We start from the raw sequence: 229740 nt of genomic DNA on the forward strand, positions 1-229740 counted from the left end.
CGACTGGGTCGGCCGCGATGTGCCGTTCTGGGTGTTCCTGTCGCAGAGCGCGTGAGGTCGCTGCCCTGGTGGATGCCGACCCAGGTCGGCATGCGCTGGTGCCTTGGTAGATGCCGACCTTGGTCGGCGCTTTTGTGCCAACCAAGGTTGGCACCTACCCAAGCGCGAGCCGGCCAGCGTGGGGCGCGCGCCTTGCCTAGCGGCTGCCGTTATCTTCCTGCAGCTCTTTCTTGAACGGAATGTCCGGCGGCGGCCGTGCCACGGCCGGCTGGTCCTGCATGTTCGGATTGGTGAGGCCACAGCCACCACCGGCCTGCAGGATCGAGATCACACAGGAGATCTTCGTACCGGTGCCCGGCAACGGAATCTCCATCGACTTGATGCCCTTGCGCACCCATTCGGCCAGCAGTGATTCCTGCGGCACCCAGTACTTGTCGAACGAGGTCGGCGTGTAGTCGTACGGCGGCCGCTTCAACCAGGTGCCGGACTGCGCGATGCGCTCCTTGCTCCAGCCATCGTTGGCGCCGCCGGGGGCACCACGCTCGGCGTGCCCGTCACCCTCCTGCCCCGGCACGCGCACACTGCCATCGGCATTGAACAGGCCATTGCCCTTGCCGGCGGCACTGGCCTGGCTTGCGCCCTTGCTGACGCCGTCGTGGTTGCGGCTCGACGCGCCCCAGTCGTCGCCCTTGGCGGGCGTAGCCCAGTTGCCCGGGTTGGGAGCCGGACGCGCGCCGGCCTGGGCCGGTGTCGTGCTGGAGGCGGACGGCCGTGGCGTGCTGCTGTTGGCCTGGCTCGCACTGCTGCTGGCCGCAGGCGTCGCCGTCGCCTCTGGCGCGCTGCCGCTGGACGTTGAAGAAGCCGCCGCAGGTGCCAACGCGACTTCGCGCTCCCGCACCTGCAGGTCACGGCCCGCCGGCGCACGCACGGTCGGCTCACGCCCGGCCACGGCAGCCATCCGTACCTGCGGATCGACCACGGCCTGCACTTCGCGCTCGCGCACCTGCACGTCGCGCTGCGGCACACGGACCTGTACATCGGCCGTGCGCAGCGGCTGCGACACCGTCGGTGCATCAACCGTACTGACTTCGCGCTCCTGCACCGGGATGTCACGCAACTGCGGCGTCCGCACCGCGATCTCCGGCGCACGCAGTGCGGTTCGGGTTGGCGGCGCCTGCACCGGCTGCACGCTGCGCTCGCGCACCGCGGGTGTGGTGTCACGCGGCACGATGCTGACCTCGGTGCGCGGCACGCTGACCGGCGGCACCACGAAATCCGTACTGGCCTCAGCTACTTCGGTGGCCTGCACCGGTGACGGTGGCGGTGCAGCGACCGGCGCCGGCTCGGATTCGGCGGGCGGCAGTGGCACGCTGGCCGTTGCAGCCGGAGCGGGAGCGGGAGCGGATGCAGCTGCCGACGCGGACGCCGGACGCGGCTCAGGCGCCGTTGCGGTCCCTGCGTTCTGGCCAGCTGCAACCTGGCCCGGCGGTGCAGCCGCCGCGTCGGCACCTGGCTGATCGCCGCCGCCCTCCTGGGTGGCGCGACCGACGAACTCCACCTGCACGCGCTCGCCCTCGGCACCTTCTTCTTCCGGTGCCGTGGTGCGGATCACTGCCACCCATAGCAGCAGCATGAAGAACAGCAGATGCAGCAGCGCACTGGCCAATGCCGAGATCCAGCGCATCCAGCGCTGGTCGCGCGGCGCAGCATCCCAGTCCTGCCAGAACAGACGGCGCAGCGCTTGCCAGGGCGACAACGGGGGCAACTGCCCGGGCGGACCTGGCAGCGGACGCGGCAGCAGCACCGCGATCAACTCGCTGGCGTGCAGCGGCCGCGGCAACGGACCGAGCGAGCGCAGCCACAACGCCCAGCCATACGGCAGGCGCGTGGTTTTCTCGAGGACGGCCCTGGGCTGCTGGCGGGCCAGCAGCAGGTCGATGAATTGCTCGGCCCGGGTCAGAGGCACGCGTCAGCGGTCAGGCGGCGTTGCTGCGAGGGATGTACGGCGCGTGGCCACTGTCGTGGTCGGTTGCGTCGCGCACGGCGGTCACGCCCGGCACGCGGCCCATCAGGGTCTTTTCAATGCCCTGCTTGAGGGTCACGTCGGCCATGCCGCAGCCCTGGCAGCCACCACCGAAGCGCAGCAGCACCACGCCTTCGGCCGAGACTTCCTGCACGGCCACCTTGCCGCCATGCGAGGCCAGCTGCGGATTGATTTCGTTCTCCACCACCCAGTGCACGCGCTCGACCAGCGAGGCGGCATCGCCGGGTGCTTCGCCCTTGATGCGCGGCGCCTTGATGGTCAGCTGCTGGGTACCGGCACTGCCGGCGACGATGTCGATCTCGGCGCCATCGAGCCAGCCGACGCTGCTGGCGTCGACATACAGGGTGAAGCCATCGCAGTCCACCGCCCACTCGTCACCGAGCAGGTCGGCCGGCTCGGCGAACTCCAGCCGGGCGTCGGCGCGCGGAGTGCCAGGATCGACCGCACTGAGGCGCACGCCCATGCCGGGCACGCCCTCGCGTTCGATCAGCTTGCGGAAATGGGTCTGGGCAGTGTCGGAGATCTGGATCATCAGGCTATTCTAGCCAAGTAAGCGTCAGCCGCTCATTCGGTTTATACACCGTCCGGCGCATTGTTCAGTCAACACGAGGTGGAGATTCCCATGGCCGACCCGATTCCACTGGCCCAGGCCCGTTGCGTGCCGCGCAAAGGCAGCGACCACAAGCTCGGCGAGGCCCGCCTGGCCGAACTGTTGCCGCAGATTCCCGGCTGGGAGCTGAGCGAGGGCGGACAGGCCCTGACGCGCACCTTCCGCTTCAAGGATTACTACGCCACCATGGCCTTCGTGAACGCGCTGGCCTGGGTTGCCCACCACGAGGACCACCATCCGGACCTGGGCGTGCACTACGACCGCGCGGTCGTGCGCTTTTCCACCCACGACGTGGGCGGCCTGAGCGAGAACGACTTCATCTGCGCTGCAAAGACTTCGGCCCTGACGGAGCAACTGCCATGAACGTACGTTTGCTGAGCCTGTCCCTGATCGCTGCGACCGGCCTGGCCGGCTGCGGCACGTCGGAACCGCCGGCACCACCGCCGCCGCCGCCGACCGAAGTGGCCGCGGTGAAGACGCCGCCGCCGCAGTACCCGCTCGAACTGGCCTGCATGGGTGTAGGCGGCACCAGCACCTTCAAGGTGACCATCGGCACCGACGGCAAGCCGAGCGAGGTTGCGCTGCTCACCGGCGCCGGCAACCCGCAGCTGGACGAACTGGCCAAGACCGCCGTGCAGGGCTGGCAGTTCAATGCCGCCACCCGCAACGGCCAGCCGGTGCCGGCCACCATCCAGGTGCCGGTCAGCTTCAACCCGCCGCAGCCGAAGCCGGACCAGTGCTTCGCCATCGAAGAACGCCTGCGTCGCGGCGGCTGATCGCCCGCGCCCCGACGAGGCCAGCCGACGCCCGCCTCGCCCCCGCCGCCCCGGGCTCATCCGGGGCGGCTGTCTGTTGACCAGGACCGCGTCGGTACATGCTGCAGATTCCCCCCGAAAACATCTGGATCGCGCTGGCGGTCACCCTTGCGGCCGGCCTCGCCACCGCCATCGGCAGCCTGCTGGTGCTGTTCTCGCGCCGCCCCAATCCGCGCCTGCTGGCGTTCGGCCTGGCCTTCGCTGGGGGCGCGATGGTCTACGTGTCGCTGTCGGAAATCCTCAACAAGTCCATCGCATCGTTCGCCCTGGCCTATGGCGAGCGCACAGGCTTCACCTACGGCACCCTGGCGTTCCTGCTGGGCGTGATCGTGATCGTGCTGATCGATCACTTCATTCCCAACCCGCATGACAGCCTGGACAAGCAGGACCCTGCGTTTCGCGAGAACAGCCGCGAGTACCTGAAACGGGTCGCGCTGCTGACCTCGGTCGCGATCACCGCGCACAACTTCCCGGAAGGGCTGGCGACCTTCTTCGCTACGCTGGAAAGCCCGTCGGTGGGCATGCCGCTGGCCTTCGCCATCGCCATCCACAACATTCCCGAGGGCATCGCGATCGCGGTGCCGGTGTACTTCGCCACCCAGAACAAGTTCTATGCGTTCAGTGCCAGCCTGCTGTCCGGCCTGGCCGAGCCGGTGGGCGCCGCGCTGGGCTACTGGCTGCTGTCAGGATCGCTGTCGCACTCCACGTTCGGCTGGGTGTTCGGACTGATCGCCGGCGTGATGGTGTTCCTGGCGCTGGACGAGCTGCTGCCTGCGGCCAAGCGTTATGCCAAGGGCCACGAGACGGTTTACGGACTGGTGGCCGGCATGGGCACGCTGGCGATCAGCCTGGTGCTGTTCAAGTGGTGAAGGGGTTGCGGCCAACGGGCTGAGCCCCCTCGCGGCTGGCGGAGCGACATTCCGGGTTGGGCCGGGCGAGGTGGGTTTGCGGGGGACGCCGTAAACCCATCCTTGGGGGCTTGGGCGCGCCATCCATGGCGCTTACACCCCCGCAAACCCACCTCGCCCGGCCTCTGACAGGCTATAGGCGTGCCAGCCGCGCGATGAAAGAATGAAAAAGCGAAGCCCGCGCTGCGCGCGTGAGTCGAGCGTGGCTCGACTCTACAAGGGCTGCGTGCGGGTATGGGTCTACGCTGCGGCTGTCAGGTCCGCCTTGTAGCGAGCCGAGCACCGCAGGTCCGGCGAGGGCGAAGAGGCGCGGGTGTCTGAGCGCAGCGAGTTCCGCGCCGCCCCTCGGCGGACCGAGGAGCGCAGGGTACCGGCGCGCAGCGCCGGCTCGCGGATGGCGGCGTGTTTCTTTGGTTACTTTCTTTGCACGAGCAAAGAAAGTGACAAGGCCACTCATCGCAGGGAAGCGACGGCGCCGACCAAGCGCCCGGCGCCGCCGAACTGCCGTCAGCGCAGGCGGTCCAACGCTTCCACCAGCTCATCGGCCAGCGGCGCGTTCAGCACATATGGACTTTTGCCGTCGTCCAGTGCGAACTCCAGCGAGGCCGCGTGCAGGAACAGGCGTTTCAGCCCGATCTGCTCACGAAGCCGCTTGTTGACCGCTGGATCGCCGTATTTGTCGTCACCGGCCACCGGATGACCCAGGTGCTGGGCATGCACGCGGATCTGGTGGGTGCGGCCGGTCTCGATGCGCACCTCGCAGTAGGAATGGCCGCCGCGGCGTTCCAGTACCCGGAAGTGGCTGATCGATTCCTTGCCGATCGCGTTGACCTGCACATGGCGCTCGCCGCCCTGGCGCAGGCCGACATGCAGCGGCGCATCGACCGTCATCACGCCGTCAGGCATGCGCCCGGCCAGCAAGGTCAGGTAGCGCTTGCGGATGCCGGCACCGTGGTCTTCACGCAGCAGGGCCTGCAGCTCGCTCAGCGCCGAGCGCTTCTTGGCCACGATCAGCAGGCCCGAGGTGTCACGATCCAGCCGGTGGACCAGCTCCAGCGTCTGCCCCGGGCGCAGCGCGCGCAAGGTCTCGATGGCACCGAAGCTGATGCCACTGCCGCCGTGGCTGGCCACGCCGGTGGGCTTGTTCAGGGCCAGCAGGCGGGCGTCCTCGAAGACGATGGCCTGCTCCAGACGGCGCATGAACGCTTCCGGAGGACCGGCCTTGTCTCCCTCTTCACTGAGACGGACCGGCGGCACACGCACCTCATCACCCGCCTCCAGCTTGCGTTCGGCCTTGGCACGGCCACCATTCACCCGTACCTGGCCGCTGCGCACCAGCTTGTAGACCAGGCTGCGCGGGGCCCCCTTCAGCTGGCCGAGCAGGAAGTTGTCCAGGCGCTGGCCGGCGCGGTCGGCGGGAACGGTGATCATGCGCACGGAAGGCTTGTCGCCAGCGGGTTTGGTCGGGTCTTGGGCGGTCATCAGGCTGTTTATTCTGTTACACTCGGGGGGCGAGATAAGGGATTGATTTCGTTGGAAGTTACTCAGGGCCAGAAGCCCAGCTTCCGACGAATCCGGCACAGTGCGCGACCACCGCCCGCGGGGCGGCCATGTTAGCGGCTCACCGGCCTTCCCGGCCATCGCCGGATGCCTGACACGCAACCGTGCTGAACATGTCCCGCGTGGCGCTCCAGCCTGGCTGACAGCTGCCTGCGGCCTGTAACACCCCAAAACCCATAAGAGTGAAGCGCTCCCGCGGCCTGCCGTGGTGTCGTAGCGCTGGAAACCCAAGCCGCCCTCCCCGCGCTTGCGCGAATGGGCGGCGAACCGTGTCCAGAGGCGAAACCCCATGGCGTTCCGCGCGGTAGCCGCTTGCGAGGAACGCAACAATGAAGCGAATGCTGATCAACGCCACGCAGGCTGAAGAGCTGCGTGTTGCCATCGTGGATGGCCAGTCGTTGTATGACATCGACATCGAACAGCCGTCGAAGGAACAGAAGAAGTCCAACATCTACAAGGGCCGGATCTTCCGCATCGAGCCCTCGCTGGAAGCGGCCTTCGTCGAATACGGTGGTGGCCGCCATGGCTTCCTGCCGCTGAAGGAAATCTCCCGCGACTACTTCCAGGCCGGTGTCGACCACAACAAGGCCGGCATCCGCGAGCTGCTGAAGGAAGGCCAGGAGATCGTCGTCCAGGTCGACAAGGAAGAGCGTGGCAACAAGGGCGCCGCCCTGACCACGTTCATCTCGCTGGCCGGCCGCTACATGGTGCTGATGCCGAACTCGCCCAGCGCCGGCGGCGTCTCCCGTCGCATCGAGGGCGAAGACCGTGCCGCCCTGAAGGACGCCCTGGACAAGCTGAACATCCCTGATGACATGGGCGTGATCATCCGTACCGCCGGCGTCGGCCGCGATGCGGAAGAGCTGCAGTGGGACCTGGACTACCTGCTCAATGTCTGGCGCGCCATCGCCGAGGCCGCGCTGAGCAAGCCGGCCCCGTTCCTGATCTACCAGGAATCGCGCCTGATCGTGCGCGCCCTGCGTGACTACCTGCGCGCCGACATCGGCGAGATCCTGGTGGACACCGAGGAGATGTACGAGCACGCCCGCGAATTCATGCAGCAGGTGATGCCGCAGACCCTGCGCAAGCTCAAGCATTACAAGGACGACATCCCGCTGTTCAACCGCTTCCAGATCGAATCGCAGATCGAAGGTGCCTACGAGCGCAACGTGCGCCTGCCGTCGGGCGGCTCGATCGTGGTCGACCAGACCGAAGCGCTGACCGCGGTCGACGTGAACTCCTCGCGCGCCACCAAGGGCAGCGACATCGAGGACACCGCGTTCCAGACCAACCTGGAAGCGGCCGAGGAAGTGGCCCGCCAGCTGCGCCTGCGTGACCTGGGCGGCCTGGTGGTGATCGACTTCATCGACATGGCCTCCAACAAGCACCAGCGCGAAGTCGAGAACCGCCTCGCCAACGCGCTGAAGTACGACCGCGCGCGCGTGCAGGTCGGCCGCATCTCGCGCTTCGGCCTGCTGGAAATGAGCCGCCAGCGCCTGCGCCCGAGCCTGGGCGAGTCCAGCCAGATCGTCTGCCCGCGTTGCGACGGCCACGGCCGCATGCGCAGCGTCGAGTCGCTGTCGCTGTCGATCATCCGCGTGGCTGAAGAGCATGCGATGAAGGAGAACACCGGGCAGGTGCTGGTGCAGGCCCCGGTGGAGATCGCCAATTACCTGCTGAACGAGAAGCGCAGCGCCCTGCGCGAGATCGAACAGCGCCACGAGGCGCCGATCGTGATCGTCGCCGACGAGCAGCTGCACACCCCGCACTACACGGTCACCCGCCTGCGCGAGAACGAGCTGGGTGAAGAGAGCAACAAGCCCAGCTACCAGCGCGGCACCCCGCGCAAGTTGCCGGTGCACGCGCTGACCAAGGGCCAGTTGAACATCCCGCCGCCGGCGGTGACCCAGGTCAAGCACACCTCCCCCGCCCCGGTGCGCGAGGAAGTGGAGCCGGCCGCAGCGGCCCCGGCTCCGGTCGCTGCAACGCCTGTTGCGCCGGCCCCGGCGGGCGGCGTGATCGGTTGGCTCAAGCGCGTGTTCGGTGGCGAACCGGCGCCCGCGCCGGCGCCGGCAGCCCCGGCTGCACGCCAGCAGCAGGACGGCGGCCGCAAGGACCGCAACAAGGATCGCAACAAGGACCGCAAGGACCGTCGCGACGACAATCGCGGCAACGGCGGCAACGGCAACGCGCAGCAGCAGAAGGACGGCGGCAACCGCAAGGAGCGCGGTGAGCAGCGCAAGGACGGCCGCAACGGCAACAACGGCAATGCCCAGCAGCAGCCGCAGCAGGGCAAGCAGAAGGAGCCGCAGCAGAAGGATGGCCAGCAGCAGCCGCAGCAGAACAAGCCGCGCAACGAGCAGCAGGGTCAGAACCAGAACCAGAACCAGCAGCAGCCGAAGCTGAAGCAGCCCAAGCAGCCGCGTCCGCAGCAGCAGGACGGTGACAAGCCGGCCGAGAAGCCGCAGCGCAACGCCGCCGAGGCCACTGCTGAAGCCATGACCGCAGCGGCAGCCGTGGCCGCTACGACCGTCGCCGCCAATGGCGTGACCGCGCAGGAAGCGACCGCACCGGTGGCTCCGGTGGCCACCGCTCCGGCGGAAGCGGCCGCACCGGTCGACGCAGCTGCCAATACTGCCAGCGCGACCGAGGTGGTTGCGGTTGATGGTGAAGAGGCTGCAACCGACGCCAATGGCGAGCAGGCCGGCGAAGGCGCGACCCGCCGTCGTCGTGGCCGTCGTGGTGGCCGTCGTCGTCGTCGTGGTGGCGCCGAGAACGCCGCTGGCAGCGACGCTCTGGGTGATGACCAGGACGAGGGTGATGACGGAGATGACGCCGACGGCGCCGAGCCGAACATCGACAGCGCTGCCGGCACTGCGCCGGTCGCTGCTGCGCAGCCGGCCCGTTCGCAGCCGGAGTTCGACTTCGATGACGAAGTCGAACCCGCCGCCGTCGACGCCGAGAAGCCGGCCCGTGCTGCCGCCGCCGTTGTCGCCGCGCCGGTCGCGGTGGTGAGCAGCGCCGTGGTCGAAGCCGCCGCCCCGGTCGTGGCTGAAGTGCAGGCCCCGGTCGCAGCTGCGGCGAAGACCGAAGCCGCGTCCTCGCCGGTGCAGACCAGCATGCTCGATGCCATCGACGCAGCTACCCCGGCACAGCCGGTGGCCGTTGCCGCACCGGTCGCCGACGTCGCTCCGGCGCTGGACGCTGCTGCGCCGGTCATCGAAGCAAAGCCGGTCGTGGTTGAAGCAACCCCGGTGGTTGACGCCGCTCCTGTGATCGAAGCCAAGCCGGTGGCGGTCGAGGCCGCGCCGGTCGTGGAATCGAAGCCGGAGATCGTTGAAGCCGCTCCGGTAGTCGAAGCCCAGCCGCCGGTGGCCGTTGAGGTTGCTCCGGTGGTTGAAGCGAAGCCGGTCGTGGAGCCCGTCGTGGTCGCCGAACAGCCGGTCGCTCCGGTCGCGGTGGAAGCCGCGCCGACCGAGGCCGCCGCCCCGGTCACCGAAGCGGTGCTGACGCCGTCGATCGACCCGGTGGCCGATGGCCATGCCGACGCGGCGGCCCAGGCTGCGGAAGCCAAGGCCGACGAAGAAGACGAAGAGGCCGCCAAGCGCACGCCGCCGGCGAACTGATCGCTCTTTGATCGCGTGAAAACGAAACGGCGGGGATCAATGATCCCCGCCGTTTCTGTTTGTGCGTTTGGCGCTGGCTTCGCTTTGGTAGAAGCCAACCTTGGTTGGCGCCGTTGATTGAGTGCACGCGGACTCGTCCGTGCCAACCAGGGTTGGCGCCTACCGAAGCGCGCTCCGTCAGGGTTTCGGCGCGAACTGCAGGCGGGTCCACACGCCGTAATGGTCCGAGGCCCAGCGACCGCTGTCGTCGGGCTGGTCGAACAGGAGCTTCGCCTCGCGCGCAACCAACTCGTCCTGCTGGAAGAAGATGTGGTCGATCCGGGAGGGCGCTTGGTAATAGTGGCGGTTGAGCGTACTGACCCCGGCAAGGTCGGTGTTCACGTGCACGCTGCCGTAGCTGTCGCCGTAGTGGCTGCGCAGCTCGCTCAGGTCGCCTGCATCCACCAGTGCATTGAAGTCGCCAGCGATCACCACCGGTGCGCCCGCCGACGTCGCGCTGATGAAGCGCAGCAGGTCCTCGACCTGGCTGCGACGGATGCGCTGCCCACTCTCGTCACTGCGCTCGTTCAGATGCGTGGCGTAGACGTTCACCGGCGCGCCGTCGACGTCGATGCGCAGGTGAGCGACAGTGCGGTAGTCGTCCAACGGCTGCAGCAGATGATCCCCCTGGGCGAGGATCGGCCGCCGGGTCAGCAGCGCATTGCCGTAGCGCTTCGGTGCACCCACCGGATCGGTGGACACGAACACATACCTGTAGCCGAGTTGGCTGGCCAGCCATTGCGCCTGGTTGCGCACGTTGCGGCGCTGGATCACCTCCTGCAGGGCAACCGCATCCGGCTGCAGGCGCTTGAGCTCGGCCAGGATGGTGCGGCGCCGGCTCGGCCAGTCTTCGCGGTCATGATGCAGGTTGAAGGTGACCATGCTCATGCCCGGCGCGGTGGCGACGTCAGCCGCTGCCGCGGCGACCGGCTCGGCCGCCATCACCACGCCCGGCAATGCCAATGCAATTGCCAGCCCCAGGGCACGCACCATCGTGCGCACCCTTGCCGCCTGCTGCTTCATCGTTACTGCCCCTTGCGCTCGGCGCGGCGCACCGCGCTCGGTACATCGATCTCGACCCGCGCCGGCAGCTGGTGCACGTGCAGTTCCTTGTTGACCCATTCCGCCGCTTCGCCGTTGATGGTGGCCTCGCCCGGATCACCGGCGTACGGCCACGGCAACACCACGCCACCAACCGGTGGCAGCAGGCCCGGCTGCACTTCCAGCACCAGCTGCTTGTCGCTGCGCTGCAGGCGGTAGTTCAGCTGGCCCTGCGGCGTGCGCAGGCCCTGAACAGCGATGCCCTCACCCTGCAGCCACGCGGTCGGCACGCCAGCGGCCAGCACCAGCGCATCGTCCATATCGCGGTTGTAAGCGAACATGTCCAGCGCCGAACGCACGAAATCCGAGGCCACCCACGCGTGCGGCAGGTCACCGACGAAGAACGGCTTGCGTGGCGTGTGCGAGACCACTTCGGCCCACTGGTTCCAGGCCTGCGGCGCACGGTCCTTGAAGAAGAATTCGGTGGCCTGCCAGGCGCGCTCGCGCCAGCCCAGGCGCACGAACGCCGCCACGTTGCGCCACTCGTACGGGGTGTAGTCCTTCCACTCCCGCTTGCCATCGCGGCGGGCCACGAACTCCTTCCAGTAGCGTTCGAAGGTCGCCTCCAGCGCCTGCTGCGGCAGTCGGCCCTGTTCGCCACCCGGCGCCAGCGCGATGGTGGTCGAGGTCGCGTCGAAATCGCCCAGCTCGGCCGAGCCTGGCAGGTAGTCGATGTTGTGCTGCTGCATCGCCGACAGCAGCGAGGCCTGCAGGTCATTACGGAACTGGTCACGCGATTCGGCGATCTGCATCGCCTCGACCTTGCCCAGCTGGGTCGCCAGCAGCGCCGCGTCCTTGTAGCCGCGCAACGCCCAGAAGTTGTCCCAGTACGAATGCATCGGCTTGGCCGAATAGCCTTCGTGGCTGATCGAGGCCGGCATCATCCCGTAGAAGGCCGGGTTGCGCGCGCGGTTCTCCTCGGTGCGCTCGCTGGCGCGCAGCTGCTCCATGTAGCTGTAAGCGCCCTGCACGTGCGGCCACATCAGCTCGGTGAAGGTACTGTCGCCGGTATAGCGCCCGTATTCGGCGATGCTGTAGATCAGCTCACCGTGGCTGTCGTTCTCCGGCACCGGGTCGCTGCCGCGCGCGTCGACGCAGCACGGCACCTTGCCGTTCTCGAACTGGTACGGCGCATACCAGTTGATGTAGTCACGCACCGCATCGCTGCGCCCCATGCGCAGCAGGCCCTCGGAAATCATCGCGCCATCGCGGATCCAGCTGCGCGCATACGACCGCGTGCCCGGCTGCAGGCGCGGCCCGACACGCGAGATCAGCATGTGCGCGACTGCCGTGCGCAGGGTGTCGACCAGCGGCTGGCCCGCAGCGGGCACCTGCAGCGAGACCACGCCCAGCTTCTGCCGCCACTGCTCGGCCACCTGCGCCTGCGCCTTGGCCACGTCCAGCGCCTTCGGCGCCCAGCCACCGGTCTGCGGCAGCACCACCGCCACCTCGCGGCTCTGGCCGGGCTCGAGCTTGATCGTGTAGATCAACGCGCCCGACGCCATGCCGGTGCTGTCCTTCACCGCGGTGGCCGCCGGGTACTTGCCGTCCGCCAGATGCATCGCATCGAGCTTGCCATCGAACGTGCTGGCAAAGCGCGCATCCGGCACCTGCAGCGGGTAGATGCGCGGCTCTCCGTTGACCCGCACCAGCTGCTCGCCCACATCCAGTGCATCGATGCGGCTGAAGCCACCGACGGTATTGAGGAACTGGGTGGGCGGATTGACCTGCCACGGCCGGATCGCCAGTGCCAGGGTGTATTCGTGAGCGACCTTGTCCGGATTGCTCAGCCGGTAGCGGCCGATCAGCTGCGCACGCTCAGGCGTGCCCTGCACGAAGCTGGTCACCGCCAGGCCGACCTTCTCATGCACCCAGTCGACATTGGCGATCGGCAGGTAGTGATCCTGCAGCGACTGGGTGATGGCCACCTTGGACCAGTCCAGCAACTTGCCATCCAGGCGGATGAATGGCTCGATGCTGAAGCTGCCCTTGGCCGGCTCCAGTGCACCGTCCTCACTGATCAGTGCCTGTTCCTGGCCGCCATCAAGGCCCAGCAGCGTCCAGTAGGGCTGCTCGCCCACATAGGCACGTGGCAGCGAGCCGCGCGGAAGGTCGGCGGCCACCGAGGACAGGAACGCGTTCGGCGTGGCCGCGAACGCCAGCGGCTTGAGCGCGATGTCACGGATGCCGTAGCGCCAGTTCGGGCCATCCTGCAGATCGAAGCGCACGTAGCGCGCATCGGTGTCCGGCAGGGCAAGCCAGTCGCGGCCACCCGCACCGCTGGTGACTTCGCGCACGCTACGCCAGTCACGGCCATCCTCGGAGGTGCGCACGGTGTAGCGGCGCGCCTCCAGGTTCGGCAGCCAGTCGATCACCACACCGCCGATTTCACGGCTCTTGTGCAGGTCCAGGCTGATGGTCTGCTGCTTGACGCCACCGCTGATCCAGAACGTATCGCTCTTGCCGTCGATCATGCGATCCTGCAGCGCGGTGGCGGTATCGGCGATCACCGACGGCACCAGCGCCGAATCATCCTGCGGCGGCAGGCCCTGCAGGGTCAGCCTGTCGAAGCACACCGTGCCACGGCCGCCGACCTTGCTGTAGATGGTGAACTCGACGGCGGCGCTGCGTGCCATCTCCTTCTCGGGCGATGGCCCCCATGCCTTGTCGATCTGCCGGCGCCGGTACTCGACCGGCGTCCATGCCTTGGGGAAGCTGTAGCCGGGCCGGTTGACCCACCAGACATTGTCGCCGCTGGCATCGATCAGCTTGAACTGCAGGTCGTTGCCCGGCGAATCACCGCGCAGCTGGAAGCCGAAGCGGTAATTGACCGGGTACTCGATGTTCAGCGCGCGACGAATGCCGACGTAGCCGGAGACATCGTGGAAATCGTAGTCCAGGCACAGCGCGCGGCCACCGCCGGCTCCACTGACCGGGCGCAGCGAACCGCTGACCTGGTCGGACAGCACCAGCTTCCAGGCCGCGATGTCGTCGAAGTCGTCCAGCACCTTCGGTGCCGGCAGCGCCGGAGGTGCGGCGATCGCCAGGGAGGTCCACAACAGGCCCAGTCCAACGGCGATCGCTCGCTTCATCCCTTGACGCTCCCCAGCAACAGACCTTGGATGTAGTACCGCTGCAGCACCAGGAACAGCGCCAGCACCGGAACCACGGTGACCACCGCGCCAGCCATCATCATTTCCACGTCCATGATGTGCTCGCGCGAGAGGGTGGCCAGTGCCACCGGCAAAGTGTAGTGCTCCTGGTCGGTCAACACGATCAACGGCCACATGAAATCGTTCCATGCGCCCATGAACGTGAAGATCGCCAGGGTCACCAGCACCGGCTTGAGCATCGGCAGCACGATCTGGAAGAAGATGCGCAGCTCCCCTGCCCCGTCGATGCGCGCCGCTTCGAGCAGTTCGTCCGGAATCGAACGCGCGTACTGGCGTACCAGGAAGATACCGAACACGCTGGCCAGCGCCGGCACGATCGCGCCGCCGAAGCTGTTGACCAGTCCCAGCTGCTTCATCAGCAGGAACAGCGGCAGCATCGCCACCTGCGCCGGAATCACCAGCGCCGCCATCAGCACCTGGAACAGGCGCTCGCGGCCAACGAAGTTCAGCTTGGCGAAGGCGTAGCCGGCCATGGTGTTGAGCAGCAGCGAACCCAGCGTGATGCCCAGCGACACCAGCAGGCTGTTGGCGAAGTTGCCGCCCATGCCGGTGCGCGCGAACAGTTCATGGTAGTTGTGCGTGGTGATGCTCGACGGCAGCAGTGGCGGCGGGAAATGACTGGCCTGGCCCTGCGGCATGAACGAGACCGAGAGCATCCACAGCAGCGGTGCCAGGCTGACCAGGGCCAGCACCAGCAACGCACCATTGATCAACCACGGGTACCAGCGCGACTGGCCGATTTCACGACTCATACCAACTGCCTCTTGCGGCCGAAACGCAGCATCACGGTGGTCACCGCCAGGATGATCAGGAACAGCAGGAACGCCACCGCGGAGGCGCGCCCCAGGTTCCACCACTTGAAGCCTTCCTCGAACATGAAATACAGCACGCTGACGGTGCTCTGCAGCGGATCGCCGCGGGTCATCACGTACGGTTCGGCGAACAGCTGGAAGTACCCGGACACGGTGATCACCCCCACCACCAGCAGCACCGGGCCGAGCATCGGCAGGGTGATGTGCAGGAACTGCTTCCAGCGCGAGGCGCCGTCGATGCGCGCGGCCTCGTACAGGTCATGCGGGATCGCCTGCAGGCCGGCCAGGAAGATCACCATGTTGTAACCGAAGTTCTTCCATACCGCGAACAGCATGATGGTCGGCATCGCCCAGTTGGGATCACCCAGCCAGTCGATCGGACTGATACCCAGATGGCCCAGGCCATAGTTCACCAGGCCGTAGCTGGTATGGAACAGGTAGCGCCAGATCACCGCCACCGCTACCAGGGTGGTCACCACCGGCGCGAACAGCGCGGTGCGGAACAGCGCCTTGAAGCGTGCGGCCGGCGCATTGAGCAGCATCGCCGCGCCCAGCGACACGCCGATCGACAACGGCACGCCGATCAGCACGAAGTAGGTGGTATTCCACAGCGACTTCCAGAACATCGGCGTCTGCAGCAGGTCGATGTAGTTGCCCAGCCCGACAAAGCGCAGGTTGCTGCTGTCGGCCAGCGCATACAGGTCGAAGTCGGTCACGCTCAGCGCCAGCGCCGAGGCCACCGGCAGGCCGAAGAACACGCCCAGCACGATCAGCGAGGGGCCGGCGAAGATCCAGCCGGCAAGCGAAGTACGTTTCATTGCGCGCTCCCGGCGGCGACGGCGCTGCTTGATCGCGGCGACGACACGCGCTGCTGCAGGCGTTGTTGTTCATGCATCCAGCGGCGCTTGGCCAGCACCTTGTCCACGCGCTGGTCCAGCTCTTCCACGGCCTTGTCCTGCGCCAGGCCACCGCGCACCACCTTCTCGGTGACGATGCGCATTTCCTGCACGATGCGCTCCCATTCGAGCACCTTCGGCGTCGGCTTGACCCGCTCCAGCTGGTCACGGAACGCGGCGGCCAGCGGATCGTTGGCCAGCGACGGCGCGTTCCAGGTACTGCGGCGCGGCGGCAGGTCGCCGATGATCGAATGGAAGCGCGCCTGGATTTCCGGTCGCGACAGGAATTCGATCAGCTTCCACGACGCTTCCTTCTGCTGCGACTTGCGGAAGATCACCAGGCTGGTGCCTCCGGCAATGCCGGCACCCGGGCCGTCCGGACCCGGCAGCGCGGCCGTGCCCCACTGCCCTTCCAGTTCCTTGGGCTGCAGCTTCTTGAACTCGCGGATGTTCCAGGGGCCGGAGATGTAGAACACATTGAAGCCACGGAAGAATTCGTCCCAGACGTTGGAGATCTGCGTCTCGGACATCTTCGGCGCCCAGCCCTGCTCGAACATGTTGGCGTAGAAGGCGAGCGTGCGGCGGAAGCCCGGGCTGGCGAAGTTGCCGCGGGTGTCGTCGTCACGCAGCAGCGGGTCGGGCTGCTGCAGCGCCAGCGACAGCTGCTGCTCGAACTCGTTGATCGGCATCAGCACCGCATAGCGGTTCGGGCCCTGCATGCGCTTGATCGCCGCCATCTGCTCGTCCCACTCCTGCCACGTGCGCGGCGGGTGGTCGTAGCCGGCCTTGGCCAGCAGGTCCTTGCGGTAGTAGATCAGGCGCGTATCGACGTACCACGGCACGCCGACCAGCTCGCCGTGGATCACGTTGGTATCCCAGATGCCCTGGAAATAATCCTTCTCATCGACCACGGCCGAATGATCAACGAACGGCTGCAACGGCGTCAGCGCATCGAGCTCGGCAAACTCCGGCACCCAGGTGTTGCCCAGCTGGCAGACATCCGGCAGGCCATCGGCGGCGAACGCGGTCAACAGCTTCTCGTGCGCGGCGGTCCACGGAATGTTCTGCACATCCACCTTGATGCCGGGGTTTTCGGCTTCGAACTCATGGATCAGTTCGCTGACCACCTCGGCTTCGCGGCCCATCGCCCAGAAGCGCACGGTGGTGGTGCCCGGTTCGGTACGGGCGCAGCCGGCCACGGCCAGTGCGGCCAGGGCAGGCAGCGCCCAGCGGCGCAGGCGGTCGGTCCAGTTCGGCATCGGGTTACTTGCCCTGGCCTGTGGTGCGGTTGGCATTGTTCTTCTGTTCCTGCGCGGCAGCCGCGCGTGATTCGGCGATACCCACCGCGCGTGCCGCCGCGGCCTTTTCGTCTTTCTGCAGTTCCAGTGGCTGGAACGAACCTTCCGGTGCCAGCCAGCCACCACTGAACCCGGCCCGTTCCAGGCCCTTGCGGATGTACGGGTTCTTCTTCATCACTTCCCATACGAAGTCATCGCGGTAGTTGGCGATCATGGTCAGGATCGGCCCCTGGTCGATGGCGATGTAATCGCTGGCGACCCAGCCGCGATCCGGCACCAGGCGGCCGGTCTTGATCGGGATGTCGTAGTTGAAGCTGGGATTGAACGAATCAAGGAAGCCGTAGCTGGAATAGATGTAGTCGCCGTAGCGCTTGTGCATTTCCAGCGTGGCCGGGATCACCTGCTCGGGCGCGAACACCACCGAAGCAATCGCGGCGGTCGGTGCGATGGTGCCGTCATCGAAGTTCTCGCGCAGGCCGGCACCGCGCGAAGAGTAGTGGCGGAACTGGCGCTGCTCGCCTCGGTATTCCTGCGTGGTGTTCTGCGGGCCGTCGCTGGCGGTCAGGCCCCATACGTTCTCGCCGTAGTCCTTCCACTGCATCGGGTTGGCGATGGCGTACTCGCGCTGGGCCAGGGCAGCCGAGCGGCTGTTGAGGAAGTAGGTGCTGCCGCGCTCGCGCATGTACGCGTCCTGGATGTCGCGGAAGTCGATCCAGACGTGGCTGTACTGGTGGCCGAACAGCGGGCCGAAGGACAGGTATTCCTGGCCCTGGTAGACACCCCAGTCGTTGTCGTAGGTACGCGTCCACACGGTCCACGCATCCGGGCTGACCGGGTGCGTCGGCGAACCCAGGGCGAGGATGTAGACCATCATCACCTCGTTGTAGCCCATCCAGTCATGGTCGATGAAGCCGCTCTCCGGGAACCAGCCCATCGAGATCAGCGGCGCACGCTGCTGCAGCCACGGCCAGTCGACCTTCTTGTACAACGTGTCGGCGATCTGGCGGATTTCCTTCTCGCGCGGATCGTCGCCGTCGTAGTACGACTGCGCGAACAGCACGCCCATCATCAGCAGCGCGGTATCCACCGAGGACAGTTCGACCCAGCTGTCGTAGCGACGGCCTTCCTGCATGTCCAGGAAGTGGTAGTAGAAGCCCTTGTAGCCGGCCTTGCCGGTACGCTGCGGGCCCATCGGCACGTCGCGGAAGAATTTCAGGGTGGTCAGGGTGCGGTCGATCGCCTGGTTGCGGCTGACCCAGCCGTTCTCGATACCGATCGGATACGCGGTCAGCGCGAAGCCGACCGAGGCGATGCTGGCGAACGGCCGCGACGGATAGCGGTCCGGGGTCAGGCCATTGATCTCGTTGGTGGTATCCCAGAAGAACTGGAAGGTACGACGCTCGATGTCATCGAACAGCGGCGGCAGCACCGGCTTCATCGGCCGCGGCGGTGCGTCGGCCTCGATCAGGATCACCGGCGGCCGCGGCTTGGCAGGTTCCTGCTGGGCCGGCTGGCAGGCGGCCACGGCCAGGCTCAACGCTGCGGCGGACAACAGATGGCGTGCCTGCATGGCGCGATTTCTCCGGTGGTCTGATCGATGGGAAAGCATAACGTCCAATGATCTGAAATCGTTTACAAGGTGCGTTCTTAAAAAACCACGAAAATCGTGGCCTGACACCGCGATCATTGCCCACGCCGCTGCCCCCTGGCCGGCAGCGGCGTGGGCAATGGACCGGCACGAAGCCGGCCATTGCCATGTATCCATTCAGCCGATGCCGCCGGCGGACCGGCGGCATCGGGTCGTGCATCTACACCCAGACTTAGAAGCGGAAGCCCACTTCGGCCTTGATCTGACGCGGCGTACCGATGATTTCGCCGGTCTCGTTGTAGCTGGCCTGCAGCTTGCCGTTGGTCTTGACGTAGTTGTAGGTGGAGAAGTTGTCGAAGTTGAACACGTTGATGATGTCGATACGTGCGTACAGCTCGGTATCGCCCGGCATCTTGAACGTCTTCGTCGCCTGCAGGTCGACCGAACGGTAGCCGAAGATCTTGCCACCCACCAGGAACTTGCCGGTGGCGTTGGGCACGGCCGCCTGCGGCGTCGGCAGGGTGTAGCCGCTGGCCTGCATCACCGGGTACCAGTCGTTGACGGCAGTCGGGGTTGCCAGGGTGATCTTGCCGCCGAAGGTGATGCCCCAGAAGCCCGCATACGAACCGGTCACCACCAGGCGGTGGCGCGGCGCGCCGTTGGAGCGGATGGTCGGATAGTCGCCGATCAGGCCGCGGTCAAACGCGTACTTCTCGTTGATGTCGCGGTTGTGGCGGGCGGTGGTCCAGGTGTAGGCGATGGAGGTACCCCAGCCGCTTTCCTTGGTGAAGGGCTTCTGCGCCGACAGCAGCACCTGGGTGGCACGGGTCTTGATGCCCTGCTGGCCGATGATCAGGCTGCCGAAGCCCGGCACGTTGCAGCTCCACGCCTGGCTCAGGCCCGGGTCGGTGCCACCGCACAGGCGCGGGTCATCGAAGAACTGGCCGGTCGGGTAACGGTTGCCCAGGGTGAAGGCGAAGCCGTCGTAGCTCAGGGTGCGAGCGATGGTGGCATCGGTCAGCCACTCGCCGATCCGGTTGCTCATGCCCAGGCTGAACTGGTCCGAGTACGGCGCCTTCAGCTTGTTGTTCAGCAGGTCCACTTCCAGACCGGCATTGCTGGTCGCGCCAACCAGCGACTGCAGGTTGCCGATACCGTTGAGCAGGTTCGGGTTCCAGTCATAGCAGGCGGCCTGGCCGTTGATGCAGGTGCCGGTGGCCGGGTTGCGGAAGTAGATGGTCGGCTGCGGCAGGGCCAGCTTGGTGGTTTCCAGCTGCAGGTTGTCGAACAGGTCACGGTCGTAGGAACGGCCGGCACCACCGTGGATCACGTGCTGCTCGTCGGCGTTGATGTCATACGAGAAGCCCAGGCGCGGCTGCCAGGCATCCTTGAACGCCTTGCGGTTGTGACCGTTGCTGATGTAGTCGCTGATGTCCAGGCCACCCAGTGCCAGCGAATCGGCGTAGGTCTGGCCGGCAGGCGCACGCGGATCCTGCGAATAGATGGCGTCGACCACCTGCTGCGGGGTTACGAAGTTCAGGTAGGTCGGGGTCTTTTCGTAGTCCCAGCGCAGGCCGATGTTCAGCTGCAGGTGGTCGTTGACCTGCCAGTCGTCCTGGATGAACACGCCGTACTGCTTGGACTTCGAACGCACTTCGCCGGACACGCCCGACACGCCGGTCACCGGCTTGACGAATTGCGCCTTGTACGGAATCGAATCCGGGAAGTCCGGATCGCCCAGGGAATAGGTGAAGGTCGGGTTGATCTGCGCCGCATCGGAAGCGTACAGGTCGATCTGCTTGTACTTCACGCCCATCTTGATGGTGTGGTCACCGGCCCACTGGATGCCATCCAGGGTCAGGTTGTCTTCGATCGACCAGCCCTTCTGGCCCTTCACCTGCGAATCCAGTGCCGATGCACCGCCGATCTTCACCACGGTGCGGTCTTCGGGACCGTCCGGTGCGGTGTAGGTGATGCCGTTGGCCAGGGTCAGCGGGGTCGGGTTGTTGAACGAATCCTCGTGGGTAACCATCAATTCGTTGTAGTACCGCTCACCGCTGTGGTTCCAGCGCAGGGCGTAGCGGCGGTCGGTATTGACCACTTCGCGCCCGGCCTGCGGCGAGGTCTGGCCACTGAACTGCGACTGGGTTTCGTCGCGGTCCTGGAAGGTCAGCTCGATGCGATCATTATCGGTCGGCTCGAAGTCGATCTTGGCGAAGATCAGATCCTGCTGGAACGGCTGGCTGGCCGGGCCAAGGCCGGCGGCGCCGGCGGCCGGCAGCAGACCGGCAGCAGCGGTGACCGCGCCATCCGGCGCGATGGTCACCGGCAGGTCGAAGCGCTTGGCTTCGTAGGTCACGAAGAAGTGGGCCTTGTCCTGGATGATCGGGCCACCCAGGGCGAAGCCGTATTCCTTCTCGGCCGAATCCTCCTTGCCCTTGTTCGGCTGGCGTTCGGCCGGGGTCATCGCGCGCATGCTGTCGTTGGTGTAACGGTAGAAGGCTTCACCCTTGAACTCGTTGGTACCCGACTTGGTCGCAGCGGTGACGGCAGCACTGGATACCTGGCCGTACTCGGCCTTGTAGTTGCCGCTGATGACCTTGTACTCGCCAATGGCCAGCTGCGGGAATGGATTGCCGGCACTGCCGGACTGGCCGGCCACGCCGCCACCCTTCACGTAGCTCTTCTGGCCCACGCCGTCGATGTACACATTGGTGCCATCGGCATTGGTGGCACCGCCGCGCAGCGAGGTGTTGCCCTTGGCATCACGGGTGAAGATCAGGCCCGGCACCGCGTCGGCGAACTCCAGGAAGTTGCGCGAGACCTGCGGGGTGGTCTGGATCTGCTGCAGGCTGACGGTCTTGCCGACTTCGGACGTGCGCACTTCCTGCAGCAGGGTCGGCGCGACGACGTTGACGGTGTCCAGGTTGGTGGCCGCGGTCGAACCCGGGGTGCTGCTGGCAGCGCCGGCAAAGTTCAGCGTAGCGGTCGAGGCCACGGTGACGGTGACCTTCTGCGACTGGCCGTTGGCGACCACGTCATAGGTGCCCGGATCCAGGCCCATCAGCGAGTAGCTGCCGTCGGCGCGGACGGTGCCGCGACGGACGGTGCCGGTGGCGACGTTGGTGGCGGTCACTTCGGCGCCGGCCTGGGCGCCGGATACCTGGCCGCGCAGGCTGGCATTGGCCGACTGCGCCATGACGTTCGGAGCGGCGGCCAGCATCAGGCAGCTGACCAGTGCGGTGCTCAGCAGCCGGCGCGCCGGCGTGCGGAAGGTGGTGTGCATCATCAACTCAATCTCCGGGTGGCGGTAACCGCTCGCGCGGTACCTGCGATCAATCAAAAAAGAAGGAACGCCTCTGGCTTCAATGGCCCGATGGCGGAGTGGTGGAATCGCGAACTATCAAGCGGGGAACCAGGGTCTGCTTGTCCCCTGTCCCGTCCGTGGAGGTGCCGTCCATCAACTGCAGCAGGCGCGTCATGGCCCGGTCGCCGAGCTCGGCGATGCTGACCTGCATGGTGGTCAGCGACGGGTGGACGAAACGCGCCAGTGGAATGTCATCGAAACCCGCCAAGGCGACATCGGTCGGAACACGGACACCGGCCTGCGTGAATGCATACAGGCATCCCAGGGCCATCATGTCGTTGGCGGCGAACACGGCATCAGGCAGCGCTCCGGCTGCCAGCAACTCCTGACCGGCGCGATGGCCGGAAGCTTCGTCGAAATCACCGGGCAGCTCGATGCCCTCGGCGCCACCGCCAAAAGCCGCCAGCGCGTCACGGAAGCCGCGCAGGCGCTCGCGCGCGTCGAAGTTGAGATCCGGGCCAGAAATGAAAGCGATGCGACGGTGGCCGGCATCGAGCAGATGGCGGGTCATCGCCATCGCACCGGCATGGTCGTCGATGCTCAGCACCGGGTGGTCCTGCCCGGGCAGATAGGTGTTGATCAACACCGTTGGCAACGACTGCGGCAGGTTGTCGGTCAGGAAACCGGGGCTCTCGGCATAGGGTGAGAGCACCAGCAGGCCATCGACGCGGCCGCGCATGGCGCGCAGGGCCGCGCCCTGCTGCTCCTGGTCACCGTGGTAGCTGGACACCAGCAGGTGCTGGCGGCGGCTACGGGCGACGTTGTCGATGCCACGCATCAGCTCGGAGAAGAACTCGCCGTACAGGTCCGGCAGCACCACGCCCACCGTATTGGTGCGGCGGCTGCTCAGGCTGCGGGCGGCGGCGTGCGGGGTGTAACGCAGCCGTGCGGCCACCTCCAGCACAAGCTGGCGGACCGGTTCGGCGACATTTTCATGCCCGTTGAGCGCGCGGGAAACCGTGGCCACGGAGACCCGGGCTTCGCGAGCGACGTCTTTGATTGTGATAGCTGCCTTGTTCACGAAGCCGCCCTCCACGGCTTGGACCTACCAGCATTGGCGCGGAATGTAAGCGTTTCCATCTGGGCTTGTAAACAGTCCGTTAGGCGAATGTCCCGAAATGGACATGGAAATCTGTCTGCAGCGAGCCCCCGCAGGGACCCGCCAGGACAGCGTGGGACAAGGGCTCAGCCCTGTTCTGACGGGGTCTGCGCGCGGATGGACAACGCGTGGATGTCGGTCTCCATCATCGCCCCCAGTGCGGCGTACACCGCGCGATGCCGGGCCAGCGGGCCCAGTCCGGCGAAGCGTTCACTGACGATATGCAGGTTGAAGTGACCGCGGCCATCGCGCGCACCGGCGTGGCCGGCATGCCGATGGCTGTCGTCTTCGATATCCAGCACGCTGGGGGCCAGCGCCTGCTGCAGTGCATCACGCATCCGCTCGATGCGCTCCGCGTTCACGGCAGGACCTTGCGGAACGGACGCACCTGTACATGGGTGTAGACACCCGCGGCTACGTAAGGGTCGGCATCGGCCCAGGCCTGGGCCTGCACGAGCGACTCGAACTGCGCGATCACCACCGAACCACTGAAACCGGCCGGGCCCGGGTCTTCGCTGTCTACTGCCGGGCACGGCCCGGCCAGCAGCAGGCGGCCTTCGTCGCGCAACGCGTGCAGGCGCGCCAGGTGTTCCGGCCGCGCCTGCAGCCGCTGCGCCAGCACATCCTGGCCGTCATAGCCTTCAATCACATACCACACGGCATTTCCTCGCTTGCGTTGTCGGGTGCGCAGATTCTAGCCAATGCGGCCCCCGCCCCGGCCCGGCTGGACACTGGCGCGACAAAGGCTTACCCTAGACTCCATTGCACGTGGCTGGATGCAGCAGCCCGTCGGTTTTTGCGGCCAACGCAGCCCCCGACGACCGTTCCGCTGCTTCAAACCGGGCCATCCGGCCGGGCCACGTAGACGACCTCCCCGTAGTTCCGTCGCTGCCGTTTCCTGCGGCGCGTCCTGCTGTTTTACCTGTGTGGAATCGCGCCGATCCCGGCGTGTCTGGTGCCCTGGGGCTCCGTGGCGTTGGCCCGGCGACCCCGGTGCCGCGACTGGTCCGTTGCAATCCTGATGTCCATTAGATGACTTCCGAACTCGCGCTCGACGCGAACCCGCCAACCCGGCCGCCCGCCCCCCAGCAGCAGGAAATGCCGCTGGCCGTGGTGCATGGGCAACCGGTCCTGCAGATTCCGCAGGACCTGTACATCCCGCCGGACGCGCTGGAAGTCATCCTGGATGCCTTCGAAGGCCCGCTGGACCTGCTGCTGTACCTGATCCGCCGCCAGAACCTGGATGTCCTGGACATTCCCGTGGCCGAGATCACCCGGCAGTACGTGGAATACATCACCGTGATGCGCGAGCTGCGCTTCGAGCTGGCCGCCGAGTACCTGGTGATGGCGGCGATCCTGGCCGAGGTGAAGTCACGCATGCTGCTGCCGCGCCCGGTCAGCGAGGAAGGCGATGAGGCCGACCCGCGCGCCGAGCTGGTGCGCCGGCTGCAGGAGTACGAACGTTTCAAGCAGGCCGCCGAGGACATCGATGCCCTGCCCCGCCAGGACCGCGACACCAGCCTGGCCCACGCCTTCATGCCCGAACGCGCTGCGGTGAAGCTGCCGCCGCCGGTGGACCTGAAGGAGATGCTGCTGGCCCTGCACGACGTGCTCAAGCGCGCCGAGCTGTTCAGCGGCCACGCCATCAAGCGTGAGGCACTGAGCGTGCGGCAACGCATGGGCGAAGTGCTGGGACGCCTGGAAGATGGCAAGTTCTATCGTTTTGAAGGCTTGTTCACGGCCGAAGAAGGCAAGCTGGGCGTGCTGGTCACGTTCCTGGCGGTGCTGGAACTGGCCAAGGAACAGCTGCTGGACATCGTGCAGGAAGAACCGCTGGCGCCGATCTACGTGAAGTCGCTGGCCGCCGGCAACACCAATGCCCCGCTGCAGTTCAGCAGCGAGTTCGACGACAACGACGCCGCCAACGAGAACGAGTGAGCGCTGACTGCCGATGGACCAAACGCTGATCAACCGCATTGTCGAGGGTGCCCTGCTGGCCTCCAGCCAGCCGCTCACCCTGGCCCAGCTGAAAGACCTGTTCCCGGAAGAGGAGCCGGCACCGCCGGGCAGCATCGAACGTGCGCTTGAGCGCCTGCGCGAAGCCTGCGGAGGCCGTGGCGTGGAACTGGTCGAGGTCGCCTCCGGCTTCCGCTACCAGGTGACCGGCGAAGTGCATGGCTGGATCAGCCGGCTGTGGACCGAACGCAAGACCCGCTATACCCGTGCCACCCTGGAAACCCTGGCGCTGATCGCCTACCGGCAGCCGATCACCCGCGGCGAGATCGAGCAGGTGCGCGGCGTGGCGGTCAGCAGCAACATCATCCAGGCACTGGAAGAACGCGAGTGGATCCGCGTGGTCGGCCACCGCGACGTGCCCGGCAAGCCTGCCCTGTTCGGCACCACCAAGGGCTTCCTGGACTACTTCGGCCTGAAGCGATTGGATGAGCTGCCGCCGCTGTCGGAACTGAAGGACCTGGGCGAGCTGGAACCGCAGCTGGCCCTGGACCGTGACGCCCCTGCCGCCGCCAGTGCCGACGGTCCGGACATTTCGGCTGGCGCCGATGGCGCTGCCGCGAACGATGACGCCGGCCTGGCCGGCAGCAATACCCCCGATTCCGCCGATGCAGCGTCTGCGCCGGCTTCCGATGAGCAAGCACCTTCGCCCCTCGATGATGGGCACCCCGATTCCGCGCCGGGCGAGCGCGCGGTGACCCTGAACGAACGCGAAGACAACGCCGTCGCGATGACGACCGTGGCTGTTGACCAAGCCGATTCCGAACCAGAGGCCGACCTCGAAACCGTCGGCCGGAGCAAAACTGATGAGTGACACCCCCCGTAACAAGCTCTCGCTCAAGCGCGAAGCCACCTCCGAACAGTTCAAGCTGGAAGAGCGCCTGCACAAGGTGCTGGCCCAGGCCGGTCTGGGTTCGCGCCGCGCGCTGGAACAGCGCATCGCCGAAGGCCTGGTCAAGGTCAACGGTGAAGTCGCGCAGACCGGCATGTCGGTCAAGAGCGGCGACAAGATCGAGCTGGATGGCCGCGGCTTCGTCGCCACCGCACTGGCCGAACCGTCGCGCGTGCTGGTCTACAACAAGCCGGAAGGCGAAGTGACCACCCGCGAAGACCCCGAAGGCCGCCCGACCGTGTTCGAATCGCTGCCGCCGCTGAAGGGCGCGCGCTGGATCGCGATCGGCCGCCTGGACATCAACACCACCGGCCTGCTGCTGGCCACCACCGACGGTGAACTGGCCAACGCCATGATGCACCCGTCGTTCGAGGTCGAGCGCGAGTACGTGGTGCGCGTGCGCGCCCCGGAAGGCGAGGAGAAGGTCTCCGACGCCATCGTCGACCGCCTCGCCCGCGGCGTGGCACTGGAAGACGGCCCGGCCAAGTTCGACGAGATCGAACGCATCGGCGGCACCGATTCGCACGACTGGTTCCGCGTCGTGGTGAAGGAAGGCCGCAACCGCGAAGTGCGCCGCCTGTGGGAATCGCAGGGCTGCCAGGTCAGCCGCCTGAAGCGCACCCGCTATGGCAAGGTGAGCCTGCCGCGCGAACTGGCCCGCGGCCATTCGGTGGAACTGGGCACCGCCCAGGTGGAAGCCCTGCGTGCGCAGCTGAAGCTGGAAGAAGGCGCGCCGTCGGCACTGACCCTGCAGCCGGTGATCGGCCAGCGCCGCGCCGCCAAGACCACCGTGCGCGTGCGCGAAGGTGGCCGTGGCAATGCCTACGTCAACGGCCACAACACTGCCGACGAAGGCCGCGAGCTGCGTCGTTTCGACAACGTCCGCGAAGACCGCGGCCGTGGCCGCGGTGGCAAGGGCGGCGGTTTCAAGGGTGGCCTGACGGTCAGTGGTGAAGCCGCGGCCAAGCAGTCGCAGAAGCCGTTCAAGCAGCGCCCCCAGAAGAACGACCGTTCGCTGCCGGAAGGCAACCCGGCCGCATTCCGTACCTGGTACGTGCCGGACGGTGTCAGCACCGGCCCGAGCGGCCATCGCAATGCCGGTCCGGGCGCACGCGGCCCGGGTGCCCGTGGTCCGGGCGCGGGCGGCCAGGGCCGTCCGTACGGCAAGCCGAAGGGCCCGGGCGCTGGCGCCGGTGGCGGCCAGGGCTGTGGCGGCTTCGGCGGTGAAGGCCGCGGCGGCGCAGGCGGCCAGGGTCGTCCGGCCGGTGCGGGCAACCGCTCGCAGGGCCAGGGCAACAAGCACCCGTATGGCCATCCGGGCAATGCCCCGAGCTTCCCGTCCGACCACGCCACCCCGGGCTTCAACCCGTATGGCAGCCCGAAGCCGGCGCAGGGCGCCCGTCCGGGCGGTCGCGGTCCGGGCGGCGGCAACCGTGGCCCGGGCGGCAATCGCGGCCCCGGCGGTCCGGGTGGCAACCGTGGCCCGGGTGGCCCCGGCGGCAACCGCGGTCCGGGCGGCCCGCGCCGCAGCGGCCCGCGCGGCGGCTGATCGCTGCCCTCGCTGAAATAAAGAACCCCGGCTCCGGCCGGGGTTTTTCTTTGTCTGGTGCAACGATCCGCGGGTAGATCCACGCCACGCGTGGATGAAAAGCGTGCATTAGGAATTCTTTGAAAACCTGAAATCAGTGCCACGGGTCGACGCGGGCAACGCGATGAACGCCTATCGTGACCCCTCATCCCCGTACAAGGAAACGACGATGGCATGGCATACCAGCGGCTCTGTGCTGACAGCGGTAAACCCCACCAATACCTGGTGGAACACAGTCTACGGCCCGGGCAACATTGTTCCCGTTTCAGGCATCTACGTCTGCCTCGGCTGCAGACGCGAGATCACGAGCAATCAGAACGACCCCTTCCCGCCCCAGTCGCATCATCAGCACTCCACCCAGCAGGGCAGCATCCGCTGGAAACTCAATGTACGCACGAACACCGACGGCGCCTGATGTAAAACAGGGGACGGAGGGGATTAAGTCGTTTTTGCCACACTGCGAATTGGCAAGGCAAAAACGACTTAATCCCCTCCGTCCCCTTTTGCATGACGCTGGAAAGCGGCAGGCGTGGTGCCCACCATGCTGCGGAAGAACGCAATGAATGGGCTTTCCGCGGAGAAGCCGATGTCCTGCGCAACATGTGCGACGCGATGACCCAGCAGCAGGAGCTCCATGGCCCGCATCAGCCGCCATTGCTGGCGCCAGGCCTGGTAGCCCATGCCGGTATCGCGTTGCATCAGCCGGCCGACGGTACGCACGCTCAGGCCCGCACGCGCGGCCAACTCGTCCAGTTCGGGCGGCAGCTGTCCGGCCAGCGGCAGGCAACGTGCAATCCGCGGATCGCGCGGTAAAGGCAGATCCATCGGCGCCACCGGTGCAGCGGCGATTTCCAGCACGCACAACGCCAGTTGATGGTGCGCGCGCGGCGACTGCCAGTCATGGTCGAACGGTGCCTGCGCGATCGGCTCCAGCAGAGCCTGCAGCAGGGGACCGACGCCGATGATCACAGGCTGCTGCGGAAGCTGTGCCGACAATGCGGCATCGAAATACAAGGAACGGTAGTCCACGGTCTGGCGCATCTGTGCCCGATGACGCAGCCCGCCGGGAATCCACGCCGCGCGCGAGGGCGGCAGCAGGCTGATGCGGTCACCGAAGGTCAGACGCGTGCAGCCCCGCCGCGTGTACAGCAACTGCGCCCGCGCGTGCTGGTGCCAACCCGAATCATGATCGGCCAGCGACGACGCGATGCCCAGCACCGGTGCGCTCCAGGCGTCGGCATCGAAGTGCGCATCCGGCTGCAGCCAGGCCATGTCCGATTTCATCCACTTCCTGACCGGATAGACAGAGTACGCCAGTACGCCAGCCACCACAATGCGCGGCCCTGTTTGCGGAGCGCCCGCATGTCGCGTCGCCTGTTGTTGCTCACCATCGCGCTGCTGATGTTCCCCCAGCTCGCGCAGACCCTGTATAGCCCTGCCCTGGCTGATCTCGCCGGGCGCTTCGCACTGCCACCCGGCGCCGCCAGCCAGGCCATGAGCCTGTACCTGTTCGGTTTTGCCATTGGTGTCCTGCTATGGGGGCGGCTGGCCGACCATATCGGCCGTCGCCCTGCCCTGCTCTGCGGTCTGGCCGTGTTCGCACTGGCGGCCTGCAGCGGCCTGCTGGCCAGCACATTCGGCCAGGTCCTGCTGGCACAGGCACTGGCCGCACTGGGTGCGGCAGCGGCCTCGGTGGTAACCCAGACCGTACTGCGCGACCACCTGGAGGGACCGGCGTTGGCGCAGGCGTTCTCGTGGATCGGCATGGCGTTGGCCTTGAGCCCGGCGATCGGGCTGGCACTGGGTGTGCTGCTGGTGGACAGCCATGGCTATGCCGGCGTGCAGGCCGGCCTGCTGCTGATTGTCATCCTGCTGATGCTCGGATGCGCATCCGGCCTGCAGGAGAGCCGCCCTGCCGAAGTCGTGCACACGCCACTGCTGCCACTGCTGCGGCAACTGCTGCGTGATCGCTGGATCTGGTCACAGGCACTGCTGGTGATGGCGTTCAACGTAGCCATGTACAGCTGGTACGCGCTGGGCCCGTTCGTGTTCGAACGCCTGCACTGGCCGCTCGCCTGGTTCGGCGCCAGCGGCGCGGTGCTTGCACTGGGTTCGGCGCTGGGTGCCTGGGGCAATGGTCGCCTGCTGCGCGCGGGCGTTGCTTCCGTCACGCGTATCCGGCTCGCCGCAGGGCTGGTCCTGGCCGGTGGCCTGTTGGCTGGATTGCTGCGCAATCAACCGGCACTGGTCGCGGCGATGGTGCCGGTGGTGGCCGGTTTCGGCCTGGCCATCCCCAATGTGCTGGGCCAGGCCCTGCGCGGATACCCGCACTGCCTGGGCAGTGCGGGCGCCTTGTTCGGACTGCTCTACTACCTGTTGATCGGCGTAGCGATGGCCGTGGTCGGTGCACTTCAACTGCTGGCACCGACACTCATCGTGTGCGGCCTGCTTGCACTGTGGCTGCAGCGGCCGGCCCTGCTCAACGCCGGCTCAGGGTGAACGCCGTGCCGTCCACACCCAGATCCCAGCCCTTGCCGGTGCCGGACAGGGCCAGTGAGATATCGCCCTTGGTCATCACCTGCGCATTGCTGGACTTCACCGCGCCCGCATGCGCGCCAACCGATGCATAAGTGCCCAGCAGCTCGTTGACGCTCGCGGCGCCGGTGAAGCTGCCACGCCCGTTGGTGATCTTCGACTTGCCCACAGTCAGGCCACCGCCCTTCATCTGGATGCGCACCGGCATGCTGGCGCCATTGCTGCAGGAGACCGTGCCATTGCCGGATGCGGTCTTGTAGATCAGCGACCAACCGGACAGGTTGTAGCGCAGCTCGCAATCGAGATTGCCGGCAGCGTGCGCGGCCGGGGCCAACGATGCGGCGGACAGGGCCAGCAGCAGGGCGAAGGACGTGTTCATGGCAGGACTTCCAGTTCGGTCGGACTGGCCGCGAATCTAGCAGCGCGCGCGTGCAGGTTGGATGCAGGCGCGCGCCCTGGTGCGGCAACGTTCAGGCCGTCGTTCAGGCCTGTTCGTCCAGGTGGAAGGCATCGGCATCAAGCATGGCCGGGAAGCGCGCGCGGTGCGCGGCCAAGGCTTCGGCCGAGATGGTGGTGGTGACCACCTGTTCGCGTTCGCGGATCTCCACCTGCGGCTGGCCAAGGAAATCGATCACCGCGCTGTCGCCGGCGTAGTGCAGCTGGTTGCCGTCCACGCCGATGCGGTTGACCGCCGCCACGAAGCACAGGTTCTCGATCGCCCGTGCGCGCAACAGGGTCTTCCACGCGTAGGCACGTGCCGACGGCCAATTGGCGACGAAGACCTGCAGGTCGAAATCCATCTGCCCTGCCCGCTCCACGTTGTAGCGGTTGCGGCAGAACACCGGGAAACGCAGGTCGTAGCAGACCTGCGGATTGATCCGCCAGCCTTTCCATTCCACGCTCAGGCGCTCACGGCCGGCGGCATAGCGTTCGTGTTCACCGCCGTAGCGGAACAGGTGGCGCTTGTCGTAGTACTGCAGGTTGCCATCGGGCGTGGCGAACAGCAGGCGGTTGTAGACGCCTTCGCCATCACGCAACTGCACGCTGCCGATCACTGCCGCGTTCAAGGCCTTGGCCTGTTCGCGCACCCAGGTCACGGTCGGCCCATCCATGCCTTCGGCCTGGGCGATGGCTTCGTTGGAGAAGCCACTGGTGAAGGTCTCCGGCAGGATCACCAGGTCGGTGGTGCCGGCCAGCGGTGCCAGCAGCGCGCCGTAGTAGGTGCGGTTGCCGGCCGGGTCGTGCCAACGGGTGTCGCCCTGGACGAGGGAAATGCGCAGGTCCTGCATGTCCACGCCTCCGCTCACAGCAGGCGCAGGCGTTCGATCGCCGCGTCCATGGTCGCTTCATTCTTGGCAAAGCACAGGCGCACCAGGCGCTGGCCGGCCGGCGGATTCTCGTAGAACGGCGACAGCGGGATGGCAGTGACGCCCTTCTCGATGGTCAGCCACTTCACGAATTCGTGGTCGGGCAGATCGCTGATGGCCGAGTAGTCGACCAGCTGGAAATAGCCGCCCGGCACCGGCAGCGCCTTCAGGCGGGTACTGGCCAGCTGCTCGCGGAAACGGTCGCGCTTGGCCTGGTAGAACGCGCCCAGCTCCAGATGGTGTTCCGGCTCGTCGCGGATCATCGCGGCGAAACCGTACTGCGCCGGGCCGAAGCTGGTGAAGGTGTTGTACTGGTGCACCTTGCGGAACTCGGCGGTCAGCGCCGGCGGGGCGATCGCATAACCGATCTTCCAGCCGGTGCAGTGGTAGGTCTTGCCGAAGCTGGAGATGACGAACGCGCGCTCGCGCAGTTCCGGGTAGCGCAGCGCCGATTCATGGCGGCGGCCGTCGTAGATGATGTGTTCGTACACCTCATCGGAGATCAGGTAGATCTGCGTGCCACGCAGCAGCTCGGCCAGCGCCTGCATGTCGGCCTCGTCCAGCATCGCGCCGGACGGGTTGTGCGGGGTGTTGACGATCAGCATGCGGGTACGCGGGGTGATCGCCGCACGCACGCGGTCCCAATCGACCGCGAACGTCTGCGGGTCCAGCGAAACGTGCACGGCCCTGGCACCGGCCAGGTCGATCGCCGGCTCGTAGCAGTCGTAGGCCGGGTCGAGCACGATCACTTCCTCGCCCGCACGCACCACGGCGTGGATGGCATTGAAGATGGCCTCGGTGCCGCCGCTGGTGACGGTGATCTCGCTGTCCGCATCGACCTGCGCGCCGTAGCAGTCCAGCGCCTTCTGCGCGATGGCCTGGCGCAGCGGCGCCACGCCGGTCATCGGCGGGTACTGGTTCAACCCGGCGGCCATCGCCCTGGCGGTCTCGTTGATCAGGCGCTGCGGCGCGGAAAAGTCCGGGAAACCCTGGCCCAGGTTGACCGCGCCGTGTTCGGCGGCGAGCTGGGACATCACGGTGAAGATCGTGGTACCGACCTTGGGCAGCTTGGTGTTGGGTTGCATCGGCCTGGGATATGGGGAGACAGGCCACTGAGTTTACGCAATCCCTGCTTCGGTAGTGCCGGCCGCTGGCCGGCAACCCGGGACTATCTGCGACGCTTGGTCGCGCCTGCCGGCCAGCGGCCGGCACTACCCGGTGAATTCACCGCTACAATTGCCGCCGCACTCCGGCATGAAGACCCCTGGCCCTTGAACACCCCTGCATTGCTGGCCGCCAGCGGCCTGAGCTTCTCCCGCAATGACGAGCCGGTGTTCGGCCCGCTGGATTTCCATGTGGACGCCGGCGAAGCCCTGCTGGTGCAGGGCGGCAACGGCGCCGGCAAGACCACCCTGCTGCGCGTGCTGGCCGGCCTGGCCCGGCCCGGCGCCGGCCAGGTGCGGATCGACGGCAAGCCGGCCAGCAATGCCGAGCGTGCACGCTATGTGGCCTACCTCAGCCACCTGCCGGCCCTGAAGCCGGACCTGGATACGCTGGAGAACCTGCACTTCCTGTGTGGCCTGCACGGTCGCCGTGCGCGGCAGATGCCGGGTAACGCGCTGGCCATCGTCGGCCTGGCCGGCTTCGAGGACACCCTGGTACGCCACCTGTCGGCCGGGCAGAAGCGCCGGCTGGCACTGGCGCGCATCTGGCTGTCGCCGGCGCCGCTGTGGCTGCTCGACGAACCCTACGCCAACCTCGACCTGGAGGGCATCACCCTGGTCAACCGGATGATTTCCGCGCACCTGCGCGCTGGTGGCGCGGCACTGGTCACCACCCACGGCGCCTATGCCGCACCGCCGGTGCGTACCCGCCAGCTCGACCTCGGCGGTGCCGCATGATCGCGCCGGGCACCGAACCGGGCCTGTGGCAGACCGCGGGCGCGCTGCTCAAGCGCGACGTGCGCCTGCTCTGGCGCCGTCGCGGCGATGCGCTGCAGCCGCTGCTGTTCGCGGTGCTGGTGGTGGTGCTGTTCGCGCTGGCCCAAGGCCGCGAGCCGCAACTTCTCGCCGCCACCGCAGGCGCGGTGCTGTGGCTTGCGGTGCTGCTGGCCGGCCAGCTGTCGCTGGATTCGCTGTTCCGCTCCGATGCCGAAGACGGCTCGCTGGAACAATGGCTGCTGGCGCCGGTGCCGCTGGCCTGGCTGGTGCTGGTGCGCGTGCTGCTGCACTGGGCCACCACTGCCCTGCCGCTGATCATCGTCAGCCCGTTGCTGGCCGAAATGCTGCATCTGCCGCATGACCAGCTGCCGATGTTGCTGGCATCGTTGCTGCTGGGAACGCCGTTGCTGAGCCTGATCGGTGGCGTGGTCGCCGCGCTGACCGTAGGCATCCGACGCTCTGGTATTCTCGTGGCGTTGCTGTCGCTGCCGCTGTACGTGCCGGTGCTGGTGTTCGGCGCGGGCAGCCTGGCGGCAGCCGGACGCGGACAGGATCCGGTCGGTGCGCTGCTGATGCTGGGCGCCGGCCTGCTGGTCGCGCTGGTGCTGGCGCCGTTGGCCACCGCCGCTGCAATACGCATTTCTCTGAGTTGACCGAGCTGAGAGCCAATCCACCCCTGCTGGATAGCCGCCACGCATGAATCCGATTGTCCGCTGGTTCCACCAACTCGGTTCGCCCCCCACGTTCGACCGTTTCGCTGCCCGCTGGTCGCGGGTCTTCTACCTCGCGGCGGTGCCGGTGCTGCTGGTCGGCATGTGGCAGGCGCTGCTGGTGGTGCCACCGGAAGCCAAGCAGCTGGACAGCTTCCGCATCCTCTACATCCACGTGCCCAGTGCCTGGATGAGCCTGTTCGTATTCGCGCTGATGGCGCTGTATGCGGCCATTGCGCTGATCTGGCGGATCAAGGTCTGCGAGATCCTGGCCATGGCCTGCGCGCCGATGGGTGCCGGCTTCACCCTGATCACCCTGCTGACCGGCAGCATCTGGGGCAAGGGCACGTGGGGCACCTGGTGGGACTGGGACCCGCGCATGACCAGTGAACTGGTGCTGCTGTTCCTGTACCTGGGCGTGATCGGCCTGTACCACGCCATCGAGGACCGCCGCAGCGCCGCGCGCGCGGCCGGCCTGCTGGCCATCGTCGGCGTCAGCCTGCTGCCGGTGATCCGCTATTCGGTGGACTGGTGGGGCGGCCTGCATCAGCGCCAGTCGATCAACGTATTCGGTGAATCGGCGATCAGCAGCGCGATGATCGCGCCGCTGTGGTGGATGGTGATCGGCACCAAGTTCTGGTTCGCCGGTTCGGTGCTGGCCAAGGCCCGCGCCGACAATCTCGACCGCGAGGCCGGCAAGGCCTGGGTCGGTGGCCGGGTCGATGCCGCACGCGCGGCCGGGGAGGCCCGATCATGACCCACCTGCCCTATGTGATCGGCGCCTACGCCGTGTTCGTGCTGGTGCTCGGCGCCGATGCCATCGGTTCGTGGCTGCGCCTGCGCGTGGCGCGCCGGTTGGCACTGGCCCGCCAGCAACGGCAGCAGACCCGCGCCGGCAGGCAGGACGCAGCGGCATCGCTGCCGACGGAGCTGGAACGATGACGCCCGTACAACGCCGCCGCCTGGTGTGGGTGCTGCTGGCCCTGCTCGCCTCCGGCCTGGCCACCGCGCTGGTGGCGATGGCGCTGGAGCGCAACATCGCCTACCTGTACACGCCTGCCGAAGTACTGCGCGGCGATGTCGATGCACAATCGCGCTTCCGCCTCGGCGGCATGGTGGTGAAAGGCTCCTTCAACCGACCGGTAGGCTCGCTGGAGGCACGCTTTGAAGTGACCGACGGCGACGCGCAACTGGCAGTGACCACGTCGCGGATCCTGCCGGACATGTTCGCCGAAGGTACCGCGGTGGTCGCCAGTGGCCGCCTGCAGGACGGTGTCTTCGTCGCCGACGAAGTGCTTGCCAAGCACGATGAAAAATACGTGCCGAAGGAAGTGGCCGACAAGATGGGCGATGCCCATCGCAAGCACGACGTGCCGGTGACGGCACCCGAGGTGCGCTGAGTGCTGCCCGAACTGGGTCAGATCCTGCTGTTGTGTGCGTTGCTGGCCTCGCTGCTGCAGGCCGGCCTGCCGCTGGTCGGCGCGCAGCGCAACAACACGGCGTGGATGGCGGTGGCACGGCCGGCGGCCTTCGCGCAGCTGCTGCTGCTCGCAGGTGCGTTCGCGGCGCTCACCGCCGCGTTCGTGCAGCAGGACTTCTCGGTGCGCTACGTGGCCGAGAACTCCAATTCGCTGCTGCCGATGGTCTACCGCTATTCGGCGGTATGGGGTGCGCATGAAGGCTCGCTGCTGATGTGGGCGCTGGTGCTGGCGCTGTGGACCGGCGCGGTGGCGCTGTTCTCACGGCACCTTCCAGCGCAGGTGCAGGCGCGCGTGCTGGCGGTGATGGGCATCGTCAGCGTCGGCTTCCTCGCCTTCCTGATCTTCACTTCCAACCCGTTCCTGCGCCTGAACCCGGCGCCGCTGGAAGGGCGCGATCTCAACCCACTGCTGCAGGATCCGGGGCTGATCATCCATCCGCCGATGCTCTACATCGGTTACGTGGGCTTTGCGGTGCCGTTCGCGTTCGCGGTGGCCGCGCTGCTGGAAGGTCGCGTGGATGCGCGCTGGCTGCGCTGGACGCGGCCCTGGACCAACGTCGCCTGGGGCTTCCTGACCCTGGGCATCGCCCTGGGCAGCTGGTGGGCCTACTACGAGCTGGGCTGGGGTGGCTGGTGGTTCTGGGACCCGGTGGAGAACGCCAGCTTCATGCCATGGCTGGTCGGTGCGGCACTGATCCATTCGCAGGCCGTCACTGAAAAACGCGGCACCTTCGGCAGCTGGACCCTGCTGCTGGCGATCGCGGCCTTCGCGCTGTCGCTGCTGGGCACCTTCCTGGTGCGCTCCGGTGTGCTGACCAGCGTGCATTCATTCGCTGCAGATCCGTCGCGCGGCCTGTTCATCCTGGTGTTCCTGTCGGTGCTGGTCGGCGGCAGCCTGCTGCTGTACGCGCTGCGCGCCAGCCAGCTGAGCGTGGACGCCGACGATCCGCGCCGCGGCTTCACCGCCACCTCGCGCGAGACCCTGCTGCTGGCCAACAACCTGCTGCTGGCCACCGCCTGCGCGATGGTGCTGCTCGGCACGCTGTATCCGTTGCTGGCCGATGCGCTGTCGCTGGGCAAGATCTCGGTCGGCCCGCCCTACTTCGGCAGCCTGTTCCTGCTGCTGATGGCCCCGATGGTGCTGCTGTTGCCGTTCGGCCCGCTGGTGAAGTGGCAGCGCGACCAACCTTCACGTGCATTCGCGCTGCTGGCGCCATGGCTGGGGCTTGCAGTGCTGCTGGGCGCGCTGGCCTGGTGGAAGGCGCCGCAGAACGGCTGGAAGGCAGGCCTTGGCGTCGCCGCGGCGGCCTGGGTTGGAATCGGCACTGCGCGCTTCGTCTGGCAGCGCCTGCGCGGCAACGGCCGCTTCACCGCCGAAATGCTCGGCATGATCGTCGCCCACACCGGCATCGCCGTGTTCCTGGCTGGCGCGCTGCTGGTGGAAGCCTTGAACGTGCAGCGCGAAGTGGCGCTGGCGCCGGGCCAGCAGCTGGTGGTCGGTCGCTACGAAGTACGCTTCGAAGGCGTGGACCATCGCGAAGGGCCGAATTTCATCGCCGACCGGGGCCATCTGCGGGTGTTCCGCGACGGCCGCGAGCAGGCCCTGCTGCACCCGGAGAAGCGCCAGTACGCCAGCGGCGGCCAGGTGATGACCGAGGCCGGCATCGATGCACGCTTCGACGGTGATGTCTACGTGGCATTGGGCGAGCCGCTGGGCAACAATGCGTGGGCGGTACGGGTGCACATCAAGCCGTTCGTGCGCTGGATCTGGCTGGGCGCGCTGCTGATGGCCCTGGGCGGATTCATCACCGCCGCCGACCGCCGTTTCCGTCGTCCGTAGGAGTTCCCATGTCCGAGTCCCCCGCCCCGCGCCCTTCCCGCCCGCTGCCGCCGGTAGCCATCGTGATCGGCGTGCTGTTCTTCTTCGGCCTGCTTGGGCTGATGATCTACGGGGTGATGAAATCGGGTGATCCGCAGCGCGACGTGCTGCCCTCGGCGCTGATCGACAAGCCGGCGCCAGCGTTCGCGCTGCCGGTGCTTCACGACCCGGAAATGATCGTGCACAGCGACGAACTGCGCGGCGCGCCCTACCTGTTGAACGTGTGGGGCAGCTGGTGCGCCGCCTGCCGCGAGGAACACCCGGTGCTGACCCGTTTCGCCGAGAGCAAGCGCGTGCGCGTGATCGGCTACAACTGGAAGGACGAACCGACCGATGCCCTGCATTGGCTGGAACAGCTGGGCAATCCGTTCATGGTGGTGCTCAGCGATGTCGAAGGCCGCACGGCGATCGACTGGGGCGTGACCGCTGCACCGGAAACCTTCCTGGTAGACGGCAGTGGCATCGTGCGCTGGAAATACAGCGGCGCGATGACCCAGCGCGTGGTCGACGAGAAGCTGATCCCGGCGCTGGAAAAGATCGAAAAGGCCCAGGGCAATGCCGGCAACACCCTGCACACGGCGCCCTGAGCCCATGCGCTGGCTGCTGGTGCTGCTGTTCCTGATGCTGCCGCTGGCCGTGGTGGCACAGCAGCCGCTGCATGATCCGCAGCCGCTGCAGTTCCGCGATGGCGCCGAAGAACGCCGCTTCCACGACCTGGCCGCGCAGCTGCGCTGCGTGCAGTGCCAGAACCAGTCGCTGGCCGATTCCAACGCACAGATCGCCCAGGACCTGCGCCGCGAGGTGCTGCAGCTGATGCAGCAGGGCCACGACGACGCGCAGATCAAGCAGTTCCTGGTCGCGCGCTACGGTGAGTTCGTGCTCTATCAGCCACCGTTGCAGCCGGGCACCTGGCTGCTGTGGGGCGGTCCCCTGCTGATGCTCGGCGCCGGCGCACTGGTGGTACTGGGCATTGTCCGCCGCCGTGGCCGTACCGTTGGCGCAGCACCGGCCGGCAAGGCCGAAGAAGGAGACGGATGGTGAGCCATTGGCTGCCGCTGCTGGCCGGGCTGGTTGCTGCGCTGATGGCAGCGCTGGTGCTGTGGCCGTTGCGCCACCACGGTCGTCGTGGTTTCGCGGTGGGCGTGATTGCGCTCGGCGTGGCCGGCGCCTGCCTTTACCTTCTGGTCGGTGATCCACGTGCTGCGCAGGTGCAGCCGCCGCCGTCGGTGGCCACCCTGCGCGATGGCGTGCAGGCCCTGCAGGATGCGTTGAAGCGTGACCCACAGCGGGCCGATGGCTGGACCCTGCTGGGTCGTTCGCAGGCCGAACTGGGCAATACCTCAGCTGCGGCGGACGCGTTCGCGCGTGCCGCAGCATTGGCACCGGATGATCCGGGCGTACTGGTGGAAGCCGCACAGGCACGTGCGCAGGCCGATGCCGGCAAGCAGTTCGATGACACCGCAATGGCATGGCTGCAGCAGGCGCGCACGCTGGCACCCGATGCCGAGCGCACCAGCTGGCTGCTGGGCATCGCCCTGCGCCAGCGGGGCCGGAATGCCGAAGCCGCCGACGTCTGGAGCAGCCTGCTGCCGCGACTGGAGCCGGGTGCCGCGCAGGCACTGCAGGCGCAGATCGCCATCGCCCGCGAAGCCGCAGGCCAGACGCCAGGTACTGCCCCTGCGGCGGCGGCACTGCTGCAGGTACGCGTGCAGCTGCCTGCAATGAAGGCGAACGAGTGGCCAGCCAGCACCCAGGTGTTCGTGCTGGCCCGCGCCGTGGGTGGACCGCCGATGCCGGTGGCCGCTCGCAAGCTGCCGCTGGCCGGCTTCCCGGCCACGGTCGGGCTGGGCGACGGTGACAGTCCGATGCCAACCGCACCGCTGTCGGCACATCGCGAGGTGGAAGTGCTGGCACGCATCTCGCGTACCGGTAGCGCCAACCGCAGCGAGGGCGACCTGCAGAGCGTGCCGGTGAAGGTGAGCCTGCCGCATGACGGCCTGGTGGAGCTGCGGTTCCCGTAAATCCCGTGCCGCTGCGCTCGCCGGGCATGGCCCGGCGGATGCATGCGTACCCACCACCGGTAGAATGCCCGCATGACTGAATTCATCCCGCCCGGCAGCCGCTTCCACGCCCTGCCCTCGCCCTTCCCGTTCAAGCGCGGCGGCGCCCTGCACGGCGCGCGCGTGGCCTATGAAACCTGGGGAACACTGGCGGCCGACGCAGGCAACGCGATCCTGATCGTGACCGGCCTTTCGCCGGATGCGCACGCAGCGGCCAACGACGCCGATCCGGCGCCGGGCTGGTGGGAAGGCATGGTTGGTCCCGGTAAGCCGATCGATACCGACCGCTGGTTCGTGGTCTGCGTGAACTCGCTGGGCAGCTGCAAAGGCTCCACCGGCCCCGCTTCGCTCAATCCGACCACAGGCGAACCGTATCGCCTCGACTTCCCCGAGCTGTCGATCGAAGACGGCGCGCGCGCCGCGATCGAAGTCGTGCGTGCCCTGGGCATCGAACAGCTGGCCTGCGTGGTCGGCAATTCGATGGGCGGCATGACCGCACTGGCCGTGCTGATGCTGCACCCGGGCATCGCGCGCAGCCACGTCAACATTTCCGGCAGTGCGCAGGCGCTTCCCTTCTCGATCGCGATCCGTTCGCTGCAGCGCGAGGCGATCCGTCTTGATCCGCGCTGGAACGGTGGCCACTACGACGATGCCGAATACCCCGAGTCCGGCATGCGCATGGCGCGCAAGTTGGGCGTGATCACCTACCGCTCCGCCCTGGAATGGGATGGCCGCTTCGGCCGTGTGCGGCTGGATTCGGACCAGACCGATGACGATCCGTTCGGCCTGGAATTCCAGGTGGAAAGCTATCTGGAAGGCCACGCACGGCGCTTCGTGCGTTTCTTCGATCCCAACTGCTATCTGTACCTCAGCCGCTCGATGGACTGGTTCGACCTGGCTGAGTATGCCGACGGCGACGTGCTGGCCGGGCTGGCGAAGATCCGGGTGGAGAAGGCGCTGGCGATCGGCGCCAACACCGACATCCTGTTCCCGGTGCAGCAGCAGCAACAGGTCGCCGACGGCCTCCGTGCCGGCGGCGCCGATGCGCGCTTCATCGGCCTGGAGTCGCCGCAGGGCCACGATGCCTTCCTCGTCGATTTCGAGCGTTTCGGCCCGGCCGTGCGCGGCTTCCTCGACGCGCTGTAAGTGGCATGGCGGCGTAATCTCGCGCTGGCCGCGTTCGGCGCGTTGGTCGCGCTGATGATCAGCGGCGTGCTGCCACTGTGGCTGGGTGGTTGGTGCCTGCTGGCCAGCGCGGTGTCGTTCGGCCTGTACGGCCACGACAAGCGTGCGGCGCAGCGAAAGCAGTCGCGCATTCCCGAGCGCACATTGCAGTTGCTGGCCTTTGCCGGCGGTTGGCCTGGCGCGCTGCTGGGCCAGGCGATGTTCCGCCACAAGCACCGCAAAGCCGCGTTCCAGTGGGTGTTCTGGCTGTGCGTGCTGGCCAACGTGGCCTCGATCGCGGTGATGCTGCGCGAGTTCTCGCGGTAACCGTTCGAACCGGTAGTGCCGGCCGCTGGCCGGCAATCACGTATCGGTGTGAAGCCCATGAGGTTGCCGGCCAGCGGCCGGCACTACCATTCACGTTTCCCGCGCCAGGACGCCGTCACGCAGGCGGTACTGCGCATCGACCACGCCTTCGGGCAGGTCGTCGTGGGTGATCATCAACAGGCTGCGCCCGTCCAGCAACCCGGAAAGGTCCTGCAGCAACGCACGTGCGGTATCCACATCCAGGCCTTCGGTCGGTTCGTCCAGCAGCAGGATCGGCGCATTGCGCAGCAGCGCACGCGCCAGCGCCAGACGTCGTGCCTGGCCGGCCGACATCGTCGCGCCGTTCTCGCCCACCCAGGTCTGCAGGCCGCCGTTGCGCTCGGCCCATTCGCCCAGGCGCACGCGACGCAGCACCGCCCACAACGCTGCGTCGCTGGCATCGGGATCACCCAATCGCAGGTTCTCGGCCACACTGCCGGCAAACACCGGCGCGTTCTGCGGCAGCCACGCCAGTTGCCGGTGCCAGTCGGCCTGGGCGAAATCACGCAGATCGCGGCCACCGTAGGTCAGCCGTCCCTGCTGCGGATCCCATAGCCGCAACAGCAGGCTCGACAGCGTGGTCTTGCCGCTGCCGCTGTCGCCGCGAATCGCGATGCGCTCGCCCGGCGCCAGGGTCAGCTGCAGGCCGGACAACACCGGCCGCGCTGCACCCGGCCACTGGAAATGCACGTCATCCCAATGCACGCGCGCGGCCTGCGGCACCGCCTGCGGCGCCTGCGGATCCTCCACCGTCGGCGGTTGCTCGACGATGGCCTGCAGGCGATCGGCGGCGATGCGCCCGGACTGCAGCGACTGCCAGGCCAGGCCCATGCCCGCCCACAGTTCGATCAGTGCCACGGTAAGGAACACCAGGCCCGCCGCCATTTCCGGCGGAATGCGCTGCTGTTCGGCCGCATGCAGGGCCAGTGCCAGCATCGCCACCAGCCCCAGCCCGGCGACCAGGCCATGCAGGGTCGAGGCCGCGATCAGGCGCCAGCGCCGACGGCGATCCCGAGAAGCCAGCTGCTTGGCAGCCACGCGCACCTTCAACTGCCACGCTGCATCGGCGTGCAACGCGGCCAGGTCACCCGCGCCTTCCAGTCCTTCGAAGGCCGCGGTACGCAGGGCAGCGCGATGCGCGGCACGGTCCGCCTCTTCATCGTCGTGGCCACGCACGCCCAGCCACGGCACGCCGAAGGCGATCAGCAAGGCGAGCACCGCCAGCAGCACCGCGGCCGCCGGCAGGATCAGCGCCGCCGATACAACCGCCACCAGCGTCAGCGCACCCAATGCCACCAGCGGCCCGATCGCACGCACCAGCAGGCCATCCACCTCATTGATGTCACCCAGCAGGCGTGCCAGCAGTTCGCCGGTACGCGTGGCACCCAACCGCGCCGGTGCGAGTGGCAGCGCGCGGCGGAAGAACCACACGCGCAGATCGCGGGCGATGCGCAGCGTGGCATCGTGACCGACCAGCTTTTCGAAGTAGCGCGACACGATGCGCGCCATGGTCAAGCCGCGGATACCCGCCGATGGCGAGAAGAAATTGAATCCCTGCCCCAGGCCCGCCGCACCGGCCAGCGCGGCTGCAGTGAGGAAACCACCGGACAGGCCCAGCAGTGCGGTGCCTGCCAGCATCGTGGTCCACAGCAGCAGCACGGTCAGCAACAGGCGCGGACGATGGCGGAGGAACACGGCGCGCAGCGAATCGGGCGAACGGCTCATGCGCGCACCGCCTGTGACGGTTCCACCAGGCGGCCTTCCGGCAACAGCAGGCAGCGGTCGGCCCAGGCGATCACCGCCGGGCTGTGGGTGGCGACCACCACGCTGCGCCCGCGGGCATAGGCGGCCAGGCTGCGCAGCAGCGCGGCTTCGGTATCGGCATCGAGGAACGCAGTGGGTTCGTCCAGCAGCAGCACCTGCGGGTCGCGCAGCAGCAGGCGGGCCAGGCCGATGCGGCGTGCTTCACCACCGGACAGACCGAAGCCGCGCTCACCGATCACAGTATCCAGTCCCTGCGGCAGGCGCTGCGCGAACTGCAGCACCTGCGAGGCCTCGGCCACTGCGCGCAACCGCGCATCGCTGGCACCGGGATCGGCCAGGCGCAGGTTGTCGGCAATGCTGCCGTGGAACAGGTACGGGCGCTGGCTTGCATAGGCCACCTGCACACCAGGACGCAGCTGCAGTTTGCCGGCACGCGGCGGCAGCCAGCCGGCCAGCGCTTCCAGCAGCGTGCTTTTGCCGGACCCGCTGGGGCCGACCAGGGCCAGCCGTTGGCCCGGTTCCAGCAGCACATCCAGATCCTGCAGCACATCGTGCGGCGCACCCAGCGGGCGCAGCACCAGCCCCTGCGCCTGCAGCGGCGGCAGGGCAGCCTCGGCCGGTTCCACCGCCAGCGGTGCAACCTCGCTTTCGATCAAGCCCTGCTCCTCGGGCAGCGACTGCAGCAGGCGCTCTACTTCGGCGGCAGCGGCCAGTGCATTGGCACGGTCGTGGTAATGCGCGGCCAACCGCCGCAGCGGCGCGTAGAACTCCGGTGCCAGCAGCAGGCAGAACAGGCCCGCGCCCAACGTCGGCACCATCGAATGCAGCGACATCATGCCCAGGTAGCTCAGGCCCAGGTACAACGCGACCATTGCCACGCTCACCGAGGCGAAGAATTCCAGTACCGTGGACGACAGGAAGGCGATGCGCAGCACCTTCAGGGTGCGCACGCGCACCCCTTCGGCGGCGGCCTCGATACCTTCCAGCTCGGCCTCGCCACGGCCATACAGGCGCAGCAGGCCCAGGCCCTTGATGCGATCAGCGAAGTGGCCGCTCATCCGCGCCAGTTCGCCCAGCTGCGCGCGCCCGGCGGCTTCGGCGCCCCAGCCCACCAGCATCATGAAGAACGGCACCAGTGGCGCGGTGAACAGCAGGATCAGCGCCACCACCCAGTCCACCCAGGCCACCGCGGCCAGGATCAGCAGTGGCACCACCACCACTTCGGTGCGCACCGGCAGGAAGCCACTGTAATAGCTCTCGATCGCATCGCCGTGATGCAGCATCAGTTCGCCCAGCTCACCGGTGCGGCGTTGCCGCAGCCACAGCGGGCCATGCCCGAGCAGTCGCGCGAACACGCGCTCGCGCAGGGCCAGCCGCGCGGCATCGGCCACATCACCGGCAGCCGCCTGGGTGGCACTGCCCAGCAACGTGCGCACGACCAGGATCGCCGCCAGCCCACCCAGCACCGGCAGGCCCGATGCCAACGGCGCGCGCTCTACCAGCACCTGCTGCACCAGCCAGGCAATGGCGGCAGCCTGGCCGATCAGCAGCGCTCCGGACAGGCTGATGCACAGCGCCGCCAGGCGCTGGCGGCCTCGAGCGGCGCGCGCCAGATCAGCCAGCCAGGCCGCGCGTACGCGCCGCTGGCGGGCGGTTTCAGCTTCCGGGGAAAGGCCGTCAGGGGTCGTTTCGGCAGCGCTCAAGGGGTCTTCACGGGCATCGGGGGAGACACGGCATTGTAGGCGCAGGCAACAGCCCGCCCCTGCGGCCGGCGGTCGCAGTCTTCATCAGGTTGGCATACGATCAACCGGGGCACCTGTTCATACATTGATCTGGATCAAGGCTGTTTGAAGTAGTCGGTCACATCATTCACGTCGTAGACCACCCTTCCCGCCACCTGCAACGGCACTATCCAACGAGGTAGCCAGGCCATGATTGATCAGACAGTCGTAGAACTGTCGCGGCTGCAATTCGCGCTGACCGCGATGTACCACTTCCTATTCGTACCGCTCACCCTCGGCCTGTCCTTCATGGTGGCCATCATGGAGAGCGTGTACGTGATGACCGGCAAGGAGATCTGGCGCAGGATGACCCTGTTCTGGGGCGTCCTGTTCGGCATCAACTTCGCCATGGGTGTTGCCACCGGCATCGTCATGGAATTCCAGTTCGGCATGAACTGGTCCTACTACAGCCACTACGTGGGTGACATCTTCGGTGCGCCGCTGGCGATCGAAGGCCTGATGGCATTCTTCCTGGAAGCCACCTTCGTCGGCCTGTTCTTCTTCGGCTGGAACCGCCTGAGCAAGGTCAAGCACCTCATGGTGACCTGGCTGATGGCGCTGGGTACCAACCTGTCGGCGATCTGGATCCTGATCGCCAACGGCTGGATGCAGAACCCGACCGGTGCGGTGTTCAACCCGGAAACCATGCGCATGGAAGTCGTCGACTTCATGGCCGTGGTGTTCAATCCGGTGGCACAGGCCAAGTTCGTGCATACCGTCAGTGCCGGCTACGTGACCGGTGCGGTGTTCGTGATGGCGATCAGTGCCCTGTTCCTGCTGCGCAACAAGCACAAGGACCTGGCCCGTCGTTCGTTCGCGGTGGCGGCTGCGTTCGGCCTGCTGTCCTCGCTGTCGGTGGTGGTGCTGGGTGACGAGAGCGGTTACGCCGCCAGCGAACACCAGAAGATGAAGCTGGCCGCGATCGAAGCGATGTGGGAAACCGAGCGTGCACCGGCCGACTTCACCGCCTTCGGCATCCCGAACCAGGAAACCCACCAGAACGACTACGCGGTGAAGATCCCGTACCTGATGGGCCTGATCGCCACCCGTTCGTTGAACCAGCCGATTCCGGGCATCCTGGAACTGGTCGAGCGCGCCGAACACCGCGTGCGCGGCGGCCAGCTGGCCTACGGTGCATTGGAACGCCTGCGCGCCAACAAGAACGACGTTGAAGCACGCGAGATGTTCGACCGCCACTGGCAGGACCTGGGCCACGGCCTGCTGCTCAAGCGCTACCGCGACGACATCCTCAACGCCACCCCGCAGGAAATCTCGCAGGCGGCGATGGACACCGTGCCGCGCGTGATGCCGCTGTTCTGGACCTTCCGCGTGATGGCCGGTCTCGGCTTCTACTTGATCGCGTTCTTCGCGCTGGCCTTCTACTACTCCTGCCGCAACAACTTCCAGGACAAGCGCTGGTTCCTGCGCCTGGCCCTGTGGACGCTGCCGGCGCCGTGGATCGCGATCGAGTGCGGCTGGTTCGTGGCCGAGTACGGTCGCCAGCCGTGGGCGGTGGATGGCGTGCTGCCGACCTTCTATGCGGCATCGGGCCTGGCCCTGCACGAAATCGTGCTGACCCTGGCCGGCTTCACCGCGATCTACACCGCGCTGATCGTGGTCGAGATCAAGCTGATGCTCAAGGCGATCCGCAAGGGTCCGGACGAGGTGCTGCCGTCGCTGCAGTCCCCCCAGCCGCATGCTTCCCACAATGCCTCGGCGCCGGCCGCCGGCCAGGCCTGAGGCAGGAGAACCAAGATGGATTTCATTCTTCTGGACTACACCACGCTGCGCGTGATCTGGTGGCTGCTGCTCGGCATCCTGCTGATCGGTTTCGCCGTGATGGACGGTTTCGACCTGGGCGTGGGCACCCTGCTGCCCTTCGTTGCCCGCAATGACGCCGAGCGCCGGCTGGTGATCAACACCATCGGCCCGGTCTGGGAAGGCAACCAGGTGTGGCTGGTGCTCGGTGGCGGTGCGATCTTCGCCGCCTGGCCGCCGCTGTATGCGGTCAGCTTCTCCGGCTTCTACCTGGCGATGTTCGTGATCCTGTTCGCCCTGATCCTGCGTCCGGTCGGCTTCAAGTTCCGCAGCAAGATGCCGAGCGAGCGCTGGCGCAACACCTGGGACTGGGCGCTGTTCATCGGCGGCTTCATCCCGGCGCTGATCATGGGCGTGGCGGTGGGCAACGTACTGCTGGGCGTGCCGTTCCACTTCGATGACAGCATGCGCATCTTCTACACCGGCTCGTTCTTCGGCCTGCTGATGCCCTTCGCACTGTTGGCCGGCCTGCTCAGCGTGTCCATGCTGGTCGCCCACGGTGCCGCCATGCTGGTACTGAAGACCGACGGCCCGGTGGCCGAACGTGCAGCCCGCTTTGGCAGCATCGCTGCGATCATCGCCTTCGTGCTGTTCGCCGTGGGCGGCGCATGGGTGGCCTTCGGCCTGCCGGGGTACCAGATCACCTCGCAGGTGGTCACAGATGGCGCCACCAATCCGCTGCTGAAGACCGCCGAACTCGGCGCCGCCGGTGGCTGGATGCGCAACTACAGCACGATACCGGCCACGATCCTGGCCCCACTGCTCGGCCTGGCGGGCCTGCTGGCCAGCGCGGTGCTGCTGCGTGCCCGTCGTGGTGGCCTGGCCTTCATCGCCTCCGGTGCGGCCATCGCCGGCATCATCCTGACCGTCGGCTTCGCCATCTTCCCGTTCCTGCTGCCGTCCTCCAGCCAGCCCACCTCCAGCCTGACCGTGTGGGACGCCTCGTCCAGCCACCTGACCCTGTGGATCATGCTGCTGGCCACGGCGGTGTTCCTGCCGATCATCATCGGTTACACCACTTGGGTGTACCGCGTGCTGAAGGGCAAGACCACCACCGAAGAGATGGGCAACAACCCCAACGCGTATTGATTGCTTGCACGTGTGCCGGCCAACGGCCGGCACCTACCCGGAATGAAGGAGACTGATCATGTGGTATTTCGCCTGGATTCTCGGTGCCGGCCTCGCCTCGACGGTGGCCATCCTCAACGGCATGTGGTTCGAAGCCCGCGAGCAGAACCGCATCGAGAAGGAAAATCGTCGCTGAGCTGTAAAAAAGCCTTGCCGCCTTGGCCTTCACACGGTATCTTAGGCGGCTCCTTCGGGGTGTAGCTCAGTCTGGTAGAGCGCTACGTTCGGGACGTAGAGGTCGCAGGTTCGAATCCTGTCTCCCCGACCACTCACGTGGTCGCATTGAAGCCTGGTGAAGTCGTCCAGGCTTTTTTGTTCCCTGAAGTGGCACTGCTTCGGCAGTGTGAAGAAAACAGCATTCACCCCTTGCCGCCATCGGGGTGAATCGCTAGAATAGGCGGCTCCCTTCGGGGTGTAGCTCAGTCTGGTAGAGCGCTACGTTCGGGACGTAGAGGTCGCAGGTTCGAATCCTGTCTCCCCGACCACCTCGGTGGTCACCAAGAAGCCTGGAAGACATCACTGTCCTCCGGGTTTTTTTGTATCAAGCGCCAGCCCACCCGCATGACGGGACCTTGCCAGGCAGCGCACGTACAATGGCCGCGCTGCCGGCCCGCCTGCAGCCCCCACCCCCACCAGCCGCTTCGGCGTAGACCGATGCCGGCGCTGCATGCCGTTGCTGCGGCGTGCGACACCTGCAAGGACCACCGATGAGTTCCTCCACTTCCGATTCGCCGTCGCTGCTGCACGGTCGTGTCCTCGCGTTTGCCGCGATCCTGCTGGCAGCGGTCAACCTGCGCACTGCGGTCACCTCGATCACCCCGCTGCTGGACGTGCTCGGCCAGCAGTTCGGCTTCGGTACCACCATGACCGGCGTGCTGGGCATGCTGCCGACCGCCTCGTTCGCGCTGTTCGGCGTGGCCACGCCGGCACTGGCGCGGCGCCTGGGCCTGGAACGCACCACCCTGCTGGCGATGGTGATGGCGATGGCCGGCCTGCTTCTGCGCTCCAGCGCCGGCAACGTCGGCACGCTGCTGCTCGGTTCGGTGCTGGCACTGGCTGGCATGGGCATCGGCAACGTGGTGGTGCCGCCGCTGGTGAAGCGCTATTTCGCCAACAAGGTCGGCACCATGAGCACGCTGTACATCAGCGTGCTGCAGCTGGGCACGATGCTGCCGGCACTGCTGGCGGTACCGGTGGCCAATGCTGCGGGCTGGCGCGTATCGCTGGGCATGTGGGCGCTGCTGGCGCTCGCCGCCGCACTGCCGTGGCTGCTGCTGGCCAGTCGCGCGCCGAAGCCGCTGGCCGACGCCACCGACCCCACCGCACAACCGCACGGCAAGGTCTGGCGCACGTCGCTGGGCTGGAGCATGACGCTGATGTTCGGCATGACCTCGCTGATGACCTATTCGATGTTCACCTGGCTGCCGCGCATCGTGGTCGAGGCCGGGGGCACGCCCGCGTTCGGCGGCGTGATGGTGGCCGTGTTCTCGGCACTGGGCCTGCTGCCGTCGCTGGTCATCCCATCGATGGCGGTGCGCTTGCAGAACCCGTTCCCGCTGGTGCTGATCGGTTTCTTCTCGTTCGTGATCGCCTTCACCGGCCTGCTGCTGGCACCGATGAAGGCCCCGCTGCTGTGGGCCTGCCTGCTCGGCGTCGGTCCGTCCACCTTCCCGCTGGCGCTGACCCTGATCAACCTGCGCACGCGCACCCCCACCGGCTCGGCGGCGCTGTCCGGCTTCATGCAGGGCGTGGGCTACAGCTTCAGCTGCCTGGGGCCGTTCCTGGTCGGCTGGCTGCACACGGTCAGCGACGGCTGGACACTCCCGTTCAGCTTCCTGTTCGGCTGCGCCACCCTGATGCTGTGCGCCTCCTGGGTGGCCTGCAAGCCACGCAAGCTGGAAGACCTCTGGTAAGCCGTTGAGGGGCCGCGCGCCGGCCCCGCCTGCCGCTGGTCAGCCATTCCAGGAAAATTGACGCCGGACTGACAATTCCGGGCGGATAGTGCCCACGAATGCCCATCCTTGCCGCGTGCCGGCATTGGGCATGGGGGCGGCCTGGCCGCCCAGGCCACCACTCGGTGTGCGGGGGATTCTCGCTTCAGACAAGACATTGCAGGTCGCTGTCCGGGTTGTACCCGTCCTTGCTGGACGGGAGTGCACGAAGGGAGTGACGCAGGGCACGGCCATCCCCAAAACTGGCATGTGATGTGCGTCACATTTTTCACAGTTGTCTGGTCAGGAAGCCAAGGGGGTCCCCAATGGTTGTCCACCGCCGGCTGGCGCTTTGCGTCGGCCTCGCCTGCACTGCCCTGGCCTGGGCCAGCGGCGCTGCCCCGCCCGATCGCGAGGCGGCCCTGGCCGAGATCGGCCGCTACCGCGACCAGGCCCGATGGCTGGATGCGCTGGGCGCCATCGAGCGTGCCAGCCAGCAACAGCCCAACGACGATCTACTGTTCAAGCTGCGCGTGCTGACCCTGGGCGACATCGGCAATGCCTGGCGCGCATGGGAGCTGTACCAGCAGCGCCCGCAGCTGTTCGATGCGGCCCAGAAGCAACGCCTGGAAGGCGACTACCTGGCCAAGCTGGTGGTGTGGAGCCTGGCCTACAGCAGCAGCGAGGACAGCCGCCTGGAAGAGGCTGAATCGACCCTGGCGCGCATGCAGCGTTACCTCGGCAGCGAAGGCACACCGCCCGCCCAGCCCCCCCTGCGGATCCGCATCGACCGGCTGATCCTGCTCAACCGGCTGGGCCGCCATGCGCAGGTCCGCGAGGAAGCACGGGCACTGCAGGCCGAAGGCCACACTCTGCCCGACTACGTGCTGCCCGCAGTAGGCGATTCGTTGATGGGCACCCTGCACCCGGAGGAAGCCATTCCGGTGCTGCAGGCAGCCGTCGCCGGCGATCCCACGCGCGATGCCTCGCACTCGGAACTGGCGTACGCCTATCTGGAAAGCGAACAGCAGGAAAAGGCCATCGACCTGCTGCAGGCATGGCGCGACAAGGAACCCGCGTGGCGCTGGAGCAACGGCAAGTCGCCGTATGCGAACTGGTCGCGCTACGAGGCCGACCTGAACCTGGCAATGGTGCGCGCCTACAGCGGCGACCTGCGCACCGCACAGCACGACCTGGAATCGATGGTCGACATCGCACCGGGCAACGGCGGCCTGCAGAGCGCACTGGGCAGCGTGTACATGATGCGCGGATGGCCACGCATGGCCCTGCAGCGCCAGCAGATGGCACATGCGCTGGACCCACGCGACATCGAGCCGCGGCTCGGCATGGAAGAGGCATACGTTGCCCTGCAACGCGATGATCTGGCGCGGCCGCTGCACGACGATCTGGTAGCACGCTACCCGACCCAGCCCGCCGTCGAGCGCATGGACCAGGCCTGGCGCGTACATCGCGGTTGGCAGCTGAAGGCATGGACCGACATTGGCCGCAGCTCCGGCGGCGGCGGCACATCGCCGCTGGGCAACAACGACCGTCACTACGGCATGGAAGTGCAGACGCCGGTGCTCGACGACCGCTGGCGGCTGTTCGCCTTCGCCGACAGGCGCTCGGTCGACTTCCAGGATCAGCGCATCGACCCGCTGTGGCTGGGTGCGGGCGTGCGCTACCGCTTCGGCCGACTGGATGCCGAAGCCGCCGCGCTGCGTGCCAACGACCACGTCGGCGATACCGGTCTGCGTCTCGGTGTCGGCTGGCAGTTCAACGATTACTGGCATGCCGGGCTGGTGGCCGTGCGCAACGATCCGGAAGCCTCGATGCAGGCGCGCGTAGCCGGCATCACCGCTGACAGCGTGAGCGCGCAGGTGGACTACCGGCGCAGCGAGCTGACCCACTGGACGTTCGGTGCCAGCCGCTTCCGCTACGACGACGGCAACCACCGCGAACTGTTCAGCACCAGCATTGAACAGCGCCTGCTGACCCGCCCACGCTGGTTGATCGATGGCCTCGCCAGTGCCTACACCAGCCGGGGCAGCCGCGACGACGCGCCCTACTTCAACCCGAAGCGCGACCGCATGGTCGAGATCGGAATGCGCATCGACCAGCAGTTGTGGCGGCACTACGAGCGCCACTTCCGGCACCGGCTGACGGTCTCGCTGGGTGACTACTGGCAGGATGGCTTCGGCAGCGCGCTGGTCCCTTCGGTGTCCTACATGCACGAATGGCAGCTGGGCCAGGGCCGCGTGTTCGAGTACGGCGTGCGCTGGTCGCGGCCGGTCTACGACGGCCACCGCGAGCGTCATATCGGCTTCGAAGCCGCACTGCGCTGGGGAGAGTGACATGGCCCGCATCCTGCGACTGATCGTGCTCCTGCTGCTGGCTGCCGCACCGCCGGCGTTCGCGCAGCAGGCCCTGCATCTCGATGCCATTGACAACGGCCTGCTGATCCTCAGCTACCACGACATCCGCGACCAGGTCGCGGCCAAGGGTGATGCCGATACCTACGCGGTGAGCACGCAGAACTTCGCCGCGCACCTGGATTGGCTGGGTGCGCACGGCTATCACCCGGTGTCGTTGTCGCAGGTGATCGACGCCTCACAGGGCCGCGCCACGCTGCCGCCAAAGCCCGTGCTGCTGACCTTCGATGACGGCCTGCGCAGCGTCTACGACAAAGCGTTCCCGCTGCTGCAGGCCTACCGCTACCCGGCGCTGGTGGCAGTGATCACCGATTACGTGGACATGGCGCCCGGGCGCACCATCGACTATGGCTACCGCCCGTTCGGCCACGATGACTTCGTTACCTGGGCGCAGCTGAAGCAGATGCACGGCAGCGGCCTGATCGAAGTGGCCAGCCATACCGACGACCTGCATCACGGTGTGCTTGCCAATCCACAGGGCAACTCCACGCCGGCCGTGGTGACCCGCGTCTACAGCCCGGCCACCCACAGCTACGAAAGCGAAGCCCAGTACGAACAACGCCTGCGCGCCGACCTCTCGCGCAGCGTGCAGCGCATCCAGCAGCACCTGGGCATCCGCCCGCGCGCCATCGTCTGGCCCTATGCCGCCTACAACCAGCTGAGCAACGACATCGCCGAGCAGCTGGGCATGCCGGTATCCTTCGATCTGGAAGGCCGCAGCACACCGGTGGCCAGCGACCTGCATGGGCTGGCGCGCTTCCTGGTCAGCGACAACCCGACCGTGGAGGGCCTGGCCTACGAGCTGCGCCGCGACGTTGCGCTCGATGGCATCCGCGCGTTGCAGGTCGACCTGGATGATGTATACGACCCGGACCCGGCACAGCAGGCGCGCAACCTCGATGCGCTGATCGAGCGGGTCAAGCGCATCTCGCCCACCCACGTCTACCTGCAGGCCTTCGCCGACCCCGACGGCAACAACACCGCCGACGCACTGTACTTCCCCAACCGGCACATGCCGATGCGCGCGGACCTGTTCAGCCGGGTCGCCTGGCAGCTGAAGTCGCGCGCGGGGGTGAAGGTGTACGCCTGGCTGCCGGTGCTCGGGTTCGAGCTGCCCGATCCGGTGCAGCGGAAGACGTTGGCGATCCAAAACGGTGATGCCGACGGCATGTACCGGCTGGACTTCACCAACCCGAAGGCACGCCAGATCATGCTCGACATCTACGAGGATCTGGCCGTCAACTCGTACTTCGAAGGCCTGCTCTTCCATGATGATGGTTACCTGCGCGACACAGAACTGCCGGCGCTGGCAGCAGGCGACGATGGCAGCGCACGCACCCGGGCGCTGATCGACTTCACCCTGGCCCTGCGTGACAGTGCGCAGCGTTGGCGACCGAAGCTGGCGACAGTGCGCAACCTGTATGCCGAGCCGGTGTTGCGCCCGCAGAGTGAGGCCTGGTTTGCACAGCGCCTGGACCTGTTCAACAAGGCTTACGACCAGACCGCGCTGATGGCGATGCCATGGATGGAAGGCAGCAGGCACCCGGAACGTTGGCTTGACCAGCTGCTGGCCGCGGTGCGCGCGCACGATCCCCAGCTGCAGCACACCCTGTTCGAACTGCAGACCGTGGATTGGCGCAGCGGCCAGCCGATTCCCGCCGAACGTCTGCGCGCGCAGATCCGCCAGCTGCAGGCGCAGGGCGTCCACCATTTCGCCTGGTACCCGGATGACTTCATCGCCGGCCAGCCTTCCACCCATGATGCCCGCGCGGCGATGTCCGCCGGCAACTTCCCGTACCCGGAGAAGTGACATGGACATGCATCCGCTGCTGCAGGTCCTGTTCCAGTTCGCCTTCTACTACCCGATGGTGATGGCGTTCTTCTGGATGTCGGGCGGTCTGTATTACTACTTCCGGCGCGAACGCCATTCGCGGCCGCGCAATGATCCTCCGTTGATGGTCGATCCACCGTTCGCTAGCCTGCTGATTCCCTGCCACAACGAATCGGAGAACCTGGACGACACCCTGGGGGCCGCGCTGGCGCAGCGCTATCCGGCCGACTACGAGGTAATCGCCATCGACGATGGCAGCAGTGACGACACCGGCGCCCGGCTCGATGTGCTGGCGGCGAAGCATCCCCGGCTGCGCGTGCTGCACCTGGACCGCAACCTCGGCAAGGCCAATGCGCTGCGAATGGGGGCGCTGGCGGCACGCTCGGAGTACCTGGTGTGCATCGATGGCGATGCCATGCTGGAGGAACACGCCCTGCACTGGATGGTCTGGCACCTGGTCAGTGGCAGCCGGGTCGGCGCGGTCACCGGCAACCCACGCATCCGCAACCGTTCCACCCTGCTCGGGCGCCTGCAGGTGGCCGAGTTCTCTTCGATCATCGGCATGATCAAGCGCGCGCAACGTGTCTACGGGCGCATCTTCACGATCTCCGGGGTCATCGCCGGCTTCCGTCGTACCGCACTGCACCAGGTCGGCTGGTGGTCGGACGACATGGTGACCGAGGACATCGACATCAGCTGGCGCCTGCAGCGTGCGCACTGGGACATCCGCTACGAGCCCAACGCGCTGTGCTTCATCCTGATGCCGGAAACGCTGAAAGGCCTGTGGCGGCAACGGCTGCGCTGGGCGCAGGGCGGCGTGGAAGTGATGCTGCGGCATGCGCGTTCACTGCTGCACTGGAAGGAGCGGCGCATGTGGGGCGTGCTGCTGGAGTATGTGCTGAGCGTGATCTGGGCCTACACCATGCTGTTCATCGTGGTGTTGTGGGTGCTGGGCAAGCTCATCGACATGCCGCCGCAGCTGTACATCGCCAGCCTGCTGCCGCAATGGCATGGCGTGATTCTGGCCCTGGTCTGCCTGCTGCAGTTCGCCAGCAGCCTGATCATCGACCGTCGTTACGAAACACAGATTGGACGCAACTACTTCTGGGTCATCTGGTACCCGATGGCGTACTGGCTGATCAGCCTTTCCACCACCCTGGTGGCGCTTCCCAAGACCCTGCTGCGCCGTCGCAGCAAGCGCGCTACCTGGACCAGCCCTGACCGGGGGATCCGATGAACGCACAACACCCGTCCAACCGCTTCGACTCGCGGATGATCCGCAAGCCACATCATCAACCGCGCTTCCAGCGCACCGCCTGGGGCTTTGTCACCCTCGCGTTCTGGGGGTTCTACTTCTACCTGTGGGCGCCACTGGTGACCTTGGTGTCGTGGCTGATCGGCGGACAGATGGCCTGGCAGCAGCTGTATGAACGCAAGAACCAGTTCGACCCCTACGTGCTGGTCGCGCTGCCGCTGATGCTGCTGTGTGCAAGCGTGCTGCTGATCGGTTGGGCCGAGTACAACCGTGCGCGTTTCCGTGGCCACGAACGGCGCCTGCCACGGCCATTGGCCAGCCTCAATGAAGTAGCCGCCGATCTCGGCGCCAGCACCGGCCTGGCCGAGCGGCTGCTGGGCTGCAAGTCCGCTACGCTGCACATGGATGAGCATGCGCGGCCGGTGGGCATCCGCCGCGAGGTGGTGTAGCCCAACAACCCGGTGGGTGCCGGCCGTGGTCGGCACTTGCTTTGGTAGATGCCGACCTTGGTCGGCACCGGGGTCTACCGCGAAGAGCATCCACGCATGGGGTGGATCTACTTGCGCGTCTGCCCTTCGCCACGCACCACGAAGCGCTCGACGGTGAGCGCTTCCAGTCCCATCGGGCCGTAGGCATGCAGCCGTGTGGTGGAAATGCCGATCTCGCTGCCCAGGCCGAGCTGGCCGCCATCGGAAAAGCGCGATGAGGCATTCACCATCACCACCGCCGAGCGCAGCGCGTTGACGAAGCGTTCGGCTTGACCGGCATCTTCAGTGGCGATCACTTCGGTATGGTCGGAGGTGTAGGCACGGATGTGCGCGATGGCCGCATCGAGATCGTCCACCACGCGCACCGCCAGTACCAGGTCGAGAAACTCGGCGGCGTAGTCGTCTTCGGTGGCCAGCGTGCTGCCCGGCAGCAGGGACTGCGCACCCGCATCGGCACGCAGCTGCACGCCGCGCTCGCCCAACGCCTTCGCCACGCGCGGCAGGAACGACCCGGCGACGTCACGGTGCACCAGCAACGTCTCCAGCGAATTGCAGGCTGCAGGACGACTGCACTTGCCATCCACCAGCAGATCGAGAGCCTTGCCAAGGTCGGCACTGGCATCCACGAACAGGTGGCAGACGCCCTTGTAGTGCTTGATCACCGGCACCCGTGCGTGTTCGGCGACGAAACGGATCAGGCCTTCGCCACCACGCGGAATCGCAAGGTCGATCAGCTCGTGCAGCTGCAGCAGTTCCAGCATCGCCTCGCGGCGCAGGTCGGTCAGCACCGTCACTGCGGCCGGTGCCACGCCGTTGGCCTTGAGTGCTCCCGCCAGCGCCTGCGCGATGGCGGTGTTGGAATGGATCGCTTCGGAGCCGCCACGCAGGATCACGCCATTGCCAGCCTTCAGGCACAGCGCAGCGGCTTCGGCGGTCACGTTCGGGCGCGCCTCGTAGATCATCGCGATCACGCCCAGCGGCACGCGCACCTTCTGCACTCGGATCCCGTTCGGGCGCACGTCATCGCGGGTCACCTGGCCGACCGGATCTGGCAATCCGGCCACTTCGCGCACGGCCTCGGCCATCGCGAACAGGCGCGGCGGATCCAGTGCCAGCCGATCAAGCATGGCGCTGCCCACGCCTTTCCCGCGTGCAGCGGCAAGGTCGCGCGCGTTGCCGGCCAGGATCAGCCCGGCGTTCACCTCCAGTGCCTGTGCCATCGCCAGCAGCAGCGCGCGCCGGGCGTCACTGTCGAGACCGGCGACCACCTGGGCCGCGTCACGGCAGGCCCGCGCCTGCGCTTCGATGTCGCTCATCGGAATGTCCTTCAATGCGGTCATGGCAGCACCAGGTCGTCACGATGGACGACGCTGCCGCCGTAGTTGTAGCCGAGCACGGCCTGGATGTCGCGCGAATGGCGGCCAGCAATGCGGCGCACGTCGTCGGCCGCGTACTGGCTGACACCGCGGGCGATGCACACGCGCCCCTGCGATGCGTCCCAGCACACCTGCACCATGTCGCCACGGCGGAACGTCCCTTCCGCACCAGTGATGCCGCCAGGCAACAGCGAAGCGCCCTTCTCGCGCATCGCCTGTGCAGCACCGGCATCGACCAGGATCGCGCCTTCGGCCAGCGGTGCGTGCCGCAGCCAGTGTTTGCGCGCGGCCTCGCGGCTGCGCGCGGCGTGGATGCGGGTGCCGAACAGGCGATCCTGTGCCAGCGCGCGCACCACCTCCCCACTGCGTCCATTGAACAGGTAGGTCTCGATGCCGAGGCGGCCCGCCTTGGCCGCCGCTTCCAGCTTGGTGCGCATGCCACCGGTACCGGCACGTGATCCCGCCCCCCCCGCCATCGCCAGCACTTCATCATTCAATTCCGCAACATCGTGCAGCGGCCTTGCATCGGCCACGGTGCGCGGGTCGGCGCTGTACAGGCCATCGATGTCGGTGGCGATGAACAGCGCATCGGCATCGACCAGCGCCGCCACCGTCGCCGCCAGATTATCGTTGTCACCGAGCTTGAGCTCGTCCACCGACACGGTGTCGTTCTCGTTGACTACCGGCAACGCGCCCAGCCGCAGCAGTTCGTTGAGGGTGGCGCGGGCGTTGAGGTAACGGCGACGGTTGCGCAGGTCGTCATGGGTCAGCAGAACCTGCGCCACCGGGCGCTCGAAGAAGCGCTGCCAGAGGCCGATCAGCTGGGCCTGGCCAAGGGCCGCCAAGGCCTGCCGCGCCGCCATCGCTGCGCCCGGCTCATCGGCGCGCGGCAGGATCGCGCGCCCGGCCGCCACTGCGCCGGATGACACGATCACCACTTCGCGCCCGGCCAGTACGTTGGCCGAGACGAACTGCGCCAGGCCCAGCGCATGACGTGGCGACAGTCCGCCACCATCGGCCGCCAGCAGGCTGCTGCCGACCTTCAGCACCGCACGCCGCCACGGTGGCAGCGCCTGTTGCGGGAACGGCGAAGCGGCGTTGGCAGCGTGCAGGGTCATCGGTCAGGGTCTCAGCGGGTGTTCCATTCGTGCACGGTCAGGTCAGAGGCCTGCATCGTCACCAGCGGATCGGTGGCAACGATGGCCTGTGCCTGCGCCAGGCTGTCCACGTTGCACAGGACGTAGGCGCCACCGCTGCCATCGGCGAAGCCGCCGGTCAGCTGCAGCTTGCCCTGCGCCTGCAACGCATCGAGGAAGTCACGGTGCGGCTGCACGGCGGCGGCATTGAAATCGGGCCGGCGCATGGCCAGCACCAGATAGACGGTGGTCGCCATCAGGCCAGCGCCTGCCAGCGCGCGCGCAGTTCATCCAGGCGCAGGTCGGCGGCCGAACCCGGCGACACACGGGCGGCCAGGCTGCCTTCCGGCGTGCGCCCCTGCCCTGCACTGTCCGCACCGGCCGCAGCGGCCTTGTAGGCCTCGCGGAACGGCACGCCGGCCACGGCCGCTTCCACGGCAACGTCGGTGGCATACATGCCTGAATCAATCGCCGCGCGGAGCTTGTCGTCACGCCATTCCAGGTTGGCCAGCAACGCCGGCAGCAGTTCCAGCGCAGCCAGACCGCGGCCGAAGCCGTGGAAGATGGCGCCCTTGGACGACTGCAGGTCGCGATGGTAGCCCGACGGCAGCGACAGCAGCTGCTCGATCTCGGTACGTGCAGCGGCCACGCTGGCGTGGGTCGCGCGCATCAGCTCGATCACGTCCGGGTTGCGCTTGTTGGGCATGATCGAGCTGCCGGTGGTGTACTGCGCCGGCAGCGCGACGAAACCGAACTCGGCACTGGTGAACAGCGACAGGTCCCAGGCGATGCGGCGCAGGTCCAGCGTGGCGCCACCGAGCGCTTCCAGCGCGGCCAGTTCGAACTTGCCACGCGACAGCTGCGCGTAGATCGGCGAGATCTGCATGCGCGCGAAGCCGAGTGCAGCCGTGGTGTGTTCGCGGTCCAGCGGCAGGTTCACGCCGTAGCCGGCAGCCGTGCCGAGCGGATTTGCGTCGACCAGCGCATGGGTGTCGCGGGCACGGACGGCGTTGTCGATGAAGCCCTCGGCCCAGCCCGCCCACCACATGCCGGCCGAGGACACCACGGCGCGCTGGATGTGGGTGTAGCCGGGAATCGGCAGGTCCTTCTCGGCCTGCGCACGGTCCAGCGCGACCTTGGCCACTTCGGCACTGAGCTGGGCCACGCGCTGCAGCTTCTCTTTCAGCCACAGACGGGTGGCCACCAGGATCTGGTCGTTGCGGCTGCGGCCGGTGTGGATCTTGCGACCGGCATCGCCGAGCCGTTCGGTCAGGCGCGCTTCGATCGCCGAGTGACCATCCTCGTACTGGGCATCGAGCACGAAGCGGCCTTCGCGGAAGTCCTGCGCCAGCACCTCCAGCTCGCGCAGCAGGCCGGCCAGCTCATCGGCGCCGAGGATGCCGATGTGCTGCAGGCCCTGCGCATGCGCTGCGCTGGCGGCGATGTCATGCAGGAAGAACTCGCGATCGAGGATCACGTCGTCGCCGGCGAGGAAGGTCTGGATCTGGGCGTCGACAGCGACGCCGGGCTTCTGCCAAAGAAGGTCTGCCATGGGGGCTCCGGAAGGCGGGATCAGTGCGGGATCGACGTCAGTTCGTCGATGCCCAGCGCGAGGTTGAGGTTCTGCATGGCCTGGGTGGCCGCGCCCTTCAGCAGGTTGTCCAGGGTCGCCACCACCACCACCCGCTTGCCGCCCGGGGCCAGGGTGAAGCCACCGACCTGGGCACCGTGGCGGCCGGCGATGCGGCTGACCCACGGCGCTTCATCCATCACTTCGATCAGGGGTTCGCCGGCATAGGCCTGCTGGAAGCGCTCGATGATCTGCTCGCGGGTCTGCACGCGGTTCAGCCACAGGTTGGCGGTGAGCGTGATGCCACGGAAATGCGGCGCGACGTGGGGCATGAACTCAACCGCCACGCCCAACTGCACCGACACCTCGCGCTCATGCACGTGGTTGGTCAGCGCATACGGCATCAGGTTGTCGGCCAGCAGTTCGACGTTGTTCTTGTCCGACGGCGTGGTACCGGCGCCGGAGTAGCCGGAGACACCGAAGCACTGCGGCGGACCGGCCAGCAGGTCCAGCAGCGGCTGCACCGCCAGCTGCATCGCCGTGGCATAGCAGCCCGGGTTGCTGATGTGCTTCTGACCGTTGTAGCGGCCGCGGGTCAGCTCCGGCAGGCCGTAGTACCAGCTGCTGTCGAAGCGGTAGTCGGCCGAGAGGTCGACGATGACGGTGTCCGGTTTCGCGGTTTCAAGCGCGGCCACGAACGGTGCGGCCAGGCCATTGGGGAGGGCGAGGATCACCGCATCCACGCCCTTGGCGGCCACCGCGTCGGCGTCCAGGTTCTCGTACTGCAGGTCACCCTGGAATTCCGGATGGTGATCGGACAGGCGCTGCCCGGCGCGCTCGCGCGAGGACACGAAGGCCAGTTTCAGGCGTGGATGGGCTGCCACCAGCTTGATCAGCTCGGCGCCGGTATGGCCGCGGGCACCGACGATGCCCAGGGTGAAAGTCGAATCGTTCATGCGTGACTGTCCAGGCGGTACTGCAGGTGGCGCTTCACGCCCTGCCATTCCGCATCGATGATGGAAAAGATGACGGTGTCGCGCGGCGTGCCATCGGCATGCCGCTTGTGGTTGCGCAGCACGCCATCCTGCTTGGCGCCGAGGCGGGCAATGGCGGTACGCGAAGTGGCGTTGAACCAGCTGGTTTCCAGCACCACGCTGATGCAGCCCATCGTTTCGAAGGCGTGCTGCAGCAACAACAGCTTGGCTTCGGTATTGGCACCGGTGCGATGCACGCGCGGCGTGTACCAGGTGTAGCCGAGGCTGAGTTTCGGCACGCCGGCATCCATATCGTAGAAGCGCGTGCTGCCGATGATCTCACCGGCAGCATCGCGGATCACGAATGGAAGCACCTTGCCTTCGGCCTGCGCCTGCAGCGCGGCCTGCACATAGGCCTCGGCCCGCTCCGGCGACGGCACCTGCGTGTACCAGAGCTGGTCCAGCCCGCTGCCGTCCAGCGCAGCGCGCAGGCCCGGCACATGTTCCATCTGCAGCGGCTGCAGCATCACGTGCTGGCCGCGCAGGGTGGGTACCGAACTCCAGGCGTCGGGGTTGCTCATCGCTCAGCCCTGCAGGCTTGGTGTGCGCTTGGCGCAGTGGTCGACATAGGTGCGGATGCGATCGATGCCATCGGCACCGAACCAGAACACCTTCCACTGATCCTGCTTGTAGCAGCCATCGGACTCGGCGTAGTAGAAGTGATTGATCGGGTTGCCATGGCGCGAGCGCCAGAACAGCTGCGGGGTTTCCTCCAGCATCACGTTCCAGACCGCACGACCGAGGCCTTCGCCCTGTGCGTCGTCGAGCACGGCGAACTTGTCCAAGTACACGCCTTCGGCTTCGTCAGTGAGTATCACCGCGGTGCGGTAGTTCTCGCTGACATAGGCACGCAGCAGCTTCGTCTTTTCGAAGTACTCCGGTACCAGGGTGCGGCCGAAGCTGGATTCGATCAGGCCCTTCAGGCGCGGCAGGTCCAGTTCGTTCCAGGCAGTGGCGCGCAGCACCTTTTCGCCCTTGCGCACCAGCGTGCCCGAGCCCTTGTGGGTGAACAGTTCCTTGGCCAGGTCGGCCGGGCGGGTGATCGACACCGACGATTCCAGCGGCAGGCGGTCGAGCAGATCCTTGATCTGTTCGATCTTCACCTTCATGCCGCCGTGGATCCACGGCTGCGCGATCAGGTGGTCATACTCGGTGGACAGGTTGATCGAATCGATCACGTTGCCCTGCTCATCCAGCAGGCCACCGGTGCCGGTCAGGAAGATGATCTTGTACGGCTGCAGTTCCTGCACCAGCTCGTTGGCGGCGAAGTCGGCGTTGACGTTGAGGATCTGGCCACCGGCGGTCTCGCCCAGGCTGGTGATGACCGGAATCGAGCCGGCACGCAGGCTGGCCTCGATCGGTGCCAGGTTGACCTTCTTCACTTCGCCGACCAGGCCGTAGGTGTCCACGTCCAGGTACTCGGCCTCGAACACGCCGCCGGTGATCGAGGTGGCACGCGCGCCGTTCTGCTGCAGGGCTTCGACCAGCCGCAGGTTGGACTGCTGGAACACCCGGCGCACGATCGCCAGCGCTTCCGGCGAGGTCACGCGCAGGCCGTTCACGGTCTGCTTGTCGATGCCGGCCGCCGACAGCTCGGCATCCAGCTGCGGGCCGGCGCCGTGCAGCACGATCGGGGTCAGGCCGACTTCCTGCAGGAACGACAGCGAGGAGGTCAGCGCGTCGAGGTCATCGCGCAGCACCGCGCCGCCGACCTTGACCACGGCGAAGCGCTTGGCATCCAGCTGCGAAAAGCGCTTGAGGTACTGGCTGATCTCCTTCGCGCTGGCCATGCTGGAAAGCAGGCGCACGATGGTCTGGCGGGTCTGGCGGTGGGGCTGGAGGGCAGGAGACATTTCGGTTTCGTCGGAAAGGGAAGAATCAGGCGCCGGCGGCGATGATGCGCTGCACGGCGTCGGTGTAGCGCTGCAGCTGGTCCAGCGTCACGAACTCATCGGCGGTGTGGGCCTGGGCGATGTCACCCGGGCCGAACACCAGGGTGGTGTAACCGGCGGCGGAGAACAGCGAGGCTTCGGTCCAGAAATCCACCGCGTTGCCGATCGGCAGGTCCAGCGCATCGGCCACGTCGCGCGCCAGCAGGCGGCGGTTTTCGGCTTCGGCAATGTCGCCGGCCGGCAGGCTGGGACCACGGAACGTTTCAGTGAACACGGCAGCTTCCGGTTCGGCGAAACCGGCGAAGGTCGCCAGCAGGCCATCAATGTCCATCGACGGCAGCGGGCGGAACCCGAACCGTACTTCGGCAGCCGGTGCGATCATGTTGGCCTTGATCCCGCCTTCGACGCGGCCGATGTTGAAGCGCAGGCCGGTCAACCCACCGAAACGTGCCGAGGCCAGCGATTCCACATGGTCCAGCGCGCGGCTACCCCAGCGCATGGCCTGGTGCAGCGCGCTGGCGGCCGCATCCTGCTTGCCCGAGGCGTGCCCGGCGCGGCCGGCGAACTGCATCAGCACCGAACTGATGCCACGATGCGCGAGCACCGCTTCGCTCATGGTCGGTTCGGCCACCAGTACCGCTTCATACGGCAGGCCACGGGCCAGGAACGCAGCGATGCAGCGCGGGTCGTTGGCTTCTTCATCGCTGGAGAACAGGAACGCGGCATCGCCATCGCTGGCATTGGCCGCAGCCAGCAGTGCAGCGGCCGCGCCCTTGATGTCACACACGCCCAGGCCGACCACGCGGTCGTCCAGGCGGCGCATCACGTGCGGGTCGGCACTCCAGTGCGGCGAGTCCGGCACGGTATCCAGATGCACGTTGAACAGGTACTTCGGCGTCCCGCGCACGGCGTACAGGCTGACTGCACCTGCACCGTGGTCGATCACCTCGACGTTGAACCCGGGCAGGTTCGCGCGCAGGTAATCGAAGATGCCACCGGTGGTGATCGCACGCGGCGGGTTGCGGGTGTCGAAGGACACCAGCGCCTGCAGGTGATCGAGCGTCTGTTCAAGCATGAAACAAAGATCCTGTGGAATTCCGCCGGGCATGGCCCGGCGCTACCGTGATGCGTCTGGTGGAGAGCCCCCTTCTTGTTGAAGGGGGCGCGCCAACGGCGCAGGGTTAAGGCGGAATGCGCGGGAGACGCGCGCGCAATTCAATCGCTCAGCGATTGACTTGCGCGTAAAGCGTCGAGCTCATGCCGAACAGCTTGATGAAGCCCTCCGCCTCCTCCACGCCCCAGTCGGCCGACTGCGCGTAGGTGGCGCCCTTGGTGTTGAGCAGGTGCGGCGACTTCACCGCCACTGCATCAACACGGCCACCACGTGTTTCCAGCACCACTTCGCCGTTCACCTTGGCCTGCGAGGACTTCAGGAAGGCTTCGATGTCGGTCTTCAGCGGGTCGTGGTAGAAGCCTTCGTACACCAGCTCCACCCACTTGCGCGCCACGTCCGGCTTGAAGCGGTTCTGCTGCTTGGTCAGCACCGCATCTTCCAGCGCGCGGTGTGCGGCCAGCAGCGAAACCAGGCCCGGGGCCTCGAACACGATGCGGCCCTTCAGGCCGATCACGGTGTCGCCAGTGTACACGCCGCGGCCAACGCCGTACGGGGCGAACAGCTTGTTGAGCTGGGCCAGGATCTGGTCACCCGGCAGCGCCTTGCCGTTCAGTTCGACGGCTTCGCCTTCGACAAACTTCAGGGTGACGGTCAGGGCCTGTTCCGGCCACTCGCTGCGCGGCGCGCACCAGCCACGGGCGCCTTCGCCCGGGGCTTCCCAACGGTCGATCTCGCCGCCGGACATGGTCAGGCCCAGCAGGTTCTCGTTGATGGTGTAGGCCTGCTGCTTGGCGCGCACGCCGAAGCCGCGCTCTTCCAGGTACTTCTGCTCGTAGGCGCGGGTCTGGGTGTGCTCCTTCTGGATTTCGCGGATCGGCGCGATGATCTGGTAGTCACCCAGCGCCTTCACGGCCAGGTCGAAGCGGACCTGGTCGTTGCCCATGCCGGTGCAGCCGTGGGCGATGATGTTGGTGCCCAGTTCGGCGGCACGCTTCAGCGCGGCATCAACGATCAGGTAACGGTCGGACACCAGCAGCGGGTACTGGCCCTGGTAGCCCTCGCCAGCCCACACGAACGGCTTGACGAAGCCTTCCCAGATGGCCGGGCCACCGTTGACGGTGACATGGCTGGCCACGCCCAGTTCGGCGGCGCGCTTCTCGATGAAATCGCGCTCTTCATCATCCACGCCGCCGGTGTCGGCGAACACGGTGTGCACGTTGTAGCCACGCTCCTGCAGGTACGGCACGCAGAAGCTGGTATCCAGGCCGCCGGAGAAGGCGAGAACGACGTCTTTGTTGCTCATGGGGGTAATGTCCAATCAGGTGGGGTAGCGCCAGGCCATGCCCGGCGGATTGTTTCAATGCTTGGGAATCAGCGCCCGGCAACCGCGGCCATGATCGCCTTCTGCACGTGCAGGCGGTTCTCGGCTTCGTTGATGGCGATGCACTGCGGCGAATCCATCACCGCGTCGGTCGCCTTCACGTTGCGGCGCAGCGGCAGGCAGTGGCTGAACACACCGTTGTTGGTCAGCGCCATCTTCCGCTCGTCCACGATGAAGTGCTTGAACTGGTCGCGGATCGGCTTTTCCGGCTCCCAGTTGCCGAAGAACGGCAGCGCGCCCCAGCTCTTGGCGTAGACCACGTCGGCGCCGGCGTAGGCGCTGTCGATGTCATGGCTGATCTTCAGCGAACCGCCGCTCTCGGCCACGTTCTGCTCGGCCCAGCCCATGTAGCGGTCATCGAGGATGTAGTCGGCGGTCGGGCACAGCAGGGTCACGTCCATGCCCATGCGGGTGGCGATGGTCAGCGCCGAGTTGGCCACCGCAGTGTTCAACGGCTTGGGGTGGTAGGTCCAGGTCAGCACGTACTTCTTGCCGCGCAGGTCCTGGGTGCCGAAGTGCTCCTGCAGGGCCATGACGTGGGCCAGCTCCTGGCACGGATGGGTGATGGTCTCCATGTTGATGACCGGCACCGGCGAATACCTGGCGAAGCTGTTGAGGACGATGTCCTGGCGGTCGTAGGCCCAGTCGATGAACTTGGGGAACGCACGCACGGCGATGATGTCGCAGTAACGGCCCAGCACCTTGGCCACTTCAGCGATGTGCTCTTCGGTGTCGCCGTCCATCACCGTACCGAGGTTGAACTCGATCGGCCACGCATCCTTGCCCGGCTGCAGCACCACCGCGTGGGCACCGAGCTGGAACGCGCCCAGTTCGAAGCTGGTGCGGGTGCGCATGGACGGGTTGAAGAACACCAGCGCGATCGACTTGCCCTTGAGCTGGTCGCCGAGCTTGTTGCGCTTGAACAGCGCGGCCTGGGTCAGCAGCGCGTCAAGTTCGCTGCGGCTCCAGTCCTGGGTGTTCAGGAAGTGCTTGGGGGACATCATCTTTCCTTGCGTGGCGGCGCCGGGTTCGACGCAGTGGAAGGGAAAAGCAGGAACCAAAGGTGGATCGAAAAGGTTGCAGTTGCAGCTTTCAGAACGCGGAAACGAAAAAACCCAGCCGGCGGGCTGGGTTTTTTTCGGACGAACAGCAAAAAGCTCCGGTTACCCAGCGAGGATGTGGGGTTCCGGTCGACGCGCACGCGAGGTCATGCCCGACGCCTGTCGGGCTGCGCTGCTGTCGTGCTGGAAGTCGGTGAGCTTCATGGCCGACAATCTTTGCATGCGGCCGGAGCCGGCGCAAGGGGCCGGGGTCGCAGAATCAGGGATTGCCGGCTGCGCCCTGCTCGGGGCCGACCCAGGGGGTGATCGAGACCCGGATCTTGAGCCGGTTGCCGGGGTCTTCCGGCAGCCGCGAGCGGTACTTGGTGCCCTTGTAGACGTAGTCCACGTCGTAGGCGATGGGGCGGCGGAATTCACGCCCGACCGGCACGATGCGGCAGTCACGGGTCAGCATCGGGCCATTGTTGGCCGGCGCCGGGGTCGGCGTCTCGGTCGCGGCCTCCTCAGGGATCTCCTCGTCACTGCGCTTGAACATCGAGCGCACCGAATCCCAGAAGCGGCCGATCCGGCCCTTGTCCTCGACAGGCTCTTCGCCGGTCACGTTGACAGGGGCCAGGGTACGGGTCGAGATCGGCTCGCAGTGCTCCTCGGTGCGGGTCGCGCGCAGGGTCTGGAACACCGGCTCGACGTTCAGCACCTGCGCATAGTCGAACTTCACGTTCTCGACGATCACCACACGGTTGCGCGGCTCGGCGTCCTGCGCCTGGGCCACGGCAGCCGTCGCCGACAGGCAGGCCAGGGTCAGCAACACGGTGGATTTCAGTGGCGACGGGAGCAAGGACACGGCAATAGTGTAGGCAGTGACGAGCGCAAGGGGCTGAACATTACCCGTCCACGCCGCTCCTGCCCACCCCACCTTGGGTGAAGCCGGCGTCCACCGGTGGCAACCGGTGCACCCAAAGGGGGCCGACACGTTCTAAAATCACAGGCTTGTCCCCCAGCCACACCCCCATGACCCTGCGCCTGCACAACAACCTGACTCGCCAGCTCGAACCGTTCACCCCGCTCGATCCGGCCTGTCCGACCCTGTATGTGTGCGGCCCCACGGTCTACAACTACGTGCACATCGGCAACGCCCGTGGCCCGGTGGTGTTCGGGGTGCTGGCCGACCTGCTGCGGCGGCGTTTCGGCGCACTGCGCTACGCCCGCAACATCACCGACGTGGACGACAAGATCAACACCGCCGCGCGCGAGCAGGGGGTGCCGATCAGCACCATCACCGACAAGTTCGCCGCCGCCTACCGTGAAGACATGGCCGCGCTGGGCGTGGTGCCGCCGGACATCGAGCCGGAGGTGACCGCGCACATGCCGCAGATCATCACCATGATCGAGCAGCTGATCGCCAACTGCCATGCCTATGCCGCCGAGGGCCACGTGCTGTTCGCGGTGGCCAGCTTCGACGGCTACGGCAAGCTCTCGCGCCGTGACCCGGAAGAGATGCTGGCCGGCGCCCGCGTCGATGTCGCCCCCTACAAGCGCGATCCGGGCGATTTCGTGCTGTGGAAGCCGTCCACCGACGACCTGCCCGGCTGGGAATCGCCCTGGGGCCGTGGCCGCCCGGGCTGGCACATCGAATGCTCGGCGATGGCCGCCGCCCATCTGGGCGAGACCATCGACATCCATGCCGGCGGCGTCGACCTGCAGTTCCCGCACCACGAGAACGAGATCGCGCAGAGCGAATGCGCGCACGGCGGCAGGATCTTCGCCCGCTACTGGCTGCACAACGGCATGCTCAACTTCGGCGGCGCCAAGATGAGCAAGTCGCTGGGCAACATCGAGCGCGTGCATGACCTGGTGCGCCAGCATCCGCCGGAGGCACTGCGCCTGGCCCTGCTGTCGGCCCATTACCGGCAGCCGCTGGACTGGTCCGATGGCCTGATCGAGCAGTCGGTGCGCACCCTGGACCGCCTGTACGGCACCCTGCGGGAACTGGCGTCGATCGAAGCCAGCGCGGTGATCCCGGCCACCGTCGAGGCGACCCTGGATGACGACCTGAACACCCCGCAGGCGCTGGCCGAAGTGGCCCGCATTGCCGCCGACGCGCGTCGTGCCACCGATCCGGCCGAACAGGCGCGCCTGAAGGGCGAGCTGCTCGGTGCGGGCCTGGCACTGGGCCTGCTGCAGGCCGATCCGGCGCAGTGGTTCGGTACCGCCGCCGGCGATGATGGTGACGATTCGCGCATCCAGGGCCTGATCGACGAGCGCGCTGCGGCCAAGAAGGCGCGTGACTTTGCCCGTGCCGACGCCATCCGCGACCAGCTGGCCGCCGAAGGCATCGTGCTGGACGACACTCCGCAGGGCGTTCGCTGGTCGCGCAAGCGCGGCTGACCCGCCCTGCCCCGTGGCCGGCCTGCCGGCCACGCCCCCACTGTAGAGACTGTTGTGACCGACTCCCCGTTCCCGCTTGAACCCACCGCCGCCGAGGCCCAGACCGCCATCGCCGAGGAATTCGGCTTCTTCGGCGACTGGTCCGAGCGCTACCAGTACCTGATCGACCTCGGCCGCAAGCTGCCCGCCTTCCCGGACGAATGGAAGACCGAAGAGCACCGTCTGCTGGGCTGCCAGTCGATGGTCTGGATCGTGCCGGAAGGCAACGCGCAGTCACTGCGCTTCCACGCCATCAGTGATTCGGCCATCGTTTCCGGCCTGATCTTCCTGGCCCTGCGCGTGTACTCCGGGCGCTCGGCGCAGGAGATCCTGGATACCGAGCCCAGCTACATCCAGGACATCGGCCTGGCCCGTCACCTCTCACCCACCCGCAGCAACGGCGTGGCGGCGATGCTGGCGTTCATCCGCGAGACCGCGCAGGCCCAGCTGCAGCGCGACCCGTCGTGAGCGAGCCTGCCACAGCCGAAGACACCGCGCTGGGCCTGCTGTCCCGGCCCGGTTTCGCCAAGCTGCTGGCCTACCGCATCTTCGCGATGCTGTCCTACCAGGTGGTTGCGGTCACCGTCGGCTGGCACATCTACGAAGTCACCCGCAATCCGTTCTCGCTGGGCCTGGTGGGCCTGGCCGAGGTGCTGCCGTTCTTCTGCGTGGCCCCGTTCGCTGGCTATCTGGTCGATCACCTGCCACGGCGCCGGCTGGGCATGGTGGCCTGTTCCGGGCTGATCGCCACGGCGCTGGTGCTGACCGGCGTTGCCACGGGTTGGCTGCCGTTTGAAGGGGTATGGCCGATCTATGCGGCCATCGCCCTGACCGGCATGGTCCGTGCGTTCCTGTCGCCGATCTACAACGCACTGTTCGCCCGCGTGCTGGCGCGCGATCAGTTCGCGCGCGGTGCCGGGCTCGGCGCAGTGGTGTTCCAGGCCGGCATGGTCGCCGGCCCAGCGCTGGGCGGCGTGCTGGTCGGCTTCGGCGGCAAGGGCCTGTCCTATGCCGTGGCTACCGGCTTCGCACTGGTGGCGATGGCCTGCCTGGCCACGCTGAAAGTGGAAGAGCCTGTGCACACCGGTCCAGCTGCACCGATCTTCAAGAGCATCGCCGAGGGTGCGCGCTTCGTGGTCGGCAACCGGATCATGGTCGGTGCCATGGCGCTGGACATGTTCTCGGTGCTGCTGGGCGGCGTGGTGGCGATGCTGCCTGCGTTCCTGCACGAAATCCTGCACCACGGCCCGGAAGGCCTGGGCATCCTGCGCGCGATGCCGGCGCTGGGTTCGGTGTGCGTAGGCCTGTGGCTGGCCCGCCACCCACTGCACCGCAATGCCGGCCGCGTACTGCTGTTCGCGGTGGCCGGGTTCGGCCTGTGCGTGATCAGCTTCGGCCTGTCGCAGCACTTCTGGCTGTCGGCGCTGATCCTGCTGTTCTACGGGGCCTTCGACGGCGTCTCGGTGGTGATCCGCTCGACCATCCTGCAGCTGGCCACGCCGGAAGAGATGCGCGGTCGCGTGTCGTCGATCAACGGCATCTTCATCAGTTCGTCCAACGAGCTGGGCGCGTTCTATGCCGGCACGATGGCCAAGCTGCTCGGTCTGGTACCGGCAGTGGTGCTGGGTGGGTTCGCGGTGCTGAGCGTGGCCGGGATCACGGCGTGGAAGAACCCGACGCTGCGGAAACTGAATTTGCGTGATCTGCAATGACCCCGCGGAGAGCGCGTTCGGCGGCGCCAGGCGTTTGACTGGCCTCGTCACTTTCCCTAGATGAATGGGTTTGTCACTTTCTTTGCGCGCGCAAAGAAAGTAACCAAAGAAACGCGCCGCCATCTACGAGCCGGTGCTGCGCACCGGTGCCCTGTGCTCCTCGGTGAATCAGGGGACGGCGCCGAACTCGCTGCGCTCAAACAGCGGCACCTCTTCGCCCCTGATTCCCCTGCGGTGCTCGGCTCGCTACAAGGCGGTCCCAACAGCCGCGAGCACACGCACGACCGTTCCTGATAGAGCCAAGCCATGCTTGGCTGCTTTTGCTTTTGCTTTTGCTTTTGCTCTTCCTTGCCCTCCGGCTTCGGCCTGAGCCGAGCGTGGGCCCGGCTTTACAGCAACCGCGCGAGCAGGAAACCGTCGAGAGCCTGCGGGTGGGTCCGGGCAGGACCGTCCGCGGCATGGATGCCGCGGCCGAGCTTGCAGGGATGTACTTGCAGCGTGTCCTGCCCGGACCCACCCGCAGGCTCCACCCGATACCCCGAAGGCGCTGCTCTACACAGCCAACTCGAACCCAACAAAAAACCCGGCCGAGGCCGGGTTTTTCGCATGACCAGATAACAACCGGGAATCAGTCGCCCTGCTGCTTCTGCAGATGCTCCCAACGCTCCTGGGCGTCGATGGTGCGCTCGGCGGTCAGGCGCGCTTCCAGGCGCTCCAGGCCGATTTCTTCGCCGGTGTCGACGCAGTAGCCGTAGTCACCTGCTTCCAGGCGCTTGAGGGTGCTGTCGATCTTGCCGATCAGCTTGCGGTAGCGGTCGCGGGTACGCAGTTCCAGCGAGTTCTCGGTCTCGCGGGTCGCACGCTCGGCTTCGTCGCCGATGTCACGCACTTCCTCGCGCAGGTTCTCGATGGTCTGCTTGGACTCTTCCACCAGGTCCGCACGCCAGTTCTGCAGGCGCTGGCGGAAGTACTCCTGCTGCAGCGAGCTCATGTATTCCTCTTCCGAGGACGGCTTGTAGCCAGCCGGCAGGATCGGGCGGCCGGTGGCCTCGTCGGTCTTGTACTCGACCACCTTGTACTTGCTGCGCGGGGCCGGTGCCGCCGAGCGGGCGGCGACGGCCACGGCAACCTTGCCGACAGGGCGCGACACGGTCTTCGGGGCGGAATCGGATTTCACGGCGGTTTTGGCAGGCGATTTCGAAACGGGCACGGGATTCTTGGATTGCGGGGCCTTCGAAGCGGCAGGAGCGGCGGCCGGGGCCGGCTTGGAGGCCGGCTGGGCTGCTGCCACTGCCACGGTCTTGGCCGGGACAGGCTTGGCCGGAGCCGGCTTGGCAGCTGGCTTCGGTGCGGACTTCACTACTGGGACCGGGGTCGGCTTGACGGCCGGCGCGGCAACATTCTTGGCAACCTTCTTTACAGCGGCAGGCGTGGCAACCGGTTTAGCTGCAGCGACCTTCTTTGCCGCGGGCTTGGCGACCGGCTTGGCTGCAGCCTTCTTCACCACCGCCTTCGGCGCCGGCTTGGCTGCTGCCTTCTTCGCCACCGGCTTGGCGGCGGCCTTCTTCACCGGCGCGGCCTTGCTGGCGGTTTTCTTCACCACCGGCGCCTTCTTGCTGGCAGCGGCAGGCTTGGCCTTGGCGGGCGCAGCGGCCTTCTTCGCCACCGGCTTGGTTGCCTTGACCGGCGTTTTCTTTGCGGTGGCCTTCCTGGCCGCCGGTTGCGAGGACGCTGCCTTGGTCGCCGGCTTGCTGGCCGGTTTCCTGGCAACGGGCTTTGCCGCCAACTTCTTCACAACAGGCTTGGCGGTTTTCTTGGCGGCCGTTGCGGCCTTCTTTGCAGTTTTTTTAGCAGCCACGAAACGCTCTTCCTTGGATTCCCCGGGGCCCGGGAAAGCGGGCCTTTATAGCCTACCCGACCCGCAGCAGCAACCTCAGCGACCCTGCTCCATTCAGTCCTGGAGCCAAGCCAGCCAAGGGGCGGTCCGACGAACACGGACCGCCTTGCGCGGTACGGAACCTGGCCAGCACCCGAGAGTGCTGGTACCGGTCGCAGGCCATCGGCGACATGCGACCAACGGCCCATCCTGCACAAATGCGGCCTTCATGCCAACTGGCATAAGATGACTGGGTGATCTCGCGCCTGCTCATCGCCCTGCTGCGCTTCTACAAGCGCTTCATCAGCCCCTTGCTGGGGCCACGCTGCCGTTTCGTGCCGAGCTGTTCTGAATACGCGATGGAAGCCATCTCGCGGCACGGACCGCTGCGCGGCAGCTGGCTGGCTGCGCGCCGGCTCGGTCGCTGCCACCCGTTCCATCCCGGCGGCTTCGACCCCGTGCCCGAGTCTCCCAACGCCCCCTCTTGCCGTTGCACAGGAAAACACTGACATGTCCTCCACCCTCATCACCAACGCCCGCATGGTCAACGAAGGCCGCACCTTCGACGGCGACCTACGCATCGAGAACGGCCGCATCGCGCAGATCGGCAGTGGGCTGGCGCCGCGCGACGGCGAGCAGGTGGTGGACGCGGCCGGACGCTGGCTGCTGCCCGGCATGATCGATGACCAGGTGCACTTCCGCGAACCGGGCCTGACCCACAAGGGCGACATCGCCAGCGAGTCGGCGGCGGCCGTGGCCGGTGGCCTGACCAGCTTCATGGACATGCCCAACACCAACCCGCCGACGCTGGATTCGACCATCCTGGAGGCCAAGTACGAGCTCGCGCGCGGCCGCGCCTGGGCCAACTACGGCTTCTACCACGGTGCCAGCAATGACAACCTGGACGCGATCCGCGCCCTGGACCCGAAGAAGGCCCCGGGCGTGAAGGTGTTCATGGGTGCCTCCACCGGCAACATGCTGGTCGACAACCCGGAAACGCTGGATGCGATCTTCCGCGAATGCCCGACCCCGATCATCACGCACTGCGAAGACACGCCGATGATCGATGCCAACCTGAAGGCCTTCCAGGAAAAGTACGGCGACGCGCTGACCCCGGACATGCACCCGGACATCCGCTCGCGCGAGGCCTGCATCAAGTCCACCCGCCTGGCGATGTCGCTGGCGCGCAAGCACGGCACCCGCCTGCACGTGCTGCACATCTCCACCGCCGATGAGCTGGCGCTGTTCGAGAAGGGCCCGCTGATCCGTGCCGACGGCAGCCGCAAGCAGATCACCGCCGAGACCTGCGTGCACTTCCTGCACTTCGCGCGCCCGGATTACGCGACCAAGGGCAACCTGATCAAATGCAACCCGGCGATCAAGGAAGTGTCCGACCGCGAAGCGATCACCGCCGCGCTGGCCGACGACGTGCTGGACGTGCTGGCCACCGACCACGCGCCGCACACCTGGGAAGAGAAGCAGAAGCCCTACGCGCAGGCGCCGTCGGGTCTGCCGCTGGTGCAGTACGCACTGGTGGCCGCGTTGGAGCGCGTGCACGAAGGCAAGCTGACCCGCGAACAGGTGGTGCAGAAATTCGCACACGCGCCGGCACAGCTGTTCGACGTGGAAGAGCGCGGCTTCCTGCGCGAAGGCTACTTCGCCGACCTGGTGCTGGTGGAAGACGTGCCGTTCACCGTCAAGCGCGAGGACGTACTTTCCAAGTGTGGTTGGTCGCCGTTTGAAGGCACCACCTTCCGTTCGCGCGTGGCCTCGACCTGGGTCAACGGCCAGCTGGTGTGGGACGGCAGCACGCTGGTGGGCCAGCCCGCTGGCCAGCGCATGACCTACGACCGCTGATGCGTCCGGCTCTGATGATCGGGGCGCTGCTGTTGGCCGCGCCCCTGCTCAGCGTACCGGCGGCGCAGGCCCAGGATGGCATCGGCAGCCTGATCGACAGCCGCGTGGTATTCCCGGCCAGCGCGTCGCAGGGCGCGCTGGTGATCGGCAAGGTGCCCGCCGGCAGCCGCGTGCAGTACGCCGGCCGCCAGCTGCGGGTGAGCAGCTACGGCAGCGTGGTGTTCGGCATCGGCCGCGACGAAAAGGGTCCGCTGCGCGTACAGGTGCAACGCCCCGACGGTGGCAGCGAGACCGCCACCATCACCGTGACCCCGCGCGACTGGCCCACCGAGCGCGTCAACGGCGTGCCCCCGAAGACGGTCAATCCGCCGCCGGCCATTGCCGAACGGATCAAGCGCGAACAGGCGCAGGTGACCGCCGCGCGTGCCCGCGATGATGACCGCACCGACTTCACCCAGACCTTCATCTGGCCGGTGCAGGGCCGCATCAGCGGCCGCTTCGGCAATGCGCGCGTGTACAACGGCCAGCCCGGTGCCGGCCATTCCGGCATGGATATCGCGGTGCCGACCGGCACTCCGGTGAAGGCACCGGCCGCCGGCATCGTCACCTTCGCCGGCCCGGACCTGTACCTGACCGGCGGCACGCTGCTGCTCGACCACGGGTTCGGGGTCAGTTCCAACTTCCTGCACCTGTCGCGCATCGACGTGAAGGTGGGTGACCGTGTCGAGCAGGGCCAGGTGATTGCGGCGGTCGGCGCCACCGGCCGCGCCACCGGCCCGCACCTGCACTGGGGCATGAACTGGTTCGACACCCGCATCGACCCGCTGCTGGTACTGGAGCGGAAGTAACGCGCGTGTGGTTTCGCCGGGCATGGCCCGGCGCTCGCCGGTCAACGCGCTCGGTAGCGCCGGGCCATTCCCGGCGGACAAGGAAACAAGGAACGTTGCATGCCCGCCCCGGGTGATATCTACACTGTCCACAACGCACGCCTGCAGGCGTTCGTCGCCTACCAGCTGACCCATCAGGACGATCGCGAAGGCGGCTTCGCCATCCTGACCCTGGACTGGACCGGCACCACCCTGCCCGACCCGGCCGCCGTGGCGGCGATGCAGCCCGCGCGCTTCGACTACCTGCACCAGGACAACGCCCTGGACCATCTGTGGGTGGGCAGGCGCGTGCCGCGCGATTTCCAGCATATGGGCTGGCGCGCGCCGCTGGTCGGCAGCGCACCCGACAGCTACGGCACCTGGCCGGACGGCTCGGAAGTGGAACGGCAACGCCATTGGAATGCGCAGGACGCGGCGGCCGTGCAGGCCTTCAAGACCGCCGCGCGCGCGCCCGAAAACCACACGGTGCTGCCGGAACGCGGCCAGTACCCGGTACGCCGCAGTGCCACGCGGCTGGATGGCCAGGCCATGAACCTGGCGCCTTCGCTGGCCCTGTTTGATGCCCTGCCCCTGCTCACCCGGCTGGATATCGCCGAACCGGTGCCCGACCTGCTGCCGTGGCTGCGCACGCGGCCGCTGATCCATTCCCTGGAGATCAGCGGCCAGTACGCACCCGCGCTGGACCTGCGCGGTACCGGGCTGCTGCAACTGGTCATTGATGTCACCGGCCTGCGCAGCCTGCACCTCAATGCCAGTCTGTCCCGGCTCACCCTGCAGGGTTCGATCAGCCCCGACCTGGTCATCCACGGCGAGGACGACGGACGCTGGCTGACCGTGATCAGCAGCGACGCCGGCCTGCCGTGGTCCGGTCTGCCGCAGCTGGGCGAACTACAGTTGCGCGAGGTGCGCGAGGTGGATGCCAGCCGCATCGCCGCGCGTTTCCCGCAGCTGCGGGCGCTGCGAATCGCCGGCGCCCCCCTGCGTGCTGCAGGGCCTGCAGCACCTGGGCGATCTACGGCAGCTGCATACGCTCAGCGCCAGCGATGTATTTCCAGCGGAGGACGCCGTGTTTCCCGCACCGGAGTGCTGGCCCAGCCTCTGCCGGCTGTGGCTGCACAGCCTGCCGGCCGCGCTCGGCACTGCCATCCGCAAGGCGTACAAGGGCGAGGTGGCGAAAGGCCTGGATCTGGACGTAGGACAACTGCGCAAGCCCGAATGGCTGGCCGCCAACCTCGACAATCCCTTCCGCGACTGGGAGGGCGGCACGCATATCAGTACTGCGCAGGCGAAAAAGGCAGCCGCGCTGTATCGCAACGCCTGCACCGATGCCCTGAAGCTGGACACCGGCGGCGGCGATGCCGCGGAACTGACCGCAGCCCTGGCGCAGATCGGCCGCGCCTACACCGAGGGCTTCAACGCACTGGACCGCCGCAGCGGCTTCATCGAAACCGAGGAACGCGAGCAGATCTACACGGCGTGGATGGGCATCGTCGATGCAGTGGATGCGCGAAGTGAAATCGCGTTGGACCGCGAGGTACTGCGCGCTGCAATGAATGAGGCCAGGACGTTCTGAGACGCCAGAGGGCGGTAGTGCCGGCCGCTGGCCGGCAACCGCATGAATTCTGCAGTGCCCGAGCTGCCGGCCAGCGGCCGGCACTACCAGGCAGTTGAATCAACCGCGGGCGGCCCACCACACGCGCAGCAAGGTGCGCACCGGTGTCGCTTCAATCGGCTTGCCTGCAGCCTGCGCGGCCACGCGGGCGCGGGCCAGGCTGGACCAGATACGGCGCGGGCGCGGACCGGATACGCGGCTGCCCCACCCCTTCAACAGGTACTGCGCCCAGCGCTGCGCGGCCGTGCTGGAATCCTCATCCAACAGGCTGCGCGGCACACCGGCCACGCCGGCATCCTGCAGGCGCTGGGCCAGGGTCTGCAGCTGCACCGCGCGACCGGCGCCGGTGCGCGGCCTGTCGTTGAACAGCGCCGCTTCCACCGTGGCAACCGCGTCGGCGTAGTTGGCCAACGCGCGCTCGGCGCTGGCCGCATCCAGTGCGACGGTGCGCGCTTCAACCAGATCCGGCAGCGCCTCGGCCAGCTGCGCCCACGGCGCACGCACTGGCTCCAGCAGGCGGCCCAACGGGTGACGCGACCGGTGCGCAGCCCAGCTGCGCAGCTCCTCGCCCCACCAGGCCAGCTTGGCATCGGCTGGCATCGGGTCGCCACTGGTGTTGAGCATGTCGTCGAATTCCTGCAGCAGCGCGAACCACGCCACTGCAAGCTCGCGTTGCGATTCGGCCACGAACGGGGCGGCCACCGACCATTCCGGCCAGCGGCTGCGCCACTTGTCGAGGAAACTGTCCAGCGCGGTACTGCTCACTACGTCATTCCTTACGGCTGGGCCGGGGTTGCCGGCCGGGTCGGCCAGAGGCTGGCCAGTTGCAGAAGTTCGGCGTTCTCGACCAGCACGTCGGCCTGCCACGCCAGCGGGTCGTCACTGTGCAGGCGGTAACCCCACAGCGCCGCGACCGACGGCATGGCCGCAGCCCGCGCAGCAATGATGTCGCGCTCGTCGTCGCCCACGTACACGCAGTCTTCGGCGGCAACGGCAATCGCCTGCGCGGCGTGCAGCAGGGGCAGCGGATGCGGCTTGCGCTCGGCAAGGCTGTCACCGCCCACCAGTACCGCACAGCGCTGCTGCCAGCCATGCTGCGGCAGGATCAGGCGCGCCAGGTACTCGGGCTTGTTGGTGACGATGCCCCACACGGTACCGGCGTCATCCAGTGCAGCAAGCATGTCTGCAACGCCATCGAACAGTACCGCGTGCTGGCCGATCAACGCCTCGTAGCGCTGCAGGAACTCCGGAATCAGCGCATCACGCGCCGCCGTGTCCAGTTCGGGGAAGGCTGCCGAGACCATCGCACGCGAGCCCTTCGACACCACCGGGCGCAACAACGCCGGATCGATCGGTGCACGACCACGCTCGGCCAGCATCGCATCGCAGGTGGCGACGAAGTCCGGCGCACTGTCCAGCAGCGTGCCGTCCAGGTCGAACAGCACCGCACGCGGGAAACCGGTGGAGGTCATGCCGGCTTGACCGCGTAGGCGAGGTAGTTGATGTCGGTGCGGCTGCTCAGGCGGGCGTGGTTGCGCCACGGCTCGTAGGCCATGCCGCTGACATCCACCAGCTGCATGTCGGCCTCGCGCAGCCAGCGCGCCAGCTCGGCCGGCTTGATGAATTCCTGGTAGTGATGGGTGCCCTTGGGCAGCAGCCGCGCCACGTACTCGGCGCCGACAATCGCCACCGCGAAGGCGGCAGCGGTGCGGTTGATGGTCGACAGGAACAGGTGACCGCCCGGCTTCAGCAGGCGCTTGCAGGCCTCGATGATCGCGCCCGGATCCGGCACGTGCTCGAGCATTTCCATGCAGGTGACCACATCGAAACTGCCCGGCTGCTCGGCAGCCAGGTCCTCTGCAGCCTGGACGCGATATTCGACCTTGGCACCGCTTTCCAGCGCGTGCAGGCGTGCGACCTTGACCAGTTCCGGGGCCAGGTCGATGGCGGTGACGTCGGCACCGGACTGCGCCAGCGCCTCGCTCAGCAGGCCGCCACCGCAGCCGATATCCAGCACGCGCGCACCGCGCAGCGGCACGCGGTCAGCCACGTACTTCAGCCGCACCGGGTTCAGCGCATGCAGCGGCTTCTGTGGGCCGTCAGCGTCCCACCAGCGGTTGGCCAACGCGGCGAACTTGTCCAGCTCGGCCTGATCGAAATTGGAGGATGCGTGGGGGGCAGTCATGGGGAAGTCCTTGCAGCGCCGGGGTTCAGGCGCGGATATGACGGATACGCTCGCGCCACTGGCGCGCGTTGGCGATGATGCCCGGCAGGTCCATGCCGACCAGCTCGCGCTGCACCAGCTTCGGCTTGCCGGCGATCCAGACGTCGCTGACCTGCTGGCGGCCGGTGGCGTACACCAGCTGTGACAGCACGTTGTGCAGCGGCTGGGTTTCCAGCGCCGACAGGTCAACGCAGACCAGGTCGGCCTGCTTGCCGACTTCGATCGAACCGATGCGCTCGCCGAAGCCCAGTGCGCGGGCGCCGCCCAGGGTGGAGGCGCGCAGCGTGGTGGCCGCGTCCAGCGCGGTGGCATCGTCGGCCACGGCCTTGGCCAGGATCGCCGCGGTGCGGTTCTCGCTGAACATGTCCAGGTCGTTGTTGCTGGCGCAGCCATCGGTGCCGATCGCCAGGTTCACGCCGGCACGCTGCAGGGCGCAGGCCGGGCAGAAACCGGAGGCCAGCTTCAGGTTCGATTCCGGGCAATGCACCACGCTGACGCCGCGTTCGGCGCACAGGTGGATTTCCGCGTCGGTCAGCTGGGTCATGTGCACCGCGATCAGGCGGTCGTTGACCAGGCCGAGCCGATCCAGCCGCGCCAGTGGGCGCTGGCCGTGCAGCTTGATCGAATCGGTGATTTCCTGCGCGGTCTCGTGGGTGTGCAGGTGGACCTGCATGTCGAGCTGGTCGGACAACATCCGCACCCGCTCGAAGTTGGCATCGTTGACCGTATATGGCGCGTGCGGCGCGAACGCAGTACCGATCAGCGGGTCGGTTCGCCACTGGTCATGCAGTTCACCGGCCTTGGCGAAGTACTCGTCGTCGGTCTTGGCCCAGGCGGTGGGGAAATCGATGATGACCGCGCCGACCAGCGCGCGGAAACCGTGCTTTTTGTAGACCGCAGCCTGCACGTCGCCGAAGAAGTAGTTCTCGTTGGCGCAGGTGGTGCCGCCGCGCAGCATCTCGGCGATGGCCAGGGTGGTGCCGTCGGCGACGAATTCGGGGCCGATCACCGCCGCTTCCACCGGCCAGATGTGCTGCTGCAGCCAGGTCATCAGCGGCAGGTCGTCGGCGACGCCGCGCAGCAGGGTCATCGGATTGTGCGTGTGCGCGTTGACCAGGCCCGGCATCAGCGCCGCCTCGGGCCGGCTGACCACCTGCGCGGCGCGGAAGCGCGCACGCGCCTCGGCACGCGGCAGGATGGCAACGATCTCGCTGCCACGCACGGCAACGGCATGGTCTTCCAGCACCACCGCATGCGGCTCGATCGGAACGACATAACCGGCTTCGATGAGCAGGTCGCAGGCTTCGGGGAGGTGCGGGCTATCGCTCATGCTGGCTCACTGGCTGGGGGGCGGCGAGATACTTCTGGGGGACACGCCCCTGAGTCAGGGGCTGCCGCGAAGCGGCGGGGTCTGGAGACTCGTGAAGCGGGACCCATGATCTGCCGAAGCAGATCATGGGAGCGCCAGCGCGAATGCGATGGCGCGTATCCGAGCATGGCTCGGCTCTACAGTAAGGTTGGCCTATGGCCGGAACCTTACTTGACGCGTGCGGAGTACTCGCCCGAACGGGTATCAACCTTGATGATTTCATCCTGGTTGACGAACAGCGGCACGCGGACCACGGCGCCGGTTTCCAGGGTGGCCGGCTTGCCGCCACCACCCGAGGTGTCGCCACGGACGCCCGGATCGGTTTCGGTGATCTTCAGCTCGACGAAGTTCGGCGGCTGCACGAAGATCGGCTCACCGTTCCACAGGGTGACCACGCAGGACTCTTCGCCCTTCAGCCACTTCTCGGCGCCGCCCATGCCGGCCTTGGTGGCCTGGACCTGCTCGAAGGATTCCGGGTCCATGAAGTGCCAGTACTCGCCATCGCTGTACATGAAGTTCATGTCGGTATCGACGACGTCGGCTGCATCCAGCGAGTCGGTCGACTTCATGGTCACTTCCTGGGTGCGGCCGTCCTTGATCAGGCGGTACTTCACGCGGGTGAAGGCCTGGCCCTTGCCCGGCTTGACGTATTCGGTGTCGATGATGACGGCCGGTTGGTTGTTGACCAGGATCTTCATCCCGTTCTTGACGTCGTTCATGCCGTAGCTGGCCATGCGTAAACTCCTGAGTGGCAAAAACGCCGCGGGTGCGGCGAGCCGTTAGAATGGAAAGCCCACCGGATGCCGGTGGGCGACTGTTTTTCTGCCCCCATGATAACCGCAGGCCCCCTCTCCATGCAGCTTTCCGCCTTCCCCCGGCCCCAGTCGCCAGGCGCGCCCGCGCGCTGGCAGCAGCTCTGGCGCCAGGCACTGCGCGACCCGCAGGCCCTGCTGGCCCGGCTGCAGCTGGACCCGGCTGCGCTGGGCGTCTCGGACGCGGCCATGGCCCAGTTCGCGCTGCGCGTGCCGGAGGGGTTCGTGGCCCGCATGCGCAAGGGCGATCCGGCCGATCCGCTGCTGCGGCAGGTGCTGCCGATCGACGAGGAAATGCGTCCCGCGCCCGGGTTCAGCTTCGATGCGGTGGGCGATGGCGCGGCCAAGAAGGCCACCGGCGTCATCCAGAAGTACCGAGGCCGCGCCCTGCTGGTCGCCACCGGCAGCTGCGCGATCAACTGCCGCTACTGCTTCCGCCGCCACTTCGACTATGGCGCGGAAAACGCCGCCAAGGGCGGCTGGCAAGAGGCCGTAGCCGCCATCGCGGCCGATCCGGACATCGACGAGGTGATCCTGTCCGGCGGCGACCCGCTGTCGCTGGCCACGCACAAGCTGGTCGAGCTGACCGACGCCCTGCGCGCGATCCCGCATATCCGCCGCCTGCGCATCCATACCCGGCTGCCGATCGTGCTGCCAGAGCGCGTGGACGATGAACTGGTCTCCTGGCTGGGCAGCCTGCCGTGGCCGCTGGCGATCGTGGTCCACGCCAACCATGCCAATGAATTCGACGCCAGCGTGGACGCGGCGATGGCCCGCCTGCGCGGCATCGGCGCCCAGCTGCTGAACCAGGCGGTGCTGCTGCGCGGGGTCAACGACAGCGTGCAGGCCCTGCAGAACCTGAGCGAGCGCAGTTTCGCCGCCGGCGTGCTGCCCTACTACCTGCACCAGCTGGACCGGGTCGAAGGCGTGGCCCACTTCGAGGTGGACGACACCCGGGCCAAGGCACTGATTGCAGGCCTGACCGCGCAGCTGTCCGGCTATCTGATCCCGAAGCTGGTGCGCGAACTGCCCGGCGACCCGAGCAAGCGCCCGCTGTAACAAGAAAGGGGACGGAGGGAATTAAGTCGCTTATGCATTTGCGACTTAATTCCCTCCGTCCCCTTTTTTTGGGGTCAGAGGCCCGATTCGATCATCCGCACCACTTCGGTGGCGGTGACCGGGTGACTCAGCCAGTAGCCCTGCCCCAGATCGCAGCCGCGCTGCGCCAGCAGTTCAAACTGCGCCTGCTGCTCGATGCCCTCGGCCACCACCGTGATGCCCAGCGCGTGGGCCATGGCGATGATCGCCGTGGTCAGCGCGAGGTCATCGGGATCACGCTGCATGTCGGCCACGAAACTCTTGTCGATCTTCACGCCGTCCACCGGCACCTGGCGCAGGTGGCTCAGGCCGGAGAAGCCGGTGCCGAAATCGTCCAGCCAGACCTTCACGCCGGTGCGATGCAGCTTGTCCAGCAGCTGCGCGGCGACCATCTCGTCACCGATCACCGCGGTCTCGGTCAGCTCCAGGTGCAGGCGCGACGCTGGCAGCCCGGATTCATGCAGGCATTGCGCGACCAGCGCCGGCAGTTCACCGCCGCGCAGCTGCCGCGGTGACACATTGACCGATACGAACAGGTCGTCGCCTGCCACGCCACGCGGCCATTGCGAGGCCTCCATGCAGGCCGCACGCAGCACCTTCGGGCCGATGATCTCGATCAACCCGCTCTGCTCGGCCACTTCGATGAACACCGACGGCGGAATCGTGCCCAGGGTCGGATGCTGCCAGCGCAGCAGCACTTCGACGCCGACCATGCGACGGTCGCGCATGCGGAAGATCGGCTGGTAGGCCAGGCGCAGTTCCCCGCGCTCCCAGGCCCCGCGCAGCTCCTGCTCCATGTGCACACGACGCTCGACCGCATGGTCCATCGCCCGGCTGTAGTAGCGGTAGCAGTTCTTGCCCGCCATCTTCGCCTGGTACATGGCGATGTCGCCGTTCTTCAGCAGCGTCGTCGCGTCGGCCGCATCATCGGGGAACAAGGTCACGCCGATCGAGGTACCGAGGAACAGCTCCCGGCCCTGCACCACCAGCGGCCTGCCCAGCTCACGCACCAGCACCTCGGCCAGCAGCCGCGCGTTGGCGGCCACGTCACCGTCGCCGACCAGAATCACGAATTCATCGCCACCGAAGCGGGCCAGCAGGGCCTCGTCACCGCCCGCTTCCGCGACCGCGCGACCGATGCGCTGTGCGAACTGCAGCAACGCCTCGTCACCGGCCTCATGGCCAAGCGTGTCGTTGACCCGCTTGAAATCGTCGATGTCGGCGAACAGCAGTCCCAACCGATGATTGGCGGCACGCGCCGCCATCAGCCGATGGTCCAGCGCTTCGCGGAACGCCAGCCGGTTGGTCAGCCCGGTCAATGCATCGGTGTAGGCCATGTGCCGCACTTCGCGGTCATGGCGGGCGATCGCATCGCGCATGCGGGCGAAGCCGCGCACCAGCTCACCCACTTCATCGTCACGGGTGTTCTCGGCCAGCGGTGTCTGATAGTCCCCCGCCTCGATGCGACGCGCGGCCGCGGCCAGGTCGCGGATCGGCGCGACCAGCGTGCGCTGCACGTACAGGATCACCACCACGCCAATCACCACCAGCAACCCCAGCATCAGCAGCAACCATCCCAGGTGGCGGCTGCCGACCAGCTGCAGGCGCTCGCCAAGGGTGGCATTGGCCGCCTGTTCGCGTTGCTGCACCTCGTCCAGCGCCATCCCGACGCGGACGCCGCCGATGCGCTGGTTGCCGACCATGATCGGCATCGTGTTGTCCAGCACCTTCGGCGATTCCTGCACCAGCAATGCCTGCGCCGCCGCAGCCTTGGGCGCCAGGGGATCGGCCATCGGCTGGCCGAATCCCGGGACCTCGACCGAGCCGTCGTGCACCAGCCGGCCACGCTCGTCGAACACCAGTACATAACGCACCACTGGCTGCCGCGCCGTGCTGCGCACCAGTACGCCGACCTGGTCCAGGTCGCGGTAATACAGCGGGTTGGCCAGCGCATCGGACAACTCGCGCGCCATCGCCTCGCCGCGGCTGCGCACGCTGCGGTCGAACAATTCATGGATGACGCCACCGCTGAGGGTGCGCACCTCGCTCTGCATCGCCGTCTGGCGCCCCAGCAGCACCGCCAGGATCGCGACCACCACGACCATCGCTCCGCCCATCGCCAGCAGGAACCGGGCCTGCATCCCCGAGCCGAGCCACTTCATTCCACTTCCATCCGCACGCGCGTCAATCCTTGTTTCAATTCATCCAACCGCTGCTGCGCATGCGCATCGACACGGTGGAAACCGGAAGTGCCAAAAAACCGATGCAACGCGCCCTGCGCCTGCGGGTCGCTGGCTGCCTGCAGCAGGACTTCCTGCAGGCGATCACGCACCCGGGCATCGAGGTCGGCGCGGACCATCTCCACCGCACGCGGGTACGGTTCGGTACGCAGCAGTTCGCGGAAATCGCGCCGGAATGCGGCCGGCACCCGCCGCTCGTCATTCCAGTCCACGCTGCTCACCGCCCCCACATCCGCCATCCCCTTGTGCACGTACGTCGCGATGTTCAACTCGCTGCGCGCGAACACATACCCCACGCTGTCACGCCCTGGCACGTCCCAGACCCCGGCCAGGATCTGTGGCGACAGGCCATGGTTCAGCAGGGTCATCACCGGCACCAGGTAGGCGCTGGTGGAAGCCGTGTTCTGCAGGGCCAGGCGATGGCCGCGCAGATCCTGCACCCGCTGGATGGGACTGTCGCTGCGCACGAAGAACACCGTCTGGTACTCGCGCACCCCGTTGCGTTCGGTCAGCAGCAAGGGGCGAGCGCCGCTGCGCTGGCCCAACGCCACTGCCGTACCGGAGGTTTCCGTGACCCAGTCGACCCGTCCCCGCCGCAGATAGCTCGCCATCTGCTGCGGGTCGCGGGCCATCAGTATCCGCCCCTCCTGGATGCCGACGTCATGCATGCGAGCCACAACGTAGTCCAGCAGGGGTTGCAGCTGCTCGTAGTGGGCCTTGGGGTCATCGCTGATCCGGCCCAGCACCAGCACCGGATCCGGTGCTGCATGCACGGCTCCGGCCAGCAGGACCATGGCCAGGCTCAGCAGTCCCCCCTGCATTGCCTTTCGCAGACCCGACACAGACGTCATCCCCCCTGGGTATCCAGACAGACTACCCGAAAAAATGAGAACGCCGTCAGCTGTCCTTGCTACCGGCCTGTGCCAGACGCGCCATGCGCTGGGTGTCGGCGAGGATGCCGCGCAGCAGGCGCACTTCCTGCTCGCTCGGTTCGCTGCGCAGGAACAGGCGGCGCAGCTTGCGCATCGCCGATTCCGGGGCACGCCCCTTGTGGAAATCGATCTCGTCCAGGGTGTCGGAAAGCTGGGCGAAGAAGCTCTCCATCTGCTCATGGCTGGCCGCCTGCTCGCGGAAGCTGGGTTCGGTTTCTGCAACCGGCTGCGCCCCAAGCAGTTGCATGCGCGTTTCGTACGCCAGCACCTGCACCGCGGCGGCCAGGTTGAGCGAGCTGAACTCCGGGTCGGACGGAATATGCACCGCTGCATGGCAGAGCTGCAGTTCCTCGTTGGTCAGGCCGGTGCGCTCGCGGCCGAATACCAGTGCCACCTCGGCACCTTCGCCCGCCTTGGCCACCGCACGGGCGGCAGCATCGGCCGGCAGGTATTCCTCCAGCTGGACGCGGCGGGCACGGGCCGTGCAGCCCAGTACCAGGCGACAGTCAGCCACAGCCTCGGCCAGGGTAGCCACCACCGGGGCGTCCCCCAACACGTCTTCGGCACCGGCCGAACGGCGGAAGGCCTCTTCGTCGAGCGGTTTTTCGGGGGCGACCAGCACCAGGCGGGCCAGGCCCATGGTCTTCAGGGCGCGGGCGGTAGCCCCCATGTTGCCGGGGTGCTGGGTACCGACCAGGACGAATCGGAGGCGGGTGGCGGCAGGAAACTGGGACATGAACAGGGAAAAGGTCGAGCTGGACGATGACCAATGGTAAACTGTGCGGCCGGCCACTGCGCCGGACCCGCTCTTTTCCCCCGCCAGTCCATCTCTTCTGCCTTTCCGGGAGCCCACGCCATGCAGAAACCCGCCGTCACCGTCATGGTCAAGGCCGCCCGCCTCGCCGGCAACGTCCTGTTGCGCAACATCAACAAGCTCGAGGCACTGAACGTGGTGCAGAAGGGCCGGATGGACTACGCCAGCGAAGTGGATGCGGACGCGGAAAAGGTCATCGTCAAGGAACTCAAGCGCGCCTACCCGGACTACGGCATCTTCGGTGAAGAAGGTGGCGTGCAGGGCGAGCGCCGCCAGATGTGGGTCATCGACCCGCTGGATGGCACCAGCAACTACCTGCGCGGCGTGCCGCACTACTGCGTGTCGATCGCCCTGGTCGAGAACGGCGAGCCGACCGATGCGGTCATCTTCGACCCGCTGCGCAATGAACTGTTCACCGCCAGCCGGGGCGCTGGTGCCGTGCTGAACGACCGCCGCATCCGCGTGGCCGACCGCAAGGACCTGGAAGGCACCATGATCCACACCGGCTTCGCCCCGCGCGAGCGCAGCCGCGCCAGCGCCCAGCTGAAGGCGGTCGACGCCCTGCTGGTGCACGGCGAGGACATCCGCCGCACCGGTTCGGCCGCGCTGGACCTGGCCTACGTGGCCTGCGGCCGTGCCGACGCCTACTTCGAGGCCGGTGTGAAGGCGTGGGACATCGCCGCCGGCCTGCTGCTGGTCCGCGAAGCGGGCGGCAAGGTCTGCGACTTCAAGGGCGCCACCCTGGGCCGCATGGACAACCGCGGCCCGGAGACCCACCAGATCGTGGCCGGCAACCTGAAGGTGGCCGAGTCGCTGCAGAAGGTGCTGGTGAACACTGGCTACGCGGCGGAGTTCGACGCGAAGTTCTGAGGTTCCGTGTAAAGCGGTTCATGGAGACGGCACCTGCGAAGGTGCCGTTTTCGTTTGCGCGCCGGCGAGAGTCACTTCCACGACCGCGGAGGGGTGTCACTTTCTTTGCGCGCAAAGAAAGTAACCAAAGAAACGCTCCGCCGGGGCGCGAGCCGACGTGCTGCGCACGCCGGTACCCTGCGCTCCTCGGCCCGTCGAGGGACGGTGGGGGAACTCGCTGCGCTCAGACACCCGCACCTCTTCGCCCTCGCCGGACCTGCGGTGCTCGGCTCGCTCAAGGCGGACCCAAGGTCAAATGCCACAGCTGCACCCAGTAGGTCCACGCCACGCGTGGATGCTGTTGCCAGCCATTTTCATCACGAAGGCTCAGCGTTTAAGGCGTTGCTCGATGAACGACCTGATGTCGGACCCTTCTTTGCTTACTCGAAGACAAGCCAGCGCAGCAAATGGATTGAACGGCACCTTCGATTCCATCTCATGACCAACCAACATGGGCTCGGGCACGCCATTCTCGTTCAGTTCGACACACGACCATTCGCCACCGAAGCGGTGCCTGACAACCTCACCTAGATATCGAGCGCTCGAGTACTGCATCAGCTCTTCTTCCTCGCCAGCTTCTTCCAGAAGTGCGATGAGCCTGTAGAGCGTGAGATCGAGCCCCTCCCAGCCATGCTCGGGATCAGGAAGTGCGGCATGCCCCCGTCTTTCGAGCGCATCGCTGAACATCTCCAGCTCGGTCACCGTATGCTCATTGAATTCCTCAAGGAACTCAGCCTTGAGGTCATCGAACGTCTCATTGTCTCCTTGATTCACGTCGGGCATTCCCATTCGCTCTGCGAAGCAACTCCCGACTAAGCCAGATCCTCGTTTGCGGTTCAATACACACGGACAGGCACCTCACCCGATCCCTTGCAGTGCAAGGGGACAATGGATCCAAGTACGACATTCCAGCCGGGCAAGAAGTGCCAATTGCGACAAAAACCAAGAGCACATCTACACGGCGACGGATTCAAAAAAAAACGCCCGGCGCGGGGCCGGGCGTTCCTGCACTACCGTGGAAGCGGAGGCTTACGCCACCGTCGACGCCCGCAGCGCGGCGATGCGCTCTTCCAGCGGCGGGTGGCTCATGAACAGCTTCTTCGCGGTCGAACCAGCAATACCGAAGGCGGCAATCTGGGTCGGCAGCGTGCTCTGGCCGTGGTTGAGCTGCAGGCGCTCCAGCGCGGCGATCATCTTCTGGCGACCGGCCAGCGAGGCACCGCCAGCGTCGGCGCGGAACTCGCGGTGGCGCGAGAACCACATCGAGATCATGGTGGCGAACAGACCGAACACCATCTCCAGCACGAACACGATGATGTAGTAGGCAAAGCCGCGGCCGCCGCCTTCGCGGTTGCCCGACAGCGCGCTGTCGATGATGCCGCCGACCACGCGGGCCAGCACGATCACGAAGGTGTTCAGCACGCCCTGCAACAGCGCCATGGTGATCATGTCACCGTTGGCGACGTGGGCGATCTCGTGGCCCAGCACCGCTTCGGCCTCATCCTCGCTCATGTTGTGCAGCAGGCCGGTGGACACCGCCACGAGCGCATTGTTGCGGTTGGCGCCGGTGGCGAAGGCATTGATCTCCGGACCTTCGTACACGGCCGCTTCGGGCATGCCGATGCCGGCCGCCTTGGCCTGGCGCTCGACGGTGGCCAGCAGCCAGCGTTCGGTCTGGTTGCGCGGCTCGGTGATCACCACCGCGCCGGTGGAACGCTTGGCCATCCACTTGGACAGCAGCAGCGAGATGAGGGAGCCACCAAAACCAAAGATCGCGGCCATGACCAGCAGGCCGCTCATCTGGTTCGAATTGACCCTCAGCAACGACATCACGATGCTGGCGAGGATCAGGACCGCGAAATTGGTCGCCAGGAACAGGGCAATGCGGGTAAACATGGGAAAATCCGGCTCGGAAGGGGTCGATACCGGTCAATTTGCGGTGTGGTCAGCTTGAATTCAAGCGCCAACCTGACCGACGATTCAGCCAGCATGACCTCCCCCATTCCCTGCGGCCGCTTCGCGCCCTCGCCGACCGGCCTGCTCCACCCCGGATCCCTGCTCGCCGCCTTCGGCAGCTGGCTGCTCGCGCGCCATCACGGCGGCCTGTGGCGGCTGCGCATCGAAGACGTCGACCCACCGCGCACCGTTCCCGGCGCCGCCGAGTCACAACTACAGGCGCTGGCAGCGTTCGGGCTGGCCCACGATGGTGCGATCCTCTGGCAGAGCGCGCGCGGCGAGGCCTACCAGGCCGCCCTGGACGTGCTGCTGGCCAGCGACCAGGCCTTTGTCTGCCATTGCAGCCGCAGCGACCTGGCTGCCAGCAGTGGCATCCACCATCGTTGCGTCGCCCGTCAACCCCGGCCGGACCCCGCCGTCCGCTTCCGTGTTCCACCCGGCAGCATCGTGCGCTTCACCGATGGCCTGCGTGGACCGCAGCAGCAGGACGTGCATGCCGAGGTCGGCGACTTCGTGCTGCGCCGTGCGGATGGCTGCTGGGCCTACCAGCTGGCTGTCGTGGTCGATGACGCCGCACAGGGCGTGACCGAGGTGGTACGTGGTGCCGACCTGCTCGACTCTACAGCGCGGCAGATCCTGCTGCAGCAGGCATTGGGGCTGGCGGTGCCGCACTACTGGCACCTGCCGCTGCTGTTGGATGCGCCGGGCCACAAACTATCCAAGTCGCTGGCGGCACTGGCGGTGGACAGTTCGCGCCCACTGCCGGTGCTGCGCCAGCTCTGGCAGCTGCTCGGCCAGGCACCCGGGGCACTGGAACCTGCGCACGATCTGGACACGCTGTTGGCGGCCGCCCGGCAGGCCTTCGACCCAGCACTACTGCCACGTACCGACATCCTGCTGCCACCCGGCGCACTTTCTGCGCCGATGTTGCAGAATCACCCCTCCCCCACCTGATTTCCGGACAGCATTCCATGACATCTCGCGTCGCACTGGTCACCGGCGGAACCGGCGGCATCGGCACCGCCATCTGCCAGCGCCTGGCCGACCAGGGCCACCGGGTCGCCACCAATTACCGCGACGAGGCCAAGGCCCGCGCCTGGCAGCAGGCGATGGCCGAACGCGGTTACAGCGTGTCGATCTTCCCGGGTGATGTCTCTGATCCGGACAGTGCCGAAGCACTGGTGCGTGCAGTCGAGGCCGAACTGGGCCCGGTCGAGATCCTGGTCAACAACGCCGGCATCACCCGCGACACCACCTTCCATCGCATGCGCGCGGACCAGTGGCACGATGTGATCAACACCAACCTCAACTCGGTGTTCAACGTCACCCGCCCGGTCATCGAGGGCATGCGCCGGCGGGGCTGGGGCCGGGTCATCCAGATCAGCTCGATCAACGGCCTGAAGGGCCAGTACGGCCAGGCCAACTACGCGGCCGCGAAGGCCGGCATGCATGGCTTCACCATCTCGCTGGCCCGCGAGAACGCCGGCTTCGGCATTACCGTCAACACCATTTCGCCCGGCTACGTGGCCACCGACATGGTGATGGCGGTGCCGGAAGAAGTGCGCGCCAAGATCGTCGCCGACATTCCCACCGGGCGCCTCGGCAAGCCGGAGGAAATCGCTTACGGGGTGTCCTTCCTGGTGGCGGAGGAAGCCTCGTGGATCACCGGCAGCAACCTGGACATCAATGGCGGCCACCATATGGGTTGGTAAGCCGCGCCAGCGGCCACAGCGGCGCACACCCGCCGCCCCTGCCGATGGTCATGCTGCGCAGCACGCAAACCCTTGTTGCGCAACATGATCCCCCGTGAAAGCCAAGCCTGGCGGGGGCTGAGGCGGTTGCAACGGCTGCTGCACTGCGCCATGCTGCGCATCTACTGTGACGAGTGACCGCTTCAATGGCTGCGACCCGCATCATCAAGAAGTATCCGAACCGCCGCCTCTACGACACCGAGATCTCCAGCTACATCACCATCGAGGACGTGCGCCAACTGATCCTGGACGGTGAAGACTTCGAAGTCCGTGACGCCAAGAGCGGCGACGACCTCACCCGTTCGGTCCTGCTGCAGATCATCGCCGACCAGGAACAGGACGGCGAACCGATGCTGTCCACCCAGCTGCTGAGCCAGCTGATCCGCTTCTACGGCGACTCCCTTCAGGGCTTCATGGGCAACTACCTGGAGCGCAGCATGCAGGTCTTCCTCGACCAGCAGCAGCAGTTCCGCCAGCAGATGGGCAACCTGCTGGGCCAGACCCCGTGGGCGATGATGAACCAGTTGACCGAGCGCAACCTGGAGCTGTGGCAGGAATTCCAGCGCAGCATGGGCACCGGTTTCGGTGGTCCGCGACCGGGTGGCACCGGAACGGGAACCGGCGCAGGTACCGGCAACAAGCCGAACGAGCCGGGCACCGGCACCGGCGGCAAGACCCGCCGCTGAGCTGCGGCATCGGCTGATACGAAAACGGCGCGCCCCTGGCGCGCCGTTTTGTTTGGCATCGTGCCAACGATACGTCAGCGTTTCGCCTTGCACCCCGTGCATACGCGCTCGACCTTGTAGCCCTTCGCCTTCAGCTTCTCGACCACGCCGTCGTTGCCCAGCAGGTGCAGGGTACCGACCACCACCAGCGTGCCGCCCTGCCCGGCCTGCAGGTACGGCAGCAGCTTCGGCACCCAGGCATCGTTGCGCCCGGTGTTGATGCGCTGGTAAAGCTGCGGGTACTGCTGGCGCATTTCCGCGGCCATCTTCGTCCACAACACGCGCTCATCGCCGCGCCGCCATGCGTCGTGCAGCTGACGTGCCTGCTCATCGCCCTTGCCCGCCTGGTCCAGCGCCTCGGACAGCATCTGTCGCTGCTCCTGCACGGTCATGCCGTCGAGCATGCCGATCTGGGTATCGATGTCTTCCAACCCGGCAGTCTTGCGGCCGGTCTTCTGCGCACGCTCCATGAAATGACGGTCCAGGCCCAGCGCCGGGTCCAGGCCCATCTTCTGCATCTGCCCAACCGAAATGCTCAGGCCGACGAACCAGGGCTTCATGCCCTGCATCTGTGCCAGCGGAAGCTTGTTCTCGGATGCAAACGCCTGCAGCTTCTGCCAGGTGGCCGCGTCAAGATCGCGCTTGAGCTCGCTGCCATCGGTGCGCACCGCGGCCTGCACCATGCGGCTGGCCAGCTGCGGCGACTGCATGTCCTCCGGCGACAGTTCGAACACGACCCGCTGCGAAGCCTCGAAGGCCTGCTCGACATCGGGCGACAGCGGGTAGTCCTGCGGCTTCAACAGATGGAATGATCCAAGCAGGTACACGCGTGAATCCCCCGGGCCGGTCACCTTCCACAGCAGCGGCACCGGCGGCTTGGCCGCCGCCGTGGCGTCGGTGGCCGGTGCATTGCGCGCCGGTGCCAGCGGCGCGATTGCAAACGCTGCCATCAGCAGCGTTGCACGGAACAGTCGCTTCAACGGCATCTCAGCCTTCTCCTTCAGACAGGTGGTAGGCCTTCTCGCCCGCTTCCATGCGCAGGTCCAGCCGGTTTTCCGGCGGCGCCAGCGGGCACGTGGCATAGGCGGTGAATGCACACGGCGGGTTGTAGGCATGGTTGAAATCAATGCGTACCGTGCCGTCGGCAGCGGGCGCGTCGGTATCCAGGTAGCGACCGGCCGGATAACTGCCGCGGCCACTGGTGCGGTCGGCAAAGATCAGGAACAACGGCTGCCCGGCGGCTCCGATCGCCTCCAGCCGCCATGTGCGGCCGTCACGTTCGAATTCGACCGCACCGGCATTGGGCATTTCGGTGGTCAGACCGGTGATGTCGACAATGGGCAGGGTCTTGCCCGCCGGATGCGGGATGAAACGTGCCTGCACCTGCCAGTCCGGGCCACCCGGCCAGTACTCCAGGCCGGCGAAATCACGGCGCGCCGGCGCATCGGCGTGCTTGACCCGCAGTGCATCGCGCGGCCCGCGCCGGATGATGCTGAGCTGCCCCTTGCCGCCGTCGAAGGCCAACAGGGTCGGCTGCGGATCCTTGTCGGTGTCGATGCGGATACGGCCGCGTACCGGCTGGCCGTCATGGCTGACGTCCACACCGGCTTCGGGCGTGAACCACCACTGGCTGCCCTCGCGACGCAGCAGGCCCAGCTTGTCCGGGCCGACCGTCAGGCGGATGCCATTGGTGGGGCCGCTACCGACGAAATGTGATTTGTTCTGCAGCCAATGCAGGCCCACCAGGGCCGTCCAGCCATCGGGCCGGGTCAGGTCCTCGTAGCGGGCCACCCGCCATTGCTGCTGCGCGGCCGCATAGGCCGGATCTTCAGTGACCTTCGGCGCCGGCGGTGTCGCCGGGCTGCACGCGGCCAACAGCAAGGCGGCCAGCAGGCCGCCCATTCCCCGATAACGCATCGATGCTCCCCTCAACGTCCGCGCAGGAACCAGCGGTCGATTTCCGCCAGCGAAAAACGGGCCCAGGTCGGCCGGCCGTGGTTGCACTGGCCAGACCGCTCGGTGATTTCCATGTCGCGCAGCAGCGCGTTCATTTCCGGCACGGTCAGGCGCCGGTTGGCACGCACCGCACCGTGGCAGGCCATGGTCGACAGCAGTTCGTCACGTGCGCTGGCCACGCGGCGGCTCTGGCCATGCTCGCGCAGGTCGGTCAGCACATCGCGCAGCAGCCCCTCCGGTTCGGCATGCGCCAACAGCGCTGGAATACTGCGCACGTGCAGCGATCCGGGACCGGCACGGGTCACCTCGAAGCCGAGCGCCGCCAACGTTCCGGCTTCACTTTCGGCAGTGTCGGCCTCGCGCTCGCCCACTGCCAGCGTGATCGGCACCAGCAGCGGCTGCGACTGCAGGCCGATACCATCGTGCGCGTTCTTCAGGCGCTCGTAGCCGATGCGCTCGTGTGCGGCATGCATGTCGACCACGATCAGGCCTTCTGCGTTCTCGGCCAGGATGTAGATGCCGTGCAGCTGCGCGATCGCATAGCCCAGCGGCGGCACACCGGCATCGGCACTGGTGACCGGCAGGCCATTCTCGGTGGGCATCGGCGGCAGCGCCGCCCCGCGTTCGGCACCGGACGGCGTGGCATACAGTGCGGCGTAGGCCGCCGGCGCGTCAGCCACCTGCAGCCCAAGGGGCTGCTGCGGGCGCCAGCCGGAAAAACCACCACCACCGCCGCCTGGGCCGGCACCGGGCGCAGGCCCACGCACCAGCCCGAAACCCGACGCGCCCGCGCTCGATGCCATTGGTGCAGCGGCGGCGTCCACCGGATGCAACGGACCCGCACCGATCTCCTGCACCGACGTGCCGGCGCGGGTATCAGCCAGCGCGTCCTTCAGTGTGCGGTAGACGAAGTCATGCACCAGCCGCGAATCACGGAAGCGCACTTCATGCTTGGCCGGATGCACGTTGACATCGACGCGGGTCGGATCCAGCTCCAGAAACAGCACATAGGCCGGCTGCCGGCCGTGGTACAGCACATCGCCATAAGCCATCTTCACTGCGTGGGCGACACTGCGATCCCGCACCGAACGGCCGTTGACGTACAGGTACTGTTGATCAGCGCTGGCCCGCGAATAATGCGGCTGCGCGATCCATCCATGCAGGCGCAGGCCGGCACCGCTGTGGTCAACGCGCACGGCCTGGTTGGCAAAGTCCTCGCCCAGCGTTTCGGCCAGCCGCGCATCGGAGTACAGATCGCCTGGCTTGTAGCGGCGCGAGGCCTTGCCGTTGTGCGACACGCGCAGCTCGACATCCGGTCGCGCCAGCGCCAGCGAACGCAGCCATTCTTCGATATGGCCCAGTTCGGTACGCTCGGCGCGCAGGAACTTGCGTCGCGCCGGTACGTTGTAGAACAACTCGCGCACTTCCACCGTGGTGCCCGGTGCATGCGCGCGCGGGGTCACCTCGCCGATCTTGCCGCCTTCAATCTGCAGTGCCGAACCGTGCTCGTCGTGCGCGCGGCGCGAGGACAGGGTGAAGCGGCTGACCGAGGCGATCGAGGGCAGTGCTTCGCCACGGAAACCGAGCGTGGCCACCGATTCGAGGTCGTCGAGGTCGGCGATCTTGCTGGTGGCATGGCGCGATACCGCCAGTGGCAGCTGTTCCGGTGCGATGCCACTGCCGTTGTCGCGGATGCGGATCAGGCGGCCCCCCCCCCCCTCCTCGAGGTCGATATCGACACGGCTGGCACCGGCATCGATCGCGTTCTCGACCAGCTCCTTGACCACCGATGCAGGACGTTCGACCACTTCGCCGGCGGCGATCTGGTTGATCAGGATTTCCGGCAACGGCCGGATCGGACGCGGGCCGGGCGCGCTCATGGGAGAGGATGGGCAGCAGACTTCATGGGTCGATGATAGCGGAGGCGCCGCATGTAGAGTCGACTGTCAGTCGACTGCTCTTCGCCGGGCACCGGAAACCCCGCGCTACGCGCGTAGTCGACCGACAGTCGATTCTACTTGCTGCCGCCGGCCATGGTCCCGGCAGCGTCGATCTCGGCCTGGGCGCGGGCCGCGTACAGCGTGCCCGGCGGTGGCTGGCGGCTGAAGAAGGTATGCACGCCATCGAGCACGGCACCGGCGATCTTGCGCTGGTAGGCCGGGTCGATCAGGCGGCGCTCTTCGTCCGGATTGGAGATGAACGCGGTTTCCACCAGCATCGCCGGCATGTCCGAGGTGCGCAGCACGGCGAAGTTGGCGCGTTCGATGTTCGGCTTGTGATTGTTGCCGATCCGCTTCAGGCCGCCCAGCACGTGGCCGGCGGCATCTTCAGACGCCTTCATGTAACCGCTCTGGGCCAGGTCCAGCAGCACGTTGGCGAGCGTGCCCTCGGTCTGCTGCAGGCGTACGCCACCCACCAGATCGGCCGCGTTCTCCTTGTCCGCCAGCCAACGGGCGCGCTGCGAAGAAGCACCCTTGGTCGACAGGACATAGACCGACGAGCCGGTGGCCGAACGGTTTTCAGCCGCATCGGCGTGGATCGAAATGAAGATGTCGGCCTTGTTCGCACGCGCCTTCTGCGCGCGCATCGGCAGCGGGATGAACACGTCGCTGTCGCGGGTCAGGTACGCCTTCAGGCCCGGCGTGGCGTTGACCTGGCGGGCAAGCTCACGGGCCACCGCCAGGGTGACATCCTTTTCGCGCTTGCCGGTCGGGCCGATCGCGCCCGGATCCTGGCCACCGTGGCCGGGATCGATGGCGACCACCAGATGACGCATGCCGGCCTGCATGCGGATGCGCGAGGCATCACTGGGCATGGCCGGACGCGGCGGTTCCACCGGCGTCGGTGCCGGTGCCGGCACGGTCGCCGGCGGCGTGGTCACCACGGCGGCGGTGCGTTGGCCGGCGAGGATCGCGGCCGGCGAGGAGGAAGGCGAGCTGCTGGCCACGGTTCCGGCAGCCGCAACCTGGGCCGGCGCGGTGGACGGCGCCGGGGTGGGCGTGGCCGGCGCGGCGGCAGTGGCACTGGCCTGCTGGCGAACCTGGGCAGTCAGCAGCGCGGTCGCACGCGCGGCATCGGAACGCGACTGCGCGCTCTCCGCCGGCGTCGGCGCGGGCGTGTTGACTGGTGCCTGCGGCTGCACCGCCGGCGTCGCTGCCGGACGGCTGGCGGCCACGGCAGGGCCATCGCCGGGCCATTCGATCACCAGCTTGGATTCATTGCCCTCGCGCTGCATCTGCGGGCGGAACGGCGCCACCGATTCAGCGAGGTCGAAAACGACACGGAAGGTTCCCGGCACCGGCTGTCCGGTACGCACCGCCGTCACCACGCCCTGCGCGGCCGGCATCTTCAGGTTGCGTATGGCGCTGGAGTCCGGGAAATCGACCACCAGGCGGTTCGGTCCGGCCAGCGACAGGGTCTTGTAACCGCCACTGCCGACCAGCGAGATCTCGGCACGGGTGCCGGTGGCGCCCGTATTCAGCAGGACCTGGCGGACTTCACCGGCCCACGCACTGACGCTCGCCAGACCCAGTCCGACGGCGGCACAGATGGCGATGAGACGGTTCCCCGGGCGCATGGCTCAGGATTCAATCACCGCGCTGAACGGAATGCAACACCTTTTTCCTTAATAATCCGTAACCTGCCGGTGTTTGTTCTCGTCAGCCGACAGAAATGGCCTGCAAGTCACCCCCTTGAGGGAGCCGTTTCAGCCATTCATTCCCTGCGTCGCTGGATCCAGTGAGACGCACGCGACGCCCCTGGCCCTCGATTTCCAGCGCCACCACCAGGTCGGTCGGCGGCAAGGCGCCGGCGCCCCGCTCGGGCCATTCGACGAGCCACAGCACCGCACTGCCCTCGTCCAGGCCGAGGAAATCCAGCTCGCCAGCCTGGCCGATGCGGTACAGGTCCAGGTGCCAGGCCTCGCCGCCACTGGCCAGCGGATAGCGCTCGACCAGGGTATACGTCGGGCTGCGGATGGCACCCTGCACGCCCAGCGCGCGCAGCAGTGCACGGGCCGTGGTGGACTTGCCGGCCCCGAGGTCGCCGCGCAGTTCGATCAGCGCCTGCGGCGGTCGGGTCGCCGCCAGCCACTGCCCGAGCAGTTCGGTTGCGTCGCTGTCGGCAAGGAAGAAGTCAGTCATGAAGAGCGTTCCGGGTTGGCCAGTCGCCGCAGCGGCACCAGCAGATCAGTGGGAAGCAGGCCGCGGGCGCCGTCGGCGGCCGCAGCGTCGCCAGCGAGCGCATGCAGCAGTGCACCAGCAGCGGCGGCGTCGAAGGCGGCCAGCCCCTGCGCGCACAGGCTGGCAATGATGCCGGTGAGCAGGTCGCCCATGCCCCCCACGGCCATGCCGGGATTGCCTGCGGCAATCACTCGTGGCCGTTGCCCGGGCGCCGCAACGATGCTGCCGGCGCCCTTCAGCACCACCACGGCGTGGAAGCGCTCGGCCAGTGCCTGCGCGCTGGCGTAGCGGTCGGCCTGGATGTCGGCGGTGCTGCAGCCGAGCAGGCGTGCGGCCTCGCCCGGATGCGGCGTAAGGATGGCGTCGGGCAGGGCGCGCGGATCCTGCGCCAACAGGTTCAGAGCATCGGCATCGACCACCAGCGGTTTGCCACACGCCAATACCCGTGCAAACAGTGCGCGCGCCCATTCGTCCTGGCCCAGCCCGGGGCCGATCGCTGCCACCCTGGCCTTGTCCAGCAATGCCGGCAGCACATCGCCGTCTTCCAGCGCATGGGTCATCGCCTCCGGCAGGCGCGCCAGCAACGGGCCGACGTGATCGCGGCGGGTGCCCAGGCTCAGCAATCCCGCGCCCGCACGCAAAGCGGCCTCGGCCGCCATGGCGATGGCACCGCCGCTGCCATGGTTGCCGCCGACGCACAGCACGTGCCCGGATTCGCCCTTGTGAGTGTTGGCGCGGCGCGGCGGCAGCAGTGCCGGCAAGCGAGCCTGGGTCCAATGCTCTGCGGCGTATGACGCGCCCTGCCATGCGGCCGCGGGTAGCTGCAGCGGCGCCAGCACCTTCTGACCACAATGATCCAGCGCGTCGCCGGTATACAGCCCGCGATGCGGCACGATGAACTGCAGGGTCAAAGCGGCCTTCACGGCCACGCCCGGTACGGCAGCGCGGTCGGCATCGACGCCACTGGGGACGTCCAGGGCCAATACCGGTGCCGCCTGCGCGTTGAGCGCGACAATCAGCGCCTGCGCCACGCCTTCCGGCGCGCGATCGAAGCCCAGACCGAACAGGGCATCAACCCAGATGTCGGCCTCGGGCAGCGCGCCGTCGAAATCGGTGATGGTGCCGCCGCCGGACGTGAATTCCGATGCTGCACGCTGCGCCAGCACGGTTGACGGCGACTTCCCCGGCATGGCGATCACCAGAACCTCGCGCCCGGCCTGCAGCGCATGACGGGCGAGCACATGGCCATCGCCGCCGTTGTTGCCCGCACCGACCACCACGCCGATCCGCCGCGCCTGCGGCCAATGCTGCAGCAGGCACTGCCAGGCGGCCTGGCCGGCCTGCGCCATCAGGCCCCAACCGCCCTCGGCGGCCAGCGCCGAGGCCTGCGCATCAAGCGCACGCGCGGCAGCGGAATCGAACAGATCGGCAAGGTTGGCCATGCGGGGATTTTATACTGGTGCACATGTCCCCCGTCCCCGCCCCTGTCGATCCGGCCCAGGCCGTACAGCGCATCCGCGAACTGGCCCGTGCGCATGGCTTCCAGCGCTGCGGCATCGCCGGCATCGAGCTGGGCGAGGATGAGGCACATCTGGCCGACTGGCTGGGCCAGGGCCTGTACGGCACGATGGACTGGATGGCGCGCCACGGCACCCTGCGCGCGCGCCCGGCCGAGCTGCTGCCCGGCACCGTACGGGTGATCTCGGTGGGCATGGACTACAGCCACAAGGACGACACCGAAGCCTGGGCAACCCTGGCCGACCCGGGCCGCGCCTACGTGGCCCGTTACGCCTTGGGCCGCGACTACCACAAGCTGATGCGCAACCGCCTGCAGAAGCTGGCCACGCAGATCAACGATGAAGTGGCACCGCTGGGCTACCGCGTATTCGTCGATTCCGCCCCCGTGCTGGAACGCGCACTGGCGCGCAACGCCGGCCTGGGCTGGATCGGCAAGCACACCTGCCTGATCGACCGCCACGGCGGTTCGTGGTTCTTCATCGGCGAGATCTACATCGATATCCCGCTGCCGATCGATACACCGGCCACTGCGCACTGCGGCACCTGCACGCGCTGCATCGATGTCTGCCCCACCCGTGCGATCACCGGCCCGCATCGACTGGACGCACGGCGCTGCATTTCCTACCTGACCATCGAGCACGATGGCGCCATTCCCGAAGACATGCGGCCATTGATGGGCAACCGCATTTACGGCTGCGACGACTGCCAGCTGGTCTGCCCCTGGAACAAGTTCGCCAAGCGCACCGACGAAGCCGACTTCCGCGCACGCAACAACCTCGACACTGCCCGTCTGGACCAGCTGTTCGCCTGGGACGAAGCCGAGTTCCTGCGCCGCACCGAAGGCAGCCCGATCCGCCGCAGCGGCCATGAGCGCTGGCTGCGCAACATCGCCGTGGCACTGGGCAATGCGCCGACCACGGCCGAAACGCTGGCCGCACTGCACACCCGTGCCGACGATCCGTCCCCCCTGGTGCGCGAACACGTGCAGTGGGCACTGGGCCAGCACGCTCCGCGCTGACGTGCGATCCTGAGCACCCGTTCCACCTGCCGCACGCCGTTCCCATGCAGCCACGCAACGACGACATCCTCACCCCCAGCCAGCTCAACACCCTGGCCCGCGACCTGCTGGAAGGCAGCTTTCCGGCGATCTGGGTCGAGGCCGAGCTGGGCAGCGTGGCACGCCCCGCCTCCGGGCACCTCTACTTCACCCTGAAGGATGCCCGCGCCCAGCTGCGTGCGGCGATGTTCCGGATGAAGGCGCAGTACCTGAAGTTCGTGCCGCGCGAAGGCATGCGCGTGCTGGTGCGCGGCAAGGTGACCCTGTACGACGCCCGTGGCGAGTACCAGATGGTGCTGGACCACATGGAGGAAGCCGGCGAAGGCGCGCTGCGCCGCGCCTTCGAAGAGCTGAAGGCTCGCCTGGAGGCCGAGGGCCTGTTCGACCCGGCACGCAAGCGGCCGTTGCCGGCGCACGTGCAGCGCCTGGCGGTGATCACCTCGCCCACCGGCGCCGCCGTGCGCGACGTGCTGAGCGTGCTCGGCCGCCGCTTCCCGCTGCTGGAAGTGGACCTGCTGCCGACCCTGGTCCAGGGCAGCAGCGCCGCTGCACAGATCACCCGCCTGCTGCAGGCCGCCGATGCCAGTGGCCGCTACGACGTGATCCTGCTGACCCGCGGTGGCGGTTCGCTGGAAGACCTGTGGGCGTTCAACGATGAAGCGCTGGCCCGCGCGATTGCGGCCAGCCACACGCCAGTTGTGTCGGCGGTGGGCCACGAAACCGACTTCAGCCTCAGCGACTTCGCCGCCGACCTGCGCGCGCCGACACCGTCGGTGGCCGCCGAACTGCTGGTCCCGGACCAGCGCGAACTGGCGCTGCGCCTGCGCCGCACGGCCGCACGCATGGTGCAGCTGCAACGGCACTCGATGCAGCAGGCGATGCAGCGCGCCGATCGCGCCCTGCTGCGCCTGAACGCGCAAAGCCCACAGGCGCGACTGGATCTGCTGCGTCGCCGCCAGCTGGAACTGGGCCGGCGCCTGCATGCTGCATTCAACCAGCAGCAGGAGCGTCGTGCCGCGCGCCTGCGTCATGCAGCGGCGGTGTTGCGCGGGCACCATCCACAGCGCCAGCTCGACACGATGCAGCGCCGCCTCGCCGCCCTGCGTGGGCGTCCGCAGGCTGCAATGCAGCGCCTGCTGGAACGCGATGCGCTGCGCCTGCGCGGGCTGGCGCGTTCGCTGGAGGCGGTCAGCCCGCTGGCCACCGTGGCCCGTGGTTACAGCATCCTGACCCGCAGTGACGATGGCACGCTGGTACGGAAGGTCGACCAGGTGCAGGCTGGCGATGCGCTGCAGGCGCGCGTCGGCGACGGCGTGATCGACGTGCAGGTCAAGTAAAGGGGTGTTCGGCAGGGCTGCGCCCTGCACCCGCAGAGGCTTCAAGCAACGGCCGAAGCAACAGCCAAAGCGGCTCTGGATTGCTGATGGTTTGGCGGGGCGGTGTGGCTGTGCAGGACACGCCGTAAACCCATCCCTGGGGGCTCGATGGCGCCATCCATGGCGCCAACGGTCCTGCACAGCCACACCGCCCCACCCTCGACAGTTTCCCGATGACGGTCGGTAGATCCACGCCACGCGTGGATGAATCTCTGTCAGATATCGAATCAATTCGGGGTCAGATCCGTTTCCCGTAGGAAAACGGATCTGACCCCACGCCATTCCGACAGATCGCGAGAATCTGTCGAAGGCGGGGTGGGTCCGGTTGCGGGGGCGTGAGCCGCATGGATGCGGCGACCGAGCTTACATGGACGTACTTGCAGCGGCCCCCGCAACCGGACCCACCCCGCCTACCAACAGGAAACCCGCTTCTGCTTCGGCTGTTGCTGTTGCCTTGGTTCGCAGCGGGTGCAGGGCTGCAAGCCCTGCCGACCAACCTCCTACTTTGCCTGCTCGCAGAACTTCTGCCGGTACTCGAGTGCCTTCGGCATCAGCGCCTGCAGATTCTGGATGCGGGTGCCCGGGTTCGGGTGGGTCGAGGAAAACTCCGGTGGCGACTGGCCGCCGCTGGCCTGGCCCATGCGCTGCCACAGCGGCACCGCCTCGCGCGGATCGAAGCACGCCGCCCCAGCCAGCATCAGGCCCACTTCGTCGGCCTGCGTCTCGTGGCTGCGCGCATAGGGCAGCAGATACCCATAGCCCATCGCCGACATCATCATCTGTTGCTGCTGCGCATCCATGCCACTGGCGGCGCCGGCCACCTGCCCGATCTGGGTCAGCTTCTGCTGGGCCATGCGCTGTGCACCATGGCGCAGCAGCGCATGGGCGATCTCATGGCCCATCACCACCGCCATCGCATCGCGGGTGCGCGCTACCGGCACCAGTCCGGTGTAGACCGCCATCTTGCCGCCCGGCAGGCAGAACGCATTGGCCTGCTCGGACGGGATCACGTTCACTTCCCACTGGAAATCCCGCGCGAAATGCGCCGGCTGCACGCCATGCTCCTGCGCCAACGCGGTCTCCACCACGTCCACCTTGGCGATCAGCCGCTGGGCGATGTCGCGCACATCGCGCGCGATAGGCGCATTGGGGTCCATCGGCCGTTCCTGCGACAGGATCTGCTGGTAGGCCTGCAGCCCCAGCGCGGTTTCCTGGCGCGCGTCCAGGCTGCTGTCGATCATCACCTTCTCGCCGGTGTACGGATCGACCGTGCGGTTGGAGAACCAGTAGAACAGCGCATAGCCGGCGGCCAGCAGCAGCACCCACCAGCGGATGTTGCCGAACAGGCCACGCCGCTGCGGGCCTTGCGACGAGCGGGAGAAGGGATCGTTGCGCATCGGGGGACTTCCTGCTGGCCCCGCCGGCCGGCGGGCACGGCGCAATCTTAGTGCGCCACTGCCCGCAGCGGGTGAAGCCGGGTGCCGCTCAGATGCCGCGCACCAGGCGGAAGCCGATGCGGGCGTTGGTGGTATCCGAATCCTGGGATTGCCGCCAGGCCGCACGGGTCTGCTCGGGGGCATTGGCCCAGTTGCCACCGCGGATCACCCGCGACCGACAGCCCGGGTTGAACCAGGCGACGCCATCGGACGGTGCGCGGCGGTAGCTGGCATGCCAGCAGTCGGCCACCCATTCACTGAGGTTGCCGCCCATATCGTGCAGGCCGAAGGCATTGGCCTGGAAGCTGGCCACCGGCGCCGGCCCCCACCAGCCATCGCCGTACCCGATAAACGCGTTGTGCCAATGCCGGCCCGAAGGCGAAACGTCCTTGCTGCCGGTGAAGTTGCCGCTGCCCGGCGGCGGCACGCCGGCATCGCCCCACGGATAGCGGCCACTGCTGCCAGCGCGCAGCGCGTACTCGAACTCTGCTTCGCTGGGCAGCCGGTAGCTGCGGCCGGTCTGCTCGGACAGCCACGCCGCATAGTTCTCGGCATCACGCACACTGACGTGCATCACCGGCGAGTTGCCCAGCGCGCGGCCGCCGTCGTAGTCCGAGCGCCAGTCCACGCCGCTGCGGCGGATGAAATTGCCGCTGCGTTCGTCGTAGACCACCGAATGGCCACGCCGGGTCGCGCGTGGACGCGCATTAGACGCCTTCACGTAGCGCTCGAAGTCGCTGACGGTGATCTCGGTGATCGCCATGGCAAAGCCGCGATCGAAGCGCACGTAGTGCGACGGACGCTCGGCATCACTCGAGCCCGGTTCGGCATCGCCCGCGCCCATCTGGAAGCCACCGTGGGGCACCACCACCATCTGCGGTCCGCGCCCACCATCGCGCATCGCATCACTGAACACCTGTCCTGGCTGGAAGCTGCCGTAATGGGTGGCCAGGTCGATGCGCTCGCGCAGCTGGCCTACCACTGCATCACCCGGCAGAGCGATGCGAAGTGCCTCGGCCAGTTTCTCGCGCGCCGGCTTCAGCCCTTGTGGCGTGGCAAGGTCACGCAGGCCGTCATCACGCAGTTGCAGCAGCGTGGCGGCGCGGATCTGCTCGATGCGCTCGAATGCGTCGGCAATCGTCGGCGACGAATCGCGCACTTTGCTGGCTTCGGCCAGCCAGGTACCCGCGCTGGCGAAATCGCGCGCCCGCGCGGCATCTTCGGCACGGCGGATCAACCCGCTCTCGGCTGCGGCCAGGCCCTGCCGTGCGCGGCTGTTGTCTTCATCCAGGGCCAGTGCCTCACGGAAATTGCCAATGGCACCGTCGCCATCCTCGCCGATACGGTCCGAGCGCAGGTCCTCCTCGCCGGCGCGGTTGTAGGCCACCACGCGTTGCGCCAGCTCCACCCGCGCCTGCAGCGCACGCACCTTCTCATCCTTCGGCGCCAGCGTCAGCAACACCAGTGCCTGGCGGCTGGCCTCGGCCAGTGCCTCGCGCTGCTTCAGCGGCCGCACCAGCAGGGCATCGGCCAACTGCTGCAATCGCTGACGGGCACGCTGCAGGCCCAGCCGGGCCTGGCGGTCATCCGGGTTTTCTTCCTGCACCGCCAGCCACAACGGAATGGCAGCATCCGCATCTTCATAAAGCCGCCCTTCGGCGAACGCCTGCTCGGCAGCACGCCGCAACTGGACCAGGCTGCGGCCCTGGCGGTCCACCCGTGGCGGCGTCCACTGCTGTACGTCCTCGGCGGCATCTTCACCGGCGATGGTCACGCTGCCCTGCCGGGCCTGCGGACTGGCATCGGTGCCGGTGTCGGCCCCCTCGGCCGCGGGCGCCTCTCCGCTGGCGGCCCTGTCCGCCGGCGCGGACGGCGACGGCGTGCAGCCGGCCAGGGCCACGGCCAGGGCGGTGCACAGCACGGGCGACAACGGAAAACGCAAGCAGAGCCTCCTTCGGCACGGACGCGGACCGACGTTAGGCTATTCTCCCCTGCCTGAGCAAACCCGAGTAGTAGGCCCTGACCCGTGGCAACCTGGATCACCACCCCCGCCGAGCTGGATGCGTACTTCCAGCAGCGACCGACCCGCATCGGCCTGGACACCGAATTCATCCGTGAACGCACGTTCTGGCCGCAGCTGGCGCTGGTGCAGATGGCCGTTGGGCAGGACATCCTGCTGATCGACCCGCTGATTCCCGGCATGACCGAAGCGCTTGCGCCCTGGCTGGCCGATGAATCGATCACCAAGGTAATGCACAGCGCCAGCGAAGACCTGGTTGCCTTCAAGTGGGCCTGCGGCGTATTGCCGCGGCCGCTGTTCGACACCCAGATCGGGGCATCGCTGGCCGGCATCGGCGGCGGCATGGGCTACCAGAAGCTGGTGGCGGAGATCACCGGGGTGGCGCTGGCCAAGGGCGAGACCCGTTCGGACTGGATGCGCCGCCCGCTGTCCGAGTCGCAGCTGCAGTACGCCGCCGACGACGTCGAGCATCTGTTCGCACTGCACGACGCCATCGATGCCAGGCTGCAGGCGCTGGGCCGCCAGCAGTGGCTGCACGACGATGGTGAGCGGCTGCTGGCCAGCGTCACCAATGATGAAGACCGCTGGCCGCACCTGGCGATGCGCTCGGCACAGTTCCTTGATGCCGCTGCACAGCGCCGCCTGCTGCGCCTGCTGCGCTGGCGCGATGTGCAGGCACGCAGCAGCGACCGCCCGCGTAGCTGGATCCTGGACAACGAGCTGGCCGCCACCCTCGCGCGCACGCCTCCGGCCGACGCGGCGGCGCTGGGCAAGCTGTTCGAGCAGTTCCCGAAGGCACCGCGCAAGCTGGCCGGCGCCGTGTGGCAGGCACTGGAGACGCCGCTGGCCGATGAAGCCGACGCGCCGCTGGCACTGCCGGCCAACGACAGCAACAAGCAGGCCCTGAAGAAGCTGCAGGATGCGGTGGCCGAGCGCAGCCGTGAGCTGGGGCTGCCGGATGGCATCCTCGCCTCGCGCAAGCATCTGGAAAGCTATCTGGAACGTCGCCAGTGGCCGGCCGCACTGGCCGGCTGGCGCCAGCAGGAACTGGAGTCGCGGCTGCAGGCACTGTTGCCCGCGCACTGAGATCAACCGGCGCCGGGCCACCCGGCGCCGGTACCGCAAACATGAGCATCTGCCACGCTTGCCGGCGTGCGCGTGGACCTGTCCAATAGCGTCCCCGCTACTGTTGGATTGCATCAGATGACAAACGGACTTGCGAAAGACGGCCTTTCCATGGACGACCTGGCCTGGCGCGCGCAGGCGCGCAGCGCACTGCAGGAACACGACCATGCAGCACTTGAGGCGCTGCTTGCCCCACACGAACAGGCCTGGCTGAACGGCGCCCGGCCGCTGCCCGGCATCCGCTGGCGCCTGCGCAACCTGCAGGACGCGGCGCTGCCCCTGGATGAACGCCTGCAGCAGGCGCAACGGTGGGTTGCCGCCGCTCCGCACAGCTACTACGCACACCTGCGCCTGGGTGCCCGCTGGGAATCGGCCGCTGGGGCCCTGCGCAGCGCCGACGTGGCCGCACTGGTGGAAGACAGCCAGTGGCTGGCCGCACAGCAGGCGCGCGACCACGCCGTGCATGCCTATCTGCAGGCAATTGCGCTGTCGCAGCGCCCGGCGCTGGCGCTGGATGGCATCAAGCGCATCACCAGCTACCTGCGCGAACCAAACTGGCTGCGCGCGCTCCAGGCGGGGCAACCGCCGGAGTCCGATGAAGCCGCCCTGGCCGAGCACTATCCGCAGGCGTGGCCGCAGGCGTTGCAGTTGCTGTCGCGCTTCGGTTCGCCCCTGCAGCACCTGCCGGAATGCCTGCCGCCGCTGTTGCGCGATCGCAGCGAGGACGATTTCGATGCCCCCCTCGCGTACTGGATGCGCCTGGTGCTGGAACAGCGTCCGGACGACCTGGGCACGCTGGAAGACACCCTCTACTACCTGTACCCGCGTTGGGGCGGCAGCCACGAGGCGATGGAGGATTTCATCGAAGGCAGCTGGTGCCGCGGCCTGGAGCTGGCACAGCGCAATGCGTTGCGCTGGTGCAAGGAACAGGACTGGATGGGCGAGCTGCCGCGTCGCGGCGATGCCGAAGCGGTGGCCGTGCACGAACGCGCGTATGAACAGATCCTGGACTGGCACCTGGAGGGCTACGTGCGTGCTGAAGTCCTGACCCAGCGTGCCGCACTCCGCTTCCATCTCGGGCGCATCGAGGAGATCGAAGACCAGGTGCAATGGGACACCGGATGCATGCAGGCCGCGCTTGAGGACCTGCAGCACGCGTGGGCACTGGATCGTGACATGGTCCTGCACGGTGGTTTCAGCAGTCTGGAGGCCTGCACCTGGTTCGCCCATGTTGACGGCGCCGAAGCGCTGTTCGCGCAGGTCGTGGATTACGCCGCGCGCGAAGGCGATTCGGCGCTCGGCCTGCTCTGGGCGGCCACCGCCATCGAGCATGGGATGCTGGGCCAGGCAGCCGATCCGGCACGTGCCCGGCCCCTGCTGCAGCGCGCCCTGGAACTGGCGGCGCAACAGAAGACCTCCACGGTCACCTTTGCGTCCAACCTGTTCTGCGATGTCTCGCAGGACGCGGGACTGTCGTTGTTGCAGCGCATGGCCGACGACGGAGACGCCGGTGCGATGGCCGCGCTGTGCGACCTGTACAAGGGCCGGCTGGGCGGCCGCGACCAGCCGGACTTCGTTGATGCCCAGAAAGCCCTGTACTGGCAGGAGCGTGCCGTCGAAGGCGGCGACCTGATCGCCACCTACAACCTTGGCGTGCGCCTGGTTGCCGCCGGTGGCGCTGACAACGAAGCGCGTGCGCGCGAACTGTACCTGCGCTGCCTGCGCGAAGCCGACGCCGGTGAACGCGTGTGGGGCCCGGCCTGCCGCAACCTGGCCTGCCTGGCCTTCGATGGCCAGAACGACGCGCACAAGCGCGAAGCGGTCGAACGCGCCTTGATTCCGCTGTGGTGGCGCGGTGAGGACGATGACAAGCTGTGGGCGGCCGGCTACCTGGCCGACGTGTACCACTTCGGCAACGGCGTGCCGGCCAACGCCTTCCTTGCCCTGACCTGGCTGCAGCGCGCCAGCGAGATCGACACGGAGTACGTGGATGTGGTGCGCATGGCGCCGCTGATCAACGGCGAAGGCCGCTGGTTCGGCGCCAGCCGCGCGCGCAAGCAGCAGGCGCAGGATCGCCAGCAGGTGGACAGCGCCACCTGGGCCCTGACCTTCGGCCAGCGCAGCCAGGACAGCGACCTTACCGCAGTCTGAAACAACGAAAAGGGCGGCCCGGAACTCCGGGCCGCCCTTTGCATTCCAGCGGTGCGATGACGGGAGAACCCGTCACCGCGCCAGCGCCTTACCAGTTCATGTTCAGCGAGACACCCACGGTGCGCGGTTCGTTGTAGACCGCGGCCATGTAGTTCTCGATCACGCCCTTCAGGTTCTTCTCGTTGGTGATGTTGCGCGCGAACAGCGCCACTTCGTAGGCACCGTAGTTGCCCGAGTAGCCGATCTTCAGGCCACCCTCGAAGTCACCCTTGGAGTTGAACTCCTTGCTGTCGTACAGCACGAAGCTGGTATAGCCCTGCTTGTTCCAGTCGGTGGAGACGAACATGGTGCCAGCGTCGCTGACCGGGAAGTCGTAACGGGCGGCCAGGTTCACGTTGTACTTCGGCGCATTCGGCAGCGGGTTGCCGTCGATCTGCGCGAAGGTGTTGGCGCCGACCTTGATGGTCGGATCATTCACCGTGCAGACCACCTGGCCGTTGAGGCCGCAGACCTGCGCGTACACGCGCTTGTCCTTGATCTCGCTGTGCAGCAGGCTCAGGCCAGCGCTCAGGGTCAGGTTCGGGATCGGACGCAGTTCCATGTCCGCTTCGAAACCGTAGGCCTTGGCCTTGTCGGCGTTGAACAGCACGCCGTTGCCGTCCGAATCGTTGCCGTTGAGCTGGATGTCGTTGACGGTGTAGGTGAACGCGGTGGCGTTCAGGCGCAGGCGGTTGTCCCACAGGCTGCTCTTCACGCCCGCTTCCCAGGACAGGATCGTCTCGGAATCGGCGGTGGTGAAATCGGCATTGAACACCGCCGAACGGCCCTGGATGGTCGGGCCGCGGAAGCCGCGCGCGACCTTCGCGTAGACGCTCACGTTCGGGGTGAACTGATACATCGCGCTCAGATCCCAGCTCGGCGTGGTATCGGACATCCTGACGTCGGTGCGGCCCTTGTAGGTGACCACGCCGGCAGCGGTATCAGCGGTCTTCAGCAGACGCGTGTGCTTCTCGTCCTTGGTCTGACGCAGCCCAGCGGTGACGGTGAACTTGTCGGTGAATGCGTAGCTGATCTGGCCGAAACCGGCCCACGAAGTGTTCTTGTTGCGCAGGCGCACCCAGTTGTTCGGGTTGCGTGCCGCGCCCTGCAGGAACCACGCGCGCTGGTAGAAGTCGGTGGTGTCGCTGCCGTTGAAGTAGAACGCACCAGCCTGCCACTGCAGGGCGCTGTCATCATGGCTGGCCAGGCGGAATTCCTGGGTCCACTGGTCCAGATCACGGATGCGGCCCATCGACTGGCCATATCCGTTCGGCACGCCGTTCACCGGGAAGTTCACCGCAGCACCGCCGTCGGTGTCGCCACGGCTGTAGCCGGAGGTGGTCTCGTAGGCGGTGATCGAGGTGAAGTCGATCGCACCGAAGTCGTAGCGTGCCTTCACCGAGCCGCCGTAGGTCTTGTACGCCTGCGGGTTGTTGTCGGCTTCGTCGTAGGCGACCTTGTCGCGCGGCACGTCGGTCTTGTTCGAGCCCTTGGTCAGCGCGCCGCGCAGGAACAGGGTCGAGGTGCCTTCATAATCGCGGGCGTGGGCCGAGGCCAGGATCGAGAACTGGTCGCTCGGGGTCAGCAGCAGCTGCGCGCGCACGTTGCGGTCATCGAAGCCGCCCATGGCGTTCTTCTTCGGGCTGACCGTGCCATCGGCACTCGGGCCCTTGTAGGTGTTGTCGACATAGTCGTCGCGGTGCTGATACAGGGCCGACACGCGGAACGAGGCGATGTCGTTGATCGGGCCGCCGAAGCCGCCGTCGATCGACACGCTGTTGTAGGTCGCATAGCTGGCGCTGACGCGGCCGGTGTAGTCCTGGGTCGGCTTCAGGGTGTCGAACTTGACGATGCCGGCGGTGGTGTTGCGGCCGAACAGCGAACCCTGCGGGCCGCGCAGCACTTCCACCTGGTCGACGTCATAGACCGGGTTGGACTTCAGCACCACGTGCTCCAGCACCACGTCGTCCTGGATGATCGACACCGGCTGCGAGGCACCCAGGTAGAAGTCGATGTTGCCCAGGCCGCGGATGTAGAAGCGCGGGAAGATGCGGCCGGTGGTGGTTTCCGCATACAGGCTCGGCACGCGGCCGGACAGCGCCAGCAGGGTGTCGTCGCCGCCTGCGGTGAAGTCGCGCATGCGCTCGCCCTGCACCACGCCGACCGAGACCGGCACTTCCTGCAGGTTCTGCTCGCGGTGTTCGGCGGTCACGGTGATCGTGTCCAGCCCGGTCGGGGTCGGCGCGCTGTCCTGCGCGGCGGCACCGAAGCTGCCAACCAGGGCCAGGCCGGCACAGGCCAGTGCCAGCGGGTGGCGGCGGAAGGAAACAAGGGAAGACGACAGACCCGACAGGCGGCGGGAATCGGTATGGGAGGGCATGCAATGCTCTGAGGAGGCGTCCGTGCGGCCTGCGCGAGCCGGGCGGCAAAAAGGAGGAAAACTGCGCAAGCGGCCATTATCCCCCAAATTGTTACGATTTCGTTGCGCGGCACCCAAACCCGGCGAAACAAGCGGTTTCGGCACAGTCACCGGGCATTCCGCACGCCCTGAAGGCTTGACTCAGGGCAGCGGGCCCAACGCCACATCGACCATCGCCAGCAGCCGCTCGCGGCTGATGCCGTCACGCGCCTGCACCGAAATGCCGTGCAGCACCGTGGCGAAGTGATCGCCCAGTGCCTGCACCGCCACATCGCCGACCAGCTCCCCTTCGGACTGCGCCTGCTGCAGGCGCGCGATGATCGCCGCCGTACGCTGGCGACGATGGCTGGCCAACCAGTCCCGCACGCCCTCGCCATCGGGCGAGACGCTGCTGGCCGAGGACACCACCAGGCAACCATGCGGCCGCCCGCGCCGGGTGTAGGTCAGCACCGCTTCGCGCAGCATGGAGCCGATCGCCTCACGCAGCGTGGTCTGCTCCAGCGCGCGCGGCGCGAAGCCGCCCTCGCCTTCCTCGTACAGCGCAACGGCTTCGCGGAACAACTGCTCCTTGCTGCCGAACGCGGCGTAGATGCGTGCAGAGGCAATGCCCAGTGCTTCGACCAGTGCCGACATCGACGTGCCTTCATAGCCGTGCTGCCAGAACAGCAGCATCGCCTTGCGCAACGCCTGGTCCCTGTCGAATTCGCGCGGTCGCCCTGCCATCTGCCTGCCTGCTCCAGTGAGGCGCGCAGTGTAACGCGGGTGTTGACCACCGCGAGGGCCGCGCCTATTCTTTGTCGATCGACAAACAATTGGAGCAACACATGCAGACCCTCAAGGGCCCCAGCCTGCACCTGGCGCAGTTCGCCGGCGACCAGGCCCCATTCAACTCACTTGCCGGCATTGCCGCGTGGGCCGCCGGCCACGGCTTCAAGGCCCTGCAGATCCCGGCCTGGGATGCACGCCTGTTCGACCTGGCCACCGCTGCCGACAGCCAGGACTACTGCGACGACCTCCGCGGCACCCTGGCCGAGCACGGCCTGCAGGTCAGTGAGCTGACCACCCACATCCTCGGCCAGCTGGTCGCCGTGCATCCGGCCTACGACGAACTCTGCGATGGTTTCGCACCCGAAGCACTGCGCGGCAATCCGAAGGCCCGCAGCGAATGGGCGCAGCAGCAGCTGCACCTGGCCGCCCGCGCGTCACGCCGTCTCGGCCTGCAGGACATGGGCACTTTCTCCGGCTCGTTCGCCTGGCCCTACCTGTTCCCGTTCCCGCAGCGCCCACCGGGCCTGATCGACGCCGCGTTCGATGAACTGGCACGACGCTGGCGGCCGATCCTTGACACCTGCGAGGACAACGGCATCAACCTCTGCTACGAGATCCATCCCAGCGAAGACCTGCATGACGGCACCAGCTTCGAACGCTTCTTCGAGCGCGTCGGCCAACACCAGCGCTGCCGCATCCTGTTCGATCCCAGCCACTTCGTGCTGCAGCAGCTGGACTACCTGGAGTACCTGGACATCTACCACCCGCTGATCCGCATGTTCCATGTCAAGGACGCCGAATTCCGTCCGAGCGGGCGCCAGGGCATCTATGGCGGCTATGCCGACTGGACTGAACGTGCGGGCCGCTTCCGCTCGCTGGGCGATGGCCAGGTCGACTTCAAGTCGATCTTCTCCAAGCTGGCCCAGTACGACTACGCGGGCTGGGCAACGCTGGAATGGGAGTGCTGCCTGAAGGACCAGGAAGCTGGCGCGCGCGAGGGCGCTGTATTCATCCGCGACCACATCATTCCGGTCACCGACAAGATTTTCGACGACTTCGCCGGTGCACCGATCAGCACCGCGCAGATGCAGCAGATGCTCGGCATTGCCTGAGCCCCCAACGGAGCACTCCCCTCATGACCACTTCCCTTTCCGCTGGTGCTGCCGGCGACGCTTCGCTGCGCCACCACTACCTGCGCATCGATGGTCAGCGCGTGCATTGCGTATCCGCCGGCCACGGTGAGCCGGTGCTGCTGATTCCCGGCTGGCCGCAGACCTGGTACGCCTGGCGCCACGTGCTGCACGCGCTGGCCGAGGCCGGTTTCGAAGCCATCGCGGTCGATCCGCCGGGCATCGGCGAATCCGACCGCCCCGCCCACGGCTACGACACCGGCAGTGCCGCCGCCGTCCTGCACCAGACCATGCAGGCACTGGGCCACGACCGCTACCAGGTGGTCGGGCATGACATCGGCATGTGGATCGCCTATGCGCTGGCCAGCGACCAGCCGCAGGCGGTGCGCCAGCTGGTGGTCACCGAAGCGGTGATTCCAGGCCTTGCGCCGGAACCGGGCATCTTCGCAGCACCGGCCGACAACATCTTCCTCTGGCACTTCATGTTCAACCAGGTGGCCGACCTGCCCGAAGCACTGATCAGCGGGCGCGAGCGCGCCTACCTGGAATTCATGTTCGATCGCTGGTCGTATCGCCGCGATGCCGTGGCTGCCGACACCTACATTGCTGCCTATAGTCGCCCCGGGGCGCTGCGCGCCGGCTTCGCCTGGTACCGCGCGATTCCGGAAACGATCCGCCAGAACAAGCTGCGCGCGCAGCGTCGCCTGCCGATGCCGGTGCTGGCGATCGGCGCCGAACACGCCACCGGCGATGCGCCGATGCTGACCCTGCAACCGCATGCCGATGACGTGCGCGGCAGCATCGTGCCGGGCTGCGGCCACTTCATCATGGAAGAAGCGCCGCAGGCATTTCTTGCACAGCTGCTGCCGTTCCTGCAGGAGGCACACCATGCAGCTTGAACCGGCGCTGCAGCAGTTCGTCGACGCCGTCGCGGCCCATCCGCTGCCGGAGGACCTGCGCGAGCTGCGGGCGATCAGCGAGAGCGCGCTGCCCCAGCTGCAGGGCGCGCCGCTGCCGGTTACGCATGTGATCGAACATGCGGTGATCGCACGCGACGGCCACGCGTTGGACGTCCGCCTTTACACACCGGAAGGGCTGCCCGATGGACCGGCACCGGCTTTGTTGTTCGCCCATGGCGGCGGCTGGTTCCAGTGTTCGCTGGCGGTCTACGACGGTCCCTGCCGCGCCCTGGCCAGTGCCAGCGGCAGCGTGATTGTCGCCGTGGGCTACCGGCTGGCGCCGGAACACCGGTTCCCGGTTCCACTGCATGACGTCGCCGACGCCTGGCACTGGTTGCAGGACAACGCCAGGCGCCTCGGCCTGGACCCACAGCGGCTGGCGATCGGTGGCGACAGCGCCGGGGGCAATCTGGCCGCCGCCTGCTGCCTGCTGCTGCGCGATCTCGGCCTTCCGCAGCCACGCCACCAGTTGCTGCTGTACCCGGCACTGGACGTCGGCATGAGCAGCGACTCCTATCGCGAGTACGCCAGTGGCTACTACCTCAGCGCCGAACTGATGCGGCGCTGCTGGCAGGCCTATCTTGGTGACCTGCACCCGCCGCTGGCACTGGCCTCGCCCGCCCACGCAACCGACCTGCAGGGGCTGGCGCCAGCCTCCGTGCTCAGCTGCGAGCACGATCCGCTGCGCGACGAGGCCGAGCAGTACGCGCACCGCCTGCAGGCTGCGGGTATCCACTGCACGCTGGAGCGGCTGCCGGGGATGATCCATGCCTGCATCCATCTGCAGGGAGTGGCTGATTCCACCGGCGTAGCGGTACAGCGCGCGGGCGATCTGCTGCGCCGGGCCCTGGCCTGAACCGGCTGGGGGCGGCGGCAGATCCACGCCTGCCGCCGTCCCGGCCCGGCGCTTGGCAAGCCCGGCAGGCAGCGCTACACTGAAAGCCTGCCGTGGGGCCATAGCTCAGCTGGGAGAGCGCGTCGTTCGCAATGACGAGGTCAGGAGTTCGATCCTCCTTGGCTCCACCACTTCATAAGCAAATCAAAAAGCCCCGAGGATCTCCTCGGGGCTTTTTGTTTGGCGCCAGGCTCGTGATAATGCCGTGAAATGCCACCATGGCGTCTCATCGCCACCTTAGGAGCACTCATGAAGGGATTTTCTGCAGCTGCCGCCGTCGTCGCTTTGCTCGCTGGTTGTTCGGCCACCCGCCCCATCGCGACAGAGATGGCAAAGCCCGTCCCGGCCAGTCAGATCTTCGCCTACGCCCAGCCCGCTACTGACACCGGAACGGTCATCGTGACCCGGGATGTTGGATTGGCCGGATCAAAGTGTCCTGTCGCCTTCTACGTCGACGGCGAAGTGGCAGCTCACGTAGACAATGGGCAGACCATGACGGTGTACATCCCTTCGGGCAAGCACATCCTTGGTGCCGGCCCGGCGGGCACCGGTGTGTGCGGCATCGTGAGCCGTACCGCGCATATGCGCGAAGCGGCTTTCGACGTTGTTGCTGGAGACCGTCTCAAGCTGCGGCTCGGCTTCACCCGTGATGGGACGTACCAGATCACACCAACCGCACTCTGAGCCGCCTTCATGCGCCGCACGTTGGGTGCGGCGCTGGGTTGCAAGCTAAGCGGCGGCCACGCCCACTTCAACTGGGGCGAAGCCTGGGCCCGTTTCGATCCGAAAGGCTTCATGGCCAGCAGCGGTATCCGCTACGCACCACGCTCGTGACCCCGTTCAGGTCCGTGTGATCGACACCCCACCCTCCACGCGCATCGCGGTACCGGTAACGAAACTGCTTTCATCGCTGGCCAGGAACAGCGCCGCGTTGGCGATCTCCTCCGGCTCGGCCATGCGCTTCAATGCATGCAGCGAGCGCACGAAGTCGCGGGCATCGCCGGTGGGTGCGGCCTGCCGGCCCATCTCGGTATCGGTGCCACCGGGCAACAGTACGTTGCTGCGTACGCCGCGCGCGCCGTACTCGGCGGCGATCACCTGGCTCAGGCCGATCAGCCCGGCCTTGCTCGACGCATAGGCCGCCATGCCGGGGAAGCCCACCGTGTGGCCGACGAAAGTGCCGACGAACACCAGCGAGCCGCCGCCGCGCGCCAGCAGTGCCGGCAACTGCGCACGTGCGGCATGGAAGGCCGCATCCAGATTGGTCGCCATCACCTCGCGCCAGGCGTCCACCGGGAACTCCGCCGCCGGCACGCCCGGGCCGAGCATGCCGGCATTGTTGAGGGCCATGTCCAGGCCGCCGAATGACTGCTGGGCCAGATCGACCAGCGCCTGTGCCGTGCCCGGATCAGCCACATCGGCGGCATGCACCACCACCTCGCCGCCGGCGGCACGAATCTGCTCGGCCAGCGCCTGCAGTGGCTCCGGCCGCCGTGCGTTGAGCACCAGCTTTGCCCCTTCGGCAGCGAAACGCAGCGCGCTGGCGCGGCCGATGCCGGCGCTGGCACCGGTGATGAGGGCGATCTTGTTGTTCAGGCGCATGGTCGTGGTATCGGTTGTGAAGTAGCCACCACGATGCCGCGCCTCTCCCCTGCCAACACTCCGTTTCCGGGCCTGGCCCGTCGGTGCAGGAAACGGAGTTTCCGCAGAACCGGCACGTGCCAGAATCCGCCCATGGACAGCACCGCCTCCCCCACGACCGATGCCCGCGTCGAACGGGTCTGCCGCCACCTTCAGGCGAGCCTCGACGAACCCTCGCTGCAGGAACTGGCCGACATCGCCGGCTGCAGCCCGACCCGCCTGCATCGCCTGTTCAAGCAGGCAACCGGGCTGACCCCGAAGCAGTACGCTGCCGCGCTGCGCGCCGACCGCCTGCGCACCGGGCTGCAACAGCAGGAACGCATCACCGATGCCTTCCACGATGCCGGCTTCGGTTCCAGCGGGCGCTTCTACGAGAACGCACCGAAATTGCTGGGCATGACCCCGAAGCAATGGCGCGCAGGTGGTCGCGGCGAAGTCATCCACTTCGCGCTTGCCGAAAGTTCACTGGGCAGCGTGCTGGTGGCCAGCAGTGCCACAGGCGTGGTCGCGATCCTGCTCGGCGACGATCCGGAGACGCTGCTGCAGTCACTGCAGCAACGCTTCCGCCAGGCCGAACTGGTCGGTGCCGACCAGGGCTATGAGCAACTGGTGGCACAGGTGGTAGGCCTGGTCGAGGATCCTTCGCGAGGCGCCACGCTGCCGCTGGATATCCGCGGCACCGCGTTCCAGCAACGGGTGTGGCAGGCACTGCAGCAGATTCCGCGCGGGCAGACCGCGTCGTATGCGGATGTCGCCGCGCGCATCGGCGCTCCGCGATCAAGCCGTGCGGTGGCTCGCGCCTGCGCCAGCAATCCATTGGCGGTGGCCGTCCCCTGCCACCGCGTCGTACGCCGCGATGGCGACCTGTCCGGCTACGCCTGGGGCGTGGCGCGCAAGCGCGAACTGCTGCGCCGGGAAAAGGCCTCGACTGCCTGAAGTGGGTGCCCGCCCTGGTCGGCACGCCCTGCGGTAGCGCCGGGCCATGCCCGGCGAAGGCTCAATCCAGCTTCACCACCAACTTGCCGAAGTTGCGCCCCTGCAACAGCCCAAAGAACGCCTCCGGCGCATTCACCAGCCCCTCCACCACATCCTCGCGGTACTGGATGCGACCTTCGCGCAGCCATTGCGGCATCTCACGTTCGAAGTCCGGCCACAGGTGGTTGAAGTCGTGCACGATGAAACCGCGCACGGTCAGGCGCTGGCGCAGGATCTGGCTGAACAGCGCGGGCAGGCGGTCTGGGCCGGGCTGCTCGACGCCGCGCGCGTTGTAGGTGGCGATGGTGCCGCACACCGGAATGCGGGCGAAGTCGTTGAGCAGCGGCAGCACTGCATCCAGCACATGCCCGCCCACGTTCTCGAAATACACGTCGATACCCGCGGGCACCGCCGTGCGCAGCTGTTCGGCAAAGTCGGCCGCACGATGATCCAGCGCCACGTCCACGCCCAGCGTCTGCAGGTAGGCACGCTTGGCTTCGCCACCGGCGATGGCGACCACGCGCGCCCCCTGCAGCTTCGCCAGCTGCGCAACAGTTGCGCCCACCGGACCGGTCGCGGCGGCGACCACCAATGTCTCGCCCGGCTTCAGGCGGGCGATCTCATGCAGGCTGGAATACGCAGTGAATCCGGGCATGCCATACACGCCCAGTGCCGTGCTCAGAGGCAGCCCGGCCGGATCGAGGCGACGCCCCAGCGCCTTGCCCGGCAGTACCGCATGGGTCTGCCATCCGCCTGGCGCCAGTACCAGGTCGCCCACCGACACGCCATCAGCCTTCGACTGCAGCACCTCGGCCACGGTCTGGCCTTCCATCACCGCATCGATGGCCACCGGCGCGGCATACGAAGGGCCCTCGTCCATGCGACCACGCATGTACGGGTCCAACGACAGATAGCGGTTGCGCAGCAGCACGTCGCCGATTGCAAGCTCCGGCAGTGCAGCCTGCTCCAGACGGAAGTTGGCTGCGCTTGGTGCGCCCTGTGGACGCGAGGCCAGCACGATACGGGAGGTAACGAGGGAATCGGACATGGTGACCGGCTCTGCTGTTGCCAGCATCAGGAAAGGAATGCCGACACTACGCCCCAACGATCGCCGGCAACGGCCACGAAAACAGCGTTCCATCGCCCGCCCCGGCACGTCACCGGCACAAGCCTTGCCGTTGCGGCATTGCCGATCACCGCGGCCCGCTGATTTCCGCCACAGGGGATGATCAGGATCGCGCCGGGGCGCCTGGATCGATTCCTGGCCCTTCCCACCCTGCACAGCGACGGCGGATCAAGTACTTGCAGGTGCGCAGACGGCAATGTGAAGAATTCTTGGCAAAACGCTTGCCGAAGACTGCCGACCTCCGTAATATACGCCTCCTTGGCAGCGACCTCGCTGCTACGAAACATGTGGCCGAGTAGCTCAGTTGGTAGAGCAGGGGATTGAAAATCCCCGTGTCGGCGGTTCGATTCCGTCTTCGGCCACCACTTTCGAAGGCCTGCAGAAATGCGGGTCTTTTTTTTCCGGATACCGCGTTCAATGCGGTCGCCACACAATTTGGCCGAGTAGCTCAGTTGGTAGAGCAGGGGATTGAAAATCCCCGTGTCGGCGGTTCGATTCCGTCTTCGGCCACCAGTTTCAGAGACCTGCAGAAATGCAGGTCTTTTTTTGTCTGCGGCCTGCCATCCACGCATGGCGCGGATCTACCTGGCGCTGGCGCCATCCGCTATCCAGGCATGGCGTCGATCCATGCCAGGCCACCGCCTTCTGGTTGACGAAACATTTACACCGGCACCCGGCGCGGCACCTACGCTGCAGATTCCTGCCGGAGCCTGCCGATGCAACTGCGCCCCACCCTGCTCACCTGGCTGCTGCTGGCCACCGCCCCGGTGATCGCCGCCGAGCCGGTACGCGCGGTCGATACGCTGGACATCGATCGCTACGCCGGCCAGTGGCACGAGATCGCGCACCTGCCGGTGTCATTCCAGAGGCAGTGCGTCGGCGAGATCACCGCCAACTACGGGCTGCGCCGCGATGGCCGCATCAGTGTCACCAACGCCTGCCGCAACGGCGATGGCGAACGCGTGGTTGCTGAAGGCGTGGCACGCCCGGTGGCCGGCCATCCCGGCCAGTTGCAGGTGCGCTTCGTGCCGGACTGGCTGAGCTGGGTGCCACTGGTCTGGGCCGACTACTGGGTGCTGGCGCTGGACCCGGACTACCAGTGGGCGCTGGTTGGTGAACCGGACCGGAAATACCTGTGGATTCTCTCGCGCCTGCCGGAAATGGATCGCACCCGGTTCGAACAGTTGAAAGAAAAAGCAGAAGCCATGGGCTACGACCTGGGCCCGCTGCGCCTGATGTCCCCGCTTCGCGATACGCCCGCCGATTGAACTGCAGTTCAATCCGCACGCGCACCGTGCGCCCGAAGATCCAGCGCTGCGCATGCCCGGCCGCCACCTTCACGCGCTACCCTCTGCGACGGGTCGCCACAGGCGATCCAAACGACCATACGCCGTAGTATGCTTATTCCAACGCACCGCCTCCAGAGGACCTGCGCCCATGCTCCACCGTTTCCGTATCGCCTTGATCGTCCTGAGCACCCTCGCCCTTGCCGCCTGTGGCAACGGCATCGTCAAGCGTGTTTCGGAACCGGCGGCCAGCCTGCAGCAGCTGACCGTGCGCGCCGACGGCAACTGGACCGTGGCCCTGCGCCTGCAGAACTTCAGCTCCATGCCGATGACCTTCGACGATGTCTCGCTGGCGCTGACCGTTGGCGACAGCGACGCCGGCACCCTGCAGGCCAAGCCGGGCATTTCCATCGGAGGCACCTCGGCCGACGTCATCAACGTCGACCTGGTACCCAGTTCGGCCGCACGCCTGGTGGTGGCCGATGCACTGGCCGGCAACCGCACCCTGGCCTATGGCCTGAAGGGAACGGTCGCAGCCACGCCGCAGGAAAAGAAGCAGCGCAGCTTCGATATCAGCAGCCGCAGCACCCTCAACCAGGCTCCGGGCTTGCCGGGCGTGCTGCGCTGATTTCCACCTTCCGTCGCGGCGCCTGGCGCCGCTCTCCCCTGCCCTGATCAAATCGAGACGTACCGATGAGCAGCTACACCGCCCCGCTTTCCGACCTCCGTTTCGCCCTGCACGACGTGCTCAAGGTCGAACCCCTGTTCGCCCGCCTGGGCTTCACCGACGCCACCGCCGACGTGGTCGATGCCGTGCTGGAAGAAGCTGGCCGTTTCAGCGCCACCGTGCTGGCCCCGCTCAACAGCGTTGGCGATGAGATCGGCTGCGTGCTCGACCAGGCCACCGGTGAAGTGACCACCCCGCCCGGCTTCAAGCAGGCCTACGACCAGTTCGTCGATGGCGGCTGGACCGGCCTGACCGCTTCGCCGGAACTGGGTGGCCAGGGCCTGCCGCACACCCTGGGCGTGCCGCTCAACGAAATGATCAACGCCGCCAACCTGGCGTGGGGCAACTTCCCGCTGCTCTCGCACGGCGCCATCGAAGCACTGAAGCAGCACGGCGAGGCCTGGCAGCACGAAGCCTTCCTCAAGCCGCTGATCGAGGGCCGCTGGACCGGCACCATGTGCCTGACCGAGCCGCACTGCGGCACCGACCTGGGCCTGCTGAAGACCAAGGCCGAGCCGAACGCCGATGGCAGCTATTCGATCACCGGCACCAAGATCTTCATCACTGCCGGCGAGCATGACCTGACCGGCAACATCGTGCACCTGGTGCTGGCCAAGCTGCCCGACGCCCCTCCGGGCGCCAAGGGCATCTCGCTGTTCGTCACCCCGAAGTTCAAGGTCGGCCGCGACGGCAACGTCGGCGAGCGCAACGCACTGCGCTGCGGTTCGATCGAGCACAAGATGGGCATCAAGGGCTCGGTCACCTGCGTGATGAACTTCGACGGTGCACAGGGTTACCTGGTCGGCCAGCCGCACAAGGGCCTGCAGGCGATGTTCACCATGATGAACACCGCGCGCCTGGGCGTCGGCCTGCAGGGCATCGGCCTGTCCGAGCGTGCCTACCAGAACGCGCTGAAGTACAGCCGTGAGCGCCTGCAGTCGCGCGCCCTCAGCGGCGCCAGGTTCCCGGACAAGCCGGCCGACCCGATCCTGGTCCACCCGGATGTGCGCCGCATGCTGCTGACGGTGAAGTCACTGGTCGAGGGCAGCCGCCTGCTGGCCCTGCACGCCGCCACCCTGATCGATGTCGCCCACCACGCCGAGGACGCCGCCGAGCGCGAGCGCGCCGACACCCTGGTGAGTTTCCTCACGCCCATCTCGAAGGCCTGCCAGACCGAATGGGGCATCGAGAACACCTACAACGCCCTGCAGTGCTTCGGTGGCCACGGCTATATCCGCGAGCACGGCATGGAACAGCTGGCCCGCGATGCGCGCATCACCACGCTGTATGAAGGCACCACCGGCATCCAGGCGCTGGACCTGATCGGCCGCAAGACCGCCTCCAGCCAGGGCGCCGGCCTGAAGCTGATGCTGGCCGAGATCGAAGCCTTCGCCAAGGAACATGAAGGCAACGAAGCGCTGGCCGAGTTCATCGGCCCACTGCGCGCCAAGGCTGCCGAATGGGGCAAGCTGACCCTGGACGTGCTGCAGCGCGCGGCCGCCAACCCGGACGAACTGGGTGCGGCCAGCTACGACTACCTGTTCTATTCGGGTTACGTGGTGTTGGCCTACTGGTGGGCCCGCAGCGTGGCCGCCGCCGATGCCAGCGCGCACGGCGCCGCCTTCGCCCAGGGCAAGCGCGAGACCGCACGGTTCTACTTCGCCCGCGTGCTGCCGCGCACCCTCAGCCACGCCGCCGCGATCCAGGCCGGTGCCGCCCCGCTGATGGCCATGGACGACGAGCGCTTCGGCGCCTGAGCCGGGCTGCGCCCGGCACCCGCGGTTGCGCCGGCCGCTGGCCGGCAACCGCAAAAGCCGGCTTCCTGCGGGATGGCGAGGCGGATCCAATTGCGGGGGACGGCGCAAGTACGTCCCTGTAGCCTCGGTCGCGCCATCCATGGCGCTCACGCCCCCGCAACCGGACCCACCCCGCCTCTGACAGATTTCTGCTGCTGTTGGTAGGTGTCGACCTTGGTCGACACGTTGGATCCACACCAAGCGTGGATGGGGGATCAGAGCCCTTTCCTGCGGAAAGGGATCCGACCCCGACCTGACAGCCCCCAGTATCTCTCTGGAGAAAAGCCCCCTTTTGTTAAAGGGGGCGCACCGACAGGTGCGGGGAATAGGAAGAATGCGTGGGCATCCCAGCCCGCCGACGGCGGGCTGGGATGCCGAATGCGCGGACCTGAATGTTGACGATTTGCGTATCGCCGACAGGCGATACACAAATCGTCAACATTCAGGTATAAGCTGTTCTCCCGATGGAGACAGACACTACACGCTTGGGTCTGATCGAAGCCGGAGCTCCGTTTTCTGCTCCGGGCGCCGAAGCATCGCCCAACGCCACGACGCTGCATCGACCCGGTTCCGTCCGGCTGCTCTCACTTGATGCCCACGGACGCGTACTGGATTGGATCACCTGGCAGGATGCGGCGTGCCTCTACGCCCGCGAAGCCGTCGCCTGGACACTCGGCGATCCCTGCCTGCACATCCACGGCGGTACCAACCGCTTCAGCGGCCTGCAGAGCGGGATGGACCTGCACCCGATCATCGCCGCGCGCGGCCACGCCCGCTCCCGCGCGATCGATCCGACGCCGAACCTGACCAACCCGGCCCTGTTCGCCCGTGACGCCCACCTGTGCATGTACTGCGGCCAGCAGTTCAACCGCCCCACGCTCACCCGCGACCACGTCATGCCACTGTCCAAGGGTGGCCTGGACTGCTGGGAAAACGTGGTCACCGCCTGCTTCCACTGCAACTCGCGCAAGAGCGACCGCACCCCGCAGCAGGCCGGAATGCCACTGCTGGCGGTGCCCTACCGGCCCAGCTGGATCGAGCATCTGATCCTGTCCAACCGCAACATCCTGGCCGACCAGATGGCCTTCCTGAAGGCGCAATTGCCGAAGCGGTCAAAACTGAGCACCTGAATCGCCGAAAATGCAACCCTCACCGTCCTGTCACGGGCGGCGGCGTTTGCTTGCCCCACCCCCGTTTGAGGGCGAAAATGGGCGTTCAGAACAAGTGCGAACATGATGATCGACTCTGCCCGCTATCCCCGCCTCGCGCGCATCCAGACACCGGATGACCTGCGCACGTTCGACGAATCCGAAATGAGGGCGGTCGCCGACGAGCTGCGCGCCTACCTCATCGAATCGGTCGGCAAGAGCGGTGGCCACTTCGCCGCCGGCCTGGGCGTGATCGAACTCACCGTGGCACTGCACTACCTGTACCAGACCCCGCACGACCAGCTGGTCTGGGACGTGGGCCACCAGACCTACCCGCACAAGATCCTCACCGGCCGTCGCGACGAGATCCATACCGTCAAGCAGAAGGACGGCGTCGCGCCATTCCCGAAGCGCGAGGAAAGCGAGTACGACACCTTTGGCGTCGGCCACTCCTCCACCTCGATCTCGGCCGCACTCGGCATGGCCATCGCGCGCCAGTCCGAAGGCGACGATCGCAAGATCGTGGCGGTGATCGGTGACGGCGCGATGACCGCCGGCATGGCCTTCGAAGCGCTGATGCACGCCGGCGGCATGGACCCGGAACCGAACCTGCTGGTGATCCTCAACGACAACAACATGTCGATCTCCGAGGCGGTCGGCGGCCTGACCAAGATGCTCGGCCGTGCCACCGGCAGCCGCACGCTCAACGCGCTGCGCGAAGGCGGCAAGAAGATCCTCGGCGACAAGAAGAACAACCCGGCACGCTTCGTGAAGCGCTGGGAAGAGCACTGGAAGGGCATGTTCGTGCCGTCCACGATGTTCGAGGAAATGGGCTTCCATTACACCGGCCCGATCGACGGCCACGACATGCCGGCCCTGCTGTCCACGCTGAAGACGCTGCGTGCCTCCAAGGGCCCGAAGCTGCTGCACGTGATGACCACCAAGGGCAAGGGCTACGAGCCGGCCGAGGGCGACCAGATCGGTTACCACGCCGTCGGCCCGTTCGATCCGGACAAGGGCCTGGTGGCCAAGGCCGGCGCCAAGAAGCCGACCTACACCGATGTGTTCAGCGACTGGCTGTGCGATGCCGCCGCCGCCGAGCCGCGCCTGTACGGCATCACCCCGGCGATGCGCGAAGGCTCCGGCCTGGTGCGTTTCAGCAAGGAATACCCGCAGCGCTACTTCGACGTGGCGATTGCCGAACAGCACGCGGTCACGCTGGCCGCCGGCATGGCGACCCAGGGCGGCAAGCCGGTGGTGGCGATCTATTCGACCTTCCTGCAGCGCGCGTACGACCAGCTGGTGCATGACGTGGCGATCCAGGACCTGGACGTGCTGTTCGCGATCGACCGCGCCGGCGTGGTCGGACCGGACGGTGCAACCCATGCCGGCAACCTCGACCTGAGCTTCCTGCGTTGCGTGCCAAACCTGGTGGTGATGGCGCCATCCAACGAAGCCGAGTGCCGCCAGATGCTCAGCACCGGCCTGCAGCATCCGGGCCCGGCCGCTGTGCGCTATCCGCGTGGCACCGGCACCGGCGTTGCAGCCGGCACCGATCTCGCCACCCTGCCGATCGGCAAGGGCGAGCTGCGCCAGCAGGGCAGCCGCGTCGCCCTGCTGGCCTTTGGCAGCACCGTGGCCGCCGCCGAACAGGTCGGTCGCGAACTGGGCCTGAGCGTGGTCAACATGCGCTTCATCAAACCGCTGGACCGCGAGCTGGTGCTGGCTGTCGCCGCTCAGCACGAGGGCCTGGTCACGATCGAAGACAACGTGGTGGCCGGTGGCGCCGGCTCCGGTGTCGGTGAGCTGCTCAATGCCGAGGGCGTGCTGCGCCCGATCCTGCACCTGGGCCTGCCCGACAGCTACCAGCACCATGCCAGCCGCGAGGACCTGCTGGCCGAAGCCGGTATCGATGCCGCGGGCATCCGCGCGGCGGTACTCAAGCGCTGGCCACAGCTGGCCGCCGGCACCCCGCCGCTCAGCGCGGCAGGCTGAGCCGGCCACGACCCAGTGGATCCACGCATGGCGTGGATCTACTGCGGAACAGGGGTCGATCCACGCCATGCATGGAGACAGACACAAAGTAGAGCCACGCCATGCGTGGATAGCGGGCTCCGGAAACAGGATCTGGCCGGGAGCCCCAGCCTTCAGCCGTAGCTGACCGCTTCCACGAAGGCACCGCTGGCTTCCACGCGCACGGCAGCGCGCTGCCCGGTATCGACAAAGTGCAGGCGCGCCAGGGTTTCAGCGAAGTCGAAGGCCCGGGCACCGTCGCGGAAATCGATCGGCTCCGGCCGGTCCGGATGCAGCACGCGCCATTGGCGCTGTTCGCATTGCAGGCGGATCAACATGCGGCTCACTCCTTGAGGCAGCGTATCGACGGTAGCGGGACGGGCGTGCCGGTTACGGCAGACTTCATCACGACGGATCAGGGGCACGCAGGGGTGCCCTGATCGCAGAAGATACGACGTTCAAAATGTGAGCTGTATCAGATTATTCTGATTTTCGAGTGGCGCGCTCAATTCACCTGGAACTGCGCCCGGCAGCCGTCGCTGACCCAGATGCCACGGCGGTCCCAGCCCCAGGTCTGGCCTTCGATGCAGGCACTGCGCGAATCCTGGCGGACCAGGCGCACACCACGACGGATTCGGGCATCGCAGTACTCCTGGCGGTGGCCGTTGGAATGGCAGGTGATCACCTCACCCCCACCCCAGCCATTGCCGCCATTGCCCCAGCCGTTGCCATGGCCACCACCCCAGCCACCGCCACGGCGGTACTCGCCAACGAACTCAGCCCGGCAGCCCTGGGTCACCCAGACCCCGTAGCGGGATTGCCCCCAGGTCTCACCCTCGACACACGGCGAACCCGACAACTGGCGGATCATCCGGGCACGGCCTTCCAGGCGGCATTCATTGCTGCGGTTCTTGATCGATTCGCAGCGTACGATGCCGCCGCCATCACGACCGCCATAGCGATCATCGTCATAACCGTAGCCATAGCTCTGCGCCTGCGCGCCGCCTGCGGCGGCCAGCATCGGCAGCAGCGTGCAGGCCAGGGTGCGCCAGGTGAGTGCCTTGCCCATCGGAATCTCCGGATGAATACGATGGCGCAAGCATCCGGGATTCGTGGCGCGGCGCACAGGGGGGCGCCCCATGGCGGTTTTTTCCCCATTCAAACAACTCAACCGTGGCTGACTGCGCCTCGGCCGATGGCGTCAACTTCCGACGTGGAGCGCGTCCACGGAACTGCCGAGCGCCTCGACCCGTACCGTGCTGCGCTGGCCGGTACGGCGGTGGTGTTCCAGGGCCCGCGCCGCGGCGACATCGAAGGCCTCGGCGCCCCGTGCATAACGGGTGGCGTCATGCGCCTGCGGATCCAGCACGGACCAGTGCCGGGCGTTGCATTGAACGGTAATGACCATTGGAAGACTCCTGCGGAATGAAGGCACGCCAGCAGCGGAAGACCCTGAGCGCCGGTACACCATCAGGCTAGCGAGTGCCTCCGGGATGGCCCATCAGATTTGTACGAAAATGCCGCGCCACACTGTCAGACCGCCCCGCCCTCACATCCCTGAGGCCGTTTAGTGAATCCCTTTCGTGACCCTTGTCACGGAGTTGGCAGAGCTTCACACTACCGTCATCAACAGGGGCCCCTTCCACATGCGCACCTTCTTCTCCCAGCAGCGTTGGACGTTGCTGAAGTTCTATTTCGTGGCCAGCTATCTGGTGCTGATCGAGGAACTGATCCGCGCCGCCCTGCACTGAGCACTTGCTGCCGTTTTACCCGCGGCAGACACTGTTGCTTTAGGCACGGAGCTTCGCCGATGAAATCCCTTCTTCTGATTCCAGCCCTGCTGGTCCTGGCCGCCTGCGCCAGCCCGGACAAGGCACCCACGCACGCCGAAGCGGCAGCCACGTCGCCAGCGACACCGGTCGTCGGTGGTGATCGCGATGCGCATGGCTGCATCGGTTCGGCCGGTTACCAGTGGTGCGAGCACAGCCAGCGTTGCGAGCGCCCGTGGGAACTGGCGCAGGCACAGGGCCTGGCCAATACCGCCGAGGCCATCAATGCCTACTGCGCAAAGCCGGCCAGCCCGGCGCGCAAGTGAGTCGCGCCCACCATGGCTGAGCTGAGTCCGCTACCCCCCCTGGCCCCAGGCCGCTACCGCCACTTCAAGGGCGGCGAGTACGAAGTGCTCGACATCGTCCGCAGCAGCGAGACCCTGCAGCCGATGGTGCTGTACCGCGCGCTGTATGGCGAAGGTGGCCTGTGGGTACGCCCGTACGCCATGTTCGTCGAGCAGGTGCCCGGCGAGCACGGACCGCAACCGCGTTTCGCCCGCATCGACGCATGACGGTTCCGCTGCCGGCCTTGGCCGGCAGCACGCGGTAACGCGGCGGGGCCTGCGTTACAATCGTACCGTCCAGTCGGTTTCTTTCCGCCATGTCCGCATCCCCCTCCCGTTCGCGCCGCAAGGCGCCCGACAGCGTGCGCCAGTCACTGCTGCAGGCCACCATTGAAGTGATCGGCCGTAACGGCCTGGCCGCGCTGACCGTGCAGGACGTCGCGCAGGCCGCCGGTGTCAGCAAGGGTGCGTTGTTCCATCATTTCAGCAGCAAGCAGGCACTGGTGGATGAAGCCATCGGCGCACTCATCGGCGAGTTCGAAACGCGGGTTCGTGCCCTGCTGCAGGAAAACCCCGAAGGCCATGGCCGTTTCAGCCGCGCCTATGTGCAGGCCAATTTCGAGCATCTGCTGCAGCAGGAACAGGACAACGACATCGGCCTGACCCTGGGCAACCTGATGGAACCGGCCCTGCTCGCGCATTGGCGTACATGGAAGCGCGCGATGCTGGCCGAATTCGCCGACGAAGCCAACGATCCCCGACTGTATGCGGCGCGCTGCGCTGCCGACGGCTACTGGGCCACGGCCTATGGACGTCCGCTGGACGAGGAAGAACGTGCCAACGCATTGGCCATGGCCGAACAGGCCCTGAAACTGTGCGACCCGCAGTGAGCTGGAGCGCTCGATGAATCCCTACCTCTACCTTGCCGCTGCCATCGTGCTGGAAGTGATTGCCACATCACTGCTGAAAGCGTCCGACGGCATGAGCCGACTGGCGCCGACACTGGGCGCACTGGTCGGCTACGGGCTGTGCTTCTACCTGCTGTCGATGACCATGAAGTCGATCCCGACCGGCATCGCCTACGCAATCTGGTCCGGCGTCGGCATCGTGCTGATCTCGCTGATCGGGCTGGTGGTGTTCAAGCAGCGCCTGGATGCACCGGCGTTGATCGGCATCGGCCTGATCTGCGCCGGCGTACTGGTGATCAACCTGTTCTCGCGCAGCAGCGCGCACTGAGCACGCTGCTGCGCGATCAACGCTAGCTGACCTTCTTCGCTACGGTCATGCCGAGCAGGAACAGCACCACGGCGATGATGATGCCGGCCCAGAACAGGAACTTGGCGATGCCGACCGCGGCACCGGCAATGCCGCCGAAGCCGAGCACGCCTGCGATCACACCGATGATGGCGAAGATGATGGCCCACTTGATCATGTCAAACCTTTCCCTGCGGGGACTGCGTACTGGATGATCAGGCTAGGCCCTGGCCGATGCGGCAATCGTGAACAGGCCGCGTGCGCGGCGTGAATCAACGCGGCCGGAAGCGCAGCAGCGCGACCGCGAATGCCAGGAACACGCTTCCGACCAGGCGCTCGAACCAGCGCCGCGCGAACGGCCTGGCCAGCCAGCGGCGCAGGCCGTGCCCACCCGCCGCGTACATCACGTACCAGAACAGTTCGCAGGCGGCGAAGGTGGCCACCAGCACGCTGTACTGCACGGCCTGGCTGCGCGACGGATCGACAAACTGGGGGAGGAACGCAGCAGCGAACAACAGCAGCTTGGGGTTGCTCAGGCCAACCAGAAGCCCACCACGAAACACCGTCCAGGCACCAAGCGCCGGTGTCATCGGCACTGCGGCATCCACTGTCACCGGTGGCGCAGGTCGGCAGCTGTCGCGCCATGCCTTCAGGCCCAGCCAGGCCAGGTAGGCCACGCCCAGATAGCGCAGCACTTCGAACAGCATCGGCGAGGAATGCAGCAGCGCGCTCAGGCCGGCAGCGGACGCGGCCAGCACCAGCAGCATCGCCAGCAGGCATCCTGCCATCGCCGGAACGCTGCCACGGAAACCCAGCCCGACGCTGCGGCCCAGGATGTGCAGCATGTTCGGCCCCGGCGTGCCGCACAGGACAAAGACCGTGGCCAGGAACCACCACCAGGTATGCAGGGCCATTCGACACCCACCTCGGAAGACCGCACCAGCATAGGCCGTGGGCGCGCCGCGCGGCACATACAGCACGGCACGGATGTGGAGGTTACAGATGGCACGCACCGCACGCCCGTGCCCATCTGTGCTGCAATGACAGCCTCTTCCCTGGAGCAGCGCATGAAGACTCTTGGCCTGATCGGCGGCATGAGCTGGGAAAGCTCGGCGCAGTACTACCGGCTCATCAACGAGGCGGTGCGGCATCGCCTCGGTGGCGCGCATTCGGCACAGCTACTGCTGTGGTCGGTGGATTTCGCCGGTATCAAGCAGCTGCAGCACGACGGCGACTGGGACACCCTGGGCGATCACATGGTCGATGGCGCGCGCCGCCTGCAGGCGGGTGGCGCCGACCTGCTGCTGATCTGCACCAACACCATGCACAAGCTGACCGATCGCATCGAGGCGGCCTGCACGCTGCCGCTGCTGCACATCGCTGATCCGACCGCGACCGCGATCCTGCAGGCAGGTGCGCGCAAAGTGGGCCTGCTCGGCACTGCCTTCACCATGGAGCAGGACTTCTATCGAGGCCGCCTGCAGGAACGCTTCGGCCTGGAGGTACTGGTGCCTGATGCCGATGACCGCCGCAACGTGCACGACATCATCTATCAGGAGCTGATTGCCGGCGTGGTCAGCGAGCGCTCACGGCAGCTCTACGCCGGCGTGATCGCGCGCCTGGTCGAGCGCGGCGCTGAAGCGATCATCCTGGGCTGTACCGAGATCATGCTGCTGGTACGGCCGGAAGACAGCGCAGTACCGCTGTTCGACACCACCACCCTGCATGCGCTGGCTGCGGTGGATGCAGCACTCGGCTGAGACGGCGCAATGCGCGACGCGGAATCAGCCTGCGTCGCGGACTTCCAGCGCGGTGATCAACCAGTCGACCACGGCCTGTGAATCACACAGGAAAAAGACGCCATCTCCCGAGCGCGCTTCGGTGAGCAGGCGATAGACGGTGATCGCCACCGCCGACTGGTTGGCAATGAACACTTCCGGGCTGCGCGGCCCCTCGCTGTGGCCTGCCACGGCCTGCAACGCCTTGCGCGCAGCCACAGTGGCAGCCGGGTCCGCGCTGCGGGTCAGTTCCGGCCCGCGCAGCCCCCAGGCAACGAACACATGCTTGCCCTTGAACGTGGTGTCCAGGACCTGCACCTCGGCGGCGCCTGCGCCTACCGAGCGATGAATGACGATACTGCTGATCAACGCAACCCCCTGTGGTCGTCGTGGTCCGCGCATCGTCCTCCACAGCCCGGCCGCGCGCCAGTGACGGCCGCCACAGGCCGCGCCAACAGGCGTGGAAGACGTGTAATGAGGTGTAACCCGATGCGATCGGATGTGCAGCGATGATACGGGATGTAAGCCTCTGCATGGACCCGCGCGCACTACTAAATCCCCACTGAGCCACGTCGGGAACGAAGCGTTCCAATGGACCCGGGCTGGGTCATTCTTGCCGCCCCGCTCCCTCAACGAGGCCCCCATGACCCATCGCCTGCTGCTGCCCATTGGCGGCATCTCCCTGGCCATGCTGCTTGCAGCCACCACCGTGGCCGCCCAGGATTACGACGCAGCGCACATTCCCGCGCTTCGCTGCGAATCCCAGTTCAACAAGACCGAGCAATGCCCGATCGCGGGCCCGATGCGCCTGGCCAGGCAACTGTCGGTCACCCGTTGCGTGGAAAACCAGAACTGGGGCCAGAGCCGTCGCATGCTGTGGGTGACCGATGGCTGCCGTGCCGAGTTCGTCGCCGACGACCATGGCCGCTGGCCGGGACGCGGCCGGGGCCGTGATCGCGACGACGAGGGTGAACGCCTGGTCTGTGAGTCCTACGAAAAGAAGGACAAGGAATGCCGCATCCGCGTGCGTCATGAGGTGCGCATGGTCAAGCAGAAATCGGTGACGACCTGCATCGAAGACCACAACTGGGGCTGGGACCGCCGTGGTATCTGGGTCAGCGATGGCTGCAGGGCCGAGTTCCGGGTGTATTGACTGCCGGCCGCGCGCTGGCTGCAGCGTATAGGCGTGCGTGCGCGGCAGAGCCGATAGACTATGGCCAGCATGGCAGGGAGCACGACATGGAACGATGGTATCTGGCGACGCTGCTGGCGTTGATCCTGCATCAGATCGACGCTGCATTCTGGCAGGAATGGACCATGTTCCATGTGCCCGGTGGCATCCAGGGCTTCCTGCTGTTCAATCTGTTCGCGGTCGGCCTCGTGCTTTGGGGCTATCGCCAGACCCTGCTGGGCACATCGACGGCGCGCGGCTATGCGCTGGTTTGTGGCGCGCTCGGCATTGGCACGGCGCTGATCCATCTGGCGTTTGCCCTGTTCGGTCGCAATGAATTCCACCTGCCGCTGTCGATCGCCGTCCTGCTCGCCTGCTTTGTGTCGGGCGGCGGCCTGTTGCTGCAGTTGCGCCCGCGATGAGCCGGACGTCCCGTTTCCCGCACCTGCGTGACGGCAGTTCCCAGGACGCAGGTGCCTTGATCGCGCTCGACAGCGTGGCAGCCATTGATCCAGGGCGGATCATGCAGATTGGCGACTGGCTGGCACATGGCGGCGTGCAGGTCGCCGAGCAGGACGGCAAGGTCGTCGGCTACCTGGTCACTCATCAACACTTCTTCGGCGAAGCCTTCATTGAAATGCTGATGGTGGCGCGCGAACGGCGCAGCCAGGGCATCGGCGCCATCCTGCTGCGGCACGCGATCGCACGGCGCGGTGGCGGCAAGCTGTTCACCTCGACCAATGCCTCCAACATCGGCATGCAACGCCTGCTCACTACCCACGGCTTCGTAGGCAGCGGCATCGTGCATGGGCTGGACGAGGGCGATCCGGAACTCATCTATCGCTTCGCGGAAGACTGATCATCGGCATTCGCAGCACGCAAAAAAAAGCCCACGCATTGCTGCGCAGGCTTCTTGATTCATCACAGTGGTCGGGACGGCCGGATTCGAACCGACGACCCTCTGCCCCCCAGGCAGATGCGCTACCAGGCTGCGCTACGCCCCGACTGATGCTGCGATGTGCCCGCCAGTGCGGCGGGCCGTGAAGTATAGCGGATTACGATGGAAATGGGATCAGCGGCGCAGCAACTGCAGCACTTCTTCCAGCTCCATGCGCACCTGCTTGATGATCTGGTTGCTCAACGCCGATTCCTCGCGGGCATCGGGGCCATCCAGGCGCAGGCGTGCACCACCGATGGTGTAGCCCTGTTCGTACAGCAGGCTGCGGATCTGCCGCACCATCAGCACGTCATGGCGCTGGTAGTAGCGGCGGTTGCCTCGGCGCTTGGCCGGCTCAAGGCTGGGAAACTCGGTTTCCCAGTAGCGCAGGACGTGCGGCTTGACGTCGCACAGCTCGCTGACCTCACCAATGGTGAAGTAGCGCTTGGCCGGGATCGGCGGTAGTTCGCGGTTACTGCCCGGATCCAGCATAAGCTTCCACCCTCTCCTTGAGCTTCTGGCCCGGACGGAAGGTGACCACCGTACGGGCGGAAATCGGAATTTCCTCGCCGGTCTTGGGGTTACGACCCGGGCGCTGGTTCTTGCGCCGCAGATCGAAATTACCGAAGCCCGACAGCTTCACCTGACGTCCCTGTTCCAATGCTTCACGCAGCACATCGAAAAACGCGTCGACGAATTCCTTGGCTTCCCGCTTGTTCAGACCGACTTCGTCGAACAGCTTTTCCGCCATCTCCGCCTTGGTCAATGCCATTGCCTGCTACCCCCGAGTGCTGCCCGCTCAGCCGCGGATCCGGGCGTGGTGTTCACGCTCGATGGCAGTGACCGCCTCGGCCACCACCGCATCCACGTCGCGGTCCGTCAGAGTGCGCGACTTGTCCTGCAAAATCAAGCCCATAGCGAGACTCTTGAATCCCGGCTCGACGCCCTGGCCGACGTAACGGTCGAACAGGTTCAGGTCGCGCAGCAGCGGACCGGCAGCCTGGCGGACGGTGGCCGCCAGATCGGCCCAGGCCACCTGTTCAGGCACCAGGAACGCCAGGTCGCGACGCACCGCCGGGAAGCGCGACAGCTCGCCGGCACGCGGCAGGCGGCGGGCCGTCAGCGGCTCCAGGTCCAGCTCGAAGGCGTACACATCGGCTTCGATGTCCATCGCCTTGGCCAGCCGCGGGTGGACCTGGCCAATCCAGCCAATCGCCACGCCATCACGGAACACCTCGGCCGAACGGGCCGGGTGGCCGTAGGCACGGGCCGACGGACGGAACTCCAGCTGCGCGCCACTGGCGGCGGCCAACGATTCCAGGTCGCCCTTCAGGTCATGGAAATCGACCTTGCGGGTCGGCAGGCCCCACTGCACCGCCTGCGCATCGCCACAGACGGCAGCGGCCACGCGCGGGGTTTCCAGCGGTGCGGGCTGGCCGTCGCCAGCCTGCTGGGCGAACACACGGCCGATCTCGAACAGGCGCACGCGGCCCAGCTGGCGCGCGGCATTGCGGCCCAGCGTGGCGACCAGGCCGGGCAGCAGCGACGGACGCATCACCGCCAACTCCGCCGACAGAGGGTTGGCCAGCGGCACCAGGCCGTCGCGCAGCTGCCACTGGGTCAGCAGCGCGTCGTCGACAAAGGCGAAGTTGACGGTTTCCTGCTGGTCACGAGCGACCAGCTGGCGACGCACGCTCAGCGCGTCCAGCTGGGTCTCGCTCGGCATCGCCACGCGCGAGGCACCGCCCGGCAGCGTGGTCGGGATCTGCTCGTAACCGTGGATGCGGGCCAGTTCTTCGATCAGGTCTTCTTCGATGGCAATGTCGAAGCGACGGCTCGGCGCGGCGACCTGCCAGCCGTCGGCGGTGGCGACCACGTCCATGCCCAGCGCGCGCAGGATGCGCTCGACTTCGGCGTCGTCGATGGTGATACCGAGCACGCGGGTGATGCGGGCGCGGCGCAGCTCGATCGTCGCCGGCTGCGGCAGGTCATCGACGCGCACGGCCTCGGTGACCGGCGCCGGGGTACCGCCGGCCAGGTCCAGCACCAGCCGGGTGGCGTATTCGATGGCGGTGCGCGGCAGCGCCGGATCGACGCCGCGCTCGAAGCGGTGGCCGGCATCGGTGTGCAGGCCGAGCTTGCGGCCACGGCCCATGATCGCGGCCGGAGCGAAGTGCGCGGCCTCCAGGAACACGGCGGTGGTGGCATCGGTGACACGGGTGTCGAAGCCGCCCATCAGGCCGGCCAGGCCGACCGCACGGTCCGCATCGGTAACCACCAGGAAGCTGTCGTCCAATGCGGCATCGCGACCGTCCAGCAGCTTCAGGCTCTCGCCAGCGCGCGAACGACGCACGGCGATGCTGCCCTGCAGGGTGCCGAGGTCGTAGGCATGCATCGGCTGGCCCAGCTCCAGCATCACGTACTGGGTGATGTCGACCAGCAGCGAGACCGGACGCACGCCGCTGCGGCGCAGGCGTTCGGCCATCCACAGCGGGGTCGAGGCGGCGGCGTTGACGCCTTCGATGACGCGGCCCAGGTAACGCGGCGCTTCGGCGCCGGCGTCGAGCTGGATCGACAGTTCGCGGCTGCCGACCGGCGCAATGGCATCGGCGGCGAAATCCAGCACTGCGCTGCGGGTGGCCGCAGCGACGTCGTAGGCAATGCCACGCAGGCTGAAGCAGTCGGCGCGGTTCGGGGTCAGCTTGATCTCGATGCTGGCGTCCGGCAGCCCCAGGTACTCGACCAGGGACTGGCCGACCGGTGCGCCGTCCGGCAGCTCCAGCAGGCCGGACGCATCATTGTCCAGGCCCAGCTCCTTGGCCGAGCACAGCATGCCGTTGGACTCGACGCCGCGCAGCTTGGCCGGCTTGATCTTCAGCTCGCCGATCTGCGCACCGACCATCGCCAGCGGCGCGACCAGGCCCGGACGCGCGTTCGGTGCGCCGCAGACGATCTGCAGCAGCTCGCCCTGCCCGGCATCGACCTTGCACACCTGCAGGCGATCGGCTTCGGGATGGCGTACGGCTTCGACGATGCGTGCCACGACCACGTGGTCGAGGCCGTCGCCAAGCGCGGTCACCTCTTCCACTTCCAGACCGATGGCGGTCAGCACCGCGCTCAGTTCATCGCGCGGGGCGGAGGTCGGGACGTGGCTGCGCAGCCAGTTTTCGGAGAATTTCATGGTGTCACCCTGGTGGGCCCGGCGCATGCGCCTGGGCCTGCGTTGTTGAGTCCGCCGGGCATGGCCCGGCGCTACCTAGTGCGTTACGCGAACTGCTTCAGGAAGCGCACGTCGTTCTCGAAGAACGCGCGCAGATCGTTGACGCCGTAGCGCAGCATCGCGAAACGCTCCACGCCCATGCCGAAGGCAAAGCCGGTGTAGCGCTCCGGATCGATGCCAACATTGCGCAGCACGTTCGGATGCACCATGCCGCAGCCGAGCACTTCCAGCCAGCGGGTGCTGCCATCGGGCTGCTGCCAGGCGATGTCCACTTCCGCACCCGGTTCAACGAACGGGAAGTAGCTGGGGCGGAAGCGCATCTCGAAGTCGCGCTCGAAGAACGCGCGCACGAACTCGGCCAACGTGCCCTTCAGGTCGGCGAAGGTCGAATGCTCGTCCACCAGCAGGCCTTCCACCTGATGGAACATCGGCGAATGGGTCTGGTCGCTGTCGCTGCGGTACACCTTGCCGGCGGCGATCATGCGCAGCGGCGGCGCGTGGTCGCCCATGTAGCGCACCTGCACACCGGAGGTATGCGTGCGCAGCAGGCGGCCGTCGCCGAAGTAGAAGGTGTCGTGCATGGCGCGCGCCGGGTGGTGCGGCGGGAAGTTCAGCGCCTCGAAGTTGTGCCAGTCATCCTCGATCTCCGGTCCTTCCGACAGCTCGTAGCCCAGCCGGCCGAAGATGCCGGTGATGCGCTCCAGGGTGCGGGTGATCGGGTGCAGGCCGGCACGGTCGCCATTGCGGCCCGGCAGGGTGATGTCGATGGCTTCGGCAGCCAGGCGCGCATCCAGTGCCGCGTCTTCCAGCAACGCCTTGCGCTCACCCAGCGCGCGGGTCAGCGCGTCGCGGGCCTGGTTGATCGCTTCACCGGCGGCCTTGCGCTCGTCGGCCGGCAGGGCGCCGAGCTGCTTGAGCTGCGAGGTGATGCTGCCACTCTTGCCAAGCAGGGCCACGCGCAGCTGTTCCAGCACGTCGGGGCTCTCTGCGGCGGCCACATCGGCCAGCGCCTGGGTGGTGAGGGATTGGATGTCGCTCATGGGGGGCCGGAACTCCAGTCGATCTGCCATCGCGATGCGCGAAGGGCCGACCCCTGTCGCCACCGCCGTCCCCGCGCTGCCGTCGTAGCCTCGCCGGGACCCAAAAAAGAATGGGGAAGGACTTGCGCCCTTCCCCATGCATTGCCTTGACCTGACACCGTTCCGAGTGAACGGTTACGGCATCGGGAAGGACTTATGCCGCCAGCGCGCCCTTGGCCTTTTCGGCCAGCGCAGCAAAACCGGCTGCGTCGTGCACGGCGATGTCAGCCAGGACCTTGCGGTCCAGGGTGATGCCGGCCTTCAGCAGACCGTTCATGAAGCGGCTGTAGCTCAGGCCGTTGATGCGGGCAGCCGCATTGATACGGGTGATCCACAGCGAACGGAAGTTGCGCTTCTTCTGCTTACGGCCGATGTAGGCGTACTGCTGTGCCTTGATGACCGCCTGCTTGGCGACGCGGAAGACCTTGCGACGGGCGTTGTAATAGCCCTTGGCGAGATCCAGAATCTTCTTGTGGCGGCGACGCGCCTGTACGCCACGCTTAACTCGTGCCATTTTTCAGTTCCTCAGAGGTAAGGGAGCATGCGGTCCAGACGGCCTGCGTCTTCTGCACGGACATGGCCCGTCTGACGCAGATTACGCTTACGCTTGGTCGCTTTCTTCGTGAGGATGTGGCTACGGTTGGCGTGGCCGCACTTGTACTTGCCCGAGGCGGTCTTGCGGAAACGCTTGGCCGCTGCCCGGTTGGTCTTGATCTTGGGCATTGCAATGTCCTTGATGGGATATGACCCTGGTTTCTGACTGATCTGGCGGCGGCCTGGGCCGCTCTTTCCGTCCTGCCATGATCGGCGTACGACCCGTCCTGGGTGGGTCGAGCCGGGCATGATACAGGCAAAACCGCCCTGCCACCAGCCCCCGCAACCCTTTTGCCGGCAATTCACCGGCCTGCCGCAAAAGCAAAGGGACGCCAGCGGCGCCCCCTTACCCTGAACCATTCAGCCAGGCGCCCCGGAAGGCAGCCCGTCAGGCCTCAGGTCTTCTTCTTCGGCGCGATCATCATGACCATCTGACGCCCTTCCAGGCGCGGACGGGATTCGATGACGATGTCCTCGCCCAGATCGGTCTCGATCCGGTTGGCCATCTCGCGACCCAGTTCCTGGTGGCTCATTTCACGGCCACGGAAGCGGATGTTGACCTTGATCTTGTCGCCTTCCTCAAGGAAACCGCGCATCTTGCGCAGCTTGATCTGGTAGTCGCCCTCGTCCGTGACCGGACGGAACTTCACTTCCTTGATCTCGACCTGCTTGGTCTTCTTCTTGGCCTCGCTGGCCTTCTTCTGCGCTTCGAACTTGAACTTGCCGAAGTCCATGATCTTGCAGACCGGCGGATCGGCCTGCGGCTGGATTTCGACCAGGTCCAGGCCTTCATCTTCGGCCATGGACAGCGCTTCGTCGCGCGACAACACGCCGATCATTTCTCCGTCACTGCCGATCACGCGGACGCGCGGCACACGGATTTCCTGATTCTTGCGGTTCTGTTTGTTGTCAGGGGTGCTGATATTACGTTCTCCCAAGGGTATCGAACCGGCCCGGGTGCCTGTGCCCCCGGACCGGACCTTTGCTTACGCGCCCTCGGCGTGGAGCCGCTCGATGAAGGCCTGCAGGCTCATGCTGCCCAGGTCTTCGCCAGAACGCGTACGCACCGCCACAGCCCCATTTTCCTTCTCGCGGTCACCAATGACCAGCAGGTAGGGCACGCGCTGCAACGTATGCTCGCGGATTTTATAGCCGATCTTCTCGTTACGCAAATCCGAGCTGACGCGGAAGCCTTGCTCCGCAAGGGTTTTGGTCACGCCCGAGACGTAGTCGGCCTGGGCGTCGGTGATGTTGGCCACCACGACCTGGGTCGGCGCCAGCCAGGCCGGGAACTGGCCGGCATGGTGCTCGATCAGGATGCCCAGGAAGCGCTCCATCGAGCCAACAATGGCGCGGTGCAGCATGACCGGGTGCTTCTTCTGGCTGTTCTCGTCCACGTACTCGGCGCCCAGGCGGCCCGGCATCATGAAGTCGACCTGCATCGTGCCCAGCTGCCAGGTACGGCCGATGGCGTCCTTCAGGTGGTACTCGATCTTCGGGCCGTAGAAGGCGCCCTCGCCCGGCAGCTCCTGCCATTCCACGCCACAGGCGGTCAGCGCCGAGCGCAGCGCGCCTTCGGCCTTGTCCCAGGTGGCGTCGTCGCCCAGGCGCGATTCCGGGCGCAGGGCGATCTTGATCTGGATCTCGTCGAAACCGAAGTGCTGGTAGACCGCCAGCGCCTGCTGGTGGAACGCCGTCACTTCCGATTCGATCTGGCTCTCGGTGCAGAACACGTGGCCGTCGTCCTGGGTGAAACCACGCACGCGCAGGATGCCATGCAGCGCGCCGGACGGCTCGTTGCGGTGGCAGGAACCGAACTCACCGTAGCGGATCGGCAGGTCGCGGTAGCTGTGCAGGCCCTGGTTGAACACCTGGATGTGGCCCGGGCAGTTCATCGGCTTGACCGCGTAGGTGCGCTTCTCCGACTCGGTGAAGAACATGTTGTCCTGGTAGTTGTCCCAGTGGCCGGACTTCTTCCACAGGCTCACGTCCAGGATCTGCGGGCAGCGCACTTCGCCGTAGCCGCTGTTGCGGTAGACCTTGCGCATGTACTGCTCGACCACCTGCCACAGCGCCCAGCCCTTCGGATGCCAGAACACCAGGCCCGGCGCCTCTTCCTGCAGGTGGAACAGGTCCTGCTGCTTGCCGATGCGACGGTGGTCGCGCATTTCAGCTTCTTCGATGCGCTTGATGTACGCCTCAAGCTGCTTCTTGTCGGCCCAGGCGGTGCCGTAGATGCGCTGCAGCTGCTCGTTCTGCGCGTCGCCGCGCCAGTAGGCGCCGGAGATGCGGGTCAGCTTGAAGGCCTTCAGGAAGCGCGTGTTCGGCACGTGCGGGCCGCGGCACATGTCCACGTATTCCTGGTGGTAGTACATGCCCATCGCCTGGATGTCGTCGGACATGTCCTCGATCAGGCGCAGCTTGTAGTCCTCGCCGCGGGACTTGAAGATCTCGATCACTTCGGCGCGCGGCGTCATCTTCTTGATGACGTCGTAGTCCTGGGCGATCAGCTCACCCATGCGCTTCTCGATCGCGGCCATGTCGTCCGGGGTGAACGGGCGCTCGGAGTAGATGTCGTAATAGAAGCCTTCGGCGATCACCGGGCCGATCACCATCTTCACGTCCGGGTACAGCTGCTTGACGGCGTGGCCGACCAGGTGGGCGCAGGAGTGGCGGATGATCTCCACGCCCTCCTCGTCCTTGGCAGTGATGATGCGCAGGCTGGCATCGTGGTCGATGACGTCGCTGGCATCGACCAGCACGCCATCCACGGCACCGGCGATGGTGGCCTTGGCCAGGCCGGCGCCGATCGACTGGGCGACGTCCATGACGCTGACGGGGTTTTCGAATTCGCGGCGGCTGCCGTCGGGAAGAGTAATGTTGATCATCGCAGTGGCTTCGTGCGGGGCCCGCGGGGCGGGCTGGAAAGCGTTCCCGGGGCGGCGCCCGGGCAATAAAAAAGCGCCGCGAGGGCGCCTGGAACACAGGGCCTTCGGGGGCAGGTCAACAGTGGGCGGTGGTAGTGCTCATGTCACACGCTCGGCCGGCGCTGGGCGCGGGCCACCTTGTTCCAGTCAGGGTTCGGCGATGATCTTAAACCAGTGCACGGGAAAGCCCAAGGCCCACCGTACGGTCCCCTGAATGGGTCTCGCTGGCGGCGTGAAATTGCAATGATTACCATGTCGGCGCAGGCCGCCCCGTGCCAGCCTGCCCGCTTTCCCCCAGGACCCCGTGATGCGCCACCCGCTCCGACCGGCTCCCGCCGGCCCCGCCCGTGCCCCGCGTTCGCCGGCCCGCTGCCGCGCCGGCCGCCCGCGATGATCACCGTCGGCCTTTCCACGCTCGGCTTCTGCAGCCTGGGCATGCTGGCAGCGATGTTCTCGGCGCTGGCCTTCTATGCCGCCTCGCCGCACTGCCGCTGGCCGCGCCTGCGCCGCGCCGGCCGCCTGGGCCGCCAGATCGGCCTGGTCGCCGCTGCCGCCGCGCTGTGGCTGTGGATGGCCGAGCTCGGCTTTGCCGCAGGCCTGGTGGCGATGCTGTGCACCTGGATGCTGGCCGCCATGCTGCTACCGGCGCTGGCCGCCTGGCACCGTCCCGGCCCGGAGTCGCCCTGATGTGGCCGCGCGCCTTCGCTGGCATCGTCGCCGGCTTCCTCCTCGCCGCGGCCGCGACCGGTCTGCTGGCATGGCTGCCGCCCGGCCCCTGGCAGCGGGCGCTGGTACCGACCCTGATCGCCTTCATCCCGCTGTGGATGCTGGCCGCCCTGTGGGCGTTCAGTTTCCGCAGCGCGCTGCGCGCCTGGCTGGTGCTGGCCGGCAGCGCCGCCGCCGGCTTCGCCGTGCTCGGGCTGCTGCGCCTGACCGGCGCAGTGCAATGAGACCCGCCCCATGAAATTCAGCTCTCAGACCCTGCGCACGTTCACCACCCTGCACACCTGGGTCGGCCTGGTGGCCGGCTTCGGCCTGTTCGTGGCCTTCTATGCCGGCGCGTTGACCCTGTTCCACCACGACCTGCCGCTGTGGCAGACGCCTGGCGCAGCCACCGCGCTGCCGGCCGGGCTGGACGATGCGCAGTACCTGCTGGAGGACGTGCTGGCCACACATCCGGAAGCCCGCCGCCACGTCGGCATGACCTTCCCCGGCGCCGACCATCCGCAACCTCTGGCGTACTGGCAGGCCGATGACGGCAGCTGGCGCTACGCCTGGCCGGGGCAGATCGCCGGCAGCCCCACACCACCGCAGACCGGGCTGGCGGAACTGGTCAACGAGCTGCATTACAGCCTGGGCCTGCCGGTGGCCGGCATCTACGTGATGGGCATTGTCAGCCTGCTGTATGGCATGGCGCTGCTGAGCGGCCTGGTGATCCATCTGCCGAAGCTGTTCGGTGACCTGTTCGCTCTGCGTCCGGGCCGCAACCTGAAGCAGCTGTGGCAGGACGCGCACAACGTGATCGGCGTGCTGAGCCTGCCCTTCCACCTGATGTTCGCGGTGACCGGCGCCCTGCTCTGCCTGGTATTCGTGCAGATGGCCCTGCTCAACCCGCTGATCTTCGACGGCAAGGCCCTGCAGGCGGTGCCAACAGCAATGGACACCGCGCCGGTCCGGGAAGCCACCGGCATTCCGTCGCCGCCGGGCAGCCTGCGCGTGCTGCATGCGCGGGCGCTGGAAGTAGCGCGCGCGCAGGGCGTGACCAGCTTCGAGCCGGCCTACCTGAAGCTGGCCAACGCCGGCGACGCCAACGCCACCATCGAGATCACCGGTGAATCCACTGGCACGCTCGGCCCACTCGGCGCTGTGGCGCTGGACGTTGCCACCGGCAATGTACTGGCGACCCAGCTGCCGGGCCAGCGTGACGCCAACCACGCCACGCTCAGCGCCGCCTATGCGCTGCACTTCGGCGAGTTCGGCAACGGCGTGGTGGTCTGGCTGTATTTCCTGCTCGGCCTTGGCGGTGCCTTCCTGTTCTACTCCGGCAACCTGTTGTGGATCGAGTCGCGGCGCAAGCGACGCCAGCCGCAGCAGCCACGCGCCGGTGTGAACATGGCGCGGGCCACGGTCGGCGTGTGCATCGGCCTGTGCGTGGCGATCTCGGTGGCATTCGCCAGCGCGCTGGTGCTGGAACGGCTGGCACCGGCGGCGGTCGATCACGGCATCCGCTGGGCCTGCTTCGGCAGCTGGGCAGTCTGTGCGTTGTGGGCGGCATTGCGCCGCCCGGCACAGGCCGCACGCGAGCTGCTGTGGGCTGCGGCGATCAGCACCGCGCTGGTGCCGATCCTGCACGGCGCACTCAGTGGCGACTGGCTGTGGCGCGCCGCCGCGCAGGGCCATTGGCCGCTGTTCTGGATCGATGCCATCGCGCTGGCCATGGCCTTTGGCTTCGCCCGCCTGGCAGTCGCCAGCCAGCGTCGCGCCCGCAACGGCGATCCGAACAGCGTCTGGGCCAACTGAGCCTTCGCCGGGTATGGCCCGGCGCTATCGGAGCAGGTGCGCTTCGTCCGGGTAACGGCTGACTTCGATCAGGTTGCCATCCGGGTCGCGGAAGTACACCGATTCGATCGGACCCAGTGCGCCGGTGCGGGCCACCGGCCCTTCCTCCACCGCGACGGCCTGCGCCTGCAGGTGCGCCAGCACATCGGCCATGGCGGTAGGTGTGATCAGGCAGAGATCGGCGCTGCCCGGCGTGGGTTGCAGCGCATGCGGCTGCAGCGGGGCACTGGCCGGATGCAGGTTGATCTTCTGCCGGCCGAACTGCAGCGCGGTACGGCCGGCGCCGAAGCGCACGACCTGCATGCCGAGCACGCGCTGGTAGAAATCACAGCTGCGTTCGATGTCGGCCACGGTGAGGACCAGATGGTCCAGGCGTTCGAGATGGATCATGCCCGCAGCGTAGCGCTGCGGGCATTGCTTCGATGTGCGGGTTTGGGCCGATGACGTTGCGGCATCCGTCGGGCATGGCCCACCGCCAGCGGGTGGCTCAATCGCCGCCGCGTGCCTTCTGCCACGGGGCGAGCATGGCGTTGAGCAGGCTGGCCTGTTCGTCGTCGCCGGTCAGCTCCCACATGAACACGCCGGCCAGGCCTTGCTCGCGCGCGAACTGCGCACGCAGGCCGATCGAGCGCGGGTCCTCATAGCTGATGAAGATCTTCTGCGCGGCGTTGTACAGCCACGGGCTCTGTGCCTGCGGCTGCCAGTGCTTCGTCCAGCCCGGCTGGTCGAGATAGCGCGCCTTGATCACCCGCCAGTCGCCGGCATCGGCCGGTGCACTGTAGGCCTGGTACAGCCCATCCGGGGCGTCGCCGGTGACCTTGAAGCCGCGCCCGTAGAACGGCACGCCCAGCACCAGCTTGCCGGCCGGCACGCCGTGCTCGCGGTAGTACTGCACCGCGCCGGCCACGTTGTTCCAGCGCCGCAGCTCCGGTGCCAGTGGGTCGGCCGCCACCTCATGCAGCGGCGCGTTGAAGGTCGACACCGCCGAGAAGCCGGTGCCCATGTCGTAGCTCATCAGGTTGATGAAATCGAACACCTTGGCCAGCGCCGGCAGGTCGTAGCTGGCGGCCGGATCGTAGGGGCCATCGGTCTGCAGGCGACCGGCGGCCAGCGCGGCGGTCAGCAGCATCGGCTGCCCCGCCTTGCGACCGCGCGCATCGAGTGCCACGCGGAACGCCTGCGCGAGCCGGGTCAGGTTGGCGCGATCCTGCGGACGGTGCGCCAGCTCCCTGGGGCCGCCACTGACCGGGAACTCCCAGTCGATATCCACCCCATCAAAGCTGCCGGCGTGGCGATCGAAGAACAGCGCCATGCACGAATCCACCAACCGTTTGCGGCTGGCCTCGGTCAGCGCTGCATCGGAGAATCCACCTGCGCCCCATCCGCCGATTGAGATCAGCGTGCGCAGGTGCGGGTGCGCCTTCTTCAGCTCGGCCAGCGCAGCGAAATTCTTCGGCGCTTCGGCACCGATCGTGCAGCGCCCGTCCTCGATGGTCGAGAACGCGTAGAACAGGTGGGTGAGGCGCTCGGCCGGAATGCTCGACACCGGGTAGCGCTCGGCCGAACCACCGGGGTAGTAGGCACCGAAGATCGGTGGCTGCGCGGGCGCCGCATGCACGGCAATGGGCAAGGCACCGGCAATCAGCACGGCAAGGACAGCCACGGTCTGGCGGAACATGGGATCTCCCGGTTCGAAGGCGCAGCCACGTTAGCAAACCGATGAGGCCGTGGGACCGATGTCGTGGCATGTCGTCCTGTGGACAGCAACGATCGGCCAGAGGGCGACAACGTGGCAGTCATGCCGCTGCCATCATGCATTGCAGCAGGACACGCACCGACGCAGCGCACCGGCTCCCCTGCATCGGCTATGGTGGCCGCGGATCTTCAACCGCACATGGACATGAGCACCGATCACGACACCACTCCCGACGGCGACCTGCAGGACGGCGCATCCCTCGACGAACACCAGATACTGGAAGCGCGCGCCTACGACGCATTCCACGAAGGCGACCTGCCGCAGGCGGTGGAGCTGTTCGGCGAACTGATCGCCATCGCTCCCGAGGTGCCTTACCTGCACTACATGCGCGGGCTGGCGCACAAGTACCTGCGCAACTGGCCGGCGTCGCTGCAGGACAACCTCCAATCGGAGCAGCTGCGCGGGGAATTCGATGTCGCCACCGCGTGGAATGCCGGAATCGCGGCCACCGGCATGGCGGACTGGGCCGAAGCACGACGCCAGTGGACCCGCTGTGGCATCACCCTGCCCGAGGGCGAAGGCCCGATCGAGGGCAACTTCGGCGTGGCCTGCATGCGCCTGGCGCCGTGGTCCGGCGCCGAAGTGGTGTACATGAGCCGCATTGATCCGGCGCGTGCACGCATCGACAACGTACCGCTGCCCGAAAGCGGCTTCCGCTTCGGCGACATCGTGCTGCATGACGGCGCATCGACCGGCCGCCGTACGTACGGCGAACACGAGGTGCCGGTGTTCAATGCACTGCAGCGCCTGCAGTCATCGGACATGGCGACCTTCACCGTGTTCGTGCAGTGCGATTCAGCCGACGACATCACTGCCCTGGGGGCCATGAACCTGCCCGGCATCGGCATGGTCGAGGACTGGACCGCGACCGTGCGCCGGCTGTGCCGCCGCTGCAGCTATGGCACCCCGCATCGGCATGACGACGAGGCCGGGAACGATGACGACGGTGGCTGGAGGCGCGAGCGCGACCTGGGCATCGCCGCGCAGGGCCGGGCCGCGGTGGAGACGCTGCTGGCGACGTGGACCGCGGCGGGAGCGGGGCGCGTGCTGGAAGCCATCGAACAGCGCGAGCATCCATTGAGTGCCCCCGAGCCGGGCCAGGTGTGGTGGCTGGGGGAGGAGGAAGACGGCGCGCAGGTGTAAGGACCAACCGTCCTCCGCCACAGGATCGCGGGCAAAGAAAAAGCGGGCCGAAGCCCGCTTTTTCATCTGCGAAGGTGTGAGGACCAACGGTCCTCACCCGCCGCACAATCGGCAGTACCGATTATTCGGCGCTGACGGCGTCGCCTTCTTCCACGGCCTTCATCGACAGGCGGATACGGCCCTGCTTGTCGACTTCCAGCACCTTGACCTTGACCACATCGCCTTCCTTCAGCACGTCGCCGACCTTCTCGACGCGGTCGCTGGAGATCTGCGACACGTGGACCAGGCCGTCCTTGCCCGGCAGGATGGTGACGAACGCACCGAAGTCCATGATCTTGGCGACCTTGCCTTCGTAGATGCGGCCCGGCTCGACGTCCGAGGTGATCTGCTCGATGCGGGCCTTGGCGGCCTGGGCAGCGATGGCGTTGACCGAAGCGATGACGATGGTGCCGTCATCCTGGATGTCGATCTGGGTGCCGGTTTCCTTGGTGATGGCCTGGATGGTCGAACCACCCTTGCCGATCACTTCGCGGATCTTGTCCGGGTGGATCTTGATGGTCAGCAGGCGCGGCGCGTAGTCCGACAGCTCTTCACGCGGAGCGGTCAGGCCGTGGGCCATTTCGCCCAGGATGTGCAGACGGCCAGCCTTGGCCTGCTGCAGAGCCTGCTTCATGATCTCTTCGGTGATGCCTTCGATCTTGATATCCATCTGCAGGGCAGAGATGCCCTCAGCGGTACCGGCCACCTTGAAGTCCATGTCGCCCAGGTGATCCTCGTCACCCAGAATGTCGGACAGGACGACGAAGCGCTCGCCTTCCTTGACCAGGCCCATGGCGATACCGGCAACCGGCGCCTTCACCGGCACGCCGGCGTCCATCAGGGCCAGCGAGGAACCGCAGACCGAGGCCATCGACGAGGAACCGTTCGACTCGGTGATTTCCGAGACGACGCGGATGGTGTACGGGAAGGCTTCCAGCGACGGCATGACAGCCAGCACGCCGCGCTTGGCCAGGCGACCGTGGCCGATTTCGCGGCGCTTCGGGCCCATCATGCGGCCGCACTCACCCACCGAGAACGGGGGGAAGTTGTAGTGGAACAGGAAGTTTTCCTTGTACTCACCGGCAACGGCGTCGATGACCTGGCCGTCACGGGCAGTGCCCAGGGTGATGGTCACGATGGCCTGGGTTTCGCCGCGGGTGAACAGCGAGGAACCGTGGGTACGCGGCAGCACGCCGGTCTTCACGGCGATCGGGCGGACGGTGTCCAGCGCACGGCCGTCGATGCGGACCTTGGTGTCCAGCACCGAGTCACGCATGGTGCGGTATTCCAGCTCGCCGAATTCCTTCGACAGCTCGGCCGGGTTCCAGCCCTCGGCAGCCACGCGGCCAGCCAGGGTTTCGACCACGTCCTTCTTGATCGCCGAGATGGCGTCGCGGCGCTGCAGCTTGTCGCGCACCTGGAAGGCTTCGCCCAGGCGCGGGCCGATGGCTTCCTTCAGGGCGGAGATCAGCGCGTCGTTCTTGGCCGGGGCTTCCCAGGTCGACGGCTTGGTGCCGGCTTCGACGGTCAGCTCGTTGATCGCGTTGATGACCTTCTGCATTTCGCGGTGACCGAAGGTCACGGCGCCCAGCATCACTTCTTCGGACAGCAGCGCGGCTTCGGATTCGACCATCAGCACGGCGTTGGAGGTACCGGCGACGACCAGCTCCAGCTGCGAGTCAGCCAGTTCGCTGACGGTCGGGTTCAGGATGTACTCGCCGTTCTTGTAACCGACCTTGGCAGCGCCGATCGGACCCATGAACGGGGTGCCGGCCAGGGCCAGGGCAGCCGAGGCGCCGATCAGGGCCGGGATGTCGCCGTCCACGTCCGGGTTCAGCGACATGACCGTGGCGATGATCTGCACTTCGTTCTTGTAGTCTTCCGGGAACAGCGGGCGGATCGGACGGTCGATCAGACGCGAGATCAGGGTTTCCTTCTCGGTCGCACGGCCTTCACGCTTGAAGAAACCACCCGGGATACGGCCGCCGGCATAGAACTTTTCCTGATAATCGACGGTCAGCGGGAAGAAGTCCTGGCCTTCGCGCGCGCTCTTGGCGGCGACGGCGGTGACCAGCAGTACGGTGTCGTCCATCTTGACGATGACGGCACCGCTGGCCTGACGGGCGACTTCGCCGGTCTCGAGCGTGACGGTGTGCTTGCCGTACTGGAAGGTTTTGGTGATTTTTGCCACGGAGGGTGTCCTTGGGGATGCTGTCTGCGAATTTGGACCGTCGGCGACCCTTGCCGCCAGCGGGTGGCCGGATCGTTCCGGCCTGAATCGGGGATTGCAGTGCTACAAAACAAAACCGCGGCGCATCGCTGCGCCGCGGGGGATTCGTTGCTTAGCGACGCAGGCCAAGCTTTTCAATCAGGGCCTTGTAACGCTCGACGTCCTTCTTCTTCAGGTAGTCGAGCAGGCTGCGACGGCGGTTGACCATCTGCAGCAGGCCGCGGCGGCTGTGGTGGTCCTTCTTGTGGGTCTTGAAGTGGCCGGTCAGCAGTTCGATGCGGGCGGTCAGCAGGGCAGCCTGGACTTCCGGGGAGCCGGTGTCAGCCGAGCTGCGCTTGTTGTCTTCAATGACCTTCTGGGTGTCGATCGACATTTCTTTTTTCTCTGTGATGCGTGGCCGGCAGGAACGCGCTTCGCGCACCGCCAGGCTCGCCGTGGACTACGAGGATGAAACCTGCGCGAGGCAGGCTGCCGGAAAACGGCCGCGAAATTGTAACGGTCGGGGGGGCCGGGAACAAGGTCCGGGGCTGAACCGCCCTGCCCGGTTCAGAGGTTGAAGCGGCGCTGCGGGGCCAGCAGCCCGCTGTCATCGACCTGCCCGAGCCCCTGGACAGCATCGTCCGGACCAAACACGGCGACCAGGCCATGCGGCCAGGACGGGTCGCGCTGGCGCTGGCCAACGCAGAAGCGGTGGGCCTGGTCCGCATCGAGGTCGACCCGCGGGTATTCCGCCAGCCCGGCCGCCAGCGGCAGCAGCAGCGCGTCCATGCCGGCCTCGTCGCCGGCCTCGACCATTGCCCGCAGCTGGTCCAGGGTGACCATGGCCGGTTCGCGGAACGGCTCCACCCAGAGCCGGCGCAGCGCGCTGATATGGGCGCCACAGCCCAGCACCTCGCCCAGATCGCGGGCCAGGCTGCGGATATAGGTACCCGAGCCACAGGTCACGCGCAGGCGCAGCCGTTCCGGCTGCTGCTCCAGCACCGCGATGGCATGCACCTGGACCTCGCGTTCCGGCGCTTCGATGACATCGCCACGGCGGGCCTTCACATACAGCGGCTCACCGCCCTGCTTCAGCGCCGAATAGATCGGGGCACGCTGGCGGATGTTGCCGGTCAGCGGCGCCAGCGCGGCCTGCAGCGCCTCGGCACTGATGGCCGGCACCGGGCGCTGCAGCAGCACCTGGCCTTCGGCGTCATCGGTATCGGTGGTCTGTCCCAGCACGATCTCGGCGTCGTAGGCTTTGGCCGAGCCGAGCAGCAGGCCGGCAATCTTGGTCGCCTCGCCGAAGCACAGCGGCAGCAGGCCGGTGGCCAACGGGTCGAGGCTGCCGGTGTGGCCGCCCTTCTCGGCGCGGAACAGGCGGCGGGCCACCTGCAGGGCGGCGTTGGAGCTCATGCCGGTCGACTTGTCGAGCAGCAGGATGCCATCCAGGCGGCGGAACTGAATTCGGGTCATGACAGGTACGGGTAGCGCCGGGCCATGCCCGGCGAGCGCGCAGCGCGGTCTGCATCAGACATCGCACAGCCGGAATGCAACAACGCCGGGCATGCCCGGCGTCGCGCGGTTATTCTTCGTCGCTCTCGCGGCGCTTCTCCGCGGCCAGCGTATCGGGCAGGTCGCGCAGGATGTTGTCGATGTGCTCACCACGGTCGACCGAATCGTCGTAGTGGAAATGCAGCTCCGGCACGTGGCGCAGCTTCATCGCGCGTGCCAGGTCCATGCGCAGGCGGTAACCCAGCTCCTTCAGGCCGGCCACGGCCTCGGCCGAACGCTCCGGCATCAGCGCGGTGACGAATACCTTGGCATGGGCCATGTCGCGGGTGATTTCCACGTCGGACACGCTCACCGAGGGCAACCCGTGCTCGCGCACGGCGTTGTGCACCAGGGTGCCGAGTTCACGGCGCAGCTGGGCGGAGACACGGTCGGTTCGATGGAAAGTCTTGGGCACGAGGAGCTCTTGGTTCAGTTGTCGCCCGACCAACGGTCGGGCGCTACCTTTGATTCGATTGTCGCCCGACCAACGGTCGGGCGCTACATGTGCATGGTGGGGCCCGACCGTTGGTCGGGCCACATCACATTACAGGGTGCGCGGCACTTCGATACGCTCGAAGCACTCGATCTGGTCACCCGGCTTGACGTCGTTGTAGGCCTTCACCGCGATACCGCATTCGGTACCGTTGCGGACTTCCTCGACGTTTTCCTTGAAGCGGCGCAGCGATTCCAGCTCGCCTTCGAAGATCACCACGCTGTCGCGCAGGACGCGGATCGGCTTGTTGCGCTTGACCACGCCCTCGATGACCATCGAGCCGGCAACGGCGCCCAGCTTGGAGCTGCGGAACACGTCGCGGACCTCGGCGATACCGATGATCTCTTCGCGGATCTCCACGCCCAGCAGACCGGAGGCCACCTGCTTCACCTGATCGATCACGTCATAGATGATCGAGAAGTAACGCAGGTCCACGCCGTTGGATTCGATGATGCGACGGGCCGAAGCATCCGCGCGCACGTTGAAGCCGATGACGGTGGCCTTCGAAGCGGCCGCCGAGTTGGCGTCCGATTCGGTGATGCCGCCCACGCCGGAGTGGATCACGTTGATGCGGATGTCTTCGTTGGACAGCGCGACCAGTGCCTGGCTCAGGGCCTGCACCGAACCCTGCACGTCGGCCTTGATGACCAGGTTGAGAACCTGCTGGCCCTCGCCCTTGCCCAAGGTCGCCATGATGTCTTCCATGCGGCTGCCAGCGGTGGCGACCAGGCGCGATTCGCGGCGCTTGGTCTCACGCTGCTGGGCAACGTCCTTGGCCAGGCGCTCGTCCTCGACGACCACGAAGTCGTCACCGGCTTCCGGCACGCCGGACAGGCCCAGGACCTGTACCGGGATGGACGGGCCGGCGAACTCCGGCTGCTTGCCGGTTTCGTCGAACAGCGCACGCACGCGGCCGTACTGGATGCCGCACACCAGGTAGTCGCCCTTCTTCAGGCGGCCCTGCTGCACCAGCACGGTAGCGACCGGGCCGCGGCCCTTGTCCAGCGACGATTCGATCACCACGCCCGAGGCGCGGCCTTCGTCGACGGCCTTCAGTTCCAGCAGTTCGGCCTGCACCGACACCGCGTCCAGCAGGTCGTCGATGCCCAGGCCGGTCTTGGCCGAGATCTCCACCATCTGGATGTCACCACCGAAGTCTTCGGCCACGACCTGCTCGGAGAGCAGCTCGTTCTTGACCCGCATCGGGTCGGCACCGGACTTGTCGATCTTGTTGATCGCCACGATCAGCGGCACACCCGCCGAACGGGCGTGCTGGATCGCTTCCTTGGTCTGCGGCATGACGCCGTCGTCGGCGGCAACCACCAGCACCACGATGTCGGTCAGCTTGGCACCGCAGGCACGCATCGAGGTGAACGCGGCGTGGCCCGGGGTATCCAGGAAGCTGATGACGCCCTTGGGCGTATCGACGTGGTAGGCACCGATGTGCTGGGTAATGCCGCCGGCTTCGCCGTGGGCGACCTTGGTGCGGCGGATGTAATCCAGCAGCGAAGTCTTGCCGTGGTCGACGTGACCCATGATGGTGACCACCGGCGGGCGCTGCACGGCTTCGCCCTGGTTTTCAACGGTCGAGGCCAGCAGTGCGTCTTCGGCGTCGTTGTCATTGGCACGGATCGCCTTGTGGCCGAGTTCTTCGGTCACCAGCGCAGCGGTGTCGTGGTCGATGGACTGGGTGATGGTCGCCATCACGCCCATCTTGAACAGCGCCTTCACCACCTCGCCGCCCTTCAGCGCGAGCTTCTGCGCCAGATCGGCCACGGTGATGGTCTCGCCGATCGCCACTTCACGCACGACCGGTGCGGTCGGACGTTCGAAGGCGTGCGGACCGGCGTTGTTGCCACCACGCGACATGTCGCGACGGCCACCGCTCTGGTTGCGGCCACCCGGACGACCACGGTTGTTGCTGTTGTTGCTGTTGCCACGACGCGCACGGTCGGCAGCCGACAGGTGCATCTGGCCGGCGAAACGGTCGCCCGGGCCACGCTCGTTGCGCGGCGCGCTGCGGTTGTTGCGGTCGTCGCTGCGCGGCGGCGGCGGCGGAGCACCACGCGGCGCAGCCGGGGCGGCAGCCGGGGCGCGCGGCGGGCGCGGCGCGGTTTCGTCGATCGGAGCACGCTTGGGCTTGCTGGCAGCCAGTGCCTCGGCAGCCTTGGCGGCAGCCGCAGCTTCCTCGGCCGCCTTCTTCTCGGCTTCAGCACGTTCCTTGGCGGCAACCTCTTCCTCACGGGCACGGACGATGGCCTCGTCGCGCAGACGATCCTTCTCGGCCAGGGCCTGCTGTTCGGCAAGGTTGCGGGCACGCGACTCTTCCAGCTTGCGCAGGATGTCGGCGCGTTCTTCGTCCGGCGTCATGGCGCGCGCACCATCCTTGACGTAGGTACGCTTCTGGCGGACCTCGACATTCACGGTCGTCTTGCTGCGACCGGAATTGACCGTCACTTCCTGCTGCTTCCGGCGGTTGAGCGTGATCTTCTTTGCAGACTGATCGGTCTCTTCCGGGGCCTGCTCGGGCTTGCCGTGCGAACGACGAAGGAAGCCCAGGAGCTTTACCTTCTCGGAGCTGGTCACGACCTGGTCGGGACCGCTGAACTTCATGCCGGCACCGGCCAGCTGTTCCAGCAGTTTTTCGACCGGCGTGTTGACCAGTTCGGCAAGCTTGCGGATGGTGGTTTGCTGCGACATTCGGATCCTATGATCTTGTGGGCGCCCCCCCGCATCTGGAGGTGGCGCGGATTCTACGCCCTGAGCGGCTCAGGGCCCTGTTCATTGCCGGCTCATTCGCCGCGTTCCAGTCGGGCGATCTCCTCGGCACGGGCGGCCAGGATCAGCGCAGCGGCGCGCGCCTGATCCAGTCCTTCGATGCCGAAGTCCATGACCTCGTCGGCGGCCAGGTCGGACAGGTCCTCGCTGGTACGCACGCCGTGGCCGGCCAGCGCATACGCGGTGGCTTCGTCCATGCCCTTCAGGGACAGCAGGTCCTGCGCCGGCTGGCCGTCTTCAAGGCCTTCCTCGACTGCCAGGGCCTCATTGAGCAGCGCATCGCGGGCACGAGCGCGCAGCTCTTCGACGATGTCTTCGTCGAAACCTTCCACGGCCAGCAGTTCGCCGACCGGGACATAAGCGATTTCCTCGACGGTGCCGAAGCCTTCGCTGACCAGGATGCCGGCGATCTCTTCGTCCACTTCCAGCTTGTCCATGAACAGCTGGCGGGCCGAAGCCTGCTCGGCTTCCGACTTGGCAGTGACCTGGTCCTGGGTCATCACATTGAGCTGCCAGCCGGTCAGGCGGCTGGCCAGGCGCACGTTCTGGCCGCCCTTGCCGATCGCCTGGGCCAGGCGGTCTTCGGCGACGGCCAGATCCATCGAGTGCTTGTCTTCATCGACGATGATCGACTGCACTTCGGCCGGCGCCATCGCGTTGATGACGAAGTTGGCCGGGTTGTCGTTCCACAGCACGATGTCCACACGCTCGCCATTGAGCTCGTTGGACACGGCCTGCACGCGCGAACCGCGCATGCCGATGCAGGCGCCGATCGGATCGGTGCGCTGGTCGTGGGCCAGCACGGCGATCTTGGCGCGGTCGCCCGGATCGCGGGCACAGGCCTTGATTTCCACCAGGCCCTGGCCGACTTCCGGCACTTCCAGCTTGAACAGCTCGATCATGAATTCCGGAGCGGCACGGCTGATGAACAGCTGCGGGCCACGCGGTTCCGAACGGACTTCGGCCAGGTAGCCGCGCACGCGGTCGCCGGCGCGCAGCACGTCGCGCGGGATGCCCTTGTCCTTCGGGATGAAGCCTTCGGCATTGCCACCGAGGTCGACATAGATGTTGCCGCGCTCGGCGCGCTTGACCACACCGGTGATCAGTTCGCCGACGCGATCCTTCCACGCATCCACGACCTGCTGGCGCTCGGCTTCGCGCACGCGCTGGACGATGACCTGCTTGGCGGCCTGGGCAGCAATGCGGCCGAAGTCCGGGTTCTCGATCTGCTCTTCGATGTAGTCGCCGACGTCCACGCCTTCGGCTTCATCGACGGCGTCCATCAGGCGGATCTGGCGGTCCGGCGATTCCATGACCACGTCATCGGCCACCACTTCCCAGCGGCGGTAGGTTTCGTAGCTGCCATCCTTGTGGTCGATGACCACGCGGGTCAGCACTTCCTCGTCGGGATAGCGCTTCTTCGCTGCCGAGGCCAGGGCGGCCTCGATGGCATCGAAGATCACTTCACGCGGCACGCCCTTCTCGTTGGCGACCGCGTCGACTACCAGCAACAGTTCCTTGCTCATTGGCTCACTCCGCGCGCGGCTTCTTTGCCGCCGGCTCGTTGGAAGAAGAATTCGTGTTCGGCTTCGGACGCTTCGGTGCCGGACCGGTCGGCTTGCTCGGGGCCAGCCCCAGCGCCACCCAGTCGGGCATGATCCGTGCCTTGTCGATGTTGTCGGCCGACACCACCACTTCGGTCTTGTCGACGATGAAGGTGATGGTGCCTGCGGCCTCGTCGGTCGCCTCGATACGGCCCTGCAGGCGACGACGGTTGTCCTGCGGCAGCTTCAGCGTGACCTTGGCCGATTCACCCTGGTGGCGAGCGAACTGCTCCAGGTTGAACAGCGGGCGATCCACGCCAGGCGACGACACTTCCAGCGTGTAATTGCCGCTGATCGGGTCTTCGACGTCCAGCTGCGCCGACACTTCGCGGCTGACCCGCTCGCAGTCGTCGACATTGATGATGCGCTCTGGCTGTTCAGCCAGCGGCACGTCGATGTAAAGGCGCAGGGTCGCACCGCCGGGGGCCGGCAGATACTCAACGCCCAGCAGCTCCAGGCCCAGCGACACAACGGTCGGGGCGAGCAGATTCGCGATGTCGGTTGCCTTGTCGCTCACAGCCTGCCTTGATCTCTTGGTTGGGTGCCGGCCTTGGCTGGCGTGAAAACATGACGCCCCGGAAACGACAAAGGGCCCGCTGGGCCCCTTTTCCGGAAAGACTCCGGTGACTGGATTCCGGTTGCAACCTGCATTGCCTGCCGGTTGCGGCCCTCCTTCCGGGTCCGGCCTCCCGCCGGGAGACCGCCTTCAGGGGTACTGCTAGGCCGCTGATGATAGCGGCTGCACCGCGCTGGTGCAAGGTGCGGGGCCAGGGGTCCGATCCCTTTTCCCGCGAAAAGGGATCTGACCCCGATCACGCAGGAACGACACAAATCCCAAAGAAAAACGCCCTCGAAGCAGGACTTCGAAGGCGATCTCTTTACTTGGTAGCGGGGGCAGGATTTGAACCTGCGACCTTCGGGTTATGAGCCCGACGAGCTGCCAGACTGCTCCACCCCGCATCAGAAGCGGAATTATGAGTGATAGCTTCAAAACATGCAAGCCCTCCCTCATTCATCAACCCGGTTGGCGCCGGTTCGATGTTGGTAGCGGGGGCAGGATTTGAACCTGCGACCTTCGGGTTATGAGCCCGACGAGCTGCCAGACTGCTCCACCCCGCACCGGAAGTGTTTGAACTGCTGCCCTGCTCTTTCGAGGAGGGCTACCGCAACGATGTTCTGGCTGAACCGCTGCAGTGACAACTCAGGCTGCGCATATTACACGAATCGCGCAGCTTTGTGTCAACTTTTATGCAAGATGCGCAAAAGCCTTCTGGCACCACAGCATGATCGGGTTCCAGGACAGGCCCAGGGCCAGCAGCGCCAGTGCATTCACGCCCAGCACCACGCCCAGCACGCGGTCGTTGCTGCGCGGCACGGCCTCGCCCACCGGCTCATCGAAGTACATGACCTTGATGACGCGCAGGTAGTAGAAGCAGCCGACCACGGCGCACAGCACGCCGAGGATGGCCAGCCACAGCAGGCCGCCATTGACGGCTGCGCCCAGCACCGCCAGCTTGGTCCAGAAGCCCAGGAACGGCGGGATGCCGGCCAGCGACGCCATGATGCACAGCACCAGGCCGGCCATCCACGGGTTGCGGGCGTTCAGGCCCTTGAAGTCCTCGATGTTCTCGGCTTCAAAGCCGGCACGCGACAGCGCGATGATCGCGCCGAAGGCGGCGGTGGACATGATGGCGTAGGCCAGTGCGTAGAACAGCGCAGCGGCATAGCCCTGCGCGCCACCACCGGCGATGCCCATCAGCAGGAAGCCGATGTGCGAGACGGTGGAGAACGCCAGCATGCGCTTGAGGTTGCTCTGCGCGATGGCCATCAGGTTGCCGATGACCAGCGAGACCGCGGCCAGGCCGGCAATCAGCAGCTGCAGTTCGGTCGACAGCGGACCCACGCCCATTTCCAGCAGGCGGTAGGCCATGCCGAAGGCGGCCAGCTTCGGCGCCGAGCTGATGAACAGTGCGATCGGTGCCGGGGCACCCTGGTACACGTCCGGCAGCCACATGTGGAACGGCGCGGCACCCAGCTTGAAGGCGACGCCGGCGATCATGAACACCGCACCGGTGATCAGCAGCACGCGCTCTTCCGAGTGCGGGATGGCGTCACGGATGACGTCCAGATGCAGGCTGCCGGTGGCGCCGTAGATCAGCGACATGCCGTACAGCAGCAGGCCCGAGGCCAGCGAGCCGAGCACGATGTACTTCATCGCCGCCTCGGAGGCCAGGCCGTTCTCGCGGTTGCTGGCGACCAGGGCGTAGGAGCACAGCGCCAGCAGTTCCAGGCCCAGGTAGACCATCAGCAGGCTGCCGGCCGAAACCAGGATCATCATGCCGGCGGTGCCGAACAGGATCAGCACCGGGATCTCGCCCTGGAACAGGTTGCGGTCACGCAGGTAGCGCCAGCCATAGACCAGGGTCAGGCCGCTGAGCAGCACGATCCCGGTCTTCATCACGTCCGCGGCGGTATCGCGCACGAACATGCCATGGAAGACCTCCCCCTGTCCGCCCACGCCGGTGGCCAGCATGAACAGCACCACGGCCAGCGCAGCGAGCGAGAACAGGTGGGTGACGATCTTGTTCCGGTTGCTGACGAACAGGTCGAGGATCATCAGGGCGAAGGCGCTGCCGATCAGCACCAGCTCGGGAGCGAGCGGTGGCAGGTCAGCGGCGGTCAATGGCAGCAGCGGCGAGGTGGTCATCATCAAATCCTGGAATTACAGCAGCTTGCTGGATGCGATCTGCATCGCCAGCTTCGCGATCGAGGGCTCCATCAGGTCGGTCAGCGGCTTGGGGTAGATGCCCAGGGCCAGCACGCCGATGGCGAACACGCCCAGCACCAGCCATTCGCGGCCGTTGATGTCCTTCAGTTCGGCCACGTGGCTGTTGGCCACTTCGCCGAAGAAGATGCGCTTGTACAGCCACAGGGTGTAGGCGGCGCCGATGATCAGGGTGGTGGCCGCACCCAGTGCGATCCACGGATTACGCTGGAAGGCCGACAGGATGACCATGAACTCGCCGACGAAACCGCTGGTGCCCGGCAGGCCCGCATTGGCCATGAAGAACAGCATGGCGAAGGTGGCGAACCACGGCATCACATTGACCACGCCGCCGTAATCGGCGATGCGGCGGCTGTGCATGCGGTCGTACAGCACGCCGACGCAGGAGAACATCGCACCGGACACGAAGCCGTGCGAGATCATCTGCACCATGGCGCCCTGCAGGCCCAGGCGGGCCGCATCGGCATTGCCGGCTTCACGCACCAGCCACAGGGCGATGAAGGTGCCCAGGGTGACGAAGCCCATGTGCGCGATCGACGAATAGGCGATCAGCTTCTTCATGTCGTCCTGCACCAGGGCGACCAGGCCGACGTAGATCACCGCGATCAGCGACAGCGCGATCACCAGCCAGGCCCATTCCTGCGACGCGTCCGGGACGATCGGCAGGTTGAAGCGCAGGAAGCCGTAGCCACCGATCTTCAGGGCGATGGCGGCCAGGATCACCGAACCGGCGGTCGGCGCTTCCACGTGGGCGTCCGGCAGCCAGGTGTGGACCGGGAACATCGGCACCTTGACCGCGAAGGCGATCAGGAAGGCGAAGAAGATCCAGGTCTGCTCCTTGGCCGACAGCGGCAGCGCGTACAGGTCGGCCAGCTGGAAGCTGCCGCCCTTCATGTACAGGTAGATCAGCGCCACCAGCATCAGCACCGAGCCGAGGAAGGTGTACAGGAAGAACTTCAGCGCAGCGTAGATGCGGCGCGGGCCGCCCCAGACACCGATGATCAGGAACATCGGGATCAGCATGGCTTCGAAGAACACGTAGAACAGCATCGCGTCCGTCGCGGCGAAGATGCCGACGGTGACGCCTTCCAGGATCAGGAAGGCGGCCACGTACTGGTTCACGCGCTTGTCGATGGCGCTCCAGGCACCGATCAGGGCAAGCACGCTGACCAGGGTGGTCAGCAGGATCAGCGCCACGGCAATGCCGTCCACGCCCAGGTTGTAGCCGATCTTGTACGCCGGGATCCAGGCATGGGTCTCGACGAACTGCAGACCGTCGATGCCCGCGTTGTAGCCGCTCAGCAGCGAGAGGCTTGCAACGAAGGTGAGCACCGCGACGCCCAGCGACGCCCAGCGGGCAGTCTGTGCATCACGGATCGCAAGGATCAGGGCGCCACCGATGATCGGCAGCCAGATGAGGACACTGAGTAGAGGCCAGTTCGACACGTCTTCTTATTCCGTACAGGTCATCAACGCAGGTAATGCATCAGCACGCCCAGCAGGGCAATCAGGCCGATGATCATCGCGAAGGCGTAGTGATAGAGGAAACCGGATTGGGTACGACGCAGCACGCCGGCTGCAACGTCCACAACACGTGCCGAGAGATTGACCACGCCGTCGACGATGTTGCTGTCGATCCAGCGCGAGACCTTGCCCAGCTTGACGCTGCCACCGGCAAAGCCATCGATCCACAGCTTGTCGAAGCCGTACTTGTTTTCCAGCACCGAAACGATCGGGGCGAAGGTCTTGCGCGCCTTGCCCGACAGGTCCGGCTTCCACAGGTAGAACAACGCGGCCAGCAGGAAGCCCGCCAGGGTGAGCCAGAACGGCGGCAGCATCATGCCGTGCAGCGCGAACGCGACCGGGCCATGGAACTCTTCACCCAGGAACGCGACGGTGTTCTTGGCCGGATCGTAGAAGTCGACGATGCCGGTAAAGAACGTCTGTGCCTGGCCCTTGATCGCCTCGTGCGCATGGTGGCCGGCCCAGTCGGTGCCGTGCAGCATCGGACCGATGCTGAAGAAACCGATGGCGATCGACGGGATGGCCAGCAGGATCAGCGGCAGGGTCACCACCCACGGGGTTTCGTGCGGCTCATGCGGACCGTGGCCATGGCCGTGGTCATCATGGGCATCGGCATGGTGCGCATCTGCGGCATGGTGATCGTCATGGCCGTGGCCATGGTCATCATGCGCGTCACGGAAGCGCTCCTTGCCATGGAAGGTCATGAACAGCAGGCGGAAGCTGTAGAAGCTGGTCACCAGCACGCCACCCAGCACCGCCCAGTAGCCATAGGTGGCCACCCAGCTGTTCTGCATGTGGGCGTGGATCTCGGCCGCCTCGATGATGGTGTCCTTCGAGTAGAAGCCGGAGAAGAACGGCGTGCCGACCAGGGCAAGCGTGCCGATCCACATGGTGACGAAGGTGATCGGCATGTACTTGCGCAGGCCGCCCATCTTGCGCATGTCCTGCTCGTGGTGCATCGCGATGATGACCGAACCGGCGCCCAGGAACAGCAGGGCCTTGAAGAAGGCGTGGGTCATCAGGTGGAACACGGCGGCCGAGTAGGCCGACACGCCCAGGGCGACGGTCATGTAGCCCAGCTGCGACAGCGTGGAGTACGCGACGACGCGCTTGATGTCGTTCTGCACGATGCCGATCAGGCCGGTGAAGAACGCGGTGGTGGCACCGATGAACAGCACGAAGTTCAGCGCGGTCTGCGACAGCTCGAACAGCGGCGACATGCGGGTGACCATGAAGATACCGGCGGTCACCATCGTCGCGGCGTGGATCAGTGCCGAGATCGGGGTCGGGCCTTCCATCGAGTCCGGCAGCCACACGTGCAGCGGGACCTGGGCCGACTTGCCCATGGCGCCGATGAACAGGCAGATGCAGATGACGGTGGCGATCGACCAGATCACCGGCTCGTTCAGCAGCTGCATGCCCAGGATGGTGCCGTCCCAGATCTGCAGCTGGGCGCGCGGGTCAGCCAGCATGCCGGCCTGCGAGAACACCTGCGAGTAGTCCAGGGTGCCGAACACCCACAGCACGCCGGCGATGCCCAGCAGGAAGCCGAAGTCACCGACGCGGTTGACCAGGAACGCCTTCATGTTGGCGAAGATCGCGGTCGGGCGCTTGAACCAGAAGCCGATCAGCAGGTACGACACCAGGCCCACCGCTTCCCAGCCGAAGAACAGCTGCAGGAAGTTGTTGCTCATCACCAGGGTGAGCATCGAGAAGGTGAACAGCGAGATGTAGCTGAAGAACCGCTGGTAGCCCGGATCGTCCTGCATGTAGCCGATCGTGTAGATGTGGACCAGCAGCGACACGAAGGTCACCACCACCATCATCATCGCGGTCAGCTTGTCGACCATGAAGCCGACATGGGCCGAATACTGGCCAACCTCGAAGAACGTGTAGATGTTCTGGTTGAACGGCTGCGCGCCGCCCCACATCAGCTGGTAGAACGTGTACATCGACAGGCCGCAGGCTATCGCGACGCCGAGGATGGTGATGGTCTGCGCGCCGAAGCGCTTGACCTGGCGACCGAACAGGCCGGCGATGATGCTGCCGAACAGCGGTGCAAGCACCACTGCGATCAACAGACTCTTGGAGAGAGTGATTTCCATCTGTGGATCAGCCCTTCAGCGAATCGACTTCGCCGACATTGATCGTGCGGCGGGTACGGAACAGGGTCACCAGGATCGCCAGGCCGATGGCGGCTTCCGCGGCGGCGACGGTCAGGATGAAGAACACGAACAGCTGGCCGGACGGATCGCCCAGCTGACGCGAGAAGCCGACGAAATTGATGTTCACCGACAGCAGCATCAGCTCGATCGACATCAGCAGGACGATGACGTTCTTCCGGTTGAGGAAGATGCCGGCCAGGCTGATGGCGAACAGCACCGCGCCAAGCGCAAGCATGTGGCCAAGGGTAATCACGGCTGGGTCTCCTCGCCGGTGGCCGGCTTGCTGTTGCTGTGCACGACCGGTGCTTCGGCACCCATCTTGACCATGCGCAGGCGCTGGTCGGCCTTGACCATGGTCTGCTCGCCCGGGTTCTGGCTCTTCACGCCGGTACGGCGACGCAGGGTCAGCATCACGGCGGCGACCACGGCCACGGTCAGGATGACGGCGGCGAACTCGAACGGCAGCAGGTATTCGGTGAACAGCGTGCGCGCCAGCCAGGTGACGTTGGAGCTGTCGGCAGCGACCGCAGCGGCGTTGTCGGCCGGGAACGGGGTGACCGCCCTGCCCTTCACGCCGATCAGGATCAGCATCTGCACCAGCATCGCCACCGCCACGATCAGACCGACCGGCAGGTAGCGCACCCAGCCTTCACGCATCTTGGTGGGGTCGATGTCCAGCATCATCACCACGAACAGGAACAGCACCATCACCGCGCCGACGTAGACCAGCACCAGCGCCACGCCGAGGAACTCGGCGCCCACCAGCAGCCACACGCAGGCAATGGAGAAGAAGGTCAGCACCAGGCACAGCACTGCATGCACCGGGTTGCGCACGCTGATCACCGCACCGGCCGAAACCGTTGCCGCGATGGCGAACACCCAGAAAGCGATATTTACCCAATCCATCTCTCGACCTCAGCGGTAAGCGGCATCGGCGGCACGACGCTCGGCGATCTCGTTTTCGAGACGATCGCCAAGGGCCAGCAGCTGCGGCTTGGTAACGATGTTTTCGCCACGGTTCTCGAAGTGGTACTCGAGGATGTGGGTTTCGACGATCGAGTCCACCGGGCAGCTTTCTTCGCAGAAGCCGCAGAAGATGCACTTGAACAGGTCGATGTCGTAGCGGGTGGTGCGGCGGGTGCCGTCCTCGCGCTTGGCCGAGTCGATGGTGATGGCCAGGGCCGGGCACACCGCTTCGCACAGCTTGCAGGCAATGCAGCGCTCTTCGCCGTTGGGATAACGACGCAGCGCGTGCAGGCCACGGAAGCGCGGCGACTGCGGGAACTTCTCCATCGGGTACATCATCGTGTACTTCGGCTTGAAGCTGTACTTCAGCGTCAGCCAGAGGCCCGCCAGCAGTTCGAGCAGCAGCAGGCTCTTGAAGTAATGGGTAATCCTGTTCATCACTTTAGACGCCCTTTTGAATCACGCCGAAGAACACCATGACGGCGGTAACCGCGATCCACAGAATGGCCAGCGGGATGAAGACCTTCCAGCCCAGGCGCATGATCTGGTCATAGCGGAAGCGCGGGAAGCTGGCACGGAACCAGATGTAGGCACTGGCGAAGAAGAACACCTTGACGAACAGCCACGGTGCACCGCCCTTCCAGATCCAGTCGACCAGCGGCGAGACATCGCCGAAGTTGACCCAGCCCTGGACCGGGCTCAGCCAGCCACCGAGGAAGAAGATCGAGATCAGGAAGCTGATCAGGATCATGTTCGCGTATTCGGCCAGGAAGAACAGGGCGAACGCGCCGCCGGAGTATTCGACCATGTGGCCTGCAACGATTTCCGACTCGCCTTCCACCACGTCGAACGGCGCGCGGTTGGTTTCAGCCACGCCCGACACCCAGTAGATGACGAACAGCGGGAACAGCGGCAGCAGGAACCAGTCGAAGAAGCCAGAGCTGCCAGCCTGCGCCATCACGATGTTGCTCAGGTTCAGGCTGCCGGCGGCGATCATCACGCCGACCAGGGCGAAGCCCATGGCGATTTCGTAGCTGATCATCTGCGCCGAGGCGCGCATCGCACCCAGGAACGCGTACTTCGAGTTGGACGCCCAACCGGCCAGGATGATGCCGTAGATGCCCAGCGAGGTCATCGCCAACAGGTACAGCAGGCCAGCGTTGGCGTTGGACAGCACGATCTGCGAATCGAAGGGCACCACCGACCAGGCCGCGAAAGCCGGGGCCAGGGTGATCAGCGGCGCCAGCAGGTAGATCGCCTTGTTGGCGCTGCTCGGCTGGACCACTTCCTTGAACAGCAGTTTGAAGACGTCGGCGAAGGCCTGGAAGATGCCCATGCCCACGTACATCGGGCCGTGACGGACGTGCATCCAGCCGATCAGCTTGCGTTCCCAGACCACGTAGAAGGCCACCGAGATGATCACCGGCACGGTGATCACCAGGATCTTCAGGATGATCCAGATCAGCGCGCCGATGTCACCGAGGCCAAGCAGCCACTGGTGCAGCGGGTCGACCGCGTTCAACAGCAATTCGTTCATGCAGCCACCACCGATACACGAGCGGCACCCAGCGGCGCGGTCGCGCCGTGGCCCGATTCAATCCAGACCGAACCCGCAGCGACGCGGGCGTCGACCACCACCGGCAGGGTGGCCTTGCCGGCATCGGTGCCGACCTTGGCCATCTGCCCTTCCTGCAGCTGCAGGCGAGCGGCATCTTCAGCGTTCAGCACGATGCGCGGGGCGTTGTTGAGCGGATGCGACTGCAGCGCCGGCGCACGGCGGACCACCGCATCGGTGCGGTAGATCGCGGCGGTCGAAGCCACTTCCAGGCCTTCGCCGGCAACCACCGGCTGCGCCGAAGCGGCAACGGTGACCGACACCGGGGCCAGGCTGGCACGCAGGCCGGCCAGGTCGGTGAAGTCGAAACCGGCCAGCGCCATGTCGCCACCCAGGGCGCGCAGCACGCGCCAGCCTTCACGGGCCTCGCCCGGCAGCTTGCCGCCGGCACGGGCCGACTGCTCGCGACCATCGAGGTTGGTCAGGGTGGCGTCGATTTCCGGCAGCGCGCCGATCGGCAGGATGACGTCGGCAACGTCGCGGGTGGACACGCAGGCGAACTGGCTGAAGGCCACCACCTGGGCACCGGCCAGCGCCTTGCGCGCGGCGGGAGCGTCGGCGAAGTCCAGGCCCGGCTCCAGGCCGTACACCACGTAGGCCTGGCGTGGCTGCGCCAGCATCGCGGCGACGTCCTTGCCGGCCGGCAGCACGCCGGCGCGGGTCAGGCCAACGGCGTTGGCGCCCTGCGGGATGCGGCACAGCTTGGCGCCGGTGGCGGCTGCGAACTCACGCGCGGCAGCGCGGATCGCGGCAGCCTGCGGGTGGTTCTCGGCGATGCCACCGACGATCAGCACGGTGTTGTTGCCGCCCTGCACCGCCGAGCGCAGCTCGGCGTTGGCCAGCGCGTCGACGAACTTCGACGGCGCGACGATCTGCTTGCCAGCAATGCTGAAGGCAAAGTCGAAGTCCACCGGGTTGACGACGTGGATCTTCGCACCGTTGGTGGTCTGCGCCTTGCGCAGGCGGGCGTGCAGCAGCGGCAGTTCGTGGCGGATGTTGCTGCCCAGAACGACGATGCGGTCGGCGCCTTCGATCTCGGCCAGCGGCAGGCCGAACACTTCGGCGGTTGCGGCGTCGGAGAAATCGCGGTTGTTGATGCGGTGGTCGATGTTGCTCGAGCCCAGGCCCTTGGCCAGGCGGGCCAGCAGCGCGCCCTCCTCGTTCGAGGTGGACGGGTGCACCAGCACGCCCAGGTTGTCGCCCTGGTTGGCCTTGAGGATCTCGACGGCCGCGGCCAGGCCTTCGGCCCAGCTCACTTCCTTCCACTCGCCATTGACCTTGCGCAGCGGCTTGACCGCACGGTCTTCGCTGTACAGGCCCTGGTGCGAGTAGCGGTCACGGTCGGACAGCCAGCACTCGTTCACCGCTTCGTTGTCGCGCGGCACGGTGCGCAGCACTTCGCCGCGACGCACGTGCAGGAACAGGTTCGAACCCATCGCGTCGTGGTAACCCAGCGACTCGCGCGCGGTCAGTTCCCACGGGCGGGCGCGGAACTGGAACACCTTGTTGGTCAGCGCGCCGACCGGGCAGACGTCGACGACGTTGCCCGACAGCTCGGTGGTCAGCGGCTTGCCGTCGAAGGTACCGATCTGCAGGTTCTCACCGCGGTACATGCCACCCAGCTCGTAGGTACCGGCAACGTCAGCAGTGAAGCGGACGCAGCGGGTGCACTGGATGCAGCGGGTCATCTCGGTGGCGACCAGCGGACCCATGTCCTCGTCCGGCACCACGCGCTTGCGCTCGTTGAAGCGGCTGACCGAACGGCCATAGCCCAGCGATACGTCCTGCAGCTCGCACTCGCCGCCCTGATCGCAGATCGGGCAGTCCAGCGGGTGGTTGATGAGCAGGAACTCCATCACCGAGCGCTGGAACTTCAGTGCCTTCTCGCTGCGGGTGGCGACCTTCATGCCGTCCATCACCGGGGTGGCGCAGGCCGGCGCCGGCTTCGGCGACTTCTCCACGTCCACCAGGCACATGCGGCAGTTGGCGGCGATCGGCAGCTTCTCGTGGTAGCAGAAGCGCGGAATGGAGATGCCGGCCTTGTCGGCGGCCTGGATGATCATCGAGCCCTTGGGCACGACCAGCGACTTGCCATCGATCTCGATGGTGACGTGATCGGGTGGGACGCTCGGATTTACGGGTTGCGCGCTCATGCGGCGGCTGCCTCCACCTTCTTGCCGTCAACCATCGAATGACCGTTGACGATGTAGTACTCGAACTCGTCCCAGAACTGGCGCAGGAAGCCCTGGATGGGCCATGCAGCCGCTTCGCCGAACGCACAGATGGTGTGGCCTTCGATCTGGCCGGCCACCGCCTTCAGCTGGTGCAGGTCTTCCATCGTGGCCTTGCCGGCGACGATGCGCTCCAGCACGCGGTGCATCCAGCCGGTGCCTTCACGGCACGGGGTGCACTGGCCGCAGGATTCCTTGTGGAAGAACTGGCTGATGCGGCAGGCGAACTTCACGCAGCAGACGCTGTCGTCGAGCACCACGATCGCACCCGAACCCAGGCCGGAGCCCAGTGCGCGGATGGTGTCGTAGTCCATCGGCAGGTCCTTCAGCTCGGCCGCGGTCAGCACCGGCATCGACACGCCGCCTGGGATCGCGCCCTTCAGCGTGCGGCCCGGACGCAGGCCACCGGCCATTTCCAGCAGGTCGTGGAATTTGGTGCCGAGCGGCACTTCGAAGTTGCCGCCATTCTGCACGCAGCCGGACACCGAGAAGCACTTCGGACCGCCGTTGGCAGTCAGGCTCAGGCCCTTGAACCACTCCGGACCGTTGCGGATGATCGCCGGCACCGAGCCATAGGTTTCGGTGTTGTTGATCGTCGACGGCTTGCCGTACAGGCCGAAATTGGCCGGGAACGGCGGCTTGTAGCGCGGCTGGCCCTTCTTGCCCTCCAGCGATTCCATCAGCGCGGTCTCTTCGCCGCAGATGTACGCGCCGGCGCCCAGCGCACCGTAGATGTCGATGTCCACGCCCGAGCCCATCACGTTCTTGCCCAGCCAGCCGTTCGCATAGGCGTCAGCCAGGGCCTGCTCGAAGTGCTCGAACGGCTCGTGGTGGAACTCACCGCGCAGATAGTTGTAACCCACGGTCGAACCGGTGGCGTAGCAGGCGATCGCCATGCCTTCCACCACCGAATGCGGGTTGTAGCGCAGGATGTCGCGATCCTTGCAGGTGCCCGGCTCGGATTCGTCCGAGTTGCAGAGGATGTACTTCTGCATGTTGCCCTTGGGCATGAAGGACCACTTCAGGCCGGTCGGGAAGCCTGCGCCACCGCGGCCGCGCAGGCCCGAGGCCTTGACCATCTCGATGACCTGCTCCGGCGGGATCTTCTCTTCGAGGATCTTGCGCAGGGCGGCGTAGCCACCGGTCTTCAGGTAGCTTTCGTACGACCACGGGGTGTCGTAATGCAGGGTGGTATAGACCACCTGGTGCGGCAGCGGCGCGGGGCCGACCGGACCCTTGGATTCGTGGTGATGTGCCATGCCCTTACTCCAGCCCGTCCAGCAGCTCGTCGACCTTTTCCAGGGTCAGACGCTCATGGTAGTGACCGTTGATGACCATCATCGGCGCGCCACCGCAGCCGGCCAGGCACTCTTCCTCGCGCTTGAGGTAGACGCGGCCGTCCGGGGTCGATTCACCGTGCTTGATGCCCAGCTTCTTCTCGCAATGGCGCACGATGTCCTCGGCGCCATTGAGCCAGCAGCTGATGTTGGTGCAGATGGCCACGTTGTTGCGGCCCACCTTCTCGGTCTCGAACATCGAGTAGAAGCTGGCGACCTCGTAGGCCCACACCGGCGGCAGATCAAGGTACTTGGCCACGCCGGCGATCAGCTCGTCGGTCAGCCAGCCCTCGTTCTGCTCCTGGGCCGCATGCAGGCCCTGCAGCACGGCAGAGCGCTTGCGGTCCGGCGGGAACTTGGACAGCCAGTGATCGATGTGAGCGCGGGTCTTGTCGCTCAGCACCACCATCGGGTCGACGTCGCGCGCCGCCTCGAAATTACCTGTCGCCTTCATCGGCCGACCTCAGCGAAATGCATAACGTGAAATTCCAGAAACTGCGGCGCCGGCTTGCGCCGGCTGCCTGCAGCGGGCGTTGGCGTGGCGGACGGCATTACCGGTCAACCTCGCCGAACACCAGGTCGTAGGTACCGATCATCGCCACCACGTCGGCCAGCATGTGGCCGCGCACGATCGAATCGATCGAGGACAGGTGGGCGAAGCCCGGCGCACGCAGGTGCACGCGGAACGGCTTGTTGGCGCCATCGGAGACCAGGTAGCAGCCGAATTCGCCCTTCGGCGCTTCCACCGCCGAGTAGGTCTCGCCGGCCGGCACGCAGTAGCCTTCGCTGAACAGCTTGAAGTGGTGGATCAGCGCTTCCATGTCGTCCTTCATGTCCTCGCGCTTGGGCGGAGCGACCTTGAAGTTCTTCACCATCACCGGGCCCGGGTTGGCCTTCAGCCACGCCACGCACTGCTTGATGATGCGGTTGGATTCGCGCATTTCGGCAACGCGGACCAGGTAGCGGTCGTAGCAGTCGCCTTCCTTGCCCAGCGGGATGTCGAAATCGACGGCATCGTACTTGGCGTACGGACGCTTCTTGCGCAGGTCCCAGGCGATGCCCGAGCCGCGCAGCATCACGCCGGTCATGCCCCACTGGTGGGCCAGCTCCGGAGTGACCACGCCGATGCCGACGGTACGCTGCTTCCAGATACGGTTGTCGGTCAGCAGGGTTTCGTATTCGTCGATGCGCTTGGGGAACTCGACGGTGAAGTTCTCCAGGAAGTCCAGCAGCGAGCCTTCGCGCGAAGCATTGAGCTGCTTCAGCGCCTTGCCCTTGTGCCAGCGCGATTCCTTGTACTTCGGCATGTGGTCCGGCAGGTCGCGGTAGACACCGCCCGGACGGTAGTACGCCGCGTGCATGCGCGCGCCGGAGACCGCTTCGTAGCAGTCCATCAGCTCTTCGCGCTCGCGGAAGGCGTACAGCATCACCGCCATCGCACCCAGGTCGAGCGCGTTGGAGCCCAGCCACATCAGGTGGTTGAGGATGCGGGTGATTTCGTCGTACATGGTGCGGATGTACTGCGCGCGCTCCGGCGCCTCGATGCCCATCAGGGTCTCGATCGCGCGCACGTAGGCGTGCTCGTTGCACATCATCGACACGTAGTCCAGACGATCCATGTAACCGATCGACTGGTTGAACGGCTTGGACTCGGCCAGCTTTTCGGTACCACGATGCAGCAGACCCACGTGCGGGTCGGCGCGCATGATGGTTTCGCCGTCCATTTCCAGGATCAGGCGCAGCACACCGTGAGCGGCCGGATGCTGCGGGCCGAAGTTCATGGTGTAGTTGCGGATTTCCTGCCGGCTTTCGGCGGCATTGCTGGCGAATGCTTCGCCGGCCTGGTGTACGTGGCTCACTTCACTGCCTCCTGCGCGCGCTCACCTTCTGCGGTCTGCAGACGGGCGTCGTCGCGGATCACGCGCGGCACGCCGACACGCGGCTCCACCGAGGTGACCGGTTCGTAGATCACGCGCTTCTTTTCTTCGTCGTAGCGGACTTCGACATTGCCGATCAGCGGGAAGTCCTTGCGGAACGGATGGCCGACGAAACCATAGTCGGTCAGGATCCGGCGCAGGTCCGGGTGGCCTTCGAAGATCACGCCGTACAGGTCGAACGCTTCGCGCTCGAACCAGTTCAGGCCCGGCCAGATGCCGGTCAGCGAGGACACCACCGGCAGCGCTTCGTCAGGGGCGAAGCAGCGCAGGTGCATCATCAGGTTGTGCTGGTACGAACGCAGCTGGGCGACCACGGCGAAGCGCTGGGTCGGCATGTGCTGCGGGCGGGCACCGTCGGCACCGTTTTCCTCGGTGGGGAACTCGCCCCACGCGAAACGGCCCTGGGCCTTGCCTTCGACACCACGGCTGAAGCCCTGCGAGGACACGTCGGCGGTGTCCCATTCGTCGGAGCCATAGCCAAGGTAGTCGACGCCGCAGAGATCCACGGCCTGCTCGAAACCAAACTCGTCACGCAGCGCCAGCGCGGTGGCATGCCACTCGGCGGCAGGCACCTCCAGCGTCACTTCGCCGCGGGGTTCGACCACGATGACCTTCGCACCAGCGAAACGTGCGGAGAGTCGGTCGATGAAGGATGCTTGCTCTGCCATGGGGGCTTGGCGCGCTCTTGTAGTGTGGAAGGGTCAGCGGGCGATGGTCTGTGTACGCCAGATCTTCTTCTGCAGCTGCAGGATCCCGTACACCAGCGCCTCGGCGGTCGGCGGGCAACCCGGGACGTAGACGTCCACCGGCACCACGCGATCACAGCCGCGCACGACAGAATAGGAGTAGTGGTAATAGCCGCCACCATTGGCGCAGCTACCCATCGAGATGACCCACTTCGGGTCCGGCATCTGGTCGTAGACCTTGCGCAGCGCCGGGGCCATCTTGTTGACCAGGGTACCGGCCACGATCATCACGTCGGACTGACGCGGCGACGGGCGGAACACCACGCCGTAGCGGTCAAGGTCCAGGCGCGCGGCGCCGGCGTGCATCATCTCGACCGCGCAGCAGGCCAGGCCGAAGGTCATCGGCCACATCGAGCCGGTGCGCGCCCAGTTCAGCAGTGCGTCGACGCTGGTGGTGACGAAGCCCTTCTCCAGCAGCGGGTTGTCGCCTTCCGGCCGCAGGATGTCATCAACCCGGCCTTCCGGCGTGGGGTTGTTCATGAGGCCATCGAGAGTCTGAATCACTCCCATTCCAGCGCTCCCTTCTTCCAGACGTAAATGAAACCGAGGAACAGCATGCCGACGAACAGGCCCATGGTGACGAGCGAACGGGCGCCCAGCTCCATGAAGACCTGGGTCCACGGCACGATGAAGATGATTTCCAGGTCGAAGACGATGAACTGGATCGCGATCAGGTAGTAGCGCACGTCGAACTTCATGCGCGCGTCTTCGAAGGCCTCGAAGCCGCACTCGTACGGCGACAGCTTTTCCAGATCGGGGCGGCGGGGACCGAGGAATCGACCAACCAGCATCAGCGTAATGCCGATACCGGTGGCAACGATCAGAAACAGCAGAGACGGCAAATATTCGGCCAGCACAGCGATTCTCTCTTGCCTCTGCCGCTGCGCCTGCAGGCGCTTTGGCATGGGGGAGTGGACGGGAATCTACCTGGCGCCTTGCGCGCCAGGCGAACCCGCTTTACTTACAAATGGTGCCCAAGAGGGGACTCGAACCCCTACGACCTAAGTCGCTACCACCTCAAGGTAGTGCGTCTACCAATTCCGCCACCTGGGCAAACGATCACATCAGACTATCTTTCCGATGCGCCGCGTATTGTAACCGGCTTCAGTGTTTCTGGGAGCCTTCCGAAGGCTTTTCTTCACCAGAAACCGAAGATTCCGCCTGAGCCGGCACATTCGCGGCCGGAACCGGGGCTGCCGGGACCGTATCGGCCTTCGGAACGGCCGGCAGTTCGCCCGCCGGAGCCGCCGGAGCAGCCACCGCCGGGGCGGACATCAAGCCCAGATCCTGGTCGGCCGCCGGACGGCTGCCATGACCGGCATACCAGGCCATGAAGAGGCTGATGCCGAAGAACACGACGGCCAGCCACTTGGTCGACTTGGACAGGAAGTTCGAGGCGCCACGCGCACCGAACACCGTACCCGAGGCACCGGCACCAAAGCCCGAACCCGCCGCCGCACCCGAGCCACGCTGCATCAGGATCAGCGCGATCATGGCCACAGCGACCAGCACGTAGACGACATTGAGGATCAACATCAGCATTGGAAACCGCCCTCGGACAATACTTCTAGGATTAGTTCGCGGCCGCCGCCCTTGCGATGGCCAGGAAGTCCGCGGCCACCAGGGAGGCGCCGCCGACCAGCCCACCATCGACATCCGGCTGCGCGAACAGTTCCCCGGCATTGTCGGGCTTCACGCTACCGCCGTAAACAATGGGCAGTGAATCAGCGATTCTAGCATCGATACGCGCGACTTCGCCACGGATGAACGCGTGCACCTGCTGTGCCTGCTCCTTGGTGGCGGTACGGCCGGTACCGATGGCCCAGACCGGCTCATAGGCAACCACCGCCTGGGCGAAACCGGCGGCACCCACCAGTTCCAGCACCGGTGCCAGCTGGCTGGCGATGACCGCCTCGGTCTGCCCCGCTTCGCGCTGCTCCAGGGTCTCACCCACGCACAGCACCGGCACCAGGCCGGCGTGCTGGGCCGCGGCGAACTTGCGCGCGACCAGTTCGCTGCTTTCATGGTGGTACTGGCGGCGCTCGGAGTGGCCGACCAGGCCATAGCGGGCACCCACCTCGTGCAGCATGGCGGCACAGACCTCGCCGGTGTAGGCGCCCTTCTCGTTGCTGCTGACGTCCTGGGCACCGAACACCAGCCCGGTGTCACCAAAGTCCTCGACCAGCTCGCCCAGGTACGGCAGCGGCGGCAGGATCACCACGCCCACCCCGTCCAGCGGCAGCCCGGCGGCCACCTGCCCCAGCAGTTCATTGGCGAATTGACGGCTGCCATGCAGCTTCCAGTTTCCGGCGACGATCTTGCGGCGCATGAGCGGGTGGCTCCTGTGTGAAGTCAGCCGGTCATGATACCCGTTACGGCAAAAATCCGTTTCCGTGTAAGCGGTTACATGGATTTTCAGCCAACGGCGCAGCCCCTCGTGGCGGGGGTTGGGTTGTCGCGGAAGGCCCGGTTGGGTTGGTGGGATTGGCCGGGCGGGTGGGCTGCGCAGGGGACGCTGCAAGTACGTCCCTGTAAGCTCGTAGGCGCCATCCATGGCGCCTGCGCCCCTGCGCAACCCACCCGCCCGGCCTCTGACACATCGCGGCGGTTCTGGCCGCCACGGAAAGAAAAAAGAAGAGCAGAAGCAAAAGCAGCATCCCGGCCTGTTCCGGGGTCAGATCCCTTTTCCGCAGGAAAAGGGATCTGACCCCTACCCCACGTCGATCTGACAGATTCCATCCACGCATGGCGTGGATCTACTGGCCACCGGCCAACTGTCGAAGGCGGGGCGGTGTGGGTGGGCAGGACCGCAGGCGCCATGGACGGGTTTACGGCGTGTCCTGCCCACCCACACCGCCCCGCCCAACCCGCAGAAACCCAGAGCCGCTTTGGCTTTGGCCTCTGCGGGTGCAGGGCGCAGCCCTGCCGAACACCCTCCGCTGCGCTCGCCGGGCACGGCCCGGCGCTACCCGTAATGAAAAAGCCGCCTTTCGGCGGCTTCTTCATTACTTCAGCTTGATCTCGCGCAGGCGCTCTTCGAGGAAGCCGTGGGCGGTGATCGGCTCCGGGTACCGGCTCGGGTTCTCCGCGGTGATGCACGACGGCAGCACATCGATCAGGAAATCCGGGTTCGGGTGCAGGAAGAACGGCACCGAGTAGCGCGGCTGGCGGGCCAGCTCGCCCGGGGGGTTGACCACGCGGTGGATGGTGGACGGATACACGTGGTTGGTCAGGCGCTGCAGCATGTCGCCGATGTTGACCACGATGGTGTCCGCGTCCGAAGTGAACGGCACCCACTCGCCCTCATGCGACTGCACTTCCAGGCCCGCGGCGCTGGCGCCGACCAGCAGGGTGATGAAGTTGATGTCGCCATGGGCGCCGGCACGCACGTTCGGGATGTCGTCGGTGGTGATCGGCGGGTAATGGATCGGGCGCAGGATCGAATTGCCGAAGTTGGTCTTGTCGGCGAAGAAGGTCTCCGGCAGACCGATGTGCAGGGCCAGGGCCGACAGCACGCGCGAACCCAGGTTGTCCAGCGCCTGGTACAGGCCGTAACCCCGCTCACGGAAACCCTCGACCTCGGTCGGCCACAGGTTCGGCGCCATCACCTCACGGTACTTGGAGTCATCGGCGATCTCGCGGCCGATGTGCCAGAACTCCTTCAGGTCGAAGTGCCTGGAGCCCTTGGCGGTCTCCACGCCGAACGGGGTGTAGCCACGGGCGCCACCGCTGCCGGCGACGTGGTACTTGCGCTTGACCTCGTCCGGCAGGGCGAAGAAGGCCTTGAAGGCATCGTAGGCCGCGTCGATGTCGGCCTGCGGAATGCCGTGGTTGCGGATGCCCGCGAATCCCCATTGGCGGTAGGCCGCGCCCAGCTCGGCCACGAAGGCCTCGCGGTCGCTGTCAAAACGGGTGATGTCGAGGGTGGGGATCTGGCTCACAGCGATTCCTGGCTTGTCATTGGGTCTGGAGGGCCCGCGCATTCATGGCCCGCCTGAACATTGTGACAGATCGCCCGGCGGACGCTACTCGATCCTCGGAAACAAATCGATACAATGCGCGACCTGCGCACATTTAACGAATCCATCACGTTGGTAGCGCAAGCCCCGACCGCGCCTCCCGACCCGAAGCACCATGCCCGACGCCCCAGCCGCCATCGCCCTCCCCCCCGCAGGCCCTGCCCTTCGCTGGCGCCGACTTGCGTGGTGGTCACTGTTCGTCCTGGGCAATGCACTGCTGGCGACGGTGATCACCCTCGGCAACGTGCCGCTGCACGACAACCCGGGCGGCCACCAGGGCCTGGCCTATCTCGCGATTGCCCTGCCGGGGCACCTGCTCGCCTTCGGCGCGCTGGCCGGTGCGCTGCCACTGCTGCTGGGCCTGTGGCCGCGCAGCGCGCGCACGCTGAGCATCAGTGCGGTACTGCTGCAGGGCTTGTGGCTGTGCCTGCTGCTGGTCGATGCCAAGGTGTTCACCCTGTACCGCTTCCACCTCAATGCCATGGTCGTGAACATGGTGTTCGGCGGCGCCCTGCAGGACCAGGTTGCGTTGTCGTGGAAGACCTGGGTGCAGGTCGGCCTGCTGGTGGCGGCCATTTTCACCGCCGAGGGCATCCTGGCCTGGGCGTGCTGGAAGCTGCTGCCGGCCGCGCCCCGCCGGCGCAGGGTGCTGCAGGCCTGGGCTGCGGCCGCCCTGCTGATGGCGAGCGGCCAGGTGGCCACCGCCTACTACGACGCACGCGGCGACCGTGACGTGATTGCCCAGTGGAACTACCTGCCGTGGGCCCAGCCGATCACCGCCAAGAGCTTCATGCGCAGGCTGGGCGTGGTCAGTGAACAACAGGTCGGCCTGCCCGATCCGCGCCATGCGCAGCTGCTGTATCCGCTGCAGCCGCTGCGCTGCCAGAGCCCGCAGCGGCCCAACGTACTGATGGTCGTGCTGGAATCGCTGCGCCACGATGCGCTTACCCCGCAGATCATGCCGAACACCTCGGCACTGGCGACGTCCGCTCGTGTCTATGACCGCCATTTCAGCACAGGCAACGCCACCCGCTATGGCCTGTTCGGCCTGCTCTACGGCCTGCCGGGCGGCTACTGGCAAAGCATGCTTGACGAGCAGCGCGGCTCACAGCTGTTCAAGGTGCTGGGCCAGCAGGGGTACGACCTGCACCTGTACGGCAGCGCGCCGATGTACAGCCCGGAATTCGACCGCACTGCATTTGCGGATGTCCGCGACCAGCTGCACCAGGGACCTTCCGAGCTGGGTTCGGAAGGCCGTGACAGCAGCATCGTGGCCTCGCTTCAGAAGGACATCCGTGCCAGCCAGGCAGCGCACACGCCGTGGTTCGGCTTCGTCTTCCTCGATTCCACCCATGCGCCCTACCACATGCCCGCAGGCTACCCGCCGCTGGCGACCCCGATGGCGCAGGAAATCGACTTCCTCAAGTTCGGCCCGGACCACGACCCGGCCCCGGAACTGAACCGCTACCGGACCGCCGTGCATTACGCCGACAGCCTCGTCGGCACCCTGCTGGACGATCTGCGCGCGCAGGGCCTGGACCAGAACACCATCGTCCTGGTCACCGGCGACCACGCCGAGGAGTTCAACGACCTGAAGCTGAACTACTGGGGCCACAACGGCAACTTCTCCGACTACCAGCTCCAGGTGCCGTTCGTGCTGCACTGGCCCGGCCAGGGCAGCGGCCACGAAGCACGCATCAGTTCGCACGAGGACTGGGTACCGACCCCGATGCGGCACGCCCTGGGTTGCGAGAACGCACTGAGCGACTTCAGCACCGGCCAGGATCTGCTGGCCGAACCCGCAGGCGAGCGCGCACTGGTGGTGGAAAGCTGGTCACAACGTGCCGTCCGGCACGGCAACGCCATCTACGTGTTCGACAAGTTCGGCAATGCAACGGCGCTTGACCTGCACTACCGCCCCCTGCCGCAACAGGCCCCGGATGCCGGCGCCGTCCGTACCGCATGGGAAGCGCTTACCCGCTTCCGCAACCGCTGACCACAGAGGATGGATTCCATGAAACGCTCGCTGCGGATCCTGCATACCGAAGCCGCCCGGGGAATGGGTGGCCAGGAGATCTACATCTTCCGCCACATGCAGGTGATGCGTGCGCGTGGACACCAGGTGTCGCTGCTGTGCCAGCCCGATGCCCGCCTGGCCCAACTCGCGCGCGACGATGGCTTCACCGTGCATACCCTGCGCATGGGCGGCCTGGCACGACTGCTGCGCGGCATCTGGTCGGTGTCACGCCTGGTGCGCCGCGAGCGCTACGACGTGGTCAACACCACCAGCCGCCGCGACGCACTGATCGCCGCGGCCGGCGCACGCCTGGGCGGCACGCCACTGGTGGTGCGCTCGCGCCACCTGATGAGCCCGGTCAATTCGCTGCTGACCTACACCGGTCTTCCGCACCGGATCATCACCGTCAGCGATTTCGTCAAGCGCCTGCTGGTCGATCGCGGCATTGCCGCCGAACACATCGGCATCGTGCCCCCCATGGCAACGCCCCCGCGCTGGGGCATGACCGAGCAGGGCGATCCCTGGAAGAACCTGCAGGACAACCGCGCACAGGTCCGCGCCGAACTCGGTTTCGCCGAGCGCGACATCGTGGTCGGCTGCGTGGCCGTGCTGCGCGAGCCCAAGGGCCATGCCGATCTGCTGCGCGCCATGGCACCCCTGTGCAAGGCCAATCCCGACCTGCACCTGGCCGTGGTCGGTGACGGCGAGCCGGTAATGGGCCGCCTGCAGGCCCTGCGCAGCGAACTCGGCCTGGAGCAGCAGGTCCATCTGCTCGGCTTCCGCAGCGATGCCCACCGGCTGATGGCCGGTTTCGACATCTTCGCCCTGGCCACCCACAAGGAAGCCTCGGGCACCGTGTTCCTCGAGGCTGCGCAGGCGGCACTGCCGATCGTCTCGCATCACGTTGGCGGCGTGCCTGAAATGGTGGTGGAAGGCAGCAATGCCATCCTCACCCGGCTGGGTGATGACGCCGCCCTCACTGGCGCGTTGCGGCTGCTGGTGGATGATCAGGAACGTCGACGGCAGATGGGCCGCGCCGGTTGGGACTGGATCCGCAGCGCCAGGCAGTTCAGCGCGACCGGCCACGGCGAGGCCACCGAAAACTACTACCTCCAATGGTTGAAGGAGCTGGGTCATGGCTAACGCCAGAACCGTACCGGTGCTGATGCACCACCATGTCAGCAACTCGCCGGGCATGATCACCGTGTCCCCGGAAAACTTCGAGAGCCAGATCGCCTGGCTCGCACGTACCGGCTGGACCTCGCTGACGCTGGACCAGTACGCCGGCTTTCTCGCCGGCAAGCCGGTGCCGCGCAAATCGATCGTGATCACGTTCGACGACGGCTACCTGGACAACTGGGTCTACGCCCATCCGATCCTGCAGAAGTACGGCATGCATGCGGTGGTGTTCGTGGTCACCGGCTGGATGCACGAAGGCCCGATCCGCCCGCATGCAGGCATCGAAGGTGCCGAACTGCCGGCCACGCCGGAACATCGTGCCTGCGAAGACCTGATCTACAAGCAGGGCCGCAGCGACGAGGTAATGATGCGCTGGAGCGAAGCGCGTGCGGCAATCGAAGCCGGCACGTTCGAGGTCCACTGCCACACCCACAGCCACACCCGTTGGCTCAAGCGCGATGACCTGGACCGTGCACAGCGCCGCGAAGGCATCAGCGGCGACCTGGCCATGGCGAAGCAGACACTGCTGGAAAAGCTCGGCGAAGTCTCCGATACGCTGTGCTGGCCTTATGGTGACTTCGACGATGACTACATCGAAGTGGCACGCGAACAGGGCTTCCGCTACCTGCACACTACCCACCCGTTCGGCCGCAACGTGATTGGTGGCGATCCGGAGCGCATCTATCGCTTCGCGATCCGCAACCGGCCGGCCAGCTGGCTGCGCAAGCGCATCGCATGGAGCTACAACCCGTTGATCGCGCCGATCTTCAACGGATTCAAGGCACGGCAGAAGAAGATGGTACCTGGCCCTTGAGAGGCCACGTCCATCCTCATCAAGGCAGCACCCGGTTTTCGAATGGACTCCAAGGAACAGTGAAGGCAATGAACGTACTGGTGACCGGCGGTGCTGGCTACATCGGCTCGCATGCCTGCGTGGAGCTGCAGCAGCGGGGGCACGGCGTGGTCATCGTGGACTCGCTGTGCAACAGCGACGCCAGCGTGGTCGAGCGCATCGGACGGATCACCGGCACGGCACCGGTGTTCGTGCAGGCTGACATCCGGGATCGACCGCGCATGGCCGCCTTGATGCAGGAACACGCGATCGATGCCGTGCTGCACTTCGCAGCGCTCAAGTCCGTGGGCGAATCCCAGAGGATTCCACTGCAGTACTTCGACAGCAACATCAGCGGTTCGATTGCCCTGCTCGGCGCCATGCAGGATGCAGGCGTGCAGTTGCTGGTCTTCAGCTCTTCGGCAACGGTGTACGGCAACCAGGACCACTGCCCGGTGGCCGAGACCGCTTCAACCTGTGCGATGACGCCCTATGGGCGCACCAAGCTGGTGGTCGAGCAGCTGCTCGCCGACCTGGCGGCAACGGGCCAGGACCTGCATGTCGCGACGCTGCGCTACTTCAACCCGGTCGGCGCCCACGCCAGCGCGCTGATCGGCGAGCTGCCGCATGGCACGCCGAGCAACCTGATGCCGTACATCGCGCAGGTTGCCGCCGGGCTGCTGCCGGAAGTGCAGGTCTTCGGGGATGACTATCCGACCCATGACGGTACCGGCGTGCGCGACTACATCCATGTGCAGGACGTCGCCAGCGCCCATGTGCTGGCCCTGCAGTTCCTCCGTGACCAGCGGCGCAGCATCACCCTCAACCTTGGCACCGGCCAGGGCCACAGCGTGCTGGAACTGATCCAGGCCTTCGAGCTCACCACCGGCATGCGGATTCCGTTCCGCATCGTGCCGCGACGCAATGGCGACATCGCGGTCAGCTTCGCCGATACCTCGCTGGCGCTGCGCGAGCTGGGCTGGAAGGCGCGTCACGATCTCACCGACATGTGCCGGGACACCTGGAAATGGCAGCGGGCGATGTCACAGGCCGCGCAAGGTGCAATGCCAACGCACCTGCCCGCGTGCTGATGCGGGCAGGCACCGTTGGTCAGAAGAAACGCCCGTACACGACCTGCACGATCTCACCATTGCCGGTGTTGATCAGCAGCGCATCCGGGCCATAGCGCACCCATTCGTAGCCCATCGGCGGCATGTCCAGGCCGAACAGCCAGAAGTCGTTGAGGATGTAGTCCCCGACCCAGTACGGGCGCGGCAGGATCTGGCCGTAGTGCCAACGCTGGTAGGCATAGCCGATCGGCGGATGGTAAGGCCCGATGCGGAAGGCATGATCGGCGCGGAAGTTGTGCCGGTACTCATCGCGGAAGACCGGCCGCGCATTGCCCAGTTCGCGTGGGCGCTCCATCCGTGGGTAGCCCCAGGGCGCCCGCATCGGCTCTTCGCGCGGTGCGGACATATGCGGCCCTCCTTCGGGGCGGCGTTCGGCACTCGCAATGGAGATACCACCCAGCAACGGCATCACCAGCAGCGCTCCTGCGAGCAGGCAGCGGCTGTAGCGCAGTGAGGTGTTCATGGTCAGGGTCCTTGCAACCAAAGAAGAAGGATGGAGCGCGGTCCGCTCCGGCCGGGTCCCCGCCTGCACAGGTCATGCATTGCAACCAGGGATCCTGATGCCGGGAATACGCCCCGCCTCGTTCACGACGCGTCACAAAGTGCACAGCCGCAGCTGAACGCGATCGCGGGTCGCGCACGGTTCAGTCACCATCCCCAGAAAACGACATGGCCGCAAACGCGGCCATGTCGGGTGCAACACGCTGGACTCCCGCGGCACTCAGGCCGCTGCTTCACGCACCGCAGCGGACAGGCGATCCAGCGTTTCCTGCATCAGCGCGGCATCATCGGCTTCGACGGTAACCCGTACCACCGGCTCGGTACCGGACGGACGCAGGAACGCGCGACCGCGACCGGCAACCGACTGCTGCGCGGCCGCCAGCGCAGCCTGCACGCTGTCGGCCTGCACCGTGGCCTTGGCCGAGACATTGCCCAACCGCACGTTGACCGTTTTCTGCGGCACCCGCTCCAGGCCCTTCAGCGCCTGGTGCAGGGTCTGGCCGCTGTTGCGCAGTGCCACCAGCAACTGCAGGGCGCTGACAATACCGTCGCCGGTGGTGGCCCGGTCCAGGCACAGCAGGTGACCCGAGGCCTCGCCGCCGAGAACGCCCCCACCTTCGACCAGTGCCTGATGCACGTAGCGATCACCGACGTTGCTGCGCACGAACGGTATCTGCAGGTCGGCAAACGCCTTCTCCACGCCGTAGTTGCTCATCAGCGTCCCGACCACCGGGCCGCGCAGGCGGCCTTCAGCCTTCCACGCACGGGCCAGGATGTACAGCAGGTCATCGCCGTCCACCGGGTTGCCCTGGTCGTCAGCCATCAGCACGCGATCGCCATCACCGTCGAACGCGATGCCGAGATCGGCGCGGGTCTCGCGGACCTTGGCCGCCAGGTTGTCGATATGGGTGGAACCCACGCCGGCGTTGATGTTCACGCCATTGGGCTCGGCACCGATGCCGATCACCTCGGCACCCAGTTCGCGGAACAGCAGCGGCGCGATCTGGTAGGTGGCACCGTGCGCGCAATCCAGCACCAGGCGCAGGCCACGCAGGTCGAATGTGCGCGGCACGCTGGCCTTGCAGAACTCGATGTAGCGGCCGACCGCCTCGCGCGCCCGTGATGCCTTGCCCAGTTTTTCCGACTCAACGGTGGTGAACGGAACGTCCAGTGCCGCTTCCAGGGCCAGTTCGGTGGCATCGTCGAGCTTCTCGCCCTGGGCGGAGAAGAACTTGATGCCGTTGTCGTAATGCGGATTGTGCGAGGCACTGATGACGATGCCGGCGTCCACGCCCAGCGTGCGCGTCAGGAACGCCACTGCCGGCGTCGGCATCGGCCCCAGCAGCTGCACATCGGCACCGGCAGCGACCAGGCCGGCCTCCAGCGCCGCCTCGAACATGTAACCGGAAATGCGGGTGTCCTTGCCGATCACCACGATCGGTCGGCGCCCGTCCTGCCCACGCTGGGCCACCAGGACACGGCCCAGGGCATTGCCCAGGCGCAGCACGAAGTCGGCCGAAATCACGCCTTGGCCGACCCGTCCACGGATGCCGTCAGTACCGAAGTACTTGCGAGCACCCATCAAGCCACCTCCGGCGCCGGCTGCCGACCCAGCATCGCCAGCAGATCGGACAGGCGGTCGCGCATCTCGCGGCGGTCGCAGATCTGGTCGATGGCACCGCGCTCCAGCAGGAACTCCGAACGCTGGAAGCCTTCCGGCAGCTTCTCGCGCACGGTCTGCTCGATCACGCGCGGGCCGGCAAAGCCGATCAGCGCCTGCGGTTCGGCGATGTTGATGTCGCCCAGCATCGCGAACGACGCTGATACGCCACCGGTAGTCGGGTGGGTCAACACCGAGATGTACGGCAGGCCGGCTTCGCGCAGCTTGCCCAGCGCGGCCGAGGTCTTGGCCATCTGCATCAGCGAGAACAGGCCTTCCTGCATGCGCGCGCCGCCGCTCTGCGAGAAGCACACGTAAGGCGCACCGATCTCCACTGCGGTTTCAGCAGCCAGCGCGAAACGCTCACCCACCACCGAGCCCATCGAACCGCCCATGAAGGCGAAATCGAACGACGAGGCGACCAGCGCACGGCCCTTGAGCAGGCCGCGCATGGCGATCAGCGCGTCGTACTCACCCGTGTTCTTCTGCGCGATCTTGATGCGCTCGCTGTACTTCTTCTGGTCCTTGAACTTGAGCAGGTCGGCCGGACCCAGGCGCGCACCGATCTCGGTGGTGCTGTCGGCGTCGAACAGGGCGGCCAGGCGCGCGCGCGCGCGGATCGCCATGTGATGGCCGCACTTCGGGCAGACCTCCAGGTTCTCTTCCAGTTCCGGACGGTACAACGCGCTGCCGCAGTTGCTGCACTTTTCCCACAGGCCCTCGGGGACACTGCGCTTCTTGCTGGGGGTGTTGTCGGTGCGGATGCCGGACGGCATCAACTTGCTGAGCCAACTCATGCGGGAGGACACTTCCGTTCAGGGCGGCCCAGGGGCCGCAAAGGCGGACAGTCTAGCTCCGCTTTCCCTGCCCGTGCACCCCCTTGCCGGGCATGGGGGTGCTGGAAAAAACCATGCTGGGACGTACGTTTAGGTGTCGGGTAGCGCCGGCCGCTGGCCGGCAGCCCTTACGTACAGACCCATGGGTAGTGCCGGCCAGCGGCCGGCCGTCCTGTTACGCGTCCAGCGCCTGCCGCAGCGGGGCCAGGAAGCTCCGGGCGCGCTGGGCTGCGTCTCCCACCGAGTCCGCTTCGGCCAGCACCGCCACCAGCGCGCTGCCCACCACCACGCCGTCGGCCTGGCGGGCCATGGCAGCGGCACTGTCGGCATCCTTGATGCCGAAGCCGGCCACCACCGGCACTGAGGCGCGCGCGCGCAGCGCCTGCAGGCGGGCACTGGCGGCATCGCTGTCCAGGCGCTCGGAGGCGCCGGTGACACCGGCAAAGCTGACGTAATAGAGATAGCCACGGGCCAGCGCCAGCAGCTTGTCGGCACGCGCCTCGCTGGTGGTCGGCGAGGCCAGCAGCACCAGCGCCAGGCCGGCCGCATCGAAGGCCTGCTGCGCTTCACCGGCCTCTTCCGGCGGCAGGTCGACCAGCAGCACACCATCCACGCCGGCCTCCACGGCTGCCTTGGCGAAGGCCGCGTAGCCGTGGATCTCCACCGGGTTCAGGTAGCCCATCAGTACCACCGGCGTCTGCGCGTCACGCTCGCGGAACTGCGCCACGGCCTGCAGCACGTAACGGCTGCCGGCGCCCCGTGCCAGCGCGCGCTCGGAGCTGCGCTGGATGGTCGGGCCGTCGGCCATGGGATCAGAGAACGGCACGCCCAGTTCGATCACATCGGCACCGGCCTCGACCAGCGCGTGCATGACCGGCACAGTGGCCTCCAACGAGGGATCACCGGCCGTGACGAAGGGGATAAGTGCCTTGCGCTGCTGTTCGCGCAGACGCTGGAAACAGGCATCGAGTCGGGATACGGACATTTCAGGCACATCCTTCAATCAGTTCAATCGCATCGCTGGTTCCCCAGTACATCTGAGTGACCCTCCCTTCAAACAGTTCCACGCGGATACCCAGGTCCGAACCCGGGTCCTGCCAGGTGAGGTACTCGCCCTGGTCACCGTCGTAGGCATGCGGGCTGGATACCGGCGGCTTCGGAAACTGGGCCATGGCCTGGGCGCGGGTCATGCCGACACGCAGGCCGAACGGACCGGGCTGCTGGGTCGGCGCCCCGCTCTCCGGATCCAGGCCGAGATCGAAACGGACGACGCGATCTTCATCAGTCATCATCGACACGCCAGGCGGCAGCCCCTTGCCGTCGTAGTACTCGCAACTGCCACCGATGGCTTCGACGGCCCCTTGCGCGGTCCACGGCCCGAGTGCCTTCAGATCGGTCATATGCTGGCCGATCAGCACCTCGCCGGCATGGTCCAGCGCCACCGAGACCACCGCGGGCGCGCCATCGCTGTCCGTGTCTTCCACTGACGGCGGATCGACGATCGGCGTGCGCGCCATCGGGTCAAGGTCATCATTCGCTGCCGGCTGCTGTGCCGGCTGCGTAGTGGCCTTGGCGGCCGGTGCCAGCACCGGCGGCTCCGGCGGCTGGCACGCGGCCAACCCCAGCGCCAGCAGCAGCACGCCACTGTTCCGCAACAGCGCGCTCACAGCACCAGCCCTTCGCGCGCGGCGATGGTATGCACGTCCTTGTCGCCACGGCCGGACAGGTTGCACAGCACGATCTGGTCACGCGGACGACCGCGCGCCAGCTTGATCGCCTGCGCCAGCGCATGGCTGGACTCCAGCGCCGGCAGGATGCCTTCGGTGTGGGCCAGCAGGTGGAAGGCCTGCAGTGCTTCCTCATCGGTGATGCCGAGGTAGCGTGCACGACCGGTATCGGCCAGGAACGCGTGCTCCGGGCCGACGCCCGGATAGTCCAGGCCGGCCGACACCGAATGGGTCTCGATGATCTGGCCGTCGTCGTCGCACAGTACATAGGTGCGGTTGCCATGCAGCACGCCCGGGCGACCGGCAGCGATCGATGCTGCGTGACGGCCGGTGCTGATGCCATCACCTGCCGCTTCAGCGCCGACGATCTCGACCTGGCGATCGTTGAGGAAGGCATGGAACAGGCCGATCGCATTGCTGCCGCCGCCCACGCAGGCGGTGATCGCATCCGGCAGGCGGCCGTACTCGGCCAGCATCTGCTCGCGCGCCTCACGGCCGACGATGGCATTGAAGTCACGGACCATGCGCGGATACGGATCCGGGCCGGCCACGGTGCCGATGATGTAGAAGGTGTCCTGCACGTTGGTCACCCAGTCGCGCATGGCTTCGTTGAGCGCGTCCTTCAGGGTGGCCGAGCCGGAGGTGACCGGCACCACCGTCGCACCGAGCAGCTTCATGCGGTAGACGTTGATCTTCTGCCGCTCGATGTCGGTGGCGCCCATGTACACCACGCATTCCAGGCCCAGCCGCGCGGCGACGGTGGCGCTGGCCACGCCATGCTGGCCGGCGCCGGTCTCGGCAATGATGCGCTTCTTGCCCATCCGCGCCGCCAGCAGGGCCTGGCCGATGGTGTTGTTGATCTTGTGCGCGCCGGTGTGATTCAGGTCCTCGCGCTTGAGCAGGATCTGCGCGCCGCCGACGTGATCGCTCAGGCGTTCAGCATGGTAGATCGGGCTCGGCCGGCCCACGTAATGGGCCAGGTCGCGGTCGTAGGCCAGCTGGAATGCGGGATCCTGCCGCGCCTGGTCATAGGCCTGGGCCAGTTCCTGCAGCGGGCCGACCAGGGTTTCGGCGACGAAGCTGCCGCCGTAGCGGCCGAAGTGGCCCTGGGCATCCGGGAAAGCGTGATAGTCGGCAATGGGGGAGGCAGACATGGATACGACCGATGGTTCAGACAGGTGGATACTCTAGCGCACGGGTCGTGACCGGAAAATGGATATTATCTGGCGCATATCGTCAGGAAATCTCACATGAGCCGTTCCCTGCTGCCTCCACTCAATGCACTGCGCGCGTTCGAGGCCACGGCCCGTCTCGGCGGCGTTGGTCGCGCCGCGCAGGATCTGCACGTCACCCACGGTGCGGTCAGTCGGCAGTTGAAGCTGCTGGAGGATCACCTTGGCCTGGCCTTGTTCCAGCGGGCCGGCCGTGGCCTGCGCCTGACCGTCGCCGGCACCCGCCTGCAGGCAGCCTGCGGCGAGGCCTTCAGCGGCATCGAAGACTGCGTGCGCGAACTGCGACGGCCGGCAGCCTCTCCAGCGCTGGTACTGGGCTGCAGTGGCAGCGTGCTGGCGCGCTGGATGATTCCACGCCTGCCAGCGCTGCAGGCCGCCCTGCCCGGCGTGCGCCTGCAGTGGTCGGCGCTGGATGGCAGTTTCACCGAAGCGCAGGCGGCGCTGGACGCCGTGCTGCTGCTGGCGCAGGGCCCGTGGCCACGGGGCTGGCAGGTATGCGAGTTGGCACCGGAACGGGTTGGCGTGGTGGTGGCACCATCGCATCCGGCGGCGCAGCGCCTGCGGCATGCACCGCCTTCGGCGCTGCTGCAGGAGACGCTGCTGCACACCAGCTCACGGCCGCAGGCATGGCCGGCATGGGCACAGGCGCACGCCCTGGACGCGTCGAAGCTGCAGCTGGGCACCGCCTTCGAGCACCTGTACTACCTGCTGGAAGCCGCTGTAGCCGGGCTGGGTCCGGCGATCGCGCCAGAGCCGCTGGTGGCCGAGGACCTGGCCGCGGGCCGCCTGGTCGCGCCCTGGGGATTTGCCGCCACCGGCGGCTTCTGGGTACTGGCATGGCCGGATGGTCCGGCCAACTCGCGCGTGCAAGCACTGGCGGACTGGGCGAGCCAGCAACTGCGCTGACGACGAGAAAGGGGACGGAGGGAATTAAGTCGTAAGTGGCACAAACGACTTGATCCCCTCCGTCCCTTTTTTCAGCTGGCGGCCGGGGTGGCCAGTCGCTGCTGCAGGTCTTCGCGCAGGCGCGACAGTTCCACTTCCGCCTGCTGCCGCTGCTGCATCCCCTCACGATGGATGCTGCGCACTTCTTCCACCGTGGCGATCAGCTGGTCGTGAACATGGCGCAGCGTAGCCACGTCGATCACGCCGCGCTGGTTGCTGCGTGCGGTATCCACCGAGGCCTGGCGCATCAGGTCCGCGTTGCGGCGCATCAGTTCGTTGGTCGCGTCGTCGATGGCGCTGGCCAGCTCCGCGGCGGTCTTCTGCTCGCCCAGTGACAGCTGGATCGCGAACTGGCGCTTCCACGACGGGATGGTGATCTCGCGGACCGTGTTGAACTTCTCGATCAGCTGCAGTGCATTGGCCTGGATCAAGCGGATCATCGGCAGCGACTGGTCGGCGGCATGCTGCATCAGCTGCAGGTCGGACACCCGCTTGTCGATCAGGCGGATCGCATTTTCGACCTCGCCCAGGCGGATCCGCTGCTGCGGGTCCTCACTGCCCTGCCCGGCCAGCTGCTCGGTCTGCAGTTCGGCCAGCCGCTGCTTGCCCGCAGCGGCGTACAGGCCCAGGGCATGGCGTTCCTCACGGACGATATCGTGCATGCGGTCGAACTCGCCCACACGCTTGCCCATCAGCACCTGCTGCGCGCCGACGTCTCCCAGCAGCTGCTCGATCTGCGCATTGGTGTCGCTGAACTTCTGCACCAGTTCACCCTTGGATGCGCGCAACCGATCGATCAGGCCTCCAATCAACGGCACCCTGGAACGCTGCGCGAATCCGTCGAGCTTGAGGCTGCGTGCGATGCGCACGACTTCGCCCAGCTTTTCACCACTGGCATCGAGATCACGATTGCGCACCTGGTCCAGCAGCTGGCTGGAGAACGCGGCCGTGCGGTTGGCGGCGTCGCGACCGAACACCTGCAGGTTGCCTGGGCGCAGGTCATCCAGCTCACGGCGGATCTCGGCGATACGCGGCAGATCCTCATGGACCAGGCCAAGGGCCTTCAGCGTTCCTTCGTCGAGCGTGGAAACGGCAGTGTTGGCGGGTACCAGCGTGCCGGGGCTCTGACTGTCCTGGGCCATCGGGCGATCTCCTTGAAATGGGTAAGCGGCTGTGGCCGGTTCAGCGCAGTCTAGCCTGAGCGGCCGCAACCTCGTCATCGATCTGGGCGTGCAGCGCAGCCGCCTTCCCCGCCAATGCAGCACCTGCGGCGCTCTGGTCGGCCAGTGCGGCCTGTCGCCAGGCGGGCAGCAGGACATCATGGATGCGCGCGAAACGCTGCAGCAGCACCGTGTCCTGGTCCTGCAGCAGCTGCCATTGACCGGCTTCGACGCGATGCAGGGTCGCCAGCCGGCGCAGGTGATCCAACCGTTGTGACAGCGCGGCATGCCCGGCCGCGTCGCACTTCGCCAGCCGTGATGCGCCCAACTCAGCCCAGGCGTCCAGTGCTGTGGCCGCCTCTGAACGTTCATCGATGGCCAGAGCTCGCTGCTGCTGGCAATGCTGAAGGTGCTGGGCCTGCTCGCGCGCCTGCAGGGCCAGCACCCCCAGCTGCGACTGCAGCGCATGCCCTTCCGCCTCGCGGTCAACATCGCGCCCAAGCAGGCGCCCCCACCAGCCTTCCTGTCGCCGGATCTGCGCAGGATTCCCCGCCTGCAGGGCCAGAGCGATACGCGCCAGCGCGGCCACCAGGCCTTCGCCCGCAACCGAGGGCAACATGACGGCCCGCTGCGCAAGTGCCTGCAGCAGCGGCGTACCGTAATCGCCCAGCACGGCGATATCGGCCGTGTCCGGCAATACCGGTGACGGCAGTGGCGCCTGCGGGATCACGGCAGCGGCGGCGGCTGCGGTGTCGATGCCAGGCTGCCTTCGCCGTCTTCCGGCGGCAGCGACTCGCCGTAGAAGTGGCGCATCAGCGCTTCATCCAATGCGCGTTCTTCCGGCGTCGTGGCACGGCGTACGCGAGCACGCGGCGGCACCGCGCCGCTGGAACCGCCGCGCTCGACCTGCTGCCGCGCCCAACCGGCGAACGCCGCCAGGGTCTGCGACACCTGTGCCTGCTGCGCCTGTGATGCCACCAGCAGTTCGACCAGAGGCGCCAATCCGGCCTGCAGATCTTCGGCCAGCAGCGTGGCCGGCGCGCTGTGGGCCACCGCGACCGGCTCCGGCGCAGCGGGTGCAGGGCGTGTTTCGGAGAGGCGCTGCAGGGCCTCGAGCAATGCCGGCCACGGCGCTGGATCGGCAACGGCAACGGCAACGGGCGCCACGTCCGGCGCCGCCGGCGGCAACTGCAGCGCGCTGGCGATGTCCGCCAACTGCGCGACCACGCGTCCACCGACATCGCTGTCGTCGGCTCCCATGGCCTTGTTGCGCAGGAAATCACGCTTGATCTGAGCCCAGCGCTGCGACTGCACCTCATCCAGCACGCCGCGCAGTTCGGCCAGCTTCAGCAGGTTCTCCTCGGCGCCGGTGGTCAGCAGCTGCGCCTCGCCCAGGTAGTGGTCGGAGATCAGCTGCTGCAGCTCGTCCTCGTTCATCACCGGCGAGATCTTCTCCGCCAGCTTGTTCATGTTGCGGTAGCTGCCCTGCAGCCGGAACGGCGGTTCGGTACGGTAACGATCGTCCTGCGCGGCACTGGCGATGTACTGCTGGTTGACCCGGTAGACCACGTCGCGAACGCGCAGCATGCGCTGCAGGGTGGCGGTGATCTCGTTGATCTCGGCGCTGCTGTAGGCGTGGCTGAGGCCATTGGTGGAGACGTCCTTGCCCATCGCGCGATCGACCAGCACATACAGGTCGGCCATGTCACGCGTGGCCAGCGGCGCCAGCACCGGGTTGGAGGTCAGGCTGTTCTCGATGTAGCTCAGGGTGAACGACGCTTCCATGCCACCCAGCACATCGCCGAGGTTGTAGATGTCGGCGCGGTTGGCCAGCATGTCCGGAATCCTGAACACCTCACCGGACTCGGTGTACGGGTTGCCGGCCATGACCACGCAGAACTTCTTGCCACGCATGTCGTAGGTGCGGGTGCGGCCACGCCACACGCCTTCGATGCGACGGGTGCCATCGCACAGCGAAATGAACTTCTGCAGGAACTCGGGATGGGTGTGCTGGATGTCGTCGACGTACAGCATGGTGTTGTTGCCCATCTCCAGCGCCAGGTTGAGCTTTTCCAGTTCCTGCCGCGAAGTGGCATCGGGCGCCTGTGCCGGGTCCAGCGAACGCACCTCGTGACCCAGCGCCGGGCCGTTGATCTTCATGAAGACCAGGCCCAGCCGGTGCGCCACGTATTCCATCAGCGTGGTCTTACCGTAGCCCGGGGGCGAGATCATCATCAGCAAGCCCATCAGGTCGCTGCGCTTGTTCTCGCCGACCGTGCCCATCTGCTTGGCCAGGTTGTCGCCGATCACGCCCAGGTAGACATCGTTGATCAGCTTGTTGCGTACGAACGAAGACAGCGGCCGCGCCTTGAACTCGGACAGGCGCAGGGTCAGCCGTTCGCGGTTGATGATGCCCTGGCGTACCGCCTGGTAGGCATGGAAATCGGGCACGAATCGCTTCAGGTGGTGCTGCAGGCGTGCCAGGAAATCATCCAGTGACAGCGACAGCGAGCCGTTGTGGATGCGCGGGTGTTCGCCAAGCAGGCCCGGTACGTCCACGCGCAGCGGCGCGTCGCTGGCCCGCGTGCGCAGCTGGCGCTGCACCAGCAGCAGCGCAGCGGCCTCGTCGGCATGACCGGCATGCGCGGCCTGTGCAGGCAGACCGGCCAGCGCACGCAACCATTGCCCGGCCAGTGCCCAGCGTGCGGCCAGCGGATCCTGCGTACGCTGCAGCGCGCGCTCCAGTACTTCGCGCTGCCCGGCCTGGTCCAGTTGCTGGGCCAGGGCCTCCAGCAGGGCCTGGGCATGCTTGCTGGTGCTGAACACGGGTTCGCCGTTGACCAGTTCTTCGCCCAGATAGGCGGCCGCCGCCTCGGCGGCGTCTTCGTCGAAGGGCAACGACTGCGACTGCGCGAACGCACCAAGCGCAGCTGCCATTTCCGCGCGCAGAGCGACACGCCCTTCGTCCGAGCCGAACAGGCGGGCGATGGTTTCCGCCCCGGCCTGGCGGCTGGGCCATTGCAGTACCGCTTCTTCGCGCTGCTGCGCCGCCCAGAACAACAGGGCCAGCGCGCGCACCCGCGGGCCGTGACGCAGCGCGCCCGCAGACTGCTGCAAGGGCAGCAGCGCGCGCAGGATCAGCGCGGCGTCATGGTCATGGATACCGCGCTCGTAGCCTTCGCGATAGCGCGGCGCAGCGAAGGCACGGACGCGCTGGTCCAGTGCTTCGGGTGTGGCGACATCGTGCTGCAGCTGCGCCAGGTCCAGCCCATCGTGGCCCTGCTGTGCGGCCAGCAGCAGGCTGCCGGCCAGGTATTCGCCGCGGTAGATCGCATCGGATTCCGAATCCAGCGTCACCGGCCAGAACGGCCTGAGTGCCTCCAGTTCCGGGTCGTGCAGGGTTTCCAGGAAGTCGGTGCCGGTCAGGTGGATGGCCAGCGTATCGCCACGCGGCAACAGGGTCAGGTCCAGGGCCTGGGTGTTGACGCTGAAGCGGTGGCGCGGGCCAAGCCGGACCACGTTGCCACCGGCTTCGTAGAGGTCGCTGCGGTCGCGCAACTGGCGCACTGCCTGGTCGCGCACGCCCTTCAGGCGCGCCTCGATGTCATCGGCCTTGACGTTGTCGCGCAGGGTGCGCAGCCGCTCGGCCAGCTCGCGCAGCTTGAGGATCAGCGGGTCGCCGGCAAAGAACGCATTGAGTTCATCGGCGGTGGCAAAACGCTCGGTGCGCTTGGCCAGGCCGTCGAGGATGCGGTTGGCGGCATCCAGCACCGAACGCGCCTTGCGCTGGCGGTCGTCCAGCAGCGCCTGCTTGTGCGTTTCGAAGGCCTCGACCAGTTCTTCGCGCTTGCTGAGGATGTCGCCGAGGAACTGCTCATGCTCGCCGAACTGGCTCTCCAGTTCTTCAAGCTGCACCAGCAGGCGTGACAGCTGTTCGTCGGCCCTTTCCGGATCGTTGGCCATCGCCAGCGCGCTGGTGATGGACTGCGAGAACAACGCGAACTGGGCGGCAAACTGCGCCACGGCCTCCGCCGAACCGAGGGTGCGGCGGCGCTGTTCGGCGCGGGTACGCGCCTGGTTCAGCCGCCCGTACAGCACGGAAATGGATTCAACCACGCGGGTGCGCGCGGTGGCATCGTCCACCTTCAGCCCGGCCATCAGTTCGGACAGCATGTCCAGATCGGCGGCCATGCCGCGCATGCCGTCCAGCTGCTCGTCCAGCTGGCGGGCGCTGCTGGCCTGCTGGGCGGCTTCATCCAGCGCCTGCAGGCGGCTGCCCAGCGGTGCCAGTGCGGCGTCGCCGGCCAGGAATTCACCGGTTGCCGCGCCGACGCGGTCCTGCGCCTGCACCAGCTCGGAAGCCATGGCCTCGATGCGCGAGGTATCGATATAGCGCAGCTCGCGGATGGTCAGCAGCCGCCCGCGCAGCGCGGTGATTTCGTTCAGCGCCTCGACGAAGGCCTGCACCTCGTTCCAGTTCTGCGGCTGCAGGCGGCCCAGCAGGGCCTTGTGCGTGGCCTCGGCGTCGACCATCGCCTGCGCCGACTGTTGGCGGATCGACTGCACCTTCTCGTATTCGTCCAGCACCGATTCGCCGGTGGCACTGATCTGCCGCAGCAGCGCTTCGGCACCGTCGCAGGCCTCGTCACCGAGCCAGTGGTGGGTGTCGAACAGGCGGCGGGTATCGGCTACCAGGCGCTGGTAGCGCTGCACCGACACGTCCTGGCCGTCGATCTCGCGCGCCAGGTTGAACAGGTTGGAGATGCCGCGCACCAGTTCGGCATTGCCGATGCGGCCCATGAAGGTGTTGCCAGGCGGACGGCTGGCAGCGAACTCGTCGCTGCTGAACGGCGTCTGCCACACCTGCATCGGATGGATGCGGGTCGGTTCGGTGCCTTCGGCATGGAACAGCACCATGCGCCCATCCTGCAGGAAGGCGTAGCCGTGGCCGAACACGGGGTTCTGCAGCACGCGCTGGATGGTGTTGTAGACGAACAACGCCGAGCGACCGCCCTCGCGTTCGTAGAAGATGTACAGCACGTCCTCGCCGTTGGGCGAGCGGATGCTGCGCTTGAACTGCATGCCCGCCATCGAGGCGTCGAACGCCTTGTGCTCGCCGCCCTGCAGGTAGTAGCCGCCCGGGAAGATCACGCCGTGGTCTTCGGGCAGCTGCACGCAGGCCTGCACGATCGCATCGTTGCGCACGATGTCGCCGGTAAGCGTGTTGTAGATCAGCCCACGCCACACGGTTTCGCGATAGGGCAGCACCTTCAACAGCAGCAGCGAACCGACGCGGGCGAATTCGAACTGGGCGTCGTCCAGCGACTGCGTGCTGTCTTCGACCGGTTCGCTGTAGATGCCCTGCCCAGTCTCGGTGTTGTTCTCCACCTTGATGGTGAGGTCGCCGCCGGTGGTTTCCACGAACAGGGTGTCGAGGATGTTCAGGTGCGAATGGCGGCCATTGACCGCCAGGTCGCGGGTCGCCCTGCTCCATTCGAAGTCGAACGGCGGCGGCAGCGCGATGTCACGTTCGCCGCGCGCATCCAGATAGGTCAGTTCACCATCGCGCGACAGCGCCCAGCGGAACACGCGCACATCGCTGCTGCGCTCGCCGATCTGGAACGAGGCCAGCAGCTTGTCGCCGACCACGATCAGCTGCAGCAGGCGCGCGTGCTTGTAGTAGGCGTACAGCTCATTGAAGTCGTGCACGAAGCCGGGCTGGTCGAGGAAGCTGCCCTTCAGCTCCAGCGCAGCGACGTCGTAGCCATCACTGCCCTGCACCAGCCGGTACAGGCCGAACACGTCCTCGATACGGGTCTGGGTCTTCAGCCCGATGAACACGTTGTAGCCGAACAACAGGCGGTCCGGGCCCACCTGCACGATGTCGCGGCCGACGCAGTTGTTCTCGCTGCGGATGCGGAAACGCCCGACCACTTCCAGGCGGCTGTCGCCGAACTCGGCCAGGCGCTGGCGGTTGAGCGTTTCGGCCAGGCCCTGCAGGCGCTGGCCCTGTTCGGCCAGGCGGCGGCGCAGGACTTCGTAGGCACCGCCCTGGGCAACGGCCTGGTCGACGGTAGTGCCGCCTGCCTCCGCTGCGGTGGATTCGGCGGTCGGTTGGGTTTCAGACATCAGCAGGCTTCCGGCTCACGGGCGGACGGCCGCAGTTGCGGCCGGCGCGGGCGGGCGATGGCGGCGTGGCCATCGCCCGATGCATCAACGGGCGCTGTCGACCACGGTGGCCGACACGGTGGGCACCGCTTCGGCGTCCTCGGCGATCTGGCGCGGTGCCGGCTCGGCCCCGGCCACGCCCAGGTAGCGCTGCATCAGCTCCTGCACGATCGGGCTCTTGCCGGCAAAGCCTTCGATCGACTTGCCCAGCGACACCGCCTTGACCAGGTTCTCGAACATGCCACCGTCGCCACCGACCAGGTCGATGTCGGCGTTGCGCAGCGCGCTGGCGATGACGTTGGCGTTCTCGCGCGAGACTTCCTTGCCGGCTTCGATCGAGGCCAGCGCCTGCTTCAGGCTGTTGTCCAGCATCATGCGGAACTCTTCGTGGCCGCGTGCCTGGTCGCTCAGCGAGGCGATGGCCTCGAACTTGCGCACCAGGCCCTCGGCCTCGGCCAGCAGCTTCTTCTGCACCACGCCAGCCTCGGCGTTGCCCAGCGATTCGGTGGCGGTGGCACGCGCCAGGCCCATCTTCTCCTCGCCCTGTGCCTGCGCCTGCAGCGTCTCTGCCAGCACGCGGGCCTCGTTGCTGCCCTGCTTCAGGCTGGCTTCGGCCTTGGCTTCGATCACGCGCGCTTCGGCGATGCCGACCTTCTCGATGGCCAGTGCCGAGGCCTCGCGCACCTGCGCTTCAGCCAGGCCCGGCGCGGCCTGTTCGGCGCGGAACGCATCGGCCAGCAGGCGCTTGGCTTCGGCCTGCTTGCCGGCCGCTTCGTGCTCGGCCTGGGCCAGCGTGGTCAGTTCCACCGCACGATGCTTGGAGGCGGTTTCGCGCGCCTGCGCTTCCTTCACCTCACGCACCAGCGCTTCCTGCGCCTTGGCCTCGGCTTCCAGGATCAGCACCTGCTTCTGGCGGTCAGCCTCGGAGACCTCGCGCACTTCCTTGATGCGCTCTTCTTCCTGGGCCACGGTCTTGTCGATGGAGATTCGTTCGCGGGTGATGTTGGCCACGTCCATCTTGCCCTGCTCGACCACCTTGTCACGCTCCACGCCCTGCAGCTGCACTTCACGATCGGTAGTGACCTGCTCAAGCTGGCGCGCGCGCTCGACGCGCTCGGCTTCGATGGCCACCGCGCGCTGGCGGTTCTGCTCGGCCACTTCCACTTCGCGCAGGCGGTTCTGGTCGCGGATCTCGATCAGCTGCTGCGCTTCGATACGGGCGTTCTCGGACAGCTGGCGCTGTTCTTCCTGCACCTTGGCGGTCTCGGCTTCCTCGCGCGCGCGGATGGTCTCGATCTCGCGCTTCTGGCGGGCTTCGGCCTCGGCCTGCTGGCGTTCCAGCGCCAGCAGCGCCTCACGCGCTTCCACGTTCTTCTTGGTGATGGCCAGCTTCTCGTTCTGCTCCAGCTCGTTGGTCACCACGTTCTGCGCGGCGGTCAACTCGGTGATCTTGCGGATGCCCTGCGCGTCGAGGATGTTGAACTGGTCCAGCAGCGACTTCGGCGTCTGTTCCAGATAGTCGATCGCCACGTCCTCCAGCACATAGCCGTTCAGGTCATTGCCGATCACCGCGATGATCTCGTCGCGGAATTCCTGGCGCTTCTCGAACAGTTCGGTGAAGTCGAACTTCTTGCCGACCGTCTTCAATGCTTCGGAGAACTTGGCGTTGAACAGCTCGTCGACGGCGTGCTTGTCCGAGGCACGGTCGGCGCCGATGGCCTTGGCCACGCGCAACACATCGGCCTGGGTTTCATTGACCCGCAGATAGAAGGCCACGGCGATATCGGCGCGCATGTTGTCGCGGCAGATCAGGCCTTCCTTGCCGCGGCGGTCGATCTGCAGGGTGATCAGGCTGATCCGCATCAGCTCGGCGCGGTACAGCACCGGGATGATCAGCGCGCCGGTGAAGTGCACCTTGGGCGTGGAGCTCATGTCGTTGACGATCAGGGCCACGCCCTGGTCGACCTTGCGGTAGAAGGCCTTGAACAGGCCGGCCAGGCCGAGCAGCCCGACCAGCAGGACGGCCACGCCGATCAGGAAGGGGGCCATGGTTGCCAACGTCATCAGTGATTCTCCTTGTTGCCCGGAAGCAGGTTGTCCTGGAAGTCGAGGGCGACCGCATCGGCGCGGACCACCCGGTAATGGTGTTGTGCGGCCACGTGCTCGACCAGCACGATGCGCTCGCCACGCTGCAGTTCGATGTCGCTGCGTACCTGCAGCACCAGCCCGGCGCCACCGTCATCGAAGGTGGCGTGGCCGCTGCGGGCATCCACTTTCGGTGAGGCGACCACACCGACGCGCCCCAGCAACGAGGCCTGGGCCACCGGCCGCAGGCGCAGCAAGAACCGGCGGATGGGGTGCAGCAGAAGCGCGGTGACCGGCACCGCAGGCAGGGGAGCCAGCACGGCCACGACCGCACCGATCGTCCAGCGCAACAGGTCCGGCAACGGCAGCAGCACGAAAAGATGGATGAAATAGGTCAGCGCCCAGCCGAAGAAGCCCAGCAGGGTGACCACGACCATGACTGGCACTCCGCCGAGGCCGAAGCGCTGCAGCAGGGCCGACAGGCCGCTGAGATCGTTGCCGCCGTCGAGGGCGCCATCGGCGCCAAGATCGCCGAAGCCATCGTCGACCAGGCCAAATGCGGCAAGCCCCCAATAGATCAGCGATACCGCCAGTACGATGCTGTACGGCAGGGTCGGGAAACCGAACACAACGCTGAGGAATTCCTGCATCGCTTGCCTTCCTGGGCTGTGGGCGGTGATCGCCCGTTCGGAACGCGCAGAGCGCGCCCCGTGGATCCCCGCGCCGGCCCTCATGGCTGGCGCGCTTGGGTCCATCCTATGTGAAGAATACGTGCAGGCTCAAATCCAGGTCCAGATCACGGCAGATGGCGACGCCGATCATTCCAGGACCGTGCAGTCCGCGCGGCGCACTTCCTCGACGAAGGTGCGCATCTTGTAACCGTCCTTGATGCCCGGCTCCAGTTCGATGCCGCTGGACACGTCCACGCCCCACGGCAGCGTCGCCAGCACGGCGTCGTAGACGTTTTCAGGATTCAGGCCGCCGGCCAGCAGGAACGGCCGGTGCAACCCGGTCGGAACGCGGCTCCAGTCGAAGGCCACGCCGGTACCACCACCGCCACCGGGGGCGTGGCTGTCGAACAGGAACCCCGCCGCGCTGGGGTAACGCAGCTGCAACGTGCGCGCATTGACCTCTTCCCGGCCGCCCATGGCAATCGCCTTCAGGTAGGGCATGTTGAAGCTGCGGCAGAAGCTCTCGTCCTCCTCGCCGTGGAACTGCAGCAGGGTCGGCCGCACCGTGCGCAGCACCTCGCGCACCTCTTCCTTGCTGTTGTTGCGGAACAGGGCCACCACATCGACCATCGGCGCAATCGCCTGGCGCATCGCGCGTGCTTCGGCAGGAGCAACCCGGCGGCTGCTCTCGCGGGCAAAGATGAAACCCACTGCGTCCACGCCCAGCTCACCGGCCAGGCGGACATCGCCGGCACGGGTCATGCCACAGAACTTGATGCGCGTGCGGTAGTAGGAGCGGCTCATAGCGTGACCTCGGCGGGCAGATGCCAGTTGTCGGGGTACAGGGGCCCAAGGAACACCAGGCCCTGCGGCGGTGCGGTGGGACCGGCTACGGTGCGATCGCGCCCGGCCAGCAGTTCGGCGATCCAGTCCACCGGTTTTTCGCCGCTGCCCACCAGGATCAACGATCCGACGATATTGCGGACCATGTGATGAAGGAATGCATTGCCCTGCACGGCCACTTCAATCACCTCGCCCTGGCGGCTGACCTGCAGTGATTGCAGCTCACGCCGCGCATGCAGCGCCTGGCACTGCACGGAGCGGAACGCGCTGAAGTCGTTCTCGCCGATCAGGGCCTGGCCGGCGGCATGCATCAGGGTCTCGTCCAGCGCCCGGCGCTCCCAGCTGAGGGTCTGCCGGTCCAGCGCCGGCCGCACCTCGCGGTTGAGCAGGCGGTAGCGGTAGCGGCGCGCGCGTGCCGAGAAGCGGGCGTGGAAGTCGTCGGCCACCGGCACGCACCAGCGCACCGCGATCGAGCGCGGCAGCCGGGTGGTGGTGCCCAGCATCCAGGCGCGCGGGTCGCGCACCACGTCGGTATCGAAATGGACGACCTGGCACTGGCCATGCACGCCGGCATCGGTGCGGCCGGCGCAGACCACCTGCAGCGGCGCATCGGCCACCGACGACAGGGCCTGCTCAAGGCTGGCCTGCACGCTGGGACCGCCCTCGCCCAGGTTCTGCCAACCCCTGAAATCGCTGCCGTCGTATTCGACGCCAAGCGCGTAACGCATGTGCTACCTCGATCTTGCGTATGGGGCGGCGCTCAGGCCGGATCGCGTTCGGACCAGACCGCCAGTTCGTTGCCACCGGGCTCGACGAACTGGAAGCGGCTGCCGCCGGGGAAGGAAAACACCGGCCGCACGATCTCACCGCCAGCGTTGCGCACCGCCGCTTCGACCGGCACCAGCTGGTCGGCATACAGCACCAGCAGGGGTGCGCCGCTGTCGCTGGCCCGCTGGGGCTGGCCGCGGAAGAAGCCCCCTTGCAGGCGGCCATCGTCGAACGCGGTGTAGTCGCTGCCATAGTCGACGAACGACCAGCCGAACACCTTCTCGAAGAAGGCACGGCTGGCGGCCGGGTCGCTGGAGGCGAATTCAACGTAGTCGATGCGGCGCTCGCGGCTCATGGCAGGGTCCTTGTCGGCAGTTTCGGTCACGGCAGGCGGGCCAGCAGTTCGCGGGCCTGGGCCTGGCTGTGCGGATCGCCGCCTTCGGCGACCTCCAGCAGCAGGGTACGCGCGGTCTGCGCGTCGCCCAGGTCCAGGTAGGCGATGGCAAGCTCGAGGCGCTCCTGGCCGGCACGCGGCAGCCAGCCAGCATCGCCGTTGTCCGCAGCCACGCTCGCCGCGGTCTCATCGGGATGCGACGTGCCGAGACCGTCGATTCCGTCATGATGCCTGGCATCAACCGGGGGCTCGTTCTGATGCACGTCGTCCGGCAGATCGAACACGCCGCGGAACTGCGGCTGCTGTTCGGCATGCAGCGCGTACTCCGGCACCGCCACCTCAGATGGCGTCCCTGGTGTGGCCGATTCGTCCTGTACCGGCGCCACAGCGACGTCATCGCGTTCGGCCGCAGGCTCGTCCCAGCGCGGCAGATCGGTCACCGCCTCGGGCAGTACGACCACGTCTTCGTCGCGCAGCATGTCAGCCTTCCAGTCGGCCTGCACCGCGTGGTCGGCGATCGGATCGACCGCTGCTTCGGCATGGCCCTCGGGCTCGCTCGCCCAGGCTGGCATCGCCGGTTCCTGGCGGCCGCCATCGACCACCGCCGACGACCACGAAGACTGCTCGGCCAGCGTATCCAGCGCCGCACCCGCAGGAACCGCAGCGGCCAGCCCGGCGGCATCACCCTCTTCGCGCAGCGGTGGCAGCGGCGAAGGCTTGCGACGGCGCAGCAACCAGGCTGCCGCTGCTGCCAGCAGCAGCACCGGCAGGCCCAGCCAGTACCACGGCGTCACTGCATCACGGGAACCCGGCGCCTGTGCCAGGCGCTGCTGCGCGGCAGCCAGGTCGTTGTCCTTCATCGCGATCAACGACTGCTGCTGCTCCTTCAGCTTCTCCAGATCGGCCACGCGCTGCTTCAGTTCACCGATCTCGGCATCGCGGGTGGCGATGTCCTCACGCGCCTGGCGCAGTTGTTCGTTGCCCAGCATGTCACCCTCGCTGCCGGCAGCGGTGCCGGTGGTTGTGCCCGCGTGCGCGGCGTCGGACGCCAGCGCCGGAGCGATCTCAAGTCGTGCCCCGTTGGCGGCAGCCGGGGAAGAAGCGTTCGCGGTTGCCGCCTTGGCGGCCGGCGCGACCGCACCGGCCGGTTGCGGCACGGTACGCGCCTGCCGCCATTGCGCGGCGTGCTCGCGCACCAGCGCTGCGGCCTCGGCGGCATCGACAGCGGCAAGCGCATCGCTGCCCGGCATGCGCAGCACCGCGCCCTGCTTGAGCAGATTGACGTTGCCACGGATGAAGGCTTCGGGATTGGCGCGCAGCAGGGCGATCATCGCGCGGTCGCGGCTGACCTGGTTGCCACGCGCCACCGCGCTGGCGATCTGCGACAGGGTCTGACCGCGCTGTACGGTGATGCTGCCGTCGGCCGGCGCTGCCGCAACCGGTGCAGGTTCCGCACGCGGCCGTGGTGGTGCCGCCGCAGCTGTGGCGGCAGGTGCCCGTGACGGTGGATCGGGCAACGCTGCAGCAGGTGCAGGTGCCGGCTCGCGCGCGATGGTATTGGACAGGGTGCCGGCCGGCGCCACGATCTCGGGCTCGGTCACGGCCAGCGCGCTGGACGGCGCGTCGACCAGCGCGGAGTACTCGCGCACCAGACGGCCCTGGCCCCAGTCGGCTTCGATCAGGAAGCTCAGCGACGGGGTCTCGACTGGCGCCTGCGAGGTCACCCGTACCACCGCCCTGCCCTGCGCATTGCGGGTCAGCTCGAACTGCAGCTCGCTGACCAGCCCGGTCGGCCGCTGCAGGCCGACGCGTTCGAAGGTAACCGGCGAGGCCAGCGCGACGCGCAGGTTCTCCAGCTCGGACGGATCGGCCGACACCACCGGGATTTCGGCCAGCAACGGCTGCCCCGGCTTGGACAGGACACGGATGTCCCCCAGGCCCAATGCGAGTGCCGAGCTGCTGGCCAGGGCCAGCAGCGCGGTGGAAAGATAGAGGAGCGGGCGCTTTGCGCCCCTGGCCCGTTTATTCATGGGCGACACTATAAAGCGTGCGGACCGGGGTCCGCACCCACCGATGGGGGACCTTCGGCAATGCCGGCCAGCGGCCGGCACTGCCGGTCAGGCAACCGCGGTGATCAGCGCTGCTCGGCGGCGACCAGCTCCGCCAGCTGCACGGCATTCAACGCCGCGCCCTTGCGCACGTTATCCGACACGATCCACAGGTTCAGGCCGCGCGGGTGCGACAGGTCTTCACGGATACGGCCGACATACACCGCATCGGTGCCCGAGGCATGGGTGACCGGAGTCGGATAACCACCGGCTTCATGGCGGTCCACCACTTCGATGCCCGGCGACTGCTCCAGCAGCGCGCGTGCTTCGGCCACGGTGACCTTGTCGCGGGTCTCGATCGCCACCGACTCGGAATGGCCGTAGAACACCGGCACACGCACCGCGGTCGGGTTCACCAGGATGCTGTCGTCGCCGAGGATCTTGCGGGTCTCCCAGATCAGCTTCATCTCTTCCTTGGTGAAACCGTTGTCCTGGAAGTCATCGATGTGCGGGATCAGGTTGAAGGCGATCTGCACCGGGAAGCGCTGCGGATCGATTTCCTGGAAGCTGAGCAGCTGGCCGGTCTGCTTGCCCAGCTCTTCGGTGGCCGAACGACCACCGCCGGACACCGACTGGTAGGTGGAGACGTTGATGCGCTCGATGCCGTACTTGCGGTGCAGCGGCGCCAGCGCCACCAGCATCTGCATGGTCGAGCAGTTCGGGTTGGCGATGATGCCGCGCGGACGGTTGGCCACCTGTTCCGGATTGACCTCGGACACCACCAGCGGCACGTCGTCGTCGTAACGGAAGGCCGAGGAGTTGTCGATCACCACTGCACCGGCAGCGGCGAACTTCGGCGCGTACTCCTTCGAAACGCTGCCACCGGCCGAGAACAGTGCGATCTCGACACCGGTCGGATCAAAGGTGGCCAGGTCCTGCACCTTGACCTTCTGGCCATTGAACTCGATCTCGCCGCCGGCCGAACGTTCCGAAGCGAGGACGCTCAGGGTGCCGACCGGGAAATCACGCTCGGCCAGGATCGACAACATGGTCTCGCCGACCGCACCGGTGGCACCGACGACGGCGACGTGGAAACTGCGCTGTGCATTGCTCATGGGGGAAACTCTCACGAAAACGGGAATGGGGAAGAAACACGCACGACAGCTGGGTTCGGGGAACCTCCTCAAGCGGGGCGCGCGGAGGTTCCCTATCGTTTCCCGGTTTTTTTGCCCAGGGTCACGCGCGCAGCCATGGCCGCGTCAGTGTTGATCGCGCTCGGCATGCACGAGGGTGCGCCATCCAGGCCGAGCCCGGCAACCAGATTATCGACGGCCAGCTGTACCATCGCCGTGCGCGTGGCCAGCGATGCACTTCCGATGTGCGGAGTCAGCACCACGTTGCGCAACGCCAGCAGCTCCGGACGCACCACCGGCTCGCCCTCGTAGACATCCAGGCCGGCAGCGGCCAGCCGGCCGTGGGCCAGCGCGTCAGCCAGCGCCAGTTCGTCGACGATGCCACCGCGGGCGATGTTCACCAGGGTGGCAGACGGCTTCATCTTCGCCAGCGCCGCCGCATCGATGAGGTGATGCGAGGCCGGCGTGTAGGGCAGCACGGTGACCAGGTGGTCGGACTGCGCCAGCAGCGTGTCCAGGTCCACGTAGGTCGCGCCGAGCGCCGCCTCGGTATCGGCCGGCAACCGCGAACGGTTGTGGTACAGCACCTTCATGCCGAACCCGTGTGCACCGCGGCGGGCGATGCCCTGGCCGATGCGGCCCATGCCGAGGATGCCCAGCGTGCTGCCATGGACATCCGCGCCGAGCATGGTCTGGAACGACCACTGCTGCCACTGGCCTTCGCGCAGCCAGCGCTCGGACTCGGTGATCCGGCGCGCAGTGGCCATCAGCAACGCGAAGCCGAGATCGGCGGTGGTCTCGGTCAGGACGTCCGGCGTGTTGCTGGCGAGGATGCCGGCCGCACTGAGCGCGTCGACATCCAGATTGTTGTAGCCGACGCCGACATTGGCGATCACCTGCAGCTGCGCCGCGTCAGCCACCTGGGCCGCACCGATGCGCTCGTTGAGGGTGATGATCGCGCCGTCGGCGCTGGCCAGCTGTTCGGCGATCTGCGCGGGCGTCCAGGCGGTGACGGTGTCGGTGCTGCGCAGCTGTACGCGATCGCGCAACGGCGCGATGGCCGCGTCGATCAGCGGCTGGCTCACCCACACGGTCGGCCGCGTGTCAGCCATCGATCTGCCCGGGAATGCGCGGGGTGATCGTGCCGACATCGCCACACTGCGCGCGATGGCGCAGCGCCTGGTCCATCAGCACCATCGCCACCATCGCCTCGGCGATCGGCGTGGCGCGGATGCCGACGCAGGGATCGTGGCGGCCGGTGGTGACCACCTCGACCACGTTGCCGGCCGTATCCAGCGACGGGCCCGGCAGGCGCAGGCTGGAAGTCGGCTTCAGGGCAATCGACGCAACGACCGGCTGACCGGTGGAGATGCCACCGAGGATGCCGCCGGCATGGTTGCTGGCGAAGCCCTGCGGCGTCAGCAGGTCACGGTGTTCGGTGCCCTTCTGCGCGGCACTGGCGAAGCCGTCACCGATTTCCACGCCCTTCACCGCGTTGATGCTCATCAGGGCAGCGGCCAGTTCACCGTCGAGCTTGCCGTAGATCGGCTCACCCCAGCCCGGCGGCACGTTGTCGGCGACCACATCCACGCGCGCACCGACCGAATCACCGGACTTGCGCAGCGCATCCATGTACGCCTCCAGCTCGGGCACCTGTGCGGCATGCGGCCAGAAGAACGGGTTGTCTTCCACCGCCGACCAGTCGAAACCGGCCGGGGTGATGTCACCCAGCTGTGACAGGTAGCCACGCACGGTCACGCCGAAGCGCTCGGCCAGCCACTTCTTGGCGACCACGCCGGCGGCAACGCGCATGGTGGTCTCGCGTGCCGAGGAGCGGCCACCACCGCGCGGGTCACGGATGCCGTACTTGTGCCAGTAGCTGTAGTCGGCATGACCCGGCCGGAACTGCTGGCCGATGTTGGCGTAGTCCTTGCTGCGCTGGTCGGTGTTGCGGATCAGCAGCGCGATCGGGGTGCCGGTGGTCAGGCCCTCGTACACGCCGGACAGGATTTCGACGTCATCGGCCTCGCGACGCGCCGAGGTGTGGCGGCTCTTGCCGGTCGCGCGACGCTGCAGGTCGTGGGCAAATTCGGCCGCGTCCAGTGCCAGCCCCGGAGGGCAGCCATCGATCACGCAGCCGATGGCCGGCCCGTGCGACTCGCCGAACGTGGTGACGGTGAACAGCTTGCCGAACGAATTGGAGCTCACGGGCGCTGCGCCGCCAGTTCGGTGATGCGTGCGCTGTGGGCGATCAGCTCGCGGCACTCGACCGCGAAGATGCCCATCTGGCCGACCTTGAACTCGATCCAGGCGAAGTCGACTTCCGGCAGCAGCTTGATCAGGTGCTGCTCGGATTCGCCTACTTCGCAGATCAGCAGGCCGTCTTCGCTCAGGTGCAGCGGGGCGTCGCGCAGGATCTTCAGCACCAGGTCCAGGCCGTCATCGCCGGCACGCAGGCCCATTTCCGGCTCGTAGGAGTATTCCTGCGGCAGGGCATCGGTCTCGTCGTTGGTGACGTACGGCGGATTGGTGACGATCAGGTCGTAATGGCGGCCGGTCAGGCCGTTGAACAGATCCGACTTGAGCAGGGTGACGTTGTGCGCCTGCAGGCGTTCCTTGTTCTCTTCAGCCAACGACAGCGCGTCATCGCTCAGGTCGACGCCGTCCACTTCCCAGTTCGGGTAGTAGTGGCCCATGGCGATGGCAATGCAGCCCGAACCGGTGCACAGGTCCAGCGCACGGCTGACATCGCGGCCGGCCAGCCACGGCTCGAAGCCGCATTCGATCAGTTCGGCGATCGGCGAGCGCGGCACCAGGGCGCGCTTGTCGCTCTTGAAACTCAGGCCGGCGAACCAGGCTTCACCGGTCAGGTAGGCAGCCGGGATGCGTTCGTCGATGCGGCGCTGGAACAGTTCCAGCACGCGCAGCTTCTCGGCTTGAAGCAGGCGCGCCTGGCCGTACGCCGGGCCGAGGTCGTGCGGCAGGTGCAGGCTGTGCAGCACCAGCTGGGTGGCCTCGTCCAGCGCATTGTCGTAGCTGTGACCGAAGGTCAGCCCGGCTTCGTTGAAACGGCTGGTGCCGTAGCGGATCAGATCGATGATCGTGTGGAGTTCGGCGGCCGTTTCAGCGGTCATGGTGGTACTGCGGGCAAAGTGGCCCCCGATTATAGGGGCTGGCGCCCGCGGCGGCATCCGTTGCGGCGGAAACGATCGGGCCGCAGCCGGTATGATGGAGCCCACTTCGAGCGGGGGCACCCATGTTCAATCGCAACGCCGGCATCATCCTGCTGATTGCCCTGGCGGCGGGCCTGGGCCTGCTGGCCGCCCAGCAGGTGTTTGCGCCGAAGCCGCCGGCCAACGCCCCGGCCACCGAAGCGGTCACGCTGTACCCGCAGCCGCGTGAACTGCCCGACTTCAACCTGGCCCAGTCCGACGGCACCCGCCTGATCCCGGGCGAACTGAAGGGCCACTGGACCCTGGTATTCCTGGGCTTCACCTTCTGCCCGGACGTCTGCCCGACCACGCTGGCCGAGCTGGCCGGCGCGCAGAACCAGTGGGAAGCCCTGCCCGACGGCCTGCGCCCGCGCGTGCTGTTCATCTCGGTCGACCCGGACCGCGACAGCGCCACGCGGCTGGGCGAGTACGTGCACGGGTTCCACAAGGACACCCTGGCCGCCACTGCCGATGTGCCCTCGCTGGAGCGCTTTGCCACCTCGCTGGGCTTCGTGTTCCAGAAGGTGCCGGGCAAGCACTTCGACGAAAACCCCGAGGATTACACCGTCGAGCATTCGGCCAGCCTGGCCGTGCTCGACCCGCAGGGCCGGCTTGCCGGCCTGGTACGCCCCCCGTTCAACGCGCCGGCCATTGCCCGCGACCTGCAGAAGCTGACCGAGAAAACCGCCCCATGAGCCTCACCACCGCCCTGACGTACGCCCTGCCCCACCGCCTGCTGTCCTCGATGGCGCGTTCGCTGGCGTACTCGGACGATCCGCGCGTGTCGCGCTGGCTGATCGACACGGTCACCCGCAAGTTCAACGTCAACCTGGACGAAGCGGCCAACCCGGACCCGCGCAGCTACGCCACCTTCAACCAGTTCTTCACCCGTGCGCTGAAGCCGGGCGCGCGCGTGGCCGATGCCGATCCGCGCAGCCTGGTGATGCCGGCCGACGGCCGCATCAGCCAGCTCGGCAGGATCGAGGCCGGCCGCATCTTCCAGGCCAAGGGCCAGTCGTTCACCGCCGCCGAGCTGCTGGGCAGCGACGAAGACGCCAAGCCGTACAATGACGGCCTCTACGCCACCGTGTACCTGTCGCCGCGCGACTACCACCGCGTGCACATGCCGTGGACCGGCACCCTGCGCGAGACCGTGCACGTGCCTGGCCGCCTGTTCAGCGTCGGCCCGGCTGCGGTGAATGGGGTGCCGCGCCTGTTCGCGCGCAACGAGCGCCTGGTCTGCCATTTCGATACCAGCTTCGGCCCGATGGTCAGCGTGATGGTGGGGGCACTGCTGGTGTCCGGCGTGGAAACCGTATGGAGCGGGGAGGAGATCCCGGCCTACGGTGACCGCATCACCCGCAAGGATTACCGCGGCCAGGGCATCAGGCTGGAGCGTTTCGCCGAGATGGCGCGCTTCAACTACGGTTCGACCGTGATCGTGCTGCTGCCGCCGGGCGTGGCCGACTTCGCCGCGCAGCTGGGCGCTGAAAGTCCGGTGCAGCTGGGCCAGGCGTTGGCCAGGCTGCGCTGACAAAAAGGGGACGGAGGGGATTAAGTCGTTTATGCATAAACGACTTAATCCCCTCCGTCCCCTTTTTCCACAACGGAATGCCGGCCAGCGGCCGGCACTACCGGTACGCGCGTTACTGCAGGGACGGGGCCGGGCCGACGTCCATGCCATCGTAGTCTTCCACGCCCTTCTCCGCGGCCAGCGCCGCGAACTCCTGGTTGCGACGGTCCAGCGAGGCTTCGTCGTGAATCTCCACGCGCTCCACATGCAGCACGTGGAACGGCGCGTCGCCTTCTTCCGGCTCCTGCTCGAACAGTTCCACGAAGGTGTAGCCCTGCGCCTGCAGATGGTCAGCCAGCGCCTGCAACGGCTCAGCAGTGGAGTGCACGAAGAAGTACCCCCACAGCAACGGGCCGGTGATGTCCCAGTCGGTGTTTTCGCGGAGGTTGGCGAACAGGTTGCGGGTGTCTTCGAGGTCCATGCGGATTCCAGGGGTCGTGGGGGATTACTTGTCGCAGCCCTGCAGCTTCAGCGTCTGGCCGTGGCGCAGGCTGTAGGCCGGGGCTTTCAGGCCGTTGGCGCGGGCCAGGGTGGGCACGTCGCACTGGAATTTCGCCGCGATGGCGCCCAGGGTCTCGCCCTTGCCCACCTTGTGGCTGCGCACCGGCTTCGGCCGTGCCGCCGGGCGCGGCGTGGCTACCGGAGCGACCGGTGTGGTCGGCACGCTGGTGGAGGCCGCGGCGTCGGCCACCGGCACCACGCCCCCCACGGCCACACTGCCGGTGTAGCTGGCCGCGGTCGGGCGCTTGATCGCCGCGTTCAGATCGGCCGTGATCAGCGTACGGGCCAGATCGGCGCGCGGGCCGCTGACGCAGTTGCGCTGGTACAGGCCGGCGATGCGCGTCGTCGCGTTGATCAGCGTGCCGGCCGGGATCCAGCCGTCGGCCTCATAACGCGGGTTGAGGTTGCGCAGCACGCGCATGTAGCCATCACGCGTGCCGTGGCTGCCCAGGCAGATGGTCAGCTCGTAGATGGTGGTGGATTTGGCCAGGCGCAGCGTGGCCGGCTGTGCGCTGATCTTCGGGAACTCCACGCCGTACTGCTGCGGGTGCAGGAAGATCCACGCCGCGGCGATCACCATCGGCACGTAGTCCTTGGTCTCGCCCGGGAACTGGTTGTAGACGCTGTCGGTCCAGAAGCTCTGCCCGCCGCTCTGCTTGAACACGCGCGCCGCACGGCCCTCGCCACCGTTGTAGGCGGCCACCGACATCTCCACGTTGTTGTTCAGTTCGCGCAGGCGTTCGTTGAGATAGCTGGCGCTGGCCTCGGCGGCACTGCGTGCATCGAAGCGCGTATCGAAGCCGGTGCCGTCCGGGCCCAGGCCGAAGCGGCGGCCGGTGGCCGGCATGAACTGCATCAGGCCCGCCGCGCCGGCGCGCGAGGAGGCATGCACGCGGCCATTGGATTCCTTGGCCATGATGCCGAACAGCAGCGCTTCGGGCAGGCCGCGCTTTTCCCACTCCGGCCACATCACCGCGCGCAGGTTCTGGTAGTTCTCGTAGCTGGTCAGCAGCGCCGGGCGCATGTCGGTCAGCCAGCGGCGGATGCCGGCCTGCACGGCCGGGTTGTACTCGACCATGGTGTCGAAGGCGTGCCGCTTGTCGTTGAGCAGCGCGGCGGCGCGGGCGGCCTCGGGCACGTCGGCGGTGAGCGGGCCGATATGGTCGGGGTCGGCTTCCAGGCGGTCACCACTCTCGTCGGTCACCTCATCGCTGCCCGCCGCATCTGCATCGTGCTTGAGCAGGCGCTTGTAGCTGGCCAGCAGGGTGCCCATCTGGCAGCCCTTCTGCTTCACGCAGTCGTTGAGGACGTCTTCCATGTCCTCCAGCGCAGCATCGGCCTCGTTGCTGCCCTTCGGATCGGAATTGGCGACCAGCAGCAGGGCGTCGCTGTAGCGCTTCTCGGCGATGCTCATGCGCTGCTGCAGCGCATCCACCTTCACCTTGTCCCGGGCCGAAACCCGCTGCGCATGGGCGTCGGGCGCCAGGGAAACCAGGCCGGCCAGGGCCAGCAGCGGCCAACCACGGGAAATCAGGACAGGAACGGGCATTGATGGCACTGTGTGCGAAACAGGCAGGCAGAGTAGCGGCGCCGCCAAGGTCCGGGCAAGCCGACCTTCGGCCCGTCACCGCCGGCGGTTAACATTGGGCTATTCACCACAAGGGCTGGACCATGGATCCGATTCTGCTCGGCAAAGGAATTACCGACGATATTGCCGTCACCCTGCTGCCGAAACTCGGCAACCGCCACGGCCTGGTGGCCGGCGCCACCGGTACCGGCAAGACGGTGACCCTGATGACCCTGGCCGAGGGCTTCTCGCGGCTGGGCGTACCGGTGTTCCTGGCCGATGTGAAGGGCGACGTGTCTGGCCTGGCCGTGCCCGGCACTGGCGCCGAGAACCTGCTCCAGCGCGCCGCCGAGATCGGCGTGGCGGAGTATGCGCCGGCGGCAAGCCCGACCATTTTCTGGGACCTGTACGGCAAGCTCGGCCATCCGGTGCGCACCACGGTCAGCGAGATGGGCCCGACCCTGCTGTCGCGCATCCTCGAACTGAACGACACCCAGGCCGGCGTGCTCGACATCGTGTTCAAGCTGGCCGATGACCGTGGCCTGCTGCTGCTGGACATGGACGACCTGCGTGCCCTGCTCGGCCTGGTGGCCGAGGAGCGCAAGGACATTTCCACCGAGTACGGCCTGGTCAGCGCGCAGTCGATCGCCGCGATCCAGCGCTCGGTACTGCGCCTTGCGCAGGGCGGTGGCGAGAATTTCTTCGGCGAACCGGCACTGGAACTGGCCGACATCATGCGGGTCAATCACGACGGCCGCGGCATGATCGGCATCCTCGCCGCCGACCAGCTGGTGCTCAAGCCCAAGCTGTATTCGACCTTCCTGCTGTGGCTGCTGTCGGAACTGTTCGAACAGTTGCCGGAAGTGGGCGACCTGGACAAGCCGAAGCTGGTCTTCATCTTCGACGAAGCACACCTGCTGTTCGATGACGCGCCCGCCTCGCTGGTGCAGCGCATCGAGCAGGTGGTGCGGCTGATCCGCTCCAAGGGCGTGGGCGTGTACTTCTGCTCGCAGTTCCCCGACGACGTGCCGGGCAACATCCTCGGCCAGCTGGGCAACCGCGTTCAGCACGCGCTGCGTGCGTTCACCCCGCGCGACCAGAAGGCGGTAAAGACCGCTGCCGAGACTTTCGTACCGAACCCGAAACTGGACGTGGCCAAGGTGCTGAGCCAGCTGGGCACCGGCGAGGCGCTGGTGTCCACGCTGCAGGACAAGGGCGTGCCGATGCCGGTGCAGCAGACGATGATCGCGCCGCCACGCTGCCGGATGGGACCGATCACCGACGCCGAGCGCGCCCAGGTGCGCGCCGGCAGCCCGGTCGGCAGCCGTTACGACACGGCGATCAACCGTGAGTCGGCCGCCGAGCTGCTGGCCCAGCGCGCGCAGAAGGCGGTCGAGAAGGCCGAGGCACCTGCCGCCCGCAGCCGTGAGCAGGACGAGGCGCAGGAAGGAGGCTTCGGCCAGTCGATCAAGGATGCGATCTTCGGCACCAAGCGCCGCCAGGGCATGATCGAGACCATGGCCAAGCAGACCACGCGCACCGTCGGTACCAAGCTGGGCAACCAGATCGTGCGCGGCATCCTGGGTGGCATCTTCGGCGGCAAGCGCTGATCTGATTCGCCCCCGCTGGGGTCGGACTCCTTCCGGATGGAAGGGCTCCGACCCCAATCGTTCCCCTGGAAAGAAGTCTTACCGCATGTCCCGTTGGCGCCCGCCCGCAGAAAAAAGTACAGCCCTGATCACCGCTTCCGGCCACGCCCGGCTGAAAGCTGAACTGGATGACCTGTGGCGTGTACGCCGCCCCGAAGTGGTAAAGGCACTGGCCGCCGCTGCTGCGGAGGGCGACCGCTCCGAGAATGCCGAGTACACCTACCGCAAGAAGCAGCTGGGGGAGATCGACCGTCGCGTGCGCTACCTGACCAAGCGGCTGGAATCGCTGCGCGTGGTCGACACCACACCGACCGATCCGCAGGCAGTGTTCTTCGGTGCGTGGGTGGAGTTGGAGAACCTGGACAGCGGTGACACCAGCCGCTACCGCATCGTCGGACCGGATGAGACCGACGCCGGACTGGGCTGGATCAGCATCGATTCGCCACTGGCACGGGCGCTGCTGAAGAAGCGGGTGGATGACGAGTTTTCAGTGGAGCTGCCCGGCGGCCAGTTCACCTTCGCGGTGATCAGGGTGGAATACCCGCCTGTGTAGCGTCGAACCATGCTCGACCTCGCTGTCCATGTAGAGCCGAGCCCATGCTCGGCTGATGCGCCACGCAGCCGAGCATGGGCTCGGCTCTACAACGGTGGCGGGTACGTGCGCCCTGCGCGCAGCGGGCGGAAGTACGCGGCATCTGCATAGAAGGCGGCATCCTGCCTCTGGTGCCAGCCCGGAACGCCAGCCAGTGGCAGCGGACGCAGCTGCAGTGGATCGGTCGCCGCCCTGCCCTCGCCGATGGCCGCAGCCACCGTGGCAATGCAGGCATCGTCATCGGCGCCCTGCACCACCACACACTTGCCGACCAGCAGGCGCCCCGGCAGCAGCGCCTGCTCCATCAGCGCGTGCCCGAATATCGCAGCGATAGCGATGTCACCACTCTGCCAGCGCGCAGGCTCGAACAACGCCGGCCAATCATGCACGTCCCATGCGGCCAACACGTCCTCATCGCGAACGCGCACGATGACGCCGGTTTCATCGAACTGCGTCAGTGCAGCCTGTGCGCGATTGCGCTGGCCGGGCGGCATGGCAGCGATATGCAGGCACTGCTGTGCGTTGAGTGCCCGCTTCAGCTGCGGGTGGCATGCCCACACCAGCGAATTGAACAGGTCATGCCAGTTGCCGGCACGGGTGGCAATGCGCCCCTGGGCGATGCGCGTTTCATAGTGCAGGCCGTCAGCCAGCAACGCGGCGTCCTGTTCCACCAGGCGCTTGCCGGGCAATGCCAGGCGTGCATCGAGCGCAGCGATGGGCGGCCATGCCGTGCAGACCAGCAGATCACGGAAGTCGTGCAAGCCGGCGAACAGCGGATGTTCAAACACCTGCAGATCGACCGCCGCACGCGGCGGCGGCACGAAGCGCCGGGAACCGCCGCCGTCGCCAGCGGCGGTCGTCGCTGCGGTCACAGCACCTTGAGGTCGAACGCCGGGCGGGTGTTGGCTGACAGCGCATCGCCGTACAGGTCGTGCTCGTCGCTCTCGGTGATCTCCACGTCGACGAACTCGCCCACGCGCAGCGCCACCTGATCGGCGTTCTGGATGTGGACCAGGCCGTCGATCTCCGGCGCATCGGCCTTGGAACGGGCCACCGCGATGTCACCTTCGATGGCATCGACCAGGCACTGCTGCACGGTACCGATCTTGGCTTCCAGGCGCGCGGCGGAAATCTGCGCCTGCTTCTCCATGAAACGGGCCAGGCGCTCCTGCTTCACTTCTTCCGGCACCGCATCGGGCAGATCGTTGGCGGTGGCACCCTCGACCGGCGAATAGGCGAACGCGCCCACGCGGTCCAGCTGCGCTTCGTCAAGGAACGACAGCAGCTCTTCGAACTCGGCTTCGGTCTCGCCGGGGAAACCGACGATGAAGGTCGAACGCACAGTGATGTCCGGGGCGATGCGGCGCCAGTTCTGCACACGCTCAAGGGTCTTCTCGACCGCACCCGGACGCTTCATCAGGCGCAGGATGCGCGGGCTGGCGTGCTGGAACGGGATGTCCAGGTACGGCAGGATGCGGTTCTCGGCCATCAGCGGCACCACCTCGTCCACGTGCGGGTACGGGTAGACGTAGTGCATGCGCACCCACGCATCCAGCTCGGACAGGCCTTCGCACAGCGCCTTCAGGCGGGTCTGGTAGGCCTTGTCGCGCCACATCTTCTCGGCGTACTTCACGTCCACGCCATAGGCCGAGGTGTCCTGCGACACCACCAGCAGCTCACGCACGCCGCCACGCACCAGGCGCTCAGCCTCACGCAGCACCTCATCGACCGGGCGCGAGACCAGCTTGCCGCGCATCGACGGGATGATGCAGAAGCTGCACTTGTGGTTGCAGCCTTCGGAAATCTTCAGGTAAGCGTAGTGGCGCGGGGTCAGCTTGATGCCGTAGTCGGGCACCAGGTCCACGAACGGATCGTGCTTGGGCGGCAGTGCCTCATGCACCGCTTCCATCACGCTCTGGTAATCCTGCGGGCCGGACACCGCCAGCACGTTGGGGTACGCCTCGCGGATCTGCTCCGGGCGCTTGCCCAGGCAGCCGGTGACGATGACCTTGCCGTTCTGGTTCATCGCCTCGCCGATGGCGTCCAGCGACTCGGTCACCGCCGAATCGATGAAGCCGCAGGTGTTGACCACCACCACGTCGGCCGAATCGTAGGACGGGACGATGTCGTAGCCTTCCGAGCGGAGCTGGGTAAGGATGCGCTCGGAATCGACAAGGGCCTTCGGGCAACCAAGGCTGACGAAGCCGACTTTGGGGTTCAGCTGGGACATGGAATCGCGGGACTCTGGGGGCCTGGGCCCCTGCCGGCGTGGCAGGGGTTCCTGGGGGCCGGGGCCTGAAAGGGCGCCAGTATACCGGGGTTGGCGGCCACGCTCTGAATGGCCAGCCGCCCGATCGCGCACAGCCTCTGACGCCGCGCTAACCGCCGCAGCGCCGACAATGCAGCCCTGTTCCCTACAACGAGGTAGATGGTGATGGCCGAGTGGATCACCTTGGATACGCACCACGGCCCGGTACGGGCCTGGCAGGCACTCCCTGAGGGCACCGCGCGCGGTGGGCTGGTGGTGGTGCAGGAAATCTTCGGTGCCAACCCGCATATCCGCAGCGTGGCCGAGCGCTTTGCCGCCGAAGGCTATGCAGTGCTGGCCCCATCGTTCTTCGATCTTGTCGATGGCCCCGATGCCGACCCGGATGCCCTGCCCTACGACGCCGACGGCGTGAAGCTGGGGCTGGAACGGGTAGCCGCGCTGGGCATCGAACGGGCACTGGAAGTGGTCCGCGCGGCGGCCACCCGCCTGGCCCCCTACGGCATGGTCGGCACCGTCGGCTACTGCTGGGGCGGCACGGTGGCGATGCTGTCCGCAGTACGTCTGGGCCTGCCCTCTGTCAGCTACTACGGTGCGCGCAATGTCCAGTTCCTCGATGAGACGCCGAAGGCACCGGTGATCTTCCACTTCGGCGCCCAGGACAGGAGCATCCCGCCGGAGGCCATCCAGGCCCACCGCGAGAAGCTGCCGCAGATGGCCACCTTCGTCTATCCGGCCGACCACGCCTTCAACCGGGAGGTCGGACATGCGTATGATCCAGACAGCGCCACCCTGGCGCTGCAACGCACCCTGGACTTCTTCTCGGAGCATCTTGGATGAGCGATTTCGAACTCGATTCACGCCTGGCCACCGATAGCGTGCTGGTGGCGGAAGGACCGTTGTCGCAAGTGCGGCTGATGAACGACGAACGATTCCCCTGGCTCGTGCTGGTACCGCGCCTGGCCGGGGTGACCGAGTGGATCGAGCTGGACGGCGAGCAGCAGGACAAGCTGCGCACCGAGCTCAACCGCGCCTGCAAGGCCCTGAAGGGCGCCGACGGGGTGGAGAAGATCAATATCGGTGCGCTGGGCAACATCGTGCGCCAGCTGCATTTCCATGTGATCGGCCGCCATGACGGCGACCCCGCGTGGCCGGGCCCGGTCTGGGGCAGCGGCCCCGCGCACCGCTACGAGCCGGGTGCGCTGGACCAGCATGTCGCCTACTGGAAGGAACGGCTAGGATATCCAGCCCAGTCCTGAGCGTTTGCCGACCCGATGCGATTCAACCTCGTTGCCGCCGTCCTGCTGATCCTGATCGGCCTGTTCATGCTCGCCAGCAACCTCGGCTGGACGCACCTGAACCTGTCCAAGCTGCTGTTGACCTGGTGGCCGGTGGCGCTGGTGGGCGTGGGCATCGCGATGCTGTTCGGTCGCGGGAAATAAGCTGGTGCCGGGCCATGCCCGGCGAGCGCAGCATGTGGCCGCACCCATGAAAACGCCGGGCATGCCCGGCGTTTTCTCGTCATGCGATGGCGCGCCGGTCAGGTCCGCGGCAGGGTCACGCCGGTCTGGCCCTGGTACTTGCCGCCGCGATCGCGGTATGAGGTCTCGCAGATGTCATCGGCGGCGGCCTGGAAGAACAGCATCTGCGCGACGCCCTCATTGGCATAGATGCGCGCCGGCAGCGGCGTGGTGTTGCTGAATTCCAGGGTGACGTGGCCTTCCCACTCCGGTTCCAGCGGGGTCACGTTGACGATGATGCCGCAGCGCGCATAGGTGCTCTTGCCCAGGCACACCACCAGGGTGTCGCGGGGAATTCGGAAGTACTCCACGGTGCGCGCCAGCGCGAAGCTGTTCGGCGGGATGATGCACTCATCGGCGGTGATGTCGACGAAGCTGCCCGAGTCGAAATGCTTGGGATCAACGATGGTCGAGTTGATGTTGGTGAACACCTTGAACTCACGCGAGCAGCGCACGTCGTAACCGTAGCTGGACGTGCCATAGCTGACGATGCGCTCGCCGTTGGCCTGCTTGACCTGCCCTGCCTCGAACGGCTCGATCATGCCGTGCTGCTCGGACATGCGGCGGATCCAACGGTCACTCTTGATGCTCATGCTCTGTCCTGTTGAACGAGGGGGAATGGGGCTGCGCCCGAGGCGGCGATTCTACAGGTGGCCTCCCTGCGGCGGCCATGCTTGCCCCTCGGTCCAGAGAGCCACTTCACGGCACCGCGCCCAAGACCGATGCCTCACAACCATGAATAACAAATGAGACTTATCGTCGCATTTCAGTTCAATTAGCATACATTTGTGTCACTTTCAATCATCTCGTCAGACACGAAACAAACCGAAACAAAAAATAGAATTTCTTTTAATTCAACAACATGAGAGCATTTTTCAGCGCCAATCTATTCATGAGCGCCAGATGAACGTTGCACGAGAAAAAATTCATCGTTACGGTTTCATTCATCCTGAACAATTCGTTCAGGTCCGCTTGAATTGAACCGATTTCCCTCTGCAACCGCAAAGGAACACGATGAATCTGAACTTCAATGGACGCGCCCTGAAGCGCACCGCTCTGGCCATGGTGCTGGGAGCCCTCGCCGGCACCAGCTATGCCCAGAGCACCTCTGGCGATATCGTCGGTACCGCAGCTTCTGCTGAAAAAGTGCAGGTCAAAAGCCTGGCCTCCGGCGCTACCCGCGAAGTGAACGTCAGCGCGGATGGCCGTTTCCGCATCTCCCAGCTGCCCACCGGCACCTACGAGGTCACCACGGTCAGTGGTGGCAGCCCGGTTGCGACCACCCGCGTCACTGTGGTGGCGGGCCAACAGTCCTTCGCAACATTCGCCTCTGCAAGCGGCGGCAATGCCACTTCGCTCGATACCGTCAACGTGCGCGCACTGGGCGCGGCCAACACGATCGATCTGGGCAGCGTTGAATCGCGGACCACCTTCACCGCCGACAAGCTCAACTCGTTGCCGGTCGCCCGCGATGTCACAAGCGTCTCCCTGCTCACCCCGGGCACCGTGGCGGCCAGCGGCTACTTCGGCCCGGCCTCCTTCGGTGGCGCATCGGCTGCGGAGAACAGCTACTACGTCAACGGATTCAATGTCACCAACCTGTACGACAGCCTGTCCTTCTCGGAAATCCCCTATCAGGCCATCGACCAGCTGGACGTGCAGACCGGTGGCTATGGTGCTCAGTACGGCTTCTCCACCGGCGGCGTGACCAGCGTCAACGTCAAGCGTGGCACCAATGAGTGGAAAGGCGGCTTCAGCTGGACTGGCGCACCTGATTCACTGCGTGAGAGCGCGCCCGATACCTACTATGACGACGGCTCGATCTTCCGTTCCTATGACAAGAACAGCAGCAGCTCGAACGTCTACAGTGTATGGGTCGGCGGTCCGCTGATCGAAGACAAGCTGTTCGTGTTCGCCATGGGCCAGTTCAGCGACTCGAAGACCACCAGCTTCAGCAATCGTGGCTCCCAGTACACCACCAATGGGCGCCCCCCCCCGTCGGCAGCAGCCCTGTCCACCACGGCCTACGACTATGAGTCCAAGACGCCCTACTGGCTGCTGAAGGTTGACTGGTACCTCAACGAAAACAACCACCTGGAGTACACCGGCTTCGACAACAGCCGACGCTACTCCTATGACTACTACAACGCGCTCTACGACCGTCCTGATGCAGGCGGCGAGCCGGCCAAGACCAGCTATCTCGGCGAACTGGTCGGCAAGAGCGGCGGCCAGACCGACGTGTTCAAGTGGACCAGCTATCTGACCGAGAACCTGACCGGATCGCTGCAGTATGGGCAGATGCGTAACCGGGCTTCGGAGCACACCATCAGCCCTGACGGTGTCTTCGACGCCTACAACGGCGACATCAACAGCCCGCAGGGCGCATGCCCATATGTGCTGGACTACCGGTCGGAAACCGGCGGCACCGGTCGCCGTATCGGCTGTGCCGTGGCAAGCACCGTCGGCATGTTCGGCGGCCGCAACGAGCGCAAGGGTACCCGCCTTGACTTCGACTGGCAGCTGGGCGACCACAAGATCGGCTTCGGCTACAGCGATGAGAAATGGACCTCCGTGCAGGGCACGTCCTACTCCGGCGGCGCATTGTGGTACCTGGAAGATGAGTACGCCAACCTCGTGAACTTCCGCAATGGTGGTTCGATCGAAATCAAGCAGAAGTCGTGGTACCTGCAGGACAACTGGCAGATCACCGACAACTTCATGCTGTATGCCGGCGTCCGTAACGATTCCTTCAACAACAAGAATTCGGACGGCATCAGCTTCGTCAAGCAGGACAACATCTGGCAGCCGCGTCTGGGCTTCTCGTGGGATCTGCTGGGGGATGGCCGCAGCAAGCTGTTCGCTTCGGTAGGCCGCTACTCCCTGCCCATCGCTGCAAACGTGGCGCTGCGCGCAGCCAGTGCTTCGTACTATCTGGATCAGTACTACACCTACGATGGAATCGGCGCCAACGGCGCGCCGAACATCACCGGCCGCTATGAAGACGGCGCCATCGACTCGGTCATCAACGGCGAGGGCGGCACCACTCCAGATCCCCGCGCCGTGGCGTCCAAGGGACTGAAGCCCTACACGCAGGACGAGGTGATCCTGGGCTACCAGCAGCAGATCAGTTCGCCGATCGACTTCTTCAACGACTGGACGCTGGGCATCAAGGCCACCTATCGACGCATCAACAAGGCGATCGATGACACCTGTGACTCGCGTTCGCTTTACAACGCGGCCGTCGCAGCCGGCTACGACCTGTCCAACTGGTCCGACCCATGGACCGTGCCGGAGGGCCTGCCGGGCTGCTGGATCTACAACCCGGGCAGCGACCTGAAGGTCACGCTCGACGTGGACGGCAATGGCACCACGGAGGAAATCACCGTGCCGGGCTCGACCCTCGGCCCGAAGGCCAAGCGTACCTACAAGGCCGTCACGCTCAGCGCGGACAAGCAGACCGAGCGCTGGTATGCCAGCTTCTCGTACACCTGGTCCAAGCTGGAGGGCAACTATGAGGGCCTGGTCAAGAGCACCAACGGCCAGGACGACACCGGCACCACGTCGGACTTCGACTTTGCCGAAATCATGTACGGCTCGGACGGTTACCTGTTCAATGACCATCGCCACAGCATCAAGCTGTTCGGTGGCTTCAAGTTCAACGATGAATGGTCCGTCGGCGTGAATGTGCTGGCGCAGTCCGGCGCCCCCAAGAGCTGCCTGGGCGGCGGCTGGGGCAGCTTCGGCACCGAGTATGGCTACACCGGCGTCTTCCACAGCTGCCAGCTGCAGGCCGACGGCTTCACCAGTGCGGATGACATCGCCAAGGTGGGAAGCGCCGGCCGCACGCCCTGGCAGTTCACTGTCAGCCCGAACATCACCTACACCCCGAAGTGGATGGAAGGCCTGAGCATGCAGGTGTCCGTGCTCAACGCCTTCAACAACATCAAGCCCGTGCAGGTGTACGAGACCAAGTACGGCCGCCCGAGCGCTGCCGAGACCATCCGCACCTACTACAACTACAACACGCCGAAGTATTTCAACGATCCGCGCTACGTCCGCTTCCAGGTCCAGTACGACTGGTAAGCGGCTTCCTCTCCAGGAACGTCTCAGATTGCCGCCGGCCTCGCGCCGGCGGCTTTTTCTTTGCGGCCGCAGTCAGAGCAGCGACGACAGGATCGGGATCGAGGCCCGCGGGCGCTTGCCCACTTCCTCGATCAGGCGCTGCGCGGCATGGCGGTACGCCTGGGCCGGTACCGAATCGGGCTGCGCCACGGTGATCGGGGTACCGCTGTCACCCTGCTCGCGGATGCCGATCTGCAGCGGCAGCGAACCCAGCAGCGGTACCCCGTACTGGGCTGCCATGCGCTCGCCGCCGCCTTCACCGAACAGGTGCTCGACATGCCCGCAGTTGCTGCAGGTATGCACCGCCATGTTCTCGACGATGCCGAGCACCGGCACCTCGACCTTCTCGAACATCTTCAGCGCCTTCTTTGCATCCAGCGTGGCGATGTCCTGCGGCGTGGTGACGATCACCGCACCGGCCAGCGGGATCTTCTGGGTCAGGGTCAACTGGATGTCACCGGTGCCTGGCGGCAGATCGATCAGCAGGAAATCCAGATCGTCCCACAGAGTGTCGTTGAACAGCTGGGTCATTGCCGAGGTGGCCATCGGCCCGCGCCAGATCATCGGCGTGTCCTCCTCGATCAGGTAGCCGATCGACATGGTGTCCACGCCGAACGCGCGCAGCGGTTCGATGCTCTTGTTGTCGGGACTTTCCGGCCGGCCGGACAAGCCCAGCATGGCGGGCACGCTGGGGCCGTAGATGTCCGCGTCGAGCACGCCAACACGTGCGCCCAGCTGCTGCAGCGCGACGGCCAGATTGACCGCGGTGGTCGACTTGCCCACGCCGCCCTTGCCGGAGCCGACCGCGATGACATTGCGGATGCGGGCATGTGGCGTCAGTCCCTTCTGGACCTGGCTGGCATGGGGGCGGCGGGGGGAACTGTTCACAACGGGCACCAGCTGTATCAGGGGGAATAACCCGACATCATACAAGCTGGACGTAGCCTGACTGAAATTCAGGATTGCTACAGATTCGTGCACAGATTGTTAAGTTCATGTTACGTTCCTGAAGCACTGTTTTGGGCTGCAGAGCTGGTTTCCAGCGCGCACGATGGCGCATGCGCAGTGCCGATTTTTGTTTTTTGCTCTTTATTGGAACTACATGAAATACGTAAGCAACACCGCACGTCGCAACACGCTCGCCGTCGCCCTGATTTCCGCTCTGATGGCCGCCGCCCCGGCAATGGCCCAGGACAAGGCGACCAACCTGGACAAGATCACCGTCACCGGTTCGCTGATCCCGCAGACCCAGGTTGAAACCCAGACCCCGGTGATGTCCATCACCTCCGAAGACATCCAGGCACGCGGCTTCACCAGCGTGGCCGAAGTGCTGCAGCAGTCCTCGCTGACCACCGGCGGCCTGCAGGGTGGCCAGACCTCGGGTGCCTTCACCCAGGGCGCCGAAGCCTCCGGCATGTTCGGCCTGAACCCGGGTTACACCAAGTACCTGATCAACGGCCGCCCGATGCTTTCGTATCCGGCGCTGTACAACGGCAGCGAGTCGTTCAACAACCTCAGCGGCATTCCGGTCGACATCGTCGAGCGCATTGAAGTGCTGCCGGGTGGCCAGTCCTCGCTGTACGGTTCGGACGCCATCGCCGGCGTCGTCAACATCATCCTGAAGGAGCGCATGGACGGCGGCACGATGACCGTCCGCGGCGGCACCTACACCGAAGGTGGTGGCAGCAACCTGCGCATCAGCGGCGCGCACGGCTTCACCGCCGTCGACGGCCGCTTCAACGCACTGGTCAACGTCCAGTACGAAAAGGGCAACCCGATCTGGGGTTACCAGCGCGACATCACCCGCCAGACCAACCCGGTCGGCTTCACCCCGCAGGCTCCGTCCAATGACTTCCTGGTCATCGGTGGCGGCAAGTACTACATGATGGACCCGAGCCGTTGCGCCAATGTCGGCGGCCTGTACGACGGCACCACCACCGTCGGCTTCCGTGAAGGCAAGGGCGAGTCCTGCGGCTCGATCTACAGCGCGGGCTACAAGACGCTGAAGAACTCCAAGGACAGCGGTCAGTTCTACTCGACCATGACCTTCGACGTGAACGACAACCTGCAGCTGTTCGCCGACGTGCTGTACAGCAAGGAAAAGACCGAGTTCACCTCCGGCTCCAGCGCCCTGTGGTGGGGCACGCAGTCGGGCATGGGCGGCTTCTACGACCAGGGCCTGGGCAAGGTCGTGAACCTGCAGCGCGCCTTCGCGCCGGAAGAAATCGGCGTCGGCGACTACAACAACATCCTCAATGCCGACCGCAGCCGTTCCTACCAGGTCACCCCGGGTGCGAAGGGCATGTTCGGTGACTGGGACTACAGCGCCAGCTTCACCCGCGGCGAATACCGCCTGGACCAGGACCGCTTCGTGCGCTGGAAGGACAAGATCAACGGCTTCTTCGCCGATCGCGTCCTCGGCCAGCAGCTGGGCACCTACACCGACCCGAAGACCGGCGGCCAGTTCGGCATCTACAACCCGAACTATGCTGCGTTCTACTCGCCGATCACCCCGGAAGAGTTCGGCAGCTTCACCGGCTACGGCACCCACCACAGCAAGACCTGGCAGAACCTGGGCCGCGTGCAGCTGACCAACGGTTCGCTGTTCAGCCTGCCGGGCGGTGACGCCGGCCTGGCCGTGGTCCTGGAAGGCGGCAGCGAAGGCTGGAACTACTCGCCGAACCAGTCGTTCATCGACGGCAATGTGTGGGGCACCACCGCCGTGGCCGGCGCCGGCCACCGCAGCAGCTACGCGGTGACCTCCGAGCTGCGCATGCCGCTGCACGAAATGGTGACGGTCAGCGCTTCGGGCCGCTACGACGCTTTCAAGATCGCCGACAGCACCGTCGACAAGGCCACCTACAGCATCGGCGTCGAGTTCCGTCCGCTGGAAAGCCTGCTGTTCCGCGGCAAGTACGGCACCGCCTTCCGTGCACCGACCCTGTCCGACGCCTTCCAGGGCATGAGCGGTTCGTACGCGTCCAGCCAGAATGACTACTACCGCTGCAACCAGGCGGGCTTCGCGCTGAACGACGACCTCTGCCCGTACTACAAGAACACCTCGGTCTACAGCGAAAAGTCCGGCAACCCGGACCTGAAGCCGATCACCGCCGACGTGTGGAGCGCGGGCGTTGTGTGGGCACCGGTCAGCAACTTCTCGCTGTCGGTTGACTACTACAACTGGAAGATCAAGAACGAGGTCAAGACCCTGAGCAGCGACCAGCTGCTGATGGCCGAGTACGCCTGCGCCACCGGTGCCGTGAACAACACCTCGGCCAGCTGCCAGGATGTTGCCAACTGGATCACCCGTGACAACGCCGGTGCGATCACCCGCGTCTACACCCCGAAGCTGAACGTCGCCAGCCAGAACCTGGAAGCGGTCGCCGTCAGCGCGAAGTACCAGCAGGACATCGGCCGCTTCGGCTCGCTGAACTTCTCCGGCAACTACACCAACATGCTGAAGCGCGAGCTGCAGCCGCTGCCGGGTGCACAGAAGATCGACCTGCTGAGCGATCCGTACAACATGTACTACTACGACAACTACGCCAAGGTGCGTGGCGACCTGTCGGTAGCCTGGAACATCGACAAGTTCACCACCACGGTGTACGCGAACTACGTCGGCAGCACGCCGAACTACGTCGCCTACCTGGGTCGCAGCTACGACTACACCAACCGCTACGGCGCCAAGGCCGGCAAGTGGGGCTCGTACACCACGTACAACCTGAGCTTCGCCTACCGCGCACAGGAAGACCTGACCCTGTCGCTGATGGTCAACAACGTCTTCAACAAGATGCCGACCGGCCAGCGCTACAGCTACGAGGGTACCGATGGCACCCCGTACAACAGCGCCTTCTACAGCATCTACGGCCGCTCCATCCAGGCCCAGATGAAGTACGACTTCGGCAAGTAATCCCGTCGTTTTCCGGACTTCGTGTCTGGACCAGGCCCCGCTTCGGCGGGGCCTTTTTTTTGGGGCCGGCACCGGCCACCCATCCATTCAGCATCCAGACACCATCAGGAGAACTCATAAAAATCATTTCAGATCAAACAGATACAAGAAATCCAGGCTGATTTCGAGGAGAGAGCCAGCATCTCTACGAAAATTTGATGACTGCGCAATGAACGTTTGACAGGCTCGGTTAATGTCATGTTAATCTCGAGTTACCGGCCCGTGAAGCCGGTGCAACCGGGGGCAGAACCACTGCCAACACCGGGCAAGGGGCACACGGAGACGCCCGCAAGGCAATGTCCCCGGTGTACGACGCAATCATTGGATTCAAGGGGATTTCAGATGATCAATCGCAAGTCGCTCGGCAGGCATCCGCTGAGCTTTGCCCTCGCTTCTGCCGTGCTGCTCATCGCAGCCGCTCCGGCATTCGCCCAGGACGCGGGTTCGACGCAGACGGCACAAGACACACCGAAAGAAACACCGAAGTCCAAGGCGACCAACCTGGACACGGTGACCGTCACCGGTTCGCGCATCAGCCGCGACGTGTTCAACTCGGTTTCGCCGGTGCAGGTCGTAACCCGTGAGGAAACCACCCTGGCGGGCTTCAACTCGACCGCCGCCGCGCTGCAGAGCAACAGCGTCACTGCCGGCAGCGCACAGATCAACAACTCCTTCGGTGGCTATGTCACCAATGGCGGCCCGGGTGCCAATACCCTGTCGCTGCGTGGCCTGGGCGCCACCCGTACTCTGATCCTGCTCAACGGCCGCCGCGTTGCACCGGCAGGCTCGCGCGGCTCGGTCGGCTCGGCCGACCTGAACGTGCTGCCCAGCGCGATGGTCGACCGCGTGGAAATCCTGAAGGACGGTGCTTCGTCCATCTACGGTTCGGACGCTGTGGCCGGCGTTGTCAACATCATCACCCGCAAGAACGTGGACGGTGTTGAGGCCGAGTTCCAGCACAACGCCACCGAGAGCGGTGGCGGTGACGAAACCCGATACTCGATCGTGTTCGGCAGCACCGGCGAACGCTCGCACTTCTCCGGCTCATACGAGCACTACCGCCGCAATGAAATGACCGTGGGTGATCGCAGCTGGGCCAGCTGTCCGACCGACAACCTGCGCGACATGACCGTGGGCAACTACTTCGGTAGCGGCGACTACATCGATCCGACCACCGGCAAGTCGAAGTGCTTCACGCTCGATTCCGGCGGCGTGACCATCAATACCCTGGGCACCGCCACCTTTGGTGGGTTCAACCGCTGGCGTCCGAATCCCGCCGTCACCACCGGCCGCCTGCCGGGCTATGAGTCTGTCGGCTACTACGACCGCGACACCTTCGATCCAGGACTGCTGAAGGAATCGCTGGTGTCCCCGGCCACCACCCACACTCTGTTCTTCCAGGGTGGCGTGGATCTGGGCGTGATGGGAGATGCCGAGTTCTACTACGAGTTCCTCGGCAACAAGCGCGACTCCACCCAGACCGGCTACCGCCAGCTGTCCTATGACTACTCGGTCGGCAATCCGCTGCTCGGTGACCTGGCCAACCTGCCGGCCTTCGCCCTGCCGACGGAAACGTCCAATGGCAAGAACGTGTCGGCCCGCACCTTCATCGGCTTCGGCAACGACCGCAGCAAGCAGTCGGTGGACTTCTTCCGTGCCACCGCCGGCGTGCGCGGCCGGCTCGGTTCGGAGTGGAACTATGACTTCATGGTCAGCCATGCCGACTCCGATGCGGACTACACCTTCAACACGTTCCTGACTGATCGCCTGGCACAGAGCCTGAACGTGGTGTCCGACGGCGCCGGTGGCTTCAGGTGCGTGGACCCGGCCAACGGCTGCGTTGCCGCACCGATGCTCAACGCGCAGACGCTGGCCGGCAAACTGCCGTACGAGTGGAAGAACTTCGTCTACACCCCGGTCACCGGCAACACCAGTTACAAGGAATCGACCGCGAACCTGAACGTCAATGGTCCGTTGTTCGACCTGCCGGGCGGTACCGCCGCCGGCGCCTTCGGTGTCGAATACCGCAAGGCCAAGATCGACGATACCCCGAGCATCCACTCGATCAACCGCAACCTGTACAACCTGACCAGCTCCGACCCGACCCGCGGCAGCGATTCGGTGTGGGAAGCCTACGGCGAAATCGAGCTGCCGCTGCTGTCCGGCGTCACCGCTGCCGAGGAACTGACCTTCAACGCCTCGGCCCGATACACCGACTACAAGTCGTATGGTTCGGACACCACCTGGAAGCTGGGTGGCCTGTGGACGCCGGTCAAGTGGCTGTCGCTGCGCGCCTCCTACGGCACCTCGTACCGTGCCCCGGCGCTGTTCGAACAGTTCCTGGGCGCCACCAGCGGCTTCCTGAACGCTTCCAGCGATCCCTGCAATAACTACGGGTCGCGCAATCCGACCAGCCCGCGTTACATCAACTGCGCGTCCCAGGGCCTGCCCACCAGCTTCACCGCGACCAACTCGGTACGTGTGGACTCCATCGGTGGTGGCCTGGTCGGTGCCAACCTGAAGGCCGAAACCTCCGACGCGTTCACCGTCGGCCTGGTGTTGCAGCCGGAGTTCGGCAGCGGCTTCGGTGATCTGTCCTTCGCCGTCGATTACTACGACATCGAAGTGGAGAACGGCGTTGCCCAGATGGGTGCCACCTACATCCTGAGCACCTGCTACAACGGCACCACCGGCGACTTCGCCGCCAACAATGGTCTGTGCCGCCTGATCAGCCGTTCGCCCAACAACACCCTGACCGTCCAGAACGGCTATGCCAACCTGGCCACCGACAAGGTGCGCGGTCTGGACTTCACCACCCGCTACGTTCGCGACATCGGTCCGGGCGAATTCCGCGCCAACGTGCAGGTCTCGCGGTTCCTGGAGCAGTCCGGCAAGGTGTTCGAGGACGATCCGCTGGTTGACGCCAACGGCCGGATCAACAACCCGAAGTTCACCGGCCAGCTGGACCTGACCTACAAGTTCAAGGAATGGCGTGTGCGCTATGGCATGAACTGGGTGGACAACATGTCCAGCTATGCGTACTACGAGGAAGATCCCGCAACCTCGGCGTACAAGCTGGCCGTGCCGAACTACATCACCCAGGACTTCTCGGTTCAGTACACCGCCGACAAGTGGCAGGCCACCGCTGGCGTGCGCAACTTCGCTGACAAGGAACCGCCGACCATCAGCCCGGGTGCCGGCATCTACAACACCATCGGCAATGCCCCGCTGTACAGTGGCTACGACTACTTCGGCCGTACGTTCTTCGTGAACCTCAGCAAGAAGTTCTAAGCCTGCACCACCAGCCGCCGCCCTTAGGGCGGCGGCTGTATTTTGGGGTGGGTGCAACGCCCACTCTCCCATCGCTCGGATACAGTGAGACGTAGCATGAAGCACTATCTGCTGCTGGCCGCGCTGGCCGTCGCCGCGCCGCTGCACCTCCATGCCAAGCCGACGGTCCCCACGATCGAACAGCTGGCCGCCTTCCCGGACATATCAAGTCTTTCCGTGTCTCCAGACGGTACTCAGATCGCCGGGCTTCAAGCCCGCGGCGAAGATCGCGTGATCCTGGTCTGGAAGACCGACAACCTCAGCGCAGCGCCTACCACGATCGGCGCAGGCCGCATGAAGTTCCAGAGCGTGAGTTTCATCAAGGACGGACTGCTGGCAGTCACCCTCTGGCAGCCATTCGACCTGCGCACCGACCGGGTCAACAAGACGTTCATCAGCAAGTTCTTCATCACTGATACCGAAGGCAAGCAGTGGAAGGAACCGATCAGCGTACCACGTGCCACCAGCCGCAATGAAGAACTGGAGCAGGCACTGTCCAATGCCACGGTGCTGGACACGCTGCCCAACGACCCGGATCACATCCTGGTGGTCAACGGCTCGGGCAGCAACTCGGGAGACGTCTACAAGGTCAACCTGCGCAGCTTCACATCCCAGCGCATCCAGAAGACCGAAGAACGCGTCGCCGGTTACCTCACCGACCTGAACAGCGAACTGCGCGCACGCCTGCGCCAGGACGTGGACGGTACCGGTGCCTACGTCGCCACCGAATTCCGCAACCCGGCCACCAACGCGTGGGAAGAACACTTCCGCTCGCACGTGAAGGACCGCGACATCACCCAGGTCGTCGGTTTCGCCGATGACCCGAACATCGCCTTCATCCAGAGCAACGTCGGCCGCGACAAGACCATCATCTACGAGTACGACATCACTGCGCGCAAACAGCGGGAAGTGCTGTTCGAACACAAATTCTTCAATGCGGGTTCGGTTCATGTGAACCGCTACAAGGATGTGGAGGGCGTGCCCTTCGGCGCACTGCTTGGCGTGACCTACAGTGGCCCTCGCGAGAACGAAGTTGAGTGGACCCATCCGGTATTCAAGGGCCTCAACCAAGGCGTGCGCCAGGCCCTGGGCATCCAGTCCAGCGACGTCACCTTGGTCGATCCCGCGACGGGCCAGCGCGCGACCACCCAGGCCGACACAGGCCGTGCGGTGCGTGTCGTTGACTACAGCAAGGACCTGAAGACCTTCGTGCTGGCCGTCTCTGGACCGGCCAATCCGCCTGAGTACCACCTGCTGCGCAACGGCAAGCTGACCCTGCTGGCCAAGTCCTATCCAAAGATTGATCCGGCTGCGCTGGGCGATACCAGGCTGGTCTATTACAAGGCCCGCGATGGGCTGGATATTCCGGCGTTCCCGACCACACCGAACACCGAACTGTGCGGTGCTGGCCCGTGGAAGGCGGTGGTGCATCCGCACGGCGGCCCATGGGCGCGCGACGGCATGGACTTCGATGGCTCGATGTGGGTGCCGCTGATGGCATCGCGCTGCATGGCGGTCCTGCGGCCACAGTTCCGCGGTTCGGCCGACTGGAGCCGCAAGCTGTGGATGGCCGGTGACGCCGAATGGGGCCAGAAGATGCAGGACGACAAGGATGATGGCGCCAAGTGGATGATCGACCAGAAGATCGCCCAGCCCGGCCACATCGCCATGTTCGGCTTCTCCTATGGCGGCTACTCAGCGTTTGCGGCCTCGGTCCGCCCGAACGGCCTGTACAAGTGCGCGATTGCCGGCGCCGGCGTCTCGGACATCAAGAAGATCTGGGCGCGTTTCTATACCAATCCGTTCTTCCGCCAAGCGCAGTCGAAGACCGTGGACGGCCTGAACCCGCTGGACAAGGCCGGAGAGATGAAGATTCCGCTGATGGTCTACCACGGTGACCGCGATCGTACGGTTCCCATCGAGCAGTCGGAGTGGTTCGTGAACAAGGCCAAGGGCTCGGGGCAGCCGGTCGAGTTCCACGCCATCGCCGACTATGCGCATGGGCCCGCCTGGACCCGCGCGATCATGGGTGACCAGCTCAGGTTGATCGACGACTACCTGGGCAAGGGCTGCGGCGGCGGCGGCCTGTAATCGATGCGTTACCCACGCAAGGGCGCCCCACCGGGCGCCCTTGCTCGTTCTGGCCCTTGCGCCCGGCCATGACCTTCGACACCCTTGCAGGGCAGGCCGGCGGCGTATCGTTCGGCCCACGGCCGTCCCTGCGGCCCTTCCCTGACTCACTCGGCCTGGAGGCCATCAAAGTGACCCGTACTCCCAAGATCGTGCTGCTGACCCTGGCCGTTTCGGCCGCGCTGGTTGGCTGCGGCAAGAACGAAACCCCGGCCAAGGACGCCACCGCCTCCACGCCGGCTGCCGCCGAAGCCACCCAGTACACCCTGGACGAGAGCAAGCTGCCGGCCTACAACGCCTTCCAGCCCAGCGACCTCGATACCAGCAAGGACGCCTGTGGCGCCTTCGGCGACTACGTCAACAGCAAGTGGCTGGCCGCCAATGAAATCCCGGGCGACCGCACCAGCTGGGGCGCCTTCACCATCCTCGACGAGCGTTCGGTGGCCGTGCAGCACCAGCTGGCCGAACAGGTGGCGCAGGTGAAGACCCCGAACCACATCGAGAAGATCGTCGGCGACCTGTGGGCCACCGGCATGGACGAGGCCAAGATCAACGCCCAGGGCATCGAGCCGCTGAAGGCCGACCTGACCGCGATCGATGGCCTGCAGGACAAGGCGGCCATTGCCAACTACCTGCGCACCAGCGCAGCCAAGGGTGACAACGTCCTGTTCGGCTTTGGCGCTGAAGCCGACTTCAAGAACTCGGCCGTGAACCTGGCCTACGCCAGCCAGGGCGGCCTGGGCCTGCCGGACAGCACCTACTACACCGACGCCAAGAACGCCGACAAGCTGAAGGCCTACCAGGCACACGTCGCCAAGGTGCTGGAGCTGTCCGGCGTCGCCGCTGCCGACGCTGCCAAGCAGGCCGAGGAAGTGGTCAAGTTCGAGACCCGCCTGGCCAAGGCCTCCAAGTCGCGCGTCGAACTGTCGCGCAACGTCGAGCTGTACTACAACCCGGTCACCCTGGCCGACGCCGACAAGCTGACCCCGAACTTCAGCTGGACCGAGTTCTTCAAGTCGCAGGGCGTGGCCGCACCGGAGAAGTTCTCGCTGGCCATGCCGGCCTTCCATGAGGAAGTGAGCAAGGCGCTGGGCGACACCGATCCGTCGGTGTGGCGTGCCTACCTGCGCTTCCACACCGTGGACAGTGCCTCGCCGTACCTGGCCGACGCCTTCGTGCAGGAGAACTACGAGTTCTACGGCAAGACCCTCAACGGCCAGAAGGAACAGAAGCCGCGCTGGAAGCGCGTGCTGGGCACCATTGAAAACGACGCCGGTGAAGCCTTCGGCCAGCTGTACGTGAAGGTGGCCTTCTCGCCCGAAGCCAAGGCCAAGATGGAAGAGCTGGTGAAGAACCTGGCCGCCTCGCTGAAGGAACGCATCCAGGGCCTGAGCTGGATGAGCGATGAGACCAAGGCCAAGGCCATCGCCAAGTGGGAAACCTTCACCCCGAAGATCGGCTACCCGGACAAGTGGCGTGACTGGTCGGGCCTGCAGACCCAGCGCGACAGCTTCCTGGGCAACGTGCGCGCAGCCAACGAGTTCAACTACAAGTTCAACCTGTCCAAGATCGGCAAGCCAGTGGACAAGACCGAGTGGGGCATGACCCCGCAGACGGTCAACGCCTACTACAACCCGCTGCAGAACGAGATCGTGTTCCCGGCCGCCATCCTGCAGCCGCCGTTCTTCGATCCGAAGGCCGACGACGCGCTGAACTACGGTGGCATCGGCGCGGTGATCGGCCACGAAATGACCCACGGCTACGACGACCAGGGCGCACGTTTCGGGCCGACCGGCAACATGGAAGACTGGTGGACCGCCGCTGACAAGAAGAACTTCGAAGGCCTGACCGGCAAGCTGGTCAAGCAGTTCGACCAGTACAAGGTCGACGGCCAGGCGGTGAACGGCCACCTGACCCTGGGCGAGAACATCGCCGACCTGGGCGGCCTGGCCACTGCTTACGACGCACTGCAGAAGGCCAGCGCAGGCAAGGAAGACGCGAAGGTCGATGGCTTCACCCGCGACCAGCGCTTCTTCTTCAACTGGGCCACCGTGTGGCGTACCAAGTACACCCCGGAGAACGCCAAGGTCCGCCTGGCCACCGACCCGCACGCCCCGGCGCAGTTCCGCGCCATGGGTGCACCGTCGAACCTGCCGACCTTTGCGGCCGCGTTCCAGTGCAAGGCCGGTTCGCCGATGGCCCGCAGCGGCGACCAGCAGGTGGTGATCTGGTAAGCCGCGGCTGACGCTGTTGCAGACCTGCAAAGGCCCGGGAATTCCCGGGCCTTTGTTTTTCTGGGGTGTCTTTCATCCACGCATGGCGTGGATCTACTGATCCTGGCGCTCCCCGGTCGCTGCCGACCTTGGTCGGCGAATGCACCGCGACGCGTGCATCCCGCGCCCATGCCCGGCTTGCTATAGTGCGCGCGCCCTCAATCCATCACGGATTCGTTCCACATGCCCAATTTCCGTCCGCTTGCCATCGCCCTGGGCATCAGCCTGGCGACCCTGGTCCCGACCCACGATGCGTTCGCCGCCGCCAAGAAGAAGGCCGCCCGCGCCCCGGCTGTCAGTGCCCAGTGCAGCGACTTCTATGACGCCAC

The 229740-nt window shown here is 66.5% G+C and carries 204 protein-coding genes and 9 tRNA genes (2 of these 213 only partly in view); 91 read left to right on the forward strand and 122 right to left on the reverse strand.

From position 1 onward, the window contains the following. A protein-coding gene (locus EZ304_RS04220) for a barstar family protein (protein WP_142806369.1) crosses the window boundary here: on the forward strand, positions 1 to 55 show its final stretch. 359 nt of this gene lie to the left of the window's left edge; only the last 55 of its 414 coding nucleotides appear in the window; its start codon lies beyond the left edge, outside the window; it ends in the stop codon at positions 53 to 55. Between the two features lie 141 nt (positions 56 to 196). Here the strand turns inward: EZ304_RS04220 and EZ304_RS04225 are convergent, their stop codons facing one another. After that, positions 197 to 1966: a hypothetical protein gene (locus EZ304_RS04225; RefSeq protein ID WP_142806370.1), complete on the reverse strand. Its 1770-nt coding sequence runs from the start codon at positions 1964 to 1966 to the stop codon at positions 197 to 199. A gap of 10 nt (positions 1967 to 1976) precedes the next feature. Further along, entirely contained in the window at positions 1977 to 2576 is a 600-nt protein-coding gene (locus tag EZ304_RS04230; RefSeq protein ID WP_142806371.1) for an NfuA family Fe-S biogenesis protein, read from the reverse strand. A gap of 90 nt (positions 2577 to 2666) precedes the next feature. On the opposite strand from EZ304_RS04230, the gene EZ304_RS04235 reads away from it, so the two are divergent. From EZ304_RS04235 to zupT, 3 genes are all read left to right on the forward strand, one after another. Continuing rightward, positions 2667 to 3017 (forward strand): 4a-hydroxytetrahydrobiopterin dehydratase, encoded by a 351-nt coding sequence (locus tag EZ304_RS04235; RefSeq protein ID WP_142806372.1) that lies wholly within the window; start codon positions 2667 to 2669, stop codon positions 3015 to 3017. Continuing rightward, a complete protein-coding gene (locus tag EZ304_RS04240; protein ID WP_014037814.1) occupies positions 3014 to 3430 on the forward strand; it encodes an energy transducer TonB in 417 nt (138 codons plus the stop codon). Before EZ304_RS04235 ends, EZ304_RS04240 begins: the two co-directional genes overlap by 4 nt. 98 nt (positions 3431 to 3528) lie before the next feature. Further along, entirely contained in the window at positions 3529 to 4338 is an 810-nt protein-coding gene (zupT, locus tag EZ304_RS04245; RefSeq protein ID WP_142806373.1) for a zinc transporter ZupT, read from the forward strand. 546 nt (positions 4339 to 4884) lie between these two features. Here the strand turns inward: zupT and EZ304_RS04250 are convergent. Next, a complete protein-coding gene (locus EZ304_RS04250; protein ID WP_049433696.1) occupies positions 4885 to 5859 on the reverse strand; it encodes an RluA family pseudouridine synthase in 975 nt (324 codons plus the stop codon). A 407-nt stretch (positions 5860 to 6266) separates the two neighbouring features. Here EZ304_RS04250 and rne point away from each other — a divergent pair, with 407 nt between their 5' ends. Then, positions 6267 to 9563, forward strand: a complete 3297-nt coding sequence (gene rne / locus EZ304_RS04255) for a ribonuclease E (RefSeq protein ID WP_142806374.1) — start codon at positions 6267 to 6269, stop codon at positions 9561 to 9563. Between the two features lie 177 nt (positions 9564 to 9740). Here the strand turns inward: rne and EZ304_RS04260 are convergent, their stop codons facing one another. The 10 genes from EZ304_RS04260 to EZ304_RS04305 form a co-directional block, all read right to left on the reverse strand. Beyond that, positions 9741 to 10625 carry an endonuclease/exonuclease/phosphatase family protein gene (locus EZ304_RS04260; RefSeq protein WP_142806375.1) on the reverse strand — a complete coding sequence of 295 codons (885 nt, stop codon included), beginning with the start codon at positions 10623 to 10625 and terminating at the stop codon, positions 9741 to 9743. Positions 10626 to 10627: 2 nt separating this feature from the next. Then, positions 10628 to 13795 (reverse strand): discoidin domain-containing protein, encoded by a 3168-nt coding sequence (locus tag EZ304_RS04265; RefSeq protein ID WP_142806376.1) that lies wholly within the window; start codon positions 13793 to 13795, stop codon positions 10628 to 10630. Next, complete coding sequence (locus EZ304_RS04270; protein WP_142806377.1) at positions 13792 to 14628, reverse strand: carbohydrate ABC transporter permease; 837 nt, start codon at positions 14626 to 14628, stop codon at positions 13792 to 13794. The genes EZ304_RS04265 and EZ304_RS04270 overlap by 4 nt, the downstream gene beginning before the upstream one ends. Next, on the reverse strand, positions 14625 to 15506 hold the full coding sequence (locus EZ304_RS04275) for a carbohydrate ABC transporter permease (protein WP_005410323.1): 882 nt from the start codon (positions 15504 to 15506) through the stop codon (positions 14625 to 14627). Before EZ304_RS04275 ends, EZ304_RS04270 begins: the two co-directional genes overlap by 4 nt. Beyond that, positions 15503 to 16843, reverse strand: coding sequence for a sugar ABC transporter substrate-binding protein (locus EZ304_RS04280; RefSeq protein ID WP_142806378.1), 1341 nt, complete (start codon positions 16841 to 16843; stop codon positions 15503 to 15505). The genes EZ304_RS04275 and EZ304_RS04280 overlap by 4 nt, the downstream gene beginning before the upstream one ends. A 4-nt stretch (positions 16844 to 16847) precedes the next feature. Further along, positions 16848 to 18452 (reverse strand): glucoamylase family protein, encoded by a 1605-nt coding sequence (locus EZ304_RS04285; RefSeq protein WP_142806379.1) that lies wholly within the window; start codon positions 18450 to 18452, stop codon positions 16848 to 16850. A 250-nt stretch (positions 18453 to 18702) separates the two neighbouring features. Next, positions 18703 to 21759 (reverse strand): TonB-dependent receptor, encoded by a 3057-nt coding sequence (locus EZ304_RS04290; protein WP_142806380.1) that lies wholly within the window; start codon positions 21757 to 21759, stop codon positions 18703 to 18705. 76 nt (positions 21760 to 21835) lie between these two features. Continuing rightward, the gene (locus EZ304_RS04295; RefSeq protein ID WP_032129774.1) at positions 21836 to 22873 is read right to left on the reverse strand and encodes a LacI family DNA-binding transcriptional regulator; all 1038 of its coding nucleotides are present in this window, start codon (positions 22871 to 22873) and stop codon (positions 21836 to 21838) included. Between the two features lie 149 nt (positions 22874 to 23022). After that, entirely contained in the window at positions 23023 to 23298 is a 276-nt protein-coding gene (locus EZ304_RS04300; RefSeq protein ID WP_428999714.1) for a BolA family protein, read from the reverse strand. After that, positions 23295 to 23594: a YciI family protein gene (locus tag EZ304_RS04305; protein WP_005410329.1), complete on the reverse strand. Its 300-nt coding sequence runs from the start codon at positions 23592 to 23594 to the stop codon at positions 23295 to 23297. Before EZ304_RS04305 ends, EZ304_RS04300 begins: the two co-directional genes overlap by 4 nt. 374 nt (positions 23595 to 23968) lie before the next feature. On the opposite strand from EZ304_RS04305, the gene EZ304_RS04310 reads away from it, so the two are divergent. From EZ304_RS04310 to EZ304_RS04325, 4 genes are all read left to right on the forward strand, one after another. Further along, positions 23969 to 24874 (forward strand): segregation and condensation protein A, encoded by a 906-nt coding sequence (locus EZ304_RS04310; RefSeq protein WP_106550038.1) that lies wholly within the window; start codon positions 23969 to 23971, stop codon positions 24872 to 24874. Between the two features lie 13 nt (positions 24875 to 24887). Further along, positions 24888 to 25763: an SMC-Scp complex subunit ScpB gene (gene scpB, locus EZ304_RS04315; protein ID WP_142806381.1), complete on the forward strand. Its 876-nt coding sequence runs from the start codon at positions 24888 to 24890 to the stop codon at positions 25761 to 25763. Then, positions 25756 to 27390 (forward strand): pseudouridine synthase, encoded by a 1635-nt coding sequence (locus tag EZ304_RS04320; RefSeq protein WP_142806382.1) that lies wholly within the window; start codon positions 25756 to 25758, stop codon positions 27388 to 27390. The genes scpB and EZ304_RS04320 overlap by 8 nt, the downstream gene beginning before the upstream one ends. A 208-nt stretch (positions 27391 to 27598) precedes the next feature. Further along, positions 27599 to 27844 (forward strand): protein L, encoded by a 246-nt coding sequence (locus EZ304_RS04325; RefSeq protein ID WP_142806383.1) that lies wholly within the window; start codon positions 27599 to 27601, stop codon positions 27842 to 27844. Between the two features lie 68 nt (positions 27845 to 27912). Here the strand turns inward: EZ304_RS04325 and EZ304_RS04330 are convergent, their stop codons facing one another. Further along, positions 27913 to 28713 carry an AraC family transcriptional regulator gene (locus EZ304_RS04330; protein ID WP_239503741.1) on the reverse strand — a complete coding sequence of 267 codons (801 nt, stop codon included), beginning with the start codon at positions 28711 to 28713 and terminating at the stop codon, positions 27913 to 27915. Positions 28714 to 28791: 78 nt separating this feature from the next. Here EZ304_RS04330 and EZ304_RS04335 point away from each other — a divergent pair, with 78 nt between their 5' ends. Beyond that, positions 28792 to 29928, forward strand: coding sequence for an MFS transporter (locus EZ304_RS04335; protein WP_099551837.1), 1137 nt, complete (start codon positions 28792 to 28794; stop codon positions 29926 to 29928). Here the strand turns inward: EZ304_RS04335 and EZ304_RS04340 are convergent. The 3 genes from EZ304_RS04340 to EZ304_RS04350 form a co-directional block, all read right to left on the reverse strand. After that, positions 29909 to 30343 carry a hypothetical protein gene (locus EZ304_RS04340; protein WP_099551838.1) on the reverse strand — a complete coding sequence of 145 codons (435 nt, stop codon included), beginning with the start codon at positions 30341 to 30343 and terminating at the stop codon, positions 29909 to 29911. The genes EZ304_RS04335 and EZ304_RS04340 overlap by 20 nt on opposite strands. A 103-nt stretch (positions 30344 to 30446) precedes the next feature. Next, positions 30447 to 31253, reverse strand: a complete 807-nt coding sequence (locus EZ304_RS04345; protein WP_142806384.1) for an amidohydrolase — start codon at positions 31251 to 31253, stop codon at positions 30447 to 30449. A gap of 14 nt (positions 31254 to 31267) precedes the next feature. Beyond that, the gene (locus EZ304_RS04350) at positions 31268 to 32416 is read right to left on the reverse strand and encodes a pyridoxal phosphate-dependent aminotransferase (RefSeq protein ID WP_142806385.1); all 1149 of its coding nucleotides are present in this window, start codon (positions 32414 to 32416) and stop codon (positions 31268 to 31270) included. A gap of 246 nt (positions 32417 to 32662) precedes the next feature. On the opposite strand from EZ304_RS04350, the gene ccmA reads away from it, so the two are divergent. The 11 genes from ccmA (at position 32663) to EZ304_RS04405 (ending at position 40891) form a co-directional block, all read left to right on the forward strand. After that, the gene (gene ccmA / locus EZ304_RS04355; protein ID WP_428999722.1) at positions 32663 to 33232 is read left to right on the forward strand and encodes a heme ABC exporter ATP-binding protein CcmA; all 570 of its coding nucleotides are present in this window, start codon (positions 32663 to 32665) and stop codon (positions 33230 to 33232) included. Beyond that, complete coding sequence (gene ccmB, locus EZ304_RS04360) at positions 33229 to 33924, forward strand: heme exporter protein CcmB (RefSeq protein WP_142806386.1); 696 nt, start codon at positions 33229 to 33231, stop codon at positions 33922 to 33924. Before ccmA ends, ccmB begins: the two co-directional genes overlap by 4 nt. A 43-nt stretch (positions 33925 to 33967) precedes the next feature. Then, positions 33968 to 34738, forward strand: a complete 771-nt coding sequence (ccmC, locus tag EZ304_RS04365) for a heme ABC transporter permease CcmC (protein ID WP_142806387.1) — start codon at positions 33968 to 33970, stop codon at positions 34736 to 34738. Further along, the gene (locus EZ304_RS04370) at positions 34735 to 34923 is read left to right on the forward strand and encodes a heme exporter protein CcmD (protein ID WP_099551844.1); all 189 of its coding nucleotides are present in this window, start codon (positions 34735 to 34737) and stop codon (positions 34921 to 34923) included. The genes ccmC and EZ304_RS04370 overlap by 4 nt, the downstream gene beginning before the upstream one ends. Continuing rightward, positions 34920 to 35381 carry a cytochrome c maturation protein CcmE gene (gene ccmE / locus EZ304_RS04375; protein WP_142806388.1) on the forward strand — a complete coding sequence of 154 codons (462 nt, stop codon included), beginning with the start codon at positions 34920 to 34922 and terminating at the stop codon, positions 35379 to 35381. The genes EZ304_RS04370 and ccmE overlap by 4 nt, the downstream gene beginning before the upstream one ends. Then, positions 35382 to 37301, forward strand: a complete 1920-nt coding sequence (locus tag EZ304_RS04380) for a heme lyase CcmF/NrfE family subunit (protein ID WP_142806389.1) — start codon at positions 35382 to 35384, stop codon at positions 37299 to 37301. A gap of 8 nt (positions 37302 to 37309) precedes the next feature. Further along, the gene (locus tag EZ304_RS04385; protein ID WP_142806390.1) at positions 37310 to 37927 is read left to right on the forward strand and encodes a DsbE family thiol:disulfide interchange protein; all 618 of its coding nucleotides are present in this window, start codon (positions 37310 to 37312) and stop codon (positions 37925 to 37927) included. A 4-nt stretch (positions 37928 to 37931) separates the two neighbouring features. Next, positions 37932 to 38381 (forward strand): cytochrome c-type biogenesis protein, encoded by a 450-nt coding sequence (locus EZ304_RS04390; protein WP_142806391.1) that lies wholly within the window; start codon positions 37932 to 37934, stop codon positions 38379 to 38381. Beyond that, entirely contained in the window at positions 38375 to 39361 is a 987-nt protein-coding gene (locus tag EZ304_RS04395) for a tetratricopeptide repeat protein (RefSeq protein ID WP_142806392.1), read from the forward strand. Before EZ304_RS04390 ends, EZ304_RS04395 begins: the two co-directional genes overlap by 7 nt. 72 nt (positions 39362 to 39433) lie before the next feature. Next, a complete protein-coding gene (gene metX, locus EZ304_RS04400; protein ID WP_142806393.1) occupies positions 39434 to 40546 on the forward strand; it encodes a homoserine O-acetyltransferase MetX in 1113 nt (370 codons plus the stop codon). Further along, positions 40547 to 40891 (forward strand): DUF1294 domain-containing protein, encoded by a 345-nt coding sequence (locus tag EZ304_RS04405; protein ID WP_142806394.1) that lies wholly within the window; start codon positions 40547 to 40549, stop codon positions 40889 to 40891. It begins immediately after the preceding gene. Positions 40892 to 40981: 90 nt separating this feature from the next. Here the strand turns inward: EZ304_RS04405 and cydC are convergent, their stop codons facing one another. Both cydC and cydD read right to left on the reverse strand, forming a co-directional pair. After that, a complete protein-coding gene (gene cydC / locus EZ304_RS04410) occupies positions 40982 to 42655 on the reverse strand; it encodes a thiol reductant ABC exporter subunit CydC (RefSeq protein WP_099551852.1) in 1674 nt (557 codons plus the stop codon). Beyond that, entirely contained in the window at positions 42652 to 44397 is a 1746-nt protein-coding gene (gene cydD / locus EZ304_RS04415; protein WP_142806395.1) for a thiol reductant ABC exporter subunit CydD, read from the reverse strand. Before cydD ends, cydC begins: the two co-directional genes overlap by 4 nt. Positions 44398 to 44625: 228 nt before the next feature. On the opposite strand from cydD, the gene EZ304_RS04420 reads away from it, so the two are divergent. From EZ304_RS04420 to pgaD, 10 genes are all read left to right on the forward strand, one after another. Continuing rightward, positions 44626 to 46215, forward strand: a complete 1590-nt coding sequence (locus EZ304_RS04420) for a cytochrome ubiquinol oxidase subunit I (protein ID WP_049443555.1) — start codon at positions 44626 to 44628, stop codon at positions 46213 to 46215. A gap of 15 nt (positions 46216 to 46230) precedes the next feature. After that, complete coding sequence (gene cydB / locus EZ304_RS04425; protein WP_142806396.1) at positions 46231 to 47382, forward strand: cytochrome d ubiquinol oxidase subunit II; 1152 nt, start codon at positions 46231 to 46233, stop codon at positions 47380 to 47382. A gap of 58 nt (positions 47383 to 47440) precedes the next feature. Next, on the forward strand, positions 47441 to 47557 hold the full coding sequence (gene cydX, locus EZ304_RS04430) for a cytochrome bd-I oxidase subunit CydX (protein WP_005410354.1): 117 nt from the start codon (positions 47441 to 47443) through the stop codon (positions 47555 to 47557). Positions 47558 to 47612: 55 nt separating this feature from the next. Continuing rightward, positions 47613 to 47689, forward strand: a tRNA-Pro gene (locus tag EZ304_RS04435). Between the two features lie 140 nt (positions 47690 to 47829). Then, positions 47830 to 47906, forward strand: a tRNA-Pro gene (locus EZ304_RS04440). Between the two features lie 222 nt (positions 47907 to 48128). Further along, positions 48129 to 49334: a CynX/NimT family MFS transporter gene (locus EZ304_RS04445; protein ID WP_142806397.1), complete on the forward strand. Its 1206-nt coding sequence runs from the start codon at positions 48129 to 48131 to the stop codon at positions 49332 to 49334. A 344-nt stretch (positions 49335 to 49678) separates the two neighbouring features. Then, the gene (gene pgaA / locus EZ304_RS04450) at positions 49679 to 51706 is read left to right on the forward strand and encodes a poly-beta-1,6 N-acetyl-D-glucosamine export porin PgaA (protein ID WP_142806398.1); all 2028 of its coding nucleotides are present in this window, start codon (positions 49679 to 49681) and stop codon (positions 51704 to 51706) included. 1 nt (position 51707) lies between these two features. Further along, positions 51708 to 53594: a poly-beta-1,6-N-acetyl-D-glucosamine N-deacetylase PgaB gene (gene pgaB, locus EZ304_RS04455; protein ID WP_099551857.1), complete on the forward strand. Its 1887-nt coding sequence runs from the start codon at positions 51708 to 51710 to the stop codon at positions 53592 to 53594. Position 53595: 1 nt separating this feature from the next. Next, positions 53596 to 54852 (forward strand): poly-beta-1,6-N-acetyl-D-glucosamine synthase, encoded by a 1257-nt coding sequence (gene pgaC, locus EZ304_RS04460; protein WP_099551858.1) that lies wholly within the window; start codon positions 53596 to 53598, stop codon positions 54850 to 54852. Then, a complete protein-coding gene (gene pgaD, locus EZ304_RS04465) occupies positions 54849 to 55319 on the forward strand; it encodes a poly-beta-1,6-N-acetyl-D-glucosamine biosynthesis protein PgaD (RefSeq protein ID WP_099551859.1) in 471 nt (156 codons plus the stop codon). The genes pgaC and pgaD overlap by 4 nt, the downstream gene beginning before the upstream one ends. Before the next feature lie 107 nt (positions 55320 to 55426). Here pgaD and EZ304_RS04470 read toward each other — a convergent pair whose 3' ends face one another. The 11 genes from EZ304_RS04470 to EZ304_RS04520 form a co-directional block, all read right to left on the reverse strand. Further along, complete coding sequence (locus EZ304_RS04470; protein WP_099551860.1) at positions 55427 to 56698, reverse strand: glutamate-5-semialdehyde dehydrogenase; 1272 nt, start codon at positions 56696 to 56698, stop codon at positions 55427 to 55429. After that, positions 56695 to 57852 (reverse strand): glutamate 5-kinase, encoded by a 1158-nt coding sequence (gene proB, locus EZ304_RS04475; protein WP_099551861.1) that lies wholly within the window; start codon positions 57850 to 57852, stop codon positions 56695 to 56697. Before proB ends, EZ304_RS04470 begins: the two co-directional genes overlap by 4 nt. An 11-nt stretch (positions 57853 to 57863) precedes the next feature. Further along, positions 57864 to 58127: a YciI family protein gene (locus tag EZ304_RS04480; protein ID WP_099551862.1), complete on the reverse strand. Its 264-nt coding sequence runs from the start codon at positions 58125 to 58127 to the stop codon at positions 57864 to 57866. Then, positions 58127 to 59422, reverse strand: coding sequence for an argininosuccinate lyase (gene argH / locus EZ304_RS04485; RefSeq protein WP_142806399.1), 1296 nt, complete (start codon positions 59420 to 59422; stop codon positions 58127 to 58129). The genes EZ304_RS04480 and argH overlap by 1 nt, the downstream gene beginning before the upstream one ends. Positions 59423 to 59442: 20 nt before the next feature. Further along, complete coding sequence (argC, locus tag EZ304_RS04490) at positions 59443 to 60396, reverse strand: N-acetyl-gamma-glutamyl-phosphate reductase (RefSeq protein WP_099551864.1); 954 nt, start codon at positions 60394 to 60396, stop codon at positions 59443 to 59445. Beyond that, positions 60393 to 60995, reverse strand: a complete 603-nt coding sequence (locus EZ304_RS04495; RefSeq protein WP_142806400.1) for a GNAT family N-acetyltransferase — start codon at positions 60993 to 60995, stop codon at positions 60393 to 60395. The genes argC and EZ304_RS04495 overlap by 4 nt, the downstream gene beginning before the upstream one ends. Positions 60996 to 60998: 3 nt before the next feature. Continuing rightward, the gene (locus tag EZ304_RS04500; protein WP_142806401.1) at positions 60999 to 62327 is read right to left on the reverse strand and encodes an acetylglutamate kinase; all 1329 of its coding nucleotides are present in this window, start codon (positions 62325 to 62327) and stop codon (positions 60999 to 61001) included. A 25-nt stretch (positions 62328 to 62352) separates the two neighbouring features. Beyond that, a complete protein-coding gene (locus EZ304_RS04505) occupies positions 62353 to 63441 on the reverse strand; it encodes an acetylornithine deacetylase (protein WP_142806402.1) in 1089 nt (362 codons plus the stop codon). A gap of 148 nt (positions 63442 to 63589) precedes the next feature. Then, the gene (locus EZ304_RS04510; protein WP_010486639.1) at positions 63590 to 64783 is read right to left on the reverse strand and encodes an argininosuccinate synthase; all 1194 of its coding nucleotides are present in this window, start codon (positions 64781 to 64783) and stop codon (positions 63590 to 63592) included. A gap of 68 nt (positions 64784 to 64851) precedes the next feature. Beyond that, positions 64852 to 65862 (reverse strand): N-acetylornithine carbamoyltransferase, encoded by a 1011-nt coding sequence (locus tag EZ304_RS04515; protein WP_099551868.1) that lies wholly within the window; start codon positions 65860 to 65862, stop codon positions 64852 to 64854. Positions 65863 to 66181: 319 nt separating this feature from the next. Beyond that, positions 66182 to 66745: a hypothetical protein gene (locus tag EZ304_RS04520; RefSeq protein ID WP_185959240.1), complete on the reverse strand. Its 564-nt coding sequence runs from the start codon at positions 66743 to 66745 to the stop codon at positions 66182 to 66184. Between the two features lie 188 nt (positions 66746 to 66933). Here EZ304_RS04520 and cysS point away from each other — a divergent pair, with 188 nt between their 5' ends. Genes cysS through EZ304_RS04535 form a run of 3 tightly spaced genes read left to right on the forward strand, consistent with a single transcriptional unit; the run spans position 66934 to position 70061 of the window. Further along, on the forward strand, positions 66934 to 68310 hold the full coding sequence (gene cysS / locus EZ304_RS04525) for a cysteine--tRNA ligase (RefSeq protein ID WP_142806403.1): 1377 nt from the start codon (positions 66934 to 66936) through the stop codon (positions 68308 to 68310). Positions 68311 to 68364: 54 nt separating this feature from the next. Continuing rightward, positions 68365 to 68817, forward strand: coding sequence for a SufE family protein (locus tag EZ304_RS04530; protein ID WP_005410372.1), 453 nt, complete (start codon positions 68365 to 68367; stop codon positions 68815 to 68817). Then, a complete protein-coding gene (locus EZ304_RS04535) occupies positions 68814 to 70061 on the forward strand; it encodes an MFS transporter (RefSeq protein ID WP_099551871.1) in 1248 nt (415 codons plus the stop codon). The genes EZ304_RS04530 and EZ304_RS04535 overlap by 4 nt, the downstream gene beginning before the upstream one ends. A 628-nt stretch (positions 70062 to 70689) precedes the next feature. Here EZ304_RS04535 and dksA read toward each other — a convergent pair. After that, positions 70690 to 71919 carry an RNA polymerase-binding protein DksA gene (gene dksA / locus EZ304_RS04540; RefSeq protein ID WP_142806404.1) on the reverse strand — a complete coding sequence of 410 codons (1230 nt, stop codon included), beginning with the start codon at positions 71917 to 71919 and terminating at the stop codon, positions 70690 to 70692. A gap of 272 nt (positions 71920 to 72191) precedes the next feature. Here dksA and yidD point away from each other — a divergent pair, with 272 nt between their 5' ends. From yidD to EZ304_RS04560, 4 genes are all read left to right on the forward strand, one after another. Beyond that, a complete protein-coding gene (gene yidD, locus EZ304_RS04545) occupies positions 72192 to 72446 on the forward strand; it encodes a membrane protein insertion efficiency factor YidD (RefSeq protein WP_005414016.1) in 255 nt (84 codons plus the stop codon). A gap of 1 nt (position 72447) precedes the next feature. Next, entirely contained in the window at positions 72448 to 73794 is a 1347-nt protein-coding gene (locus tag EZ304_RS04550) for a dihydroorotase (RefSeq protein WP_142806405.1), read from the forward strand. Further along, complete coding sequence (locus tag EZ304_RS04555; protein ID WP_185959215.1) at positions 73794 to 74642, forward strand: M23 family metallopeptidase; 849 nt, start codon at positions 73794 to 73796, stop codon at positions 74640 to 74642. The genes EZ304_RS04550 and EZ304_RS04555 overlap by 1 nt, the downstream gene beginning before the upstream one ends. A 955-nt stretch (positions 74643 to 75597) precedes the next feature. After that, positions 75598 to 76254, forward strand: a complete 657-nt coding sequence (locus EZ304_RS04560) for a hypothetical protein (protein WP_142806407.1) — start codon at positions 75598 to 75600, stop codon at positions 76252 to 76254. 99 nt (positions 76255 to 76353) lie between these two features. Here EZ304_RS04560 and EZ304_RS04565 read toward each other — a convergent pair whose 3' ends face one another. The 5 genes from EZ304_RS04565 to efp all read right to left on the reverse strand — a co-directional run bounded on the left by EZ304_RS04565 (position 76354) and on the right by efp (position 80620). After that, the gene (locus tag EZ304_RS04565) at positions 76354 to 77058 is read right to left on the reverse strand and encodes a squalene/phytoene synthase family protein (protein WP_134528709.1); all 705 of its coding nucleotides are present in this window, start codon (positions 77056 to 77058) and stop codon (positions 76354 to 76356) included. An 11-nt stretch (positions 77059 to 77069) separates the two neighbouring features. Then, positions 77070 to 77765, reverse strand: a complete 696-nt coding sequence (locus tag EZ304_RS04570; protein ID WP_142806408.1) for a phosphoglycolate phosphatase — start codon at positions 77763 to 77765, stop codon at positions 77070 to 77072. Next, complete coding sequence (ubiG, locus tag EZ304_RS04575) at positions 77762 to 78478, reverse strand: bifunctional 2-polyprenyl-6-hydroxyphenol methylase/3-demethylubiquinol 3-O-methyltransferase UbiG (protein WP_099551877.1); 717 nt, start codon at positions 78476 to 78478, stop codon at positions 77762 to 77764. The genes EZ304_RS04570 and ubiG overlap by 4 nt, the downstream gene beginning before the upstream one ends. 25 nt (positions 78479 to 78503) lie before the next feature. Continuing rightward, positions 78504 to 79847 carry a TRZ/ATZ family hydrolase gene (locus EZ304_RS04580; protein ID WP_099551878.1) on the reverse strand — a complete coding sequence of 448 codons (1344 nt, stop codon included), beginning with the start codon at positions 79845 to 79847 and terminating at the stop codon, positions 78504 to 78506. A 206-nt stretch (positions 79848 to 80053) separates the two neighbouring features. Then, positions 80054 to 80620, reverse strand: coding sequence for an elongation factor P (gene efp / locus EZ304_RS04585; protein WP_006457340.1), 567 nt, complete (start codon positions 80618 to 80620; stop codon positions 80054 to 80056). Positions 80621 to 80740: 120 nt separating this feature from the next. On the opposite strand from efp, the gene epmB reads away from it, so the two are divergent. Next, positions 80741 to 81757 (forward strand): EF-P beta-lysylation protein EpmB, encoded by a 1017-nt coding sequence (gene epmB / locus EZ304_RS04590; protein WP_185959216.1) that lies wholly within the window; start codon positions 80741 to 80743, stop codon positions 81755 to 81757. 74 nt (positions 81758 to 81831) lie between these two features. Here epmB and EZ304_RS04595 read toward each other — a convergent pair whose 3' ends face one another. The 3 genes from EZ304_RS04595 to EZ304_RS04605 are packed head-to-tail and all read right to left on the reverse strand — an operon-like array spanning position 81832 to position 85704. Beyond that, positions 81832 to 83958 (reverse strand): putative bifunctional diguanylate cyclase/phosphodiesterase, encoded by a 2127-nt coding sequence (locus tag EZ304_RS04595; protein WP_099551880.1) that lies wholly within the window; start codon positions 83956 to 83958, stop codon positions 81832 to 81834. After that, positions 83955 to 84887, reverse strand: a complete 933-nt coding sequence (locus EZ304_RS04600; RefSeq protein WP_142806410.1) for a phosphate/phosphite/phosphonate ABC transporter substrate-binding protein — start codon at positions 84885 to 84887, stop codon at positions 83955 to 83957. Before EZ304_RS04600 ends, EZ304_RS04595 begins: the two co-directional genes overlap by 4 nt. Before the next feature lie 46 nt (positions 84888 to 84933). Next, the gene (locus tag EZ304_RS04605; RefSeq protein ID WP_142806411.1) at positions 84934 to 85704 is read right to left on the reverse strand and encodes an RNA methyltransferase; all 771 of its coding nucleotides are present in this window, start codon (positions 85702 to 85704) and stop codon (positions 84934 to 84936) included. A gap of 120 nt (positions 85705 to 85824) precedes the next feature. Here EZ304_RS04605 and EZ304_RS04610 point away from each other — a divergent pair, with 120 nt between their 5' ends. Continuing rightward, positions 85825 to 86652 carry an inositol monophosphatase family protein gene (locus tag EZ304_RS04610; RefSeq protein ID WP_005417749.1) on the forward strand — a complete coding sequence of 276 codons (828 nt, stop codon included), beginning with the start codon at positions 85825 to 85827 and terminating at the stop codon, positions 86650 to 86652. A 366-nt stretch (positions 86653 to 87018) separates the two neighbouring features. On the opposite strand, the gene EZ304_RS04615 is transcribed toward EZ304_RS04610, so the two are convergent. Together EZ304_RS04615 and htpX are read right to left on the reverse strand one after the other, a co-directional pair. Further along, complete coding sequence (locus EZ304_RS04615) at positions 87019 to 87474, reverse strand: hypothetical protein (protein WP_142806412.1); 456 nt, start codon at positions 87472 to 87474, stop codon at positions 87019 to 87021. Positions 87475 to 87720: 246 nt separating this feature from the next. Next, positions 87721 to 88587: a protease HtpX gene (htpX, locus tag EZ304_RS04620; protein WP_142806413.1), complete on the reverse strand. Its 867-nt coding sequence runs from the start codon at positions 88585 to 88587 to the stop codon at positions 87721 to 87723. A 93-nt stretch (positions 88588 to 88680) separates the two neighbouring features. Here htpX and gluQRS point away from each other — a divergent pair, with 93 nt between their 5' ends. The 3 genes from gluQRS to phaR all read left to right on the forward strand — a co-directional run bounded on the left by gluQRS (position 88681) and on the right by phaR (position 91084). After that, entirely contained in the window at positions 88681 to 89601 is a 921-nt protein-coding gene (gene gluQRS / locus EZ304_RS04625; protein WP_142806414.1) for a tRNA glutamyl-Q(34) synthetase GluQRS, read from the forward strand. A 17-nt stretch (positions 89602 to 89618) separates the two neighbouring features. Further along, entirely contained in the window at positions 89619 to 90359 is a 741-nt protein-coding gene (gene phbB / locus EZ304_RS04630) for an acetoacetyl-CoA reductase (protein ID WP_111202896.1), read from the forward strand. Positions 90360 to 90544: 185 nt separating this feature from the next. Next, positions 90545 to 91084 carry a polyhydroxyalkanoate synthesis repressor PhaR gene (gene phaR / locus EZ304_RS04635; protein WP_099551885.1) on the forward strand — a complete coding sequence of 180 codons (540 nt, stop codon included), beginning with the start codon at positions 90545 to 90547 and terminating at the stop codon, positions 91082 to 91084. A 74-nt stretch (positions 91085 to 91158) separates the two neighbouring features. Here phaR and EZ304_RS04640 read toward each other — a convergent pair whose 3' ends face one another. The 6 genes from EZ304_RS04640 to EZ304_RS04665 all read right to left on the reverse strand — a co-directional run bounded on the left by EZ304_RS04640 (position 91159) and on the right by EZ304_RS04665 (position 98702). Then, positions 91159 to 92109: a TraB/GumN family protein gene (locus EZ304_RS04640; protein WP_099551886.1), complete on the reverse strand. Its 951-nt coding sequence runs from the start codon at positions 92107 to 92109 to the stop codon at positions 91159 to 91161. A gap of 1 nt (position 92110) precedes the next feature. Continuing rightward, a complete protein-coding gene (locus EZ304_RS04645; RefSeq protein ID WP_142806415.1) occupies positions 92111 to 93040 on the reverse strand; it encodes a DUF1684 domain-containing protein in 930 nt (309 codons plus the stop codon). 11 nt (positions 93041 to 93051) lie between these two features. After that, positions 93052 to 94959 (reverse strand): DNA mismatch repair endonuclease MutL, encoded by a 1908-nt coding sequence (gene mutL / locus EZ304_RS04650; RefSeq protein ID WP_142806416.1) that lies wholly within the window; start codon positions 94957 to 94959, stop codon positions 93052 to 93054. A 134-nt stretch (positions 94960 to 95093) separates the two neighbouring features. Next, positions 95094 to 96656 carry an N-acetylmuramoyl-L-alanine amidase gene (locus EZ304_RS04655; RefSeq protein WP_142806417.1) on the reverse strand — a complete coding sequence of 521 codons (1563 nt, stop codon included), beginning with the start codon at positions 96654 to 96656 and terminating at the stop codon, positions 95094 to 95096. Positions 96657 to 96738: 82 nt separating this feature from the next. Beyond that, complete coding sequence (gene tsaE / locus EZ304_RS04660; protein WP_099551890.1) at positions 96739 to 97221, reverse strand: tRNA (adenosine(37)-N6)-threonylcarbamoyltransferase complex ATPase subunit type 1 TsaE; 483 nt, start codon at positions 97219 to 97221, stop codon at positions 96739 to 96741. After that, on the reverse strand, positions 97218 to 98702 hold the full coding sequence (locus tag EZ304_RS04665; RefSeq protein WP_142806418.1) for an NAD(P)H-hydrate dehydratase: 1485 nt from the start codon (positions 98700 to 98702) through the stop codon (positions 97218 to 97220). Before EZ304_RS04665 ends, tsaE begins: the two co-directional genes overlap by 4 nt. 23 nt (positions 98703 to 98725) lie before the next feature. Here EZ304_RS04665 and queG point away from each other — a divergent pair, with 23 nt between their 5' ends. Next, positions 98726 to 99796 (forward strand): tRNA epoxyqueuosine(34) reductase QueG, encoded by a 1071-nt coding sequence (gene queG, locus EZ304_RS04670; protein WP_142806419.1) that lies wholly within the window; start codon positions 98726 to 98728, stop codon positions 99794 to 99796. A 44-nt stretch (positions 99797 to 99840) separates the two neighbouring features. After that, a complete protein-coding gene (gene xseA / locus EZ304_RS04675; RefSeq protein WP_142806420.1) occupies positions 99841 to 101172 on the forward strand; it encodes an exodeoxyribonuclease VII large subunit in 1332 nt (443 codons plus the stop codon). 539 nt (positions 101173 to 101711) lie between these two features. Here the strand turns inward: xseA and EZ304_RS04680 are convergent. Beyond that, positions 101712 to 102608, reverse strand: a complete 897-nt coding sequence (locus EZ304_RS04680) for a M48 family metallopeptidase (protein ID WP_142806421.1) — start codon at positions 102606 to 102608, stop codon at positions 101712 to 101714. An 88-nt stretch (positions 102609 to 102696) separates the two neighbouring features. Further along, positions 102697 to 104589 carry a formylglycine-generating enzyme family protein gene (locus EZ304_RS04685; protein WP_142806422.1) on the reverse strand — a complete coding sequence of 631 codons (1893 nt, stop codon included), beginning with the start codon at positions 104587 to 104589 and terminating at the stop codon, positions 102697 to 102699. Positions 104590 to 104673: 84 nt separating this feature from the next. On the opposite strand from EZ304_RS04685, the gene rnd reads away from it, so the two are divergent. Together rnd and EZ304_RS04695 are read left to right on the forward strand one after the other, a co-directional pair. Next, positions 104674 to 105753, forward strand: a complete 1080-nt coding sequence (gene rnd, locus EZ304_RS04690; RefSeq protein ID WP_142806423.1) for a ribonuclease D — start codon at positions 104674 to 104676, stop codon at positions 105751 to 105753. Positions 105754 to 105903: 150 nt separating this feature from the next. Beyond that, complete coding sequence (locus tag EZ304_RS04695) at positions 105904 to 107943, forward strand: DUF4034 domain-containing protein (RefSeq protein ID WP_260678261.1); 2040 nt, start codon at positions 105904 to 105906, stop codon at positions 107941 to 107943. Between the two features lie 88 nt (positions 107944 to 108031). On the opposite strand, the gene EZ304_RS04700 is transcribed toward EZ304_RS04695, so the two are convergent. Together EZ304_RS04700 and EZ304_RS04705 are read right to left on the reverse strand one after the other, a co-directional pair. After that, on the reverse strand, positions 108032 to 110362 hold the full coding sequence (locus EZ304_RS04700) for a TonB-dependent receptor (protein WP_142806425.1): 2331 nt from the start codon (positions 110360 to 110362) through the stop codon (positions 108032 to 108034). A gap of 180 nt (positions 110363 to 110542) precedes the next feature. Next, entirely contained in the window at positions 110543 to 111124 is a 582-nt protein-coding gene (locus EZ304_RS04705) for a TetR/AcrR family transcriptional regulator (RefSeq protein ID WP_142806426.1), read from the reverse strand. Positions 111125 to 111225: 101 nt separating this feature from the next. Here EZ304_RS04705 and EZ304_RS04710 point away from each other — a divergent pair, with 101 nt between their 5' ends. The 6 genes from EZ304_RS04710 (at position 111226) to EZ304_RS20945 (ending at position 114987) form a co-directional block, all read left to right on the forward strand. Beyond that, on the forward strand, positions 111226 to 112281 hold the full coding sequence (locus tag EZ304_RS04710; protein ID WP_142806427.1) for a sugar phosphate isomerase/epimerase family protein: 1056 nt from the start codon (positions 111226 to 111228) through the stop codon (positions 112279 to 112281). A gap of 23 nt (positions 112282 to 112304) precedes the next feature. Beyond that, positions 112305 to 113198, forward strand: a complete 894-nt coding sequence (locus tag EZ304_RS04715; RefSeq protein ID WP_142806428.1) for an alpha/beta fold hydrolase — start codon at positions 112305 to 112307, stop codon at positions 113196 to 113198. Beyond that, positions 113188 to 114114 (forward strand): alpha/beta hydrolase, encoded by a 927-nt coding sequence (locus EZ304_RS04720; RefSeq protein ID WP_142806429.1) that lies wholly within the window; start codon positions 113188 to 113190, stop codon positions 114112 to 114114. The genes EZ304_RS04715 and EZ304_RS04720 overlap by 11 nt, the downstream gene beginning before the upstream one ends. Positions 114115 to 114208: 94 nt before the next feature. Then, positions 114209 to 114284: transfer RNA gene (locus EZ304_RS04725), tRNA-Ala, on the forward strand. Positions 114285 to 114402: 118 nt separating this feature from the next. Further along, complete coding sequence (locus tag EZ304_RS20940; RefSeq protein ID WP_185959263.1) at positions 114403 to 114837, forward strand: hypothetical protein; 435 nt, start codon at positions 114403 to 114405, stop codon at positions 114835 to 114837. Between the two features lie 9 nt (positions 114838 to 114846). After that, positions 114847 to 114987, forward strand: a complete 141-nt coding sequence (locus EZ304_RS20945; RefSeq protein ID WP_185959264.1) for a hypothetical protein — start codon at positions 114847 to 114849, stop codon at positions 114985 to 114987. Positions 114988 to 114993: 6 nt separating this feature from the next. On the opposite strand, the gene EZ304_RS04730 is transcribed toward EZ304_RS20945, so the two are convergent. Continuing rightward, positions 114994 to 115755, reverse strand: a complete 762-nt coding sequence (locus EZ304_RS04730; RefSeq protein ID WP_142806430.1) for an SDR family oxidoreductase — start codon at positions 115753 to 115755, stop codon at positions 114994 to 114996. A 132-nt stretch (positions 115756 to 115887) separates the two neighbouring features. On the opposite strand from EZ304_RS04730, the gene EZ304_RS04735 reads away from it, so the two are divergent. After that, the gene (locus EZ304_RS04735) at positions 115888 to 116730 is read left to right on the forward strand and encodes a bifunctional transcriptional activator/DNA repair enzyme AdaA (protein ID WP_005414045.1); all 843 of its coding nucleotides are present in this window, start codon (positions 115888 to 115890) and stop codon (positions 116728 to 116730) included. 61 nt (positions 116731 to 116791) lie between these two features. On the opposite strand, the gene EZ304_RS04740 is transcribed toward EZ304_RS04735, so the two are convergent. Continuing rightward, positions 116792 to 117817 carry an NADP-dependent oxidoreductase gene (locus tag EZ304_RS04740; protein WP_142806431.1) on the reverse strand — a complete coding sequence of 342 codons (1026 nt, stop codon included), beginning with the start codon at positions 117815 to 117817 and terminating at the stop codon, positions 116792 to 116794. 367 nt (positions 117818 to 118184) lie between these two features. Here EZ304_RS04740 and EZ304_RS04745 point away from each other — a divergent pair. The 7 genes from EZ304_RS04745 (at position 118185) to dxs (ending at position 124847) form a co-directional block, all read left to right on the forward strand. Continuing rightward, positions 118185 to 118260: transfer RNA gene (locus tag EZ304_RS04745), tRNA-Phe, on the forward strand. 72 nt (positions 118261 to 118332) lie between these two features. Next, positions 118333 to 118408, forward strand: a tRNA-Phe gene (locus EZ304_RS04750). Positions 118409 to 118611: 203 nt separating this feature from the next. Next, positions 118612 to 119163, forward strand: a complete 552-nt coding sequence (locus tag EZ304_RS04755; RefSeq protein ID WP_142806432.1) for a lipocalin family protein — start codon at positions 118612 to 118614, stop codon at positions 119161 to 119163. 169 nt (positions 119164 to 119332) lie between these two features. After that, on the forward strand, positions 119333 to 119809 hold the full coding sequence (locus EZ304_RS04760) for an LEA type 2 family protein (protein ID WP_049430351.1): 477 nt from the start codon (positions 119333 to 119335) through the stop codon (positions 119807 to 119809). Positions 119810 to 119874: 65 nt separating this feature from the next. After that, a complete protein-coding gene (locus EZ304_RS04765; RefSeq protein WP_142806433.1) occupies positions 119875 to 121665 on the forward strand; it encodes an acyl-CoA dehydrogenase C-terminal domain-containing protein in 1791 nt (596 codons plus the stop codon). Positions 121666 to 122168: 503 nt separating this feature from the next. Further along, complete coding sequence (locus EZ304_RS04770; RefSeq protein ID WP_019336875.1) at positions 122169 to 122834, forward strand: HNH endonuclease; 666 nt, start codon at positions 122169 to 122171, stop codon at positions 122832 to 122834. 105 nt (positions 122835 to 122939) lie between these two features. Next, positions 122940 to 124847, forward strand: coding sequence for a 1-deoxy-D-xylulose-5-phosphate synthase (gene dxs, locus EZ304_RS04775; protein ID WP_099551941.1), 1908 nt, complete (start codon positions 122940 to 122942; stop codon positions 124845 to 124847). A 152-nt stretch (positions 124848 to 124999) separates the two neighbouring features. Here the strand turns inward: dxs and EZ304_RS04780 are convergent, their stop codons facing one another. The 3 genes from EZ304_RS04780 to EZ304_RS04790 all read right to left on the reverse strand — a co-directional run bounded on the left by EZ304_RS04780 (position 125000) and on the right by EZ304_RS04790 (position 126273). Continuing rightward, a complete protein-coding gene (locus EZ304_RS04780; protein WP_005410416.1) occupies positions 125000 to 125203 on the reverse strand; it encodes a hypothetical protein in 204 nt (67 codons plus the stop codon). Between the two features lie 167 nt (positions 125204 to 125370). Next, the gene (locus tag EZ304_RS04785; protein WP_010486507.1) at positions 125371 to 125934 is read right to left on the reverse strand and encodes a DUF3011 domain-containing protein; all 564 of its coding nucleotides are present in this window, start codon (positions 125932 to 125934) and stop codon (positions 125371 to 125373) included. A 132-nt stretch (positions 125935 to 126066) separates the two neighbouring features. Then, positions 126067 to 126273, reverse strand: a complete 207-nt coding sequence (locus tag EZ304_RS04790) for a hypothetical protein (RefSeq protein ID WP_142806434.1) — start codon at positions 126271 to 126273, stop codon at positions 126067 to 126069. 402 nt (positions 126274 to 126675) lie between these two features. Here EZ304_RS04790 and EZ304_RS04795 point away from each other — a divergent pair, with 402 nt between their 5' ends. The 4 genes from EZ304_RS04795 to EZ304_RS04810 all read left to right on the forward strand — a co-directional run bounded on the left by EZ304_RS04795 (position 126676) and on the right by EZ304_RS04810 (position 128214). Next, positions 126676 to 126960 (forward strand): hypothetical protein, encoded by a 285-nt coding sequence (locus EZ304_RS04795; RefSeq protein ID WP_142806435.1) that lies wholly within the window; start codon positions 126676 to 126678, stop codon positions 126958 to 126960. A gap of 12 nt (positions 126961 to 126972) precedes the next feature. Next, complete coding sequence (locus tag EZ304_RS04800; RefSeq protein WP_142806436.1) at positions 126973 to 127206, forward strand: DUF1653 domain-containing protein; 234 nt, start codon at positions 126973 to 126975, stop codon at positions 127204 to 127206. A gap of 89 nt (positions 127207 to 127295) precedes the next feature. Next, positions 127296 to 127868, forward strand: coding sequence for a TetR/AcrR family transcriptional regulator (locus tag EZ304_RS04805; protein ID WP_099551914.1), 573 nt, complete (start codon positions 127296 to 127298; stop codon positions 127866 to 127868). Between the two features lie 13 nt (positions 127869 to 127881). Next, positions 127882 to 128214, forward strand: coding sequence for an SMR family transporter (locus EZ304_RS04810; protein ID WP_005410423.1), 333 nt, complete (start codon positions 127882 to 127884; stop codon positions 128212 to 128214). Positions 128215 to 128236: 22 nt separating this feature from the next. Here the strand turns inward: EZ304_RS04810 and EZ304_RS04815 are convergent, their stop codons facing one another. Both EZ304_RS04815 and EZ304_RS04820 read right to left on the reverse strand, forming a co-directional pair. Continuing rightward, entirely contained in the window at positions 128237 to 128410 is a 174-nt protein-coding gene (locus EZ304_RS04815) for a DUF1328 domain-containing protein (RefSeq protein ID WP_006380555.1), read from the reverse strand. A gap of 94 nt (positions 128411 to 128504) precedes the next feature. Next, positions 128505 to 129146 carry a LysE family translocator gene (locus EZ304_RS04820; protein ID WP_099551915.1) on the reverse strand — a complete coding sequence of 214 codons (642 nt, stop codon included), beginning with the start codon at positions 129144 to 129146 and terminating at the stop codon, positions 128505 to 128507. A gap of 153 nt (positions 129147 to 129299) precedes the next feature. On the opposite strand from EZ304_RS04820, the gene EZ304_RS04825 reads away from it, so the two are divergent. Further along, positions 129300 to 129992 (forward strand): aspartate/glutamate racemase family protein, encoded by a 693-nt coding sequence (locus tag EZ304_RS04825; protein WP_142806437.1) that lies wholly within the window; start codon positions 129300 to 129302, stop codon positions 129990 to 129992. 24 nt (positions 129993 to 130016) lie between these two features. Here EZ304_RS04825 and EZ304_RS04830 read toward each other — a convergent pair whose 3' ends face one another. Further along, on the reverse strand, positions 130017 to 130412 hold the full coding sequence (locus EZ304_RS04830; RefSeq protein ID WP_099551917.1) for a hypothetical protein: 396 nt from the start codon (positions 130410 to 130412) through the stop codon (positions 130017 to 130019). 241 nt (positions 130413 to 130653) lie between these two features. Between EZ304_RS04830 and EZ304_RS04835 the strand changes: the two genes are divergently transcribed. From EZ304_RS04835 to EZ304_RS04845, 3 genes are read left to right on the forward strand one after another with little or no spacing between them, the layout of a single operon-like run. Next, positions 130654 to 131163, forward strand: a complete 510-nt coding sequence (locus EZ304_RS04835; RefSeq protein WP_142806438.1) for a DUF3011 domain-containing protein — start codon at positions 130654 to 130656, stop codon at positions 131161 to 131163. Then, positions 131160 to 131603, forward strand: a complete 444-nt coding sequence (locus EZ304_RS04840) for a DUF6713 family protein (RefSeq protein WP_260678263.1) — start codon at positions 131160 to 131162, stop codon at positions 131601 to 131603. The genes EZ304_RS04835 and EZ304_RS04840 overlap by 4 nt, the downstream gene beginning before the upstream one ends. After that, positions 131600 to 132040 (forward strand): GNAT family N-acetyltransferase, encoded by a 441-nt coding sequence (locus EZ304_RS04845; protein WP_142806439.1) that lies wholly within the window; start codon positions 131600 to 131602, stop codon positions 132038 to 132040. Before EZ304_RS04840 ends, EZ304_RS04845 begins: the two co-directional genes overlap by 4 nt. Positions 132041 to 132108: 68 nt before the next feature. Here the strand turns inward: EZ304_RS04845 and EZ304_RS04850 are convergent. The 9 genes from EZ304_RS04850 to thrS form a co-directional block, all read right to left on the reverse strand. Further along, positions 132109 to 132185 (reverse strand) — tRNA-Pro (locus tag EZ304_RS04850). A 68-nt stretch (positions 132186 to 132253) separates the two neighbouring features. After that, on the reverse strand, positions 132254 to 132610 hold the full coding sequence (locus EZ304_RS04855; protein WP_005410431.1) for a MerR family transcriptional regulator: 357 nt from the start codon (positions 132608 to 132610) through the stop codon (positions 132254 to 132256). Continuing rightward, a complete protein-coding gene (locus EZ304_RS04860; RefSeq protein ID WP_005410432.1) occupies positions 132591 to 132890 on the reverse strand; it encodes an integration host factor subunit alpha in 300 nt (99 codons plus the stop codon). Before EZ304_RS04860 ends, EZ304_RS04855 begins: the two co-directional genes overlap by 20 nt. Before the next feature lie 27 nt (positions 132891 to 132917). Continuing rightward, positions 132918 to 135299: a phenylalanine--tRNA ligase subunit beta gene (pheT, locus tag EZ304_RS04865; RefSeq protein ID WP_142806440.1), complete on the reverse strand. Its 2382-nt coding sequence runs from the start codon at positions 135297 to 135299 to the stop codon at positions 132918 to 132920. A gap of 83 nt (positions 135300 to 135382) precedes the next feature. After that, on the reverse strand, positions 135383 to 136378 hold the full coding sequence (locus tag EZ304_RS04870; RefSeq protein WP_142806441.1) for a phenylalanine--tRNA ligase subunit alpha: 996 nt from the start codon (positions 136376 to 136378) through the stop codon (positions 135383 to 135385). Positions 136379 to 136571: 193 nt separating this feature from the next. Then, positions 136572 to 136931, reverse strand: a complete 360-nt coding sequence (gene rplT / locus EZ304_RS04875) for a 50S ribosomal protein L20 (protein WP_005410435.1) — start codon at positions 136929 to 136931, stop codon at positions 136572 to 136574. Positions 136932 to 136942: 11 nt separating this feature from the next. After that, the gene (rpmI, locus tag EZ304_RS04880; protein ID WP_005410436.1) at positions 136943 to 137140 is read right to left on the reverse strand and encodes a 50S ribosomal protein L35; all 198 of its coding nucleotides are present in this window, start codon (positions 137138 to 137140) and stop codon (positions 136943 to 136945) included. A 266-nt stretch (positions 137141 to 137406) separates the two neighbouring features. Continuing rightward, the gene (gene infC / locus EZ304_RS04885) at positions 137407 to 137949 is read right to left on the reverse strand and encodes a translation initiation factor IF-3 (RefSeq protein ID WP_079222586.1); all 543 of its coding nucleotides are present in this window, start codon (positions 137947 to 137949) and stop codon (positions 137407 to 137409) included. Positions 137950 to 137997: 48 nt separating this feature from the next. Then, the gene (gene thrS, locus EZ304_RS04890) at positions 137998 to 139899 is read right to left on the reverse strand and encodes a threonine--tRNA ligase (protein ID WP_142806442.1); all 1902 of its coding nucleotides are present in this window, start codon (positions 139897 to 139899) and stop codon (positions 137998 to 138000) included. A 429-nt stretch (positions 139900 to 140328) separates the two neighbouring features. On the opposite strand from thrS, the gene EZ304_RS04895 reads away from it, so the two are divergent. The 3 genes from EZ304_RS04895 to EZ304_RS04905 are packed head-to-tail and all read left to right on the forward strand — an operon-like array spanning position 140329 to position 142458. Beyond that, positions 140329 to 140625, forward strand: a complete 297-nt coding sequence (locus EZ304_RS04895; RefSeq protein ID WP_049434122.1) for a hypothetical protein — start codon at positions 140329 to 140331, stop codon at positions 140623 to 140625. Continuing rightward, positions 140625 to 140888: a hypothetical protein gene (locus EZ304_RS04900; protein WP_142806443.1), complete on the forward strand. Its 264-nt coding sequence runs from the start codon at positions 140625 to 140627 to the stop codon at positions 140886 to 140888. Before EZ304_RS04895 ends, EZ304_RS04900 begins: the two co-directional genes overlap by 1 nt. A gap of 10 nt (positions 140889 to 140898) precedes the next feature. Further along, positions 140899 to 142458: a PepSY-associated TM helix domain-containing protein gene (locus tag EZ304_RS04905; protein ID WP_142806444.1), complete on the forward strand. Its 1560-nt coding sequence runs from the start codon at positions 140899 to 140901 to the stop codon at positions 142456 to 142458. A 24-nt stretch (positions 142459 to 142482) separates the two neighbouring features. Here EZ304_RS04905 and EZ304_RS04910 read toward each other — a convergent pair whose 3' ends face one another. Beyond that, positions 142483 to 142887, reverse strand: a complete 405-nt coding sequence (locus tag EZ304_RS04910) for a VOC family protein (protein WP_142806445.1) — start codon at positions 142885 to 142887, stop codon at positions 142483 to 142485. A gap of 97 nt (positions 142888 to 142984) precedes the next feature. Then, entirely contained in the window at positions 142985 to 144175 is a 1191-nt protein-coding gene (locus EZ304_RS04915) for a glycoside hydrolase family 18 protein (protein WP_142806446.1), read from the reverse strand. Positions 144176 to 144397: 222 nt separating this feature from the next. On the opposite strand from EZ304_RS04915, the gene EZ304_RS04920 reads away from it, so the two are divergent. Then, positions 144398 to 145396: a tetratricopeptide repeat protein gene (locus EZ304_RS04920; RefSeq protein ID WP_260678264.1), complete on the forward strand. Its 999-nt coding sequence runs from the start codon at positions 144398 to 144400 to the stop codon at positions 145394 to 145396. Positions 145397 to 145517: 121 nt separating this feature from the next. Here the strand turns inward: EZ304_RS04920 and pnp are convergent, their stop codons facing one another. The 27 genes from pnp to EZ304_RS05055 form a co-directional block, all read right to left on the reverse strand. Next, positions 145518 to 147626 (reverse strand): polyribonucleotide nucleotidyltransferase, encoded by a 2109-nt coding sequence (gene pnp / locus EZ304_RS04925; RefSeq protein WP_032128652.1) that lies wholly within the window; start codon positions 147624 to 147626, stop codon positions 145518 to 145520. 151 nt (positions 147627 to 147777) lie between these two features. After that, complete coding sequence (gene rpsO, locus EZ304_RS04930) at positions 147778 to 148038, reverse strand: 30S ribosomal protein S15 (RefSeq protein WP_142806448.1); 261 nt, start codon at positions 148036 to 148038, stop codon at positions 147778 to 147780. Between the two features lie 173 nt (positions 148039 to 148211). Continuing rightward, positions 148212 to 149120, reverse strand: coding sequence for a tRNA pseudouridine(55) synthase TruB (truB, locus tag EZ304_RS04935; protein ID WP_142806449.1), 909 nt, complete (start codon positions 149118 to 149120; stop codon positions 148212 to 148214). 109 nt (positions 149121 to 149229) lie between these two features. Then, positions 149230 to 149613 carry a 30S ribosome-binding factor RbfA gene (gene rbfA, locus EZ304_RS04940; protein WP_005410447.1) on the reverse strand — a complete coding sequence of 128 codons (384 nt, stop codon included), beginning with the start codon at positions 149611 to 149613 and terminating at the stop codon, positions 149230 to 149232. A gap of 129 nt (positions 149614 to 149742) precedes the next feature. Continuing rightward, a complete protein-coding gene (gene infB / locus EZ304_RS04945; RefSeq protein WP_142806450.1) occupies positions 149743 to 152391 on the reverse strand; it encodes a translation initiation factor IF-2 in 2649 nt (882 codons plus the stop codon). A gap of 92 nt (positions 152392 to 152483) precedes the next feature. Beyond that, a complete protein-coding gene (nusA, locus tag EZ304_RS04950; RefSeq protein ID WP_006458580.1) occupies positions 152484 to 153995 on the reverse strand; it encodes a transcription termination factor NusA in 1512 nt (503 codons plus the stop codon). Between the two features lie 4 nt (positions 153996 to 153999). Next, on the reverse strand, positions 154000 to 154590 hold the full coding sequence (gene rimP, locus EZ304_RS04955; protein WP_005410450.1) for a ribosome maturation factor RimP: 591 nt from the start codon (positions 154588 to 154590) through the stop codon (positions 154000 to 154002). A 366-nt stretch (positions 154591 to 154956) separates the two neighbouring features. Next, positions 154957 to 155033: transfer RNA gene (locus tag EZ304_RS04960), tRNA-Met, on the reverse strand. An 82-nt stretch (positions 155034 to 155115) separates the two neighbouring features. Further along, a tRNA-Met gene (locus EZ304_RS04965) sits at positions 155116 to 155192 on the reverse strand. Between the two features lie 127 nt (positions 155193 to 155319). Then, positions 155320 to 156780, reverse strand: a complete 1461-nt coding sequence (nuoN, locus tag EZ304_RS04970) for an NADH-quinone oxidoreductase subunit NuoN (RefSeq protein WP_142806451.1) — start codon at positions 156778 to 156780, stop codon at positions 155320 to 155322. 15 nt (positions 156781 to 156795) lie between these two features. After that, on the reverse strand, positions 156796 to 158304 hold the full coding sequence (locus tag EZ304_RS04975) for an NADH-quinone oxidoreductase subunit M (RefSeq protein ID WP_005410452.1): 1509 nt from the start codon (positions 158302 to 158304) through the stop codon (positions 156796 to 156798). Between the two features lie 23 nt (positions 158305 to 158327). Beyond that, complete coding sequence (gene nuoL / locus EZ304_RS04980) at positions 158328 to 160487, reverse strand: NADH-quinone oxidoreductase subunit L (protein WP_142806452.1); 2160 nt, start codon at positions 160485 to 160487, stop codon at positions 158328 to 158330. A gap of 7 nt (positions 160488 to 160494) precedes the next feature. Next, positions 160495 to 160800 (reverse strand): NADH-quinone oxidoreductase subunit NuoK, encoded by a 306-nt coding sequence (gene nuoK, locus EZ304_RS04985; protein ID WP_005410454.1) that lies wholly within the window; start codon positions 160798 to 160800, stop codon positions 160495 to 160497. Continuing rightward, positions 160797 to 161453 (reverse strand): NADH-quinone oxidoreductase subunit J, encoded by a 657-nt coding sequence (locus tag EZ304_RS04990; protein WP_099551932.1) that lies wholly within the window; start codon positions 161451 to 161453, stop codon positions 160797 to 160799. Before EZ304_RS04990 ends, nuoK begins: the two co-directional genes overlap by 4 nt. A gap of 9 nt (positions 161454 to 161462) precedes the next feature. After that, positions 161463 to 161951, reverse strand: a complete 489-nt coding sequence (gene nuoI / locus EZ304_RS04995; RefSeq protein WP_005410456.1) for an NADH-quinone oxidoreductase subunit NuoI — start codon at positions 161949 to 161951, stop codon at positions 161463 to 161465. Positions 161952 to 161955: 4 nt separating this feature from the next. Then, on the reverse strand, positions 161956 to 163050 hold the full coding sequence (gene nuoH / locus EZ304_RS05000; RefSeq protein ID WP_005410457.1) for an NADH-quinone oxidoreductase subunit NuoH: 1095 nt from the start codon (positions 163048 to 163050) through the stop codon (positions 161956 to 161958). Then, positions 163047 to 165281, reverse strand: a complete 2235-nt coding sequence (nuoG, locus tag EZ304_RS05005; protein WP_099551933.1) for an NADH-quinone oxidoreductase subunit NuoG — start codon at positions 165279 to 165281, stop codon at positions 163047 to 163049. The genes nuoH and nuoG overlap by 4 nt, the downstream gene beginning before the upstream one ends. Then, positions 165278 to 166618 carry an NADH-quinone oxidoreductase subunit NuoF gene (gene nuoF / locus EZ304_RS05010; RefSeq protein ID WP_005410459.1) on the reverse strand — a complete coding sequence of 447 codons (1341 nt, stop codon included), beginning with the start codon at positions 166616 to 166618 and terminating at the stop codon, positions 165278 to 165280. Before nuoF ends, nuoG begins: the two co-directional genes overlap by 4 nt. A gap of 4 nt (positions 166619 to 166622) precedes the next feature. Then, positions 166623 to 167150 (reverse strand): NADH-quinone oxidoreductase subunit NuoE, encoded by a 528-nt coding sequence (gene nuoE / locus EZ304_RS05015; RefSeq protein WP_006381132.1) that lies wholly within the window; start codon positions 167148 to 167150, stop codon positions 166623 to 166625. A gap of 97 nt (positions 167151 to 167247) precedes the next feature. Beyond that, positions 167248 to 168555: an NADH-quinone oxidoreductase subunit D gene (locus EZ304_RS05020; RefSeq protein ID WP_142806453.1), complete on the reverse strand. Its 1308-nt coding sequence runs from the start codon at positions 168553 to 168555 to the stop codon at positions 167248 to 167250. Beyond that, positions 168552 to 169301 carry an NADH-quinone oxidoreductase subunit C gene (locus EZ304_RS05025; RefSeq protein ID WP_005410462.1) on the reverse strand — a complete coding sequence of 250 codons (750 nt, stop codon included), beginning with the start codon at positions 169299 to 169301 and terminating at the stop codon, positions 168552 to 168554. The genes EZ304_RS05020 and EZ304_RS05025 overlap by 4 nt, the downstream gene beginning before the upstream one ends. Before the next feature lie 33 nt (positions 169302 to 169334). Next, a complete protein-coding gene (locus tag EZ304_RS05030) occupies positions 169335 to 169889 on the reverse strand; it encodes a NuoB/complex I 20 kDa subunit family protein (RefSeq protein ID WP_005410463.1) in 555 nt (184 codons plus the stop codon). Further along, entirely contained in the window at positions 169880 to 170236 is a 357-nt protein-coding gene (locus EZ304_RS05035) for an NADH-quinone oxidoreductase subunit A (RefSeq protein WP_005414075.1), read from the reverse strand. Before EZ304_RS05035 ends, EZ304_RS05030 begins: the two co-directional genes overlap by 10 nt. A 111-nt stretch (positions 170237 to 170347) precedes the next feature. After that, positions 170348 to 170432: transfer RNA gene (locus EZ304_RS05040), tRNA-Leu, on the reverse strand. A 51-nt stretch (positions 170433 to 170483) separates the two neighbouring features. Next, positions 170484 to 170921 carry a preprotein translocase subunit SecG gene (secG, locus tag EZ304_RS05045; RefSeq protein WP_099551936.1) on the reverse strand — a complete coding sequence of 146 codons (438 nt, stop codon included), beginning with the start codon at positions 170919 to 170921 and terminating at the stop codon, positions 170484 to 170486. Positions 170922 to 170952: 31 nt separating this feature from the next. Continuing rightward, on the reverse strand, positions 170953 to 171708 hold the full coding sequence (gene tpiA, locus EZ304_RS05050; protein WP_142806454.1) for a triose-phosphate isomerase: 756 nt from the start codon (positions 171706 to 171708) through the stop codon (positions 170953 to 170955). A gap of 676 nt (positions 171709 to 172384) precedes the next feature. Then, positions 172385 to 173362 carry an isopenicillin N synthase family dioxygenase gene (locus EZ304_RS05055; RefSeq protein ID WP_142806455.1) on the reverse strand — a complete coding sequence of 326 codons (978 nt, stop codon included), beginning with the start codon at positions 173360 to 173362 and terminating at the stop codon, positions 172385 to 172387. Between the two features lie 151 nt (positions 173363 to 173513). On the opposite strand from EZ304_RS05055, the gene EZ304_RS05060 reads away from it, so the two are divergent. The 4 genes from EZ304_RS05060 to galE all read left to right on the forward strand — a co-directional run bounded on the left by EZ304_RS05060 (position 173514) and on the right by galE (position 178517). Continuing rightward, complete coding sequence (locus tag EZ304_RS05060; protein ID WP_142806456.1) at positions 173514 to 175394, forward strand: DUF3413 domain-containing protein; 1881 nt, start codon at positions 173514 to 173516, stop codon at positions 175392 to 175394. A gap of 18 nt (positions 175395 to 175412) precedes the next feature. Further along, a complete protein-coding gene (locus EZ304_RS05065) occupies positions 175413 to 176558 on the forward strand; it encodes a glycosyltransferase family 4 protein (RefSeq protein ID WP_142806457.1) in 1146 nt (381 codons plus the stop codon). Next, entirely contained in the window at positions 176551 to 177408 is an 858-nt protein-coding gene (locus tag EZ304_RS05070; protein ID WP_005410470.1) for a polysaccharide deacetylase family protein, read from the forward strand. Before EZ304_RS05065 ends, EZ304_RS05070 begins: the two co-directional genes overlap by 8 nt. A 68-nt stretch (positions 177409 to 177476) precedes the next feature. Then, positions 177477 to 178517 (forward strand): UDP-glucose 4-epimerase GalE, encoded by a 1041-nt coding sequence (galE, locus tag EZ304_RS05075; protein WP_099554905.1) that lies wholly within the window; start codon positions 177477 to 177479, stop codon positions 178515 to 178517. 19 nt (positions 178518 to 178536) lie between these two features. Here galE and EZ304_RS05080 read toward each other — a convergent pair whose 3' ends face one another. The 6 genes from EZ304_RS05080 to trpB form a co-directional block, all read right to left on the reverse strand. Beyond that, complete coding sequence (locus EZ304_RS05080) at positions 178537 to 179019, reverse strand: RcnB family protein (RefSeq protein ID WP_142806458.1); 483 nt, start codon at positions 179017 to 179019, stop codon at positions 178537 to 178539. A gap of 258 nt (positions 179020 to 179277) precedes the next feature. Continuing rightward, positions 179278 to 180639 carry a phosphoglucosamine mutase gene (glmM, locus tag EZ304_RS05085; protein ID WP_142806459.1) on the reverse strand — a complete coding sequence of 454 codons (1362 nt, stop codon included), beginning with the start codon at positions 180637 to 180639 and terminating at the stop codon, positions 179278 to 179280. Continuing rightward, positions 180639 to 181514 (reverse strand): acetyl-CoA carboxylase, carboxyltransferase subunit beta, encoded by an 876-nt coding sequence (accD, locus tag EZ304_RS05090; RefSeq protein ID WP_142806460.1) that lies wholly within the window; start codon positions 181512 to 181514, stop codon positions 180639 to 180641. The genes glmM and accD overlap by 1 nt, the downstream gene beginning before the upstream one ends. A gap of 214 nt (positions 181515 to 181728) precedes the next feature. After that, positions 181729 to 182538, reverse strand: a complete 810-nt coding sequence (gene trpA, locus EZ304_RS05095; protein WP_142806461.1) for a tryptophan synthase subunit alpha — start codon at positions 182536 to 182538, stop codon at positions 181729 to 181731. 1 nt (position 182539) lies between these two features. After that, entirely contained in the window at positions 182540 to 183220 is a 681-nt protein-coding gene (locus EZ304_RS05100) for a hypothetical protein (protein WP_142806462.1), read from the reverse strand. Continuing rightward, complete coding sequence (gene trpB / locus EZ304_RS05105) at positions 183217 to 184434, reverse strand: tryptophan synthase subunit beta (RefSeq protein WP_142806463.1); 1218 nt, start codon at positions 184432 to 184434, stop codon at positions 183217 to 183219. Before trpB ends, EZ304_RS05100 begins: the two co-directional genes overlap by 4 nt. Before the next feature lie 96 nt (positions 184435 to 184530). Between trpB and EZ304_RS05110 the strand changes: the two genes are divergently transcribed. After that, entirely contained in the window at positions 184531 to 185418 is an 888-nt protein-coding gene (locus EZ304_RS05110) for a LysR family transcriptional regulator (RefSeq protein ID WP_142806464.1), read from the forward strand. Positions 185419 to 185489: 71 nt separating this feature from the next. On the opposite strand, the gene EZ304_RS05115 is transcribed toward EZ304_RS05110, so the two are convergent. From EZ304_RS05115 to prmB, 13 genes are all read right to left on the reverse strand, one after another. Beyond that, positions 185490 to 186599: a toxic anion resistance protein gene (locus tag EZ304_RS05115; RefSeq protein WP_142806465.1), complete on the reverse strand. Its 1110-nt coding sequence runs from the start codon at positions 186597 to 186599 to the stop codon at positions 185490 to 185492. A 40-nt stretch (positions 186600 to 186639) separates the two neighbouring features. Further along, a complete protein-coding gene (locus EZ304_RS05120) occupies positions 186640 to 187347 on the reverse strand; it encodes a hypothetical protein (RefSeq protein WP_142806466.1) in 708 nt (235 codons plus the stop codon). Then, positions 187344 to 192746, reverse strand: coding sequence for a DNA repair ATPase (locus EZ304_RS05125; protein ID WP_142806467.1), 5403 nt, complete (start codon positions 192744 to 192746; stop codon positions 187344 to 187346). Before EZ304_RS05125 ends, EZ304_RS05120 begins: the two co-directional genes overlap by 4 nt. 84 nt (positions 192747 to 192830) lie before the next feature. Continuing rightward, entirely contained in the window at positions 192831 to 194849 is a 2019-nt protein-coding gene (locus EZ304_RS05130; protein ID WP_185959217.1) for a hypothetical protein, read from the reverse strand. Further along, a complete protein-coding gene (locus EZ304_RS05135) occupies positions 194849 to 195520 on the reverse strand; it encodes an OB-fold-containig protein (RefSeq protein WP_099554923.1) in 672 nt (223 codons plus the stop codon). Before EZ304_RS05135 ends, EZ304_RS05130 begins: the two co-directional genes overlap by 1 nt. A 168-nt stretch (positions 195521 to 195688) precedes the next feature. Continuing rightward, positions 195689 to 196345, reverse strand: coding sequence for a phosphoribosylanthranilate isomerase (locus EZ304_RS05140; RefSeq protein ID WP_135274607.1), 657 nt, complete (start codon positions 196343 to 196345; stop codon positions 195689 to 195691). Then, a complete protein-coding gene (truA, locus tag EZ304_RS05145; RefSeq protein WP_049429514.1) occupies positions 196342 to 197112 on the reverse strand; it encodes a tRNA pseudouridine(38-40) synthase TruA in 771 nt (256 codons plus the stop codon). Before truA ends, EZ304_RS05140 begins: the two co-directional genes overlap by 4 nt. A gap of 32 nt (positions 197113 to 197144) precedes the next feature. Beyond that, complete coding sequence (locus EZ304_RS05150) at positions 197145 to 197507, reverse strand: VOC family protein (RefSeq protein WP_049429540.1); 363 nt, start codon at positions 197505 to 197507, stop codon at positions 197145 to 197147. 26 nt (positions 197508 to 197533) lie between these two features. Further along, positions 197534 to 199576, reverse strand: a complete 2043-nt coding sequence (locus EZ304_RS05155; protein WP_142806468.1) for a FimV/HubP family polar landmark protein — start codon at positions 199574 to 199576, stop codon at positions 197534 to 197536. A 104-nt stretch (positions 199577 to 199680) separates the two neighbouring features. Next, on the reverse strand, positions 199681 to 200709 hold the full coding sequence (locus EZ304_RS05160; RefSeq protein WP_053500248.1) for an aspartate-semialdehyde dehydrogenase: 1029 nt from the start codon (positions 200707 to 200709) through the stop codon (positions 199681 to 199683). Positions 200710 to 200801: 92 nt separating this feature from the next. Beyond that, the gene (locus tag EZ304_RS05165; protein WP_099554929.1) at positions 200802 to 201839 is read right to left on the reverse strand and encodes a 2-hydroxyacid dehydrogenase; all 1038 of its coding nucleotides are present in this window, start codon (positions 201837 to 201839) and stop codon (positions 200802 to 200804) included. Further along, on the reverse strand, positions 201832 to 202935 hold the full coding sequence (gene aroC, locus EZ304_RS05170; protein ID WP_142806469.1) for a chorismate synthase: 1104 nt from the start codon (positions 202933 to 202935) through the stop codon (positions 201832 to 201834). The genes EZ304_RS05165 and aroC overlap by 8 nt, the downstream gene beginning before the upstream one ends. Further along, on the reverse strand, positions 202932 to 203861 hold the full coding sequence (gene prmB, locus EZ304_RS05175; RefSeq protein ID WP_005410487.1) for a 50S ribosomal protein L3 N(5)-glutamine methyltransferase: 930 nt from the start codon (positions 203859 to 203861) through the stop codon (positions 202932 to 202934). The genes aroC and prmB overlap by 4 nt, the downstream gene beginning before the upstream one ends. Before the next feature lie 122 nt (positions 203862 to 203983). On the opposite strand from prmB, the gene EZ304_RS05180 reads away from it, so the two are divergent. Both EZ304_RS05180 and asd read left to right on the forward strand, forming a co-directional pair. Beyond that, positions 203984 to 204634 carry an SCO family protein gene (locus tag EZ304_RS05180; protein WP_142806470.1) on the forward strand — a complete coding sequence of 217 codons (651 nt, stop codon included), beginning with the start codon at positions 203984 to 203986 and terminating at the stop codon, positions 204632 to 204634. Then, positions 204631 to 205473: an archaetidylserine decarboxylase gene (asd, locus tag EZ304_RS05185; protein WP_099554933.1), complete on the forward strand. Its 843-nt coding sequence runs from the start codon at positions 204631 to 204633 to the stop codon at positions 205471 to 205473. Before EZ304_RS05180 ends, asd begins: the two co-directional genes overlap by 4 nt. A gap of 112 nt (positions 205474 to 205585) precedes the next feature. On the opposite strand, the gene EZ304_RS05190 is transcribed toward asd, so the two are convergent. Both EZ304_RS05190 and EZ304_RS05195 read right to left on the reverse strand, forming a co-directional pair. After that, entirely contained in the window at positions 205586 to 205933 is a 348-nt protein-coding gene (locus EZ304_RS05190) for a ribonuclease E inhibitor RraB (RefSeq protein ID WP_142806471.1), read from the reverse strand. Between the two features lie 24 nt (positions 205934 to 205957). Beyond that, entirely contained in the window at positions 205958 to 207562 is a 1605-nt protein-coding gene (locus EZ304_RS05195) for a transglycosylase SLT domain-containing protein (RefSeq protein WP_142806472.1), read from the reverse strand. Between the two features lie 122 nt (positions 207563 to 207684). Between EZ304_RS05195 and EZ304_RS05200 the strand changes: the two genes are divergently transcribed. Together EZ304_RS05200 and greB are read left to right on the forward strand one after the other, a co-directional pair. Continuing rightward, a complete protein-coding gene (locus tag EZ304_RS05200) occupies positions 207685 to 209190 on the forward strand; it encodes a helicase HerA-like domain-containing protein (protein WP_142806473.1) in 1506 nt (501 codons plus the stop codon). 85 nt (positions 209191 to 209275) lie between these two features. Then, positions 209276 to 209782 (forward strand): transcription elongation factor GreB, encoded by a 507-nt coding sequence (gene greB, locus EZ304_RS05205; RefSeq protein WP_142806474.1) that lies wholly within the window; start codon positions 209276 to 209278, stop codon positions 209780 to 209782. A gap of 86 nt (positions 209783 to 209868) precedes the next feature. Here greB and EZ304_RS05210 read toward each other — a convergent pair whose 3' ends face one another. Both EZ304_RS05210 and rimO read right to left on the reverse strand, forming a co-directional pair. Continuing rightward, entirely contained in the window at positions 209869 to 210693 is an 825-nt protein-coding gene (locus tag EZ304_RS05210) for a DUF3025 domain-containing protein (protein ID WP_142806475.1), read from the reverse strand. Next, the gene (gene rimO / locus EZ304_RS05215) at positions 210690 to 212051 is read right to left on the reverse strand and encodes a 30S ribosomal protein S12 methylthiotransferase RimO (protein ID WP_142806476.1); all 1362 of its coding nucleotides are present in this window, start codon (positions 212049 to 212051) and stop codon (positions 210690 to 210692) included. Before rimO ends, EZ304_RS05210 begins: the two co-directional genes overlap by 4 nt. 204 nt (positions 212052 to 212255) lie before the next feature. Here rimO and EZ304_RS05220 point away from each other — a divergent pair, with 204 nt between their 5' ends. From EZ304_RS05220 to EZ304_RS20950, 3 genes are read left to right on the forward strand one after another with little or no spacing between them, the layout of a single operon-like run. Next, the gene (locus EZ304_RS05220) at positions 212256 to 212927 is read left to right on the forward strand and encodes a dienelactone hydrolase family protein (protein WP_142806477.1); all 672 of its coding nucleotides are present in this window, start codon (positions 212256 to 212258) and stop codon (positions 212925 to 212927) included. Next, positions 212924 to 213346, forward strand: coding sequence for an HIT domain-containing protein (locus EZ304_RS05225; protein ID WP_010483023.1), 423 nt, complete (start codon positions 212924 to 212926; stop codon positions 213344 to 213346). Before EZ304_RS05220 ends, EZ304_RS05225 begins: the two co-directional genes overlap by 4 nt. A 15-nt stretch (positions 213347 to 213361) precedes the next feature. Then, positions 213362 to 213529 (forward strand): LiaI-LiaF-like domain-containing protein, encoded by a 168-nt coding sequence (locus EZ304_RS20950; RefSeq protein ID WP_005418011.1) that lies wholly within the window; start codon positions 213362 to 213364, stop codon positions 213527 to 213529. A 98-nt stretch (positions 213530 to 213627) separates the two neighbouring features. Here the strand turns inward: EZ304_RS20950 and dcd are convergent, their stop codons facing one another. Next, entirely contained in the window at positions 213628 to 214200 is a 573-nt protein-coding gene (dcd, locus tag EZ304_RS05230; protein WP_005410499.1) for a dCTP deaminase, read from the reverse strand. 421 nt (positions 214201 to 214621) lie between these two features. Between dcd and EZ304_RS05235 the strand changes: the two genes are divergently transcribed. Next, entirely contained in the window at positions 214622 to 217690 is a 3069-nt protein-coding gene (locus tag EZ304_RS05235) for a TonB-dependent receptor (RefSeq protein ID WP_142806478.1), read from the forward strand. A gap of 72 nt (positions 217691 to 217762) precedes the next feature. Here the strand turns inward: EZ304_RS05235 and apbC are convergent, their stop codons facing one another. After that, entirely contained in the window at positions 217763 to 218617 is an 855-nt protein-coding gene (gene apbC, locus EZ304_RS05240; protein ID WP_005414099.1) for an iron-sulfur cluster carrier protein ApbC, read from the reverse strand. A gap of 214 nt (positions 218618 to 218831) precedes the next feature. Between apbC and EZ304_RS05245 the strand changes: the two genes are divergently transcribed. From EZ304_RS05245 to EZ304_RS05265, 5 genes are all read left to right on the forward strand, one after another. Continuing rightward, the gene (locus EZ304_RS05245; protein ID WP_142806479.1) at positions 218832 to 221639 is read left to right on the forward strand and encodes a TonB-dependent receptor domain-containing protein; all 2808 of its coding nucleotides are present in this window, start codon (positions 218832 to 218834) and stop codon (positions 221637 to 221639) included. 381 nt (positions 221640 to 222020) lie between these two features. Beyond that, complete coding sequence (locus EZ304_RS05250; protein WP_099554978.1) at positions 222021 to 224969, forward strand: TonB-dependent receptor plug domain-containing protein; 2949 nt, start codon at positions 222021 to 222023, stop codon at positions 224967 to 224969. Between the two features lie 96 nt (positions 224970 to 225065). Next, positions 225066 to 227099 (forward strand): alpha/beta hydrolase family protein, encoded by a 2034-nt coding sequence (locus EZ304_RS05255; RefSeq protein ID WP_142806480.1) that lies wholly within the window; start codon positions 225066 to 225068, stop codon positions 227097 to 227099. 170 nt (positions 227100 to 227269) lie between these two features. Continuing rightward, a complete protein-coding gene (locus EZ304_RS05260; RefSeq protein WP_142806481.1) occupies positions 227270 to 229372 on the forward strand; it encodes a M13 family metallopeptidase in 2103 nt (700 codons plus the stop codon). 222 nt (positions 229373 to 229594) lie between these two features. Then, positions 229595 to 229740, forward strand: the 5' portion of a protein-coding gene (locus EZ304_RS05265; protein ID WP_099554982.1) for a M13 family metallopeptidase. Its footprint extends 1864 nt past the window's final position; the window shows 146 of its 2010 coding nt (coding positions 1-146); its start codon is at positions 229595 to 229597; the stop codon falls past the right edge of the window.

Origin of the sequence: Stenotrophomonas maltophilia, from assembly GCF_006974125.1 — a bacterium.
Lineage (GTDB): Bacteria > Pseudomonadota > Gammaproteobacteria > Xanthomonadales > Xanthomonadaceae > Stenotrophomonas > Stenotrophomonas maltophilia_O.

Excerpts from the sequence above, each read along its gene's own strand:
- EZ304_RS04230 (WP_142806371.1), bottom strand. The coding sequence starts at position 2,576 with ATGATCCAGATCTCCGACACTGCCCAGACCCATTTCCGCAAGCTGATC.
- EZ304_RS04235 (WP_142806372.1), top strand. The coding sequence starts at position 2,667 with ATGGCCGACCCGATTCCACTGGCCCAGGCCCGTTGCGTGCCGCGCAAA.
- EZ304_RS04240 (WP_014037814.1), top strand. The coding sequence starts at position 3,014 with ATGAACGTACGTTTGCTGAGCCTGTCCCTGATCGCTGCGACCGGCCTG.
- zupT (WP_142806373.1), top strand. The coding sequence starts at position 3,529 with ATGCTGCAGATTCCCCCCGAAAACATCTGGATCGCGCTGGCGGTCACC.
- EZ304_RS04250 (WP_049433696.1), bottom strand. The coding sequence starts at position 5,859 with ATGACCGCCCAAGACCCGACCAAACCCGCTGGCGACAAGCCTTCCGTG.
- rne (WP_142806374.1), top strand. The coding sequence starts at position 6,267 with ATGAAGCGAATGCTGATCAACGCCACGCAGGCTGAAGAGCTGCGTGTT.
- EZ304_RS04260 (WP_142806375.1), bottom strand. The coding sequence starts at position 10,625 with ATGAAGCAGCAGGCGGCAAGGGTGCGCACGATGGTGCGTGCCCTGGGG.
- EZ304_RS04265 (WP_142806376.1), bottom strand. The coding sequence starts at position 13,795 with ATGAAGCGAGCGATCGCCGTTGGACTGGGCCTGTTGTGGACCTCCCTG.
- EZ304_RS04270 (WP_142806377.1), bottom strand. The coding sequence starts at position 14,628 with ATGAGTCGTGAAATCGGCCAGTCGCGCTGGTACCCGTGGTTGATCAAT.
- EZ304_RS04275 (WP_005410323.1), bottom strand. The coding sequence starts at position 15,506 with ATGAAACGTACTTCGCTTGCCGGCTGGATCTTCGCCGGCCCCTCGCTG.
- EZ304_RS04280 (WP_142806378.1), bottom strand. The coding sequence starts at position 16,843 with ATGCCGAACTGGACCGACCGCCTGCGCCGCTGGGCGCTGCCTGCCCTG.
- EZ304_RS04285 (WP_142806379.1), bottom strand. The coding sequence starts at position 18,452 with ATGCAGGCACGCCATCTGTTGTCCGCCGCAGCGTTGAGCCTGGCCGTG.
- EZ304_RS04290 (WP_142806380.1), bottom strand. The coding sequence starts at position 21,759 with ATGATGCACACCACCTTCCGCACGCCGGCGCGCCGGCTGCTGAGCACC.
- EZ304_RS04310 (WP_106550038.1), top strand. The coding sequence starts at position 23,969 with ATGACTTCCGAACTCGCGCTCGACGCGAACCCGCCAACCCGGCCGCCC.
- scpB (WP_142806381.1), top strand. The coding sequence starts at position 24,888 with ATGGACCAAACGCTGATCAACCGCATTGTCGAGGGTGCCCTGCTGGCC.
- EZ304_RS04320 (WP_142806382.1), top strand. The coding sequence starts at position 25,756 with ATGAGTGACACCCCCCGTAACAAGCTCTCGCTCAAGCGCGAAGCCACC.
- EZ304_RS04325 (WP_142806383.1), top strand. The coding sequence starts at position 27,599 with ATGGCATGGCATACCAGCGGCTCTGTGCTGACAGCGGTAAACCCCACC.
- EZ304_RS04330 (WP_239503741.1), bottom strand. The coding sequence starts at position 28,713 with ATGAAATCGGACATGGCCTGGCTGCAGCCGGATGCGCACTTCGATGCC.
- EZ304_RS04335 (WP_099551837.1), top strand. The coding sequence starts at position 28,792 with ATGTCGCGTCGCCTGTTGTTGCTCACCATCGCGCTGCTGATGTTCCCC.
- EZ304_RS04340 (WP_099551838.1), bottom strand. The coding sequence starts at position 30,343 with ATGAACACGTCCTTCGCCCTGCTGCTGGCCCTGTCCGCCGCATCGTTG.
- EZ304_RS04345 (WP_142806384.1), bottom strand. The coding sequence starts at position 31,253 with ATGCAGGACCTGCGCATTTCCCTCGTCCAGGGCGACACCCGTTGGCAC.
- EZ304_RS04350 (WP_142806385.1), bottom strand. The coding sequence starts at position 32,416 with ATGCAACCCAACACCAAGCTGCCCAAGGTCGGTACCACGATCTTCACC.
- ccmB (WP_142806386.1), top strand. The coding sequence starts at position 33,229 with ATGATCGCGCCGGGCACCGAACCGGGCCTGTGGCAGACCGCGGGCGCG.
- ccmC (WP_142806387.1), top strand. The coding sequence starts at position 33,968 with ATGAATCCGATTGTCCGCTGGTTCCACCAACTCGGTTCGCCCCCCACG.
- EZ304_RS04370 (WP_099551844.1), top strand. The coding sequence starts at position 34,735 with ATGACCCACCTGCCCTATGTGATCGGCGCCTACGCCGTGTTCGTGCTG.
- ccmE (WP_142806388.1), top strand. The coding sequence starts at position 34,920 with ATGACGCCCGTACAACGCCGCCGCCTGGTGTGGGTGCTGCTGGCCCTG.
- EZ304_RS04385 (WP_142806390.1), top strand. The coding sequence starts at position 37,310 with ATGTCCGAGTCCCCCGCCCCGCGCCCTTCCCGCCCGCTGCCGCCGGTA.
- EZ304_RS04390 (WP_142806391.1), top strand. The coding sequence starts at position 37,932 with ATGCGCTGGCTGCTGGTGCTGCTGTTCCTGATGCTGCCGCTGGCCGTG.
- EZ304_RS04395 (WP_142806392.1), top strand. The coding sequence starts at position 38,375 with ATGGTGAGCCATTGGCTGCCGCTGCTGGCCGGGCTGGTTGCTGCGCTG.
- metX (WP_142806393.1), top strand. The coding sequence starts at position 39,434 with ATGACTGAATTCATCCCGCCCGGCAGCCGCTTCCACGCCCTGCCCTCG.
- cydC (WP_099551852.1), bottom strand. The coding sequence starts at position 42,655 with ATGAGCCGTTCGCCCGATTCGCTGCGCGCCGTGTTCCTCCGCCATCGT.
- EZ304_RS04420 (WP_049443555.1), top strand. The coding sequence starts at position 44,626 with ATGATTGATCAGACAGTCGTAGAACTGTCGCGGCTGCAATTCGCGCTG.
- cydB (WP_142806396.1), top strand. The coding sequence starts at position 46,231 with ATGGATTTCATTCTTCTGGACTACACCACGCTGCGCGTGATCTGGTGG.
- cydX (WP_005410354.1), top strand. The coding sequence starts at position 47,441 with ATGTGGTATTTCGCCTGGATTCTCGGTGCCGGCCTCGCCTCGACGGTG.
- EZ304_RS04445 (WP_142806397.1), top strand. The coding sequence starts at position 48,129 with ATGAGTTCCTCCACTTCCGATTCGCCGTCGCTGCTGCACGGTCGTGTC.
- pgaA (WP_142806398.1), top strand. The coding sequence starts at position 49,679 with ATGGTTGTCCACCGCCGGCTGGCGCTTTGCGTCGGCCTCGCCTGCACT.
- pgaB (WP_099551857.1), top strand. The coding sequence starts at position 51,708 with ATGGCCCGCATCCTGCGACTGATCGTGCTCCTGCTGCTGGCTGCCGCA.
- pgaC (WP_099551858.1), top strand. The coding sequence starts at position 53,596 with ATGGACATGCATCCGCTGCTGCAGGTCCTGTTCCAGTTCGCCTTCTAC.
- pgaD (WP_099551859.1), top strand. The coding sequence starts at position 54,849 with ATGAACGCACAACACCCGTCCAACCGCTTCGACTCGCGGATGATCCGC.
- EZ304_RS04470 (WP_099551860.1), bottom strand. The coding sequence starts at position 56,698 with ATGACCGCATTGAAGGACATTCCGATGAGCGACATCGAAGCGCAGGCG.
- proB (WP_099551861.1), bottom strand. The coding sequence starts at position 57,852 with ATGACCCTGCACGCTGCCAACGCCGCTTCGCCGTTCCCGCAACAGGCG.
- EZ304_RS04480 (WP_099551862.1), bottom strand. The coding sequence starts at position 58,127 with ATGGCGACCACCGTCTATCTGGTGCTGGCCATGCGCCGGCCCGATTTC.
- argH (WP_142806399.1), bottom strand. The coding sequence starts at position 59,422 with ATGGCAGACCTTCTTTGGCAGAAGCCCGGCGTCGCTGTCGACGCCCAG.
- argC (WP_099551864.1), bottom strand. The coding sequence starts at position 60,396 with ATGAACGATTCGACTTTCACCCTGGGCATCGTCGGTGCCCGCGGCCAT.
- EZ304_RS04495 (WP_142806400.1), bottom strand. The coding sequence starts at position 60,995 with ATGAGCAACCCCGACGCCTGGAGTTCGGTACCCACCCTGCGCGGCCAG.
- EZ304_RS04500 (WP_142806401.1), bottom strand. The coding sequence starts at position 62,327 with ATGTCTCCTGCCCTCCAGCCCCACCGCCAGACCCGCCAGACCATCGTG.
- EZ304_RS04505 (WP_142806402.1), bottom strand. The coding sequence starts at position 63,441 with ATGCTTGAACAGACGCTCGATCACCTGCAGGCGCTGGTGTCCTTCGAC.
- EZ304_RS04510 (WP_010486639.1), bottom strand. The coding sequence starts at position 64,783 with ATGAGCAACAAAGACGTCGTTCTCGCCTTCTCCGGCGGCCTGGATACC.
- EZ304_RS04515 (WP_099551868.1), bottom strand. The coding sequence starts at position 65,862 with ATGTCCCCCAAGCACTTCCTGAACACCCAGGACTGGAGCCGCAGCGAA.
- cysS (WP_142806403.1), top strand. The coding sequence starts at position 66,934 with ATGACCCTGCGCCTGCACAACAACCTGACTCGCCAGCTCGAACCGTTC.
- EZ304_RS04550 (WP_142806405.1), top strand. The coding sequence starts at position 72,448 with ATGTCCTCCACCCTCATCACCAACGCCCGCATGGTCAACGAAGGCCGC.
- EZ304_RS04555 (WP_185959215.1), top strand. The coding sequence starts at position 73,794 with ATGCGTCCGGCTCTGATGATCGGGGCGCTGCTGTTGGCCGCGCCCCTG.
- EZ304_RS04560 (WP_142806407.1), top strand. The coding sequence starts at position 75,598 with ATGCCAGCCGCATCGCCGCGCGTTTCCCGCAGCTGCGGGCGCTGCGAA.
- EZ304_RS04570 (WP_142806408.1), bottom strand. The coding sequence starts at position 77,765 with ATGACCTCCACCGGTTTCCCGCGTGCGGTGCTGTTCGACCTGGACGGC.
- ubiG (WP_099551877.1), bottom strand. The coding sequence starts at position 78,478 with ATGACTGCCCCCCACGCATCCTCCAATTTCGATCAGGCCGAGCTGGAC.
- EZ304_RS04580 (WP_099551878.1), bottom strand. The coding sequence starts at position 79,847 with ATGAGCGATAGCCCGCACCTCCCCGAAGCCTGCGACCTGCTCATCGAA.
- efp (WP_006457340.1), bottom strand. The coding sequence starts at position 80,620 with ATGGCCAGCTACGGCATGAACGACGTCAAGAACGGGATGAAGATCCTG.
- epmB (WP_185959216.1), top strand. The coding sequence starts at position 80,741 with ATGCAGCTTTCCGCCTTCCCCCGGCCCCAGTCGCCAGGCGCGCCCGCG.
- EZ304_RS04595 (WP_099551880.1), bottom strand. The coding sequence starts at position 83,958 with ATGAAGTGGCTCGGCTCGGGGATGCAGGCCCGGTTCCTGCTGGCGATG.
- EZ304_RS04600 (WP_142806410.1), bottom strand. The coding sequence starts at position 84,887 with ATGACGTCTGTGTCGGGTCTGCGAAAGGCAATGCAGGGGGGACTGCTG.
- EZ304_RS04605 (WP_142806411.1), bottom strand. The coding sequence starts at position 85,704 with ATGTCCCAGTTTCCTGCCGCCACCCGCCTCCGATTCGTCCTGGTCGGT.
- EZ304_RS04610 (WP_005417749.1), top strand. The coding sequence starts at position 85,825 with ATGCAGAAACCCGCCGTCACCGTCATGGTCAAGGCCGCCCGCCTCGCC.
- EZ304_RS04615 (WP_142806412.1), bottom strand. The coding sequence starts at position 87,474 with ATGCCCGACGTGAATCAAGGAGACAATGAGACGTTCGATGACCTCAAG.
- htpX (WP_142806413.1), bottom strand. The coding sequence starts at position 88,587 with ATGTTTACCCGCATTGCCCTGTTCCTGGCGACCAATTTCGCGGTCCTG.
- gluQRS (WP_142806414.1), top strand. The coding sequence starts at position 88,681 with ATGACCTCCCCCATTCCCTGCGGCCGCTTCGCGCCCTCGCCGACCGGC.
- phbB (WP_111202896.1), top strand. The coding sequence starts at position 89,619 with ATGACATCTCGCGTCGCACTGGTCACCGGCGGAACCGGCGGCATCGGC.
- phaR (WP_099551885.1), top strand. The coding sequence starts at position 90,545 with ATGGCTGCGACCCGCATCATCAAGAAGTATCCGAACCGCCGCCTCTAC.
- EZ304_RS04640 (WP_099551886.1), bottom strand. The coding sequence starts at position 92,109 with ATGCCGTTGAAGCGACTGTTCCGTGCAACGCTGCTGATGGCAGCGTTT.
- EZ304_RS04645 (WP_142806415.1), bottom strand. The coding sequence starts at position 93,040 with ATGCGTTATCGGGGAATGGGCGGCCTGCTGGCCGCCTTGCTGTTGGCC.
- mutL (WP_142806416.1), bottom strand. The coding sequence starts at position 94,959 with ATGAGCGCGCCCGGCCCGCGTCCGATCCGGCCGTTGCCGGAAATCCTG.
- EZ304_RS04655 (WP_142806417.1), bottom strand. The coding sequence starts at position 96,656 with ATGCGCCCGGGGAACCGTCTCATCGCCATCTGTGCCGCCGTCGGACTG.
- tsaE (WP_099551890.1), bottom strand. The coding sequence starts at position 97,221 with ATGACTGACTTCTTCCTTGCCGACAGCGACGCAACCGAACTGCTCGGG.
- EZ304_RS04665 (WP_142806418.1), bottom strand. The coding sequence starts at position 98,702 with ATGGCCAACCTTGCCGATCTGTTCGATTCCGCTGCCGCGCGTGCGCTT.
- queG (WP_142806419.1), top strand. The coding sequence starts at position 98,726 with ATGTCCCCCGTCCCCGCCCCTGTCGATCCGGCCCAGGCCGTACAGCGC.
- xseA (WP_142806420.1), top strand. The coding sequence starts at position 99,841 with ATGCAGCCACGCAACGACGACATCCTCACCCCCAGCCAGCTCAACACC.
- EZ304_RS04680 (WP_142806421.1), bottom strand. The coding sequence starts at position 102,608 with ATGCGCAACGATCCCTTCTCCCGCTCGTCGCAAGGCCCGCAGCGGCGT.
- EZ304_RS04695 (WP_260678261.1), top strand. The coding sequence starts at position 105,904 with ATGGACGACCTGGCCTGGCGCGCGCAGGCGCGCAGCGCACTGCAGGAA.
- EZ304_RS04700 (WP_142806425.1), bottom strand. The coding sequence starts at position 110,362 with ATGCCCTCCCATACCGATTCCCGCCGCCTGTCGGGTCTGTCGTCTTCC.
- EZ304_RS04705 (WP_142806426.1), bottom strand. The coding sequence starts at position 111,124 with ATGGCAGGGCGACCGCGCGAATTCGACAGGGACCAGGCGTTGCGCAAG.
- EZ304_RS04710 (WP_142806427.1), top strand. The coding sequence starts at position 111,226 with ATGCAGACCCTCAAGGGCCCCAGCCTGCACCTGGCGCAGTTCGCCGGC.
- EZ304_RS04715 (WP_142806428.1), top strand. The coding sequence starts at position 112,305 with ATGACCACTTCCCTTTCCGCTGGTGCTGCCGGCGACGCTTCGCTGCGC.
- EZ304_RS04720 (WP_142806429.1), top strand. The coding sequence starts at position 113,188 with ATGCAGCTTGAACCGGCGCTGCAGCAGTTCGTCGACGCCGTCGCGGCC.
- EZ304_RS20940 (WP_185959263.1), top strand. The coding sequence starts at position 114,403 with ATGAAGGGATTTTCTGCAGCTGCCGCCGTCGTCGCTTTGCTCGCTGGT.
- EZ304_RS20945 (WP_185959264.1), top strand. The coding sequence starts at position 114,847 with ATGCGCCGCACGTTGGGTGCGGCGCTGGGTTGCAAGCTAAGCGGCGGC.
- EZ304_RS04730 (WP_142806430.1), bottom strand. The coding sequence starts at position 115,755 with ATGCGCCTGAACAACAAGATCGCCCTCATCACCGGTGCCAGCGCCGGC.
- EZ304_RS04735 (WP_005414045.1), top strand. The coding sequence starts at position 115,888 with ATGGACAGCACCGCCTCCCCCACGACCGATGCCCGCGTCGAACGGGTC.
- EZ304_RS04740 (WP_142806431.1), bottom strand. The coding sequence starts at position 117,817 with ATGTCCGATTCCCTCGTTACCTCCCGTATCGTGCTGGCCTCGCGTCCA.
- EZ304_RS04755 (WP_142806432.1), top strand. The coding sequence starts at position 118,612 with ATGCAACTGCGCCCCACCCTGCTCACCTGGCTGCTGCTGGCCACCGCC.
- EZ304_RS04760 (WP_049430351.1), top strand. The coding sequence starts at position 119,333 with ATGCTCCACCGTTTCCGTATCGCCTTGATCGTCCTGAGCACCCTCGCC.
- EZ304_RS04765 (WP_142806433.1), top strand. The coding sequence starts at position 119,875 with ATGAGCAGCTACACCGCCCCGCTTTCCGACCTCCGTTTCGCCCTGCAC.
- EZ304_RS04770 (WP_019336875.1), top strand. The coding sequence starts at position 122,169 with ATGGAGACAGACACTACACGCTTGGGTCTGATCGAAGCCGGAGCTCCG.
- dxs (WP_099551941.1), top strand. The coding sequence starts at position 122,940 with ATGATCGACTCTGCCCGCTATCCCCGCCTCGCGCGCATCCAGACACCG.
- EZ304_RS04780 (WP_005410416.1), bottom strand. The coding sequence starts at position 125,203 with ATGTTGATCCGCCTGCAATGCGAACAGCGCCAATGGCGCGTGCTGCAT.
- EZ304_RS04785 (WP_010486507.1), bottom strand. The coding sequence starts at position 125,934 with ATGGGCAAGGCACTCACCTGGCGCACCCTGGCCTGCACGCTGCTGCCG.
- EZ304_RS04790 (WP_142806434.1), bottom strand. The coding sequence starts at position 126,273 with ATGGTCATTACCGTTCAATGCAACGCCCGGCACTGGTCCGTGCTGGAT.
- EZ304_RS04795 (WP_142806435.1), top strand. The coding sequence starts at position 126,676 with ATGAAATCCCTTCTTCTGATTCCAGCCCTGCTGGTCCTGGCCGCCTGC.
- EZ304_RS04800 (WP_142806436.1), top strand. The coding sequence starts at position 126,973 with ATGGCTGAGCTGAGTCCGCTACCCCCCCTGGCCCCAGGCCGCTACCGC.
- EZ304_RS04805 (WP_099551914.1), top strand. The coding sequence starts at position 127,296 with ATGTCCGCATCCCCCTCCCGTTCGCGCCGCAAGGCGCCCGACAGCGTG.
- EZ304_RS04810 (WP_005410423.1), top strand. The coding sequence starts at position 127,882 with ATGAATCCCTACCTCTACCTTGCCGCTGCCATCGTGCTGGAAGTGATT.
- EZ304_RS04815 (WP_006380555.1), bottom strand. The coding sequence starts at position 128,410 with ATGATCAAGTGGGCCATCATCTTCGCCATCATCGGTGTGATCGCAGGC.
- EZ304_RS04820 (WP_099551915.1), bottom strand. The coding sequence starts at position 129,146 with ATGGCCCTGCATACCTGGTGGTGGTTCCTGGCCACGGTCTTTGTCCTG.
- EZ304_RS04825 (WP_142806437.1), top strand. The coding sequence starts at position 129,300 with ATGAAGACTCTTGGCCTGATCGGCGGCATGAGCTGGGAAAGCTCGGCG.
- EZ304_RS04830 (WP_099551917.1), bottom strand. The coding sequence starts at position 130,412 with ATGCGCGGACCACGACGACCACAGGGGGTTGCGTTGATCAGCAGTATC.
- EZ304_RS04835 (WP_142806438.1), top strand. The coding sequence starts at position 130,654 with ATGACCCATCGCCTGCTGCTGCCCATTGGCGGCATCTCCCTGGCCATG.
- EZ304_RS04845 (WP_142806439.1), top strand. The coding sequence starts at position 131,600 with ATGAGCCGGACGTCCCGTTTCCCGCACCTGCGTGACGGCAGTTCCCAG.
- EZ304_RS04855 (WP_005410431.1), bottom strand. The coding sequence starts at position 132,610 with ATGCTGGATCCGGGCAGTAACCGCGAACTACCGCCGATCCCGGCCAAG.
- EZ304_RS04860 (WP_005410432.1), bottom strand. The coding sequence starts at position 132,890 with ATGGCATTGACCAAGGCGGAGATGGCGGAAAAGCTGTTCGACGAAGTC.
- pheT (WP_142806440.1), bottom strand. The coding sequence starts at position 135,299 with ATGAAATTCTCCGAAAACTGGCTGCGCAGCCACGTCCCGACCTCCGCC.
- EZ304_RS04870 (WP_142806441.1), bottom strand. The coding sequence starts at position 136,378 with ATGAGCGACATCCAATCCCTCACCACCCAGGCGCTGGCCGATGTGGCC.
- rplT (WP_005410435.1), bottom strand. The coding sequence starts at position 136,931 with ATGGCACGAGTTAAGCGTGGCGTACAGGCGCGTCGCCGCCACAAGAAG.
- rpmI (WP_005410436.1), bottom strand. The coding sequence starts at position 137,140 with ATGCCCAAGATCAAGACCAACCGGGCAGCGGCCAAGCGTTTCCGCAAG.
- thrS (WP_142806442.1), bottom strand. The coding sequence starts at position 139,899 with ATGATCAACATTACTCTTCCCGACGGCAGCCGCCGCGAATTCGAAAAC.
- EZ304_RS04895 (WP_049434122.1), top strand. The coding sequence starts at position 140,329 with ATGATCACCGTCGGCCTTTCCACGCTCGGCTTCTGCAGCCTGGGCATG.
- EZ304_RS04900 (WP_142806443.1), top strand. The coding sequence starts at position 140,625 with ATGTGGCCGCGCGCCTTCGCTGGCATCGTCGCCGGCTTCCTCCTCGCC.
- EZ304_RS04905 (WP_142806444.1), top strand. The coding sequence starts at position 140,899 with ATGAAATTCAGCTCTCAGACCCTGCGCACGTTCACCACCCTGCACACC.
- EZ304_RS04910 (WP_142806445.1), bottom strand. The coding sequence starts at position 142,887 with ATGATCCATCTCGAACGCCTGGACCATCTGGTCCTCACCGTGGCCGAC.
- EZ304_RS04915 (WP_142806446.1), bottom strand. The coding sequence starts at position 144,175 with ATGTTCCGCCAGACCGTGGCTGTCCTTGCCGTGCTGATTGCCGGTGCC.
- EZ304_RS04920 (WP_260678264.1), top strand. The coding sequence starts at position 144,398 with ATGAGCACCGATCACGACACCACTCCCGACGGCGACCTGCAGGACGGC.
- rpsO (WP_142806448.1), bottom strand. The coding sequence starts at position 148,038 with ATGTCGATCGACACCCAGAAGGTCATTGAAGACAACAAGCGCAGCTCG.
- truB (WP_142806449.1), bottom strand. The coding sequence starts at position 149,120 with ATGACCCGAATTCAGTTCCGCCGCCTGGATGGCATCCTGCTGCTCGAC.
- infB (WP_142806450.1), bottom strand. The coding sequence starts at position 152,391 with ATGTCGCAGCAAACCACCATCCGCAAGCTTGCCGAACTGGTCAACACG.
- nusA (WP_006458580.1), bottom strand. The coding sequence starts at position 153,995 with ATGAGCAAGGAACTGTTGCTGGTAGTCGACGCGGTCGCCAACGAGAAG.
- nuoN (WP_142806451.1), bottom strand. The coding sequence starts at position 156,780 with ATGACCACCTCGCCGCTGCTGCCATTGACCGCCGCTGACCTGCCACCG.
- nuoL (WP_142806452.1), bottom strand. The coding sequence starts at position 160,487 with ATGGAAATCACTCTCTCCAAGAGTCTGTTGATCGCAGTGGTGCTTGCA.
- EZ304_RS04990 (WP_099551932.1), bottom strand. The coding sequence starts at position 161,453 with ATGGATTGGGTAAATATCGCTTTCTGGGTGTTCGCCATCGCGGCAACG.
- nuoI (WP_005410456.1), bottom strand. The coding sequence starts at position 161,951 with ATGAACAGGATTACCCATTACTTCAAGAGCCTGCTGCTGCTCGAACTG.
- nuoH (WP_005410457.1), bottom strand. The coding sequence starts at position 163,050 with ATGAACGAATTGCTGTTGAACGCGGTCGACCCGCTGCACCAGTGGCTG.
- nuoG (WP_099551933.1), bottom strand. The coding sequence starts at position 165,281 with ATGAGCGCGCAACCCGTAAATCCGAGCGTCCCACCCGATCACGTCACC.
- nuoF (WP_005410459.1), bottom strand. The coding sequence starts at position 166,618 with ATGGCACATCACCACGAATCCAAGGGTCCGGTCGGCCCCGCGCCGCTG.
- nuoE (WP_006381132.1), bottom strand. The coding sequence starts at position 167,150 with ATGAAGGCGACAGGTAATTTCGAGGCGGCGCGCGACGTCGACCCGATG.
- EZ304_RS05025 (WP_005410462.1), bottom strand. The coding sequence starts at position 169,301 with ATGGCAGAGCAAGCATCCTTCATCGACCGACTCTCCGCACGTTTCGCT.
- EZ304_RS05030 (WP_005410463.1), bottom strand. The coding sequence starts at position 169,889 with ATGGGAGTGATTCAGACTCTCGATGGCCTCATGAACAACCCCACGCCG.
- secG (WP_099551936.1), bottom strand. The coding sequence starts at position 170,921 with ATGCTGATGTTGATCCTCAATGTCGTCTACGTGCTGGTCGCTGTGGCC.
- tpiA (WP_142806454.1), bottom strand. The coding sequence starts at position 171,708 with ATGCGCCGCAAGATCGTCGCCGGAAACTGGAAGCTGCATGGCAGCCGT.
- EZ304_RS05055 (WP_142806455.1), bottom strand. The coding sequence starts at position 173,362 with ATGCGCGGGCCCTCCAGACCCAATGACAAGCCAGGAATCGCTGTGAGC.
- EZ304_RS05060 (WP_142806456.1), top strand. The coding sequence starts at position 173,514 with ATGCCCGACGCCCCAGCCGCCATCGCCCTCCCCCCCGCAGGCCCTGCC.
- EZ304_RS05065 (WP_142806457.1), top strand. The coding sequence starts at position 175,413 with ATGAAACGCTCGCTGCGGATCCTGCATACCGAAGCCGCCCGGGGAATG.
- EZ304_RS05070 (WP_005410470.1), top strand. The coding sequence starts at position 176,551 with ATGGCTAACGCCAGAACCGTACCGGTGCTGATGCACCACCATGTCAGC.
- galE (WP_099554905.1), top strand. The coding sequence starts at position 177,477 with ATGAACGTACTGGTGACCGGCGGTGCTGGCTACATCGGCTCGCATGCC.
- EZ304_RS05080 (WP_142806458.1), bottom strand. The coding sequence starts at position 179,019 with ATGAACACCTCACTGCGCTACAGCCGCTGCCTGCTCGCAGGAGCGCTG.
- glmM (WP_142806459.1), bottom strand. The coding sequence starts at position 180,639 with ATGGGTGCTCGCAAGTACTTCGGTACTGACGGCATCCGTGGACGGGTC.
- accD (WP_142806460.1), bottom strand. The coding sequence starts at position 181,514 with ATGAGTTGGCTCAGCAAGTTGATGCCGTCCGGCATCCGCACCGACAAC.
- trpA (WP_142806461.1), bottom strand. The coding sequence starts at position 182,538 with ATGTCCGTATCCCGACTCGATGCCTGTTTCCAGCGTCTGCGCGAACAG.
- trpB (WP_142806463.1), bottom strand. The coding sequence starts at position 184,434 with ATGTCTGCCTCCCCCATTGCCGACTATCACGCTTTCCCGGATGCCCAG.
- EZ304_RS05110 (WP_142806464.1), top strand. The coding sequence starts at position 184,531 with ATGAGCCGTTCCCTGCTGCCTCCACTCAATGCACTGCGCGCGTTCGAG.
- EZ304_RS05115 (WP_142806465.1), bottom strand. The coding sequence starts at position 186,599 with ATGGCCCAGGACAGTCAGAGCCCCGGCACGCTGGTACCCGCCAACACT.
- EZ304_RS05125 (WP_142806467.1), bottom strand. The coding sequence starts at position 192,746 with ATGTCTGAAACCCAACCGACCGCCGAATCCACCGCAGCGGAGGCAGGC.
- EZ304_RS05130 (WP_185959217.1), bottom strand. The coding sequence starts at position 194,849 with ATGACGTTGGCAACCATGGCCCCCTTCCTGATCGGCGTGGCCGTCCTG.
- EZ304_RS05135 (WP_099554923.1), bottom strand. The coding sequence starts at position 195,520 with ATGCAGGAATTCCTCAGCGTTGTGTTCGGTTTCCCGACCCTGCCGTAC.
- EZ304_RS05140 (WP_135274607.1), bottom strand. The coding sequence starts at position 196,345 with ATGAGCCGCTCCTACTACCGCACGCGCATCAAGTTCTGTGGCATGACC.
- truA (WP_049429514.1), bottom strand. The coding sequence starts at position 197,112 with ATGCGTTACGCGCTTGGCGTCGAATACGACGGCAGCGATTTCAGGGGT.
- EZ304_RS05150 (WP_049429540.1), bottom strand. The coding sequence starts at position 197,507 with ATGAGCCGCGAGCGCCGCATCGACTACGTTGAATTCGCCTCCAGCGAC.
- EZ304_RS05155 (WP_142806468.1), bottom strand. The coding sequence starts at position 199,576 with ATGAATAAACGGGCCAGGGGCGCAAAGCGCCCGCTCCTCTATCTTTCC.
- EZ304_RS05160 (WP_053500248.1), bottom strand. The coding sequence starts at position 200,709 with ATGAGCAATGCACAGCGCAGTTTCCACGTCGCCGTCGTCGGTGCCACC.
- EZ304_RS05165 (WP_099554929.1), bottom strand. The coding sequence starts at position 201,839 with ATGGCTGACACGCGGCCGACCGTGTGGGTGAGCCAGCCGCTGATCGAC.
- prmB (WP_005410487.1), bottom strand. The coding sequence starts at position 203,861 with ATGACCGCTGAAACGGCCGCCGAACTCCACACGATCATCGATCTGATC.
- EZ304_RS05180 (WP_142806470.1), top strand. The coding sequence starts at position 203,984 with ATGTTCAATCGCAACGCCGGCATCATCCTGCTGATTGCCCTGGCGGCG.
- asd (WP_099554933.1), top strand. The coding sequence starts at position 204,631 with ATGAGCCTCACCACCGCCCTGACGTACGCCCTGCCCCACCGCCTGCTG.
- EZ304_RS05190 (WP_142806471.1), bottom strand. The coding sequence starts at position 205,933 with ATGGACCTCGAAGACACCCGCAACCTGTTCGCCAACCTCCGCGAAAAC.
- EZ304_RS05195 (WP_142806472.1), bottom strand. The coding sequence starts at position 207,562 with ATGCCCGTTCCTGTCCTGATTTCCCGTGGTTGGCCGCTGCTGGCCCTG.
- EZ304_RS05200 (WP_142806473.1), top strand. The coding sequence starts at position 207,685 with ATGGATCCGATTCTGCTCGGCAAAGGAATTACCGACGATATTGCCGTC.
- greB (WP_142806474.1), top strand. The coding sequence starts at position 209,276 with ATGTCCCGTTGGCGCCCGCCCGCAGAAAAAAGTACAGCCCTGATCACC.
- rimO (WP_142806476.1), bottom strand. The coding sequence starts at position 212,051 with ATGTCCCAGCTGAACCCCAAAGTCGGCTTCGTCAGCCTTGGTTGCCCG.
- EZ304_RS05220 (WP_142806477.1), top strand. The coding sequence starts at position 212,256 with ATGGCCGAGTGGATCACCTTGGATACGCACCACGGCCCGGTACGGGCC.
- EZ304_RS05225 (WP_010483023.1), top strand. The coding sequence starts at position 212,924 with ATGAGCGATTTCGAACTCGATTCACGCCTGGCCACCGATAGCGTGCTG.
- EZ304_RS20950 (WP_005418011.1), top strand. The coding sequence starts at position 213,362 with ATGCGATTCAACCTCGTTGCCGCCGTCCTGCTGATCCTGATCGGCCTG.
- dcd (WP_005410499.1), bottom strand. The coding sequence starts at position 214,200 with ATGAGCATCAAGAGTGACCGTTGGATCCGCCGCATGTCCGAGCAGCAC.
- EZ304_RS05235 (WP_142806478.1), top strand. The coding sequence starts at position 214,622 with ATGAATCTGAACTTCAATGGACGCGCCCTGAAGCGCACCGCTCTGGCC.
- EZ304_RS05245 (WP_142806479.1), top strand. The coding sequence starts at position 218,832 with ATGAAATACGTAAGCAACACCGCACGTCGCAACACGCTCGCCGTCGCC.
- EZ304_RS05250 (WP_099554978.1), top strand. The coding sequence starts at position 222,021 with ATGATCAATCGCAAGTCGCTCGGCAGGCATCCGCTGAGCTTTGCCCTC.
- EZ304_RS05255 (WP_142806480.1), top strand. The coding sequence starts at position 225,066 with ATGAAGCACTATCTGCTGCTGGCCGCGCTGGCCGTCGCCGCGCCGCTG.